This window comes from Bradyrhizobium sp. 63_E2_N1_3, from assembly GCF_052076005.1.
Classification (GTDB): domain Bacteria; phylum Pseudomonadota; class Alphaproteobacteria; order Rhizobiales; family Xanthobacteraceae; genus Bradyrhizobium; species Bradyrhizobium barranii.
The window spans coordinates 454,497-683,688 of sequence record NZ_CP197235.1 but is presented as its reverse complement, the minus strand read 5'-3'; the positions used below and the strand labels follow the sequence as shown (position 1 = coordinate 683,688).

The window sequence follows — 229,192 nt, the reverse complement described above, 5'->3', positions numbered from 1 at the left end:
ACCTCCTCCATGCCGAGGAACTGCGCCAGCGCGCTCAGATCGAACGATCCCGCACCGAACAGCGCCAGCGTGTCGTAGCCAGCTCCACCATCAATCTGATCGGCGGAGTTTAACGTTGCTGCCGTTCCGTTGATCGTGTCGTCATTGCTCGTCCCAACAATCGTGTCCGTACCGGTCGTGAGGGTATAAGTAGTCATCTTAAACATCTCCTCGTCGCGGATGCGATGATGAACGTTCGGGACTTGATTTAACGATTGTGAGAGAATAGTGCGGCGACAGACTGCAAATAAAAGGGGTCGCTACCGGCGCTCAGAAAGGTGAGCTATCTTAAGAACTCGCGCTGCTAGTCCCTTTCGGCGCCACCGCATTCGACTTGCTCGCCACCGCGCTAGGGGTGTCGCTCACTTCATTTTCCAAAATGTTGGCCACGATCAACATGCTTTGACCTCCATCACAAAGGGCGAAAGCTAATTTGGGCAATGAGATCGACAGCACTCATTGAACTTCAACGTCTTCGTCGGCGCCGAAAACACACCGCTCACATTGGGTGAGCGCCTGGGCGGCAACTATCCTGGCCTTCACAGACCATAGCGCCTTGCGTCGAATCTGATGTGAAAGTCCTCAGAAAAATGCGGACCTTCGGAGTGCTCCCGAAACAAGAGTAGTGGTCACGCCTACTCGACCGCCACGCCAATTGCGAGGTACGCCAATCGGATAAGCCCCCCTTTTGCTCCCAAGAGACATATTCTAGTCACCTTGAACCTGCTTAGGAAATTTGTGCGAGAATGATCTAGACGGCTGACCCGCCCCAAACTTACTCCTCGTAAAACTGCGGGATCGCTTGATGTCAGGATCGGCTTGTTTGCCGACATCTACAACGAATTGTCGACGACAGCTGAAAGTTTCGCACAGTGATATAATGATGCCACTGATCAAAAGAAGCGGCACGCTGGTCAGCAGGGTTCGAACCTGCGCCACTAACACCGCGTTGCGAGCGCAGCATTGCTCCACATACCTCCGTCGAGGCGCTTCCTCTTCATCCAACGAAGTCGCGACACTTTGGATTGACCGACAGAAGTCGCCTTGCAGCGTTGACCCATTATTGAGCGGCGCGCCCTCGCCCACTCGGCCGCATTCGCAGATCCGATGTTATGGAATGATCCAGACGAGGTCCTCCGGTGCACTCGGCGGACAAACAAAGTTGTAAATCCGACGTCTGCGTTGGGCCAAGAAGAGAAGCGCGATCTAACCGCTCGTCGCAGCGCGATAGAAGGCTTCTACCTTACCCAGGTCTTTTGAGTGTGTGCCCGCTCGATCCGTTCTTGTTTTCGAATCAACGCCGGCAGGTCGTACCGACCGAATCGCTTCTTTGACATTGTCTGGTCCGAGGCCACCAGCAAGTATGACTGGGGTGCGAACACTCTCGACTATCATTCGACTGATGCGCCAGTCATGCGTCACGCCCTGCGCGCCGATTTGCACATCACCTGTGCGATGACTGTCGAGCAAAATCCAATCGACAACCCCATCATATGCTTGCGCCACACCTACTGCCTCAGGTCCCGTGACAGGTACGCTGCGCATGAATTTGGCCTTCGGCAGGGACTTTCGCAGCTTCACGACAAGATCAGGCGTAAGCAATTCGCTTGATGCGCCAAGATGAACAATGGGCGGATCAAGCTCTCTCGCCATCCGTTCGATAAGAGCGACATCCGCCGAGAGGAACAGCGCGGAAAGTACGGACGGCGCCCGCATCATCTTCATAACGGCTAACGCCTTCTGAACCGGAAGCTCCCGAGGGAAGGCTCCATCGCCGACGAGCACGCCGACATGATCCAAGCCGATTGCCGATATCGCCGCGGCTTCCGCAGGTATCGCGACTTCGTAAATTTGCGTCAGCATTGTCTTACACGCTGCCACCACTCAGTTGATTAGACGTCGGCGTCGAACGCGTAGTGCCCGAAGAAATAGCGCAATTCACATTCCCCCGGTCGCGCTTTGAGGCTGCTATAGCGACGCCTGACGCGAAAAGAATAGATCGGCGGCAGGGAAAATGTAAGCCGTATGTCACGCGCACTCGGTCTGACGCCATCTTCGGACATGTTCGCGCATCGCTTCTGAGACGGGCGGCGAGCGTGGTGTCAGCGAGTGCCGGCGGGATCGCCACAGGCAACTATATCGCGGGGAGATTTTCGACCCGCACCTCCGGCGGAGAGAATACCGCCAGGTAACCTCCGTCCCCTGCGAGCTCATATGTGGCGACCTCGCGATAGCCGACGGCGGTCAATTCGCAGCGCAAGAGCTCAATTGGCGTGCCATGCTTCGACGTCGGAAGCTCAAGGTCGACAATTCCGACCCGCGCACCCTGCTTCAAGGCGGGCGCGAGATTGTAGAGGAAGGCATAGGGTTGGGCTATCTCATGATACATGTGCGCAAGGATTGCGGCATCCAGCGAGGAAGCGGGCAGACGCGGGTCGTGTGGTTCGCCGAGCGCGAATTTCACGTTCGTCAACTTCAGAAGTTCTGTTCGCCTGGCGAGCTCCATGAGGTAATCCCGCCTGACGTCCTGGGCAACAACAGAGCCGGCGGGTCCGACGAGGTGCGAGAGTCTGACCGTGTGGTAGCCACTGCCTGCACCAATGTCGCCGACTGTCATGCCAGGCTTCAGTTCGAGAACACGCGCGATCTGACCGGCCGCATCGAGCGCGTCGCGGTGCTCTTCGGCGGAGCGGCGTGCGCTGACAATCCGTGCGACAGGGCGCTGCGGCGAGGGAAACTCGTTTGCAGCGACCCCGGGGGGAGCCAGATAACCTATGTCAGCGCCGTATGCGCGAATTGCAGCAAACGCTACAAATAGCGTCGCTGCATAAGCCAGTGCCGTCACGGGCCTACCACGCATTCTCAGCCGGTCTAGGCGCAGTCGCCCACGTTTTGTGAGCTCCAGATGTGCGCCCACCGCCAAGTCAACGAGGTTCAATGTAGCAGGCAACTCCATCCGTGCGCCTCGCGTTGACGCCGACCGATCGTACCTGAGAGCAAATCCTATCAACCCAATGGATCTGCATTGGGTCAAGCCATATGTCCGTTGCGAGTCAAAAGCGCCTCTCTGGCACGCCGCCGTTCACTTCCGGTCTACTACTCCGATGATCGGACCTGCTCGGCTCACTTGCCACTTCGCTGATGGGCCAACAGGCGACACGGCATCACCACAGCAAAGAAATCCTGGCACTTGGCCGGGATCGATAACTCACGCCTTGTTCGTAAACCAAATCGTTGGAGCTCCCGCCACTCGCGCGTTCTGCATGGCATTCTTCAATTCAGCACTCTCCGCGAAGGCTTGCGCAGCTTCAATCGTGGCAAACTCGTGAGTTACTGTGATGTCATTGGGATTTTCGACTGCTCGGTAGACAGCCTCGGCTGTTACGCCCTTCGCCTTCTGAACCGGAGCAAAATCGTCGTAAACCTTCCGCCAGGTCTTGTAGTCGGAAACCGTGTGTCTAACGAACATAGTCGTCATCAGATGTTCCTCCCTGACTGTCGTAACAATCTTTCCACGAACGCTCGAAACAGCACTTCCAGTAGCACCAGTATAATACCGGCCACCGCTTGGAGCTATTTCATTTCCGGGTTGCACTGGTGCCATCGGACGTTTGCCCTTTGTCCGATTAAACTGAGGCGTGCTGCCACTTCGCTGATGGGCCAACTCCGGACGGTCTGCGGGAGCAGCATCATCGCCTCCGCACTCGACGCCAATAGGTCGTGGCCGCGCAGTTACTGCGACCAGCCGCAGGACCAGTCAGTGACACTGACTTGCGTATTCAGTTGGTCGCAGTGTGAAGTTGTTGAACGCCGGGTCCGATCTTCAGGCCTAAGCAAACTGAGGCATTATGCCTCTTGGGCGAAACGCCCATTTCTAGGGCGCGTCCGTTCTCGTAGAATGTGGTTGCCCTTGAAGCGGGATGTGCCGAAGTCACCGTTCGGGACGAACGAGCAGTACTAGCGCTGTCGGCAGGTACGCTACTCTAAGAGACCGCCCCCTTTTCGGTTTCACACCACGATTTCACATTCCACACGCGCGCAACTTTTGCGGCGGCTTGTTGCAGTAACCTAGGGAGAAAAGCGATGAGAAAGATCGATCGAAGGTCTGCATTGACATTCGGGTTGGCGGCGGCGTCGGCGGCCATGATAAAGCCCGCCGCCGCTCAAACTACGGGCTATAAGGACACAACTCCGTGGCCAGGTGTGGTGGTGCGTGAGTATGATGGCGAGACACCATCGCTGATCCCCGGTTTTAAGTCCGTCTCAATGCGCGACATCATCATGCAGCCGGGATCGAAGACCATGGGGCCCCCGATGATGAATGCCATGGTCTGCCATATCACCGAAGGAGAGCTTCGGCTTGAGCAGGACGAAAAGACCTTTGCCGGCAAGAAGAATTTTGTCTGGACCTGCAACAAGGACACAAAGGAGCAGGCGTTCAATGATGGGAACGTGGTCGCAATTATGCGGATCACGGACCTAAAGGCTTAAGGCTCGTTTCTTCGCAAGAAATCGATTGTAGGAGCGAATGGCGCACGCTACGGCGCGCCGATAGCGTCGGCTTGCCCTCTGACGTGACTTCCTGGTTACGCCGAATTCTAGATATGTCGCTGCGCCAACCGACGCGATGGGCCATGACCGGGCATCTTCTCGACCAATGAGGCCGCTCTCGCCGCTGCTAACACTTGCGCGACCGCTCGCACTTAAGATTAGATCGGTCGCGTGGCTCACTGTCCAGTTTTGAAGGAGGTGTTTCATGAAATACATGCTTGAATATACAGTCCGCGCTGCCGGCCTTTCCTTTGACCAAAACTTTGCAGGATCGCAATCACTTCTTGCTGCGTTCAGCAAGTGGAACCCGGATGAAGAGAAGGGGCTGACGATACAAGCGTTCGTAGCGAACCTGGCGGGACGAGGGGGCTATGTTTTGGTCGAAGCCGACGACCCAAAAGCCATCACCGCCTTTGTGGCAAAGTACAACTTCTGGAATGACATTGATGTCGTTCCGGTCGTCGATATCAGTGACTCAGTGCCGATAAGCGCAAGTTCACTCGAATGGGCGAGACAAGCGTCTAAGGGCTAGTTGGCGGACGATATGAAATCGACGAGCGCCCCGACAGTTTGGTCGGGGCGTCTCAATTCAAAGACTAGTGCAGCATGAAGAGAGAGAGGCCGATGTCTGGATTGAGTCAAAATGCGCCGTTTTGACCCTCTGCGGTCAATTCCGGTCTACCCCAAGGAACGGACATTAGGTTGAAGTTTCGTGCCACTTCCGGACACGGCGCGACTGGTTGGCCTCGATGAGCCGGTCACCCTTTCCATGCAAGATCCTAACGCACGCAAGGCGTGGCGTCATCGCCCCGTTCGAAATCCGTGTTTGCGTCCATCCTTTGCCGCAGCGGGTACGGCTTGCAGTTATTGTCCCGGCAGAGCCGTGAGCTCTCGGGGGCGCTTGATGCGCCAGAACGGATATGCCGCCAATTCTTTCGAATGCTGCCCGAACATATCGACCCGTCTGCTTGTAAACTCCGTAATGACGCCGAAATATTCAGTTGGTGATCTGATCGTCGCAAGTCTCAGGCCGAATTCAAAAGCAAATTGCGCGTTGGCCGCGGCTATCTCAAGAAGCTTCGCCTGATACGCCTGCATGTTTGCCGTCGCTAAAGCAATGCTTTTCGTTGGATCGCTATCCGTCATTCTCTGACTGAGGTCATCTGGTAAGGCATCCACCCGAGGCTCAATGATAGGAACCTCGTGTTTAGGATCATAAAGCTCAGGAGGCGGATCAATCGAGACTGCCGCAACAGAGCGAAGTAAATTCTCTTTCGGGCTTCTAACAATGTTCTGCTTGTTCCGTTGGGCCCGCGCGGCCATTTTCGGATTGCGGGCGCGCTTTGGCGCTGTCGCCGGTTTGCGTTTGCTCATCTGACGCTCCAAGAAAATGGGGGGGGGGCGACCACAACGGTCATTTCTGAAAGGACAACAGGCTTTGTGACGTGGCGTTCCAAACCCGTGCATTGTTGGAGTCCCGCATGAACTGAGATCAATCGCACGTTCTGCGATGTCGACGATACGGCCTATCAATGGCCGCAGCCGAGGCCGCCCTCCGAAGGTTCGCTAGGAGGAAGTCTCGCGAAATTGAGGCATGAACGTTTACGTAATCGCCGCAACTTGAAGCGGTCCTTGGAGAGCACAACGAGCGGATGGCTGATTGTTCTCAGACCGACGCCGTTGAGCATAGGTCTGGAAGATCGCCAGCTAGATGTTTGTTGGTTGGAGTTGCTACCTAAACCATCGACGCCAAGCTGACCCGGAAACTGGGCGACGTGCTCGAGGACAACCTGAGCGCCCTATGAAGCCAGATTACCCACCGAGCGAATGCTCGAGGAAGAAGCGCAGCATTTCCCTCGTCGCATCCGGCCCTTGCGGATCAGTGTAGGACCCGGCGGGGCTGCCGCCTGACCACGCGTGTCCGGCGCCGTCGATGGTCCAGTGTTCGGAGATCGCCCGACCGGCCCCATCGATCAGGACGGTGCGAGTGTAGGCATGGCCGTGGGGTACGCGTCCGCGAAGTACCATCGTCGTTGGCCTCGTTGCCCTGGTGGACTGCTCGATAATCTGATCGCCATTCTTTGGATGCACCGTAGTGTCGCGATCGCCATGGAAAACGATGGTCGGCATAGAAGTTTTGTCATCCGCAATTGCCTTGGAGCCGCCTCCCTGCCGCATGGCGACGAACGCGGAGGGAAGATCGCTCGCGGCTCCACATGCGAGACCTGAATGAATACCGACGGCGGCGTACAGGTCGCTATACGTTGAGCCCATGATGGCGGCGGCGGCCCCGCCGGCCGACAGACCCGCGACGTATACGCGCTTCGGATCGATCGCATGGTCGCGCATGATCTGGCGGGTAATGCCGGCGATCATCGAGGGCTCGCCCCTGCCGCGGCGCTGGTCGCCCGTGCGAAACCAGTTCCAGCACTTCGACTGGTTGGCTCCGCTCGGCTGCTCAGGATAGACCACGAAGCAATTCTGCTCTTCCGCCAGGAAGTTCATCCGGGTGCCGGCCGCGAAATCGTCCGGCGACTGGGTGCAGCCGTGAAGCATGACGATCAGGGGAAGCCGTTGTCCCCGGCAGCGGCTTGGGATGAACAGCTTATAGGTCCGGCTTCCCGCGGCGTTACTGAAGGTACCGGCGATAAACCGTGTGCCCTCGGGCACGATGTCCGATGGCGATAGAGGAGCGCGCGTGATCGGACTTCGCAGGCCGAGCCCGGAAAAATCCCGCATGCCGTCGAGCGGTAAGGAGCGTCTGCGTCCCTGAGCAGAGCGGGCCGGCGCAATCAGCGGAGCTTCCCGCTCCTCGACGACGTTGGCCGTAGCGTCGATGGTAAGCGGATCGAGCCGCGGGAGCCGAGCCTGAGGGGCGCTGCGAGACCCCGGTCTTGGAGCGCTACCGCCCTGGAGCATGCGCTGCAGGAGCGCGGTGGCCTCGACCAGTTGGCCGGCACGCGTGAGGCGTGTTGCTTCGCGGACTATGTCTTGATTCAGCATCGTTCACCTCGTTCTGTCGGCGAGAGCGGCCTTGACCGCGGGAGTGGCGTGAAGGGCCCCCAGCACCGAGACCGACGCGATTGTGGCGCGAGCCAACGCGGGAGTGACGTCCTGGGCGATGGTGGCTAAGCCCAGAACATTAATCTGCAGCATTTCGCCGGCGCGCCGCGCCGCTTCGAGATCCTCGCGAGTATAGTTGCGCAGCCCGAGATCCAGGTTCTTCCGGGCCGTGGACTGTCTGACGACCTCTACGTGTCGCTCGAGCTGGTTCCGGATTGCTGTCCGGATGAAATCGGTCCGGTTCGAATAGAACCCTTCCTGCACCATAAGATCGACATGACCGAGGTCGACATAGCCAAGGTTGATCGTGATCTTCTCGGTGTCGGGGACCTTGGGTCGCAACTCGCGCACATTATCGGCCATAGCTAAGCATCCATCTTTTACCATCCATTTGGATGGTGCATGGCTGTCATCTAGATGTTCCGGGGCGATTTTCAAGGGATGAGCGAATAGACCCGCGGCCAAGAGCGCGAGATCTGGATGCTGCAGCGGGTCAGCGTCTCGATGACCTCGGCGGGCGAAGGTCAACGACCTCTACCGCGACCGAGACACGCTCGGGAAAGGGACGCCTGCCGGTGAATTTGGCCGTCGCCCGCATGCGCGACATCCGGAGCTCCGCCGAGGTCATCGAGACGCCAACCCGCTGCGAGCCAGACTTTCGGCAATCCCAGTCGAACTGGGGTCGCCAGTTATCGTTACGATTGGAATACGCGATCTCAGTTTTTTGAAGATGAGTGCGCCAAGGCCACCGAGGAGAATGACGTCCGGGTTGCTGCCAACGGTTTCCGTCGCCATGGCTTCGAGGCCGGACGTGTTTTGCTCTCGGCCATAATTTTCGACTGTAAGGTTTGTCCCTGGATCTGTCCCAACCGTCGCAGCTCCGCGAAGAAGGGCTCGAGGATATCTTTTCCCGCTATGCTCGTGCCGGTCCGCGCTCAGCTCTGATGGGACGAAAATAGCAAGACGTTTCTTGTTGGTGCTCCCCGCCGCCGTAGCCAGCTGCGGCGATGTTACCGCACCACAAACGGCACGGAGAAAAGCACGCCGCCTCATGTTCGCCCCTAGTTAAGTCTAGGTCAACGCATGCTGGCGTCGCTGAGCGAGACCATTCAAAGCCCGCAGAGACCGCCGGTTCAGGCTGAAGGCGATGAATGACCTGATCTGAAGGCTGCTACCGTTCGCACATCAGTTGTTATGGAAGAACCAGGCCACTGGCCGAGACGACGACTGAGAAGACTGCGTCCGGTTTGCCTCAACAGCGGACGTCGCGCTGCGCCACTTTGGGGCCGATTGTGTTGCAAAAGTCGATTTTCGCCGAAGACCAAAATCCGCGGGCCGTGGGCGCGACCTTCGTGTACAAGATGTGAGACGCCTCACGGCCTCACGCAAACTTCACAGGCGACTTCGGTACCGCGATTGAGGTCATTCGAAACAGCGATTGCTCGCTAGTGTTTTCGCGAAAGATAGAGCCCTCCAACTTTCGGCTTTTGCAACAATATCGGCCAAAGGCAGACTGAACGCAGTCGAGATCGCACGCACTCCTAGAACCTGCAACCTCGAGAAATCAGCTAACCTATGCCTTCTCTACCTTAGTCTTGCGTGGGACCGGTAACCCGCGCCGCTCGGCCTCCACTTTCAGCGCGCGCCGCAGCACATCCCACTCCTCTTTGTCCTCGATCCGACCCCATAGTTCGACCAAGCGCTTGTTGTCCAGCAGCGCAGCTGCGAAGCTCCAAAGAACGCGGCGCGCGTCAGGGCTCTGTATCCAGATCGTCGAACTAGCAATCATCTTTTCAAGTTCGGCTACAGAAAAGCCGTCTTGCGCGAACCAGCGTGCCGCCAAGTAAGCGTGCATTTGATCATGCACAAACTCAAACGCGCCAGCGCCAACCCGCCGAATGAGGCGTACGGGCCGGTTGTCATTTTGTGGAGCATCCGCCAATGCTATCAATAGAGTGGCCGGCAGGTCGACGTCGGGCTTGAGCCGACGCATATCCTCGTTGGGCTTGCGCTCGGAAACCATGCGCCATGCGGCAAACGCAGTAGCGCCCTGTTGTTCGTGGCGCACGTCCTCAGGCACAGCGGGCCATCCAGCTTCGATAACCGCTGCATACAGGCCCAACCGGTCGGCGGGCAGCTTGGCGTGATACGGATCGGTCCGCGCGAGGTCGATGACAAGGCGAACATCGTATCCCGAGCGGATGGCGGGCTCCAGCCCCGACGCGGTGATGCGTCCCATTACTGCTTCAGCGTGTTCTCTCAGGTACAGTCGAAGCAGATCCAAGGTGAAGTTCCGAATATCGGTCGGCAGACGCCATGTGACGAAGCGATCGCTGCTGGGTTGCTGTTGTGATGTGATCAGCATCGGCGCTTCGCTGAAAGTCCGGCTGAAGGCCGTAATGGCTTTCGTCCTGTCAACCTCGTTCAGACCGTCGACCGCAACTCCGATCGTGCCGCTTTGAAGAAATCGCGACAACAACGTGCTGCTCCCGAATGTTAGACCCGCGCTCGATAAAGTGGCACGCACCGCGTCGAAAACCCATGCCGGATCATCCTTGTCCTCTCCGCTGCCGGCGAAATCGCGTGCGGCAAATGAAACGATGATGCAGCCCCATTTCGCGTACGCGGCGAAGGCTGTCTCGTGCTCGCGGAAATGACGTTCTGTTACATGTCGAAACACCGCGGTCTTGCCCATGCCGCTGGCGCCTTGCACCCAGAGGCACCGATCTCTCCAAGGTGGGGCAAGCGCCTCGGTGGCCCCTAGCATACGGCCGTCAATTGCCGTGAGTGGCAAGGGCAGAAATGGACGAGGCTCCTGCAAGCGTTCGCGAACACGCTGGAAATAGAGATCGAGGATCCAGAGTTGAGCTAGCCGAATGTGACTTAGAGCAAGCGGGGCAATGCGGAGAACCCAGGTGCCCCAGCCATCGTCGGTCGCGAGCCGCCATGCCCAGGCAGACCAGCGCGCAAGTCCAAAGAGGACGAGATTTATCAACGCGAGCGCCACACCAAAGCCAATGGTCAAAACCCTCCACCATCGCTCCCACCAAGGACCACGAACGAAATTCAAGGTCTGCGCCTCGCCGACCTGACGCTCAACACCACCGGATGTTGCGACCACTTGGACTGTCCAGCGGTCAGGCTTGTCAAAGGTAGATGAAATCGCGAGTTCTGCGACTGTGGCGCCAGGCGTAATTCGTTCAATATGTTCCACGAACTTGCCGGGACGTTGGTCGCCGGGCGCGACCACACGGACATTCAGCCCCAATTTGTCGGCAGATCGCGCGCACTCGTGCGCAATTGTGAATACCAAAAAAGAAGGATTAAGGCGGGGATCTATTGAGCTTCCGTCCCAGTTCTTCTTGTTCCTAATATCGACTCGGGCGCGCGCGAGCGGTGTTTGGATGGTTAGGAAAACGCCATTCGAGGCCCCTATCAGCGCCCCGCCGCCCGGAAAGTCGCGCGCGTCGTACACGTCTCCGGTGCTGGCATCGCCGGCAGGTGTGACGCTGACCTTGCCACCCACCTCGCGTGCGAGGAACCAGCCCTTCGCGGCCCGGATCAGCACCCCGCCACCGTGTGAATCGCGCGCGTCGTACACGGCGCCGGTGCTGGCATCGCCGGCCGGCGTGACGCTGACCTTGCCGTCCACCTCGCGTGCGAGGAACCAGCCCTTCGCGGCCCGGATCAGCACCCCGCCGCCCGGGAAGTCACGCGCGTCGTACACGGCTCCGGTGCTGGCATCGCCGGCCGGCGCGACGCTGACCTTGCCGCCCACCTCGCGTGCGAGGAATAAGCCCTTCTCGGCCTGGATCAGCACTCCGCCGCCCCGCATGTTGTGCGCAGCGTACGCGGCTCCTATGTCGGCATCGCCGGCCCGCGCGACGCTGACCTTGCCGCCCACCTCGCGTGCGAGGAATAAGCCGTTCGCAGCCGCGATCAGTACGCCGCCCGGGAAGTCGGGCGCATCGTCGTACACGTCTCCGGTGTCGGCATCGCCGGCCGGTGCGACGCGGACCTTGCCGCCCACCTCGCGTGCGAGGAACCAGCCCTTCGTGGCCCGGAACAGTACCCCGCCGCCCGGGAAGCCGCGCGCGTGGAACACGTCTCCCGTGTTGGCATCGCTGGCCGGCGCGATGCTGACTTTGCCGCCCACCTCGTGTGCGAGGAACCAGCCCTTATTGGCCCTGATTAGCACCTCGCCGCCGCGTAAATCGCGAGCGTCGTAAATGTCTCCGGTGTTGGCATCGCTGGCCGGCGCGAAGCTGACCTCGCCGCCTACCTCGTGTGCGAGGAACCAGCCCTTCGCGGCCTCGATCAGTACCTCGCCGCCGCCGCGTATGTTGAACGCACGACGCACGTTTCCGGTCTTGGCATCGCCGGCCGGTGCGACGCGGACCTTTCCGCCCACCTCGTGTGCGAGGAACCAGCCCTTCGCGGCCTCGATCAGCACCCCACCGCCCGGCATGTTGTACGCAGCGGACACGGCTCCTATGTCGGGATCGCCGGCCGGCGCGACGCTGACCTTCCCGCCCACCTCGCGTGCGAGGAATAAGCCGTTCGCAGCCACGATAAGCACCCCGCCGCCCGGGAAGTCGTGCGTACTCTTCACGCGTCCGGTGTCGGCATCGCTGGCAACAAGACAAGCAATCTGCGGCACCGGTTGGGTTAGCGCTGTTTGCTGGAGAGCCGCGGTCAAACTAACGACAGCAAAGAAAGACGCTAATGCTAGGCGTCTGCACGGCGTGACTGCAGTCATAGTGTCTACCGCCATTAGAATGTCGAAGGCCCGAAGCCCTCATCGGCTCACACGAACACTACCAGCGCCTGATGCCGTCCAGACTTCTCCAAAATCTTCAAGTCGTCAACATGCCTACTTCGGGTCCGGCAAAGTGTCCGGGGCAAATGTCTGCTTCCATCCTCGAACGCGGAAATCGCTCAGCAGGTGAGAAGCTGCCGCGATCATAGGAATCGCAAATGAGATGTTATGGCAGAAGTCAGCCAGTGACCGACCTTCGCCAGGCTCAAGTTCTTCGATCAAGCAGCCGCAACCCACACTCCGCTAAGAATGCCGCCGTTCCATCGTAGAAGGCTGGAGGACGGGTGGCGTCGATCGAGTCACCCCTCGGAATATAAATTACCATCCCCTGTCGCGCGCGCGTCAGCAACACACGGTAGGCGTTGGTCAGGTAGACCTTGCGGTTGTCATCATTGACGTTCTGCCATCGCGTGCCGGCAAACCGATAGAACTGCCACCTCCCGTCGACCGACCGAAAATCAGCGTCCCAGCAGACCCCTACCCAATCGAGTTCCAGGCCCTGAATATCGAACTCGGTCGCGGGATCCTCCATATAGTAGGACGAGCGCACATCATCTTTTCCGTTCAAGAACCATGTCGTTGCTTCGATCTTTTCGTGAACGTTGATTCCCTCGGGCTTCAGGCGCGATGCGCCGGACGAGGCCACCAGACCAACGCGCTCCGAACCCCGCCCACGATCTCGGAGCCATTGCCGCGCGTGGCCGAGCTCTCGCGTCAGGACGATCGGATAGGTGTCCTTAATCGCCTGGTAAAGCGCTTTAGCCTCTTCGGCCTCCCCAGCGACTAGCGCGCCAACGAACGCAGAGAGCTTTTCGGCACGAAACGATCGCACAGAGACCGCCAAATGAAGCGCCGGCAAAGATTCGCTCTCAAGCCCTGCCAGAAGTGCCGGTAGATCTTGCCCCCAATGGTAGTCTCGATGGGCTAGTTGTTCCGACGTATAGACCTTCCAGTTCCGAAAACTTCGCTGGAGCGCGGAAAACCATTCGGTTAGGCCCGCTTCACCGGCGTTGATCTCCTGTCCTCCGCCTATCAGACATATGATCGTGCACCAGCCGTCGTGCCTGTCCATGACGCTGATGAGAAACTCAGGTTCAGACATCTGGAAATTTGTCTGCCCCTTCTTCTGACTCATGAAGTTCGCCAGATGCTTGGCGTCCCATGCCCGCTGCGCCTCGTCGAACACCGCAACCCGCTCGATCGGAGGTTCCGAGGTGACGAGGTTGCTGTCGCGGAAATGCATAATGTTCTGAACGAAACTTTTGACTTTCCGGAGCGCGTCGGACTTCCGGCTCTTCTCGCCGCGTTCCTTTAATTGCGCATGCTGGTCCCGTGCGAGTGCCTCTCGCAGCACCTCCACCAAGGGGCCGTTGCCGGAGAGGAAGACAGCATGCTCGTCCTCGTGGGCCTTCGTGCGAAGTGTCACGAGATTGAGGCCCGCCAGCGTCTTTCCGGCACCTGGCACTCCCTTGACAAAGCAGATCGCCTTCCGCCGATGAGCCTTGGCATCCTCGATGATGTCAGCAAGGCTTGCCGCCGTCTGACTTAGATTCTTCGCTCCGGCATCGGAACGAGTGATGTCTTCGACCCGATGCCCCTGGTAGAGCGCCTGCGCGGCTTCAATGATTGTGGGTGTCGGCTTATAACCTGTCCGCGACCACTGGGCGCCGTCAAGTTCAGCCTGCTTGGGTATCTCACGCACGATACGCCCTAAAATTTCCCGCAGATTGCCCCCATTCGATTTGACCGGGCTTGCGATCCCGTCATTTTCCCAATCCAGCTCAATGGCTGAATTCGCGGCCATCGTCGCAACAACGATCGGCACGATCCGCCGATCATGACTGCCAGCATGAAAGTTCTTGAGATCGAGGGCATAGTCGACAACTTGATCTAGGGCGGCCGCATCGAACCGATCCGAGCCGACCTTGAACTCGATGACGAAAACGACACCCGCCGTAGTCACGACCACATCGGCACGCCTGCCCATGCGCGGGATTGCAAATTCAAATGCAATCCAACCATCGAGCCCACGAAATTGAGCCCGCACGAGCTCGATCTGGCTCAGCCACGCGTTGCGCTGCAGCGCATCCAAGGCGAAAGGATTCTGTTTGGCGAGGCTTCCCAGAATAGCTTCAGGGGTTAGATCGACAAGCTCTTGGATCGAGCTAGAATAAAAGGCACCATTCATCGTGTTTCGCGCGCTTCTGCCAGAGTTTTGGTTGATTCTATGACGTCGGACGAGATCGATCTAACAGTAGTGGCCGAAATGTTATCGATGTCTCCGGACTACCGAGTCCTTCGTCGGCTCACTCCCCGGACAGAATTCACCCCATGCGACGGGCAGGCAACAAAGACTGGCATTTTGCTGGATGTCGAAACCACCGGCTTGAATACAGCGCAAGACGAAATCATCGAGCTGGCGATGGTGAAATTCGACTATCTGCCAGATGACAGGATTTCGCGAATCACGGACGTTTTTTCATCGTTCAACGAGCCGCAGAATCCTATCCCTGTCGAGATCACCGAGCTCACGGGCATTGCGGACGAAATGGTGCTGGGGCATCGGATCAATCCGGACGCGGTTTCGGCGTTTGTCTCCGATGCGGTGATCATCGTCGCCCACAATGCAAACTTCGATCGGAAATTTGCCGAGCGCTATTGGCCGGTTTTTGAGCGAAAACCGTGGGCATGCTCTGCGACCGAGATCGAGTGGCGCAGACACGGATTTGACGGATCGCGCCTCGGCTACTTATTGGCCGGCGTTGGGCTTTTTCACCAAGCCCATCGCGCAATCGACGATTGTTGGGCTTTGATTGAAATCTTGGCCACAGACGTACCAAACCAGGTTCGATCGGCTTTCGCCATTCTCCTCGAACGTGCTCGACGCAAGACAATTCGGATCTGGGCCGAGCAGTCCCCGTTTGACTTGAAGGATGTGCTGAAGAGGCGGGGCTATCGCTGGAGCGACGGCTCCGACGGAAGGCCGCGGTCCTGGTACATCGATGTGGATGAAGCAAATCAGGTTGCGGAGGTCGAATTTCTTCAGACCGCCATTTATCTGAAAGACGTTGAGCCGCCCATGCAGATCATGAGCGCGATGAACCGGTTTTCCAGCAGACTGTAAGCCTGACGGGGAGGATGCTGCTGTCTCCCAAGTCACACTCCAGAACTACCTGTCCCCTGTTTGCTCTAGGATCTCGATGGCCAAGCGCACGAGATCTGGTCGCGGGAAATAAATAGCGAAAATCGGCCACTGCTCTGGCGATTGGCGGCGAAGCGTCAAGTCCTGTGCCTGCTAAACGGCGGAAGCATAACGTTTTTTTGCCGATGCCTCATTACACGGATTGGTACGACCATCGAAGGCAATCGCCAAAAACATGCGCAACCGGGAAAAAAATCCGTGCATGGAAGTGGGGCCGGTCCGCCAAGTGAAGGCCTTTGAGGAATTGACCACCCCCCACCCTCTCACTCCACAACCTCGTTGCCGGTGGCTTTTTGTATTTAATTCCAGAATTTTGCATACGAACCAGGGAGACCGGTCTCCGCGGCATTCTCGGCAGACTTTTGACCACCCCCACCCTGTCAACCGTGTCAACCTTATCAACCTAACTTTTCAGTACCTTCGGCTAGCGCGGTGGCGCGGTGCGAATTACCCGCGCCCGTTTCGTCCACCAGAATGACCCGAGATTACTTGGTTAGCATGGGCTACGAACAATGACGACGAGACGAACCAAATTTGGATGCTCGGGGCGAAAGCACTCCAAAACCTGCGGCTCGAACTGCTCCACGATCTTTGCCGCGACGAATTTCATTTCGGCAGACAGAACAATTTCGTGCTTTCGCACTTCCTCCAATCTCACCGATTGAAACCACGATTTAAACCTTGCACTGCCAAGCCTCCGCTCAATCCGCGGCGCAAAGATTTCGATGTAGTTCTGCTTCTCCTCACGAGCAGGTGGGCCAGTCCAGGCCTGACAAGCAGCGTTCTGTTGAAGATCGGAAGAGGTTAGTGGAAAGATATTGGTAGGACAGGTTTGTGAGGCGATCTCGCGGCCGGTTGTGGGGCAAACCTGCCTCACTGACGGGGACATTTCTGGGGCATCAAAGCGGCTCCTGTGTTTGCGACGGTCAGCACTCCACTTCTCTTCGTCGGCTCGAAATCGATGCCAACACGGTTGATAGGAATTACAATGCCGGCTACCTCGATGTCGCAACGAATTGAAATAGCCCAACCTGACAAGCTTTTTGATCGATCGATTGACTGTTTTTCGGTCTACGCTTAGCAGCGCCGCTATGGTTTGCTGAGATGGGTCACATCGAGTCGTTTTTCGATTGAAATGATCGAGCAATGCGACGGCAACACGCTTTTCGGTCTTGTTGAGCTGATCGCTGAGGCCGATCGCCTTCAGCGCGAGCGTCGTATCATATTTTTCCGGCAGCATTGCTAGACCAAGCCCGATCGCTGCCCACCAGCGATTATCCTGGTTCAGCCTACAAGAGCTTAGAAATTCAATCAGGCAAACTACCCGGCTATTTCTGCCGAGCTTTCTTGCTCAGCTTAGCGCTGCGGATTCGGCTGTTGAGGATATCCAGCGTATCGGCAGCCTCCTTCATAGTGAGGGCCAGCTTGTGTTTAGTTAGCAGATTAGAATGGGGTTCTGCCTTCAACTCTTGATAGAGCCTCTCTGCGGAGAGATATAATTCGGAGGCATCGTCTCGCTGGCGGAGTAGACTCGCAAGAGCCTTCACCCATGAACCAATGCTGGAGTGCCGTTCAGAGCTGCGGCCGGTGGCATACTTGAACACGTGCTTGAGAAACTCATGAAATGCGCCGTGCTCGGTGCCTTTCGCCTGCTTGTGCAGGAAGGTTTCAAATACACTCCAACCCGAAATGACAAGATTGCGGTCCGGGGATCCGAACCCTTCCTTGAACAGGTTCGTGCGCCCTCCCTTATCAATCGGTGCACTTCGTTCCGCACCACGGCTCTTCTTAAATTCGGCTGCGACCAATCTCGCGCCCTGACGCAACTCCAGTAGATTCTGTATCCACAAACTCTCGTTGTCGTCGTCAGCAGGATCAGGATAATCGTCATCCTCTTCAAAGTTATCAAACTGGCCAGAATAGGTGGGCAGATCCTGAACGGAGCTATATCTTCCATACTCCATGAATGCTTTTCGAGTGTAGTCATCAGTGCCCTTGATAGCTTTTAGTAGCTGATCAGCGCATTGGGCAACGAGATTTGCTCCATCAACGACGTGCTTGGCGCGCGGTGCATCTCGCTCCAGCAATTTGTTTTGGTTGAGTTCGATGGCGAGCCGCTGCACTTCATTGGCCGCGCAAGATACGCAGGCGCAATGTTGCCGCTCACCGAACTCGCTTAGCCGGTGCATTGTGGAAATAGGTCGTAGGGATTGCACCGCCTGCTCGAAACTCTCGAAGGGCCCGGCCGGCAGCGCCGCTTCTGCCCGCGGCAATTTGAAGGACCACCGTCTTGGTCTTGAGGAATCCATTGGGCACCAACTAGTGGCCTGCGGGTAAAATACCCAGATTTGGTGACCTGGCTTGATTGCCTGACATCAAGAAAGGTCGAGCTCATCCTGCCGAAACAATGTCCCATCCTCTCTCTGATTCGCCATCGCCGCAGGACGCAATCAACGAGTTGGCCACCATTTTGGCCGCCGGCCTTCTGCGTGTTCTCGACCGAAAGTCCAGTCGAAATTTGCCCGATCCCGCAAATTCTCCGCTCGACTGTGCCGGGTTGTCTGGGGGTGATGAGGCTGACAGAGCCCAGGAAATTACTCCGTGAAAGACACCGTTTTGGCCCAGCTGGCCGCTCTTAAAGGCGCGTCCGCCCCCGCTCTAAAGGCCCGCTGGCGCGAGCTTTTTGACAGCGAACCACCCGCCTATAACCGGCGCTTCTTGGAGAGCCGGCTGGCCTACCGCATTCAGGAATTGGCCTATGGCGGCCTGAGCCGGGAAACCACCGAGCGGCTCAAAGCCATCGCTAAGCAATATGCCGACCAGAAGCCAGCAGACCGCAAGGCTCGACCGCTGTTGCGGCCCATCGCCGGGACGAAGCTCATCCGCGAATGGGAGGGCGTCGAGCACTGCGTCACCGTTCGTCACGACGATTTCGAATATCTCGGCCGCCCCTACAAGTCCCTGTCCTCGTTCGCCCGCCAAATCACCGGCACCAAATGGAACGGCTGGGTCTTCTTTGGCTTGAAGAACTCGCTGAGCAAATGACCCCCCGCAAATTGGCAAAGCGCCGGTCCAGTCCGTTCGCCAACTCCTTCGAGCGAGCAAGCTCGGACCGCGCGCCGGTCCGGAAGGTTCGCTGTGCGGTGTATACCCGCAAGTCGAGCGAGGAAGGCCTCGACATGGACTTTAACTCACTCGACGCCCAAAGGGAGTCTTGTGAAGCTTATATCGTAAGCCAACGGGCGGAAGGCTGGACTCCTGTTTCCGATCGTTACGATGATGGCGGCTTCTCGGGAGGCACCCTCGAAAGACCGGCGTTGAGGCGGCTTTTGACAGACGTCAAAGCAGGCAAGATCGACGTCATCGTGGTCTATAAGATCGACCGGCTCTCCCGATCGATGCTCGACTTCCTCAACCTTGTCGAACTGTTCGAAAGCCATGGCGTGACGTTCGTGTCCGTCACCCAATCGTTTAACACCAAGGATGCCATGGGCCGCATGGCGCTGAACATCCTGGTGACATTCGCCCAATTCGAGCGTGAACTGATTGGCGAGCGGATCCGCGACAAGGTTGCAGCCTCTCGCAAGCGCGGCAAGTGGATGGGCGGCTGGACGCCGCTCGGCTACGAAGTCAGCGACCGAAAGCTGCTGATTCACGAAGTCGATGCTGAACGGGTCAGAGCTATCTTTCGGCGGTTCGTGCACCTCAAATCCGCAACCCGGCTGGCTCGGGAGCTCGTCGCAGCTAACGAACGCACGCGGTACGGCCACCTCTTGGACAAGGGGGTGCTGTACAAAATACTCAACAACCGGGTCTATCTTGGGGAGGCGGTTCACAAAGGCACCTCATACCCCGGCGAGCACGAGCCGATCGTTGATCGCAAGCTCTGGGACCAGGTTCACACCATTCTCAAGGAAAGCCCGCGCAAACGCGCCGGCAATGCTCGCGCGCAGACCCCTGCCCTCCTCAAAGGGCTTCTCTTCGGTCCTGACGGCGCGGCCATGTCGCCAACTCACACTCGAAAATCCGGACGCCTCTATCGCTACTACATCAGCCAGACCGCGATGAAGCAGGGCAGATCAGACTGCCCCGTCAAATTGGTACCGGCGGCCGAGTTGGAGCGGATCATCATCGATCAGGTCCGTCTGCTGCTGCAAACCCCTGAAGTCATCGTTCAGACCTGGCGCGCTCTGCGCAAGCAAACCGTCGAGGTCAGCGAGGCCGAAGTGAGAAGCGCGCTGCTCGGCTTTGACGAGCTCTGGGACGAGCTGTTTCCGGCAGAGCAAGCCCGCATCGTCGAGCTGCTCATCGAGCGCATCGATATGCATGCTGATCGGATGGACATCACCTTGAAGATCCAGGGACTAACCTCGCTCTCCGCGGAATTGCAGCCACAGCCCTTCCAACAGGCCGCCGAATGAACCGACCGACCACCCTCACCCTGGGACCCATTGGCCGACCGAAGCTCAGCCGTGACGGCGGAACCATGGTCGTAAGCATCCCAATTTCATTTCGACGACAGGGCGGTCGCAAACGCGTCGTCACGCCCGCGAATGCCGAGACTTGGGCACCGCCGAGGCCCCAGGTCGACAACACGCTGATCAAGGCCGTAGTGCGGGCCCATCGCTGGCGCAGCATGCTCGAAACAAACCTGTTCAGCTCTGTGCGAGAGCTCGCCAAGGCCGAAAAGATCAACGAGTCTTATCTGTGTCGGGTGCTGAGGCTCACGCTACTCTCGCCGGCCATCACCGAAGCCATCCTCAACGGACTGCAGCCTGAAGGGCTTGAGCTGGCGCATCTGTTGAAATCCATTCCAGCCGAGTGGGACAAGCAAGAAGCTATGCTTCGCCAGCGACAGCGTTAGGCCTACCTGTTCCTGAAGGGACAGGTAGGGGTCGCCCGGCCGGATGCAGACCAAGGGCTCCGATTCGCAAATCGGATGTTATGGAATAATCAGGCGCCACCCGACTTCACCATTGGATTACCTTTGTCGAACAGGCGATAGCCTTGTCGCAAGCTCTTCAATCAATCGGTGTTCCTGGGGAGGCGGAACTGGACAGCTTCTCCTCGCAATCGAGAACACGGGTCCGCAACTCATCTCACCGAACACGCCAGCGTCCAAGGTGAGATGGCATCGCTTCTGGAGTGGCTGTCTCTTTGGGTGATGCGTTGGAGCACGCGCCGCTTCCCTGCGCCAGCCGCCGTCAGAGTAGCACCCGGACCAACAACCCGGCGAAAACCAATTCTGCTTTCCCGTCAGATGGTTCTTATCCTAAAAGATGCTATGTCGCGGGTTTTGGTTGAATTGCGCCGCGCTGCGCGCTGTGGTCATGTCTAGGCGGCTTTCCGGGGGATTTGCTTTGGCCGACGTTCGTCAGAAGCTCATTGGTCTGTTGGATTATGTAGAGCAGGTCGTGCGGCTCGATGAGCGCGTATCGTTTCGGCTTTCCGAATATCACTTGCCGGACGGAACCAGCTTCACGATACGTCAAGCTGACACGCGAAATCTACCGGGTATCCGCCACGATCATAATGACGACGACGGTCCAATTTGGCTCGAATTAGAGCGTCTCGCCAGAAGGGAACCGCCGGCGCGGCCGGAGGTGATTGCGGATTGGATCGTCGTCCCCGGAGATCCCGCAAAAGCGCCTGATGTTCGATTTGAGCGACTAGTTACGGTATCTGCGGCGGAGAAAGACGCAGCACTCGCCGCCGGCGAAGTGCGCGCTGATGATGTTCTCGAGACCCCGCGTAAACGCGGCGATGCCGAGACAACGCCTCCGCAATATGATTTGCGATTGCGCCTCGAAGACCGGCCGGAATTGGCTGAGAAAATCAATCAATGGATCGCGGGCCCCTGGTCGGAATGGTCCGCACTTGAGACACCGCGCCGACGGACCATTTCGCTCTACCAATCTTTCTACAAAGTGTTCCAATTGCTGGAGGTCGGCGGTGCCGAGAGCCCGATTGAGGTCATCTGGGGCGTTGGCGCGGTCGATTGGCATAAGGAGGGACGGGTCATCGATCGCCCGCTCCTCGAACGCCGCGTCGATATTGAACTCGATGACAAGCGCGGCGGCATGATCCGCGTGCGGCCGGCAGGCAGCGATGCCCAATTCGATCTGAAGCCTTATGAAGAGCTTGGCTGCACGGGTCTTGCTAGCTTGGCCGACCTGATGCGCCGCGAGATACAGCGCGCCGGTGAAAATGAAGGTGTGTCGCCCTTCGCGCGCGATAGCTTTGAACCCATTTTGTCGGCTGCTGGCGTACGACTTGACCGTGACGGGTCCTACGTCCCCGAAAGCGAGACCACATCCTCTCAGGAAGCGAACACAGCGCGTCTTACTGTTAGCGATCGATGGGTGCTTTTTGCGCGGCCTCGATCGCAGCATGTCATCCTGCAGGACATCGACCGGCTGCGTAATTCGGCAGAGTCTGAGAAAGAAGATATCGTCGGTCTTCCCGAACGGCTGGTAACAGAGCCGGCAAAGGAAGTATCGGGAGATGTCTGGCAACCGCTGAGCGAGCGGATTGGTGGATCAGGTGGGGGCCCGGCACCCGCCGCGCCGCAACCTGCGGATCAATTGGACGTCTTTTTTCCAAAGCCCTTCAACGACGACCAACTTGAGATTATTCGCCGCCTCACCAAGGCGGATGGGCTGGTTGTCCAGGGCCCTCCCGGCACGGGCAAGACGCACACCATCGCCAACTTGATTTGTCATGCCATGGCGACAGGCCAGCGCGTGTTGGTGGTGTCCCGCGGCGAAGCGGCCTTATCGGTCCTAAAAAACCAGCTGCCGGCCGAAGTTCAGCCTCTTGCGATCTCTGTGCTTTCGAGCGAGCGCGAGGGGCTGCGGCAGGTCGAGAGCGCCATACGTGAAATTCAAGGCGTGGTGGAAGGCTCCCAACCGCAAAGCCGGCGTGCCACGATCGGCCGCATCGAAGCCGAGCTCGACGGACTACGCCAGCGTATTGCCGCCATCGATGTCGAACTTGATAAGATGGCTATCGCCCATTTGACCAAGATCGGGCCGCGCGGTGAGACGCCAGCCGAAGTTGCCAAACGCATTGTCGCGGAACGCGACGCCTTTGTTTGGTTCAGCGACCGTCCAAATCGCTTTGCCTCCGAGACATCGCTTGATGAGCGCCTTCTGACCGATTTCTTCGCCGCGCGTTCGCGCTGCGGCGATCTTATCGATCACCTGAACGCGAAACTACCCTCGCCTCACGATCTTCCTGCAGCTAACGATGTCGCCGGTTGGCATGATGATCTCATTTCAGCGGCCGAGCACCAGCAAGCGGCTACCCAAGGTCCCGTTCGCAATTTGCGGGTTGCACAGCAAGGCGTGGCTGGCGCCCTCGCCGTTGCGCACCTTCTCGAAAGCCTCAAGCAGACATTTCAAGCGTGTCAAACATCACCTTGGTTAGCCCCATTCCGGCGTGCGGCGCTTCTGGATCCGACAAACGCTTGGTTCGTGAGGTTGCACGAGCTTCTTACGGAAATGCTCGCGGCTGATACAGAACGCGCGCAACTGATGCGCCGCGCTGTTGCCGTACCAGAAGGGTTCGTCGATAATTTTGATGCAAGGGAGGCGATCGGCCGCGCGGCAGCGGGACAACGGCTTTGGCCGATCGTTGCCATCCGCAAGGGTGAAGCAAAAACTCTTGTTGCCGGTATCCGCGTGAATGGCGGCCCCGTGAGGGACACCGACGCCGCCAGTTGGCAACACGTCAAGGCGGTGATTGCTAATCTGCAACGGCAGCGCGACATACGGGCACAGTGGGATGAGTTTGCGGGCGAAGTCGGATGCCCAAGGCATGTCGAGGCCAAGACATCCATTGAGCTCGCCCGAACCACGCTCGAGGCTTGTCAAGACGCCCGCTCCAATGCAGGCGCTCTGACGGCGCTGACATCCGATGAGGTTTCGCTCGCGCGCGTGGCAGATGATCCGGCTCTCTGCGAAGCACTCGCGGAGCAGATTCGCGCCGCCGCCGCGAGTATTCGCCTGGCAAGCGCCGAACTTTACCGTGATCAAACGTTGGCTAAGTTTGACGGGGACGACCGCACCTCAACCCTTGCCCGCCAGCTTTTCGAGGAAGTTCTCGGCAAGCCGGCTGTTGCAAGCGAGAAGGTATCGCAAGTCTGGACCGGTTTGCTGAAGCGCCTTGGCCGCCTCAAAGAACTATCGCCCGATTTTGCGATCATCTTGCGTGTCACGGCAGCGATCTCTGCGGCGGGCGCTCCGAACTGGGCGACGATGCTGGCAAGTGAGCCGGCGGCCGCCGATGACGCGCAATACTCGGCCTCGTGGCGCGATGCATGGGACCATGCGGCTGCTGACGCGGCCTTGGCGCGCATCGACATGCGCCAACGATTGACCGCTTTGGCAACAGAGCGCGAAGGGGCTGACAAGCGTTGCCGGCAACTGTTTGGCGAGTTAGTTCGCGAACGGACCTTCTATCAATTGGAGCGTCGCCTTTCGCCAGCCATCAAGACCGCCTTGGTTGAATTTGTCAGGGCCCTTGCCCGTATCGGGCGCGGAACCGGCAAGTCGGCCTGGACGCACCGGCGGACGGCGCGCGATGCCATGGCAAAATGCTATGGCGCAGTGCCGTGCTGGATCATGCCGACTTGGCGCGTGGCAGAGCAGCTTCCTGCGGAGCTGGGGGCGGTCGAGCTCGTCATCATCGACGAAGCGTCCCAATCCGATATCACTGAACTCCCGGCACTCTTGCGGGGCAAGAAGATCCTGGTGGTGGGCGACGACCGGCAGGTCAGCCCTACCGCTCCGTTCGTTACCCAAGAAAAAATCGCTCAGCTTCGTCACCATTATCTCGGCGACATGCCGTTCAAGAGCCTCTTGGAACCGGGCGAGAGCATCTACGACTTAATGCGGGCGGTATTCCCCAATGAGCGCCTGATGCTCAAGGAGCACTTCCGCTGCGTCGAGCCGATCGTGCGATTTTCAATGCAGTTTTACCCGGAAAAGATGATTCCGTTACGCGTGCCGGAGGCGCATGAGCGCCTCGATCCGCCGCTCATCGACATCTATGTGCCCTATGGACGACGCAGCCGAAAGAAAGTCAACGAAGCCGAGGCCGATGTCATCGTTCGCGAAATAGGCGCGCTGGTCGCAAGTCCCGAAATGCGCGAACGGAGCATCGGTGTGATTTCCTTGGTTGGAGCCGAACAGTCCGAGCATATTCGTGGCCGCCTGTCCGAGACGATCGGTGAAGAGCTGATGCAGCGCCACGCCATCTTATGCGGAGATAGCGCAACCTTCCAAGGCAGCGAAAGAGACATTGTTTTTTTGTCGATGGTCGCTGATCCGTCCAACAAGACCGCGCTCACGATGCTGCGCTATGAGCAACGGTTCAATGTAGCAGTCTCTCGCGCGCGCGACCGTGTCGTTCTCGTGAGGTCCGTCCGGCGCGAAGAACTCAATCCAAATGATCTGAAAGCGCGCCTGATCGCTCACTTCGAAAACCCGATGCCGGAGGTCGAAGTGAGCGCTGATGCGTTCGCTTTGTGCGACTCCGATTTCGAGCGCGATGTGATGGGACGATTGCTGCAGTTAGGCTACAACGTTCGGTCGCAAGTCGGTTCGCTGGGCTATCGAATCGATATGGTCGTCGAAGGCGCCAATGGTCGACGGCTCGCGGTCGAGTGCGACGGGGACCGCTACCATGGTCCAGAGCAATGGCGCCAGGATATGCGCCGTCAACGTGTCCTCGAACGCGTTGGTTGGCGCTTTTGGCGGAGCTTTGCATCCAGCTATTACCGCGACACAGATGCTGTCATCGGTGATTTGGTGACCATGCTAACCCGCATGGGAATCGAGCCGACAGCTAACACCGAGCGTTCGGTGCAGCCCCATCGCTACACGGAACATCGCATCGCGGAGTTACCCGCTTCCGTGGGAGAAGGGGTGGTGATTGCCGAAAGCAACGTGCCCATCGCGGAAGAGGTCGCGCCGGACGAGCCGTCAACCCGCATTAAGCTGAGCGACAAGGTCGTACTTTTCTTTGCCGACACCAACAAGCGATTGTCAGTTCGATTATTCGACGAAGGCGAGGACCTCGATAAAGGACGGCTTTCCGTCCATTCCGCGCTTGGTGTTGCCGTGTGTTCTTGTGATGCGGGCGACGAGATAGAATATCGCGACGGCAACGTCGGCCGTAAGGTGCTGGTCGAAAGCGTTGAGCGGAGTCTGACACTCGAGCCGTCGCTCGCCGACAGCGCTCTGCCGGCCAAGCCGGAATTGAATGTCACGTCCGCTGTCAGATGACGGGCTCAGTCGGCTACTCGGCAAAAAGAGGCCGTTAGCCGACAATCCTCTGGCAGATCAGAATTTCGTCTTTATCGCACCACGCGCTCGTTGAAACAATTTCCAAGCTCCTACTCGCCTTGGAGGCGACGAACCACGCCGGCTTCACGAAGTTTAACCTTCACCGCCATCTCCTCAAACCGGCAGAACCCACTCGCCCACCCCATCTGTTCCGGCGTGCGGCAATCGGGTTCGAACAGCCGTGGATTCGCAACGACAATCACTGTGCTGCACGCCCGGCTGGTGGCAACATTGAATCGATGCGGGTCATATAGGAACGCCATGCCGCGGGGCGCGTCTTCGGGTGATGAACTGGCGCACGAATAGATCACCACTGGCGCTTCCTGACCCTGAAACTTGTCGACGGTGCCGACGCGGACCACGTGGACATCGGCGAGCGCGCGCCTTAGCGCGCTCACTTGGGAGTTGTAGGGAGCGACGACGAGGATGTCCTTCGGCTCCAACGGGCGGATTTCTCCGTCGGCGCTTGTCCACGTGGTGCTGGACTGCAGCAATGAACGCGCAATAGAGACCACAGCGTCCACCTCTTCGAGGGATTGGGCTTGGTTGCCTTGGTGGGCCACTTCAACCAGGAAGAGCCCAGCGCCGACGAACGGCGTGGCGCCCTCGATGCGCTGACGCTCCAAGCCACAATTCGACTGCAACCGACCCTCGTAGTACGCCTCGGACGTGAACGCGCAAACGGCGGGGTGCAGCCGATACGTCCGGTCGAGGAACAGCCCTTGCTCAGCGCGCAGCGTCGCCTGCGCTGGACCGAGCAGGTGCACGAGTGCGGCAACGTCGGCGCCATCCTCGTGCGCGCCCCGCGTGGGCTGTTCAAGCTGCTGCGGGTCGCCGAGCAACACCAAGTTGCGGGCCGCGCGTGCTGCGGCCAGCGCCTGTGCTAGAGCCATCTGTCCAGCCTCGTCGATGAAGAGCACGTCAAGGCGTCCGATGGCATCAGGATCAGCCCAGAGCCACGCGGTGCCACCGACGATGGTGCCCGGGGCAATGCGGTCGAGCGCCTCGCCTGGCGACTTGGCGAATTCAATGCCATCCACACCAGCATGCTCATCATCCTTGTGCACCAGGTGTAGATGTTGAGGCCGGCTCGACGCGTTGTCGGCCTTGCGCACGGCAACGAGTAGGTTGTCGATGACTTTGTGGCTGACTGCGGTGATGCCAATCGTCTTGCCCGCCGCAGCGAGCGCCAGGATGGCCTTGGCACCTTGCGTCGTCTTGCCGGCTCCGGGCGGCCCCTGCACAGGCAGCACGCCGCCATCAAGCTCATTAGATAGGCGCACTAGTGCTTGGCCGGCGTCCTCATCGGCACCGCGCAACTCCTCGCCGACACCGGCGACACGGCGCGGCGGACGTGCACGCAGGAGTTCACTCGCAGCGGCGTAGGGGCTGTCGTGTCCGAACCCGTTGTCGCGGACATGTTCGGCGAAGGCGAGCAGTGCTTCCTCAAGTGGCTTGGCGCCGACCACGGGATCTTTGAAGACCGAGGCGGGAAGAGACTGCATGGCCTTCTCGCTCATGCTCAGCACGACCGTTCGGTCATCGAGATCGAGCGCTTCGACTGGGGCTCTAATCGTGCCTGGTTCCTGGCCCGGATCAGCTGGGACTGGCCACACGACCTTGTCACCGACGTCGATCGCCGTTTCCTGAATCGGGAAACGGAATCGGCATCTCGCGTTCCGCTCGCGTCCCTGCTTGGGAAGCCGCTCGACGAACTCTAGCCCGGCGATCATCTGGCGTTCGTCGAGGTGCTCATCGTTCGGCAGATCGCGAAGGCGGAAGAACTCCCACCAGGCGTTTTTTTCCTCTTGGCGGTAGTAGCCGAGCATCGCAGCGAGCAGCGCGCGCGCCCTTTCGTCCGCCGTCCGCGTCTCGAGGTCCGCAGGCAGGCCTTGCCGCAATGCTTCCCGAATCGCCTCGATGCGCTGATCGCGGGCGCTGACTTCCTCACTTGGCGCCAGCGTGCCGGGCACCGGTCGGACGATGCTTTGGCCCCGCGCGAGGAAATTGTCGCGCTGGCGCTCGAGCCAGCCGCGCAGGAACTCAGTGGAGAGGCAGTCGTCGCTGTTGTATGCGGCGACACGCTTACGGATCTCGTCGGTAATGGCATCGGGGTCGCCGAGTTCGAGTGCCAATTCGAGCTCGTGTCGCGCATGGCCAGCGTCTCGCAGGTCTAGCCGGCGCTGAAAGCCATGCAAAGCTTCTAACTCCTTGAGACCATAACGCTCCACGCCGATGCGAAAACCCTCGCGCACGACGGCATGGAGGTCCACGAAACGCCGCCCCCGCAGCAGTTGATCCAGCTCGGATCCGCGCGTGGCATGGCGAGCCGACAGCCGTTTGAGGGCAGCGGGCTCGTAGGCGCCGAAGTGGTAGACATGGGCACCAGGGTGCTTCTGCACGCGAGCCAGCGCAAAGTCGATGAAGGCCTCCAAGGCAGCCTTCTCCTCACCAGTATGCAGCGCCCAACGTTGGTTGAATTCGACGCCTCCGTTCTCGTTCTTGATGCTGACGCCGGTGAGGTACTCCAGCCCGTGCGGGGCAACGAATGGGTCGCCCTCGAAGTCGAGGAAGATGTCGCCTACTGAAGGCTCCGGCAGCCGTGCCAGGCCACGGCTCGGTTCAAGCGCGAGTGCCTCTGCCTGCGGCATGTCGGCACCACGGCTGGCCACTTGGAGCCGCGCCTGCTGCCCAAGCCGCCGGTAAGTGTCTTCGGCGCCTCGCTTAGGCTTCTCGGGGAGTCGGCCTTCGCGTTGGGCGATGGCCGCGACCGTCGGAACTCCTTGCTGCTGGAACTCACGCACTTGAGCGCTGCTGATGGCAGCGATCAGCGAAGGGTGGTCGTCCACCCGCCTCTGCCGGTCGCAATGGCGCCAATAGATGCAGATGTCGCAATGCGCCACGGGATGCGGATAGGTGCTCGGGGGCGGTGTCGCGGTCACCGCGGCCAGCAAGCGGGCACGCACGAGCCGGTAGTACGCAGCGAACTTCGCGGTGCGATAGGTTTCCTGCTCGATCGGCGTGATGACGTGGATGCGATCGGGCGCCACACCCTGCATTGGCGTCAGCAATTCGGCGTAGGTACACAGTTGCAGGATCGTGCCTGGCTTGGTCTCGAGCGAAAGCTTGGTGTCGGCCGGCTCGTAGGCGTAGCCAGGCAAAGACGAGGTCGTGGCATCTACGCGCAGCAACACGTCGGCGATGCCGCCGAACACCTCGTTGCCCAATGTTGCCTGCACGATGGCGTCGAAGCCGGCCTCCATCGCTTGGCGGGTCGCCGCGGGATCACGCTGGTCGCGCAAGTCGCAGATCGAGCGGCCCTCACTCCGCAGCCTCTCGACATAGGCCGTTTCGTGCTGGCGGCCACGCTCGCGCAACGCGTCGAGCCGTGAGTCGGGGCTGAACTCGATCTGCAGCAGCCCCTCACGCCGCTGGCGATCGAGTTGCGTGAGGTGAGGACAGGCAAGATGGGCCGCGAGCTGTGTCGGAGTGAGGTGCCCGGTTAGGCCCAGAGTCGATTTATCGTGGGCGACGGAGTCGCCATCTAAAGATTTTTGTCCAACTGCTGACCCCTTAGCATCTCGCGTCTCTGCCATAGCTCCCCCAGTCTCGTTTCACGACGTCTCCGAGCTACCTCAAAGAACGATCTACTTTATCGCGAGTTTTAGATTGTAAAATCCCCGTAGTTGTAGAGCAGCACAGAAACTTTTCGGCTGCAGCAGGCCCACTCGGGCGATCGGGCGTGGTTGGCTGGGCAGGCAGGAATAGAACTCACGTACTTTCCGCAGTCGGTTGAGCGAGAGGGATCCAAACCGGCGCGCAGCCAAGCCGTTGATTTTCGGAGAAATGCCGTACTAGACCCATTTTTGCGGGTTCAAAGATTCGGAGAAAATTCGGTTCTCCGGGTTCATTCAGGCCCTTGTCAGACGACCGCTGGGAGTTCTCCGCCCGCGGAAATGCGGAAAAACGGCCGAGTTTCTGGCCTGTCTGCAGCTCCAAGTACGAGATGATATTGATGAGGTGGCGGAGAGAGTGGGATTCGAACCCACGGTACGGTTTCCCGCACACACGCTTTCCAAGCGTGCGCCTTAAGCCACTCGGCCATCTCTCCGGAGCGCCCTCTCTTGAAGGGGAGCCGATGATTTTGCAAGAGATCGCGGGGAAATCGGGTGAATTTTCCGTAAGATATTGTATTTGAAAGACAATATCTGGCGCCAGCTGGCGCTTCGGAACCGCTCAAAGGCTGAACCGGAAGCGGGTTTGGCGCGACGATTCACTCAAGACCGCCAAACACGACCGGGGACGCCATGACCATCCAAAAGACCATCGTCGCGCTGGGCCTGATTTCGGCCCTTGGCTCCGCCTTTGCCGCGTCGGCCGCCGCGCAGGTCTGCACCCGGCAGGGCGTCGACGTGAGTTGCGACGACGGGCGGCGCGGGGTGCTTTCGGGCGATGCCATCATCTGGCCGGACGGGACGCGCTCGAACGCCTCGCCGCATCCGAGCGTGATCATCGGCAACAAGAGCTCGGTGCATGTCGGACCCGGCGTGTTCGTCGGCCAGGGCAAGGGCATGGTGCCGCTGGACGATCCCAACGCGCCGAACAAGCGGCAATGCGCGATTTTGGACGGGGTGTCGTATTGTTATTGAGCGCCTCTCCCCGCGAGAACGGGGAGAGCAAGCGAGCTTAAATCAGCCGCACACCTGATATCGCCGACTTCAGCCAGCGCAGTGCCTGCGGCGGCTGGGTCTCGAGCGGCGCGACGACGGCCTTTTCGGTCCGGCACTTCTCCAGCTCGGCGACGAAGTCGGCGGACCATTGCTGGATGGTGTGGCCGCGCAGCTTCTTCATCATCGCGTCCCAGCGCATCTTGCGCTCGGCGAGCGGCATCGCGGCCGCAACCGCGATCGCGCGCGCCATGCCGTCGATGTCGTGCGGATTGACCAGCAGCGCCGTTTCGAGCTCGTTGGCGGCGCCGGCGAACTTCGACAGCACCAGCACGCCGGGATCGGCCGGGTTCTGCGCGGCGACATATTCCTTGGCGACGAGGTTCATGCCGTCATGCAGCGGCGTCACCACGCCGATCTGCGCGGTGCGGTAGAGACCCGCGAGCACGGTCTGGCTGAAGCCCTTGTTGAGGTAGCGAATCGGCGTCCAGTCGACCTCGCCGTGGCGGCCGTTGACGTCGGTGACGAGACGCGCGACCTCGTTCTGGAGATTGCCATAGGCCTCGATCGCGCCGCGCGAGGGGTTGGCGATCTGGAGCAGCGAGATGCTGCGCGCGAACTGCGGATGCTCGGTCCAGAGCCGGTCGAACGCGCTGATGCGATTGACGAGACCCTTGGAATAGTCGAGCCGGTCGACGCCGATGGCGAGCCGCTCGCCGTTGAGGCTGCGGCGCAGCCGCGACACGTCGGGATGCGAGGCCGACTTCGCGGCGTAAGCTGCGAACTTCTCCGCATCGATGCCGATCGGAAAGACCTCGCAACGCGTACGGCCATGCTGCGAGATCGCAACGCCGTCTTCGACGGCGAGGCCGAGTTCGCCCGCGACATAGCCGAGGAAATTCTGGCAATCCTCATTGGTCTGGAAGCCGAGCAGATCGTAGGCCAGCATCGCCGTGATCAGCTCGCGATGATTGGGCACGCCCTGCATCACCGCGGCGACCGGCCACGGCGTGTGCAGGAAGAAGCCGATCGGATCATCGACGCCGAGATCGCGCAGCTCCGCGCCGAGCGCGAGGAAATGATAATCCTGCACCCAGAAAGCCGTTTTCGCTTTCCGGAAGCGCATCAAGGCGCGCGCCATGAAGGCGTTGACCTCGCGATAGCTGACATAGTCGTCGCGCGAGACGCGGATCAGATCGCTGCGCGAATGCAGCGCCGGCCACAGCGCCGAATTGGCAAAGCCTTCGTAATAGCCGCCGTAGTGCGCCGCCGGCAGATCCAGCGTCGCAATCGCACCCGAGCCAAGCGCTTCGATCTCGGCGAACGGTTCCTTCTGATGGCCGTCGCGCACACGGCCCGACGAACCCACCCAGATAGCACCCGAATGTTCCACCACGGGAAGCAATGCCGCAGCCAAGCCGCCCGTCATCGGCTCGTTGGGTTTACCGCGCGCAACTCGATTTGAAACGACGACTAAATTCACAGGTCGTCCCCTCCTTTATTCCAACCCGTTTAACTGCTGTTCATCAATATGGTTCCTGTCCATCATTTGTACGAAATGAAACCAAAATCAGGCACATGCGTTGGAACCAGTTTTTCTGCTGGGAACCCGGCGGTTTCGCTCAACAAAGTCAGTTTTCGTGACTGTGTTGCCCAGCATGAATTGCGCGCGCAAGCGAACCACGCGAGCGACAATGTGGCCCCGAGGTGTCGGTGCCTTATTCCAACCTTGTGTCGTCGAGCAGACGCGCGAGGAACGCGCGCACATCCTTCGGCTCATCGAAATGGCCGTTGACGCCGATGGCGCGGCGACCGACCGAGAAGGACAGCCCGTTCATGTCGGGCATGATCGCGAACACGGTCTCATCGGTAACGTCGTCGCCAATGAAGATCGGACGGCGCCCTTTGAAGGGCTCATGCTTCATCAATTCGCGCACGCCGGTGGCCTTGGTGAAGCCGGAATGCTTGATCTCGCAAACGAACTTGCCGGGCAGCACCTCGATCGGCGCATTGGGCAGATCGGCGCGGATCAGCGAGACGGCTTCGAAGATCGCCTTCTCCGCATGCGGCGCGAGACGATAATGCAGCGCCAGCGAATAGCCCTTGTCCTCGAGCAGAATGCCGGGGCTGAGCTTGGCGATCGCAGCCAGGCGCCGCTTCAGCTCCTTGTCCATCGGCGGCGCGTGCACGTCGTCGGCCTCATTGCCCACCGACAGGCGCATTTCCGCGCCGTGACCGGCGACCGCGCGAAACACGTCGGGTGCGAAGATCAGGTCGATGTCGTTGAGCGAACGGCCGCTGACCATCGCCAGCGCGCCGGACGTGCGCTCGGTCAACAGGTTCAGCGTTTCCGACAGGCCCGGCGGCACCCACACCTCGCGCGGCGTCGGCATCAGGTCGAGCAGCGTGCCGTCGATGTCGAGCAGGATCGCGGTCTCCCCCAGATGCGGCACGAGCGCATGCGGCACCGGCACCGCGTCGGGCGCTTCTTCGTCAACCATGGGGCGCTTCTGATCCAATTCCGCGAGTTCCGATTTCATAGTCTACTCCATAAAGGCAAGCGGCCGCGCGATTTGTTCGAGCGATTTGCGTTCCGCGGCGACGGCGTAGCGCCAGGCCACGATCGCAGCCACGATCATCAGGAAGGCCCCCAGCAAATAGCCCGCGAACACGCTGGTGCGTGATCCCGTGTCGATCAGCGCGCCGAACAGCGCGGGCCCGATCACGCCGCCGATGCCGGTGCCGACCGCGTAGAACACTGCAATCGCCAACGCGCGCACTTCCAGAGGGAACGTCTCGCTGACGGTCAGGTAGGCCGCGCTCGCGGCGGGCGAGGCAAAGAAGAAGATCACCATCCAGGCAATGGTCTGCCCCTGCGCGCTCAGCGCGCCGATCGAGAACAGATAGCCCGAGAGCGCCAGCAGCACGCCCGATACGCCGTAGGTAAACGTGATCATGACGCGGCGGCCGAGCGTGTCGAACAGGCGGCCGAGCAGCAGCGGCCCGAGGAAGTTGCCGGCGGCGAACGGCAGGAGATACCAGCCGACATGCTCGGCGCTGATGCCGTAGAAGTCGGTCAGCACCAGCGCGAAGGTGAAGAAGATCGCGTTGTAGAAGAACGCCTGCGCGCTCATCAGCACGAGGCCGACCAGGGAGCGCTGACGATAGACGAAGAACAGCGTGTGCACGACCTCCCTGATCGGAGTGTGGTCGCGCATCTTCAGGCGTATTTTCGTGAAGCGGCCATCGCTCGCATGCCGGTCATGCCCGATCACAGAGCGCTCGATCTCGTCCACGATGGCGTGGGCCTGGTCGGGCCGGCCGTGGATCATCAGCCAGCGCGGGCTCTCCGGAATCCACATCCGCATCAACAGCACGACGAGGCCAAGGGTCGCGCCGATGAGATAGGCGAGGCGCCAGCCGAGATCGGGACCGATCAATGCGGGATCGAGCAGCACGATGGCCGCCACCGCGCCCATCGCCGCGCCGATCCAGAAACTGCCGTTGATGACGAGGTCGGTCCAGCCGCGATAGCGCGCCGGCACCAGTTCCTGGATCGTCGAGTTGATCGCAGTGTATTCGCCGCCGATGCCGGCGCCGGTGAGAAAACGAAACAGCGCGTAACTCGCGACATTCCACGACAAGGCGGTCGCGGCGGTCGCGGAGAGATAAAGCGCCAGTGTGATGAAGAACAGCTTCTTGCGGCCGATGCGGTCGGTGAGCCAGCCGAAGCCGAGCGCGCCGAGCACCGCACCGGCAAGATACGCGGAATTGGCGATACCGAGATCGAGATTGGAGAATTGCAGCGACGGACTCTGCTTCAACGCGCCGGAGAGCGCGCCGGCCAGCGTCACCTCGAGCCCGTCGAGGATCCAGGTGATCCCGAGCGCCAGCACGACGCGGGTATGAAAGCCGCTCCACGGCAGCGCATCGAGCCGCGCGGGAATGCTGGTCTCGATGATGCGGTCAGCCGCGACCGCCGCAGAGACTGCAGGTCCATAATTCAGCGCTGGGCTTTGCTGCAATTCCATCGCGTTGCTGGGTCTAACCAATGGAAGCGGCCCCGGTTCACATGGTGTGGACAGGGGCGTTCCGATCATGGAGGTGCGGCATTCCGCCTGCCACCTGCGACAACGCCTGCGGCAAAGGCGGGTTCCCGCGGGAACAGCGCTTGGGATCGTCCGTTTCCGATGGAGCCGCTGGGAGTTGACGCATGGCTCACGTCAGAAAGACGACACATTCGCGCAAAACCTGGAGCGCGCGAAGGTGGAGTTGAAGCGGACGTTCGGGAGGGAGTGAGACTCGCGCTCTTTACCCCCCGTCGTCCCGGACAAGCGAAGCGCAGATCCGGGACCATAACCACAGGGAGTGGTTTGGCGAAGACTTGGAGTTACCACCGTCCGTCTCAACTATCCGCTGGGAGTATGGATCCCGGATCGGCGCGCGCCTAAGGGCGCGCTTGTCCGGGACGACAGCGGAGTATGAGGCGATAGCGAGGTCTTCAAGCGCCAAGCGCCTGACGCGCGGCGAGCCTTACGCGGCCCTGATATTGCCCATAAAGCGATCGAGCTCGGCGCGCAGGCGCGTGCTTTCGGATGACAGCGTCTTGGCCGAGTTCAGCACCTCTTCCGAGGCCGAACCGGTTTCGGCGGCGCCGCGATTGACCTGACCGATGTCGGTGGCTGCGGTCTGTGTGCCCTGCGCAACGGTCTGGACGCTGCGGGCGATTTCCTGCGTCGCGGCGCCCTGCTGCTCGACGGCGCTCGCAATCGACGTCGAGATCGACGAGATCTGGCCGATGGTCGCGCCGATCTCCTTGATCGCGGCGACCGACTCGGCGGTCGCGCCCTGCATCCCCGTAATGTGGGAGGAGATTTCGTCGGTCGCCTTCGCGGTCTGGCTCGCCAGCGACTTCACTTCGCTGGCGACCACGGCGAAGCCGCGGCCGGCCTCGCCGGCGCGCGCCGCCTCGATGGTGGCGTTGAGCGCAAGAAGATTGGTCTGCTCGGCGATCGCCGTGATCAGCTTGACCACTTCGCCGATCTGCTGCGCGGCATGGGAGAGTTTTCCGATGCGGCCGTCGGTTTCCTTCGCCTGCACCACGGCAGCTTCCGCAATACGACTGGAGTCGCGCACCTGGCGGCCGATCTCCTCGACGGAGGCCGAGAGCTCTTCCGTCGCGGTTGCCACCGACTGCATGTTGCTGGAGGCCTGCTCGGAGACACCGGCGACCTGGCTCGACAGGCTCTGCGTGGTCTCGGCGGTGCGGGTCAGCGTGGAGGCCGCCGATTCCAGCTGCACGGCCGAGGCCGAGACGTTGGAGACGATGGCGCCGACGGCGCTCTCGAAATCGTCGGCAAAGCGAATCAGCTCGGAGCGGCGGCTTGCGGCCTGCTCGCGGTTCTGGGCTTCGCTGGCGGCGGCGTCGCGCTCGGCTTTCGCGACAGCCTGAACCTTGAATTCCTCGACCGCGCCAGCCATCTCGCCGATCTCGTCCTTGCGGCCCAGGCCCGGCAGCACGACGTCGAAATTGCCGGACGCAAGCTCGCGCATCGCCTTGCACATCGCGATCATCGGACGCGAGATGCCGTTGCCGAGCATCAGGGCCAGCACGGCGCCAATGGCGAGGCCGCCGAGCGCCATCATCAGCATCAGCCGTTCGGTCTCGGTGATGGTGGAGTTGGCGCTCGCTTCGATGCGCTGCTGATCCGAGGTCAGATCGGACCGCAACTCGGCCGAGAGCTTGAGAATGCCCGCCGCCGTCTTGGTCATCTCGCCGTTCAACTTGACGATGATCTTCACGTTCTCGGTCAGCTTCGAGAAAGAGGTGCGGTACTGCTTCAGCAGGTTGCCGATCTCGGTGACGCGGTCGGTGATCTTCTGGTCATTGGCATAGATCGAGACCAGCAGGGTCTCCAAAAACTTGATGCGGGCGATCACGCCGTCGGCGGTCTTCGGCTCCGGCTTGGCGACGAAGGCGCTGACCGAGGTGGAGACCGCGAGATATTGCGAGGTGACGTCCTTGGCGGTGGTCTGAACCGAGTTCAGGCCCGCCAGCGCGGCCGTATCGGCGAGATCGTCGAACTTGAAGCGGATCTTGTTGCCGACGCTGTTGAGCTCGTCGGCGGCGATCTTGTTGTTCTCGCGGGTCAACGTGATGATCTCACCGAACACCTTGGTGAAGCGCTGGAATTCGGCCTCGAGCTTGCCGACCTGCTCGCGGCGCGCCGCGCCGGTCGTGGCCGCCACCGACTTGGCGATCGCGCCCTTCAGATTCTCTTCGGCGGCCTTGGCCGCGGTCTCGTCATCGGTCGCGCCCGTTAGCGTATAGGCCCGCGCCAGTCCCTGATAGGCGATCAGCTCGCGGTCCACGGTCCGCGCGAGGTCCGCTTCCGACACGCTGGCCCGGTAGGAGGCGACGGCGGCCTGGATCCGCTCGAAGCCGAAATAGGCGAAAGCCATGCTGACGGCGAGGATGGCCAGCACCGCCACGAAGCCGAGGATGATTTTTGCACGAAAACGCAGGGTGAAGAGCTTCGATGTGTTCGGCGTCGACTTGACGGGCATTCCCCACCCCATTCCATTCGCGGAAAACCAGGCGCAGCCCGGAAGCAGCCCGCTTCCTGACTCGTGAGCACGGTAGAGTGCAAAGGATAAGCGGCGGTAAATTTATGGCGTCGCAACTTGCGGTTAGGTGACGCGGGGAGATGCGCACTCGGCTGTCGTCCCCGCGCTCACGCGCCTTCGCGGGACGACAGCCGAGAGTGACGCGACGGCAGCGGCTTCGGACGCGGCCGAGCCTTATGCCGCCCGGATATTCCCCATGAACCGGTCGAGCTCGGCGCGCAGGCGGGTGCTTTCGCTGGACAGGGTTTTGGCCGAATTCAGGACCTCCTCCGAGGCCGAGCCGGTTTCGGCGGCGCCACGGTTGACCTGGCCGATGTCGGTGGCGGCGGTCTGGGTGCCCTGCGCGACGGTCTGGACGCTGCGGGCAATCTCCTGCGTCGCGGCGCCCTGCTCTTCCACGGCGCTCGCGATCGAGGTCGAGATCGACGAAATCTTGCCGATGGTGGCGCCGATCTCCTTGATCGCGGCGACCGACTCGGCCGTCGCGCCCTGCATGCCCGCGATGTGCGAGGAAATCTCGTCGGTGGCCTTCGCGGTCTGGCTGGCCAGCGACTTCACTTCGCTGGCGACCACGGCAAAGCCGCGGCCGGCCTCGCCGGCACGCGCCGCCTCGATGGTGGCGTTGAGCGCCAGAAGGTTGGTCTGCTCGGCGATCGCGGTGATCAATTTGACCACCTCGCCGATCTGCTGGGCGGCGTGCGACAGCTTGCCGATCCGGCCGTCGGTTTCCTTGGCCTGAACCACCGCATCTTCCGCGATGCGGCTGGAATCGCGGACCTGGCGGCCGATCTCCTCGACGGAGGCCGAAAGCTCTTCCGTCGCGGTTGCGACCGACTGCATGTTGCTCGAGGCCTGCTCGGAGACACCGGCGACCTGGCTCGACAGGGTCTGCGTGGTTTCGGCGGTTCGGGTCAGTGTGGACGCCGCCGATTCGAGCTGCACAGCGGAAGCCGACACGTTCGACACGATGGCACCGACCGCGCTTTCAAAGTCATCGGCGAAGCGAATCAGCTCGGAACGACGTGCGGTGGCCAGTTCCTTGTTCTGGGCTTCGCTGGCGGCGGCGTCGCGCTCGGCCTTGGCCACGGCCTGAACCTTGAATTCCTCGACCGCGCCGGCCATCTCGCCGATCTCGTCCCTGCGGCCGAGGCCCGGCAGCACGACGTCGAAATTGCCCGACGCGAGCTCGCGCATCGCCTTGCACATCGCGATCATCGGACGCGAGATGCCGGTGCCGAGCAGAAAGGCGAGGATCGCGCCGAGCAGCGTGCCGCCGACGGCCAGCATCAGCACCAGTTGCTTGGTCCGTCCGATGGTCGCTTCCGACTCCGAATCCAGCCGCTGCTGTTCGGCGACGAGGTCCGCCTTCATGGCGGTGGCGCCTTGCAGGATCGCACCGGCAGAACCGCTCATCTCGGTGACGAGCTCATCCACCATCTTGGCGTTGGCGATCAGCTTCTCCAGCGCTTCGCGATAGGCCACGAGGATGGTCTTGGCGTCCTTCAGGCCGGCGACGATCTTGTCGTCCATGGAATAGACCGCGCCGAGCGAATTCTCGACGAATTTCAGCCGCGCCAGCGCGCTGGTCGCGATCGCCTGGTCGGACGTCAGCACGAAATTGGTCGCCGCCGCGCTCGCGGTCTGGAACTGGGCGTTGACCTGCTTGGTGCCGAACTCGATCGACTGCGCCTCGGAATCGGAGGCATTGTTGCCGATATCGTCAAGCTTGTATTTCAGGAGATTGGCTTGGCGCGTCAGCTGGTTCTGCACCAGCAGCGCGCTGTCGCGCTTGGCCTGGAGGACCTTTGCGAAGGTTGCGGAGAAGTTGGAGAATTCCTTGGCGAGCTTGTTGAGGCCCTCCTGCCGCGCCGGCTTCTGGGCACTCTTGACCGCCTGGTCGATGGCGCTCTTCAGGCCGGTCTCGGCGTCCAGCGCTGCCTTGGCATCGTCCTCCTTGCCGGTGACGACGAAATAACGGACTGCCGAGCGGTAGGCGAGCAGCTCGCGGTCGATGTTGCGGGCGAGATCGGCCTCGGTGACGCTGCTGCGGTAGGACCCGACCCCGGCCGAGACCCGCTCGAAACCGAAATAAGAGAAAGCCATGCTGCCGGCGGAGATCACCAGCACCGCGGCGAAGCCGAGGATGATCTTGGCGCGGAACCGGAGGGTCGGAAATATTGTACGCTTCGACGGCGACGCGATACGCCCGGACATTCCAACCCCCATTTTCTATTCAGCCGTGATCCGGAGGCGCCCCGCCGGATGCGCAAAACTAGGGCAGAATGGATAAAAGGCGGTAAATTCGCCGCACCTGCGCAATTTCCGGCTTTGTCGGCCAAAAGCCGACCGGATGGGATGACGGCTGGCATCCCACATGGGCCGACCATTTTGCGGCGGTCGACCCGCTTCGCCGGCCCAAGTCATTGCCCGCTCGTCAGGATCGATAACTTTTCCATGACCGGCGTGACCAAAATCCTAGTTGCAATGTCAGGGGGCGGCGGTCTCTAATTAGAAACAATCAAAATCAATCCGGGGAGGTATATTCCGTGTCTACAGTCAAACTGACGGTGAACGGCAAGGCCGTTGCCGTCGACGTCGAGGACCGCACGCTGCTGGTCCAACTCCTGCGGGATCACCTCAACCTCACCGGGACCCATGTCGGCTGCGACACCAGCCAGTGCGGCGCCTGCGTCGTACACGTGGACGGCAAGGCGGTGAAATCCTGCACCATGCTGGCCGGCCAGGCCGACGGCGCCAGCGTCACCACCATCGAAGGCATCGCCAAGGGCGATGAGCTGCATCCGATGCAGGCCGCCTTCCGCGACAATCACGGCCTGCAATGCGGCTATTGCACGCCGGGCATGATCATGTCGGCGATCGACATCGTGCACCGCCATGGCGGCCAGCTCGACGAGCCCACCGTGCGCCAAGAGCTCGAAGGCAATATCTGCCGCTGCACCGGCTACCACAACATCGTCAAGGCCGTGCTGGACGCAGCCGGGCGCATGAAGGTCTCGCAGGCGGCCGAGTAAATCGGCGCGCCTCGAATAAAGAACCACCGCTGCCGCTTTCGAGGGAAAGCGCAGTCAAAGAAACTTCCGGTCGGGAGGACCAGACATGGGTGTTGAAGGCATCGGCGCGCGCGTCGTGCGCAAGGAAGACAAGCGTTTCATTACCGGCAAAGGCCGTTACGTCGACGACATCAAATTGCAGGGCATGACCCATGCCCATTTCATCAGAAGCCCGCATGCGCATGCCAAGGTGAAGAAGATCGATTCATCCGCCGCGCTCAACATGCCGGGCGTGGTCGCCGTGCTCACGGGACAGCAGATCGTCGACGACAAGGTCGGCAATCTCATCTGCGGCTGGGCCATCACCTCCAAGGACGGCAGCCCGATGAAGATGGGCGCATGGCCGGCGATGGCGCCGGAAACCGTGCGCTTCGTCGGTCAGGCCGTCGCGGTCGTGATCGCCGACAGCAAGAACCTCGCGCGCGACGCGGCCGAAGCCGTGGTCGTGGATTATGAAGAGCTGCCGGCAGTCGCCGATATCCATGCCGCGATCAAGGCCGGCGCAGCCCAGCTTCACCCCGAAGCCCCCGGCAACCAGGTCTATGACTGGGTGATCGGCGACGAGGGCGCGACGGATGCCGCCTTCGCCAAGGCCGCCAATGTGGTCAAGCTCGACGTCACCAACAACCGCCTCGCCCCGAACGCGATGGAGCCGCGCGCGGCGATCGCCGACTATGACGCGGCGGAAGAGCACTTCACGCTCTATACGACCTCGCAGAACCCGCACGTCGCCCGCCTCGTGCTCTCGGCGTTCTACAACATCGCCCCCGAGCACAAGCTGCGCGTGATCGCCCCCGACGTCGGCGGCGGCTTCGGCTCAAAAATCTTCATCTATCCCGAGGAGATGGTGGCGCTGTGGGCCTCGAAGAAGGTCGGCCGTCCAGTAAAATGGACCGGCGACCGCACCGAGGCCTTCCTCACCGATGCGCATGGCCGTGACCATGTGACCCATGCCGAAATGGCGTTCGATGCCAACAACAAGATCACCGGCTTGAAGGTGAAGACCTACGCCAATTTCGGCGCCTACATGTCGCTGTTCTCCTCGTCGGTCCCGACCTATCTCTACGCGACGCTGCTGTCGGGCCAGTACAACATCCCGGCGATCCATGCCGAGGTGGTCGGGGTCTACACCAACACCACGCCGGTCGACGCCTATCGCGGCGCAGGCCGCCCCGAGGCGAGCTATTTGATCGAGCGGCTGATGGAGACGGCGGCGCGGCAGCTCAAGGTCGATCCGGCAGCACTGCGCCGGAGCAACTTCATCACCCAGTTCCCGCACCAGACGCCTGTGATCATGGCCTATGACACCGGTGATTTTAATGCCTCGCTCGATGCCGCGATGAAGGCGATCGACTATGCCGGCTTCGCAGCCCGCAAGGCCAAGGCGAAGGCGGACGGCAAGCTGCGCGGCATCGGCGTGTCCTGCTACATCGAGGCCTGCGGCATCGCGCCGTCGAAGGCCGTCGGTAGCCTCGGCGCCGGCGTTGGTCTGTGGGAATCCGCCGAAGTGCGGGTCAACCCGGTCGGCACCATCGAGATCCTGACGGGCTCGCACAGCCACGGCCAGGGTCACGAGACCACGTTCTGCCAGCTCGTTGCGGAACGCTTGGGCGTTCCCATCAGCCAGGTCTCGATCGTCCATGGCGACACCGACAAGGTGCAGTTCGGCATGGGCACCTACGGCTCGCGCTCGGCGGCCGTCGGTCTCACCGCGATCCTGAAGGCCATGGAGAAGATGGAGTCCAAGGCCAAGAAGATCGCGGCGCATGCGCTCGAAGCGTCCGAGGGCGACATCGTCATCGAGAACGGCGAGTTCAAGGTGGCCGGCACGGACAAGGCGATCGCCTTCCCGATGGTCGCGCTCGCGGCCTACACCGCGCACAATCTGCCTGACGGGATGGAGCCGGGCCTGAAGGAAAGCGCCTTCTACGATCCGACCAACTTCACCTTCCCGGCCGGCGCCTACATCTGCGAGCTCGAGGTCGATCCCGGCACCGGCAAGACCTCCTTCGTCAACTTCGTCGCGGCCGACGATTTCGGCCGGCTGATCAACCCGATGATCGTCGAGGGACAGGTCCATGGCGGCCTTGCCCAGGGCATCGGGCAGGCGCTGCTCGAGCACGCCATCTACGATGCCAACGGCCAGCCCGTCACGGCCTCGTTCATGGACTACTCCATGCCGCGCGCCGACGACCTGCCCTCGTTCAACCTCTCCCACACCACGACGCTGTGCCCGGGCAATCCCCTGGGCATCAAGGGCTGCGGTGAGGCCGGCGCGATCGGCGCCTCTGCGGCCGTGATCAACGCGATCACGGATGCGATCGGCAAGAACAATCTGGAAATGCCCGCAACCCCGGACCGGGTGTGGCGCACGATCCACGCGGCCTGAGAGGAGCAACAAGATGTACCAGACCACTTATCATCGCCCCTCCTCGGTCGACGAGGCCGTCGCCCTGTTCGGCAAGAGCAGTGAGGCGAAATTCCTCGCCGGCGGCCAGACCTTGCTGCCGGTCATGAAGCAGCGGCTCGCCAGCCCGTCCGACGTGATCGATCTCGGCAAGATCAAGGAGCTGCAGGGCGTCGAGCTCTCGGGCGACGTGCTGACCATCAAGGCCGGCACGACCTATTTCGACATCATGCAGAATGCCGACGTGAAGAAGGCGATCCCCGCGATCGCCTATCTCACCTCGGTGCTCGGCGATCCCGCCGTGCGTTATCGCGGCACGATCGGCGGCTCGATTGCCAACAACGATCCCGCCGCGGATTATCCGGCCGCGCTGCTGGCGCTCGGTGCCACCGTCAAGACCAACAAGCGGTCGATCTCGGCCGAGGACTTCTTCCAGGGCCTGTTCACGACGGCGCTGGAAGACGGCGAGATCATCACCGCGGTGTCGTTCCCGGTGCCGGCGAAGGCAGGCTACGAAAAAATGCGGCACCCGGCCTCACGCTTCGCGCTGACTGCCGTGTTCGTCGCGCAGACGAAGTCGGGCGAGATCCGTGTTGCCGCCACCGGCGCCTCGCAGAGCGGCGTGATGCGGGTGCCCGCGATCGAAGCCGCGCTGAAGGCGAACTGGTCGCCGTCGGCGCTCGACAATGTCAGCATTCCGGCGAGCGGATTGCTGGCCGATATCCACGGGACCGCGGAATACCGCGCCAACCTCGTCAAGGTGATGGCGCAGCGCGCGGTGGCCGCCGCGGGCTGACCGAGTCGCTAAAGCGCGACAGCGCGTCGCGCCTTAGCGCCTCAACACAAATCTTCCGCGGCGCGCAGCAATGCGCGCCGCTTTTTATTATGCGCCCATGCATGAAAACCGCTTGCCACGCGGACATGTAGGCGAGAAAAGTTAATCAGCCAATTAACTCGTCCCCAAAGAGGAACGTCTAAGGCGATTGCCGGACCACCGGCATTCGCCGGTGACCCGAGGAAACAACAGCGTGCTCGATAAACCAGCGCCCACCTCCTCCGTCCGCACCTCCGGCCCGCTTTCGGGCTTCCGTGTCGTCGAATTCGCCGGCATCGGACCCGGCCCATTCGCCTGCATGATGCTGGCTGACATGGGCGCCGATGTCGTCACGCTCGATCGCGTCGGTGCGAAGAAGAGCATGAAGTCGGTCGCGGGCCGCGGCCGCAAGGTGATCGAGCTCGACCTCAAGGACAAGGCGGCGATCGCAGAGGTGCTCGACCTGCTTGCCAGCGCCGACGCGCTGGTCGAGGGCTTTCGTCCCGGCGTGATGGAACGGCTTGGGCTCGGGCCCGACGTCGTGCTCGCGCGCAATCCCAAACTCGTCTACGGCCGCATGACCGGCTGGGGCCAGGAAGGCCCGCTGGCCAACGCCGCCGGCCATGACATCAATTACATCTCGATCACCGGCGCGCTGGCCGCGATCGGCACCAAGGAAGCCCCGGTGCCGCCGCTCAATTTGGTCGGCGATTTCGGCGGCGGTGCACTCTATCTCGTCGTCGGCGTGCTCGCCGCCCTCCTCGAAGCGCAAAGGTCCGGCAAGGGCCAGGTCGTGGACGCCGCGATGTGCGACGGCGCGGCATCGCTGATGTCGTTCTTCTTCGACATGAAGACGATCGGCCGCTGGAGCGAGGGGCGCAACCAGAACTTCCTCGACGGCGGCGCACATTTCTACGGCGTCTATGAATGTGCCTGCGGGCACTTCGTCTCGATCGGCTCGATCGAACCGCAGTTCTACGCGCTGCTGCGCGAGCACGCGGGCCTGACCGATGCCGACTTCGACGCGCAGATGAACCCCAAGGCCTGGCCCGCGCTGAAGCAGAAGTTGCAGGCCGTGTTTAGGAGCAAGACCCGCGAGGACTGGTGCAAGATCATGGAAGGCACCGACATCTGCTTCGCGCCGGTGCTCACCATGTCGGAAGCGACCGAGCATCCGCACATGGTCGCCCGCAACGTCTTCCTCGAGCGCCACGGCGTGAAGCAGCCCGCGCCCGCGCCGCGGTTCTCACGCACGCCGTCGGCGGTGCGGGAGCCGGAGGGCGCGGAGATTGGTGCGGTGATGGCTGCGTGGAAGAGGTAGATCTAGCCTCGGCAAAGATCGCGTAGGGTGGGCAAAGGCGCGAAGCGCCGAGCCCACCACCGCTCCGCAATTCTGATAGAAGTAGTGGGCACGCTTGCGCTTTGCCCACCACGGCAGTGTGCCCGAACGCAGCGACCTACGCCGCCGTATCCACCTTCAACACGCCGCGCCGGATCTGGTCCTCCTCGATCGACTCGAACAGGGCCTTGAAGTTGCCCTCGCCAAAGCCGTCGTCGCCTTTGCGCTGGATGAACTCGAAGAAGATCGGGCCGATCGCGTTGGCGGAGAAGATCTGCAGCAGCACCTTGGTCTGGCCGCCATCGACCACGCCCTCACCATCGATCAGAATGCCGTTGGTCTGGAGCCGCGCGACGTCCTCGCCGTGCTTCGGCAGGCGCGCGTCGATCCGCTCGAAATAGGTCTCGGGCGGCGACGGCATGAACGGCAGGCCGGCTTCGCGCAGGCCTTCGATGGTGGCGTGGATATCGCGGCAGCCGCAGGCGATGTGCTGGATGCCCTCGCCGCGATAGATATTGAGATATTCCTCGATCTGGCCGGAATCGCCGGCGTCCTCGTTGATCGGAATCCGGATCTTGCCGTCGGGGCTGGTCAGCGCGCGCGAGAACAGGCCGGAGGCGCGACCCTCGATGTCGAAGAAGCGGATCTGGCGGAAGTTGAACAGCTTTTGGTAGAAGCCCGTCCACACATCCATGCGGCCGCGATGGACGTTGTGGGTGAGGTGATCGAGATAGAACAGGCCGGCACCGACCGGCTTGGGATCGCGTGCCCCCAACCACTCGAACTCGGCATCGTAAGCCGAGCCCTTGGCGCCGTAGCAATCGACGAAATAGAGCAGGCTGCCGCCGATGCCCTTGATCGCGGGCACATCAAGCGTCTTCTGCACCGACGACACATCGGCAGGTTCGGCGCCGAGCGCGATCGCACGGTCATAGGCCGCCTTCGCATCGACCACGCGAAACGCCATCGACGGCGCGCAGGGGCCGTGCGCGGCGACGAAGTCGAAGCCGTGGGTGCCGGGCTCCTCGTTGACGAGATAGTTGATGTCGCCCTGGCGGTAGACCGTGATCTTCTTGCTCTTGTGGCGGGCGACGGGCGCATAACCCATCAGCTTGAACAACGCGTGCAGCTCTTCCGGATTGGGATGCGCATATTCGACGAACTCGAACCCGTCGGTGCCCATCGGATTGTCGGCGGTGACGGTGGCCGGCGGTGCATCGTGCGGAAACGGACCCATGGTGCTCTCCAATTGCTGCTGCCATGAACTATCCTTCACCGGGCGTGCAATGAGCGTGCAAACGGGACGCGTTTTGGCTATCATATGCACGATCCGTGCATGAAATGGATAAATGACGCATGATCTCCGTAGACGCCTTCGACCTCAAGATCCTGGGCGCGCTCCAGGACGACGGCCGCCTCACCAACCAGGAGCTCGCCGATCTCGCGGGTCTCTCGGCCTCGCAATGCTCGCGGCGGCGGATGCGGCTGGAGGAGGAGAAGGTGATCTCGGGCTATCACGCCGATCTCTCCAGCGAAGCGCTGGGCTTCGGCGTGATCGCCTTTATCCAGGTGGGGCTCGCGACCCACTCGCCGGACAATTCGAAACGCTTCCGCGCCTTGGTCAACCGCATCGACGAGATCCAGGAAGCTTATTCGCTGACGGGCGACGCCGATTACGTGCTCAAAGCCGTGCTGCGCGACCTCAAGGGTCTCTCCAATCTCGTCAACGACGTGCTGATGCCGCACCAGAGCGTGGCGCATGTGCGCTCCTCGATCGTGCTCGACAGGCTCAAGGAAAGCTCGCGGCTGCCGCTGAAGGATTTGAAGGCTGGCTGAAATCGAGGGAACTACGGCATTCGCGCTTCACGCGCCGTCTGCGATGATCAAGCCAATCTGCGGAGATTCTGCCATGGCCCTCCAGCTTCGACCGAACTGCGAATATTGCGACCGCGACCTGCCGCCTGATGCAACGGACGCGCGGATCTGCTCCTATGAATGCACGTTCTGTGCGGATTGCGTGGAGACGAAACTCTCCAACGTCTGCCCGAATTGCGGCGGCGGCTTTGCGCCGCGCCCGATCAGGCCGACGCAGGAATGGCGGCCGGGCGTGTGCGTCACCAAACACGTGCCGTCCGACAAGCGGGTGCATTTGAAGTACAGCATGGAGGATGTCGCGGCGCATTGCGCGCGGGTCAGGGACGTGCCGCCGGAGAGGCGGTGACTTCGTAGGGTGGGCAAAGGCGCCCTTGCGCCGTGCCCACCACGTCTCCGCAAGCGCGATCGTGATGGTGGGCACGCTTCGCTTTGCCCACCCTACGACACCGGAACGCGCGGCTACTCCGCCGCCAAAATCGTCCCCTCGACCTCTCCGAACCCGACCCGGTAGCCATTGCCCTGGCACCAGCCGCGCATGACGAGGCTGTCGCCGTCTTCCAAAAACGACCGCTTGATGCCGCCGGGCAATTCCACCGGCTCGGTGCCGTTCCAGCTGATCTCCAATAGGCTGCCGCGCTGGTTCTTCTCCGGGCCGGAGATGGTGCCGGACCCAAGGAGATCGCCCACATTCATCGCACAGCCACTGGAGGCGTGATGCATGAGCTGCTGCACCGAGGACCAGTACATGTATTTGAAATTGGTGCGGCTGATGCCGGCGGGCGCATTGGCGCCGGCCGCGTGCAAGGAGACGTCGAGCTCGAGATCATAGTTCTGCGGCTTCGCCTGCTTGAGATAGTCCAGCGGCACCGGCTCCTGCTCCGGCCCCTTCAGCCGGAACGGCTCCAGCGCCTCGCGCGTCACCACCCACGGGCTGATCGAGGTCGCGAACGCTTTTGCCAGGAACGGCCCGAGCGGCACATATTCCCATTGCTGGATGTCGCGCGCGCTCCAGTCGTTGAGCAGCACGAAACCGAAGATCATCTCCTCGGCCTGTTGCTCGGTCAGCATGCCGCCCATGGCAGAGGGCTGGCCGACCACGACGCCCATCTCCAGCTCGAAATCGAGCCGCTTGCACGGCCCGAAGCTCGGCACCTCGACATTCGGCGGCTTCAGCTGGCCGCGCGGCCGCTTCACCTTCGTTCCGGAGACCACGACGGTCGAGGCGCGACCATTATAGGCGATCGGCATGTGCAGCCAGTTCGGCTGCAGCGCGTTGTCCTTGCCGCGGAACATCACGCCGACATTGGTGGCGTGCTCCTTCGACGAATAGAAATCGGTATAGCCGGACACTGCGAACGGCAGATGCAATTTTGCATCGCGCATCGGCACCAGGGCCTGCTTGCGCAGCTCCTCATTGTCACGCAGCTCCGGATGATCATGACGCAGCAGCTCGCTGATCCGCGCGCGTGTCTTCGTCCAGACCTTCGGTCCGAGCGCCATGAACGGATTGAGCGAGGGCGCGGAGAATACGCCGAGCGGCCCGACATCAAGCCGGCAATCCTGCTCGAGCGCCCAGAGATCGAACACGTAGTTGCCGATCGCGACACCGACGCGCGGCGTCGGATTGGCCGAGGTCGAGAACACGCCATAGGGCAGGTTCTGGATCGGGAAGTCGGAGGCGGGATCGACCTCGATGAAGGATCGGAGGCTGGGGTCGTTGGGGTGGGGCATGTTTCCTGCCATACGAATTCTGGTGCTGAACTTCTGTCACCCTCCCCTGGAGGGGGAGGGTCGGCTCATATTGAGCGCAGCGAAATATGAGACGGGGAGGGGTGATCTCTCAACACGGGCAGTGTTCCTTGCGGAGAGACCATCACCCCACCCCGCTACGCATTCCGCTTCGCTGCATGCGTAGCGACCCTCCCCCTCCAGGGGAGGGTAAGCAAGACTACGGCTTGTTCGGATCGAATCGCTTCTCCAGGCCCGTCCAGCAGTCCGCGTAATTGTCCTGCAGCGTCGACGACTTCGCGGCATGCGCTGTCACGCGCTGCGGGTAGCGGGTCTCGAACATGAAGGCCATGGTGCCGGTCAGCTTGACCGGTTTCAGCTCGCCGTTGCTGGCGTGCTCGAAGGCATCGCGGTCGGGACCGTGCGGCAGCATGCAATTGTGGAGTGAGATGCCGCCCGGGACAAAACCCTGCGGCTTGGCGTCGTAGACGCCGTAGATCAGGCCCATGAACTCGCTCATGATGTTCATGTGGTACCACGGCGGACGGAAGGTGTTGTCGGCCACCATCCAGCGCTCGGGGAAGATCACGAAGTCGATGTTCGCGGTGCCCGCGGTCTCCGACGGCGAGGTCAGCACCGTGAAGATCGAGGGATCGGGGTGATCGAACCCGATCGCGCCTACGGGAGAGAAGGTGCGCAGATCGTATTTATAGGGCGCGTAATTGCCGTGCCAGGCGACAACGTCGATTGGCGAATGCGGCAGCGTGGTCTTGAACAGCGAGCCGCCCCATTTCACGTAGAGCTCGGTCGGCGTGTCCTTGTCCTCGTAATACGCGACCGGGGTGAGGAAGTCGCGCGCGTTGGCGAGGCAATTGGCGCCGATCGGCCCGCGCTCCGGCAGCGTGAAGGCGCCGCCGTAGTTTTCGCAGAGATAGCCGCGCGCAGGACCGTTCGGAATCTCGACGCGGAATTTGACGCCGCGCGGGATCACCACGATCTCGCCGGGCTCGGCGTCGATACGGCCGAATTCGGTGACGACGCGCAGATTGCCCTGCTGGAGCACGAACATCAGTTCGCCGTCGGCATTGTAGAAATGCTGATCCACCATCGACTTGGTGATGAGATAGACATGCGCGGCCATGCCGGCCTGCGTGTTGACATCACCAGCCGTCGTCATGGTCTGCACGCCCTGGAGGAAGGTCATGTCCTCCTTCGGGATCGGCGCCGGGTCCCAGCGCAGCTGCGCGATCGGCAGATCGTATTCATGGCAGGGCGCCGAGCGCCACAGGCCGGCATCGGCCTTCTCGAAGCGGCCGGAATGCTTCACCGAGGGGCGGATGCGATAGAGCCAGGAGCGCTCATTGGTGCCACGCGGCGCGGTGAAGGGTGAGCCGGAGAGCTGCTCGGCGTAGAGCCCGTAAGCGCAGCGCTGCGGCGAGTTGCGCCCGATCGGCAGCGCGCCCGGCAGCGCCTCGGTCTCGAAGCTGTTGCCGAAGCCGGACATGTAGCCCGGCGTGACCTGCGCCGAGCTCCGGATGATCTGATCAGGCGAGGTGTTGACGTTCATGACTATCCTCCTCCTTGCAGGGCGGCCCACATTTCCTGGTCGCGCTTGTCGGTCCAGATCACGGGGTCGTCGATCCCCGACGCCTCGTCATAGGCGCGCGACACGTTGAACGGCAGGCAGTGCTCGTAGATGGCGAAGCTGTGGAACTTCGGATCCATGACTTCGCGCGTCGCCGCCATCGATTCCTTCAGCGTACGCCCCCTGGCGACCGAAATTTCGGCCGCGCCATAGAGCGAGGTAACGAAGTCACGCGTCATCGCGATGGCTTCGCGCACCGTGGCCGTGCCCTTCAGCGCATCGCCGCGGCCCGGCGCGATCGCCTTGGGATTGAAGTTGCGGATCTCGTTCAGCGTCAGCGGCCATTCGCGCAAATGCGCGTCACCGCAATAGCAGGCCGAGTGATATTCGATGAGGTCGCCGGAGAACATCACTTCGGCATCCGGCACCCAGGCGACGATGTCGCCGGAGGTGTGGCCTGCGCCCAACTGCATCAGGCGCACCTCGCGCTTGCCCAGATAGATCGACATCTCGCCTTCGAACGTGAGCGTCGGCCAGGTCAGGCCTGGAATGCTCGCGGCATCCTGGAACAGCCGCGGGAAGCGGCCATATTCGGAATCCCAATCCTGCTGGCCGCGTTCCTCGATGAGGCGATAGGTCTCCTGCGAGGCCACGATGCCCTGCGCCTTGTAGGCGGAGGCGCCCAGCACGCGCACGGCGTGATAGTGCGACAGCACGACATATTTGATCGGCTTGTCGGTGACGGTGCGGACGCGCTCGATCACCTTGTTGGCCATCGCCGGCGTCGACTGCGCGTCGAACACCAGGCAGCCGTCGTCACCGACGATGATCGCGGTGTTCGGATCGCCCTCCGCGGTGAAGGCATAGAGATCGGTGCCGATCTCTGAGAAGGTGATCTTCTTCTCGGAGAGATCGCCGGTGGATGCGAAGTTCTTCGCCATCAATTCGTCCTCAGGTCTTGGGGTTATTGTTGTTGCTGTTGTTGCTGCTGGCCGTCGGTCATGCGCCGCTTCGCGAGCACGATCGCTTCCCGCAACACGTCGATGTCGCCGATATGGTTGGCGAGGATCAGGACCAGTGCCGCGTCGAAATCGGCGCTCTGCTCGTCCGTGAAGCCGCGGTGCGCCTCGACGATGGCACGAAAGGCATCGTCGGGCCGCGCGAAGTTGGAGCTGGTTGAAAGCGGCATGCGAATCCTCAATTCAAGCCTTGGGCCCGCGACAACGCGGCCGCGATCGCCGCACGCGTCGGATGGCGGAAGCGGGCCGCAACGTAGCCGTCGGGCCTGAGCAGATAGGCTGTATCAGGCGCGGCGTCATAGCGCTTTGCGACAAGGCCCGAGGGATCGGCAAGCCCGCCCTCGCCACCAATGCGGATATCCTTGACACCATCGGGCGCATCGACCGCCGCGCCATTGCTGAACGACAGCAAGGTGAAGTCCGTTCCACCCCGGCGGAATGCATCGGTCAGATAGGCCTGCTCGCCAACGGGCGCGTCGAGCATGGAACAGCCGGGCAACGGTCCGCCGCGCCACGCCTCCGCGTCGGGCGATGACAGCGGCGAGTCGTAGCTGCACGGCACCGAGAGCCGCCCGCCATTGACCATGCGCTTGCCGAATTCGGTCTCCTTAGCCAGCGACAGCACTGCCTTGCACAGCCGCGCCTCCTGGTGCGAGTTCGGCGCCATGAAATCGGTCGAGCGGGTCGATTCGCGGATGTTCTCGTCGGCCGCGAGACTCCGCTCGACATGGTAGCTCTCGAGCAGGCTCGCCGGCGAGGTGCCGCGCAACACACGATCGAGCTTCCAGGACAGATTCTCGGCGTCCTCTAGCCCGGAATTGGCACCGCGCGCACCGAAGGGCGAGACCTGATGCGCGGAATCGCCCGCAAAAATCACCCGGCCGTGGAGGAAGCGATCCATCCTCCGGCACTGGAATTTGTAGAGCGAGATCCACTCGAACTCGAACTTGTCGTGACCGAGCATGCGCGCGATCCGCGGCCGCACGTTCTCCGGCTTCTTCTCGACGACGGGATCGGCATAGCGATTGAGCTGGAGATCGATGCGCCAGACGTCGTCGGGCTGACGGTGCAGCAGCGCGGAGCGGCCGGCATGAAACGGCGGATCGAACCAGAACCAGCGCTCGGTCGGGAACTCCGCGGTCATCTTGACGTCGGCGATCAGGAACTGGTCCTCGAACACCTGTCCCGCGAACTCGGCGCCGACCATCTGCCGCAGCGACGAGCGCGCGCCGTCGCAGGCGACGACATATTGCGCGTGCAGGCGATAGGCGCCCTCCGGCGTCTCGATCGTCAGCGCGACGGAATCGTTGCGCTGTTCAAGCGCCGTCACCTTGTTGCGCCAGCGCAGATCGATCTCAGAGAGATCGCTGATGCGATCGACCAGATAGGCCTCGGCGTAATATTGCTGGAGATTGATGAAGGCCGGCCGCTTGTGACCGTCCTCGGGCAACAGGTTGAACTGGTAAAGCTGCGACTCGCCATGGAAGATGCGGCCGACGCTCCACACCACGCCCTTCTCGACCATGCGGTCGCCGACGCCGAGCCGATCCCAATATTCGAGCGACCGCTTGGAGAAGCAGATCGCGCGCGAGCCTTCGCCGATCCGGTCGGCATCATCCAGAAGGACGACGCGCTGGCCGCGCTGGGCAAGGTCGATCGCGAGCGACAGCCCCACCGGCCCCGCGCCGACGACCACCACGGGATGCTCGGCCGCACTCTGGCCGGGACGATCCTGGTCGGGATGGCGGCGATAGCCGAACTGGGTTTTGGCCTGCTGCGTATTGGCCTGCGCCATGCGCTAACCTCGGCTCTGGTCAAGAGAGGACTGATCTGCTAGATAGTCTCACGTGCAACTATTTTGGACCGGAGCCGGCCGGCCGTCAACTGGAATTCGGAGCGCAAGCCTTGGCGAGGACATCCAGCGACATCGCGCTGAAGGCACGTGAGGCCGACGAGGCTTCATTGCGGCCGAATGCGCGGCTCGATTTGTTCAAATTCGTGCCGTTCCGCCTCAACCGGCTGGCCGCCGAGGTGAGTTCCGCGCTTGCGGTCGAATATCAGGAGCGTCACGGCCTCGACATTCCGGCCTGGCGCGTGATCGCCACGCTCGGCTTCCGCAACGATGCCTGTAGCGCGCAGTACATCTCGCAATGCACCCGCACGCACAAATCCACCATCAGCCGCGCCGTGACCGCGCTGCTGCACCAGGGGCTGATCGAGCGGGTCGAGAACGAAGCCGACCGCCGCGAATTCCGCCTGCAACTGACGAAGAAGGGTCGCGCGCTGTACGAAGAGCTGTTCCCGCAATTGCTGCGGCGGGAAGACGAGATCCTCGCCTGCCTCTCTGCGCAGGAGCGCAAGCAACTGTCGGCCCTGCTCGGCAAGATCGAACAGAGCCTCGACCTGATCCAGACCAGCGAAGAGGCCGACGCGAAAGAGGCGTATTAGGGCGCGTACTCATAGAGGTGCAGACGTCGGCTTTTGGGAGGCCGATTGAGAAAGCTTGGCAGGTCCGTGACGGCACTGGCTTATATAACGGCGCTACTTGCGGCGTTTGCCGTAACTCGCGCATACGCCGCTGACATAGGTTATCTGGCTTCCCCCGGAGTCGCTGCAAACGAGTTTCCCTCACCACAGCGCCCTGTTGCACGGATCGTCAGCCCGCGCCGTGCCGCCGAAGAGCGCCGAGACGCCCTCAATGAGGCCGGTCAAATCGCACGTGCTCTTGAACTGAAACCAGGTATGACAGTGGGCGACATTGGAGCAGGCAGCGGCTACCACACGGTCAGGCTCTCGCACGTCGTCGGCCCCGCCGGTTCTGTCGTTGCCCAGGACGTCACGCGGGATTACCTCATCGAGCTCGCCAGGCGAACAGAACGTCTGAAGTTGACGAACGTGCAATTCGCGCTCGGCGAACCACACGACCCGCGTCTGCCCGCTTCCTCGCTGGATGCTGCAATCCTCGTGCACATGTATCACGAGATAGCCCAACCCTATGCCTTCCTCTACAATCTCGCGGCCGCTCTAAAGCAGGATGCGCGGGTCGGAATTGTCGATCTTGAGCTTCCGACGTCGAAGCATGGCACGCCAATTGAGCTCTTGCGCTGCGAATTGACCGCCGTCGGCTATCGCGACGTTGCCACATATGAGCTCGCAGGGGACGGAGGATACCTGGCGGTATTCTCTCCGCCGGAGGTAGCGGCTCGAAAATCTCCCCGCGACATCGTTGCTTGTGCGGATCCTGCCGGCACTCGCTGACACCACGCCCCGGATTCCGTCATTTCGCAAACGACCGCGACGGCGGCAAATGCAGCGCCCAGGCATCGACCTTGTCGCTGGCACGCGGATAGATCTCCGTCACGATCGGATCATGGCCGGGAATGAACCTGTCAGGATGTCCGGCGAGGCGTTCGATCGTCTCCCAGCCCTGCGCCATGTCACCGATATTGTAGACGATGGGGAACGGGCTCTTGCGCTGCAGATTGGCGTAGTAATGCGCGGCATCGGACGCCAGCACCACCGGCCCGCGCGCGGTCTCGACCTTGACCACCTGCAAGCCGTCGGAATGGCCGCCGACACGGTGCACGGTGACGCCGGGCGCGATCTCGCCGTCGCCGGAATAGAAATTGACGCGCTCGCCATAGACATGGCGCACCATCTGCGTGACGTGCTCGACCGAGAACGGATGTCGCAGCAGTCCGTTGCACATGCAGCGTCCCGTCGCGTAAGCCATCTCGCGCTCCTGGAGATGGAAGCGCGCGTTCGAGAAGCGATCGAGATTGCCGGCGTGGTCGTAATGCAGATGCGTCACGATAATGTCGCGAACGCTCGACGCCGCGACGCCAAAGCGCTCCAGCGCATCGACCGGATTGAGCGTCAGCTTGCGCGCCCGCGCGCTCGCCTCCTCGGCGTTGAAACCGGTGTCCACCAGGATCTCGCGGCCCTGCCCTCGGATCAGCCAGACGAAATAGTCGAGATCCTGCGCCGCGCTGTCATGCGGGTCGGGCTGAAGGAAGTTCATGTTGGGGGTGCGTGGCGACATCGTCGCATAACGCAGGGCGTAGATTTCGTAGGCGTTTCCCATGGTTTTCTTTTCTGAGTTGGACCTTCGGGGACGATCGAGCGCACCAAGCCATTGTCCGCAGCAAAGGTCAAACACCGGAGGGCTGCGACAGCGTCCAGCCTGCTATGTGAGACCCCTCACATCTTCTTTGTCGCGGCCGCTCCAGCATCCTGCCGCAGAGTCGAACCAGATGGCGCCGAGCACAACCGTGACAGTCCGTTTATTCCCCTCCCGGCGCGCCCATGCATCGCGGTCAATTGTCGCGATAATGCCGAATCTCCAAGCGGTTGACGCCCCCCTTCCGCGGTTTGATAATGCACATTGCGTAAGTTAAGGTCGCCGCGGCGCAAGCTGGTAACGGCGCCTTTTTGGCTGGACCGCGCTGATTATGAAAATTCGCTTCCTTTTTCTTCTGCCCTTGCTCGTTTCGCTCGTCCCGGTTGCGCCATCCCTGGCCGCCGGCGACCGTTATGCGTTGGTCATTGGCAACGCCAAATATCCAGACGCGGACGCCCCGCTGAAGGAACCGCTCAACGACGCGCGCGACGTCGCCGACGAGCTCAAGCGCGACGGCTTTTCCGTTGAAATCGGCGAGAACCTGACCGGCGACGGCATGCGCCGCGCGTTCGACAAGCTCTATGGCAAGATCAAGCCGGGCTCGGTGGCGCTGATCTTCTTCAGCGGTTTCGGCATCCAGTCGGCGCGCCAGAGCTACATGCTGCCGATCGACGCGCAGATCTGGACCGAATCCGACGTCCGCCGCGACGGTTTCAGCCTGGAGACCGTGCTCGGCGAGCTCAATACCCGTGGCGCGGGCGTCAAGATCGCGCTGGTCGACGCCTCCAGGCGCAATCCCTTCGAGCGCCGGTTCCGCAGCTTCTCGGCCGGCCTGACGCCGGTCATCGCGCCGAACGGCACGCTGGTGATGTACTCGGCGGCACTGGCCTCGGTGGTCTCGGACGCGGGCGGCGATCACAGCCTGTTCGTCCAGGAGCTCCTGAAGGAGATCCGCGTCCCCGACCTGATGGCCGAGGAGACGCTGAACCGCACCAAGATGGGCGTCACCCGCGCCTCGCGCGGCGAACAGGTGCCGTGGATCTCCTCTTCCCTCGCCGAGGATTTTTCGTTCATTCCAGGCGCCGGCGGATCGCGCCCGTCGATGACGGCACCGCCGCCATCGCCGCCGCCGGTCGTCGCCAACAATCCGCCGCCGGCTCCGCCCGCACCGCCTCCGCCGCCGAAGCCGGCGGACACGGCAGCGGCACCTGCTCCAGCACCTGCTCCTGCACCGGTGCCCTCACCGAAACCGCAGGTCGAGGCCGCCTTGCCGCCGGCGCCACCGCCGGTGAAACCAGCCGAGACCACCCCCGCACCGAGCATGGATAGCGGGCCGAGCGCGGCCGCGCTGGCGGAGGATCCGACCATCAAGGGCCTGACGGCCAAGATCGCCGCCAATCCTGATGACGTGAATGCGCTGTACCGGCGCGGTCAGGTCTATGCCAGCAAGGGCGCCTACAATTTGGCCATCAAGGATTTCGACGAGACGCTTCGGATCAACGCGAAGGACGTCGAGGCGCTGAACAACCGCTGCTGGACCCGCACCGTGGTCGGCGACCTCCAGGGCGCGCTGAAGGATTGCAACGAGGCGCTGCGGCTGCGGCCGAATTTCGTCGATGCGCTGGACAGCCGGGGGCTCGTCAATCTGAAATCGGGAGCGGTCAAGAACGCCATCGCCGATTTCGACGCAGCCCTGAAGATCAACCCGCGCCTGACCTCCTCGCTCTTTGGCCGCGGGATTGCCAAGCAGCGCAACGGCTCGGCGCAGGAAGGCGCGCTCGACATCGCCAATGCCAAGGCGATGGACCCGAACATTGTTCAGGAGTTCGCAAGCTACGGAGTACGCTAGTATTTTTTTGAGTTGAGGCGGCAGACGCCTCGAACCCTCGGCGGCTCAGGGAAGACTAACGGACGGATGCCGCAGGCGGCCTTTCCCGGGGGGGCCATTGCAGGAATTTTGGAACCGCGCGGTCAGCTGCGCAGGAGGGACTGGCAATGAGATTGGCTGCAAAGGGATTTAGCGCGATGCTGTCCATCATCACGGTCGGCGTCGCTCTGTCGCTGACGACCCCGCTCGCATTCGCGGGCGACGACGGCAACAGCAAGAACGTCACCGAGGACGAGATCGTCCGCGCACTGGCGCCGCCGCCGAAGAAGCCGTTGACCCGCGGCCTCTCGATCGCCCCGCAGGCCGATCCCGCACCCAGTGCGACGGAAACCAAGCTGATCCAGTCCGTGCGCGGCCGCTCGACGCGCTCACTTTCGTCGACCGAGCGCGAAGAAATCGCCTCAGTGGCCAAGGACAAGCCGAACATCGATCTTGAAATCACGTTCGACTACAACTCGGCCAATATCAGCGCCAAGTCGCTCGCCTCGGTACAGGCGCTCGGTCGCGCGCTGACCAGCCCCGACCTGAAGGGCTCGACCTTCGTGGTGGCCGGCCACACCGACGCCGCCGGCGGCGAGGGCTATAATCAGGACCTGTCGGAGCGCCGCGCGGATTCGATCAAGCGCTACCTCGTCGACAAGTACAGCATCTCCGCGACCGATCTCGTCACCGTCGGCTACGGCAAGAGCAAGCTGAAGGACCCGGCCCAGCCGATGGCGGAGGTCAATCGTCGCGTCCAGGTCGTCAACATGGAAAACAAGACCACCGCATCGAAGTGAGAGCACGACGTAATCCTTTGAAGTGCCAAATCCTTTGAAGTGCCAAGTCGTGATGTGGTGTAAAGTCTTGCTTCAAAAGCGCGTCCCGCAGCCTTGTGGGACGCCGCTTTATTTCAGGGAAACGCTCTCAGCAGGCCTCGTGCGGATGGCCGTGAGCCAGGCCAGGACAATCCGGCGATGAACGCCTCCGAATATCTCAAGCCTGCCGGAACCGTGGTGTTCGTCGTTGCGCTCGGCGTCGGCTATTATCTGTTCGAGCATCGGCATCGCCCCGAGGCGAAGGAAACGCCGAGCGAGGCGCTCGTCATCGTGACGAAGTCGACCAACGCCTGCTTCTCCGACCTCGTGCGGGTGACCGGCTTCTTCGTGCCGCGCCGCGAGGCCGTGGTCGTCGCCGACCAGGAAGGCTCCAGGGTCACCGACCTCTTCGTCACCGAAGGCGCCATGGTCACCGACAATCAGGAGCTGGCGCGCCTGACGGCGCCGCCGCAGATCCCCGGCCAGCCGCAAAGACCCGGCCCGCAAGGCCCGATCTCGCTGAAGGCGCCCGCGCCGGGCCTCGTCACCGAAGTGCGTACCGTCGTCGGCGCGCCCGCCTCGCCGCAGGCCGGCCCGATGTTCCGCATCGCCGTCAACAACGAGATCGAGCTCGACGCCCAGGTCCCGGCGGTGCACATGCCCAAGCTCAATCCCGGCGCGACCGTGCGCATCAGCCGCGATGACGCGCCCGATTTGATCGGCCGGGTCCGGCTGGTCGCGCCCGAAATCGACCGCACCACGCAGCTCGGCCGCGTCCGCATCAGCGTCACCAACAATCCATCGCTCAAGGTCGGCGTGTTTGCCCGCGCCTCGATCGACGCCAAGCGAAGCTGCGGCGTCTCGATCCCCAAGACCGCGATCGACCATCTCACCATTCAGGTCGTCAAAAACAATATTGTCGAGACGCGCAAGGTACGGGTCGGGCTGTCGTCCGACAGCGCGACGGAAATCCTGGAAGGCCTCGAGGTCGGCGAAATCGTCGTGGCCGACGCCGGGTCTTCGCTCCATGACGGCGACCAGATCAAGACCATGTTCGCCGATGAACTCGATCGCACGCGGGTACGCTGATGGCTCTCAATATCTCGGCTTGGTCGATCCGCAATCCGCTGCCGTCGGTCGTCTTCTCGATCATCCTCCTGGTCCTCGGCTGGGTGTCCTTCACCAAGCTCGCCGTGACGCGGCTGCCTTCGGCCGACATTCCCGTGATCTCGGTCGTGGTGTCGCAGTTCGGCGCCGCACCCGCAGAACTCGAATCCCAGGTCACCAAGACGGTTGAAGACGCCGTCTCCGGCGTCGAGGGTGTCAGGCACATCACCTCCTCGATCACCGACGGCGTGTCAGTGACCACCATCCAGTTCGCGCTGGAAACCAACACCGACCGCGCGCTCAACGACGTCAAGGACGCGGTGACGCGGGTACGATCGAACCTGCCGCAGAACGTCACCGAGCCGCTGATCCAGCGCGTCGACGTCATCGGCCTGCCGATCGTCACCTATGCCGCGATCTCGCCCGGCAAGACGCCGGAGCAGCTCTCCTATTTCGTTGACGACGTGGTCAAGCGCGCGCTGCAGGGCGTGCGCGGCGTCGCCCAGGTCGAGCGCATCGGCGGTGTCGAGCGCGAGATCCTGGTCTCGCTCGATCCGGACCGGATGCAGGCGATGGGGCTGACCGCGGTCAATGTCAGCCAAAGCCTGCGCGGCACCAATGTCGACGTCGCCGGCGGCCGCGCTGAGATCGGCAAGAACGACCAGGCGATCCGCACGCTTGCGGGCGCGAAGACACTGGGCGATCTCGCCGGCACCATGATCCCGCTGTTCGGCGGCGGTGAGGTCCGGCTCGACGATCTCGGCACCGTCACCGACACCATCGCCGACCGCCGCACCTTCGCCCGCTTCAACGGCGAGCCGGTGGTCGCGCTCGGCATCAAGCGATCCAAGGGCGCCAGCGATGTGAAAGTGGCCGAGGCCGTGCAGAAGCGCATCGACGCGCTGAAGGCCGCCTATCCCGACGTCGACCTGAAGGTGATCGACACCTCGGTCGAATATACCAACGGCAATTACCACGCGGCGATCTCGACCCTGTTCGAAGGCGCCATCCTTGCCGTCATCATCGTGCTCCTGTTCCTGCGGGACTTGCGCGCCACCATCATTGCCGCGATCTCGCTCCCGCTGTCGATCTTCCCGGCGTTCTGGGCGATGGACCTTCTCGGCTTCTCGCTGAACCTCGTCAGCTTCCTCGCCATCACGCTGTCGACAGGTATTCTCGTCGACGACGCCATCGTCGAGATCGAGAACATCGTCCGGCACATGAACATGGGCAAATCGCCCTACCGTGCCGCGCTCGAGGCCGCCGACGAAATCGGCCTCGCGGTGATCGCGATCTCGCTGACGATCATTGCGATCTTCGCGCCAGCGAGCTTCATGTCGGGCATCGCCGGACAGTTCTTCAAGCAGTTCGGCATCACCGTCTCGGTGCAAGTGTTCTTCTCGCTGCTCGCGGCGCGCTTCGTCACGCCGGTGCTGGCCGCCTACTTCCTCAAGCACCATGCGCACGAAGAGCCGCCGCCCGGCCGCGTGCTGCGGGCCTATCACAGGATCGTGGCCTGGTCGGTGAAGCACCATTTCATCACCGTGCTGATCGGCTTCGGGGTGTTCGCCGCCTCAATCTGGAGCATCACGCTGCTGCCGCAGGGCTTCCTGCCGGCGCAGGACAGCGCGCGCTCGCTGCTGGCGCTCGAGCTGCCGCCGGGCACCCAGCTTGCCTACACCGAGAAGGTCACCGAGGACATCGTCGCACGCCTGCGCAAGCGGCCGGAGGTGAAGAGCATCTTCGTCGATGGCGGGCGCGTCCCGCCGGGCACCCAGGAAGTCCGGCGCGCCTCTCTGATCATCAACTACACGCCCAAGGACAGCCGCGACATCACCCAGCGCGAGCTCGAATTCTCGATCAGCCAGGAGCTGGAGAACGTTCCCGACATCCGCTTCTGGTTCCTCGACGAGAACGGCCTGCGCGCCATCTCGCTGGTCGTGACCGGCGTCGACGCCAACATCGTCAACAACGTCGCCAGCGAGCTCGCGACGCAGATGAAGCGGATTCCGACGATCTCCAACGTGATCTCGGAAACCACGCTCGAGCGGCCCGAGCTGCGCATCGAGCCGCGCGCAGATCTCGCCGCGCGCCTCGGCGTCTCCACGGAAAGCCTGTCGCAGACCATCCGCGTCGCCACCATCGGCGATGTCGGGCCCGCGCTCGCCAAGTTCGACGTCGGCGACCGCCTGGTGCCGATCCGCGTTCAGCTCGAGGACGCCGCGCGCGGTAATCTGAGGACGCTCGAACAGCTGCGCGTGCCGCTCGGCGAGCGCGGCGAGAAGGGCGGCGTGCCGCTCTCGGTCATCGCCGACGTCAAGCTCGACCAGGGTCCGACCAGCATCAACCGCTACGATCGTGAGCGGCAGGCAACCGTCGCCGCCGACCTCGTCGGCTCCGCCGCGCTCGGCGACGCGACCAAGAAGATCTACGACCTGCCGGTGATGAAGAGCCGGCCGAAGGGCGTGAAGGTCTCGCCCTCCGGCGACGCCGAAAGCCTGAACGAGCTGTCCGACGGCTTCGCCACTGCAATCACCGCGGGCCTGATGATGGTCTACGCCGTGCTGGTGCTGCTGTTCGGCACCTTCCTGCAGCCGATCACCATCCTGTTCTCGCTGCCGCTCTCGATCGGCGGCGCCATCGCCGCACTGCTCATCACCGGTAAGCAGCTCACCACGCCGGTCTGGATCGGCATCCTGATGCTGATGGGTATCGTCACCAAGAACGCGATCATGCTGGTGGAATTCGCCATCGAGGCGATCCGCGCCGGCAAGCCGCGCGAGGAAGCGATGATCGACGCCGGCATGAAGCGCGCGCGCCCGATCGTGATGACCACGATCGCGATGGCCGCGGGCATGACGCCGAGCGCGCTCGCGGTCGGCGCCGGCGGCGAGTTCCGCTCGCCGATGGCGCTCGCGGTGATCGGCGGCCTGATCTTCTCGACCATCCTGTCGCTGGTGTTCGTGCCCGCGATGTTCATGGTGATGGACGATCTCGGCGCCCTGATCTGGCGATTCGCAAAGCGCCTGATCGTGCACAGCGAGGATGCCGACACCGCCGATCATCACGGCACGGCGCCGGATAAAAAGGGCATGGTACACCCCGCGGCGGAGTAGCCGTGATACGGACGTCGACAGCTCAAGCTGGTTCAGCGAGCGGCGTCAGCGAACCCGACGTCGCAGGAGATCGTCTCCGCTACGAAGCGTTCAAGCGCACCGGTCGCGCCGTCCGAACGACGAAGCGGTTTAGCCGATCCCCTACTCGTTCCGCGCGATGGCCGTCAGCTTGGTCATGTTCCGCAGCAGGATGCGGCCGCGCTGGAGATCGAGGATCGCCTCCTTGCGCCACGCCTGAAGCTGGCGGTTGACGCTCTCGCGGGCCGCGCCGACGAAGATGCCGAGCTGCTCCTGCGAGATGTGGACCTCCGAGCCGAAATCGGCGGCGAGCGCGCAGAGCCGCCGCGCCAGCCGCACCGGCAGCGGTTGCAGCATGGATTCTTCCATGCGCTCGCTCTGCCAGCGGATGCGCTGGCACAGCAGCGCGATGATTTTGATTGCGACCTTCGGCTCGCGTTCGAGGAAGCTGAGAAAATCTTCGCGCCGCAGCACGAACAATTCACTGGCTTCGCCTGCGGTCGCATCCGCAGTCCGGCTCTGGCCGTCCAGCACCGCGACCTCGCCGAACAGGTCGCCCGACCCCATGAAGTTCAGGGTCAGACGGCTGCCGTCGGAGACGCCGGTCTCGATACGGACCTGGCCCCGGCGCACGCCGAACAGCGCGTCCCCCGCATCGCCCTTCTGGAACAGCACCTCGCCGTTCCCCAGATGCTGGGTGTGGCAGAGATTCGACAGCCGCTGGAGCTCGTCTGCGCCGAGATCGGCGAACATCGCGTTCATCTTCAGGATGACCGCAAATTCGGCCTGCTTGCTCATTTCAATGTCCTTGTGAATTTCCTTAGCCAGTTTCCCTGGCAAATCGCTTGGAACCATCAAATCAGGATCGCGTAATACCGCGCCGGGGAAGTGTGTCATAAGTCACATAACTTTGCAGCACCCCCTGACTATTTTTACGTGCTTGGAGCCGCTTCCCGTCCGGGGATAAACTCAGGCGCAAAGGACGGATGCATAGGACGGTCATCTGCGGGATTCGCCGCCGATTGTCCGTCGTTGGAAAGTCGACATGAGAGCAGTGAAATTCGCCGGCGCGGCGATAGCCGCCGTCATCATCGTGATCGGGCTTCTCCTCGTGATCGGGATTCCCTCGGGATTCCTGACCACGACGATTGCCTCGCGGGTCGAGAGCGCGACCGGCTACCGCCTGTCCATCGACGGCACCACGAAGATCAGCCTGTGGCCGACGCTGAACGTCACACTCAACGATCTCACGCTTCAGGACCCGAAGGACCGCAGCGGCATCACGCGCCTGACGGTCGACAGCGTGCAGGCCGACATGTCGCTCTCGAGCGTATGGTCGGGCAGCCCGAAGATCAGCGAACTCGTCGTCACCCATCCCGTGCTCCACCAGCCGCTGCTGCGTGAGCGACTGCCGAATGCCGGCACCGCGTCGAAGCCGCTGGCGCTCGACACCGGTGGTGCGACCATCGACCGCGTCAAGGTCGTCGACGGCGAAGTCGCGTTCGCGCGCGTGCGCGACCGTGTCGAGGGCCGCATCAGCGCCATCAACGCCGACGCCGTCGTTGGCCGCGACCGCAAGGTCGACATCGCCGGCACCGCGCGGGTCGGCGATCACCCGACCAAGTTCGACATCAAGGCGTCGACGCCGGCGCCGCCGGCCGACCGGCCGACCATTCCGGTGGATTTCGCCATCGACATGCCTGATGTGCTGAAGTCCCAGCTCACCGGTCATGCCGAGATGCGGCTGAGCGGCGATGTCGTGATGATCAACGGCGTGAACGGCAGGCTCGGCGACGGCGCCTTCAACGGCTGGGCCTCGGTCGATATTGCGAGCAAGCCCCTGGTCAAGGTCGATCTCGACTTCCAGCGGCTCGCGATTCCGGTGGCGAAATCGCCGGAGGGCACGTCGGGACAGCCCTGGAGCAATGCACCGATCGACGTGTCCGGGCTCAATTATGTCGACGCACAAATCAGGATCTCCGCGAACGAGGCCGTGATCGGCGATGCGCGCCTCGCGCCGCTGGCGCTCGATGCGAAGCTCGCCGGCGGCGTGCTGAAGGCCGGCACCGCCAATCTCGGCGCCTATGACGGCCAGGTCTCGGGCGAGGTGATCCTGGATGCCACAAGCGGCGCACCGAGCTTTGCCATGCATTCCGATCTCGTCGGCGTGCGCGCACTGCCGCTGCTCCAGGGCCTTGCCGAGTTCGACCGGATCGACGGCAAGCTGCAAGCCAAGCTCGCGCTGCGCAGCGCCGGCACCAGCCAGCGCGCGCTGATGGCGAACATGCAGGGCACGGCCTTCGTCAATTTCCAGGACGGCGCCATCCGCGGCATCAATATCGCGCAGATGATCCGCTCGCTGACGTCGGGCACGCTGTCGGGCTGGCAGGACAGTGAGGCCCAGAGCACGGATCTGTCGCAGCTCTCGGCGTCCTTCCGCATCGACAAGGGGCAGGCGGTGACGACCGATCTCAATCTGATCGGACCGCTGGTGCGCGTGACCGGCGCCGGCACCATCGCCCTCGACACCAAGATGATGGGTTTTCGCGTCGAGCCGAAGCTCGTGATGACGACCGAAGGCCAGGGCCGCACGTCGGAGCCGGTCGGCTTCGGCATTCCCGTGATGATCCAGGGCAGCTGGTCGCAGCCGCGGATCTACCCTGACATGGCCGGCATGCTGGACAATCCGGATGCCGCCTATGCCAAGCTGCGCGAGATGGGCAAGGGCCTGTTCGGCCCTGATGGCGCAGGGCTCGGCAATCTCCTGGGCAGCCTCGGGTTGGGCGGCGCCGCAGCGCCGGGCGGCGGCAACGCGGCCGGCAATGCCAATCCGCCAACCCAGCAGCCGGGACAGAACAACCCGCTCGGCGGCCCGCTGGGCGAGGCGATCGGCAATTTGATCCAGCAGGGGCTCTCCAGCGGTGCGGGGACCAGCACTGGCACCGGCCGCAGCCGCGGCCTGCCGGCGACACCGTCCACCCCCGCTCCGCAGGCCTCTCCCGCGCCCCCGGCCCAGGACGACCCGGCGGTGGTGCAGCAGGACAGCCAGCCGATGAACGACGTGCTGCGACAGCTCTTTAATCGATGATTGGCCGACCAACGCACTGGACTCCACGCCAATCCCTACATCGGCCTCCCCGTCCGCCGCTTCATCCAAAGGGATGAGGCCGCGACAATTCACGACCCCTTCGGCCGAGCCCCGGCCTCGACAGCGGTAACCACGCCGGCCGGTCCACAGGTCGCTGGACGGCCCGCTGGCCCGAATTGTGGTAGAAGGGCGCCTGGACCGGTACGGCCCGTAGCGTCGGCGTCGATGACGGCGCGAGAGGATCTGGATGGCGGGAGCGAAAGACAAGACACGGTTTCTGCGCGAGGGCCTGTTCGCCAAATACGTCGTCTCCCTCGTCGGCCTCGTCGTGTTTGTCCTCGCCGTCAACGGCGCGATGGAGACCTGGATCTCCTATCGCGCCACCAAGACCCAGCTGACCGACGGGCTCGACGACAAGGCGCAAGGAGCCGCCCGGCGGATCGAGCAGTCGATCTCCGAGCTCGAGCGCCAGATCAGCTGGGTGACGCGGGCAAGCCAGGACACGCTCGAGAAGCGCCGCGCCGACTACGCATCGCTCCTGCACCAGGTCTCGGTCGTCAATCAGCTGTTCCAGCTCAACGGCGAGGGACGCGAGGTGCTGCGCGTCTCGCGCCAGTCGACCACGACCGGCGGCAATGCCGACCTCTCCCGCGACATGCGCTTCACCGACACGGTTGCCCGCGGCGTCAGCTACGCGCCGGCCTGGTTCTCCGACCGGACGCCGATGATGTCGATCTCGCTGGCGCATTCCGGTTTCAATGCCGGCGTCACCGTGGCCGAGATCGACCTCAGCTTCCTCTCCGACTTCCTGTCCGACGCCCAGGTCGGCAAGGCCGCGTTCGCCTATGTGGTCGATCCGCGCGGCCGCGTGCTGGCGACGTCGTCGAAAGGGCCCGATGTCGGCAAGGACCTGTCGAAGCTGCCGCAGGTGGCGGCGGCGATTGCGCCCGGCCGCGAGCCGGACACCTCGGGCACCGACTTCAACGGCCATGCGGTGATGAGCGCCGCGAGCACCGTGCCGAAGCTCGGCTGGAACGTGATGTTCGAGCAGCCGACCACGCAGGCGTTGATGCCGATCCGCGACCAGCTCGTGCGCATCGCGCTCTTGATCGGCATGGGCCTGATGGTCGCGATCCTCGCCGGCACGCTGCTCGCCCGCCGCATGATCATCCCGATCACGGCGCTGCGCGACGGCGCGCACAAGCTCGGCGAAGGCGATTTCAGCCACCGCATCGACGTCCACACCTCCGACGAGCTGGAAGACCTCGCCGGCCAGTTCAACCGCATGGCCGGCCAGCTCCAGGAAACCTATTCGGACCTGGAGACCAAGGTCGAGGAGCGCACCCGCGATCTCGCGCAGTCGATCAACGAGCTCAAGGCGCTGGAAGAGGTCGGCCGTGCGGTCGCCTCCTCGCTCGATCTCAACGCCGTGCTGCCGACCATCGCGGCGCGCGCGATCGAGATCACCCATGCCGATGCGGTGCTGATCTATGGCTTCGATGCCGAGACGCGCCGCTTCAACCTGATCGAATCCAACGGCATCGACAAATCGGCCGACGGCGCGCATGTCACGATCCAGCAGGGCGCCAACATCCTGAGCGATGCCGCCGATAGCGGCGAGCCGATCGCGATCGCCGATCTCGACCGGGCCTCCGAGCAGCCGCTGCGCGACGTCGCGGTCGATGCCGGCTTCCACTCGGTGCTGGTGGTGCCGCTGGTGGACCAGCAGGGCACGCTCGGCTCGCTGGTGGTGCTGCGCCGGGCCGGCGGCGAGTTCGGCGGAAGCCTCACCGGCCTGATGCGCACCTTTGCCAACCAGGCCGTGCTGGCGATGCGCAACGCGCGGCTGTTCACCGAGGTCGATCACAAGGGCCGCGAGCTCGCCGCGGCACATAACACCGTGCAGCAGCAGGCGGCCAAGCTCCAGGAGCAGACCGAGCAGCTTCGCAACTGGAACCGCTCACTGGAAGAGCGCGTCGAGAAGCAGCTCGGCGAGATCAGCCGCATCAAACGGCTCGAACGATTTCTCGCGCCGCAGGTCGCCCAGCTCATCGCTTCGTCGGATGGTCATGACTCGCTGCTCGACAGCCATCGCCGCGAGGTCACCGTGCTGTTCTGCGATTTGCGCGGCTTCACCGCCTTCACCGAGGCGACCGAGCCGGAAGAGGCGATGAACGTGCTGCGCGAATATCACGCAGCGCTCGGCAAGCTGATCTTCAAATACGAGGGCACGCTCGACAAATATGCCGGCGATGGCGTGATGATCCTGTTCAACGCGCCGATCCAGTTCGAGGACCACACGCGGCGCGCGGTCCAGATGGCGGTGGAGATGCGCGACACGATCGGCCCGCTGACCGAGAAGTGGCGCAACCGCGGGCACACGCTCGGCTTCGGCATCGGCATCGCGCTCGGCTATGCCACGCTCGGCCAGGTCGGCTTCGAGCAGCGGCTGGAATATGCCGCGATCGGCAGCGTCACCAACCTCGCCTCGCGTCTCTGCGACGAAGCCAAGGCCAACCAGATCGTGGTCAGCCGCCGCGTCTACGGCATCGTCGAGCCCTGGGTCGAAGCCCGCGCGCTCGACGACCTCGTGCTCAAGGGGTTCAATCACCCGGTGCTGGCGATGGAGATTTTGTCCTGGCGCGAGCAGGTGGAGAACGTGGTGGATGCGTCCGCAGCGCGGCGGAGAGGGTAGCCAACAACAAAAAAGTCGAAAACAACCCCATGCACAGTAGACGGGGTCCGCAAGATCAATGACTTACGCGGGTGCGGGAGTGGTTTGACACGTCGGGCAAAACACCGGCGGAATGGTATCATCTCCCACACCCTCCCACGAACCACATCCCTCCTCCCTGCGACTAACGATCGCCTCGGGGTCGAGGCTCGATTTCGGATGGAGACGATCGTGGCGTTTGCCTTGCCTTCGCGCGCGTATGATTTGCAGATGCTGGACCGTCCCGCTGATCGTGCGCGCGATCACGGTTGGGTCTATGGCCTGCCGCCGGGCATCAGCAGCGAGCAATGGCCGCTCGATCTCGTCACCGGCTTTCCGCTGATGCACGGCTTCACCTTGAAGCTGCCGGAAGACTATCGCGTGCATGGCGAGGACATCGTTGCGGTCTCGTTCTTCGCCACCGCGCCCGACCACAATGACGGCGGTGCGCCCGATGATCCCGAGATTCGCGAGGCCGTGGCGGCGCGACCAGCGCATCCGCGGCTTTCGCGCATGACCGATATTCTCGACTACGAATATGCAGCGTTGCTGCTGACCAAGGCCGAATATGAGGGCGCATTCGCGGCGCCGCCGGCACCGCTTCCGCTTGCGACAGCCGATCGGCCGCGCTGGCTCGACGTCGGCGGCGCCAGTGCCTTCTTCGAGGCCGCCGCGCCTTACGCAAAAAAGATGTTTGCCGCGCAGCTGCGCGCCGATCTCAGCGAGACCCGCGCGATCGCGCTTGTGCCACGCGCGACCGATCCCAATGCCGGCAAGGGCCCGCAGGACGAGCACACCCGACAAAACCCGCCGACTGGTTATCAGCCCTACTATTACTATGTCGGCGGCGTGCCGAGCCGCGACAATTTCCGCCTGCATGACTGGGGCAAGGATCACGCGCACAACCATCTCGGCGGCACCATGCGGCCGTGCCAGGCGGTGCCGGAGATGAGCCCGTTCTACATCGAGTTCGAGGAATATTTCGGCGGCTACAATTTCGGCGGCGGCAACGCGCAGCTCGACTTCAAGGACATGAAGTTCGACTGGGCGTGCGGCTGATCACGCCCCGCGCTTCGGCCCGATCGCCTCGAAGCCGACCTTCTGCTCGTCGCTCAAGTCTGCCTCGAAATCGTCGAGCGCGTCGCCGACGCCCTTCACTGCCTGCAGCATCGTCTCCAGCCGCGCCTTCACGGCCGTGAGGCGGGCCTGCGGCGTTGCGGCCGCATGGGTCGGGCAGGCGCTGAGCGTCTCCATGGTGCGCAGCGTAGTGTCCTGGAGCACCTCAAGCCGGGCGCGAGCGGTGTCGTCGAGCCTCAGCGTGGACGCGATCTCGCCGGCGGGCCATTGCTGCTGCACGAGCTGCTCGTATTGCCGCTGCGCCTGCACATCATAGCGGGGATCGTAGCCGGCCTCGCACGCGGCTGGCGTCTGCGCATCCTTGCGCTGGCCGGCCGCAAGCGCGGCACGGCGCTCGTTGGCCAGCGCGTCGAGCTTTGCCTTCTGGCCGGCATCGAGGAGATCGACGAATTTTGCGAGCGGCGGCGCGATTGCGTCCGTCGCCTTGATCATGGCCGCGAGGCGCGTCTGCATCAGGCCGAGGCGCTCCGCGGCGGTCGCGGGGACCTGCGTCAGGCAGGCCGTGCGAATGGTGTCGCGCGCAGCGACCCAGGCGGTCGCGAGCTCATCGAGCGCTGTGCGCTGCAATTCGTTCGGCTGCACCAGGGCGACGATACGGTCGACCGGCAGGCCGCCGGTGTCGCTGGCATCGCAAACGGCCTCGACCGAAGGGACCTTTCGCGCGCGCCTGCCTTGCGGCGCTGTGTAGGCGGCGAACTCCGTGGCCGCATAGGGCGCGAAGATCGCGGCGTAGATGTCGCCATAGCCATAGAGCGAGAGGCTGGTCGTATCGCCCAGGATGATCGCGGTGGTGAGGTCGTCATGCGCGAACGGCCAGAACACCGGGCCCGCCCAGCCATAGCTGCCATCGGGGTGGCGCCACCAGCCCTGCGGGCGACGGCCACCGTGCCAGCCCGACAGCGCAGCTTGCGCCGTAAGCGCCGCACGCAGGATGTAGGGGTTGGCCGGCTGGCCGCGTTCGGCGCCGCGAGGATCCTGCGACCTCAGCGCGGCGGAGCGGTATCGGCCGCCCCGTACCGCCATGCGCGCATGGCGCAGGCGAGTCATGCCGATCACGTGGCCGACGGCAAAGCGCGCGACACCGAGCGGACCACCGCGCAATCCGAACTGTGCCTCGGCCTTATTCGGCAGCAGCACTGCCGCAATCACAAGAGTAGCGCCCGCCAGCGCCAGTCCCATGCGTCCGGACATGAAAGCGGACCTGACCACCTTGGCCTCCTCCCAGCGGCAAGCGCGCACTACGACGCATCACAATGACGCGCTGGGGAACCGAATGTTCCGGAGAGACGGAGGGCAAAGCGTCGCAACGCGCACCGGCGTTGCCGATGCGGTCTCACTCCGCCTTCCGCGGCACCACAAAAGTCTGGCCGGGATAGATCAGGTTGGGGTTGTGGATCTTGCCCCGGTTGGCGTTGTAGATCACCGCGTAGCGGGCGCCGTCACCGTAAGCGAGCCTGCTGAGCGCCCACAGGCTGTCGCCGCGGGAGATGACCCGGTTGCCGCCTGCTTCGGCCGGTGCGCCGCTGATGGCGTCCGCCGGCGACGCCGATGCAACGGTCGTGGCCGCGGGCGCTCGCGCCATCACCCTGGGTTTCGGTGCACCGATAAATCTCGGCTGAACCGTGGGCCTGTCATGCGCCGATGCCTGGCGCGCCGATGCCGACGGCAGGGATGCCACGACATCAGACTTGTCGTCGGACTTCTCGGCCTGCTTCAGCTCCAGCTTCGCGGCCGGTGCCGGGCGCGCGGGCGGCGGCGCGGCTTCGGCGATGGTCACCGGCATGCTGCGGCCCGACTGCGTCACGGTACCGTCAGGCGCTTTCGCCCGCAGGGTCAGCTCATAGGAGCCGGCGGGAAGCTGCGGCGGGGTCATCACGAACTGGCCCGAGGCATCGGCGACAACCGTATCGAGCGGCTTGCCGTCGCGCAGCAGCTCGACCTGTGCACCCGGCGCGGCCCGACCCGCGATCACCGCCGCCTCGCCGTGATCGTCGACGCGCGCGACGTCGAACCGCGGGCCGGCATCGGTCGTGGCCGCCGGCGGCTTGGCCGGCACGAGATCGGCCAGCGCCATGGCCTGCTTCTGCGTCTCGGCCAGCGCATCGACCTTCGGCGCGGAGGCTGGGGGCGCCGATGGTGCAGGCGGCGCGGCGGCGGCGAGCTTTGGCTCGTCCGGCTTCGGCTCTGGCTTGGTCTCGGCCTTGGCTTCGGGCGTTGCCTCCGGCTTGGCGGCGACGGCGATCTCGGTCTGCGCGCCGCCCGGCAGCAGGCGGCGCAGCTCGGTGGGACCGATCACCAGCAGGGTGCCGCCCACCGCGAGCAGGCAGAATGCAATGAAGGCCTTGGAAGCGGTGATCATCAGACAATGAACCCTTGGATCGCAAATCAACCGAAGCCGGCAAATTGCGCCGATTTGGCTGCGTCAGCAAGTCGATCATTGGGATGATGCACCTTTCGTTCCGGCACGCCCGGCATGAACCGGCGGGGCACCGACGGCGTCAAATCACCGAGGCCGCATCGCGGTCATTTCTTGAGGATTTTTTTCCGTGACCGCATTTTGCCGTCCTGCACCATGGCTGGCGCTTGTCTTGACACTGGCCGCCTCTCCGGCGCTCGCCGCATCCGGCCCGCCGCCGGACTACATCCTCACCAACAATGCCGGCCTCGCCTTCACCTCGCCCGATGGCGCCACCAGGATCGAGCAGTACATGAAGGACGGCGGGGATTGGGACGTCAAATGGCAGGTCTGGGCTCGCCGCGGCGAGCAGATGACGGAGCTGAAGCCCGAGCAGGGCTACGGGGCCGGCTTCCGCTTCACCGGCGACTCGCAATGGCTGGTGCGGATGCAGAAGACCGGCTCGGGCGAGCAGGACCTCTATCTCTACCATGTCGAGAAGGGCGCCTTCGCGAGCGCGACGAAGAAGCCGCTCAGCGATCTCGCCTGGGCCTATTTCTACGGCCGGCCGGAGACGAAGAGGTTCGCCAAGCTCGACTTCCACATCTCGGCCAATCTCATGGAGGGTACGGAAGAGGCCTATCGCTCGCTCGGCATGGACTGGCCCAACAACCGCTACCTCGTGATCTCGCTGTCGGGCGAATATGACAATCATCCCAAGAACGTCGCCATGAAGGGACTGGGCGGCTGGCATTGCCGCTATGATCTCGAGACCGGAAAGTTCGACGTGCCCGAGACGTTCCCCAAGAAGAATGCGGAAGCCTTGAGGTGGGAAATCCGCCGGTGATCCCCCGGAATCGCGTCACCGTAAATCCAGCCAGCGGAGCTCCCGCCGATCGAGGGAAATCAACCCTCTGATTCCGTTCCGATTCATGTTTTCCTAACCCTTACTGGTAACGGGCTCTTGTCGGTTTTGCTGCATCTTGCATCCCACGGGAGGGCTGGATGGGCACATCAATCCGATGGACCACGCGCATGCGCGCGTTGCTCCGCCGTTGGCAGGGCGCGCCGCTGACGTGGCTGATCGCCGGCGGCTTCGTGCTGATGGTCGCGATGGCCATCGGCACCGCGCTCACCGTCGATCGTTTCCGGCAAAATGCAATCGAGAGCGGCCGCGACAGCCTGGAAAACTCCGTGCGCATGCTCGCCCGGCATTTCGACCGCGAATTCGCCGACTTTGCGGTGCTCCAGAAGAGCGTCATCGCCGAGCTTGAAAGTCACGGCATCGCATCCGCCGATCTCTTCCGCAGCGAGATGGCCACGCTGGCCATGCACGAGGTGCTGCGCGCAAAGGCCAGCGGCTGGTCCGACGTCGCCGGCGCCAACGTGTTCGATTCCAACGGCGTGCTGATCAACTCGTCGCGGCGCTGGCCGGTCGCCGATATTTCGGTCGCCGACCGCGGCTACTTCAATCGCCTCAGGAACGATCCGGCCTCGCAGGAAGAGATCGAGGTCGTGCCCGGCCGGCTCGGCAACGGAGCTGCGATCGTGTTCGCGCGGCGTGTCTCCGGTCCCCACGGCGAATTCCTCGGCATGGTGTCGCGGGCCATTTCGCCGGAGCAGCTCGAATCCTTCTTCGCCTCGGCCGGGCTCGGCGAGGAATCCTCGATCGCGATGCACCACCAGAATGGCCAGCTGCTCGCGCGCGTTCCGCATGTCGACACGATGATCGGACAGAATTTTCGCAACGGCACGCGCGAGCAGATGGCGGTGTTCGAGCGCACCTTCGTCACGACGCAGCTCGCCAGCCCGATCGACGGCAAGGACCGCATCGTCGCCGCGCGCCTCCTGACCGGTGAGCCGCTGGTCGTGGTCGCGACCAAATCGCTGGACGCGACGCTGGCCACCTGGCGGACGCAGACAAAATTCTTCGTCGCCGTCGCCGTGCTGTCGATCGGCCTGCTCGTGCTCACGCTGTTCCTGATCTTCCGCCAGATGACGCGCAGGCTCGCCGCGGAGAAGCAGCAGCTCGACACCGCGATGAACACCATGACGCAAGGCCTGTTGATGTTCGACCAGGACGAGCGCCTGATCGTCTGCAACCGGCGCTACATCGAGATGTACGGACTGTCGGCCGACGTGGTGAAGCCCGGTGCCTATTTCCGCGACGTGATCCAGCATCGCTATGACACCGGATCGTTCCACGGTGACGTCGCGTCCTATTGCGACGACATTCTGAGCAATACCGGGCGAACCCAGAGCGCCGTCGTCGAGACCGCGGACGGCCGCCTGATCGAGATCAAGAACCAGCCCGGCGCCGCCGGCGGCTGGCTCGCGACCCACGACGACGTCACCGAACGCATCCGCGCCGACGAGCGCATCGCGCATATGGCGCATTACGACGCGCTGACCGACTTGCCCAACCGCGTGCTGATGCGCGGCCATCTGGAGCGCCGCATCGCGGAGCTTGCCCAGGGCCAGCCGTTCGCGATCCTCTACATCGACGTCGACGAATTCAAGGGCGTTAACGATTCGCTCGGCCACGAGGTCGGCGACGAGCTGCTCCGCCAGGTCGCCAACCGCCTGCGCGCCTGCGTCAGCGGCAACGACCTCGTTGCGCGCCTGGGCGGTGACGAATTCGCCATCGTCAAGGCCGGCACCAGCGACCGGACCGAGCTGACGGCGCTGGCGGAAAATATCCTGAAAGCGCTGCGTACGCCCGTGGACTGCAAGGGCCAGGAGATCCCGACCGATGCCAGCATCGGCATCGCGATCGCGCCCGATCACGGCGACAATCTCGACGATCTGCTCAAGCGCGCCGATCTCGCGATGTATGCCGCGAAGTCCGAGGGCCGCCGCACCTTCCGCCTCTTCGTGCCCGAATACGACGCCAAGGCGCGGCTGCGCCGCCAGCTCGAGCTCGACCTGCGCCAGGCCCTCGCCCGCGGCGAGTTCGAGGTGCATTACCAGCCGCTGGTCGATCTCGCGGCCAATGTGGTCAACGGCTGCGAGGCGCTGCTGCGCTGGCGCCATCCCGAGCGCGGCATGATCTCGCCCGTCGATTTCATTCCGGTCGCGGAAGAGACCGGACTGATCGGCGAGATCGGCGAATGGGTGCTGAAGCAGGCCTGCACCGAGGCCGCGAGCTGGCCCGGCGATATCCACATCGCGGTCAACGTCTCGCCAGTGCAGTTCCGCGCCAGGACGCTGGCGCTCAAGGTTGCAGCCGCGCTCGCGGAGTCAGGACTTGCGCCCGGACGGCTCGAGCTCGAGGTCACCGAGACCGTGCTCATCCGCGACGACGAGGAGGCGCTGACGATCCTCCAGCAGCTGCGCGAGCTCGGCGTACGCATCGCGCTCGACGATTTCGGCACCGGCTATTCGTCGCTGAGCTATCTGCACCGCTTCCCGTTCGACAAGATCAAGATCGACCGCAGCTTCATCAGCGACATCGGCCGGTCCGAGGATTCCTCTCCGATCGTGCAGGCGGTGGTGCACATGGCGGCCGCCCGCCACATGGCGACGACGGCCGAAGGCGTCGAGACCGAAGCCCAGCGCGAGGTGCTGCGGCAGCTCGGATGCAGCCAGATGCAGGGCTGGCTGTTCAGCCCCGCCGTGCCGGCGGCGAAGCTGAGGCAGCTGTTGTCGGCGCAGGCGGTGGCGGCTTAGCGCGGCCAGTCACCCCATCCCTCGCCGACGCCTCGCTACTTCTTCTTCGCCGGTCCGAAATCCGGTTGCCAGGCGGCTTCCTTGCGGCTCGGCGCCGCCGCGATCACCTTGGATTTTTCCTTCTTCGGCTTCTTGGTTTCGCGATTACCGCGTTGCTGACCCTTTGCCATGTCGCTCTCCGTTGGTTCGAGCTCGTCGAGCTCATCCGATTGCAGCAGCCGTCCACGAGGGGTGCAGACCCTGACGTCCATGTAGCCTTCGCGCAGCAGTTTTCGAGCGAGGCGCAGCGCGAACGTCGCCTTGCCGCGACCGAGATTGGAGCTGCCGTATTCGTTGGTCCCGCTGACCAGATACGGCACAATTGTTGCCCTAGCCATTGAAGATGGCGGCCGCGCCGACGAGAAGCAGAAGAAACCGCGGAACCATCACCGGCGGCACGATCCGATCCGCGAAGCGAACGCACGCCATCGAACGCTCCTGCGAAGCCTTCGGCGGGAGCACACGTGCCCCTCAGTCACCGGTCGAAGCCGTTGAGACGTGCGGTGATGGCAGCGACCCTACGCCCGCACCGAGCCAATAGCGAGGGTTAAAATGCTGCGGAAACAATGGCTGCTGTGACATCGTCGCTTGCCGGCCCGGCGACGATAGTACTGGCTATTGCCGCGGCGAGCGCGCATGGTCGTGACGGCCGGCACCGGTTGGGGCTTCACTTGCGAAAGGCAGGCGTGCATGACCATCCGCTCGCGGCGTGAAACCGTCACCTTCAGGCATCCGTTCCGCATCCGCGGCGTCGAGCGCATGTTGCCGGCCGGCGCCTATGAGGTCGTCACTGACGAGGAGGCGATCGAGGGCCTGACCTTCGCGGCCTATCGCCGCGTTGCCACGATGATCACCGTGCCCGCCGAAGGCCCCCGCGGAACCTTGGAGATGCTGTCGATCGGCTCGGTTGATCTTGCGAACGCGCAGGCCGCAGACGCGAGCGTGGCGAATGACTGACCGCACCGTCGATCTCGACAAGCACCGGGGCATGGCCGCGCAGAAGGCGACCGACCTGCGCCGCGCGCTGGCGGAGGTCGAGGCAAATGTCAGGGAACTGCGCGAGCGCGAGGCCGATCTCGAGAACCGTATGATGACGGTGCCCGCCACGTCCTGGCCGGAAGCGGCGGTGAAGGCGCGCCATCTGCTCAACCTCTATGCTGCGAGCCTGCCCGCCGAGGACACACGCCACCGCGCGCTGGTGGCGGCGCTGTTGGACGATTTCGTCCGGCTGTCGGGTGATGACTGAGACAAACGACGGCCGCCTGCAGTCTCGACGTGCGCCACGTTCCGGCCAGCCGGGAATCGGCGGCGATGATTTGAGGGGCATCGTGCCAAGCAGCAATCAGGTGACGGAGTAAGCCATGACATTGACCAGCGGCCGCTTTATCGGCCACGAATACGATCGGATGATCGTCCGGTTCTCGATGCATGACGGTGCCAGGGAGATTCCTTGCGCAATCTCGACCTCGGCGATGGACTACCTCGAGCCCAGCCCGCAGGTCAGGCCCGAGCAACGTGAGGCCCAGTTCACTCGCCTGCGGGATCGCATCGAAGCACGCGCGGCGAGCAAATATCGCGCGACGGAGTTCGAAGGCACGCCGCCCGGCATCGTGCTGCGAGGCATCGACTTCAGGCTATAGGGACCCGAGCCTTGACATCCGGCAGGGGCGGCTTGCGCTCAAAAGGCTTCTTCTTCGGCGGCGCGGGCAGCAATCCTTCGCGGATTGCCTGCTTCCGCGCGAGCTTGCGGGCGCGTCGAACGGCCTCGGATTTCTCGCGAGTCTTTCTCTCCGAGGGCTTTTCGTAGGAACGCCGCTGTTTCATTTCGCGGAAGACGCCCTCGCGTTGCATCTTCTTCTTGAGAACACGGAGTGCCTGCTCGATATTGTTGTCTCTGACGAGTACCTGCAATCGATCCTCCTCCTCGCTTGGGGCTGCAAATGCGACACGCCCTGCATGGCAGCCAATTGCGCAGGAGCTTCATTGCGAATTTTGAGGATAGCGCTGCGACATTCGTCGCCAGCTTCGGACAAGTCGATGCGCTTGTCACAGCGATGCAACTTCGCGCTGGCACGTGACCACTCCAGTGCAGCCCTGTCAATCGATAAAGCCTTGGCTGCACGTCGGCCGGATCGCGTGAAGCCTCTCGATCGAGGCGCCGGAGCTGCCTGGCTGAGCCAAATCGGCCTTGCCGTCCTTGCAGAAAATCGAACGAGACATATATCGGGGGCGTTCGATCAGCCGCTGTGCCTCGTTGAATGCGCCCGCGGGCACCTTTTCCAAAGACATCGACCGAGTTGAAAGCGTTCGCGCGATTGTCGCGCGCCAGCCCGTTCGATCCCCGGATCGAGCGGGTTTTGCCGGTTGCACAACGGAGTGAAGCATGAGCGCCAGGAAATCCGCCGAGCTGTCACCCGAAAGCATCGCGCGCTCCAATCGCAGGCGCCTCGCCGCCGAAGAGGGAGCACTTGCACTGGCAGACGTCGAAAGGCAGTCCATCGAGATTCGCAAGAACATGGCGCGGCTTCGAGAGGCGCGCGAAGCCAAGCAAGCGGCTGACGCAGCCCTTCAAGCGGCGTTGCCGGCACCCGCGGTCAAGAAGCGCTCGAGCAGAGCGGCGCGAAAGCCGTCTTCAACGCCGCCGACGGAGCAGCCATCGCTACCCGCGAACGGTTCATAGCCCCGGAGATCGGGCCTCAGGCGCGCGGGCTCACTTCGCCTGCTTTGCCGCCCGGATCTCGGCGAACTCGGCGTCGGGATGGGTGACGATGGTGGTGAACATGATGCCGCTGATGATGAGCGACCAAGCGGTGTTCCAATAGATCCAAAACACGTGCCAGCCTCCGGTTCGACCTCGTCCGCTTGCGGGATCAGCATAACGGCAAGGCGAGGCTGATGTTCCCGGCGCGAAATACAGCGCTATTTTTGTTTGGTCGGCGGCAGCGTGCGATCGGTTTGGCCGGTGTGGCGCTTTGCCACGACGTCCTCATCGTGCGGACCCTCGCGCGGGCGCGGCGGCGGCTTGGGCTGGCCTTTCTGGCCGCCATGCTTGCCGCCCATGTCGGGCTTGCCTTCGAGGTCATTTTCACGCGGCATATGGGTCAATGCACTCCCGCGGCATTGGTTCGCAATGCCGATGCGATGTTGTGCCTGTGAACGAGTTCATAGGATCGTCGCCGTTTGCAGTGCACGATCATGTGCGGGCCCCGGGGTTTCAAACAACGGATGGACTTGGCTTGATGCGGAAACGATTGGTCGCCTGGACCATTTTGACCTGCGCGCTGCTGGCGGTGGCCGTGTGGGGCCTGCTCGGGGCACCCAACACTGCGTCCGGCCCGCATCTGCCCTCCCGCAGCCAGACGGCCGCAGTGCGGTAGCCACCGCGCGACCGATACAATTTCGGCATCGATCGATCTTCAACCGGAACTTGGTAAGGCGGCACGGCTCCCGCTATCCTCCGGACAAAACGACAAGGCCGTAACGCTGTAAGGAGGAGCCCCATGCCGAGACCGACACGCCGCATCGCGCCACGCGCTGCGATCGCCACCACCCTCGCCTTCCTCACCCTCGTTTCTGGAGTCCGCCCCGGCATGGCCGAGACCTTCGCCTATGTCGGCAACGCCGACAGCAACGACATCAGCGTGTTCAAGCTGGCCGAGAGCGGCGAGATGACACCGGTGCAGACCGCCGCCTTCACCGGCGTCGACAAGCCCGGCTCGTCGACACCGCTCGCGATCACACCCGACCACCGCGTGCTGATTGCCGGCGTGCGCTCGCAACCATTCCTCGCGGTGAGCTTTGCGATCGATCCCAAGACGGGCCAGCTCAGCCCTCTCGGCAATGGTCCGCTTGCCGACAGCATGGCGAACATCGCCGTCGACAGCACTGGCAAATTCCTGTTCAGCGCCTCCTATGGCGGCAACAGGGTCGCGCTGAATCCGCTCAGCCCGAACGGCGTCGCCGGCGAGCCGAAGCAGGTGATTCCGACCGGGCTGAATGCGCACGCCTTCCTGCCCTCGCCCGACAACCGCTTCGTGTTCGCGACCAATCTCGGTTCGGATCAGGTGCTGACCTTCGCGTTCGATGCAGTCGCGGGCACGCTGGCGCCGAGCGATCCGCCGGTGACCAAGGTGCCGGAGAAATCGGGACCGCGGCACTTCGTGTTTCATCCCAACGGCAAGTTCGTCTATCTCGTCCATGAGCTGAACGGCGACGTCGCGGCGTTCAGCTATGAGGCCAAGAGCGGCGCATGGGACGAGATCCAGCGCACCACCGCGCTGCCGGAAGGCTTTACTGGCAAGCCCTGGGCCGCGGACATCCACATCACCCCGGACGGCCGCTTCCTCTACGCCTCCGAGCGCACCACCAACACGCTCGCCGGCTACAAGGTCGACGCAACAAGCGGCAAGCTGACCACGATCGGCAGCGTGCCGACGGAGAAGCAGCCGCGCGGCTTCCACATCGATCCGTCGGGGCGTTACCTCGCCGCAGTCGGCGAGCTCTCCGACAGCATGACGGTCTATGCGATCGACCAGAGCAGCGGCGCGCTCGCCAAGCTGAAATCCTATCCCACCGGCAAGAAGCCGAACTGGGTGGAGTTCTTGACGCTGCAGTGAGGCTACTTTCCTACCCTCCCCTGGAGGGGTCCGAGACGAGCGTAGCTCGCTCGTGGGTCGCTAGGCATTGAGCGAAGCGAAATGCGTAGCGGGGTGGGGTGACGGCCTCTCCGCCTCGCACACTGCCCGAGTGGAGAGATCACCCCACCCCGCTCGCGCTGCGCGCGATCGACCCTCCCCCTCCAGGGGAGGGTAAGAGACGGCGAACCTCTTCGTCCTTGCCACGACTAATCCAACAAGCGGCATCGCGCCGCCTGCGCTGCGGCATTCTCATCCGGCCGGCCCATGGTCCGCCGCGGTTGCTTCTGCTAACGATGAGGCCGTCAAGGCCCCAACCGGAATGACCGATGCGTTCATTGCCTGCGCGTTCCTTTCCTAAAAAACTCGTTGCTCTCGCCGGACTGGTTCTGCTGTCCGCCCAGCCCGCGCGCGCCGCCGATGACGACGCGCCCAAGGGGCCCGCGGTCACAGTGCTGAAGGTCGCAAAATCCTGCTTCTCCGACATCGTCGAGGCCACCGGCACGATCATCGCGCGCGAGGAGACCTCCGTGCGGCCGGAACGTCCCGGCCTGAAGGTCACGGACGTGCTGGCGGAAGCCGGCGACACCACCACGGCCGGCCAGGTGCTGGCGCGGCTGGCGCTGCCCGAAGGCGGCACGCTTCAGGTCACCGCCCCCGTGGCGGGCGTGATCGCGACGTCGACCGCGCAGATCGGCAACCTCGCCTCGGCCAAGGGCGAGGCGCTGTTCACGATCGTGGCGCGCAGCGAATATGATCTGGTCGGCCTGGTCGCGACCACCGATATTCGGAAGCTCGCGGTCGGCCAGCAGGCGACGGTGCGCATTGCCGGCGCGGGCGATCTCGACGGCAAGGTGCGCCGCATCGGACCGACCGTCGAGCCGAACATCCAGCAGGGAATGGTCTATATCGGCATCTCCTCGCAGAAGCGGCTGCTGCTGAACGCGAGCGGGCGCGCGCTGATCAAGACCGGGCAGAGCTGCAACGTCGCGGTGCCGCTGACCTCGGTGCAGTATTCCACCGCCGGCACCGTGGTGCAGGTGATCCGCCGCAACCGCGTCGAGACCAAGCGGGTTGAGATCGGGCTGATGTCGGGCGGCAATATCGAGGTTCGCGACGGCCTCAACGAAGGCGATATCGTCGTCGCCCGCGCCGGCGCGATCCTGCGCGAAGGCGATCCGGTGCGCCCGGTGATGGCCACGGAAGCCGCGAAGTAGGGCTCGCCTCAACCGTCATTGCGAGCGAAGCGAAGCAATCCAGAATCTTTCCGCGGAGAGACCCTGGATTGCTTCGCTTCGCTCGCAATGACGATGTGGGGGCAGTGGTGCGTTACACACGCAGACCGTAGGGTGGGCAAAGCGACTTGTCCGCCGTAGCTCGGCGAGCGAAGGCGGAAGCGTGCCCACGTCTTCTATTGAAATCTCGAAAAGATGGTGGGCACGGCGCTTTGCGCTTTTGCCCACCCTACAATTTGCGGCTAGCCGCCGGCTGCTTCGCCGAAATGGACGTCCTCGAGCAGCGAGGAGGAGATGGTCGGGACCTGGTCGCCTTCGGAGGCGCGGGAGATGGCGACGCGGGTCTTGTTGAAGACGCTTTCGGCGCTGCCCTGCGCATTGAGGTTGGTGAGGAACTCGCCGACCAGCACGCTGTACTCGCCCTTGCCGTCGTCGACGACCTTGCCGGGCGAAGCCGAGGAAAGGATCAACGCGTTGTCCGTCGCGCTGATCGGTGCAAGACCATGGCTGTAGGAGCGGAAGCGGCGCTCGTAGGGGTTACGGCGGGAGGCGTCGACGACGACGAGCTTGGCCTTGGCGCCCTGCTCCTTCATCATGTCGAGCACGCCGTCGATGGACACGCCCTGGCGGCGGACGTCGCTTTCCTTCCAGATCACCGCATCGACCGGCAGCATGTAGCTCTCGCGGCCGGCCTGCACGCCGTAGCCGCCGAAGAACAGCATGACGACGGTGTCGCGCTTGATCCGGGACTTCAGGCGGTTGACGGCGCGGACCATGTCGTCCTTGGTCGCGTCTTCCACCATATCGACGTCAAAGCCGTTCTTACGGAGCGACGAGGACAGCGCGCGGGCGTCGTTGATCGACTGCGTCAGCGGCGCGCTGGCGTCGGGATAATGTCCATTGCCGATGACGAGGGCGAGGCGGGACGACTGGCCGATCGAGCCGGTGACCTCGTCGGTCGCCACGGCCTTGGCGGCATCGATCGCGCGCATGTTGAGGGCAGCATGGGCGCCGATCACGAGCGACACCGTGCCGATGAGGGCTGCGGCCACCGCGATCGTGCGTCTGGAAAGCTCGAGCTGCCTTACATTCATCTCGGTTCGTTCCTGTGCCAAAGACCAGCCAAGCGCGCGCACAATGTTTGAGTAGCGCGATGGTGGCTTCAGGTTTGAGGGATTGGCCGGGGATGTGCCCCCGAACTGCGCGCAATTTGCGGCGCCGCACCAAACAAAGCCTTAACCGGATATCTCCTCCCCGGCAATAGATCGCCCAAAATTTGAGCTAAGTGACTGAAGATATTGGTTAATCCTCCGAGCAGAATTTGCACGTCTTTTCGTCGCGAGCCCCTTGTAACGGCCTTAATCATGCAGCTCCCGTGCCGGATTTTTCCGTGACCGCCATCACATTTGAATTTCCCGCGAATCCGGGTAGCTTTTTCAAAGACTTGCAGGGGGTGGCGCGCAGATGGGAGCGTGCCGGCCGGCCCCTGGCCAAGACCCCGCGACCAGGTATTTCATGAGCTTTCATTATTTTGCCGGCGCTGCCTGCCGGGCGCTGACGGCGCGAAAAGACGGCCCGTCGCTTTATGACGTCTGCGATCCCGTATTGTCGGGCCCAGCCAGCGGCGATCCGCATCTGGCCAAGTTCTACAAGACCGCGCTCGGCAATCCCGCATTGCGGATCCTGCTCGGTCGCGCCGGGCTGCCCGAGTTGCGCGACGAGGCGAAGCTGACCCGGCTTCGCACGGCACTGGTGCGGGCACGCGACGACGCCGAGCCCGACTGGGCGGCGATCGGCCAGCCCGTCGCCGATCTCGTCGACAGCATCGCGCTCGACCATCCAAAGCCGCCGCCGGCGATATTCACGGGCCTAGCGCCGCAACAAGCGCAGATCGACGGCGTGATCCGCGACTGCGCGCAGCATCTGCTCGGCTCGTACCGCAAGAACGGCTTCCTGCCGACCTATGCCGCCTTCAACCTGATCGGCGACCCCGATGTCCGCGGGCGCGAGCTGACCATGGCGCTGACGGGGCTGAACGCGCGCGGCTACAAGAACTCCTCGCTGCTGTTCAACCTCGCCCGCGTCTTCATCGCGCGTTCACAGGCAGCAGCCGTCGTCAATCCGCCCTGGAGCGGCATTGCCGAGCCGATGTGGGAGCCGGTGCAGATCCGACACCGCTCGGCCTATTACGACGCGTTCTTCATCGAGGCGCTGCTGAGCTATGTCGAGACCGGGCTCGCTTCGCCGGCCGACAAGATTGCAGCCGAGCGTGCGATCGCCGACATGGTCGATTTCTGCGTCAACATCAGCCGCGAAGAGGTCGAGGGTATCGACGGCACACGCTTCAACGTCATCACCGCGCTCGCGCCGGCGCCGCATCCGCGCTTCTCCCGCTTCTTCGCCCAGATCAAGCAGGACCTCGGCTTCGGCGTCTACGTGCCGGATTGCGACACCACGGCGTGCTCGATCTCGGCAGCGACGCAAGCCGGCTGCACCGATCCGATCATCGACCAGCCGCTGCTGGACTTCTATTCGGGCTATCAGGTGCTCGCCGGCGTCAACGAACCGCGCGTGACCGTGCCGCTCAACGACAACATCGACTACGAGGGCGGCGTCGCGACCTGGATCGATAACCTCAAAGGCGAGCGGCCCTACGGCAACGATCTCGATCCGACGCTCAATCTCGACATTCTCGAGGTCAGCTTTCGCAACCTCGCGCGCTGGAAGATTTTGGAGACGCCGGCGCGGCTGGCGACCGTGCATCGCATCATCGGCTTCCAGAAGCGGCTCGCCGCCAACGGCGCCTTCGCCAATCCGCGCTCGCACATCTATTATCTGCCCGAGCTCTACAGCGCCTATTTCGGCCGCTGCTATGCGGCCTTCCTCGCACTGCCGCTGGCAGCACAGGCCGCGATCGACCCCGACGGCGATTTCGATTTCATCCGCCATCGCGTGCTCTCCTACGTCAAGGGCGAGCTGATGGCCGCGGAGATGAACGTGTTCGACGCGGCGCTGGCGCTGATCGCGCTCGGCCATCTCGGCGCCGACCCGCGCGCCTTCGCGCCGGCGCTGAACGTGATCGTCGCGAGCCTCGGCGAAGGCGGTCGCCGCGGCCCGTTCCGCGCCTATGAATGGAACAAGATGAAGACGCCGACGCGGATTCTGGTCGGTGGTCCCGAGGTGACGTCGGCCTTCGTGCTGATGGGGCTGGCCGTGGCGAAGCGGGCGATGGCGGGGCGGGGGTAGGTCTCGTAGGGTGGGCAAAGGCGCGCTCTTCGCGCGCCGTGCCCACCATCCGCCACCGCGCTGGACATGGTGGGCACGCTTCGTTTTGCCCACCCTACGAGACCGTCGTGCAATGACGGGAAGTTGAAAGCTCAATCGTTGGGCAGGCGCTGGCCGGGCGGCCAAAAGCCGACCACAATTGCGACGTCTATCGAGATTTTCCTCACACGCGGACCGGCATGTTGCGAAAATTCCTGATTGCGCTGTCTTTGCTCGCCATCCCCTCGCTGGCCCAGGCCGCCGACATCACCGGCACCGCAAAGGTCCGCTCCGGCGATTCCGTCCTGATCGGGAACACGCGGGTCCGGCTTGGCGGCATCGACGCGCCCGCGGTCGACCAGCTCTGCCTCAATACAAAAACCGAACGCTGGACCTGCGGCATCGCGGCGCGCGACGAGCTCGCCAAATACACCGAAGGCAAGAGCTGGGTCTGCCACGCCCGCGCGATCGACCGGCGCGGCCGCACCGTGGCGCGCTGCGAGGTCGGCGGCGAGGACATCCAGAAATGGCTGGTGCGCAGCGGCTGGGCACTCGCCTACACCCGCGTCTCTCACGACTACGAACCCGATGAGGCCGCCGCGCGCGAGGCCAAAGCCGGCATGTGGCAGGGCGCCTTCATCGCGCCGTGGGACTGGCGCGTCCGCAACAAGAAAACCACGATCCTGGGCGCCACCAAGCCGCCCGAGGGCGCGCATGCGGTGCTGCTCGCCTCGGCCTCCGGGCCGGTCGCGCCCTCGCCGGACTGCACCATCAAGGGCAACGTCAACACCGCCGGCGAGTGCATCTATCACCAGCCGACCAGCCGCTGGTACACCCAGATCAAGATGAAGATCAGCAAGGGCACCCGCTGGTTCTGCTCGGTGGAAGAGGCCGAAGCCGCCGGCTGCCGCGAGACCAAGAGATGAGTGCATGGTCCTGAAAAGTGTGAGGCGGTTTTCCGACAAGACCATGCTCGAAACAAAAACCACCCCAGACCTGCGTTTTGCGTGCTTTTCTTGGGCTTCCACGGCGCGTAGAACGTGAGTCAGCGACCCACCAGCCTGTTCTCAAGCAACAAGGACCAACAGCAATGACCGTTCGCGCGGGCCGGGAATTTCTGGCCATCCCCGGGCCCACCACGATGCCCGACGAGGTGCTGCAGGCGATGCATCGTCCGGCGATCGACATCTACTCCAAAGAGATGCACGAGCTGACCGATACACTTCTCGCAGACATCTCGAAGCTGTTCGCGACCAAGGGCAAGTCCTACATCTACATCGCCAACGGCCATGGCGCCTGGGAAGCCGCGCTGAGCAACGTGCTGTCGCGCGGCGACAAGGTGCTGGTGCTGGAGAGCGGGCGCTTCGCGATCGGCTGGGGCAACGCCGCCGCCCTGATGGGCGCCGAGGTCGAGGTGCTCAAGGGCGACTGGCGCCGCGCGGTGCGGCCGCACGAGGTCGAAGAGCGCCTGCGCCGCGACAAGGAGCACACCATCAAGGCCGTCGTCGTCGTCCAGGTCGACACGGCATCGGGCGTGCAGAACGACATCGAGGCGATCGGCAAGGCGATCAAGGCCAGCGGCCATCCCGCGCTGTACATGGTGGACACTGTCGCCTCGCTCGGCTGCATGCCGTTCGAAATGGACAAATGGGGCATCGACGTCGCGATGTCCGGCTCGCAGAAGGGCCTGATGACGCCGCCCGGCCTCGGCTTCGTCGCGGCGAACGCGCGCGCACTCGAGGTGCAGAAGAAGGCCAACATGTCGACGCCCTATTGGAGCTGGAGCGAGCGCGAGGGCAGCGAGAATTATCGCAAATATGCCGGCACCGCGCCGGTGCATCTGTTGTTCGCGCTGCGCAAGGCGATCGACCTGCTGCACGAGGAAGGGCTCGAAAACGCGTTCCGCCGCCACAGCCTGCTCGGCGAAGCCGCGCGCCGCGCCGTCTCCGCCTGGTCGGAAGGCCAGGTGCTCGGCTTCAACGTCGCGGAGGCGAGCGAGCGCTCCAACACCGTGACCACGGTGACCATGAGCAATGGCCACGATCCGGCGCTGCTGCAGCGCTATTGCAAAGACAAGTGCGGCGTCGTGCTCGGCACCGGCATCGGCGATCTCTCCGGACAAGCCTTCCGCATCGCCCATATGGGCCACGTTAATGCGCCGATGCTGCTCGGCACGTTGGGGGTGGTCGAGATCGGGCTGAATGCGCTGAAGATCCCGCACGGCAAGGGCGGGCTGGAAGCCGCGGTCGCGTATCTCGGCGAGCAGGTGGCGGTCTAGACGCGCTTTCTTCCTTCTCCCCTTGTGGGAGAAGGTGGCGTAGGCGGCCTTCGGCCGCCGTTCTTAGGAACGCCGAAGCGAAGCTTCGGCTATGGCGCCGGATGAGGGGTTGTCTTGGCGAACTCAATTGCGAGATGGACTCGCGGATAGATACCCCTCACCCGTCTCGCCGCTACGCGGCGAGCCACCCTCTCCCACAGGGGGCCTGTTGCGTAATTCGTCAATTGTGATTCCCTAGGGCAAAGCCTTGGAGGGTAGCGATGGCGGTCAAGCGGACGGGACAGCCGAGCTTTGTGGAAGCGCTGATGCCGAAGGGGGCCGGCGCCAATGCGGCGCTGGATCGGCTGGCTGGCCTGGTCAAGTGGTACCGGTTCGAGAAGCTGATCGGCCATTTGCGGGATGAAGGGAGCCCCGGTCGACCAGGCTATCCGGTGCTGGTGCTGTTTCGTGCTGTGCTGTTGCAGTCGCTGTATGGTCTTTCGGAGCGCGAACTCGAGGAAGCGCTGGGCGACCGGTTGTCGTTCAAGCGCTTCGTCGGTTTGAGCCTTGAGGATGCGACGCCCGACCATACGGTCCTGAACCGCTTTCGGAACCAGCTTGTCGAACAAGGCCTGCTGGAGAAGCTGTTTGGTGAGCTGGATCGTCAGCTTGAGAATGCCGGCGTCATCCTCAAGCGCGGCACGATGCTGGATGCGACCTTGATCCAGGCGGTGTCGGCTCCTCCGAAGGAGGATCGCCCCTCAAACGATCCCGACGCCCGCTTCACCAAGCGGCAAGGCAAGAGCGGCACGACGTTCGGTTACAAGGCCCATGTCGGTGTCGACGAAGGATCCGGCTTGATCCGCACGGTACTGACCACACCGGCCAACATCAACGACACGACACCGGCGGACGCTTTGATCCGCGGCGATGAAGCTGCGGTGTGGGCCGATGCGGCTTACGACACCCATGCCCGACGGGCCCGGCTGAAGGCGGAGGGCAAGAAACCCCGCATTGCTCGTCGGCCCAACCGGCATCACCCGGAGTTGCCGCCGAGGCTCAAACGCTACAACCTCCTCATCGCGCGCCGCCGAGCCCAGGTCGAGACCACCTTCGCTACTCTCAAACGCCGCATGCGGCTGACCTGCATCCGCTACGTCGGTCTGATCAAGGCGACCGGGCAAGTTCTGCTCGCCTCAATCGCCTTCAACATGAGGCGGTGGGCCACGATCGCCGCGTGAGCTGCCCGCTGAGGGCAACAACTACAGATCTTCGCAGGCATTGCCAGGACCAAGGCCTTCTCTCCTGACGTCTTCAGCCTCAAAAGCCGATAACGCAACAGGCCCACAGGGGGAGAGGGGGAAAGGTCAGCGCTCCACGCGATAGGCCTCGACCTGAGCTTTCAGCGCATCCAGCGACGCGAGCGGCGCCTCAGGATCGACGCGATACTCTCCACGCGCCAGCCAATTCAGCACCTTCGCATCGACCGCCGGCGAATGGTGGATGACGTCGCTGTAGTTATCGAGATCGTGCGTCACCGCCCTGATCGCGCGGAAATCGTACAGACGCACATTCGGAAGCTGCGTCAGCCGCTCGGCGATGCGCGCGGTGAGGTCGGTGACGATCTTCAGCGTCGCAGGCGAGGCATCACGCATCGCCACGAACTGCAGGATCGAATAGGGCGGCAAGTAGATGTCGAAGGTCACGTCCGGATGACGCGTGATCAAGCCGACGGCGTCGCGTTCGAAATGCCGGAGCATGGCGTCGTAGCCATAGCCTTCGCCAAGGAAGCGGCTGCGCACGGGGCTCGTGATGTAAGCGAACGAGGCAAGCGTCTTCTTCGCATTGTAGTCACGCGCGACGTCGAAATCGCGCGGCAGCGCGTAGATGTCGTCGACGTCGGACAGCGCGAACTTGACGGGGAGAAACGGCGCCGCCTGGGTCAGCTTCTGCTGCAGCGGCGGGATCGACCGCAGCAGCGCGAACAAGGATTCCTTCGCCATCGCGGCGCTGAACAGATAGGACGCGATGCCCTTCGTTGTCTGGCGATAGAGATCGACGGACAGAAAGGGATCGGCCTCGATATCCGCCGCATCGACAAAGATGAAATCGTCCATCGCCCAGATCACGCGCCGGGCGCCGCGCTCGATCGCCCGCTCCAGCACAAAGCCCTGCTGGCGCGAATTGGACCCGGTCATCGCCAGCTTGAGCGAGTGGACGCCGAGCGCGCGATCGATGTCGCTCTGGCGGAAACGGATCGCGAGCGAGGTGCCCATGAAGGCGGTGTCGAACGACTGGCTGCGGATCAGCCCGGCATTCTGCACGCGCGTGTCGTCGGAATAGAAGGCCAGTCGCGACGGGCGAAACAGTTGCAAGGGATCGACGAGATAGGTGAGTACCGCCGCGCCCAGCACGCAGGCGATGCTGGCGAGCAGAAGACGTCTCAGATGTATGAAATTGCCTCGCATCAGAACCGGAAATAGATGAATTCGCTGTGGCTCTGGATGCCGAGAATCCCGAGAGCGAGCACCAGCGCCGCGCCGTAAAGGAACAGCGGTCGCATCCGTCCTGCCGGCAGGGCCTCGCCGACCCTGCGATTGTCGTGATCGTATCCCATGATCGCTTGCGTGTTCGGCGACATCCACACCAGCGCGGCGTAGATCGACACCAGAACCAATGCGGCGATCTCCTCGCGGCCGAGGACGATATTCGACGGATCGGCCATCGCGTGGAGGACACGCAGCGCCCAAGTAACGCTCTCGGCGCGAAAAAAAACCCAAGCCACGACGACGGCGAGGAACGTCAGCACGGCTCCGACGATGCGGACCGGACGCACGAGCAACGTCGGGACGTTGGGCACCAGCGCGTTGAAGGCATGATTGACGCAGAGATAAGCGCCATGCAGCGCGCCCCAGGCGACAAAAGTCCAGGCCGCGCCGTGCCAGAGCCCGCCGAGCAGCATCGTGATCATCAGATTGACGTAGCGCAGCACGCGGCCGCGGCGATTGCCGCCGAGCGAGATGTAGAGATAGTCGCGCAGGAACTGCGACAAGGTCATGTGCCAGCGGCGCCAGAACTCGACGATGCTGGTGGCCTTGTAGGGTGAGTTGAAATTCACGGGCAGGAAGATGCCGAACATCAGCGATATCCCGATCGCCATGTCGGAATAGCCGGAGAAGTCGAAATAGAGCTGGAACGTGTAGGCGAGCGCACCACACCAGGCCTGATCAAAGCTCGGCGAGCGCGCCTCGAAGGCGAGCGCCACCAGGGGCTGGATGCCATCGGCAAGGCAGGTCTTCTTGAACAGGCCGATCGCGAAGATGACGATTCCGCACAGGATCAGGTGTGCGTCCGGATACTTGGTCTCCTTCCGCTCGAATTGCGGGATCATGTCCTTGTGGTGGAGGATCGGCCCCGCGATCAGGTGCGGAAAGTAGGTCACGAACAGCGCGTAGTGCGGCAAGGCGTAACGCGCGACCTGGCCACGATACGCATCCACCAGGAACGCGATCTGGGTGAAGGTGTAGAAGGAGATGCCGACCGGCAGCAGGATGTGGACCGCAACATGCGTACCGGCCAGCGCATTGATGTTCTCGGCGACGAAGCCGGCATATTTGAAGATGCCGAGCACCAGGAGGTCGCCGACGACGCCGAGCGCGAGCGCCGCCTTTCGTTGCATTGGGGCGAGCTTCGCCGCGATCAGGAGATAGCCGACGCCGTAGTTGAAGGCGATCGAGACCAGCAGCAGGCCCACGAACTGCCAGCTGCCGAAGGCGTAGAAGGCGAGCGAGGCCAGCGCCAGCCAGATCACCGGCGCCAGATTGCTGCGCCGCCCGAGCCAGAAATAGCCGGCCAGCACGGCCGGTAGGAACAGCAGGATGAACGGGTAGGAATTGAACAGCATCAGGCTGGACCGGCGGCGGGGGGTATCGCCCCTAAAGCATACAAGGGGGCGATCAACAACCCGGCGACTTGGCGCAGTCCTTGGCGCAGCGGCGCTGGCAATTCGCGGAATCGGGACGATATAAGGTGGAATACGGCGAGCGATGCGGCGCGCCTTTCTTCTCCCTCTCCCCGTTCTTACGGGGAGAGGTAAAGAGGGAACGCAGCGCGAGTACGAGATGATGAGGACCGAGTGACACAAGCCAAGACACCTTCCCAGCCCCCCGTCGCCCCGCGCCGGCCGCATTCCTTCACGCGGCACGGGATCACCGTGGCCGACGACTATGCCTGGCTGAAGGACGAGAAATGGCAGGAGGTGCTGCGCGATCCCGCCGTGCTCGATCCCGACATCCGCAAATATCTCGATGAAGAGAACGGCTACACCGAGAGCCTGCTCGGCCACACCTCGTCGCTTCAGAAGACGCTGGTGCGCGAGATGCGCGGGCGGATCAAGGAGGACGATTCCAGCGTGCCCTCGCCCGACGGACCGTTCGCCTATTTCCGGAGGTTTCGCGAGGGTGGGCAGCACGAATTGTTCGGCCGCATGCCGCGCGACGGCGGCGAGGGCCAGATCGTGCTCGACGGCGACGCGCTCGCCAAAGACCACAAATACTTCAAGTTCGGCGGCAGCCGCCACTCGAACGATCACAAGCTGCAAGCCTGGAGCGCCGACACCAAGGGCTCGGAATATTTCTCCATCCGCGTCCGCGACTGGGCCACGGGCAAGGATCTTGACGATTTGGTCGAGGAGACCGACGGCGGCATCGTCTGGAGCAAGGACTGCAAGAGCTTCTTCTATGTGAAGCTCGACGACAACCATCGCCCGATGCAGGTGTGGCTGCACAGGCTCGGCACCAGGCAGGCCGACGACTCGCTCGTCTACGAGGAGCAGGATTCCGGCTGGTTCACCCATCTGCATGAGAGCACCAGCGGCCGCTTCTGCGTGATCGCGGGCGGCGATCACGAGACCTCGGAGCAGCGGCTGATCGATCTCGCCCACCCCGAAGCGCCGCCGCGCCTGGTCGCGGCGCGCGAGGACGGCGTGCAATATTCGCTGGCCGACCGCGGCGACGAGCTCTTCATCCTCACCAATGCCGATGACGCCATCGATTTCAAGATCGTCACCGCGCCGCTTGGCGCACCCGAGCGCAAGAACTGGCGCGACCTGATCCCGTATCGTCCCGGCGTCTACATCATCGACCTCGATCTCTATGCCGGCCATCTGGTGCGGCTGGAGCGCGCCAATGCGCTGCCGTCGGTCGTGATCCGCGATCTCGCGACCAGGGACGAGCACGCCATCGCCTTCGACGAGGCGGCCTATTCGCTCGACACGATGGGCTCCTACGAATTCGACACCACGAACTTGCGCTTCGCCTATTCGTCGATGACGACGCCGTCGGAAGTCTACGATTACGACATGGTCAAGCGCACGCGGACCTTGCGCAAGCGCCAGGAGATTCCGTCCGGTCACGATGCGGCCGACTATGTCACGACGCGCATCATGGCCAAGGCGCATGACGGCGCCGAGGTGCCGGTGTCGATCCTCTATCGCCTCGGGCTGAAGCTCGATGGCTCGGCGCCGCTGCTGCTCTACGGCTACGGCTCCTACGGCATGGCGATGCCGGCCTCCTTCAACGCCAACCGCCTCTCGCTGGTCGACCGCGGTTTTGTTTACGCCATCGCCCATATCCGCGGCGGCGCCGACAAGGGCTGGGGCTGGTATCTCGACGGCAAGCGCGAGAAAAAGACGAACAGCTTTGACGATTTTGCGGCCAGCGCGCGGGCGCTGATCGATGCGAAATACACCAGCGCAAAACGCATCGTCGGCCATGGCGGCTCGGCCGGCGGCATGCTGATGGGCGCCGTCGCGAACCGCGCCGGCGAATTGTTCGCAGGCATCGTCGCCGAAGTGCCGTTCGTCGACGTGCTCAACACCATGCTTGACGACACGCTGCCGCTGACGCCGCCGGAATGGCCCGAATGGGGCAACCCGATCGAGAGCGAAAAGGATTTTCGCACCATCCTGTCCTACTCCCCGTACGACAATGTCGCGGCGAAGGACTATCCGGCGATCCTCGCGATGGGCGGCTTGACCGATCCGCGCGTGACCTATTGGGAGCCGGCCAAATGGATCGCGCGCCTGCGCGCGACCATGAGCGGCGGCGGCCCGGTGTTGCTCCGCACCAACATGGGTGCCGGCCACGGCGGCGCATCGGGGCGGTTCGACCGGCTGGACGAAGTCGCGATCGTCTATGCGTTCGCGCTTTGGGCAGCGGGGATGCCGGAGGCGTGACCTTGTAGCCCGGATGGAGCGCAGCGAAATCCGGGATTCGTGCAGACGGCAAGACCGCCCCGGATTGCGCTGTGCTCCATCCGGGCTACGGGCCTCTCCCCGCACGCGGGGAGAGGCGAAGGAATTCGGCAGCTCTGTAGGGTGGGCAAAGGCGCATCGCGCCGTGCCCACCATTTTTCAGCAATTGCGACGAGAGCGGTGGGCACGCTTCGCTTTGCCCACCCTACGGCAGCTTAGCTGGTCAGCTCTGCCTCACACCGCCCCATGCGCCTCGACGTACAGCGCATACACCGAGTGGCTGCTCGCCATATAAAGCCGGTTGTTCTTCGGGCCGCCGAAGCAGAGGTTGGCGCAACGTTCGGGCAGCTTGATGAAGGCGAGCGGCTTGCCGTCCGCGTTGAACACCATCACGCCGTCGAGATCTTCCGACTTGCCCCTGAGCTGAAAGACCTTGCGGCCGCCGATGTCGGTGGGTTCGGATTGCAGCGCGCCGTTGGAGCCCCAGCCGCACCAGAGATTGCCGTCGCGATCGACGCGAAAACCATCGAGCGAGGCCTGGTCGGCGGCATCGATCAGCTTGGTCTTGCCGCTCAAGCTGCCGTCGTCGCCGACATTGTAGCTCCAGATGCTGCGGTTGGGCGTGCCCTTCCATTCGACGATGTAGAGCTTCTTCTCGTCCGGCGAGAAGGCGAGGCCGTTGGGATTGACGAGGTCGGTGAGGACGGCGCTGATCTTGCCGTCCTTGGCGATGCGATAGACGTTGGTGGTGGCCTGCTCGGACTTCTCCTTGTTGCCTTCCCACTCGCCGTTGATGCCGAACAAGGGATCGGTGAACCAGATGCTGTCGTCGGACTTCACCACGATGTCGTTCGGCGCGTTCAGCCGCTTGCCCTCGAACTTGTCGGCGAGAACCGTGATTTTGCCGTCCTTCTCGGTGCGGGTGATGCGGCGGGTGACGGAGTGCTCGCAAGTGACGAGGCGGCCCTGGCGGTCGCGCGCATTGCCGTTAGCGTAATTGGCGTTGGCGCGGAACACGCTGGTCTGCCCGGTCTTCTCGTCGAACTTCATGATCCGGTTGTTGGGAATGTCCGAGAACAGGAGATAACCGCCCTCGGGGAAATAAGCGGGGCCTTCGGCCCAGCGCATGCCAGTCGCGACCTGCTCGACCGTTGAGGAATAGAGCCGGTATTTTCCAAAGCTCGGATCGAGGATCTGGACGGCGGGATCGGGGTAGCGCTGGTTGGGCGTGAACGGAAACGACTGGGCACCGGCGGTGCGGGCGAGAAGTGCGGACGCCGCCGCCGCACCGGCGCCGGCCATGAGACTACGTCGCGTGAGATTCATAAGTATCCTCCCTGCTCGATAAAAGGCCGGCGCTTGATGCGCCGGCTCGTTTCTTGACGTGACTTAGCTTCGACCTAGCGGCCGTTCTTCTTCCGCCATTCCGCGAAGTCGGTGAGCGTCTGCGGATCGGTGGCGGGATAGAGCCCAAAAATGCCGCGGCCGTTGCCGACTTCCTCGGTGACGAAATCCTCGAACGCCGTCATCTCAAAGGTTTCGTTCGCGATCTCGTCGGCGAGATGCGCGGGGATCACGATGACGCCGTCGCTGTCGCCGAGAATGACGTCGCCCGGAAATACCGGCGCATCGCCACAACCGATCGGTACGTTGATCTCGATCGCCTGGTGCAGCGTGAGATTCGTCGGCGCCGAGGGGCGATGGTGATAGGCGGGGATGCCGAGCTTGGCGATCTCGGCGGAATCGCGAAAGCCGCCGTCGGTGACGACGCCGGCGACGCCGCGCTTCATCAATCGCGTCACCAGGATCGCACCGGCCGAGGCCGCGCGCGCGTCCTTGCGGCTGTCCATCACCAGCACGCTGCCGGGCGGACAATCCTCGATCGCCTTGCGCTGCGGGTGGGAGCGGTCCTTGAAGACGTCGATGGTGTTGAGATCCTCGCGCGCCGGCATGTAGCGCAGCGTGAAGGCCTCGCCGACCATGGTCGGCTGGTCGGCGCCGAGCGGGTGCACGTCCTGGATCATCTGGATGCGCAGCCCGCGCTTGAACAGCGCGGTGGCGACGGTGGCGGTGGAGACGGATTTGAGTTTTGTGCGGGTGGCTTCGGTGAGTTTTGTCATGTGTATCCTCTTGTCATTCCGGGGCGCCGCGCAGCGGCGAGCCCGGAATCCATCGGGCCGCACGCAACGCGGTGAAATGGGTTCCGGGTTCGCGCTACGCGTGCCCCGGAACGACGGTCAGTAAATCGACGGCTCGCCGATCGGCGCGCCGAAATCGGTCTCCAGGAAGTCGAAGTCGCAGCCGTCATTGGCCTGCTTGATGTGTTTGGTGAACATCCAGCCATAGCCGCGCTCGAAGCGGCGCTCGGGCTGCTTCCAGGCGGCGCGACGCTTTTCGAGCTCGGCTTCGGACACATCGAGGTTGATAGTGCGCGCGGCGACGTCGAGCGTGATGCGGTCGCCATTCCGCACCAGCGCCAGCGGGCCGCCGACATAGGATTCGGGCGCAACGTGCAAAATGCAGGCGCCATAGCTGGTGCCGCTCATGCGCGCGTCCGAGATCCGCACCATGTCGCGCACGCCCTGCTTCACGAGCTTGGTCGGGATCGGCAGCATGCCCCACTCCGGCATGCCCGGCCCGCCCTGCGGCCCTGCATTGCGCAGGATGAGGATGTGATCCTCGGTGACATCGAGGTTGGGATCGTCGACCGCCTTCTTCATCGACGGATAGTCGTCGAACACCAGCGCAGGCCCGGTGTGCTTGAGGAAGCGCGGCGCACAGGCACTCGGCTTGATGACGCAGCCATCGGGCGCGAGATTGCCCTTGAGCACGGCGAGCGCGCCTTCCTTGTAGATGGGGTTATCGACGCCGCGGATGACATCGGCATTGTGCACTTCGGCGCCTTCGATGTTTTCGCCGACCGTCTGGCCGGTGACGGTGATGCAGTCGAGATGCAGATGCGGCTTGATCTGGCTCATCAGCGCCGGCAGGCCGCCGGCATAGAAGAAGTCTTCCATCAGATAGGCATCGCCGCTCGGTCGGACGTTGGCGATCACGGGCACCTTGCGGCTCGCCTTCTCGAAATCGTCGAGGCCGATGTCGAGGCCGGCGCGGCGGGCCTGCGCGATCAGATGGATGATCGCGTTGGTCGAGCAGCCCATCGCCATGGCGACCGCAATCGCGTTCTCGAACGCCTTGCGGGTCTGGATCGTCTTCGGCGTCAAATCCTCCCACACCATCTCGACGATGCGCCGGCCGCATTCCGACGCCATGCGGATGTGGTTGGCGTCGGCGGCCGGAATCGAGGAGGCGCCGGGCAGCGTCATGCCGATCGCCTCGGCAATCGCGGTCATGGTCGAGGCGGTGCCCATGGTCATGCAGGTGCCGTAGCTCCGCGCGATGCCGGCTTCGATATCGAGCCAGTCCTTGTCGGAGATCTTGCCGGCGCGCCGCTCGTCCCAGTATTTCCAACCGTCGGAGCCCGAGCCGAGCGTCTTGCCCTTCCAATTGCCGCGCAGCATCGGACCCGCGGGCAGATAGATCGCGGGAATGTTCATCGAGGTCGCGCCCAAGAGCAGCGCCGGCGTGGTCTTGTCGCAGCCGCCCATCAGCACCACGCCGTCCACGGGATGGCTGCGCAACAGCTCCTCGGCATCCATCGCCAGAAGGTTGCGGTAGAGCATCGTGGTCGGCTTCAAGAGCGATTCCGACAGTGACAGCGCCGGCAGCTCCAGCGGGAGGCCGCCGGCCATCAGGATGCCGCGCTTGACGTCGTCGACGCGCGACTTGAAGTGCATGTGGCAGGGCTGCGCGTCCGACCAGGTGTTGAGGATCGCGATGATCGGGCGGTCCTTCCACTCCTCCGGGGCGTAGCCCATCTGCATCGTGCGGGAGCGGTGGCCGAACGAGCGGAGGTCGTCGGGCGCGAACCAGCGCGCGCTGCGGAGCTGGTCGGGCGTGATTTTCTTCTTGGTCATGATTGGGTGCCCCATTTCTGGACGGTATTCCGCTCGATGGCGCGGAAGATCAGGTTCTCGACAAAAAGCCCGATGATAATCACCGTCAAGAGGCCCGCGAACACTGCGGGTATGTCGAGGAGATTGCGGTTCTCGAAGATGAACCAGCCGAGCCCGCCCTGCCCCGAGGACACGCCGAACACCAGCTCGGCCGCGATCAGCGTGCGCCATGCAAAGGCCCAGCCGATCTTGAGGCCGGTGAGGATCGAGCCGAACGCCGCCGGGATCAGGATTTTCGCGACATAAGGCAGCCCGCGCAGGCCGTAATTGCGCCCGACCATGCGCAGCGTGTTGGACACGCTCTTGAAGCCGGAATGGGTGTTGAGCGCGACCGGCCACAGCACCGAATGGATTAGCACGAAGACCAGGCTGCCATTGCCGAGCCCGAACCAGATCAAGGCGAGCGGCAACAGCGCGATCGCCGGCAACGGGTTGAACATCGCCGTAACAGTCTCGAGGAAATCGGTGCCGATCCGCGTCGAGATGGCGAGCACGGTGAAGATCGCGGCGAGCACGATGCCGGCCGAATAGCCCATGAAAAGGACTTTCAGCGAAGCCCAGGCGCGCATCGGAATGGTGCCGTCTTTCACGCGGTCCCAAAGCGTCACGATGGTGTCGTGCAGCGTTGGAAACAGCAGCGGATTGTCGAGGGCGACGCCATAGGCTTCCCAGACCGCTGCCAGAAACAGGATGATGACGGTCTTGCGGACAAAACCGTCGTTCCACAACAGCTCCGGCACGCTCAGCTTGCGCTCGACCTCGCCCGCACCGCCGGTCGCGGCAACCGACGCGTCGCGCAGCAATATTCTCGCCTCGCCCATGACAGGCTCCCTCAATGCGCCACAGCTTCGGCCGCGAACAGGAGATCGTGGATCTCCTTCTCCAGCCGGCCGGCGCTGCCGTCTCCATTCGAGACCTTGTCGACGTCGACCACCTCGGCCTTGACCCGGCCGGGATGCGGCGACAGCAGCAGGATGCGGTTGCCGATGCGGATCGCTTCCGCGATCGAATGCGTCACGAACAGCACCGTGAATTTGGTCTCGCTCCAGAGCTGAAGCAGCTCGTCCTGGCAGGTGCGCCGTGTCAGCGCGTCGAGCGCGGCGAACGGCTCGTCCATCAGCAGGATATCGGGCTCCATCGCCATGCCGCGCGCAATCGCGACGCGCTGCTTCATGCCGCCGGACAGCGTGTGCGGATAGGCGTCGACGACGCGGGTGAGGCCGACCTTCTCGATATAGGCCCGTGCGCGGGCCTCGGCGTCCTTGCGCGACAGCTTTCGCGCGGTCAGCAGCGGGAACATCACGTTGGCAAGCACGCTCTTCCAGGGCAGCAGCTGGTCGAACTCCTGAAAGATCATCATGCGGTCCGCGCCCGGACCATGAATCTCGCGATCGTTGATGGTCATGCGGCCCTCGCTCGGCGTCATATAGCCGCCGACGGCCTTGAGCAGGGTCGACTTACCGCAGCCGGACGGCCCGAGCAGCACGAAGCGGTCGGACCTGTCGACCGTGAAGCTGACCCTTTCGGTGGCGGTAACGACGGCGCTGGAGGTCTTGTAGCGCAGCGTCACCCCGTTGACGTCGAGCAGCGCCATCAGTTGCCTTTCAGGTCGTGCGCGACGGGGAGGTAATAGTCGGTCCAGGCCTTGGGCTGCATCTTCAGTGTGCCGGTCTTGAACAGATGGGCTGCGAATTTCATCGTGCCCTGCGGCTCGAGATTCCATTCCATCATGCCGGGCTCCTTGAGGAGATCGAGCAGCTCTTCCACCGAGGTCTTGTCGCCGGTGATCTCCTTGTAGATCTCGACCGCCTGCTTGGTGTCGCTGCGGATCAGATCCTGCGCTTCCTTGGTGGCATCGCGCACCGCCTGGATGATCTTCGGATTGGCGTCGGCGAATTTCGTCGTGGTGAAGAACTGGGCCTGGCTCAGCGGGCCGCCCATTACGTCCGGCGAGTTCAGCACGACATGCGCGCCCGGCACGTTCTTCAGCTCGAGGAAGGTGAAAGGCGGGATCGAGAAGTGGGTGTGGACCTCGTGCTTCGAATTGGACAGCGCCGCATAGGCGTCGGGATGGCCAAGCTGCACGGTGTTGGCGTCCAGCTTCGACCATTGGTCGGCACCGAAGGCCTCGGCGGCCGCGATCTGAAGCACGATCGCCTGGGTCGAGACTTTTACGGTCGGCACCGCGATCTTGTCGCTCGGACCAAGATCCTTGATCGACTTGATGTTGGCATCGCGGCTGATCAGCGTCATCGGCTGCGCCGAGGTCGCGACGATGCCCTTCACGCCGCCGCGGGTGCGGTCCCACAGCAACAGAAGATTGCCGGTGCCGGTGTTGAGGATGTCGACGCCGCCGGCGAGCAGCGCATCGGTCTGCGCGCCGCCGCCGGAAAAGGTCACCCATTTGGTGGTGACGCCGGGTACGCCGAGCGAAGCTGCGTGCTTCTCGATCAGCTTCTGCTTTTCCATGATGTGGCTCGGCATGTAGAAAATGCCGGGCTGGCGCGACAGCGAGATCTCGGATTTCTGCTGCGCATGCGCCGCGGATACCGGCAGGACGGTTGCGGCGATCAGGGCGGCAGCCGCAAGCTTGCTACGAAGATGCTTGATCATTGTTGTGTGTTTCCTCCGGCCAGCGTCGAGCTGCGTTGACCCTGCTGATGCACTAATATATTAGTGCATCAAAGGCAAGCCCGCGGGACCCGACATGGAAGCAACCCATACCGCGCTGCGCGCGGCACGACCCGCCCGGCTCGATCGCGCCCGCCAGGCCGCGCCGCAGGTGTTCGAGCGGCTGCGCAATGCGATCATCGCCCTGGAACTGCCGCCGGGCGCCCCCCTGTCACGCGCCGAGCTCGCCGGCCAGTTCGGCGTCAGCTCGACACCGGTGCGCGATGCGCTGATGCGGCTGGAGGAGGAAGGGCTCGTCGACGTATTTCCGCAGCACGCGACCGTGGTCAGCCGAGTCGACGTCGGCCGCGCCGAGCAGGCCCATTTCCTGCGCCAGGCGCTGGAGCTCGAAATCGTCCGGATGCTCGCGGAACAACATGACCAGGCCCTGGTCATCCGTCTTGACCACGCGATCGCGCTCCAGCAGCAATTCGCCAAGGCCGGGGACTTCGAGAGCTTCATCGCCGCCGACAATGATTTTCACGCCCAGCTCTACGCCGCCGCCGGAAAGCAAGACCTGTGGACGCTGGTGCGCAGCCGCAGCGGGCATATCGACCGGCTGCGCCGGCTGCATCTGCCCTCGCCCGGCAAGGCCCAGAACATCGTCCGCCACCACAAGCTGATCACGCGCGCGATCGAGGCCGGAGAGGCCGATGCCGCGCAACAGCATCTGCGCAAGCACCTGTCGGGCACGCTCAGCGAGCTCGACAAGATCCGGAGCCACCATCCCGAATACCTGACCGATTAGGCCCGCGACACGATCCGGGCGTGCGTCAGGGACCGCATGTGCACGTAAGCATGCATATGACCGACCTCGCCGAAATCGCGCGAGGCGGACAAGGTGTCGGCCGCGAAGTGCTTGCAGGCCGGACGGAAACCGCGCAACAATTTCGCATTTGATGCTTTGATTTGGGGTCGCTGGAACGTCCCATCCGGCCCGGAGGGTTTCAGACGTGGCCAACATCCTGATTGTGGATGACGACCCGGCCGTGCAGATCACGATCCGGCTGATCCTGGAGAGGGCCGGCCATCACGTCACCGCCGCCGGCGACGGCCACACGGGGCTTGCGCTGTTCGAGGCGAGCCGGTTCGACCTCCTGTTCCTCGACATATTCATGCCCGGCATGGACGGACTGGAGACGATGCGCCACATCCGGGTGCTGCAGCCGACCCTTCCGATCATCGTCATTTCCGGCCGCGCCGTCGCGCCAGACGCCTATGCCGAGCCGGACTTTCTGAAGATGGCGACCAAGCTCGGCGCGGTCGCAAGTCTGCAGAAGCCGTTCCGGCCGGACGCCCTGCTCGCCGCTGTCGACGGCTGCCTCACATCCGCGCCGCTAGCCAATGCCGCCTCCGGCAGCCGATGACGGGGCGATCCATGTTGCAGCGTAGCAGGACATTCGGGACCGCTCGCGACGCAGCGCGAAGGCCGAAATGACCCTCGCGACCCGGCTGGCCATCGCAATGATCCTGCTGGTCGCGGCTGCGGTCGCCGCTGTCGGATGGCTGAGCCATTACAGCCTGGAGCAAGCCTTCCTGCCGCGCGTGCTCGACCGTATCGAGGGCCACTCACGGCTCCTGGCCTCGCAACTCGAAGCGCATGTGAACGGCGCCCGCGCCGACGTTGCGACGTTCCGCTCCCGTGCCGCCGCGCGCGGCATGATCGATGCCCATTTCAACGACGGGGTCGATCCGGTCGATCACCTCTCGGAGAAGACCTGGCGCGACCGCTTGCTGACGCGCCTCGTGGCCGACGTCGGCGCCAACCCGGCCTACGCAAAATTCCGTATCATCGGTGCCGACGGCGTCGAGTATCTGCGCGTCGACCGCTCCGGCCCGAACGGAGCGGTGCGAGCAGTTCCCGACGATGCCTTGCAGAACAAGGGCGAGCGCTCCTTCTTCCAGGCGGCGATCAAGCTGGCAGAAGACCAGGTCAGCGTCTCCCCGGTCGAACTGGACGTCGACGACGGCGTGGTTCAGATGCCCTATGTTCCGACCTTGCGCGTCGCGGCGCCCCTGTTTGGGTCCGATCACCGGCTGTTCGGCATCGTCGTCGTCAATGTCGACATGCGCCAGGTGTTCGACCGGATCAGGATATCGATCCGGAACGGTGAAGCGGTCTATGTGGTCGGCCGCAACGGCGATTATCTCGTGCATCCGGATCGCACCCGCGAGTTCGGTTCGCAACTGGGGACACCAACACGCTGGCAGGACGACTTCCCCTATTTCGCAGCCATCACCGGATCGACGCTGGGTGCGACCCAGGTCGTGCCGGGCAGTGACGGCAAGCCGAGCGGCACCGCGATCGCGCCCGCAATCCTGGCCGAGGACCAGTGGGTCGGTGTCATCCGCGTCGTGCCCAACGCCGTCTTCATGGCGCCGGCCGTCACCATCGAGAAATCGACCATCACGATCGGCCTCATCGCGGTGCTGGTCGCCGCCATACTGGCCGTGCTGCTGGCGCGGTCGTTGACCCGGCCGATCGGGCAGCTCACTGCGGCGGTCGAGTGGCTCGGTCGGGACAATTCCATCAGAATTCCAACCGACGCCCCCGGCGAGACCGGTGTGCTGGCGCGGGCATTTGCCCGTCTGATCGATGAAATGCGGGCGAAGACGGCAGCGCTGGAGCATGAGGTCGAAGAGCGGCGGCGCACCGAGGCCGCGCGCGACCAGCTTGCCGTCCGCGAACGCCTGTTCAGCGCGGCCGTCGAATCCTCCGACGATTCGATCGTGATGCAGACGCTCGACGGCATCGTCATCGGCTGGAATGCGGCGGCCGAGCGCCTCTACGGCTATACGGCCGAGGAAGCGGTCGGACAGCCGACCTTGATCCTCCTGCCACCCGATCGCCGCGAAGAGGGCAAGGACTATCTGCGGCGGATTGCGACGGGCGAGCGGATCGAGCACTTCGAAACGGTGCGCCTGCGCAAAGACGGCAGTCCGGTCGAAATCTCGGTGAGCCTGTCACCGATCAGGGACGATTCGGGCGAGATCATCGGCGCGTCCGGCACGGCGCGCCGCCTGACCGATGCGCGACGGACCGAGCGCGCGCTGCAACAGCAGATCGAGGAACGGCGGCAGCTGTTCGACGCCTCGGAAGATCTGATCATGATCATGGATTCGCGGGGCCATATCGTGCAGGTCAGCCCGAGCAGCCAAGCCGTGCTCGGCTACCCGCCGGACGAGATGATCGGCCGCAGCGGCGTCGATTTCATCCATCCCGCGCATCTCGAGCAATCCCGCGAGGAGATGCGCGCGCTGCGGCGCGGCGGGCACCCCAGGCTCGCCGACACCCGCTGCATCCACAAGGACGGACGCGAGGTCTGGCTGTCCTGGCTCGGCAACTGGTCAGATCAGGCCAAACGCTTCTTCTTCGTCGGACGCGACATGACCGAGGCGCGGCGCGCGGAAGAGTCCTTGCGCGAAAGCGAGCTGCTCGCGCGCAATATCGTTGAGACCGCGCTCGACGCCTTCGTCCAGACCGACGAGCGCAGCACCATCCTGAACTGGAGCTCGCGGGCCGAGGAGCTGTTCGGCTGGCGGCGCGACGAAGCGCTGGGCAGGAATGGGGTCGACCTCATCGTCGCCGAGAGCGAGCGGGAGCGGGTCAAGGCCGGCCTCGCGCGCTTCCTCGAGTCCCAGGACGGCCAGACGCTCAACCGCCGCCGCGAGCTCACGGTTCGCCGTCGCGACGGCAAAGAATTCAGGGCCGAGCTGAGCGTCACGGCGCTGAAACGCCGCGAAGGCATTCTGTTCAACGTGTTCTACCGCGACCTCACCGACAAGATCGCGTCCGAGGAGCGCATCCGCCACGCCGACAAGATGGAGGCTGTCGGCCAGCTCACCGGCGGCGTGGCGCACGACTTCAACAACATCCTCACCGTCATCACCGGGACGATCGAGATCCTGGCCGACGCGGTGGCGAAGGAGCCGGAGCTTGCGGCGATCACGAAGATGATCGACGAGGCCGCCGGGCGCGGCGCCGAGCTGACCCAGCACCTGCTCGCCTTCGCGCGCAAGCAGCCGCTGCAGCCACGCGAGGTCGACATCAACGCGCTGATCATCGACACCGCAAAGCTGTTACGCCCGACGCTGGGCGAGCAGATCCAGATCGAATCGGTGTTCGAGGACGAGAGCTGCGTCGCGATCGTCGACCCCAACCAGCTCACCACCGCGATCCTCAACCTCGCGCTCAATGCCCGTGACGCCATGCCCGGCGGCGGCAAGCTGATCGTGGAGACCGGCGCCGCCTATCTCGACGAGGTCTATGCCAGCGTCAACGACGTCAGGCCCGGACACTATGTGCTGATCGCCGTGAGCGACACCGGCACCGGCATTCCTGCGCACATGCTGGCCCGGGTGTTCGATCCGTTCTTCACCTCGAAGGGACCGGGCAAGGGCACCGGGCTCGGGCTTTCGATGGTCTACGGCTTCATCAAGCAGTCCACGGGCCACATCAAGATCTACAGCGAGGAAGGCCACGGTACCACGATCAAGATGTATCTGCCGCCCGGCAAGACGGCCGCGGCCGTGGGCGAAGGCGTGACGCCGTCGACGATCGAGGGCGGACACGAGACGATCCTCGTGGTCGAGGACGACCGGCTGGTGCGCGACTACGTGCTGGCGCAGCTGCATTCGCTCGGCTACGTCACCTTGCAGGCCGCGAACGCCGCGGAGGCGCTCGCGATCGTCGCCACCGGCAAGCCGTTCGACCTGCTGTTCACCGACGTCATCATGCCCGGCAAGTTGAACGGACGGCAGCTTGCCGACGAGGTGTCGAAGACGCGTCCGGACCTCAGGGTGGTCTACACCTCAGGCTATACGGAGAACGCGATCATCCATCACGGCCGGCTGGATTTAGGCGTGCTGCTGCTGGCGAAGCCGTATCGCAAATCCGATCTGGCGCGGATCATCCGCAAGGCGCTGAGCAGTTGAGGAACCGTGTCCCGGACAAGGCGCAGCGTGCAACGCTGCGGCGCAGAGCCGGGACCCAGAACTGTCAGCCGTGAAATTGGAGAGATATGGGCCCCGGCTCAGCAGCGCATCATTGCATGACGCGCTGCGTCCGGAGCACGAGAGGATGGCGAGCGTTACGATGCGCGCTGGGCCGCAGTCATCACGATGCGGATCAGATCGGCGGCGTTGCGCGCCCCGAGCTTCTTCATGATGTTGGCGCGATGGTCCTCGATGGTGCGCGGGCTGATGCCGAGCGTGCGGCCGGCTTCCTTGTTGGACGCACCGGAAGCGAACTGCTCGAGCACCTCGCGTTCGCGCCGCGTCAACGGCTCGCGTCCGGGGAAGTGCAGCGAAGAGAATTTCGGCGATACGCTCTCTGCCTGCCTGCGTGCATAGGCTCCGATCGCCTCGTCCAGCCGGCCGACGATCTCGCTACCGCGGAACGGCTTTTCGATGAAATCGAGCGCGCCGCTCTTGATGGCGCCCACCGCCATCGAGATGTCGCCCTGCCCGGAGATCATGAAGATCGGCGCCGGATAATCTTCGCCCTGCAGTTCGTTCAGAATGTCGAGGCCCGACTTTCCGGGAATGTGCACGTCGAGCAGGATCGCAGCCGGCGTACGGTTCCGCGCGACGGAGAGCAGCGCTGCGCCGTCCGCAAAACAGATCACCTCATAACCCGCCGCCTTCAACACCATCGACAAGGTGTCGCGAACCGCAGGGTCGTCGTCGACCACGAAGATTTCACCACGAGAGGTTTGCTCGGCCATGTGCCACATCCAGTTGGCATTACGGACTCGCGTCCGCGCCAACCGTTATGGCGTTCGGCGCGGATTCGGCCCACCCGTATTTGTACGGGACATAGACTTAACGCACAAGTAGCGGCATTGCGCCTAATTGCAGGAGACGGAGAATATCCATGCTAAATTTGGCCGATACGCCGCCGCTGGTCGCGACATCCGAGGCCGACAGCCAACGATTGATCGCCGCAGACCTTCGCTTGCTGATCGCACAGATCGAGACCAGTATGCGCCGGATCGCCGCAGCCATGGATCAAGAACACAGCAACGATCCGGAAGGTTCCGCCGACGTCTTCATACTTGACGACGTCACGCCGCGTTATGCCACCGCGAACGCCGCTCTCAACGCCTGCCGGGCAGGCCTCGGCCACGCCCTGCAATACCTGTCTGAATCCGGCAATCCGGCTTGAATTGCGACCGACGCGGCGCAGTGCCCGCGTCCGATCGCATGGCAGCTCCGCGCCTCAGGCGCGGTGCCGTTCCACGATCGCGTCGGTGGCGACGCCACCCCAGGTGTGGATCGCCGGCAGCCCCATTGCGGTCTTGCCGAGATTGGCGAGGCTGATGCGCAGCGCCGCGAGATCGAGCGGCTTCGGCAGGCCCTGGAGCTGAATCCCGACGGAACGGGCGAAGCTGCGGGCGGCGCTGCGGCGCTTGCCGTCCATACCGCTGATGACGATCACATGGCCTGCGAATTTCGCCGCCGCCATCTCGCGCAGCACGTCGATGCCGTCGCCATCCTCCAGCACGAGATCGAGCGTCACGCAGTCGAAGCGGGCGGCGCGGAGCTTCTCGATCGCCTCGGCGACGGACGGCGCCACCGTGACTTCATGGCCGGCCTGCTTTGCGGCGACCGTGATCAGGCTGCGCTGCGTGGCGTCGTCGTCGACCACCAGGAGCTGAAGCGCACGCCGCTCGGCGACGTCGGGCAGATTTGACGGGATGGGGGAGAGGGAACTTCGGGGCATTGCCGTATCCTGAGATTGAGACGGGCAATTGCTACACGGCTCGCGCTTAGGCCACGTAAAGCCGGTGCGGCGAATTCGTCCGGATGTTTTAGCAAGTATGAACCAACGTCTCGGAAAGCGGCGACGGGGCGCGCGGGACGAGGCCTATTTGGCGATCACGCTGCCTCGTCACGGCCGCCGGCGGCGCCGCGCTTCTTGCGGTTCTTGCCGCGCAGGAACTGGATGTCCATTTCGGCGCCGTTGACGCGCACCAGCTCGCAACGGCGATAGGCGAGCCCGGTCGACGACAGCAGCAGGAAGAATTCCTTCAGGTTCAATCCCTGGATCGAGCCGTCCACCGTGAGGATGGCGTCGGTGTCGGAAATCGCATTGAGCTTGCAGTCGCGCCGCCACGTGCCATCGATCGCCATGATGCAGACATCATAGCCACGACTGAACGTGACGCGCTCCGCGCCCTTGCCATCCTCTGCCATGCCTATCGTCCTGCCAACACCGCCATGCGCGGCGGCGCGGCGCCGGCGAGAGCCGGTTTGGTTGCCGCTGCACGCGGATCGTTCGGCTTGTAGAGGCCGCGACGATCCGGGATCGGCCTGAACGTGTCGGTCAGTCCGACCACGGTTTCGGCTGCACCCAGCACCAGGAAGCCGTCTCCCTCGATCTGGCGGGCGAGGCGGTTGAAGATGTTGATCTTGGTGTCCTGGTCGAAATAGATCAGCACGTTGCGGCAGAAGATGACGTCGAAGGTGCCGAGCTGGGCAAAATCATGCAGCAGGTTGAGCTGCCGGTGCTGGATCATCGCGCGCAGCTCGGGATTGATCTGCCACGTCTCCCCGGTCTGCTTGAAATATTTCATCAGCATCTGGATCGGCAGGCCGCGCTGCACCTCGAACTGGCTGTAGATGCCGGCCTTGGCCTTCTCGAGCACCTCCTGCGACAGGTCGGTCGCGATGATCTCGACGCGCCAGCCGGTCAGGGCCGCGCCCATCTCCTTCAGGCACATCGCGAGCGAATAGGGCTCCTGCCCGGTCGAGCCGGCGGCGCACCAGATGCGCACGCTCCGTCGGCCGGCGCGCGCCTTGATGACCTCAGGCATGATGGTGTCGCGGAAATGATCGAACGGGACCTTGTCGCGGAAGAAGAAGGTCTCGTTGGTGGTCATGGCTTCGACCACGCTGGTGACGAGCGCGCTCGAGCCGCCCTGCAGCTTCTGCACGAGCTCGCCGATCCCGGAGAGCCCGGCCTTGCGGGCGAGCGGCAACAACCGGCTTTCGATCAGATATTGCTTGTCTGCGGACAGGTCGAGTCCGGAATGATCCCTCAGGAACTTACGCAGATACTCATACTCGGTCGGGGTCACGGATAGCCTCTCGGAAGCTGTACTGGGGACACTCTGGCTGAAACGCTCGGGCCAGATACTCAGACCATGGCTTGTCCGACCGGGATCAAGCCGACTTCAGCGAATTTGTCGGCGATGATGTCTTTATCGAAGGGCTTCATAATGTACTCGTTGGCGCCGCCGCTGAGCGCCTGGGCGATATGAGCCACGTTGTTCTCGGTGGTGCAGAACACCACCTTCGGCTGGTCGCCGCCGGGCAGGCGGCGCATGTGGCCCATGAACTCGAAGCCGTCCATCACGGGCATGTTCCAGTCGAGCAGCACCGCATCGGGCAGCTGCCGCTGGCAGATCTCCAGCGCCTTCGAGCCGTCCTCGGCCTCGGTGACTTCGAATTCCAGGCCTTCCAGGATCCGGCGCGCGATCTTTCGCACGACGCTGGAATCATCGACCACCAAACATGTCTTCATTTTGGTTCTCCGGCTTCGATGTTTCGGTTAGCTCAGGCAGCCATTTGTACTTCGGTTTTAAGCTCGAGGACGCGATCGACGTCGAGGACGACCATGAGCTGCCCGTCGAGGCGGTGGACGCCGCCGGCGAGCTTGGCCATGCGGGGATCGAGGTTGACGGGGTTTTCTTCCTTGTTGTCCTCGGCGAGCCGCAGCACCTCGCCGATCTGGTCGATCAGGAGGCCGTAGGATTCACCGCGCAGGTCGACGCCGACCGCCATCGGGGTCTTGCCGTCCTCGGGCTTGGGCAGGCCGAGCCGGGCACGCATGTCGACCACGGTGACGATGCGGCCGCGCAGGTTCAGCACGCCCGCGATCTCGCGCGAGGACAAGGGAACGCGGGTGACGCGCTCGGGCATGAACACGTCCTGCACGCGGGAGATCGGCAGGCCGAACAGCTGGCCGCCGATCATCGCGGTGACGTATTCGACCATGGCGCCTTCGCCGATCTGCGTCTTCTTGTTGCTCATAGCGGTATCTCCTGATCCCCAGTGCCGTTACGCCGCTGCCCGGCTCAGCTCGGAGGCGCCGGCGGCGCCCGCGGTCTGTTCCTTCAGCGCCGCGATCAGACCGGGACGGTCGAACTTGGCGACATAGTCGTGGAAGCCGGCCTGACGGCCGCGCTCGATCGCCGCCGGCGACACCAGCGCGGACAGGCCGATGATCGGCATCGCGCCCAGATTGGTGTCGGAGCGGATCACTTCGGCGAACTCGAACCCGTTCATGTCGGGCATCTCGATGTCGGTCAGGACCACGTCGAAGCTCTGCGCACGCAGCGCAGCCAGGCCCTCCTGCGCAGTCGGCGCGGTGCGGACGCGGTAGCCGGCCGCCTTCAGCACGGGTGCCAGCATGTTGCGGAAGAAGGCCGAGTCGTCGACCAGCAGCACCGACTGCGAGTGCTGCGACGGCTTCATCTCCTTGCGGGTGAACCAGTCGGCGAACGCCATCGGCAGGAAGTGGCCGACGTCGATCACCTCGGTGGCCTGGCCCTTGATCACGGCCGAACCGAGAATGCCGGAGGCGGAGCCGCCGACCTCGATGTTGAGCCGTTCCTCGACGATGTCGATGATCTCGTCGACGACGAGGCCCATGGAGCGGCCGTCATCCGCAAACACCAGAATCGGCTGGGCGCCCTGGCTCGCAATGGTGACGCTCTCCATGGCGACCAGCGGCATCAGCTGCTCGCGGTACTGCACCATGTAGCGGCCGTTGCTGAACTCGATCTTGTCGGCCGGGAGCTCTTCCAGGCGGGTGACGAGCCCGAGCGGGACCGCCTTGGGCTGGCTGGAGCCGGCGCGGAACACCAGCAGCGAGGTGGTCTGCTCGCCACTTCCGATGTGATGGGCGCCGTTCTCGTCGCCCATGTCATGGGCCGAGGAGCCGGCGGCGCCGAGCGCCTTGGCAATGCCGTTGGGATCGATGATCATGATAACAGCGCCATCGCCCAGAATGGTGTTGCCGGAGAACATGTCGATGTGACGCAGCTTCGTCGACATCGGCTTCACCACGATCTCTTCGGTGTGGAACACGCCGTCGACCACGATGCCGAAGGTCTGGCTGCCGACCTGGGTCACCACGATAAAACCGTTCTCGGGATCGCTGGCCGCGCCGTCGTCGATCTTGAGCAGCTTCTTGAGGTGGATCAGCGGCAAGAGCTTGTTGCGCAACCTGAGCACCGCGGTGTCCTTGATGCGCTCGATGCGGTGCTCGCTGTTGGCGCGGGCACGGACAAGCTCGACGACCGAGAGCTGCGGGATTGCAAAACGGTCGCCGGCGGCCTCGACGATCAGCGCCGAGACGATGGCCAAGGTCAGCGGGATCTTGATGGTGACGGAGGAACCCTCGTCGGCCACCGACTTGATGTCGATGGTGCCGCCGATCTGGTCGATATTGGTGCGCACCACGTCCATGCCGACGCCGCGGCCGGAGACCGAGGTGATCGCAGCTGCGGTCGAGAAGCCCGGCGCGAAGATGAACTTGTGGATCTGGGCTTCGCTCATCTTCTCGAGCTCGGCCTCGGTGACGAGACCGGAGGAGATCGCCTTGGCCTTGATCCTCTCGGTGTTGAGGCCGCGGCCGTTGTCGGCGATGCAGATGATGATGTGGCCGCCCTCGTGATAGGCGGACAGGCGGATGGTGCCCTGCTCGCCCTTGCCGGACGCGAGCCGCTCGGCGGGGGTCTCCAGGCCGTGGTCGGCGGAGTTGCGCACCATGTGGGTGAGCGGGTCCTTGATCAGGTCGAGCACCTGGCGGTCGAGCTCGGTGTCGGCGCCGTGCATCTCCAGCTCGATCTGCTTGCCGAGTTCGCTCGAGAGATCGCGGACGATGCGGGGCAGCTTCTGCCAGGCATTGCCGATCGGCTGCATGCGCGTCTTCATGACGCCTTCCTGCAGCTCGGCGGTGACGTTGGACAGGCGCTGCAACGGCACCTTGAACTCGGTGTCCTCGTTGCGGCGGGAGATCTCCAGCAGCTGGTTGCGGGTCAGGACCAGCTCGGAGACCATGGTCATCAGATGCTCCAGCGTATCCACGTTGACGCGGATCGACTGGTTGGCGATGCTGGCGCCTTCGCCTGCATTCTCGTCGGCCGTCGACTTCTTCGGCGCGGCCTTTTCCTTGGCGGGCTTCGCAGCTTCCTTGGCGGCGAGCGCCGGAGCTTCAGCAGCCGGCGCGGGCTCGGCCTTGGCGACAGGAGCCGGCGCTTCGATCGCGGTCTCGCGGAAGGCGCGCTCGAGCTCGTCGAGCGAGACTTCGCCCGGACGTAAGGGGCGCTCCAGGGTCTGGTCGATCAGCGTGCCCTCGGTCATTTCTTTTTCTTTCGACGGTGCAACCTTTGCTTCGACGGGAGTGGGAGCTTCCGGGACGAGCGGCGGTGCATCAGCAACAGCACCTGCGGCCATCGCGGCCATGCCCTGCTCGACCATCGCTTCCAGCTTGTCGATGAGATCGCGGTCGTTGCCTTCGGGCTCGGCTTCGGTCGCCTCGAGGCCGGCGAGGATCTCCTTGATGCGGTCGATCGAGGACAGGATCACCGTCACCGCGCCGGCCGTCACCGGCATGCCGTCGCGGAATTTGCTCATCAGGGTCTCGCCGGCATGCGCCAGCGCTTCAAGCCGCGGCAGTCCGAGGAAGCCGCACGTGCCCTTGATGGTGTGGACCAGGCGGAAGATGTTATCCAGGATCTTGGCGTTATTCGGCTCCTGCTCGAACTTCACCAACTGATTGTCGACGGTGTCCAGGCTCTCGCTGGTCTCCGTCAAAAACTCCCGCAACAGATCATCCATGAGCTACGCCTTACTGAGCCGGACTTCGACGCCTGGGCCGCACCTGGAGTTCGGCGGAGGTCCGCGCCTGGATCGTTAGACAACCCCTTTCACGGTCCCGTTAATTTCAGCCTCCGTGCTAATACGGATATTGAAGACAAGTTTGCGCTTCGAGGCCTGCGATAGCGTCTTGCGACAAAAGCGGCGCCGCATCTCACGCGACAGACGCGATAGGTAAACGCTCCGATAACAACACTGCGACGTATGCGAAAAATCCTGCTCGCGAAGGACGATATGCACGGGCCGCGCGAATTGAATCAAATCACGCGCAATCAGAATCGCTCACACCGCCGCCCGCTGCTCGCCTGCTCAATCCGCAACAGCTGCGCTTGCGGTAAACGGACGCTTATTTCGCGGCCGCCGCGATTGCTACCGCGCTAACCCAATTGCGGAGACAGCACGATGCTCCGCGAGACAATCCTCGATGGCCGCGAATAGCGCATCCGGTCTAAACGGCTTGCGAAGGCAACGCGCAGCGCCGAGCTCCGGCGCCATCCGGAGGAAGTCGGGTGCGGGCGCGTTCAAATTTGCGAAGGCGTAGCCGGACATCGCAATCAGCGGAATGGCCGGCGCGTGCTCGTGGAAGATCCGGATCGACTCGAACCTCGCGTGTGCGGCATGAAGATGTCGATCATCATCAGATCGACCTGTTCGTTCTCGAGAGCGCGGAGGCGGCTTCTCCTCCGTCGGCAATCGTCACCCGGAAATGATTCCGCTGCAGATAGATCTCGATGGCCATGCACACCATCGGGTCGTCGTCGACGAGAGTATGGTGCAGGTCTGCCGTCCCCGTTTGAGTTTCCCGTTTCGGCGATTCAAACGTCAAACCGTGGGGCACGCCGTTCTCCTCTGGCTGGTCGAAACATTGATGCAAGCGTCAACGGTCCTGTCGGGAAATCAGGGGCAAGGGGTGCGACAGTCGCGGCGTTGCGAAGCCGCGCGGACCAGTCCCGGATGGATAGAAAATGCGCGCTTGAGGGGAAGCCGCAGGTGTCGGTCGGGTCCGATGACGGCGCAGATGCGATCCTAGCGGCTCATGATGGCCCCCTTGCCGCTTTTTCCTGCCGCCCGGCGCAAGACGGACGCCCCTAATTAACGCGCGAATCAGCGTGCGTTTCTCAATTTCCGCCGCAAATGCCGCAGCCTGTCTGCCCCCCAACGGGTATATGGACGGCCACACAACCTTTACAATATGTTTTGGTCGCCGTGCAACTGAATGACGCACAGGGCGCGGCGGCCGATCGTCCTAATGAACGCGCCGGATTGACCTGCATGACCGCGAGCGGCCACCCGTCCAACCAGTTGCTGCAAATGCTCGGCGTGGCGGATTTCGATCTGCTGCGCCCCCATCTCGCGACAGTCGAAATGGTCAGGGAATCTGTCTTGGCCGAGGCAGGCGCCGCGCTGCGACATGTCTACTTCCCGCACGGCGGGTCCGTTTCGATCACGGTGGGTCTCTCCGAGGGACAGATGATCGAGGTCGCGATGCTGGGCCGCGACAGCGCCGTCGGCGCCGGCGCCGCGCTTGCCGACGGCATCGCTCCGACGGATGCCGCTGTGCTCTTCCCCGGGACTGCGTCCGTGCTCGAAATCGCGGCCTTCCGGGCGGTGGCGGCCGCAAGCGCGCAGTTTCGCGGCCTGATGATCCGCCACGAGCAGGCGCTGCTCGCGCATGCGCAGCAATCGGTGCTGTGCAATACGGTGCACCCGGTCGAAGCGCGGCTGGCGCGCTGGCTCCTGCGTGCCCGCGACCTGTCCGACAGCAAGTTCCTTCCGCTGACACAGGAGACGCTGGCGCAGATGATGGGCGTACGGCGCAACGCGATTTCCCTCGTCGCAAATGCGCTCCAGCGCGCCGGCATCATTCACTACACCCGCGGCCAGATCGAGATCGTCGACGAGCGCGCATTGGAGACGAGGTCCTGCGACTGCTATGCGGCGGTGAAGGGCTGCCACGCCCGCCTGCTGGGAGCCCCGCGATGAAGATAGCCCGGCGCAACCGGCCTGCTGCATGCCGGTGTGCACACAGTGCAGCGGGGGCGCCATCGCAACCGGACATCTTGTCCCAATTGCCAATATATCCCGACGAGAACATGATCAAACTTATCCGTACAGCGAGCAGCCCATTCGCTTCGAGTTCGGGGGCTGACGAGACGGAGGCAGTCTTGGAAACGATGGCGCGCCCATCCAACGGTTTCCTGTCCGCACTGTCGGCGGAGGATTACGAATTGATCCGCCCGCATTTGCGCATGATCGATCTGCCGCACGAAGCGATCCTGGTGGAGACCGGCGAGACGCTCAAGCGCGCCTACTTTCCCCACCGCGGCGTCATCTCGCTGGTGGTGAAACTCGCCAAGGGCGAGCATGTGCAGGTCGCCATGGTCGGCCGCGACAGCCTGCTCGGAACGCTCTCGACCATGGGCGATGCCTGCGCGCTGAACACGGCAATCGTGCTGGTCCCCGGTGCCGCCTCCGTGATGGACCTCGACCGGCTGCGCGACGCGGCCGACCAGAGCAGCACCTTGCGGACGCTGCTCACCCGTCACGGGCTGGCCGTCTACGCACAGGTCCAGCAGACCGCGGGCTGCAACGCCGCCCATCCGGTGGAGTCGCGGCTGTCGCGTTGCCTGCTGCACACCCATGACCTGTCGGGCGATTACCGGCTGCTGCTGACCCAGGAGGCGATGGCGCAGATGATCGGGGCGCGCCGCAACAGCGTGTCGCTGGTCGCCAATACGTTGCAGCACGCCAATTTCATCCACTACAGCCGCGGGCACATCCAGATCCTCAACCTGGACGGCCTGCGCCAGACGGCGTGCGAATGCTACGCCACCGTGAAGGCCCAGTACGACCGGCTGCTCGGCCCGCGCTGACCGGCGCCTTGGTAAACCGGCGGCTAACGCCGGCCTGCAAACACGGATCGTCCTGCTACCGGAACTGAAATTCGGATGCCCTAGACACGGGGCATGCCTCGCGCCGTACAGGCCGCGCGGCAGACGAACCGTGACCAGGACGGGCCAAAGCCATGTTTGAAGTGACCGCCGCGCCGATGCCAAAAGCGCTCGATGCTGCGCCCGCGCGCGAGCCGGGTGCGTACGAAGCGCTGGTGCGGGAGATCGGCGAGGACGGGGCCTGTGAAGTCCGTGACGTGTTCTGGAGCGAGACCTGCGCGCGTCTGCAGCTGTTCCGCACGCTCTCGCTCGCGCGGCACCTCGCCAGGATCACCCGCGAAGCGCATTCGCTGAAGAGCGCGGCCGGAACGTTCGGCTATGTCAGGCTTGCGGCGCTGGCGCTGCGGCTGGAGCAGACCGCGGAGACGCTTGGCGAGGCCGAATTCCACGGTCTCCTCGACCTGATGGATGCCGCCTACGCCGCCGCGCGCGCGCAGGAGCCGCAGGGCTAGAGCCATTTTCGTTTCGATGAATCGGAGCGGGGCTTGCGCAAACCGTATCCACTTCGCTCGAAAACGCTCTGACGAAAACCGCGCCAGGCCCGCCGTACTTCTACGGTTTGGGATTTTCACAGATGGCTAATCATAGGTGGCGATAGTCGCCGGAAACCAGGAGGGTTTCCATGTTCACCTATGAGACTGCGGATCAGAAAGAGGTCCGTCGCTTCCGCATCGCACAGTTCAACGGCAGGACGGCGACGGTGAAGGCTGGCGAGGCGACGGTGACTGGTTTCGTTCGCTCGGTGCTGGAGCAGGAATCGAGCATGCCGCCGCGCTGGACCATCACGATCATTCCGAGCGCGCCGAAGGAAGAGCCCAAGTCGCTGCGGCCGCCGTCGCGGGTACGCCCTTTCGCCGAGGATTATCTCTGAACCCATCGGGTCCCCAGGCCATTCTCAGGCTTGATCGCCCGCCTGGCGGCGCAGGACAGAACCTCAATCGATCGAATGCAGCAGCGCCGCACGGACGAGGTCCGCGGTGTTGCGCGCGCCGAGCTTGCGCATCGCCTCGGCGCGATGGCTCTCGAACGTGCGCGGGCTGATCTGCATCCGCAGCGCGCCCTGCTTGTTCGAGTAGCCCTCGCTGATCAGCCTCAGCACCTCGCGTTCGCGCTTGGTCAGCCGCTTCTGGCCCGACAGGCCCAGCAACTCGGTGCTCGGCACACGCTGCGCTTGCTGTGCGCGGGCGGCGTTCAATTCGGCGCCCTCGGTCCTGGACTGGATCGGCAGGGCATCCCTATGAGGGCCGGCAAGCTGCTTGACCACGCCGCAAACACGTTCGGTCTGCGCCAGCGCATTCTCCACCACGCGCTGCAAATAGGCCCGATCGGCCGTAACCGGCGCGAGCTGGTCGCTGTGGTGCTTGATCTCGCCCATGTAGAGCAGGAGCGCGGTCAGGGGGCCGTTGAGCTCGCGGGCGATGGCGCTGGCCATCTCGTCGGCGGCCTTGGCGCGGACCGCGTTCAGGCGGGCGAAATCGAGCTCTTCGGTCGGAGCAGAGCTGCTTTCGAACCATTCCGACGGCCGCGAATCGGTGGCCGTATCGTTCTGTGACCCCATGTGACTCGTTTAGCGGAACCGAGGCCGGTCTGTGGTTAACTTTTTGCTCCGTAAGACTACGGTAATTTTGGCAGTTTTGTGCTGAAATACCGGCGCAGGCACAATTTATGCTTGAGTACCCACGCAATCGACCACGCGTAGGTTGAGGTTTCGCCCAAAACTTGAGCAGGCGACGAAATGCCTCCTTAACCAACGCTCCCCAGCGGGCGCCCGCGCCTCCCGGTTTTTACGGATAAATTAACAATGACTTGCTTCTCTTGGTCACGATTGAGAGCGCGCAAATGCCTCCACGCATGAGGCCGGTAGGCCTGCGGGAAACGCTGCGGAAGATTGCGTGCCATGAACGAGATCGATCGGCTGTCCGAGTTCTTGCAGAGGCTGACGCCGCTCTCGCGCAGCTGTCTGCTCAGCGAGCTCGAGCGGCTCGAACTGTGCGGCATCGACATGCCGGGCTCGTCCGACATCCAGGCGAAGTTGCGCGCCGAGTTCCGCAAGGACGGATCGACCCAGGCACGCGCCACCAGTCCCTCGCGCTATTTCTTCGCGCCGCTCGAACTGCTCCTGATCGACGGCGCACCCGAGCATGCCAATGCGGGGCGGATTTCACGTAACACGCTCACGCCGATCTGGGAGTGGATCTGCCGCGACCTGCTGCCGACCATGGCGCGCGACTACATCAAGGCGATCAACGACCAGGTCACCGCCAACAACCCGAAGGAAGTGCTGAAAACCGCGTCGATCTTCCAGACCAAGGTCCTCAAGGTCCTCGAGAACACCCTCGCATCGGCGGAAAGCACCGAGTTCGCACGCGCCAAGCTCACGCAATACACGGCCTCGCGCACCGCCTTCGACGACGTGAGGAAAATGCAGCAGGTGCTGCGCGCCGGCGACGCGCTGCCGAAGTTCAACGAAAAGCTGCCTGAGAAGATCGCGAAATTCGACGACGGCCAGGTTGCCCAGATCACTGCGCAACTCGATGTCTTCAAGAAGTCCCACCCGGACGCGCTGCCCTTTGCGCTGGCGCTGGTGGCGAGGCGGCTGAAGACGTCCTGGGAGCTGGTGCGCCTTGCCACCAGGATCGCCGCGAGCAAGAGCGTGGCCGACGTCGCCGCCACGCCCTATGCCTGCGTCGTTCCCATGGTGCTCGACCGGCTCGACGACAAGCGGCTCGCCCTGCGGGTCGCGCTCAAGCACAACCGCGTGCTGGTCGCCCGCGACCTGCTCGCCGACATCTACGACACCGAATATGCGCTCAAGGTCCGCATCGACGGCATCGAGGGTTGCGAATGGGGTATCCGGCTCCAGCAATTGATGGATGCGATCGCGGCGCTGGTGTCCGCCGAGGTGAGCCGCTTCCCCTCCAATGTCGGCCACATTCTCGGCTCGCGCCGGCTGCGCAGCCACGACACGCTCGGTGGCAAGCTGTCCTATCTGGCCTGGAAGGGACGCGACGCCGTGCAGGACGGCGCGGCGGCGTTTCGCAAATTGATTGGGCAGACCTGATACTGCGGCGCGGCTACTCCGCCCGCGGCAGGCACAGGAAGCGATCGGTAAATCGTCCTGACAGAACGAATCTGAACCACCAATACATCAATCGCCGCGTCGTCATTGCTGTAATCCTCGACAGCCCACCACCGGCTGCGCACAGCAATAGCGCAGGTGCAGCAAGACACATGTGATGTGCTTCACATTTGCGCCGCCGCAGCCGGCCACGTTGTCGCAGAACTGTCACGCGTAAACCATGGAACATGCGCGCATCGCGTGAAAATGAACTCTCCCATCGCTGCCATCGTGTCGATCCTGCGATGCACCGCAAGAGCGACGGGAAGGAGGTTGCGATGAGATCGAACCGGCGGACATCGACGATGGCGGCATTGCACGCGCGCGCCAGCGCCGCGCGAAACGCGAGCGGTTCGTAGCGCGTTGAACGAGCTGAATGCGCAGCTCGACAAGCACGGATTCTACAAGGCGTTTCCCGTCCTGAGTCGCGGTCGCGAGCTGGTACTGCATGACCCGGCACGCCACGGCCACAAGCAATTGAGGCGTCCATTATTCAATTGGGCGAAGTGCGCGCGACCTCGTCCGATTACAGGACAGCGCGCGTGTCCGCAGCCAAGCCGCGTCTTGCAAAAATTGCGCGGGATTGCCGCACGCTCGCGCGCGACGCGCGGGCAGACGTAAAAACTTCTGGAAGAAGATCCAGACAATTTTAGACGTGATGCGGGCTTTAACGTTACCCAGATAATTCAACAATCGACTGAAGCTCTCCATATTTGAAACTGCTCCCATCGCTAACACCTGTCGCGGAACGGGAGTGGTTTGCGATGAACGATGAACTTGTTGAGCTCGCCGGACGGAGGCCTAAAACCTTCGGACGGCGAAAGGTAACGCCGCGCGCATGCGTCGCCGACGGCAAGCGCCATCTGCGCGCATTCCTCGCCGAGGTGCTGGAGGATCTTGGTTTCGTCACCAGCGAATGCGCCAGCGCGGACGAGCTGCAGACCGTGCTGACCCGCGAGTTGCCGGACCTGATCCTGCTCGGCATCGCCGCCGACGGCATCGAGCCCGGCACGTTTCTGGAGACACTGGTGCGCGAGGCCTTCGACGGCAAGGTTCTCGCCGTCGGCGCCCGCGAGTCCATCATCGTCAGGGCTGTGCAGCAGGTCGGCGAGGAGTATGGCCTCGCGATGCTGCCGCCACTGACCACGCCCTTTGCCGCCGAGACGCTGCGCGAGCGCGTCGCGATGCTGCTGCCGGACGAGCCGGCGCCGAGCCCGGCCGTGTATGTCGGCGAGGCGCTGCATGCCGGCTGGCTCGAGCTCTGGTACCAGCCCAAGATCGACGCGCGCACCTTGGTCCGCAGCGGCGCCGAGGCGCTGGTGCGGATGCGGCATCCGACCTGGGGCGTGGTGCCGCCCGCCTACTTCATCCCCGAAGAGCACGATCCGCATTTGCGCGAGCTCTCGGAGTTCGTGATCGAGCGCGCCTTGCAGGACTGGCACTATCTCCTGGAGCAGCAGAGCCCGGTCGATCTCTCGATCAACCTGCCGACGTCGTATCTGAAGGAGCCGCAGGCGGTGCGCGATCTCTGCCGCCGCATGCCGACGCATCCGGCCTTCGGCGGGCTGACGATCGAGATCGACAGCGAGGAGGCGATCCGCGATCTCGAATTCCTCGTCGAGGTCGCCCGCGAGGTGCGCCTGCACAATATCGGCCTGTCGATCGACAATCTTGGCGCCAACTGGCCGTCACTGATGGATCTGGACAAGATTCCCTTCATCAAGCTGAAGGCCGATCGGCACTTCGTCACCGGCAGCGGCAGCGATCGGCTGAAGCGCACGGTGTGCCGTCACATCGTCGAGCTCGCGCACGCCTACGGCGCGCGCACCGTGGCCGAAGGCGTCGAGAGCCGCGCCGACCTCGTCGCCGCCAACGAGCTCGGCTTCGACCTCGTGCAGGGTTTTCTGTTCGGCAAGCCGATGCCGCTGAAGAAGTTTGCCCGGAGTGCGCTGACGCGGACGGTGATGGGGCAGGCGTGAGGCACAGGCCTCACGCCAACCGCCGCGCGAAGAAGAAGACGCACACGACCACGAGCGCGATCGCTGCGATCACCCCCATGAAGGACAGAGCTTTCCTAGCGACAGACCCACGCGCCATTGACCAGCACGCGGGCGCACGTTGGTGCCGCGACAGCGGCGCCTACGGCCGCTCCACCGACTACGGCGCGGCGCGTCGTTCGCCGCGCGACGCCGGCGACACTCACTGGGGTCGCTGGTCGCCCTACGCGGGCCTGTGCGCTCTGAACCGAGAATGAAAGACCATCCTCCTCCGACCACTGCACCGAGCCCATGGCTGCGCAGGCAATAACGGCGCCGGCTAGCCAAAATTTGGTTCCGTGTCGCATGACGTGCTCCTTCCCTTGCTTTCTGCGGATTTCTGTCAGTCGCGTGAGGATGCCGATCACCGTCCCATCAGCGAAACGAGCAGACCAGCCAGGCGGATGCTGTCACTGTGATCGCGAAACAGGGCACGCGATGCACCGGGGAGATAACTCTCCCATCCAGTGCGGCACTGCGTGCAAGAACAGACGTTGATCTAGATCAACGTTGGCAGTCGCATAACGACCGCGCCAAGGTGTGGTCGCGAGCCAATGACCAGATGGAAGCGCGTTCGATCAAGGTCATCAACTTCAGACCCTGGTCGGGAACTGCGATCACCGCCTCAGGCATATCGCCGCGCGAAGAACACGCAGACGACGACGAGTGCGGTCGCGGCGATCATGCTCCATGCGACCGGCTCGTGCAGCAGGAAGCCGGCAAGCGCGAGGCCGAAGAACGGCTGGAGCTGCTGCAATTGACCGACGCGGGCAATGCCGCCGACCGCAAGGCCCCGGTACCAGAAGATGAAGCCGACGAACATGCTGAAGACGGAGACGTAGGCGAGCCCGATCCAGGCGGGCACGCCGACGCCGCTCCACGTCGACGGCCATGTCAGGATCGCGACCGACACCATCAGCGGCAGCGCGAGCAGCAGCGCCCAGGAGATCACCTGCCAGCCGCCGAGGCGGCGCGACAGCGCCGCGCCTTCGGCATAACCGAGCCCGCACAGCACGATGGCGGCGACCATCAGGAGATCGCCGGTGACTGATGCCGAGCCGTCGTTGGACAAAGCAAAGCCTGCCACCGTGGTGCTGCCGAGGACAGCGAACAGCCAGAACAGCGGCTGCGGTCGCTCGCCACCGCGCAGCACCGCGAAGATCGCCGTCGACAGCGGCAAGAGCCCGATGAAGACGATCGAATGCGCGGAGGTGATGTGCTGGAGCGCGAGCGCCGTCAGCAGGGGGAAGCCGACCACGACGCCGATGGAGACGATGGTGAGCGAGACGAGATCCTTCCGCTGCGGCCGCGCCTGGCGGAGCAGGAAGAGCACGGCCATACCGATCAGGGCCGCGATGACCGCGCGGGCGGACGTCAGGAACAGCGCGGAGAAACCACCGACCGCCACGCGCGTCGCCGGCAAGGAGCCGCTGAAGATGATGACGCCGAGAAGCCCGTTGCCCCAGCCACTGCCTGTAGATTGCATGTCCGTCTCGCTTTTTGGGTCACGATCATCGGCCGTCGCCGGTGGCGAAACCAGCAACAATCCAGTACAATCCGGCAGAACTGTATGGATATGGAAGGTAATACACCTTGGGCGGCGAGCTACAAACGAAGGGACGGGGCGGGACGCGGACCAGCGACGTGATGGGCGCGATCCGCGCCAAGGTCGCCGCCCGCGCGCTCAGTGCCGGCGACCGCCTGCCGTCGATCCGCAGCCTTGCCGCGACAATGGGTGTTTCGCCGTCCACCGTCGTCGAAGCCTATGATCGGCTGGCCGCCGATGGCCTGATCCGCGCCCGGCGCGGCTCGGGCTTCTATGTCTCATCGGCCGTCACCCCGCCGCTGGCGCTGACCGAAGTCGAGCCCCGCCGCGACCGGGAAGTTGATCCGTTCTGGGTTTCCCGACAATCGCTCGACACGGATGATGGCGTGCCAAAACCCGGCTGCGGCTGGCTGCCGCCGGAGTGGATGCCGGAGGCGGCGTTGCGCCGCGCCACCCGCGCGCTTGCCCGCACCGACGCGAGCGTTTTGACCAACTACGGCAGCACGAGCGGCTCCCCTGCCCTGCGCCGGCTGCTGCTCGCGCGCCTCGCCGAAGACGCGATCGAGGCCTCGATCAACCAGTTGATGCTGACCGGTTCAGGCACGCAGGCGACCGACCTGATCTGCCGCTTCCTGCTCCGTCCCGGCGACACCGTGCTGGTCGACGATCCCTGCTACTTCAATTTTCGCGCGCTGCTGCGAGCGCATCAGGCGAAGATCGTCAGCGTGCCCTACACGCCGTCGGGCCCCGATGTCGCGCGCTTCGAGCAGATCCTCGCGGCTGAGCGGCCGCGGCTCTACATCACCAATTCAGCGCTGCACAATCCGACCGGCGCGACGATCTCGCTTCAGACCGCGCACCGGCTTCTGACTGCGGCCACGACGCACGACCTCACCATCATCGAGGACGACATCTTCGGCGACTTCGAACCGGAGCGCTCGCCGCGCCTTGCCGCGCTCGACGGATTGAACCGCGTGATCCGCATCGGCAGCTTCTCCAAGACGCTGTCGGCCTCGGTGCGCTGCGGCTACATCGCAGGGCGAGCCGACTGGATCGAGCACCTCGTCGACCTCCAGGTCGCGACCAGTTTTGGCGGCCCGAGCCCGGTGGCGACCGAAATCATCGCAAGGGTCCTGGCCGGCGGCAGCTATCGCAAGCACATGGACGAGCTCAGGCAGAAGCTCACGCGCACGCGCCGCGACGTCGCGCGAAAACTTCAGGCGCTGGGCATCGAGCCCTGGCTGATGCCGCGCGGTGGCTTCTTCCTCTGGTGCCGCCTCGCGGGCGGACAGGATGCCACCGCCGTCGCGCGCGCCGCGCTCGAGGAGGATGTGGTGCTCGCACCGGGCAACGTCTTCAGCGTATCGCAGACGGCATCGGACTTCCTGCGCTTCAACGTGGCGCATATGAGCGATCCGCGAATGTGGGACGTGCTGCGGCGGGCGCTGAAGGCCAAATGATCAGCGCCTAGTATAACGGCTCCTCATAGACCGGCTCGCCGTCGAGCAGCAGCCGCTTGATGGCGGCGCGGCCTGAGGGGAGTACGGCGGCGACGACCCGGAGTTTCTGCTGGTTGCGGGCCTGCTCGAGCTTCTTGCCCTCGCCTTCGGGCACGAAATAGCTTTCGAGACCGTATTTGATCGCCAGTTTCTCGCAGAAGACGCGCGAGCCGGAGCCGCAGGTTCCGCCGTAAGAGGAGACGCGGCCGCGGATCAGCACTTCGGGAGCCGTGACCGTGACGGGCTCGGCATGCACCGAGACGGCCTCGTAGAGACCATTGGCATTCGGCGCGAGCTTGACGAACACGACGGGCTTGCGCTCGGCCGCCGGCTGTCCAGCGAGCGTGCCCGCCGGCAGTTGCGAGATGTCGTAGCGGAGCACGACATAGTCGCCGCGTAGCAGATCGCGGGGATCGACCGGCTGCGTCTGCAACGTCACCTCACGGCCTTCGCGCAGGATCTGCATGCGATCGGCGACCATCAGCACCAGCAGCACGCATTGAAGCAGGACGGCGACACCGAACAGCACGGCTTTCGGGATGCGTTGCCAGAGTTTTGTCACGGACGCGGTCAACTCCATCATCGCTGGGCCCTCGGCAGCGCGCGATTGAGCGCGGTGGCAAATACGACGGCAACAACACCGGCCGCGGCAAGGAAAGCCGAGCGGCGCAGCAGCGATCCCTTCACCGCCCAGGTGATGCCCGCGATCACGCCGGCAATCCCGAGCCAGCCGGCAACGATCCGCGGACGCACATCATCGAGCACACCGGAGACAACGAGGCACAGCATGGCGCAGAGCAGCGCGGCATAGGCGAACCAGGGCTCGCCGGCCGTGGATGCCGGCCAGATCGGCGCCGCGAGCAGGACGAGTCCGATCGAACATGCCGCAAGGATTTCACCTGCACGCCTGGTGACGCCGGCAGACGCAAGCGCGAGGATCACGCCCGCGGCCCCGCACAGGATCGCCCAAAGTGGCTGGGCCGGCACCGTGCTGTTCCGGAAGCGGATGATGTCGTCCACCGTTGTCACCTCCAGGCAAGCGACGGCCGCCAGCGAAAACGCTCCGTAGATCGATAAAACGGTCCCGAGACGCCGCGCCCTCGGCGACGGCACAGCGGCGATTGCGAGTCCGGCGCCGAACAGCAAGGCGGCGCCGTTCGCGAGCACGAACGACGGCTGGGCACCGTCGAGTTCGAAGCGGAGCGAAGTCGCGATCCACCACGGAAGCAGCGCGACCGCGACGAGATGGGCCGCCACACGGGAATTCCATGCAAGCGCGAGCGCGGCGGCGATCAGCCAGACCGCCACGAACGGAAGATGCAGGACATCATGCGCATCATAGTTGCGCATGCAGGTCCAGATGCAGGCCGCGACGAGGGCGACCGCAAGCGCGCCGCGCGATCCGGTCAGCAGTGCGGCGGCAAATGCTCCGATCGACCACAGCAGCATGCCGCCGGCGAAATCCTCGCCGAGATGATACATCTGGCCGACCAGCGCGATGCCCGCGCCGAAGATGATCGCACCGATGCTCGCACAGAGATCGGCGAGAACATTGCGGCCCGTCGCGGCAAACCACGCTCCGAGGCCGCCGGCGACGACCATGCCGGCGATCAGGATCGCGAACCGCAGCAGCCGCGCGATCTCGGTCCAGTGCGCCGCGACGAAGGCGAGGAAGGCGGCTGCGATCAAGAGGCCGCCGACGATGGCAACGACGACGGCGATGTTGATGCCGGGCGAGAGCGGCGGCAGCGCGCTGCGGATGGAGGTGGCCGCCGCCGGCGCGATCACGCCGTCGGCTTCCCATTGCGCAAGATCAGCCTCGAGGCGCTGCCGATAGGTTTTGTCGAACATCGTCGTGAAACACCTCGCTCCCTGCCGGTTGGCGGGATGCTGTTGGTCGGGCCGCGACGGTAGCAGGTTCAACCTGTCACCGCTCTGGTTGCGGGGGGACCGGGCGCGTGCCCCCGCGCGACAGCGGCTTCGCGTTCACGGTCGAACCGAGTGAGTAACCGGCCGTCATGATGATGACCCGTCATGCAGAAACTGACGAACTCGAGGCAGGACGAGATCGACCGCACTCAGTTCGGCTTCATGGGTCAGGCCGTCCAGGATCACGAGCTGTACTTTGGTCGACTGCAACGCAGTCCCGATGGTCTGCGCGTTCCCGAGCGCGGGAACTTCCATTTCGCGGGCCACGCCCAGCGTCGCCGCCTCGATATCCAGCGTGCGTAGAATATGACGTCCGGCGATTCATTGGTCAGATCGTTCAAGCGTAACCGCGCGCGAATTTTGATTTCACGCAACAATTCATCGCACGTGCTTGGGAATTCGAGCATCGCAGCGCCCGACGAGAATACGGTGTTCATGACAACCCCGATGAGGCGTCCGACACTCCCGCTATTGCCGAACAAAGGGCTCGTCATCGTTGGCCTTCCCGGATGCCGATCGAAGGATCGTATCGCCGGAAGAAAACGGACAACCTCTCGAAGGGTGAGAGCCTCTTGTGCGGGAAGGCGCCCCTTCGGCACCTGCGCGAGGTTATAAGGTCGTCTTCAAAAGGACGCAAGCTGGTCGGGACGGCGGGCCGTGACGACTTTGAACCTTCCGTCCCCACGTATCGGCAGTCTACTGCAAAGGGATTCGCATGACGCCAACTCACGCACTGACGTCCATCCTTCCCTGCAACGACCTCGACGCCTCGGAGAAATTCTACGCCCGGCTCGGTTTTACGCGCGCGGACGGCGACAAGCCGGAGGACGGTGAGGACAGCTATCGCATCCTCTCCGATGGAAAGGGCGGCCATCTCCATCTCACCGATGCCGTCGAAGGCTGGCTGATCAGAGGCCGCAACCCGTTCGGTCTCTATCTCTACACCGAGGCCGTCGACGAACTCGCGCGAGAGTTTTCGGGCGAGTTGGCCAACGGACGGGGGCCGGAGGACACGCCGTGGGGAATGTACGAGTTTGCGCTGTCGGACCCGGACGAGACCCTGGTCAGGATCGGCTGGCCGTCACGGCTCCGTCAGAACAAGCAAGCTTGAGCGGCGGAGAGGAAGGCCTAGGACGTGGACTCATTAGCGCCAAGCCATAGCCTGATTGAAGCGAGTTGGACGAAGGCGAGATAGTTGGCGGCAAGCTTGTCATAACGCGTCGCCACACGACGGCATTGCTTGATCCTGTTGAAGAAGCGCTCAGTGCTGATGCACGCGGACAATCGACGTGTCGCAGACGCTCTTCTTACGTGGAGTAGCAAGCACCCAGCGTGTCGATGATGCGGCCCCAGAGACCAGCCCGTCACCAACGGACGATTCTCCTCTTCTGCGCCCGGATTTATTCCGACTTCGTCGTTGCCCTCTTTATGGTGCTGTCGCGAAGCGATCGGTGGCGCGCACCAGTTGATCGAGGATACCTGGCTCCGACCAAGCATGACCTGCACCCTCGACCAGATGGAATGCGGCATCAGGCCACGCCCTATGCAGCGCGTACGCATATCGGGCTGGACAGGGCATGTCGTAGCGGCCGTGAACAATGGCTCCCGGGATACCGCGGAGGCGGTGAGCGTTGCGCAGAAGTTGCCCATCCTCCAGCCAGCAATCGTGAACGAAATAGTGGTTCTCCAATCGCGCAAACGCGAGCGCAAATTGGTCGTCGCCAAACGATGTCGAGAATGCTGGATTAGGCAGCAGCGTGATCGTTTCGCCCTCCCAAATAGCCCAAGCCTTGGCTGCCTCGAGCTGGGTGGCTCGATCGTCGCCCGTCAGCCGGCTGCGATACGCCGCAATCATGTCGCCTCGCTCGCTCAGGGGTATCGGTGCCTGGAACTTTTCCCACTTCTCCGGAAAGATCTCTGAAACGCCGAACTGATAGTACCATTGCAGCTCCGCCTTGGTGACGGTGTAGACGCCACGGAGAACAAGCTCGCTGACGCGGTCGGGATGCGTTTCTGCATAGGCTAACGCGAGAGTCGATCCCCACGAGCCACCGAACACGAGCCATTTGTCGACGCCTGCAAGTGCACGCAAGCGCTCGATGTCCGATACCAAATGCCAAGTCGTATTCGCTTCGAGCCCCGCATACGGAGTTGATTGCCCACATCCTCGCTGATCGAAGAGCATGACATCATATCGATTGGGATCAAACAGACGCCTATGTTCAGGGGACAAACCTCCGCCCGGTCCGCCGTGCAGGAAGACCGCCGGCTTCGCGCCCGGCGTCCCCACCCGTTCGTAATAAACCCGGTAACCTTCTCCAACGTCGAGGGTACCAGCGCTATAGGGCTCGATGGGTGGGTACATCGACCTCAACTGACTCATACGGCCTCCGTTTGGCACCACGAGGTTCGATTAGCACGCCGCGATCATGGTGGTTTCGGTTATAGGAGCAAAGCGGACGAAGCCACCAGTCACATGACGCACCGGGTTTATGGGTACGCGGCCTAATTCGCCTTGATGCCGGCCTCGCTGATGAGCTTGCCCCATTTCGTGCTCTCGCTCTGAATGAAGCGGCCGAACTGCTCCGGCGAGGTCGGCGCGGGCTCTGCGCCGAGGGTCCGGATTTTCTCGGCCACCACCGGGTCTTTCAGGGCTTTTGTGAAAGCCTCGTTCAGCCTGCTGATGACGTCCGCGGGCGTGCCTGAGGGAGCAACGAGCCCGAACCAGCCTACGGATTCAAAGCCCGCAATACCGCTCTCGGCAAGGGTTGGCACATCGGGCAAGGATGGGAGGCGACGTACCGAGGAGACGCCGACGGCGTTGAGCTTGCCTTCGAGAATCAGTTGCCTCGATGCGGGGATATCCAGCACCGCGAAGGGGACGTGTCCCGCAAGGACATCAACCGCTGCCGGCGCCGTCCCGCGATACGGAACGAGCTCCATGCTGATCCCCGCCTTCTGCGTGAACAGCGCGGCCGTCAGATGCATCGCGGTCGAATTGCCGCCATGCCCGATCGACAGCGCGCCCGGCTTCGCCTTGGCGAGCGCGATCGTCTCTGCGGCATTGCGCGCGGGCACGTCCGCGGACGCGACCAGCACAAAGGGAATTTCCGCCAGCAGGGTGATCGGCGCGAGATCCTTTGGGTCGAACGGCATCGACGAATTGAGGTGCGGGTTCACCGTCAGTGCGCCCGCCGGCGCAACGCCGAGCGTGTAGCCGTCGGGCCTGGCCTGGGCCACCGCGGCCATGCCGATATTGCCCCCTGCCCCGGCGCGGTTCTCGATCACCAGGCTCTGCTTGAGCTCCGCGGTGACCAGCGGCTCGAGCGCACGGATGACGGTGTCGGCGCTGCCGCCGGGCGGGAAGGTCACGATGATCTTGATCAACTGGTCCGGATAGGCTGCTTCACCGGCCTCCAGCGGCAGCACGGCGAAAGTCGCGGCCGTCAGCGCGGCCAGAATGCGGCGCCTTGCAACGTGAAACAATTTCTCCTCCCCCATTACGTATTCTTGTTTGTAGGCCAACCAGGCTGCCGTGCCGTTGGCAGGCAGCCTGCTATTCGATCACGCCGCAGCGCCTGTGATGCGCGCCAGCAGGCCTTGCGGATCTTCGGGCGCGGCCTGCCCGCGCCAGGCGATGTGCTGGTCGGGTCGTGCCAACACGAGCTTCTCGGCATAGGCCCCGTTCGCCTCATCCGGCGCGATGTCGATGAGCGCGAGCGGCATGCCGCGCTGTTCTGCGGCTGAGAGCAGCCGCGCCACATCGATTGCCGGGTCGAACCGCAGCAACGTGTAGCCGGCTCCGAAGGCGTCGTAGAGCGATCGTCCGTCGCGGAGAAACACATGCGGCGCGCGGGCGCCCGGCACGGTGGAGGGCGTAAAGCTTCCCATCGCGTAGGCCGGCGGGGTTTCGCCGTCATAAGCGATGATCGGCGAGGCATCGTAGTAGTAGCCGAAGTTGAGGCCCGCGCAGCAATATTGCTGCACGTTGAGATCGTAGGCCGCTCTCGCAAGCGAAGCGCGCGCCGCGTGGCCGCGCGGCGTGTCATCCTCGATCTCCGTGGACACGCCGCCGCGCTGCGCCATCATCTTCATCGCATGATCCATGGCAAAGCGCGACACCTGGTCGGTGATGGGCTGGCGCTCCGCCTCATAGGCATCAAGGATCGCAGCCGACGCCCATCCGTTCAGACGCGCGGCCAATTGCCAGCAGAGATCGACGGCATCAGCAATGCCCGCGTTCATGCCGTAGCCCGCATAGGGCATCCACAGATGCGCGGCGTCGCCGCAGATGAAGACCCTGCGGTCGCGGAAGCGATCGGCCACCAACCGGCGCCCGACCCAGTCCTCCTTGCTGAGGATTTTGTACTCGAACCGCTCGTCGACGCCGAGGATGGCACGGATCGACCAGTCGCGATCGACCGAGTCGAACTCAGGCTCGTCGGGCCTCAGATGATTATGGATCAGCCAGCGGTCGTGGCCGTCGATCGCAACGGTGGTGCCGGAACGTCGCGGGTTGAGCGAGAGCACCATCCAGGCCGGCTTGTGCGCGCCCATCAACTCCTTCAGTTGCGGCGCTTCGATGAAGGTTGATTGCACCCGCTGGATCACCGGCGTGCCGGACAGGCTGGCGCCGATCGATTTGCGGACGAGGGAGCGGCTGCCATCGCAGCCGACCACGAAGTCGGCCTCGATGCGGAGCGCGTCTCCACTGTCGAGGTCGCGACCTAGCGCGACCACACGATCGTCGTCCTGCTCGATATCGGTGATTTCCGTGCGCGCCAAAATGGTGATGCGCGGTTGAGCGGCGGCGTGGCTGAACAGGATCGGCTCGAGATAGACCTGGTTGATACGGTGCGGCGGCTCGGGCGTCGGCCACCAGGTGTCGGGGCCGCCGGTGGCGCTGTAGCGGCGCGCGCGCGAGGGAATGTCGATACGGCACAGCTCGATACCGGTCGCCGTGGTCCGATAGGAGCAATCGTTCGGGAAGTCCGCGGGCAGGCCCGCGTCGCGCAGCTTTGCGGCGACGCCCAGCCGGCGGAAGATTTCCATCGATCGCGCCGAGACGTGATTGCATTTGACGCTGGGCGGATCGCCGGCGTGGCGGATCTCCGCGACGACGACGTCGATCCCGCGCGAGGCCAGATCCATGGCCGCGGTCAATCCCACGGGCCCGGCGCCCACGACCAGCACCTGTGTCCTCATGCTCGTTTCCATCCCCTTGCATCATCGCGGATTCGTTGCCCGCGCAGTATGCATTTTATTGCAAGGCCTCTTATGCGATAAGTCGGAAAGAACTCATCAATTCATGAGAATTAGCTATGAATGTCACCTTGCGACAATTGCGGGCCTTCACCGGCGTGTATCGCACGCGCAGCATCACGCGGGCCGCCCGCGAGCTGGGCATCACGCAATCGGCGGCGAGCCTCCTGATCCAGCAGCTCGAAGTGCAGCTCGGCGTGAAGCTGTTCGATCGCTCCACGCGTTCGGTGCAGCCGACGCTGGCCGCCGACGAGGCCTTTCACGCCGCCGAACGCATGCTGAGCGATGCGCTGGGCCTGTCACGGCGCATGCATGACCTCGCGCAGGCGCGCGCAGGCCGCGTCGCGTTCGTCGCGTCGGCGGGTGCCGCTTCGGCACTGCTGCCGCAGGTTCTCGCGAAATTCCGCGCAGGCCATCCCGAGATCGACATCGACATGCGCGACGTCGCCGCCGACGATCTCGTTCCGCGCCTGATCGCAACCGATGCCGAGTTCGCGATCGGCAGCGTCGAAGGTGAGTTCGCGGAGATGACGATCGAGACGCTGACCCGCGGGCGGCTGAGCGCGATCGGCCGTCGCACCGCCGACTTCGCCGCGCGGCGCGCACTGACATGGGACGAACTGGCGCAGCTTCCGACCATCGCGATGCGGCGCGAGACGCGGATCCGCATGCAGATCGATCACGCCCTCGGTGCGCAGGGCAAGCACCTTTCTCCAACCTATGAGGTCACGCTGATCAACACCGCGCTCGCCATGACAGCACAAGGCCTCGGCCTCGCCATCCTCCCCGCAACGATGCTGCCCGCCGATCAATTCCCGACGCTGATCGCAAGACCGCTGATACGCCCGGCGATCATCCGCCCGGTGTCGCTGCTGCAGCGTCAGGGACGCACGCTGTCGCCGGCGGCGCAGGCGTTTGTGACGACGGCTCGGACGGTGCTGGCGGGGTCGTAATCCGCAGGCCGCTGCTCGGGCTACTCCGCGAGATTATGCTGCTGCCAGCGCAGCAGATAGGCCTGCAATCGCCAGATCAACGCGGACAGCGCGACGCCGACCAGCATCAGCACGACGACGGCGACCATCATTCCCGATGCCTCCGCCCGCGCCTCGGATTCGATGATCAGGCGGCCGATTCCTCGTTCCGCGCCGATGAACTCGCCGACGATCACGCCGATCAGGGCGAAGGAGATCGCAGGCGTCAGCGAGGCGAAGACCCAGGCCATGGTCGAGGGGATGACCACCGTGCGGGTGATCTGCCACTCGCTGGCGCCGAGCAGCCGCGCTGCGTTGACGAAGCCCTCGTCGATCGAGCGCGCCCCTTCGAACGTATTGAAGAACACCAGGAAGACGACCACGATCCACGACGTGACGATCTTCGAGGTATCGCCGATGCCGAAGGCCAGCACGATGATCGGCGCCAGCGCGATGCGGGGGATCGAATTCACCGCCGTGATGAACGGCTGGAAGATCGCGCTGAGCCGGTCCGAACGGCCGAGCACGAGGCCCGCGGCAAAGCCGCTGCTGACGCCGGTGACGAAACCGAAGAACGTGTTCTTCAGGGTGACGGCGGTCGCGATCCAGAGATTGTTCTCGGATCGCGCCATGCAGCGGGTGAATTCGCCATTGAACCAGCCGTTGAACACGCCGAGCTTGGACTTGAGGCAGCTCAGGATCAGGAAGTGCTCGAAGATGTCGGACGGCTTGGACACGAAATAGGGGTCGAGCAGATCCGGCACCAGCCAGGGAAGGCGGCCGTGCAGATCGTACCCCCACTGCCAGATCGACAGGAAGCCGATGCAGATCAACATCTGCCATGCGAACGTTCTGCCGGGGCGGCGCGCGCGCCTCATGGCTTGCGGCCCTTGATGAATTCCTCGCCGAGCGAGTGCCAGATCAGCTGAAACAGCTCGGCGTAACGCGGCGTCTCCCGGATCTTCACGGCATTGCGCGGGCGGGCGAAATCCACCTCGAAACTCTCCTTGATCCGGCCCGGCCGCGCGGAAAACAGAATGATGCGGTCTGCCAGCGTCAGGGCCTCGCCGAGATCATGGGTCACGAACAGCACGGTCTGCTGCTCGCGTTCCCAGATGCGAAGCAGCACATCGTGCATGTCGATCTTGGTGTGGGTGTCGAGTGCGCCGAACGGCTCGTCCATCAGCAGAACCTGCGGCTCGACGACCAGCGTTCGCATCAAGGCGGCGCGCTGGCGCATGCCGCCCGACAGCGCCGAGGGATAGGCATTGTCGAAATCCTGCAGCCCGGCTTGCGCCAGGCAGGCACGGACACGATCCTTTCGCTCCGCCGCCGGGACACCCGCCAGTTCGAGGCCGTAGCCGATGTTGTCGGCGACGGTGCGCCAGGGAAACAGGGTGTCGCGCTGGAACACATAGCCGACATTGGGCGTCGCCTGTCCGGGGACGACGGGCGTACCATCAATCAGGATCTGACCGCTGGTCGGCTTGACCAGGGTTGCGATCATGTTGAGGACGGTGCTCTTGCCCGAGCCGGATGGCCCCAGCAGGGCGACGAATTCGCCGCGCCGGACATTGAAGGAGACGTCGCGCACGGCCTCGATGGCCGTACCCGCCAGCTGGAACGTCTTGCACAAACCGCGCACGTCGATGCGCCGCGTCTCAGGCGGCGCATCGACGTGCGGCGTGTGTAAGGCCTGGATCGTCAAGCGGGATAGGCCTTGCGTGCCGCTTCGATGAAGCTGGTGTTGACAACGTCGGCCATCGCGAGCGGCTTGATGCCGGTCATTTCACGAAACCAGACCTTCTGACCGCGCGCGAAGCTGGCGGCATCGATGATGCCTTCGTAATCGGTGACCTTCTTCATGACGCCGCTGTCGAAGATATTCGCATCGCGCGACGTGCTTCCGACGTAAGGCTCGATCATATCATAGATCTCTTCGGGAGAGTGCCCCTTGATCCACAGGGTGGCGCGCCACAGCGCCGTGACGAACGCCTGCATCTTCTGCGGGTCCTTGTCGATGGTCGCCTGCAGCGTGAAATGAGACGTCACCGGGACCTTGCCGCCGATATACTTGGCCCAGACTGCCTCGTCCGTTCCATCGAACAACAGCGCACCCCAGCCCTGCTCCACTGAATCCTTCAGGATCGATGGCGAGTTGATGAGAACATCGACCTGCTTCGTCTTCAACGTGCCCATCATGGTGTCGACATTGCCGGTGCCGATCCAGGTCACCTTGTCGTCCAGCCCCATGGTTTCCATGTAGTAGGACGCCCAGACGTGGTTGGTGCCGCCCAGCGACGACACCGAGACGATCGGCTTTCGTCCGTCAGGCCGCTTCCACTTCGCCAGCGCCTCCAGGGTGGTGATGCCCTGATCGAACAGATCCTTGCGGATGATGAAGATCGCCGCGTTGCTTCTTGTATCGACCGGCATCAGGACCCGCGCGCTGCGGCCGTGATTGCTGAGCTGCATCGGGTGGGTGATGTCGCCGATACCGATATCGCCCTGGGACGAAGCGATGATCTCGCGCGTCTTCACGCCGCTGCCGCCCTGGATCAGCTTGCAGTCGAGGCCGGCCTCTTTGAAGAATCCGGCCCGGTCGGCGACGAATTGAGACTGATAGACCGGAATGGCCACCGGATAGATCACGCGGCCCGACGGGGTATCCGCCCACGCCCGTCCTGCCGCCATGGACGCACCGGCGCCGGCGACGATCGTCAACGCGGCCCGTCTGGTGACCCGAGTCCTCATCACGCGTGCTCCCTCTCCTTGCCGACCACCTTGTCGAGCGCGTTCAGAACCGCATCGCCCATCTCCTGGGTCGAAAGTCTTTTTGCGCCGGGTTCGGCGATATCGGCCGTTCTTGCGCCGGCAGCCAGCGCCGTATCCACGGCCTTCTCCAGCAGCGTGGCATCATCGGGCCGATTGAGGGTGATGCGCAACATCATTGCGACGCTGAGGATCGAGCCGAGCGGATTGGCGATGCCCTTGCCCGCAATATCAGGCGCGCTGCCGTGAACCGGTTCATAGAGCGCCTTGCGGCGGCCCAGCCGGTCCGGCGGCCCGAGCGAGACCGACGGCAGCATGCCCAGCGAGCCCGAGGCCATCGCGGCGCAATCGGAGAGAATGTCGCCGAAGATATTGCAAGTCACCATGACGTCGAACTGCGACGGCGCCCGCACGATCTGCATCGCAGCGTTGTCGACATAGAGGTGTGTCAGCTCCACATCGGAGAATTCCGCCTGATGCAGCGCGGTGACCTCCTCGCGCCACAGCACGCTGGTTTCCAGCACATTGGCCTTGTCGACGGAGCAGACCCGGCCTTTGCGCGTCCGCGCCAGTTCGAACGCGGTTCGCGCCACCCGGCGAATCTGGCTGGTGGTGTATTGCTGGGTGTTGAAACCGCGGCGCTGGCCGTCCGGCAGCGTTTCGATGCCGCGCGGTTCGCCGAAATAGATGCCGCTGGTGAGCTCGCGGATGATGATGAAGTCGACATCCTTCAGCACCGGGGCCTTGAGCGGCGCGGAGTCCGCCAGCGCCGGATTGGCGACGATGGGCCGGAGATTCGCATAAAGGTCGTACTTGCTGCGCAACGACAGCAGGCTTCCCGCCTTGCGCGCTGCCGGAGGGACCTCAGTGGTTTCAGGACCACCCGTCGCGCCCCAGAGTATCGCGTCGGCCTCCTCCATCGCCTCGACGGTGTCGTCCGGCAACACCTTGCCCGTCGCGAGATAGGGGATGAGACCGTATTGCGCTTCGCGCAGCGCCACGGGAATGCTGCGCCTCGCCGAAAACCATTTGAGAATGCGGTGAGACTGGTCGGTCACTTCAGGACCGATGCCTTCACCGCCGACCACGGCGACCTTGATCATGTTCGAGAGCGTGTTCATGCCAATTGTCCTGCCTGATGTCCTGCAAAGTGAATCCACGGCCGCGCGTCGCGGTCGGATGCCTGGAATGCGCGGATCTCGTGGTCGCGCCGCAACGTCAGCGAAATCTCATCGAGGCCTTCGAGCAAACCCGCACGCCGGCGCGGATCGATCTCGAAGACGTGCCGTACGCCCGATGGCGAGGTAACCGTCTGCTCCTGCAGATCGACGCTGACACGTCCCGCGCCCTGGCTCGCTTCGATCTCCGCGGCGAGGCCGTCGATGACGGCCTTGTCCAGCACCACCGGCAGGATGCCGTTCTGGAAGCAATTGGCGAAGAAGATGTCGCCGAAACCGGATCCGATGATGGCGCGGATGCCCATCTCCTGCAGCGACCACACCGCCGCCTCCCGCGACGAGCCGCAGCCGAAGTTCGGTCCCGTCACCAGAATTTCCGCTGCGCGATAGGGCTCGCGATTGAGGATGAACTCCGGATTATCCGAGCCATCAGGCAAATAGCGGAGCGAACCGAACGCCCATTTTCCGAGACTGCCGCGGACGGAATTTCCGATCATGCGGTTGATGCTGATGATGACGTCCGTATCGACATTGGTGCGCATGATCGGCGCCGCAGTCGCGGTCAGCTTGGTGAAGGCTTGCGGCATCTAGCGCTCCATCGTTCGGACGTCGGCGATGGCGCCGGACACCGCCGCCGCCACGGCCATGGCCGGGCTTGCCAGATGGGTGCGGGCACGCGGCCCCTGCCGGCCGATGAAATTCCGGTTCGACGTCGACACCGAGCGCTGGCCGGGCGGCACGGTCTCGCCGTTCGCGGCGAGGCACATCGAGCATCCGGGCTCGCGCCATTCAAAGCCCGCGTCGATGAAGATCTTGTCGAGCCCCTCGGCCATCGCATCGCGCCTGACGGTCTCCGACCCCGGCACGACCCAGGCCCGCACGCCTGGCGCAACCTTGCGGCCGCGCGCGACTTCGGCCGCGGCACGCAGATCGCTGAGGCGGCTGTTGGTGCAGGAGCCGATGAAGACCCAATCCACCGGCGTGCCGGCGATCGGCGCACCGGGCTTCAGGCCCATATAGTCGAGCGCGATCTCGATCGCGCCGCGGCGCGCGGGATCGGCGATATCAGCGGGATCCGGGATGCGGCCATCGACACCAAGGACGTGTTCGGGACTGGTGCCCCAGGTGATCTGGGGGATGATGGTTCCGACGTCGATCGACACCTCGCGATCGAACATTGCGTCGCTGTCGCTCCGCAGCGTCCGCCACGCCGCGACGGCCCGCTCCCACATCTCGCCTTGCGGCGCATAGGGACGGCCGCGGATATAATCGAACGTCGTTTCATCCGGCGCGATCAGCCCCATCTTGGCGCCGAGCTCGACCGACAGATTGCAGATGGTGAGCCGCCCTTCGATCGGCATGTCCCTGATCGCACTGCCGGCATATTCGACGGCATAGCCGGTGCCGCCGGCGGCTCCGACATGGCCGATCAAGGCGAGGATGAGGTCCTTCGCCGTCACGCCGAACGGCAACCGGCCGTCGAACGTCACCCGCATGGTTTTCGGCCGGCGCTGGATGATGGTCTGGGTCGCCAGCACATGCGTGAGCTCGCTGGAGCCGATGCCGAAGGCGAGCGCGCCAAGCCCGCCATGGGTGCAGGTGTGGCTGTCGCCGCAAACGATCAGGCAGCCGGGCAGGCTGAGACCGAGCTCCGGCCCGATGACATGGACGATGCCCTGCCCCGGCTGGTCGAGGTCGAACAGCCGGATGCCGCTGGCGGACGTCTCGGTCCGCAACGCCGCCAGCAGCTCCCACCCGGTCTTGATCGTGCCGGCACGTCCGGACGCCGTCGAAATCGCATGATCGGGCGTCGCGAAGGTCAGTTCGGGATTGTGGACCGGAATGTTGCGGCTTTTGAGATTGATCAGGCCGCTGGAGCCGCCGAGGTCATGCAGCAGATGGCGATCCACGTGAAGCAGATCGGTGTCATCGCTGACATGGGCGATGACATGCTGGTCCCAGATTTTGGCCAGCAGCGTGCGGCCACGCGTGTCCACGATCCGTCCTCCCCTGTTCGGCATCTGATGTGCCGTGTTGCCGCCGATCATGCCGACCGACAGCGAGCTTGAGAAGCAGGATAGAAGTCCGTCGCGGAAATGTGCAGTGACGGTTGGGCAGGGAGCCATCGCGGCCGGCGATGGCAGGCCGTCGGCAGGAGCGATGTCAGCTTCGGCCGCGCACGACCGTCAGCCGGTCGGAGACGCCGCCCATGGTGAGACGCGCATCATCATGGGTCCGCAAATGCTCCACCAGCAGCTTCGTCACCGAAGGCAACGACTTGTAATCGCGCACGCCGATGACCAGGTCGCGTCGCGCCCAGGACTCGTCGAGCGGGACGGTGACGAGACTGTCGACGCCGTAGCGGTCGCGAACGATCTCGAGCGGCACGATTCCGACCCCCATCCTGGCATCGACGACGCGGAACAGCGCATCGAAACTGCTGACGCGGATGCGCACCTTGAGGTGCTGCCCGAGTGCCGCGGCGGCCCTGACACACAGCGTCTCGATCGAGCTGCCCTTCTCCAGGCTGACGAAGTCGAAATCGACCAGCTCGCGGAAGCGAACGCTATCGCGGCCCGCCAGCGGGTGGTCGCGCGTGACCAGCGCGACCAGGCTGTCGCTGCGATAGGACAGCAGCTCCAGATCCTGCCCGTCGATGTTGCCGCCAAAAATGCCGATGTCGGCCCGGTTCTCCACCACCGCACGCACGATCGCGGGGCTGAGATCCTCCTCGATGTCGATGTGGACCAGCGGATGCCGTTCCAGGAACAGGCTGAGCTCGTCGGCGAGCGCTTCGAGGATCGCGGATTTGTTGGCACAGATCCGGATCAGCCCGCGCTTGCCCTGCCGGTATCCCGTCAGCTCGCTCTCGAGCTTGCTGAGATTTCCCAGGATGATGCGGGCGTGCTCGAGCAGGGCGAAGCCAGCCGGTGTCGGCTCGATCCCCTTCGAATGACGATGCAGCAGCTCGACCTGAAACAGGTCCTCGATATCCGAGACGCGCCGGCTGACCGCGGACGCGGCAATGTTCTTCTTCTCCGCCGCCTTCGCGATGCTCTGCTCCTCGACGATCGCCACGAACAATTGCAGCGTCAGCAGATCGATTTTAGCCGTCATCCGGAATGATCCTCGGGCGGGTCGTCACGAGGGGCATTGTGGAGAAGCTTGGCAGCCAGTCGCAAGTGCGGCGTCAGATTGCGGTCCCCGGGGGGACGACAGCAGAGGCTGCTGGGACGCAGAGAGACTGTCCTTGGTGGGAGTTCTCAAAGTCGCTTTAATATGGCGGAGAGGGAGGGATTCGAACCCCCGATAGGCTTGCACCTATGCCGCATTTCGAGTGCGGTGCATTCAACCACTCTGCCACCTCTCCTGAAGGCGCCAAGTAAGGAGCAGGGCCCCTGTGGTTGGGGGCGTTAATAGGCGAGGATGGCGGGCCAGACAAGGCGCGAAAGGGGAAAATCCGCTGCCTCTTTCAGCCCTGCCCTGGAGCCGTCTACGGTCCGATGAATCGGAACGGGGCTCCAGATTCTTGTTTTGACGCGTTTTCTTGAGGCGAACCGGTGTCCGCTTCGCTCGAAAACGCTCTCACCGCCGGGAGGAACTGCCGTGGAGCACCTGACGATCAAGGCCAATGGCGCCGATTTCCACCTGGTCCGCGCTGGCAGCGGCAAACCGCTGCTTTTGCTGCATGGTTGGCCGGAATTCTGGCTGACTTGGGAGCCGGTGATATCAAGGCTTTCGGACCGTTTCATGCTGATCGCGCCCGATCTGCGCGGCTTCGGCGACAGCGACAAGCCGGACGGGCCTTTTGGGCCGGACGGCCATGCCGCCGACATGCTGGCGCTGATGGAGGGGCTCGGCATCGAGCGATTCGCCGTGGTCGGCCATGACGTCGGCGGCGCCGTGATGCAGCCGCTGGCCCGGCAGGCGCCCGAGCGGCTCGCGGGGCTGTTCTTCTTCGATTTCGTCTATCCCGGCATCGGGCCGCGCATGGCGGCGCCCGATAGGCTCAACCACATCTGGTATCAATCTTTCCACCAGATGGAGATGGCGCCCGCGCTCGTCGGCATGAGCCGCGAGAGCTGCCGGCTCTATATCAGCCACTTCCTCAAGGGTTGGGCGCACCGGGAGAGCGCCTTCGACGATGTTCTCGACGCCTTCGCCGACAATTTCTTCAGAGAAGGCAATCTCGCCGGGGGCTTTGCGCATTATCGCGCCTCGCATGCCGGGCGGGTCGCGATGATGAAGGGCGAAGCCCTATCGCTTCCGCCGATCAACGCGCCGACCTGCGTGCGCTGGGCCGAGCACGATCCGCTGTTTCCCTATGCCTGGACCGATCGTCTGGGCGAGACGTTTGGCGATCTCGATCTTGCGATGTTTCCGGGCGTCGGCCACTTCCCGCATCGGGAAGATCCGGATCGCGCGGCCGCGGAGATCGCGGCGTTCTTTCAGCGGATCGGCTGGAGCTGAAGACAGGGGTGGGACCGCCAGACGCGGTAAACACTGGCGGTCCCGTGCCGCTCATTGAAATACTGGCTGGGAAGGGCGGCTTCGCCGGCCAGGGTGAGGCGACGATTCGACCCTAGCGAGTGTCCTGTGCGCCGCAACGCAATCCGGTCCTTAACCTAACCAGTCAAGGTTACTCCTTGTCCGCCTTACTCTTTTTCTTGCCGTTCTCAGTAGAATCCCGGTCTTTTCCGTTGCCGTTGTCCTTGCGGCGGTTGGTGAAGCGGGCATTGCCGAGCCCGGTGCCGATGGTGAGCACACCCCAGCGATCGACGTCCTGCATGAACGGCACCTCGGAGAGGCCCTGAACCACGCCGTCATTGTGCATCAGGATCGCGGTGTCGTGGTCGCCGATCACGGGGATGCCCTCGATCAGGCTCGCCGGCAGGTTGAACTTGCTGCTCTCCCAATTGCCCGGCAGGTTCTGTGCGCCCTTCTCGATCGAGCCATCCTCGTTGATCACGCCGGGGCAGGCGATGCCGATGAAGGGAGCGAGCTTGTAGCCATCTTTCTCGGCCTCGGTGATCAGCCCCTTCAGCATCTTGGTGAGCCGCTTCACCGCACCCTCGCGGGTCGGCTCGTCATCCGCATGACGCCACAGCTCGGATTTCACGACCTTGGCCTTCGAGAGGTCCTTGGCCTTCTTCCAGCCGGTCTCCACCAGGCCACAGCGGATGTTGGTGCCGCCGATGTCGACGGCGAGGATGCTGTCATGAGCCTCGAAAATCCATGATGGCGCCAGATGCAGCGCGCCTATCAGGCCCGCTTCATCGGGATGGGCGCGGATCGGCACCATGTCGATCTTGAAATCCTCGGCCTTGAGGATGATCCCGGTGCGCGCGATCGCGAGCTCACCGAGCCGTGAATCGCGGAAGCCGCCGCCGACGACGATGCGCGCGGTCTTCGCCCAGGCCTTGCTCTTGAGGAAGCGACGGGTGACGTAAGCGAGCTCCTGGGCAAAGTCCTCGATGGCGCTATGCACCACGGCCCAGGCCTCGGTGTCATCGCCGATCAGGATGGCGTCCAGCGTCTTCTTGCTGATCTCATCCGATGGCTCCTTGCCGAACGGATCCTCGCCGGACTTGCGCAGCGGCTTGCGCCAGCGCTCGAGGATTTCGCGGAACGCGCCCTTGCTGGCGCGGTCGCCGAGGAAACCGTCCTCGTCCTTCATCTCGATGTTGAAACTGTCGATGTCCACTGACGGCAGCCGCGCCGCACCGTGGGCGGCGATGCCCGTCGTCGTCTTGACCAGTTCGTCCGTTGCCATGAAAGCCCTGCCCGATTGCAAAAATCCGGCGGGACAACAAACGGGAACCCGTTTGGTTGCGTTGCCCATGGCACAGTTCTGGCCACGTCCGGGGATATATGGTATATTGTTCGCCCTCAGATTGTGGGGAGGATCGAATGGGAATTGCCTTCGACCTGGCCACCGTCAACTGGTTGGCCCATTTGCTTCAGCCTGGCGGACACATTCCCCGGCGTGCCGCGCCTGATGAGCACGAATCGCTGGAAATGTTCCTAAGCCAATTGCCGGAGCGTTTTGTCTCCTCTCGCGGGAACAAGGACAAGGTGCGCGAGGTCGCTGAGGCGGCACGTGCGCAATTGAGCCAGATTCCCTACGGGCAGGAGATTCCCCTTGAGATCCTCGAGTCGCTGCAACAACTGTTTTCGCACTACCCTTGGATCAGCATGATCGTGCCATCGATGAAGAATATGGAGCTGGATCGTTTTCTGGCCTCTCCGGAATTTCTTTACGATCTCGTCCATAAGGTGAACTGGCAAGACGACGGCCTGATCATGCAGCCCCGGGATCTCGACGATCACCCGCAAGCGCTGCTGGACGTCTTCCCCCCATTTCAGACTGCGTTGAACGCAATGACGCGGTGGCCCGGGCTGCTGTTCTGGAGACCCAACGAGGATTCCGTGTTTCTGCCCTTTGCAGGCAAGACGCCGGCTGCTGTCCGCGAATGCGCGGGATGGGCGTTGTCCAATCTCAAGATATCCAGGTTTCGCGGATTAAAGACATTCGAAGCCGAATATTTCAGGAGATTTCCAGAGGCCAGAGCTACTGCAGCATCAACCACGACGCTGCTGCATATCAGCGACCTTCACATCGGAAGCACCGAGGCAGCGACGAGCTTGCCCCGTCTGCAACAATTGTTGCGGAATCAAATCCACGAGATACCGAATGGGCAAAAGGTCGTTTTGGTCATCAGCGGCGATCTGATCGACGATCCCAAAGACGAGTACTACAATTCGGCGCGACAGTTCCTCGACACAGCGCAAAACCTCACGGAGGAACCACCGATCCTCGTTTTGGGCAACCACGACGTCCGAACAGATGGCTATCTGAGCGAGAACCTGAGAAACGCGATCAAGCTCCCGACAAATCGCGTGCGATGGTTCGATGATCGGCCTCTTGGTCTGGTCTGCTTCAATTCAGTGGCCGGCGGCCGTCTCGCCGCGGGCAAGATTGGGCCGGAGCAATTTGCCGACGTTGGCAACGAAATCGACCACAAACGCGATTGGCGGGATCACACGCTGGTTGGCGTACTCCATCATCATCCGCTCCCGGTCGATAATCCCGCCTGGTATGCAAGGCCGTTCTACGAGCGGATACTGGGACGATTTTTCGAGAAGACCGACCAGCTTGAGGACGCCGCCGAATTCGGGGACTTCGTCCGCCAGCGGCGATTTGCCGCCGTGCTTCACGGGCACAAGCATATCCCTCGCGTTGCGTCGATACCGGGACCACCTCCGATCGCGGTTTTGGGATGCGGAAGTTCCGTCGGAAAGGTTCCGACCAATGATGGGAGGATCTTCCTGTCCATCAACCGCATCGACGTCAATCACCAGACCGGGTCCTTGTCGTGCCGGCTGATGGCCGAGCGCACCCTGGGGGCGGGCATGAGCCAATGGGACCGATGGGAGAGCCACGAGATCCTCCATGCGCAGGCCTTGTAGCCTCCTGGATTACGGGTGAATTGCCCTAAACTCTTCGGTTTTCGGCGCTTTTCCTTGACTCTCCGCGTCCGGCGGCTATAAGTCCCGCAACCGGCGCGGGGCGTTTCTCGCGCTGTTTGTTTTTGCGTGGGTTTTCAAAGGGATAACTCCCGCCCGCACAAAACGCGCATAAACCCATAGCGACTGACAAAAAGCCGGCCCGGACGATTCTCGTCGCGAGGCCGGGATTTGAACACGGAGAAAAAACGATGTTCGCAGTCATCAAAACCGGCGGCAAGCAATACCGCGTCGTGCCGGATGATGTTCTCGAAGTAGGCAAGATCGAAGGCGAAGTCGGCTCGATCATACAGCTGAATGAAGTGCTGGTGCTCGGCGGTGACACGCCGGTCCTGGGCGTCCCGACGGTCGCAGGCGCGTCCGTTGCGGTCGAGGTGCTCGACCACAAGCGCGGGCCGAAGGTCATCGCGTTCAAGAAGCGCCGCCGCAAAAATTCGCGCCGCAAGCGCGGCTATCGCGACGAGATCACGGTCCTCCGTATCTCCGAGATCCTGACGGACGGCGCCAAGCCCACCAAGGGCCCGCGTCCGAAGCGGGAGAAGGTCGCCAAGGAAGCGACCACCGAAGAAGCCGCCGCATAATTTGATCACGCGCAATCACGAATTGATGCGTGAGAAATTGTGAAATGATTCCGTCAAGGAATTGATCTAGAAGTACGCAGGATTTTGGAGACGAGCCATGGCTCATAAAAAAGCAGGCGGTTCATCGCGCAACGGTCGCGATTCGAAGGGCAAGCGCCTCGGCATCAAGGCGTTCGGCGGCGAAGTCGTGATTCCCGGCAACATCATTGCGCGTCAGCGCGGCACCACCTGGCATCCCGGCCTTAATGTCGGCATGGGCACGGACCACACTCTGTTCGCCAAGATCGAGGGTCGCGTCACGTTCCAAGCCAAAGCCAACGGCCGCACATTCGTATCGGTACTCCCGATCGCCGAGGCGGCTGAATAGACGGTGGACCAAATTTGGAGTCCGCCGGGTCCTTGACCGAACCGGCGGAGTCCACAAGACGGCTCCAGGGGAGGCAGGGAAACCGGCCTCCCCTTTCGTTTGACTTGCTCACTTTTCACTTAGTGACTTTGACGGAGCCGGACATGTTGCAGGATTTCTCGAGCGTGACCTTGCGGGAGGCGAGACCGAGCGTCGTCGCCACCGAGCGGCTGACGTTGCGGCGCCCGACTCTCGCCGACGTCAGGACCATCGCCCACCTCGCCAACGACCGCCGTGTCGCGGAAAACACCCGCCGCCTTCCACACCCCTATTCGCAGGACGACGCCGTCGAATTCGTCCGCGCCACCGCCGCGCTCGGCAGCGAGACCGTGTTCCTGATCGAGCACGACACCGGGCCGGTCGGCATGGTCGGCATCGACCGCTCCACGCCCGACAATGCCGAGCTCGGCTACTGGCTCGGCGTCGAGCATTGGGGCCAGGGCTTTGCCACCGAGGCGGCGCGCGGCGCGATCGACTTCTTCTTCGAGGAATTCGAGGACGATCATCTCCATGCGGGCGCGCGCGTCACCAATCCGGCCTCGCGCAACGTGCTGGAGAAGTGCGGCTTCCAGTGGAGCGGCGTCCAGCTGCATCGCTTCCTCGCGCTGGGCTCGTCCACGCCGGTCGATTGCTTCCGCCTGTCACGCGGCGTGTGGTCGTCGCTGAAGAACTGGAGCAGTGCGAGACGGATGAGGTAGGGCGGAGAACTGCTCCATTCTCCGCTGTCGTCCCGGGGCGCGACAAAGTCGCGAGCCCGGGACCCATAATCCCAGGGAGAAGTGGGGGACAAAAACTCCCGCTCCGAGTTATCGCAAAACGGCGTCCTGTGGGTATGGGTCCCGGGCTCGCGCTACGCGCGCCCCGGGACGACGGTGTGACCGCAGCTACGCCGGCGGATTCACCTCGTTGCTCGGGCGGCCGAGATCGCGTTCGCGCAAGTAGATGTAGAACCCGGCGCCGATGATGATGGCGGCGCCGATGATGGTGGCAATCGACGGCACGTCGCCGAACACGACGAAGCCGAAGATCACGGCCCAGACGATCATCGAATATTGATAGGGCACCACGACGCTCGCCGGCGCCAGCTTGAGCGAGCGGTTGACGCAGAACAGCGCCGTCACCGAGACGCACCCCGCCATTGCGAAGATCGCGAGGCTGCCCGGTGTCGGCGGCACCCAGTGGAATGCCGACAGCACAGCACCCAGCGAGAACGTGCCGATGAATTGCGACGACGCCATCACGATGTCGGGCGTCTTCCGCAGGCTGCGCGTGATCAGCATCAGGGTCGCAAACGACAGACTGCCGCCGAGCGCGATCAGCGCCGGCAGGCTGACCGTCTGGGCCGACGGCCGTAACGCGATCAGCACGCCGCAGAAGCCGATCAGGATCGCCGTCCAGCGCCGCCAGCCGACCTTCTCGCCGAGGAAGATCGCCGACATCGCGGTGACGAAGATGGGGCCGGCGAGATAATAAGTGATGACGTCGGCGAGCGGCAGATAGACCGTCGCGAGGAAGAAAGCGGCCACTTCCAGCGTCGACAGCACGACGCGAAACAGCTGCAGGCGCGGCCGCTCCAGATGCAGGAACTGGTGACGCTGCCGCCAGACCAGCGGCGACAGCAGCAGCAGCGCCGCGCAGGCGCGCAGGAACAAGAGCTGCCCCACCGAATACGTCCCGACCAGGAACTTGCCCATGGCGTCGCCGAACGAGAACATGAAGATCGACAGCACCATCAACGCAATGCCGGCCAGGCGTGCGGAGCGGTCGTCATAGGCGGAGAGATTCTTGAAGAAGGGCATTGGCGCCGTTTTAATCACGTGGGCGCGCCGGACAAGCCCGCATCTGCCGATTGAACGGATTGTCGCACTCTTCGCGGCGCGATAGCGATAGGCGCCTCCCCAACTAGAGAGCATGGACATGACCGACTTCGACCCGACGCGGCATCGCATGATCCCCGCGCAACGCTGGTTTGAGGATTTCGTGGTCGGCGAGCGCTTCGTGCTGCCGAGCCGCACCCAGACCTCGGCGGTGTTCGCCGCCTTCCAGACCGCGAGCGGCGACACTCATCCCGTGCATTACGACGTGGAATATTGCCGCAGCCGCGGCATGCCGCATCTGCTCGCCCACGGCTTCCAGACCTTGATCCACACGGCGCCCGGCGCAGGCCTGTTTCCGTTCATGGTCGAGGACTCCCTGGTCGGCTTCCTCGAGCAATCGAGCCGGTTCCTCAAACCGGTGTTCGCCGACGACACCATCTATCCCGCGCTCGAGGTCACGGAGCTGGTGCCGGGTCGCACGACCGGCGCGGTGACGCTCAAAAGCACCGTATTCAACCAGCGCAAGGAGCTGGTGCTGGAGGGGATGCAGAAATTCCTGATCCGGAGACGGCCTGCGGGTTAAGCACGGGGTCAAATTCGCGGAAATTCGGCCGATTCAGGGATAAGTCCGGGTTGCCGCGCGGGACCACCTGCCCTACCTATGGCCCATGAAATTCCTCGACGAAGCAAAGGTCTATATCCGCTCCGGTGACGGCGGGAACGGCTGCGTGGCGTTCCGCCGCGAGAAGTTCATCGAATTCGGCGGTCCTTCCGGCGGCAATGGCGGCCGCGGCGGCAACGTGGTCATCGAGGTCGCCGACGGCCTCAACACGCTGATCGACTACCGCTACCAGCAGCATTTCAAGGCCCAGAAGGGCGAGAACGGCTCGGGCTCGGACCGCCATGGCGCCAACGGCAAGGCGATCGTGCTGAAGGTCCCCGTGGGCACGCAGATCTTCGACGAGGATCGCGAGACCCTGATCCACGACTTCACTGATGTCGGCGAGAAGTTCGTGCTGGCCGAGGGCGGCAATGGCGGCTTCGGCAACGCGCATTTCAAATCGTCGACCAATCGCGCGCCGCGCAACGCCAATCCCGGCCAGCCCGGCGAGGAGCGCTGGATCTGGCTGCGGCTGAAACTGATCGCGGATGCCGGCCTGGTCGGCCTGCCCAATGCCGGCAAATCGACCTTCCTCTCCAAGGTCAGCGCGGCGAAGCCGAAGATCGCCGACTATCCCTTCACCACGCTGCATCCGCAGCTCGGCGTCGTGAATTCCGACGGCCGCGAATTCGTGCTGGCGGACATTCCCGGTCTGATCGAAGGCGCGCATGAAGGCGCCGGCCTCGGCGACCGCTTCCTCGGCCATGTCGAGCGCTGCCGCGTGCTGCTGCATCTCGTCGACGCGACCTGCGAGCACGCGGGCAAGGCGTATAAGACGGTTCGCAACGAACTCAATGCCTATGGCGGCCTGCTCACCGACAAGATCGAGATCGTCGCGCTGAACAAGATCGACGCGGTCGGGCCGGACGAGTTGAAGAAGCAGAAGGACCGGCTGAAGCGCGCCGCCAAGAAGACACCGCTGCTGCTCTCCGGCATCACCGGCGACGGCGTGAAGGAAGCGTTGCGCGCGCTTGTCGAAGTGATCGGCGAGGCCCCGGTATCGGCCAAGGCGAAGAGCGCGGCCGAAGCGGAGCCGTGGTCGGCTTGAACTCTCTCCCCACGGTCGTCCCCGCCTAGTGCGCAATTGCGCACGGGGAGCGGGGACCCATACCGCGTGATCTTTCGATTGCGGACGGTTGTAGTACCGAACAACGAGCCTTCGCAAAACTACGTCTTGGGGTTATGGGTCCCTGCTTTCGCAGGGACGACAGCGGAATGCGCGGCCGCGGGCACGCGTATCGCTGGCTTGTCATCGCGCCCGCGATAGCGCAGCATTAAAAAATCAAGAAACGGCAGGGGCGAAGCATGGCGCGCGCGAAGAACGTTCTCTGGATCATGTGCGACCAGCTTCGCTACGACTATCTCGGCTGCACCGGCCATCCCACGCTGAAAACGCCCAACATCGACGCCATGGCCAAGCGTGGCGTGCTGTTCAGCAAGGCGTATGTGCAGTCGCCGATCTGCGGCCCGTCGCGGATGTCGTTCTACACCGGGCGCTACATGCGCTCGCACGGCTCGCACTGGAACGGCTGGCCGCTGCGCGTCGGCGAGCCCACGCTCGGCGACCACCTCAAAAAGATCGGCGTGCGCAACGTGCTGGTCGGCAAGACCCACATGGCGCCCGATCTCGAGGGCATGAAGGCGCTCGGCATCCCGCCGGAATCGATGATCGGCGTTCACGTTGCCGAATGCGGGTTCGAGCCTTATGAGCGTGACGACGGCCTGCATCCAACGGGACGGCCGCGCCCGAAATACGATGAGTACCTGCGCAGCCAGGGATTCGAGGCGACCAATCCCTGGGAGCATTGGGCGAATTCCGGCGAAGCTGGCGACGGCTCCCTGCAGAACGGCTGGCTCCTGGTGCATGCCGACAAGGCCGCGCGCGTGCCGGACGAGCACTCTGAGACGCCCTACATGACGCGGCGCGCGATGGACTTCATCAGCGAGGCCGAGACCGACGGCAGGCCGTGGTGCCTGCATCTGTCCTACATCAAGCCGCACTGGCCCTACATCGCGCCCGAGCCCTATGCGAGCATGTATTCGACCGATGACATGATCCCGGCGATCCGCTCCGAGCGCGAACGCCAGAATCCGCATCCGGTGTTCGGCGCTTACATGGACATGCGCTACTCCCGCAACATGGCGCGCGACGAGGCTCGCGAGAAGGTGATCCCGACCTATATGGGCCTGATCACCCAGATCGACGACCAGATGGGCGTGCTGATGAAGTTTTTGGAGGCGCGCGGCCTGCTGGACACCACCATGATCGTGTTTACCTCCGATCATGGTGATTATCTCGGCGATCACTGGATGGGCGAGAAGGATCTGTTCCACGAACAGTCGGCGAAGATTCCGTTGATCATCATCGATCCGTCGAAGGAAGCCGACGCCACGCGTGGCGCGCGCAGCGACGCGCTGGTGGAAGGCATCGATCTCGCGCCGACCTTCGTCGATTATTTCGGCGGCAAGGTGCCGGGCCACATCCTCGAAGGACGCTCGCTGCTGCCGCTGCTGCGCGGCGAGAGGCCGTCCGACTGGCGCAAGGTCGCGTTCTCTGAATACGACTACGCCATGCAGGATGTGCGGCTGAAGCTGAACCAGCCGATCGAACGCTGCCGCCTGTTCATGGTGTTCGACGGCCGCTGGAAATACATCCACGCCTCCGGCTTCCGCCCGATGCTGTATGATCTCGAAACCGATCCGGAGGAATACGTCGATCGCGGCGACGATCCGGAATGCGCCGCGATCATCGCGAGGCTACAGGCCGAGCTGTTCGACTGGGCCCTGCATCCCAACGACCACATCACCACGCCGCGCGAGAAGATCGCGAACTATGCCGACAACCAGCTCCAGGTGAAGGGCGGCATTTTGATCGGCGTCTGGGATGAGGCGGAGCTTGCGTCGATCAAGGACGGGATCGCGCAACGCGCGAAGCTCTAAAACCCTCATGGTGAGGAGGCGCGAAGCGCCGTCTCGAACCATGCAGGCCCCCGCTGCTACAGCCGGGCCTTTCATCCTTCGAGACGCCGCTCCGCGGCTCCTCAGGATGAGGGGATAGAGTAGCGCGCGGCATTCAATTCTCGATCTTGTACCCCGTCGCCTTCACGATCGGCTGCCAGAACGCCGTGTTGGCGGCGAGCTCCTTGGTCAGGCCATCCGCGGTGCTGCCGACCGGGATCAGCCCGATCGCGGTGAGCTTCTCCTTCACCTCGGGCCTGGCGAGCGCCGCACTCGCGGCGGCGCCGAGCTTGCTGGCGAAGTCCGGCGGGCTGCCGGCGGGAAGCCACATGCCGTACCAGGCATCCGCGACGAGATCGATGCCGCTCTCCTTCAGCGTCGGAACCTCAGGTGCGAACGGCGAACGTTCCGCGCTCGCGACCGCGATGATCTTCACGCCCTTGGCGCGGTGCTGCGGCAGCGCATCGGCCAATGTCACGATGCCGAACGACAGATGGCCGCCGATGAGATCGTTGAGGATGGGCGCGCTCCCGCGATAGGGCACGCGGGTCAAGGGAATGCCGAGATCCTTCTCGAGCTTGGAGCCCATGAAATGCGGAATGGTGCCGTTGCTCGGCACCCCGAACGACGTCTTGTCCGGATGCGCCTTCAGCCACGCCACGAATGACTTGAAATCGGCAGCGTCAATCGCCGGGCCGATCACGACTGCGAATTCGAACCGCGCCAACAGCGACACCGGCATGAAATCCCTGGCCGTGTCGAAGCTCGGCGTCGTCTCCACCATCGGCAGCAGGTACATGGTGGGGCCCGTCGTCACCAGCACCATGCTGCCGTCGGCACTCGCGCCCTTCACCGCCTTGATGCCGATCAGGCCGTCGCCGCCGGTACGGTTCTCGACGACGATGGTCCGTTGCAGCGCCGGCGCCATCTCCTGCGCGATCAGCCGGCACAGCGTGTCGCCGCCCGCTCCCGCCGCGAACGGGAAGATCATCTTTGTCAGCCCGGCCTGCGCTTGCGATCCGCCCGCCTGCGCCAACAGCGGCAACCCGAGACATCCGGCGATGAAGTTGCGGCGATCCATCGGTTTCCTCTTTGAGCCCATTATGGTTGGCGACAATTAGAGCCAGACGCGTGTCCCGGACAAGCGCCGTTTACCATTTTAGCCGCCTTGCGCCGGCCATCGTCCTGCTGCAAAAGCAGGCCTTAACCGGCGCCGCCTGTCGCTCCGCCGTTTCCGATGCAGAGCAATCCGTCACACGCGCCAACGCATACACACATGGCCAGCCCCGAACTCAGTCAATTCCGCCGCATCGTCGTCAAGGTCGGCTCCGCCCTGCTGGTCGATTCCGACAAGGGCGAGGTGCGCGCCTCCTGGCTCGCCGCGCTCGCCGACGACATGGCCAAGCTGCATCGCGAGGGCCGCGATGTGCTCGTGGTGTCCTCGGGCTCGATCGCACTCGGCCGCAGCCGCCTCAAGCTGCCGCGCGGCCCGCTGAAGCTGGAGGAGAGCCAGGCGGCCGCCGCCGTCGGCCAGATCGCGCTGGCGCGGATCTGGTCGGAGGTGCTCGGCGCCCACGGCATCGGCGCGGGGCAGATCCTGGTCACGCTCCAGGACACCGAGGAGCGCCGCCGCTATCTCAACGCTCGCTCCACCATCGGCAAGCTGCTGGAATGGCGCGCGATCCCCGTCATCAACGAGAACGATACGGTCGCCACCAACGAGATCCGCTACGGCGACAATGACCGCCTCGCCGCGCGCGTCGCCACCATGGCGAGCGCCGATTTGCTGGTGCTGCTGTCCGATATCGACGGGCTCTACGACGCCCCGCCGAAGAACAATCCGAACGCAAAACTCATTCCCGTGGTCGACAGCATCTCCTCCGAGATCGAGGCCGTGGCAGGCGACGCCGAGTCCGAGCTGTCGCGCGGCGGCATGCGCACCAAGGTCGAGGCAGCCAAGATCGCGACCACAGGCGGCACGCATATGCTGATCGCCTCGGGCAAGATCGAGCATCCCCTGCAGGCGATCGCCGACGGCGGCCGCTGCACCTGGTTCCTGACGCCGGCCAACCCCATCACCTCGCGCAAGCGGTGGATCGCGGGCACGCTGGAGCCGAAGGGCACGCTGACCATCGATGCCGGTGCCGTGACGGCGCTGCGTGCCGGCGCCAGCCTGCTGCCGGCCGGTGTGATCAAGGTCGAAGGCCAGTTCGCCCGCGGCGATGCCGTGATCGTGCGCGGTCCTGATACCAGCGAGGTCGGCCGCGGCCTGATCGCCTACGATGCCGAGGTCGCCGAGCGGATCAAGGGCCGCTCGTCCCCGGACGTGATGGCCATCCTGGGCATCAGCGGGAGGTCCGAGATGATCCACCGCGACGATCTGGTGGTGGGTGGGTAAGGACGAGCAAGTCCGCCAACTATTGCATGTCGTCAGAGCCGATATCCTGGCGGCCGTGCATCACGCGGACGATCTCGACTCCATCGGGCAGCGGGACATAGAAGATCACGTAATTGCCAACGGGGAAGCTGCGCAGGCTGTCGCGCAATTCTCGCCGTTCGCGGCCAGCCAAGGGATTTTCCACGAGCATCTCGAAAATCTCGCCGATGCGCGCGATCTGCTTGTCGGCCGCCCGAACGCTGTCCGACGCGATGAAATCCCAGATCGAATCTAGATCTTGGTCGGCTTGTGGGGCCTTGCGGAATCTATTCGCCACGTTTGCGCGCGGCCAGTCGCTGCCGTCCCCGCGCCTTGATGTCGTTCATCCATTCCTGGACATCGACCTCTTCCATTGGTCCGCTGTCAAACCCCTTCTGGATTTCCTCCCGCAGCGCCTCCAGCTTGACCCTGCGCCGCTCTTCACGCTCCTCGACTAGGCGAAGGCCTTCGCGCATGACCTCGCTCGCGGTGGCATAGCGGCCGCTCTCGACCAGATCGTCGATCAGGTCCTCGAAATGCTTTCCAATGCTGTAGCTGCTCGCCATGGAACGGCTCCGTTATCAAGTAATGATATTTATTGATATTTGAGCGCCTCGCAAGGATCCGTCCGGCCTCGGGGGCAACCAGGCCATTGGCCGACCGGGCGGCGCGAACCGGGCCCCAGCCATACCCTCCCGACCCTTCGCAGACGCGGGATTTCCGTGCTAGGACACTGCCTTAGCAGAAGGTTGAACTCTCCATGGCCGCCCCCCTCAAAGCCGTCGACGGCAATGCCGATCTCCAGGCGCTGATGTCCGATCTCGCCGCCCGTGCCCGCGCTGCCGCGCGCGTGCTGGCGCTGGCGCCGCCGGAGCAGAAGAACAGGGCGCTCGGGGCCATGGAGCGGGCGATCCGCGCGAACTCTGCCGCGATCCTTGCCGCCAATGCCGAGGACGTCGCGGAGGCCCGGGCCTCGGGCACCATGATCGCCTCATTCATCGACCGCCTGACGCTGACACCTGCGCGCGTCGAGTCGATGGCCGAGGGCATCGGTATCGTGCGCGGCATCGCCGATCCGATCGGCATCGTCACCGAGAGCTGGCAGCGGCCGAACGGCATGACCATCGAGCGCGTGCGCGTTCCGCTCGGCGTCGTCGGCGTGATCTTCGAGAGCCGGCCGAACGTTGCGGCGGATGCCGGCGTGCTGTGCCTGAAATCCGGCAATGCCGTGATCCTGCGCGGCGGCTCCGACAGTTTTCGTTCGTGCCGCGCGATCCATGAATGTCTCGTCCAGGGCCTGCGTGACGCCGGGCTCCCCGAAGCTGCGATCACGCTGGTGCCGACGCGCGACCGCGCGGCGGTCGGCATGATGCTGTCGGGGTTGAACGGCGCCATCGACGTGATCGTTCCGCGCGGAGGCAAGAGCCTCGTCGCGCGCGTCGAGCAGGAGGCCCGCGTGCCCGTGTTCGCGCATCTCGAAGGCGTCAACCACGTCTATATCGATGCCAGCGCCGACCTCGCCATGGCGAAGTCGATCGTGCTCAACGCCAAGATGCGCCGCACCGGCGTCTGCGGCGCGGCCGAGACGCTGCTGGTCGATCGCGCCGCGGCCGCCAAGAACCTGAGGCCGCTGGTCGAGATGCTGATCGAGGCCGGCTGCGAAGTGCGCGGCGACGACGCCGTGCAGAAGACCGATGCGCGCGTCAAGGCTGCCAGCGAAGACGATTGGGACACCGAATATCTCGACGCGATCATCGCGGCGAAGGTGGTGGACGGTGTCGACGGCGCAATCGCGCATATCCAGAACCACGGCTCGCACCACACCGATGCGATCGTGAGCGCGGATGAGGCTGCTGCGAAGAAATTCCTGAGCGAGGTCGATTCCGCGATCGTGCTGCACAATGCCTCGACGCAATTCGCCGACGGCGGCGAGTTCGGTTTCGGCGCCGAGATCGGCATCGCCACTGGCCGATTCCACGCCCGTGGTCCTGTCGGCGCCGAGCAGCTCACGAGCTTCAAATATCGCGTCCACGGCACAGGTCAGACGCGGCCGTAAGTCATGTCGCGAGGCGTGGGGCATTGAGTAACAATTTCGTCGCGCCACGTTTCTTCGCGCAGGCCATTCCGCCCTACACCGAAGGCATGCGCGTCGGCCTGCTCGGCGGCTCGTTCAATCCACCGCACGAGGCCCATCGCGCCATCAGCCAGTTCGCGCTGAAACGCCTCCGACTCGACCGCGTGTGGTGGCTGGTGACGCCGGGCAATCCGCTGAAGGAGAACGGCACGCTGCATGAGCTCGGCGCGCGCATGCAAGCCGCGCGCGACGTCGCCGACGATCCCAGGATCGAGGTGACCTGTCTCGAATCCGTCATTCGTACCCGCTATACTATCGACACGATCAACACCTTGCGCCGCCGCCTCAGCGGCCTGCGCTTTGTCTGGATCATGGGCGCCGACAATCTCGCTCAATTCCATCGTTGGCAGCACTGGCGGCGCATCGCCGACCAGGTGCCGATTGCGGTCATCGATCGCCCGCCGCAGAGTTTTCGCGCCCTCGCCTCGCCCGCTGCCCAGGCCCTTGCACGCTACCGCGTGCCCGAGACGGACGCGGCATTGCTTCCGGATCGGCCAGCGCCGGCCTGGGTCTTTCTGACGGGGTTGAAACTGAACCTGTCCTCGACCGGCTTGCGGAACCCGGACGGGAGCTGGAAAGGTCCGAAGTGAGACGGAGTGTGTGGACGTTGTGGGGATTTCAGACTCTCTGGCATATTGAAACCCTTAACCCCACATGATGTAGTGTAACCAGTGAGCGTCGGATTCGGCGTTCGCGATACAGTGAAAGGAATGGTCCCTGACCACATCTGTATTGTCCAAGTCTGTTTTACCCAAGGTAGCGAAACCGGCGCGTAAAACATCGACCAAAGCTGCGGCCTTGAAGGCGCAACCCGACGCCGACAAGACGCTGAGCCTGATCCTCTCCCGCCTCGACGACATGAAGGCGGAAGAGACGGTCACCATCGACCTTCGCGGCAAATCGGCGTACTCCGACTACATGATCGTCACCACCGGCCGGGTGAACCGGCACGTCGGCGCGATCGCGGACAACGTCGCCAAGGGCCTCAAGGAAAACGGCATCAGGAACATCCACGTCGAGGGCTTGCCCAATTGCGACTGGGTGCTGATCGATTCCGGCGATGTGATCGTGCACGTGTTCAGACCCGAGGTCCGTGAGTTCTACAATCTCGAGAGATTGTACACGCAGGGCCCAGGGGCGGCGAAGGCGATCTAGGCTCATCGAGCCGATTTCGAATCGGCTGACGCGCATGCTAGCGTCGTGCGCGCGCATATTGCGCGCGGTCTCGAAACACGACCTGAAGATATCATGCGCGTTGCTGTCATTGCGGTGGGCCGGCTGAAGCAGGGCCCCGAACGGGAGCTTGCCGACCGCTATTTCGAGCGGTTCGACGAAGCCGGCCGCAAGCTCGGATTCCGCGAGCTCACCATCCACGAAATCCCCGAAAGCCGCGCGCGCGACACCGCGACACGGATGGCCGAAGAGGCCGCGGCGATTGGTGCGCACATCCCGGAAAAATCGATCCTGGTGGCGCTGGACGAGCGCGGCCAGAATCTCGACTCCACCGTATTCGCACGGCACCTCGGTCGCTGGCGCGACGAGGGTGCCGGACATACTATCTTCGTGATCGGAGGGGCGGACGGACTTTCGCCCGAATTGCGCCGTAAGGCCAAGCTCGCGATCGCGTTCGGCTCTGCGACCTGGCCGCACCAAATGGTCCGCGTCATGCTTCTGGAACAGCTTTATCGGGCCGCCACCATTCTGGCCGGCCACCCCTATCACCGCGCGTGATGCGCGCACAACGAGCACCTTTGCGTAAAGCGATGCGAGCGCCGATCCTCAACCTGCTGCTGATCGCCGGCGTCACGGGCGCAAGCCTCGCGCAAGCTCAGACGCAAGGTCCGATAATTGCGCCCGCGCCACAGACGGCGGCCGCCTCGCCCGATGCGATCAAGCAGCGCGAGCAGGAGCTCGAGGCCGCCCGCGCGAGGCAGAAGAGCGCCGAGGAAGCGCAGGCCAAGCTCAAGGCCGAAATCACCTCGCTCGGCCAGGACCGCACCCAGCTCAATCAGCAGCTGATCGATACCGCAGCCAATGTGCGGGCCGTCGAGACCAAGATCGACGAAGCCGAAGCGCGGCTGCGCTCGCTCAACGGCCGCGAGCAGCAGATGCGCACCTCGCTGGAGTCGCGCCGCGCCGACATCGTCGAGGTGCTGGCGGCCCTGCAGCGCGCCGGCCGGCGCACGCCGCCGGCGCTGTTGGTGCGGCCAGAAGATGCGCTGCAATCACTGCGCACCGCCATGCTGCTCGGCGCCGTGGTGCCGGAATTGCGCGGCCGCGCCGAGAAGCTCGCCGGCGACCTCGGCGAGCTCGTGGCCTTGCGCAAGAACATCGCCGCCGAACGCGACCAGCTTGCCACCGACCGCGACAAGGTCCGCAACGACCAGACCCGGCTGACCGCCCTGGTCGACGAGCGGCAGCGTCAGCAGGCGTCGCGCGAAAAAGACCTAGACGCCGAGAACTCGCGCGCCATCGCGCTCTCCAGGCAGGTCGGCGATCTCCAGGGGCTGATCACCAAGATGGAGCAGGATCTGCAGAGCGCCGCCAAGGCCGCCGAGAAGGCGGCTGAGGCCGCCAAGCAGGCCGAGGCCAAGGCGGCCGCCAGCGCCAAGCCCGGTCCGGGCACTTTCAAGGACCGGTCCCGGACCACCCCGGCGATCGCCTTCGCGGCGGCCAAGGGGCTCCTGCCTCTCCCGGTTAACGGTAACAAGATCAGGGATTTTGGCGGTTCCGACGGGGTCGGCGGTGTCCAGAAGGGCATTTCGCTGGCAACCAGGCCCGGCTCCCAGGTCACGACGCCGTGTGATGGCTGGGTTGTCTATTCCGGCCCGTTCCGCAGCTATGGACAACTCTTGATCCTCAACGCCGGGGGCGGGTATCATGTCCTGATCGCCGGGATGGAGCGCATTTCGGTTAACATCGGTCAGTTTGTGCTCACGGGGGAGCCGGTCGCGACCATGGGATCGACCTCACAAGTCGCCTCCATTCTCGCCACGAACGCGAGTCAACCTGTGCTGTATGTCGAGTTCCGTAAGGACGGCACTCCAATCGATCCAGGCCCATGGTGGGCCGCAAATGAAGGCGAGAAGGTTCGCGGATGATGCGCAAGACTTCAGTTATCCTCCTCAGCGCGGCCACCGGTGCTGCGCTGACGCTGTTCGTGACCCAGCCGCGCGCGGTCTTCATGGGCTCCAGCGCGCGAGCCGCAACTGCAGACACTTATCGCCAGCTCAATCTGTTCGGCGATGTGTTCGAGCGCGTGCGCTCGGACTATGTCGAGAAGCCCGATGACACGAAGCTGATCGAATCCGCCATCAGCGGCATGCTCACCGGCCTCGATCCGCATTCGAGCTACATGGACGCCAAGAGCTTCCGCGACATGCAGGTGCAGACCCGCGGTGAGTTCGGCGGCCTCGGCATCGAAGTCACGATGGAGGACGGCCTGATCAAGGTGGTCTCGCCGATCGACGACACCCCCGCTTCGCGCGCCGGCGTCATGGCCAACGACATCATCACCAATCTCGACGACGAAGCCGTGCAGGGCCTGACCCTGAACCAGGCGGTCGAGAAGATGCGCGGTCCGGTCAACACCAAGATCAAGCTCAAGATCATCCGCAAGGGCCAGGACAATCCGATCGACGTCACCCTGGTGCGCGACAACATTCGCGTCCGCTCGGTGCGCGCGCGCATCGAGGCCGACGACATCGCCTATATCCGCATCACCACCTTCAACGAGCAGACCACCGAAGGCCTGAAGCGCGAGGTCGCCAACCTCTCGAATCAGATCGGCGACAAGCTCAAGGGCTACATCATCGATCTCCGCAACAACCCGGGCGGCCTGCTCGAGGAAGCGGTCACCGTCTCCGACTCGTTCCTGGAGAAGGGCGAGATCGTCTCGACCCGTGGCCGCAATGCCGAGGAGACCCAGCGCCGCACCGCGCATGCGGGCGACCTCACCAAGGGCAAGCCTGTTATCGTGCTGGTCAACGGCGGTTCGGCTTCGGCATCGGAAATCGTCGCCGGCGCGCTGCAGGACCACAAGCGCGCGACCATCGTCGGCACGCGCTCGTTCGGCAAGGGCTCGGTGCAGACCATCATTCCGCTCGGCTCGGGCAACGGCGCGCTGCGCCTGACCACGGCGCGCTACTACACGCCGTCGGGCAAGTCGATCCAGGCGAAGGGCATCGTGCCCGACATCGAAGTGCTCCAGGATGTGCCGGACGAGCTGAAGTCGCGCACCGACACCAAGGGCGAGGCTTCGCTGCGCGGCCATCTCAAGAACGACGGCGACGAGAAGACCGGCTCGCAGTCCTACGTCCCGCCGGACGCCAAGGACGACAAGGCGCTCAAGCTCGCGGACGACCTGCTCCACGGCATCAAGAACAGCGCCTCCGCGGCGCCGACGCCGGGCGACAACAAGGCCACGACCGACAAGCCCAAAGCGGCGAACTAAGTCGGCGCGTCACCTCATCTCTCGAAAAGGGCGGCTCCTGGAGCCGCCCTTTTTGCTTGGGGCTCCTGCTACCCCCGGCCTATCCCGGCCTGACGCCGCTTGACCTCGGCGTGGTATCGTCGGCGGGAGTGATTCGGGATCTCGCATGACTGAAACGGCCGATGATCTGAGCGCCCCGCTCGGACAGGACAAGCCGCGCCGGAAACGGCGGCTGCGGCTGCCGTTCACAGCCATGCAGGCCCTCACGGTCATGCTCGGCCTGTTCCTGGTCGCCTTCGCCGGCTTCGCCATCTTCAACAAGGATCCGCTCGGCGGTGAGCCGATGACGCGGATTGCGATCCGCGAGCCCAGGGCCACCGACGAGAAGCCGGCCGCCGCGAGCCTTGGCCAGGAGAGCAAGCCAGAGAGCAAGCACGAGGCCAAGGAGGCGCCGAAGCAGGCGGGCGAGCAGAAGACCGTCACCATGATCGACGGTTCCACCGGCACGCGCCACGACGTGGTGATCGGTGGCGGCGATGCCGCCGACAAGGGGGACGCGGCAGCCGCCTCCGCCCCTCCGCCCGTCATGGCCGGGATCGACCCAAAACTGCTGGAAAAATCGCGCTACGGCATGATCCCCGTGACGGCCGAGGGCGCGAAGCCGTTCAACGTCTACGCGGCGGATGCCGACCGCGCCAAGGCGGCAAAGATGCCTGTGGTCGCGATCCTGATCGGCGGCCTTGGCGTCGGCGCGGCCAAGACCACCGACGCGATCATGCGGCTGCCGCCGGCGGTGACGCTGGCCTTCACGCCCTATGGCGCCGATCCCGGCAAGCTCGCCGAGCGGGCCCGCGCCCAGCGGCACGAGATCTTCCTCCAGATCCCGATGGAGCCCTACGACTTCCCGGACAACGACCCGGGCCCGCAGACGCTGCTGACCTCGCTCACCACCGACCAGAACATGGACCGCCTGTACTGGCACCTGAGCCGGATGCAGGGCTATGCCGGCCTCACCAATTTCATGGGCGCCCGTTTCGTGGCGACCGACGCCGCGATGCAGCCGATCATCCGCGAGGCGGCCAAGCGCGGCCTCGGCTTCTTCGACGACGGCTCCTCGCCGCGCAGCATCGCGCCCCAGGCCGCGGGCAGCCAGGCGATGCCGTTCGGCAAGGGCGATATCGCGATCGACGTGGTGCCGACCCCGGCGGAGATCGACCGCGCCCTGAACAAGCTCGAATCGATGGCGCGCGAGCGCGGCGTTGCAATCGGCACCGCCTCCGCCCTGCCGGTCTCGATCGAGCGCATCGGCAGCTGGACCAAGACATTGAGCGACCGTGGTATCCTTTTGGTGCCGTTGACAACCGCGATGCTGAAATCAAAATCTAGCTAAATCAACGGATTGGTACGTTACGGGCCCTCGGGACCGGCATACCCACCAAAAGCACGCGAGAGGTCTGGCGGAATGGCACGTTACGAGGATCTGCCCTACCGTACCTGCGTCGGTGTGATGCTGATCAACATGAAGGGTCTGGTGTTCATCGGCCGCCGCGCCGGTGGCATCGAGCATGTCGACGACGCCCATGTCTGGCAGATGCCGCAGGGCGGCGTCGATCCCGGCGAGGACACCTGGGATGCCGCCAAGCGCGAGCTCTATGAGGAGACCAGCGTGCGCTCGGTCGAGCGGCTCGGCGAGGTCCCGGACTGGCTCGTCTACGACATCCCGCGCACGGTTGCCGGGCGCGCCTGGAAGGGCCGCTATCGCGGCCAGCGCCAGAAATGGTTCGCGGTCCGGTTCACCGGCAAGGACAGCGAGATCAATGTCGAAAAGCCCGGCGGCGGCCACAAGGCCGAGTTCGTGAGCTGGCGCTGGGAGCCGATGAAGAACCTGACCGGTTTGATCATCCCGTTCAAGCGCCCGGTCTATGAGCGCGTGGTGAAGGAATTTTCCGCGCTGGCGGATGAATAAATCAAATCGTCATCCCGGGTTCGGTGCTAATGCATCGCCGGAATGACGATGAAAGACGCGCGCGTGACCAATCAAAAACCCTACCGTCCCAACGTGGGGATCGCCCTCTTCAATGCCGATGGCCGCGTGCTGATCGGCCACCGCTTCAAGGGCGACGGCCCCGAGATCATCCTGCCGGGCCTCGACTGGCAGATGCCGCAAGGTGGTGTCGATGAGGGCGAGAACCTGCGCGATGCGGCGCTGCGCGAACTTTGGGAAGAGACCAGCGTCAAGAGTGCGGACTATCTCGGCGAGACAGACTGGCTGACTTACGAGTTCCCGCCCTACGACGGGCCGCAGACGCATCGGCTGGCGAAGTTCCGCGGGCAGCGCCAGAAATGGTTCGCGCTGCGCTTCACCGGCCGCGATGACGAGATCGATCCGCTGACGCCGCGCAACGAACAGCCCGCGGAGTTCGACGCCTGGCGCTGGGAGCGGCTCGACCGCGTCACCGAGTTCGTGGTGCCGTTCCGTCGCGACGTCTACCGCGCGGTCGCGCAGCAGTTTGCGCCCTTCGCAAACTAAAACCGCGAAAACAACCCCATGCACAGTAGCCGGCGATTGCCGGCGCGATGCGCGGTGGTTGTGGCGAAGTTTTTGAAGCGTCAAAGAGAATCGGCCGCGGGGCACAAGCGGCGTGGCGGCCTACGTCCAGCAAGCTCTAATTCGTCGGTCCGACCGTGAACGGGCCGATCGCGATGACGTGGCAATCGCTGTCGCGCTTGGCGCAGTCGGCGAGCGCGGAGTTGACGGCGGTCTGCTCGTCCGCCACCTTCAGGCCGAGGCCCGGCCGGCCCGCGGTTCCGACCGCGACCGCGTTCCAGCCCATGCCATCGGCGAGCTTGCGTACGACCTCGGCCCGCGCGTCGGCGGCGATCGAGGCGTTGGAAGCGGCATGGAAGAAGCCGGTGATCCTGAGCAGGGTCGGGATCGGCACGACGAAATTGTCGTCGACCGCGACGATCAGACAGGCCATGCCGGCGATGGCGCCGCACGATTCCAGCGAACGCCGCGCCGAATCGTCGACGGATGACGCGCCCAGCACCATGAAATATTGACCGCCCGGGCCGAGCGCGATCGCGCGGGATTTCGCCGCCGGCACGAACATGTTCTCGAGCCGGACTTTTGCCGGATCGCGCACCATAGGAAAATCCTTCGGCACGAAGGCCCGCTCGGTCATGGCGTCGTGGCGCACCCAGGGCTGCGGCGGCATCGGCGGCTTGCCGTGCGTGTAGACGACGTCGTTGCCGACCGCATAGAGCTCGCAGCGCCGCGGCGATTGCGCGGCATCGGCGCGCTTCTGGCATTGCTCGAGCGCCATGTTGCGCGCGGCTTCCTCGGTCGGCTGGTTCAACGCCGCGCCTGTGAAGCCGCCGACATTGAGCGCGAAGGCCTTGTAGTCGCCGGAGGCGGAATAGTCGCCAGCCAGATAGTTGCGGATGCGCTCGTTGATGAAGGGCACGCTGTCGGCGGCCAGCTTGCCCGATAGCGGCGCGGCGGATGGTGAGGACGCGGGCATCGGCGCCATCGCAGCGCCGGCTGGGCTCATCGGAGCCATCGGCGCCTTTGCCATCTGGGTCGGCATCGGGCTCGGCGCCACGGCATCTGCCGCTGGCGCTGCGCTTGGCATTGCAGCACTTGGCGTCGCGGCCGGCGCGACTGCGGCGGTGACCGTCTGCTTGAGCTTGGTGTTGTAGAGGAAGCCGGTGACAAGGATGGCGACGACCGAGACGACGGCGACCACCAGCGGCCACATCCAGACGGGTGCCGCGGCCAGCTTGGAGGCGGGCTTCTTCAGTTTCGGCGTGGCGTAAGTGCCGTCCTCGCGCCGCATCGCCACCATGTAGGCATGCACCGGCGTCGGGATGTTCTTGATCTCCTGCGCGCCGATGTCGGCGAACTGCACCGACAGCTTGTTGGCGACCTGCTCGTGCACGGCGCGGGAGACGCAAATGCCGCCGACCTCGGCGAGGCCTTCGAGCCGGGCGGCGATATTGACGCCGTCACCGAGCAGATCGCCGTTGCGCTCGACCACGTCACCGATGGTGATGCCGATGCGGAACGACATCTGCCGGCTCGGCGGATAGGCCATGTTGCGGGTTCGCAGGGATTCCTGGATGTCGATCGCGCAACGCACCGCATCGACCGCGCTCGGAAACTCCGCGAGCACGGCGTCACCCGCCGTGTTGAAGATGCGGCCGTTGGCCTTCGCGATGAAGTCGTCGACGACCTCGCGATAGGAGGCGAGACGCCGCAGCGTCTCCTCTTCGTCTTCCGCGACCAGTCTTGAGTAACCGGCAATATCGGCTGCGAAAATCGCTGCGATCTTGCGTTTCATCTGCTGCCAGCCCCGAAACAAATTCGCGGGCGCAGAATGCCGCTATCGGCGGCGCGGTGCAACAAAGTTTCAGCGCCCGCCACTTTCGTGACGAGCGCTGAACCTGTTCAGGAATTTTTAGCTTGAGCCCCGGAGCAGTGCACCGGGGCTTAGTGCATAGCCGTGCTGTTGAGCTGCTGCTGGATGCTCTTGAAGTGGTCGAGCCGCTCGATGGCCTGATCGAGCTCGCCGCCCTCGTGCTCCTTCAGGCCGTCTTCCATCTCGGAGATGGTCGCGGCGAACTGGGCACGGTCGAGTTCGTCGAGCGACGTCGCGACGTCGGCGAGCACGGTGAGGCCCTTTTCGGAGACTTCGGCGAGACCGCCGAGCACGATGATCTTCACGTGCCTGCCGCCCGTGGTCACGGTGAGGATGCCGGGCCGGATCGCAGCCACGACCGGCGCATGTCCCGCCAGCACGCCGAAGTCACCCTCGACGCCGGGGATATCGACCTGATCGACCTGGCCCGAGAATGCGAGCTTTTCCGGCGAGACGAGATCGAAGTGGATGGTGGCCATTGGAAACCTGCGAATGGTGAGTAGCGAACGCGCGAGTGACGAGCAGCGAATGGCGAATAGATTCTACTCGCCACTCCCTATTCGCTATTCGCCGGCTTAGGCGGCTTCCGCCGCCAGCTTCTTGCCCTTCTCGACTGCCTCTTCGATGGTGCCGACCATGTAGAAGGCGGCTTCCGGCAGGTGGTCATACTTGCCTTCGCAGAGGCCGCGGAAGCCCTTGATGGTATCCGCGAGGTCGACGAACTTGCCGGGCGAGCCGGTGAAGATTTCGGCGACGTGGAACGGCTGCGACAGGAAGCGCTCGATCTTGCGGGCGCGGGCCACCGTCAGCTTGTCCTCTTCCGAAAGCTCGTCCATGCCGAGAATGGCGATGATGTCCTGGAGCGACTTGTAGCGCTGCAGCACCTGCTGGACCTGACGCGCGGTGTCGTAGTGCTCCTGACCGACGACGAGCGGCGAGAGCATGCGCGAGGTCGAGTCGAGCGGGTCCACCGCGGGGTAGATGCCCTTTTCCGAGATCGCGCGGTTCAACACCGTGGTCGCGTCCAGATGCGCGAACGAGGTCGCGGGCGCCGGGTCGGTCAAGTCGTCGGCCGGAACGTAGATGGCCTGCACCGAGGTGATCGAGCCCTTCTGCGTGGTGGTGATGCGCTCCTGCAGCGCGCCCATGTCGGTGGCGAGCGTCGGCTGATAACCCACCGCCGAAGGAATACGGCCGAGCAGCGCCGACACTTCCGAGCCGGCCTGGGTGAAGCGGAAGATGTTGTCGACGAAGAACAGCACGTCCTGGCCCTGGTCGCGGAAGTGCTCGGCGACGGTGAGACCGGTGAGGCCGACGCGGGCGCGGGCGCCCGGCGGCTCGTTCATCTGGCCGAACACCAGCGCGCACTTGGATTTCACGCTCGGATCCGGATTGTGCGGATCGGCGTTGACCTTGGACTCGATGAACTCGTGATAGAGGTCGTTGCCTTCGCGGGTACGCTCGCCGACGCCGGCGAACACGGAGTAACCACCGTGCGCCTTCGCGACGTTGTTGATCAGCTCCTGAATCAGCACGGTCTTGCCGACGCCGGCGCCGCCGAACAGGCCGATCTTGCCGCCCTTCGCATACGGAGCAAGAAGATCGACGACCTTGATGCCGGTGACGAGAATTTCAGCTTCGGTCGACTGGTCGGTGTAGCTCGGCGCTTCCTGGTGGATGGCGCGGAGACCTTCGGACTTGATCGGGCCGGCTTCGTCGATCGGCTCGCCGATGACGTTCATGATGCGGCCGAGCGTGCCGTCACCCACCGGAACCGCGATCGGCTGGCCGGTGTCGGTCACTTCCTGGCCGCGCACCAGACCTTCGGTCACGTCCATCGCGATCGTGCGGACGGTGGACTCACCGAGATGCTGCGCAACTTCCAGCACGAGGCGGATGTTGCCGTTCCGGGTTTCCAGCGAATTGAGAATGGCGGGCAGGTGGCCCTCGAACTGCACGTCGACGACGGCGCCCATGACCTGGGTGACGCGACCGACCTGGTTAGCTGCTGTAGCCATGAATAGCTCTCCTTCGAAATTCTGGACTTGAACGACCGTCGTTTGGTTCGTGCGTCAGACCGCCTCGGCGCCGGAGATGATCTCGATCAGCTCCTTGGTGATCTGGGCTTGACGGGTTCGGTTGTAGATCTGGGTTTGCTTGCGGATCATTTCGCCGGCATTGCGGGTGGCGTTGTCCATCGAACTCATCTGCGCGCCATAGAACGAAGCGTTGTTTTCCAGCAGCGCGCGGAAGATCTGCACCGCGATGTTGCGCGGCAACAGGCCGGACAGCAGTTCGTCCTCCTCCGGCTCGTAATCGTAGGACGTCGTCGGCGCGTTCGCCGCCTTTTCCTCGACGACCAGCGGGATGATCTGCTGCGCGGTCGGGATCTGGGCGATCACCGACTTGAACTGCGCGTAGAACAGCGTGCAGACGTCGAACTCACCGTTGTCGAAACGGGCCAGCACCTTCTTGGCGATGTCCTCGGCGTTGACGAAGCCGAGCTGACGAACGCTACGCAGGTCGAGGTGCTCGACGATCTGCTTGTCGAACAGGCGGCGGAGCTGCTCATAGCCCTTGCGGCCGACACAGAAGAATTTCACTTCCTTGCCCTGCGCGATCAGCGCCTGGGCGCGCTCGCGGGCGAGGCGCACGATCGAGGAGTTGAAGGCGCCGGACAGACCGCGCTCGCCGGTGCAGACCAGCAGCAGGTGGACCTGGTCCCTGCCGGTGCCGGCCAGCAGCGCCGGCGCGCCGGGCGAACCCGCAGCGGCGCTGGCGATGTTGGAGATCACCGCGCTCATCTTGTCGGCATAGGGCCGCGCCGCCTCGGCCGCTTGCTGGGCACGGCGCAACCTCGACGCCGCGACCATCTGCATCGCCTTGGTGATCTTCTGCGTCGCCTTGGTGGAGGCGATGCGGACGCGCATGTCTTTAAGTGACGCCATTCTTCGTCCCCGACGATCCGACCCTTTGGCCTGATCGCAAACCTATCCAGTCGTCATGCCCGGGCTCGCCCCGGGCATCCACGCGGTGCCTCACACGCCGTTAGACGTGGATGGCCGGGACAAGCCCGGCCATGACGGCATTTACGCGAAGCTCTTCGCGAAGCCTTCGACCACCGACTTCAGCTTGGCGGCGGTGTCGTCGGAGAGATCGCGGCTGTCGCGGATCGCGTTGAGGATCTCGGCGTTCTTGCCGCGCAGCAGCGACAGCAGACCGTCCTCGAACGCGCGCACCTTGTTGAGCGGGAGCGGATCGAGATAGCCGTTGGTGCCGGCCCAGATCACGCAGACCTGCTCTTCCATCTTCAGCGGCGCGAACTGCGGCTGCTTGAGCAGCTCGGTCAGGCGCGAACCGCGGTTGAGCAGGCGCTGGGTCGAGGCGTCGAGATCGGAGCCGAACTGCGCGAACGCCGCCATTTCGCGGTACTGCGCGAGCTCGCCCTTGATCTTGCCGGCGACCTTCTTGGTGGCCTTGGTCTGCGCGGACGAACCGACGCGCGACACCGACAGACCGACGTTCACCGCGGGACGGATGCCCTGGAAGAACAGGTCGGTTTCCAGGAAGATCTGGCCGTCGGTGATCGAGATGACGTTGGTCGGAATGTAGGCCGACACGTCGTTGGCCTGGGTTTCGATGACCGGCAGCGCCGTCAGCGAGCCCGAGCCCTGGTCCTTGTTCAGCTTCGCCGCGCGCTCGAGCAGGCGGGAGTGCAGATAGAACACGTCGCCCGGATAGGCTTCGCGGCCCGGCGGGCGGCGCAGCAGCAGCGACATCTGACGGTAGGCGACGGCCTGCTTGGACAGATCGTCATAGATGATGACGGCGTGCATGCCGTTATCGCGGAAGTACTCGCCCATGGTGCAGCCGGTGAACGGCGCGATGTACTGCATCGGAGCCGGATCCGAAGCGGTGGCGGCGACGATGATCGAGTATTCGAGCGCGCCCTGCTCTTCCAGCACCTTCACGAACTGGGCGACGGTCGAACGCTTCTGGCCGATCGCGACGTAGACGCAATACAGCTTGATGTTCTCGTCCGGCTGCGCGTTGAGCGGCTTCTGGTTCAGGATGGTGTCGAGCGCGATCGCGGTCTTGCCGGTCTGACGGTCGCCGATGATCAGCTCGCGCTGGCCACGGCCGATCGGGATCAGGGCGTCGATCGCCTTGAGGCCGGTCGCCATCGGCTCGCTCACCGACTTGCGCGGAATGATGCCGGGCGCCTTGACGTCGACGCGCATGCGCTTGTCGGCCTGGATCGGGCCCTTGCCGTCGATCGGGTTGCCGAGCGCGTCGACGACGCGGCCGAGCAGGCCCTTGCCGACCGGCGCGTCCACGATGGCGCGGGTGCGCTTGACGGTCTGGCCTTCCTTGATCTCGCGGTCGGCGCCGAAAATAACGATACCGACGTTGTCGGTTTCGAGGTTCAGCGCCATGCCGCGGGTGCCGTTCTCGAATTCGACCATTTCGCCGGCCTGGACGTTGTCCAGACCATAGACGCGGGCAATACCGTCGCCGACGGACAGCACCTGTCCGACTTCGGAGACTTCAGCTTCCTGGCCGAAATTCTTGATCTGGTCCTTCAGGATCGCGGAAATTTCCGCGGCGCGGATGTCCATCAGCCTGCCTCTTTCATCGCGTGCTTGATCGAATTGAGTTTGGTGCGAAGCGAACTATCGATCATGCGGCTGCCAAGCTTGACCACGAGGCCACCGATGATCGAGGGATCGACCTTCACGTTGAGCGCGACGTCCTTGCCGGTCACCGACTTCAGGGCAACCTTGAGGGCGTCGAGATTCTTGTCCGAAAGCGCCTCCGCCACGGTGACGTCGGCCGTCGTCTCGCCCTTGAACCTGGCGACGAGGGCGCGATAGGCGCGAATGACGTCAGCCACCGCGAACAGGCGGCGGTTGGCGGTCAGGACTTTCAGGAAATTGGCGGAGATGCCGGCGATGCCCGCCTTGTCCAGAACGGCCGAGAGGGCCCTGGACTGGGTATCGGCCGCAAACACCGGGCTGCGGACGAGGCGCGTCAGATCGGCGCTTTCGCTCAGCAAGCCCTCGAATTTATCGAGATCGGCTTTGACCTCGTCGACCACATTCTGGTCGCGGGCCAGTTCAAACAAGGCCGTTGCATAACGGCCGGACACACCGGAAACGGACGTATCTTCTGCAGCCACAGACGCGCTCTTTTTGCTGTCAAACTCGCAAGGGAAAAACCGTCGCCACAAAGCGGCGCCAAGCGATCCAAGCCCTTGGAATTCAAGCGGGACTTCGATTTTCGGCCGACACGGGAGGTGCCGGGTCCGTTAAAATCGCGGCTTTGCTAACATAGCAGGCGCGCACGTGCAACATGACGCCAAATTAAAGGCACGACCTTCTGTCGCCAGTTCGTCGCAGCCGACGGCACCGCGACAGCGGCCTGCCACGTCGCGGAATGACGCGCCCCCTCGGCGGCATCGCGGCCATTCGTTCCTGCCCTCAGCGCATAGCGGCCATGAACACGAATCGCTGAGGCGTGAGTCGGACGTGACGAGCGGCCTCCCCTGAATACTTTCCTAATTCTAAACATGAAGTATAATGACCTCGTTTTACAGTATTAATGAGTAATAAAATAGTTAAATAATTGTTAAAGCGAAAGATTCCAGAACATCGGCTGCAACATTGATGCCAATCACAGAATATTTCATGACGACACAGAACGGATTTACTGCCCAATTCACGCCTCATTAGGAATCGAAACGCGATCCCGCTCACAGACTTACGGGGGCTCCACTTGCCACATATGTGGCAATACTAGATTAGGGACCACTAAATGCTGTCTTTGAAGACGCTGGGCTCCGTGCCCCGGCCGCGCACGGCGATCGCTTTCGTTGCCGCCACTCTCCTCGTCGGTGGAACCGCCACCGAAGCTTCTGCCAAATCCCGGCATCACCACCGGTACTCTCACCATCATCACCGCCACCACGCCCAGAGCGATGCCAACACGACCTCCGATTGGCGCAACGCCAACGCGTCGATGACGCCGTCGTCGGGCACGGGCCGCAGCTTCTCCGGCATGGCCTCCTATTATGGCAACGAATCCGGCAGCCGGACTGCATCGGGCCAGCGCTTCAACCAGAACGCCATGACCGCAGCGCACCGTTCGCTGCCGTTCGGCACCAAGCTGCGCGTCACCCATGGCGGTTCGAGCGTCATCGTCACCATCAATGACCGTGGCCCGTTCATTCGCGGCCGCGTCCTCGACCTCTCCACGGGCGCTGCCCGCGCCATCGGCCTCACCGGCGCCGGCGTCGGCCGCGTCACCGCGGAAGTCGTCTCCTAAGGCGCCACCAGCGCCTCACCGACAAAGCGCAAATCTCGCCATCGTCCGCGGACGTGTGAGCGGCGAGACCAGTTCGGGCGAAACAAGCCCGCCGTCTTGGGGGACGGCGGGCTTTTTGATTCTTTCGTCATTGCGAGGAGCGCAGCGACGAAGCAATCCAGACTGCCTCCGCGGAGGGATTCTGGATTGCTTCGCTGCGCTCGCAATGACGGGGATGGATTGCAGCCTTACAAAAAGCTCTGCGGGTCGACGTCGACCTCGAGCTTTTGGTTGCCCTTCGGCTTCGGACACACCGCCAGCCAGTTGCGCAAATAGTCCGACAGATCGAAACCACGCGCCGATTTCACCAGGATGCGGAAACGGTAGCGACCCTTGATCACGGCGAGCGGGGCCTCCGCCGGTCCCAGCACCACGACGCGCTCGTCGCGCGGTGCGAGCGCAACGAGGCGGCGACCCAAACCTTCGGCGCTCGGGCGGTCGCCGGCCGAAATGATCAGGCTCGCGAGCCGGCCGAACGGCGGATAGAGCGTGCGCTCGCGCAGATCGATCTCGCTGTCGTAGAAGGCCTCGCGGTCGCAGGCGATCAGCGCCTTCATCACGGGATGATCGGGCTGGTGGGTCTGGAGATAGCCGACGCCGCGGCCCTGCTCGCGCCCGGCACGGCCGATCACCTGGTTGAGCAGCTGCCAGGTGCGTTCCGACGCGCGCGGATCGCCGTTGGACAGGCCCAGATCCGCGTCGACCACGCCGACGAGATTGAGCCGTGGAAAGTTGTGGCCCTTGGCGACGAGCTGCGTGCCGATGATGATGTCGACGCGGCCCTCCGCGATCTCGGTAAGCTCGGAGCGCATTGTCTCGATCGAGGTGATGAGATCGCTCGACAGCACCATGGTGCGCGCGTCGGGGAACAGCGCGGCCGCCTCTTCCTGCAAGCGTTCGACGCCCGGTCCGACCGCGACCAGCGATTCCTCCGCCGCGCAATGCGGGCAGGTCTGCGGGCGCGGCATCGAGAAGCCGCAATGGTGGCAGACCAGCCGCTGGCGAAAGCGGTGATCGACCAGCCAGGCATCGCAGATGGTGCAGGCGAAGCGATGGCCGCAGGCACGGCACAAGGTCAGCGGCGCATAGCCGCGGCGATTGAGGAACAGCAGCGCCTGCTCGCGCTTTTCGACCGCTTTTCTGATCTCGGAAGCCAGCCGCGGCGAGATATAGCGGCCGCGCGCGGGCGGCTCGCGGCGCATGTCGATCGCCTCGATATGCGGCATGTGCTGGCCGCCGAAGCGCGAGGGCAGCGCGATGCGCTGATAGCGGCTCTTGCGCGCATTGACCTCGGATTCGACCGACGGCGTGGCGGAGGCCAGCACGATCGGGATCTTGGCGATATGCGCGCGGACCACCGCCATGTCGCGGGCGTGATAATGCACGCCCTCGTCCTGCTTGTAGGCCTGGTCGTGCTCTTCATCGACCACGATGAGGCCGAGATTGGCGTACGGCAGAAACAGCGCCGAGCGCGCGCCGACCACGACCGGCGCACTGCCATCGGAGATCGCGGCCCAGTTGCGTGCGCGGGTGCGCGGCGTCAGCTCGGAGTGCCATTCGATCGGACGCACGCCAAAGCGCTGCGCGAAGCGGTCGAGGAACTGGCCGGTCAGCGCGATCTCCGGCATCAGGATCAGAGTCTGCTTGCCGCGGCGGATGGTCTCTGCAATCGCCTCGAAATAGACCTCGGTTTTGCCGGAGCCGGTGACGCCGTCGAGCAGCGCAACGTGAAAGGTGCCGTTGGCGGCGAGCGCGCGCATTGCATCCACCCCGGCGCGCTGGAGCGGTGAAAAATCCGGCTGGCCAAAATCCGGATCGGGTGCCGGCGGCGGCGGAGGCGGCGGCATCGGCTCGACCGTGAGCGTGCCTTCGTCGACGAGGCCGTCGATCACGCCGGCCGAGACCCCTGCTTCCTTGGCGGCCTCGGACTTGCCGTGCAGCAGGCGATCCGACAGCAGCTCGATCACGCGCTGCCGCGCCGGCGTCAGCCGTCGCGGCGGATCGCCGACCAGGCGCACACCGGCGCGCACCCGCTCCGGGCCGAGATTCTCGCCCATGCGCAGGCACATCCGCAGCACCATGCCGCGCGGGCTCAGCGTGTAATTGGCGACCCAGTCGACGACCGAGCGCAGCTCAGGCTTCAGCGGAGGAAGATCGAGCTTTTCGCTGACCTCCTTGAGCCGGTTGTGCAGGCGCGGGTCGGGATTGGCGTTCTCCGCCCAGACCACGGCCAGCACCTCGCGCGGGCCGAGCGGCACGCCGACGAGATCGCCCGCCTTCAGCTCCATCCCCCGCGGCACCTTGTAGGAATAGGTCTGGTCGAGCGCGACCGGCACCAGCACGTCGACCATGCGGGTCGCGTTGGCGGGGGTGGTCGTGCTGCGCGACGAATGATCCATCAAAGATCTTTGGAGGGAGAATCGGAACCTTGGGCCTTGAGGCTAGCGCCCAGGGGCGGCCTTAGCGAACAGTAAACGGGTGTGATGCGATATACTGAGTGGAATCATTACGTCCAGAGCGCATGAGCAAAGCGGCCGCCCCCCCAATCGAGCTCGCCAGCGCCGATCCCTCGATCGCGCAGGAGATGACGCGCTGGCTGTCGCATCTTGGCGCCGAGCGGCGGCTGTCGCCGAAGACGCTGGAGGCCTATGGCCGCGACCTGCGGCAATGCCTGGATTTCCTTTGCGCCCATTGGGGCGAGCGCGTGACGCTGGCGCGCTTTGCCGCGCTGGAAGCCACCGACATCCGCGCCTTCATGGCGATGCGCCGCGCCGACGACATTGCCGGCCGCTCGCTGATGCGCGCGCTGGCGGGCTTGCGCTCGTTCGGCCGTTTCCTCGAACGCGAAGGCAAGGGCAAGGTCGGCGCACTCTCGGCTATCCGCGCGCCCAAGGTGGCCAAGACTTTGCCGAAGCCGCTGCCGATGGCATCCGCAAAACGTCTCGCCGATGCCGACGAGCGCGCCGGCGAGGAACGCGAGACGTGGGTTCTGGCCCGCGACGCCGCGGTGATGGCGCTCTTGTATGGCTCGGGCCTGCGCATCTCCGAAGCGCTGGGGTTGAAGCGCCGCGAGGTGCCGCGTCCCGGCGAAGGCGACGTGCTGATCGTGACAGGCAAAGGCAACAAGACCCGCATGGTGCCGGTGCTGCAGAACGTGCTCGCGCTCGTGCAGGAATACGTTGCGATGTGCCCCTATCCGCTGCCGGCGGAAGGCCCGATCTTCCTCGGCGCGCGCGGCGGGCCCTTGAGCCCGCGCATCATCCAGCTCGCGATGGAGCGGCTGCGCGGCGCGCTCGGCCTGCCCGACAGCGCGACGCCTCACGCGCTCCGGCATTCCTTCGCGACGCATCTGCTGTCGCGTGGCGGCGACCTGCGCGCGATCCAGGAGCTGTTGGGTCACTCCTCGCTCTCGACCACGCAGATCTACACCGGCATCGATTCGGAGCGGCTGCTCGAAGTCTATGCGAGCGCCCATCCGCGGCGATGAACCTGACATGAAGCTGTCATAGCGCGCGTGCCTCTTGCGCGGCGCCCGCGGTTCGGTCAATCGTGGGGAACCGCGACTGGAGGGAATCATGAGCGCACACGAAAGCATGGAGCATGCCGAACACGCCGAGCACGCGTCCGGATCGAACAAGAAGATCGCTCTTCTGATCGCCGTGCTGGCGCTGTTCCTGGCGATCTCCGAGACGCTCGGCAAGGGCGCCCAGACTGAATCGATCAGCAAGAACGTCGAGTCCGCCAATCTCTGGGCGTTCTTCCAGGCCAAGACCATCCGCCGCACCGTGGTGCTGACCGCATCCGAGCAGGGCAAGCTCACGCTCGCCGCCGCCGACGAGGCTCAGAAGCCGGCGGTGCAGAAGCAGGTCGACGACTGGACCAAGACCGCGCAGCGCTATCGCTCAGAGCCCGAGACCGGCGAAGGCACCGAGCAGCTCGCCGAGAAGGCCAAGCACGCCGAGCACGAGCGCGACGAGGCGACCGCGAAATATCATCACTTCGAGCTGGCCTCCGCCGCCTTCCAGATCGGCATCGTTCTGGCCTCGGCCACCATCATCACCGGCATGATCGCGCTCGCTTATGTCGCCGGCGTCCTGACCCTGGCCGGCCTCCTCATGACCGCGCTCGGCCTGTGGTGGCCGCATCTGGTGCATTTGCATTAGCGGCGTTGAGGCGCGCGCAGCCGTCACATCTTGGGTGTCATGCCCCGCGAAAGCGGGGCATCCAGTACGCCGCAGCTTCTCGGTTCTAGCCTTACCGTCGCTGGAATACTGGATTGCCCGCCTTCGCGGGCTATGACACCGAGTATGTGACGATGACAGTGTGTATGTCGCGAGCAGCTAGCGCGCCTGGTGCACGCTCTTGCGAAAGCGCTGGATCAGGCGGAGCGTACGGGCGGACCAGCCTTCGCCGTTGCCGGCGATCAGCTCGCGGATGCGCTGCTTGATCGGGTCGACCAGCTCGGCGGCCTTGGCGCGCAGCTTCATCACGAGATCGTAGAGCCGCTCGAACCAGTGCATCTCCATCAGCTTGTCGCGCGTCACGTCGAACACGAAGGCGGTGACGCCGACGCCGAGCAGCTTTGCGAACAGAAACGTGGATACGCCGCTCAGCCAGTATTCATGCGTGAGCAGATACAGGCCCATCAGCTTGAGCGGAAACAGCGGGATGATCGGCACCGCGAACACGATCAGTGTCATGGCCGGCGGCAGCGCATCGACGCGCTCCGTCAGCCATTGCTTGAAGCGTGCGAGCGGGATGGCTGCGACAACCCGCGCGACGATCGGCTCGAGATGGTCCCACAGCCAGGCTTCGATCAGGAAGATGATCGCCAGCAGGACCCAGACCGGTTGAAGTAGGCGGCGCAGCATGTGTTTCCCGCCCGATTCGACGCTAGGCGCGTCGCCTACATATGGATGGCCCGCTTGCCCACCGCAAGCGCGGCTTCCTTGATGGCCTCTGAACGGGTCGGATGCGCGTGGCAGGTGCGCGCAAGATCTTCCGCGCTGCCGCCAAACTCCATGAGAACGCAGGCCTCATGGATCATTTCGCCGGCTTCACGGCCGATAATGTGCACGCCGAGCACGCGATCGGTCTTCGCATCTGCGAGAATCTTCACGAAGCCGTCGGTGGTCTGGTTGACCTTGGAGCGGCCGTTGGCGGTAAAGGGAAACTTCCCAACGGTATACGCTTGACCCGCCTGCTTCAGCTCCTCCTCGGTCTTGCCGACGGAGGACACTTCTGGCGTGGTATACACGACGCCTGGGATAACGTCGTAGTTCACGTGGCCGGCCTGCCCTGCGATGATCTCCGCAACGGCTACGCCTTCATCCTCGGCCTTGTGCGCGAGCATCGGGCCCGCGACGACGTCGCCGATGGCATAGACGCCCTTCACGCTGGTCGCGAAATGCGGATCGATCTGCACGCGGCCGCGATTGTCCAGCGCCACGCCGGCTTCCTTCAGGCCGAGCCCATCCGTGTACGGCACGCGACCGATGCAGACGAGAACGACGTCGGCTTCCAGCGTCTCGGCAGCGCCGCCGGCCGCAGGCTCGATGGTCGCCTTCAGCGACTTGCCGGAGGTGTCGACGGCGGTGACCTTGGCGCCGAGCTTGAATGCAAAGCCCTGCTTCTCCAGGATGCGCTGGAATTGCTTGGCGATCTCGCCATCCATGCCGGGCAGGATGCGATCGAGGAATTCGACGACGACGACTTCAGCGCCGAGCCGCTTCCACACCGAGCCGAGTTCGAGGCCGATCACGCCGGCGCCGACGATCAAGAGCTTGCCGGGGACCTTGTCCAGCGACAGCGCGCCGGTGGACGACACGATGCGCTTCTCGTCGATCTCGATGCCCTTGAGGCGCGCGATGTCGGAGCCGGTCGCGATGACGATGTTCTTGGTCTCGACCACTTGCGACTTGCCGTCGGCGGACACTTCCACCTTGCCGGTGCCCAGGATCTTGCCGGTGCCCTTGAGCACGTCGATCTTGTTCTTCTTCATCAGGAACTCGACACCCTTGACGTTGCCGTCGATGCCCTGCTGCTTGAAGTTCATCATCGCCGGAAGCTCGAGCTTCGGCGCGGAAACGGAAACGCCCATCTTGGCGAAGGAGTGCGCGGCTTCCTCGAACATTTCGGACGCGTGCAGCAGCGCCTTCGACGGCATGCAGCCGACGTTCAGGCAGGTGCCGCCGAGCGTGGCGTCCTTTTCGACCACGGCGACTTTCATGCCGAGCTGGGCCGCGCGCACCGCGCAGACATAACCGCCAGGTCCGGTGCCGATGACGACGAGATCGTAGGTAGCCATGAGAGAAAGTCCCGTAAGTTTAGCGTGATGAGGATGTGTCAGCGTCCGCCGGACACATCGAGAATGGCCGAGGTGACGTAGGAGGCTTCGTCCGACATCAGCCAGACGATGGCGTTGGCGATTTCGTCGGCGGTACCGACGCGCTTCATCGGCACCATATGGGCCAGACGATGGGCGCGATCGGGCTCGCCGCCGGCGGCGTGGATTTCGGTGTCGATCAGGCCGGGGCGGATGCCCGCGACACGAATGCCTTCGCCTGCGACCTCATAGCCGAGACCGACGGTGAAGGAATCGATCGCGCCCTTGGACGCGGCATAGTCGACATAGGTATTCGGCGCACCAAGTCTGGCAGCGACCGATGACAGATTGACGATGACGCCGCCCTGGCCGCCGTGCTTGGTCGACATCCGCTTCACCGCTTCGCGCGCGCAGAGGATGGAGCCGGTGACGTTGACGGCCATCACGCGCCGGATGCGCTCCGCCGACATCTCGTCGACGCGCACGCCGCTCTGGCCGACGATGCCGCCATTGTTGACGAGTGCACCGAGCGTGCCGAACTTGTCGGCAGCCTTGAACAGCTCGATGATGTCGCTTTCCTCGGCGACATCGCATTTCACCGCGATGGCCTTGCCGTTGCTGGCCGCGATCTGGGCGACCACCTCGTCAGCAGCCGTTTTGTTGCTGGCGTAGCCGACGACGACACGGAAGCCGCGCGCGGCCGCCGCAATCGCGGTCGCCCGCCCGATGCCGCGGCTGCCGCCGGTGATGACAACGACTTTATCCGTCACGCGCGCCTCCATGGTTCGACCCGCGCCGTCGCACGATTAAGGCGACGGCGCTCGCAGAGCTTCAGGGATCAGAGATCGAGCACCAGGCGCGCCGGATCTTCCAGGCTCTCCTTGACGCGGACCAGGAAGGTGACGGCTTCCTTACCGTCGATGACGCGGTGATCGTAGGACAGTGCCAGGTACATCATCGGGCGGACCTCGATCTTGCCGGCGACGACCATCGGCCGCTCCTGGATCTTGTGCATGCCGAGGATGCCGGACTGCGGCGCGTTCAGGATCGGGGTCGACATCAACGAGCCGTAGATGCCGCCATTGGTGATGGTGAAGGTGCCGCCCTGCATCTCGTCGATCTTGAGCTGGCCGTCACGGGCGCGGCGACCGAAATCGGCGATGCCCTTCTCGATGTCGGCGATCGACTTGTTGTCGCAGTCGCGCACGACCGGCACGACCAGACCCTTGTCGGTGCCGACGGCGACGCCGATGTGGTAGTAGTTCTTGTAGATCAGATCGGTGCCGTCGATCTCGGCGTTGACCGCCGGGATGTCCTTCAGCGCCTGCACGACGGCCTTGGTGAAGAAGCCCATGAAGCCGAGCTTCGAGCCGTGCTTCTTCTCGAACGCATCCTTGTAGTGGGCGCGTAGCGCCATCACGTTGGTCATGTCGACCTCGTTGAAGGTCGTCAGCATGGCCGCGGTGTTCTGCACGTCCTTGAGGCGGCGCGCGATGGTCTGGCGCAGACGGGTCATCTTGACGCGCTCTTCGCGGGCGGCGTCATCGGCGGGCGACGGCGCGCGGACCTGGACGGCGGCGGCGGGCTGGTTGACCGGGGTCGGCGCGGAGGCCGCACGCTCGATCGCGGCGAGCATGTCGCCCTTGGTGACGCGGCCGTCCTTGCCGGAGCCCGGAACGGTCGAAGCGTCGATGCCGGTCTCGGCCGAGAGCTTTCGCACGGACGGGGCGAGCGGGGCGTCGGCCGGCGGCGCTTTCGCGGCCGGAGCCGGCGCAGGAGCAGCAGCCACGGCGGCCGGAGCAGCAGCGGCGGCGGGCTTCGCGGGAGCAGCGGCGGGCTTCGCAGCGCCGGCACCGTCGGTGATCTGGCCGAGCAGCGCACCGACCGCAACGGTTGCGCCATCGGCAGCGACGATCTCGCTCAGCGTGCCGGCGGAGGGCGCCGGGACTTCGATGGTGACCTTGTCGGTCTCGAGCTCCACCAAGGGCTCGTCGACGGCGACGGGATCGCCGGCCTTCTTGAACCAGCGGCCGATGGTGGCCTCGGTGACGGATTCGCCGAGCGTCGGCACACGAATTTCAGTCATGGTCTTTTCCTTAAGGGATCGCCGGTGCGGTCAAAAATTCGGTCGTCATCGGCCCGCGAAAGGCAAGCCATCCAGCAAGCCGGACGTTCGTATTCTGCACGGACGCCGCGGCGTACTGGTGCCCCGCTCCAGTGCGCGATTGCGCACGAGGCGGGGCATGACGCAGTTCAGAAAGATCAGCTCAGTGCTTCGTCCAGGAACGCCTTCAACTGCGCCTGATGCTTGGACATCAGACCAGTGGCGGTCGCGGCGGAAGCGGCGCGGCCGACATAACGCGGACGCCGGCTCACACCGTGCACCTGGTTCAGCACCCATTCCAGATAGGGCTCGATGAAGTGCCAGGCGCCCATGTTGCGGGGCTCTTCCTGGCACCACACCACTTCAGCCTTCTTGAAGCGCGACAGCTCGGCCACCAGCGCCTTCAGCGGCACCGGATAAAGCTGCTCGACGCGCATCAGGTAGATGTCGTCGATGCCGCGCTTCTCGCGCTCCTCGTAGAGGTCGTAATAGACCTTGCCGGAGCAGAGCACGATGCGGCGGACCTTCTCGTCGGGGACGAGCTTGATCGCCTCGTTCGGCAGCATCTGGGCGTCATCATAGAGGATGCGGTGGAAGGTCGTTCCCTTCGCGAGCTCCTCGAGGCGCGACACCGCCCGCTTGTGGCGCAGCAGCGACTTCGGCGTCATCAGGATCAGCGGCTTGCGGATCTCGCGATGAAGCTGGCGACGCAGCACGTGGAAGTAGTTCGCCGGCGTGGTCGGGTAGACCACCTGCATGTTGTCTTCGGCGCACATCTGCAGATAACGCTCCAGACGCGCCGAGGAGTGCTCCGGTCCCTGGCCCTCATAGCCGTGCGGCAAGAGGCAGACGAGGCCGGACATGCGCAGCCATTTGCGTTCGCCCGAGGAGATGAACTGGTCGAACACGACCTGCGCACCGTTGGCGAAGTCGCCGAACTGGGCTTCCCACAGGGTCAGCGTGTTCGGCTCGGCGAGCGAGTAGCCGTATTCGAAGCCGAGCACGGCTTCTTCCGACAGCAGCGAGTTGATGACCTCGTAATGGCCCTGCTCGTGGCCGAGATGGTTGAACGGCGTGTAGCGGCTCTCGTCTTCCTGGTCGATCAGGACCGAATGGCGCTGCGAGAAGGTGCCACGCTCGGAATCCTGGCCCGACAGGCGGACATGGTGGTTCTCGTTGAGCAGCGTGCAGAACGCCAGTGCTTCACCGGTCGCCCAATCGATGCCGGCGCCGGTGTCGATTGCCTTGGCGCGATTGTCGAGGAAGCGCTGGATGGTGCGGTGGACGCGGAAGCCATCCGGCACCTTGGTGATCTTGCGGCCGATTTCCTTCAGCTCGGCGGTGTCGACGCCGGTGACGCCGCGGCGCGCATCCTCTTCCTGGTCGGCGATCTTGAAGCCGGACCACTTGCCATCGAGCCAGTCGGCCTTGTTCGGCTTGTAGGAGGTGCCGGCCTCGAACTCGGCGTCGAGCCGCGCGCGCCAATCGGCCTTGGCCTTGTCGACCTCGCCCTCGGTCATCACGCCTTCGCTGATCAGGCGGCGGGCGTAGAGCTCGAGCGTCGACGGATGGGCCGCGATCCTCTTGTACATCACCGGTTGGGTGAAAGCCGGCTCGTCGCCTTCGTTATGGCCATGCCTGCGGTAGCAGAACATGTCGATGACGACGGGCTTGTGGAATTTCTGCCGGAATTCGGTCGCGACCTTGGCCGCGAAAACCACTGCTTCCGGATCGTCGCCGTTCACGTGGAAGATCGGCGCGTCGATCATCTTCGCCACATCCGACGGATAGGGCGACGAGCGCGAGTAGCGCGGATAGGTGGTGAAGCCGATCTGGTTGTTGACGATGAAGTGCACGGAGCCGCCGGTGCGGTAGCCCTTCAGGTCAGACAGGCCGAAGCATTCCGCGACCACGCCCTGGCCGGCGAACGCCGCGTCGCCATGCATCAGGAGCGGCATCACCGAGATGCGCTGGTCCGGCGGATCGCCGTGCTGGTCCTGCTTGGCGCGGACCTTGCCGAGCACCACGGGATCGACGATCTCGAGATGCGAGGGGTTGGCGGTCAGCGACAGATGGATGCGGTTGCCGTCGAACTCGCGGTCCGAGGAGGCGCCGAGGTGATATTTGACGTCGCCGGAGCCTTCGACAGCATCAGGGTTGGCCGAGCCGCCCTTGAATTCATGGAACAGGGCGCGGTGCGCCTTGCCCATCACCTGGGTCAGCACGTTGAGGCGGCCGCGATGCGGCATGCCGAGCACGACTTCCTTCACGCCGAGATTGCCGCCGCGCTTGATGATCTGCTCGAGCGCGGGAATCAGCGATTCACCGCCGTCGAGGCCGAAGCGCTTGGTGCCGGTGAACTTGGTGTCGCAGAACTTCTCGAAGCCTTCGGCTTCGACCAGCTTCGTCAGGATGGCGCGCCGGCCTTCGCGGGTGAACGAGATTTCCTTGTCCGGCCCCTCGATGCGCTCCTGGATCCACGCCTTCTGCGCGGCGTTGCTGATGTGCATGAACTCGACGCCGAGCGTCTGGCAGTAGGTGCGCTCGCAGATCGCGGTGATCTCGCGCAGCGTGGCGTATTCGAGACCGAGCACGTGATCGAGGAAGATCTTGCGGTCGAAATCGGCTTCGCTGAAGCCGTAGGTGCGCGGATCGAGCTCTTCGCGGTTGCGCGGGGCTTCGATGCCGAGCGGATCGAGCTTGGCGTGGAAGTGGCCGCGCATGCGGTAGGAGCGGATCAGCATCAGCGCGCGGACCGAGTCGCGCGTGGCCTGGAGCAGGTCGGCGGACGAGAAATCAGCGCCCTTGTTGCCCGCCTGGGCCTGCGCCTTGGCGGCGATCTTGGCACCGACCGCCTTCTCGACCTGGGCCCAGTTGCCGTCGAGGGCGGAGGTGAGGTCGTCCTGCGGGGTCAGCGGCCAGTTGGCGCGCTCCCAGGACGGGCCTTCGGCATTCTTGCTGATATCGCCGGGCTGGTCGTTGAGGCTCTTGAAGAACTCCTGCCACTCGGCGTCGACCGAGGACGGGTCCTTCTCGTAGCGGGCGTAGATTTCGTCGATGTAGGTGGCGTTGGTGCCCTGCAAAAAGGAAGAGAGGGCAAAGGCTGCGTTCGCGTCCTGGCGAGACATGCTTAAGTTCCTGGCGATTTCGGTTCGCGCATAACAAACGGCGCTGGCGCTGAGCTCCCCGGCAGAGGCCCAGCGCGACAGGCACCATTTATCCTATTTGCTACGAAACTTCGCCCGGAAAAGTACGAAGAAGTGAATTAGCCTTTCAACTTTTCGGCAAGCGTGTGGCCGAGGCGGGCGGGAGACGGAGACACTGTAATCCCAGCCGATTTCATCGCATCGGTCTTGGAACCGGCGTCGCCCTTGCCGCCGGAGATGATCGCGCCGGCATGGCCCATGCGGCGGCCGGGAGGCGCGGTGACACCGGCAATGAAACCGACCATCGGCTTCTTGCGGCCGCGCTTGGCCTCGTCCTTGAGGAACTGGGCGGCGTCTTCCTCGGCGGAACCGCCGATCTCGCCGATCATGATGATCGATTCGGTCTTGGGGTCGGCGAGCAGCATTTCCAGCACGTCGATGAACTCGGTGCCCTTGACCGGGTCGCCGCCGATGCCGACCGCGGTGGTCTGGCCGAGGCCTTCCTGCGAGGTCTGGAACACGGCTTCATAGGTCAGCGTGCCGGAGCGGGAGACGATGCCGACGCTGCCGGTCTTGAAGATGTTGGCGGGCATAATGCCGATCTTGCACTCGCCGGCGGTCATGACGCCCGGGCAGTTCGGCCCGATCAGGCGCGACTTGGAACCGGCCAGCGAGCGCTTCACGCGCACCATGTCGATAACAGGAATGCCTTCGGTGATGCAGACGATCAGCGGGATCTCCGCGTCGATGGCTTCGCAGATCGCATCGGCCGCGCCCGGCGGCGGCACGTAGATCACCGACGCATCGGCACCGGTCTTCTCACGCGCCTCGCGCACCGTGTCGAACACCGGCAGGCCCAGATGCGTGGCGCCGCCTTTGCCCGGCGAGGTGCCGCCGACCATCTTGGTGCCGTAGGCGAGCGCGGCCTCCGAGTGGAAGGTGCCGTTCTTGCCGGTGAAGCCCTGGCAGATGACCTTGGTGTTCTTGTCGATCAGGATGGACATGAGGTCTGCTTTCGCGAACTAACGAGTGAGAGGTCAGTGGATGCGGCGGTAGATGCCGGTGAGCACGTCGGCCCAGCCTTCCGCGTCCGGCGAGAACTGGATCTTCAACGAGTAGGAATTGTCGTCGATGATTTCGTAGACGTGGCGCGCATTGCCGCGGAGCGAGCCGCGCACCAGCGTCAGGGTCTTGCCGACCCAGCCGCCGGAGGCGGGCGAGGGCGGCGTATAGCCGAGCGAGTCGTACCAGAACAATTTGTAGGTCCGGTCCTCACGATCGTAGGTGAAGAGGCCGTGGGTGGCGAAGACCTGCTTGCCGTCGCGGATCTGGACAGCATCTTGGATCAGGTAGAATCCGTTCAGGTCCATGCGCGCGACGACATGCGAAGTTGCCGGCCCACCCTCCGTCCAGCGTGACGGGAAGACCACCTCTTCGCCATTCCATTCGCCGGCGAACGCGGCGAGGCGCGTGTGCTCTGCAAGCGGAGATGATGCGGCGAGATGGTCCTGGGTCATGGCCTTAGCCTCCCTTGACGGCCTTCACGATCTTCTGCGCGGCGTCGTCGAGATTGTCGGCCGGCACCACGTTCAGGCCGGATTCACGGATGATCTTCTTGCCGAGCTCGACATTGGTGCCTTCGAGGCGAACCACCAGCGGCACGCTGAGGCCGACCTCGCGCACGGCGGCCGTGACGCCCTCGGCGATCACGTCGCACTTCATGATCCCACCGAAGATGTTGACCAGGATGCCCTTCACGTTGGGATCGGCGGTGATGATCTTGAAGGCGGCCGCAACCTTCTCCTTGCTGGCGCTGCCGCCGACGTCGAGGAAGTTCGCCGGCGCCATGCCGTAGAGCTTGATGATGTCCATCGTCGCCATGGCGAGGCCGGCGCCGTTGACCATGCAGCCGATGTTACCGTCGAGGGTGACGTAGTTGAGATCGTATTTCGACGCCTCGATTTCCTTGGCGTCTTCCTCGGTCTCGTCGCGTAGCGCGAGCACCTCGGGATGACGGAACAGCGCGTTGTCGTCGAACGACACCTTGGCGTCGAGCACGCGGAGCTGGCCCTGCTTGGTCACGACCAGCGGGTTGATCTCCAGCATCGACATGTCCTTGGCGACGAAGGCGGTGTAGAGCTGCGCGGTGAGCTTTTCGGCCTGCTTGGCGAGATCGCCGGACAGCTTCAGCGCGTTCGCAACGGTGCGGCCGTGATGGCCCATGATGCCGGTCGCGGGATCGATCGAGAAGGTGACGATCTTCTCGGGCGTGTTGTGCGCGACGTCCTCGATGTTGACGCCGCCTTCGGTCGACACCACGAAGGAGACGCGGGAGGTCTCGCGGTCGACCAGGAGCGAGAGATAGAATTCCTTGTCGATGTCGGAGCCGTCCTCGATATAGAGGCGGTTGACCTGCTTGCCGGCGGGGCCGGTCTGGATCGTCACGAGGGTCGCGCCCAGCATCTGCTTGGCGAATTCGGTGACCTCAGCGGCCGACTTGGCGATGCGGACGCCGCCCTTGTCGCCGGCCGAGGCTTCCTTGAACTTGCCCTTGCCGCGGCCACCAGCGTGGATCTGGCTCTTCACCACCCAGACCGGGCCCGGGAGGGCCTTGGCGGCAGCTTCCGCGTCCGCGGGCTTCAGGACGGGGACGCCCTTTGAGATCGCGACGCCGAACTCGTTCAGCAGCGCCTTGGCCTGATATTCATGGATATTCATATGGTCGCTCCCTGAACCCGCGGGCGGTGACCTCTAGGGCCCACCTCAGTCTTGTGGCTGGCATACCATATACCACAGGAACTGCAACCCGGATTCTTTGACATCGAGATCTCTGGACTGCCGAACCGGGCGCCGCCCGACGCGGGGCCCGGAAATGAAACCGCCGAAGACCGGTTTTTCGATCTTCGGCGGGGATTGCTCTCGCTTAGCGGCCGAGAAGATCGGGTGCGATCTTCTTGCAGGCATCGACCAGGCCCTGTACGGCGCCGACCGACTTGTCGAACGCCTCGCGGTCCTTGCCGGTGAGCTCGATCTCGACGACGCGCTCGACACCCTTGGCGCCGATCACGACGGGCACACCGACATACATGTCCTTCACGCCGTATTCGCCGTTGAGGTAGGCGGCGCTGGCCAGCACGCGCTTCTTGTCCCGCAGATAGCTCTCGGCCATCGCGATCGCGGAAGCAGCAGGCGCGTAGAAGGCCGAGCCGGTCTTGAGCAGATTGACGATCTCGGCGCCGCCGTTGCGGGTGCGGTCGACGATCTCGTCGAGGCGCGCCTGCGAGGTCCAGCCCATCTTGACGAGGTCGGGCAGCGGAATGCCGGCGACGGTGGAGTACTTCACCAGCGGCACCATGGTGTCGCCGTGTCCGCCGAGCACGAAGGCGGTGACGTCCTCGACCGAGACGTTGAACTCGTCGGCCAGGAAGTAGCGGAAGCGCGAGGAATCCAGCACGCCGGCCATGCCGACGACCTTCTTGTGCGGCAGGCCCGAAGCCTTCTGCAGCGCCCACACCATCGCGTCGAGCGGGTTGGTGATGCAGATGACGAAGGCGTCGGGGGCGTATTTCTTGATGCCGGCGCCGACCTGCTCCATGACCTTCAGGTTGATGGAGAGGAGATCGTCGCGGCTCATGCCGGGCTTGCGCGGCACGCCGGCGGTGACGATGCAGACTTTGGCGTTGTCGAGGGCTTCGTACGAATTGGCGCCGGTGTAGTGCGCGTCAAAACCGTCGACCGGCGAGGACTGGGCGATGTCGAGCGCCTTGCCCTGCGGCACGCCCTCGGCGATGTCGAACATCACCACGTCGCCCAGTTCTTTCAGGCCGATGAGATGAGCCAGCGTTCCGCCGATCTGACCGGAGCCAATCAAAGCAATCTTGTCGCGCGCCATGTGAACCTGTCCTTTAGACACGTTAAGGAGGGGAAAACTGAGACGGGTGGTTATCCCTTTCGCTCCCCCCGTTCAAGTCGGTGGATGCCCAATTGTCGGGCTTGGCGAACATTGAAGCGCATCCCTGTCATTCCGGGGCGCGACGAAAGTCGCGAGCTACGATGCGCAATTGCGCATCTGAGAATCCATAACCACCAGCGGGAGTATGGATTCCGGGCTCGTCGCTTTGCGACGCCCCGGAATGACAGCGCTGGCAAATAGGACTTAAGTCTCCACCAGACCCTTGGTGGAGCCGCTGGCGGTGGAATCCTTGCGGCCGTGAGGCAGCGCCAGATAGGATTCCGAGCTCATCTCGATCAGGCGCGAGGCCGTCCGCTTGAACTCCATGGCCTCGTTGCCCTCGTGGGCGAGGTAGAGCGAGATCGGATTGGCATCGGCCGAGGCCATCAGCTTCACGGCATTGTCATAGAGCGTATCGATCAGCGTGATGAAACGCTTGGCGGCGTTGCGCTGGGAAAAATCCATCACTGGAATATGGTCGACCAGGATGGTGTGATAGTCGTGCGCGAGGCGGAGGTAGTCGGACGCGCCGAGCGGTTTTTCGCAGAGATCCGCAAATCCGAACCGCGCCACGCCATGGGCCGAGCACGGCACGTGCAGGATGCGGCCCTTGAACGAAATATCGCGCGACTTGCATTTGGCGCCGCCGGTCATCTTCGACCAGGCGCGGTCGAGGGCTGCGTCCGCGTCGCCGTCGGCCGGCGTCAGCCACATCGGCACGCCCTGAAGCTTTTCCAGGCGGAAATCCGTGCGCGCATCGAGCCGCAACACGTCCATGTGGTCGGTGATCTGCTTGATGAAGGGCAGGAACAGCGAACGGTTCAGGCCGCCCTTGTAGAGATCGTCGGGTGCGACGTTGGAGGTCGCGACCACCACGGTGCCGAGCTCGAACAGCTTTGCGAACAGGCGGCCGAGGATCATCGCGTCCGCGATGTCGGTGACGTGGAATTCGTCGAAGCAAAGCAGCCAGCTTTCCTCAAAGATCGCGTTCGCGGTCAGCGTGATGACGTCGCCATCGGCGATCTCGCCGCGCGAGATGCCCTGGCGATAATCGTAGATGCGCTCATGCGCTTCCGCCATGAACTCGTGGAAATGCGCGCGGCGCTTGTGCTCGACGGTACTGTGCTGGAAGAACAGGTCCATCAGCATGGTCTTGCCGCGGCCGACTTCGCCATGGACGTAGAGCCCGCGCGGCGCCTCGTCCTTGTCGCCGCTGAACAAACGGCTGAGCAGGCCCTGCTTGCGCTGCGGCTTGTAGTTCGCGAGCCGTTGGTCGAGCGCCGCATAGGCTTCGGCGATGTCGGCCTGCGCAGCATCGGGCTCGATCGCGCCGGACGCGATCTGGGCCTGGTATGCCTCGCGGAATGAGGAACTGGGGGTGGAGAGCATGGCTCTTTACCGCCAGAGATGCGCGGAAATTGCAAGCCGTGAATTGGTGGGCGGGGTATGCGTTCCGCGTCCCGGACGCGCTACGGGAAGCAGTGACGGTGCGCAGAGCGGGGACCCACTATTTCGTACATCCATCGTGGAGCGATGGGCCCCGGCCCAGCAGCGCACCGCCGTAGCGTGTCGAAGACGCGCGTAAACGCGCTGATGGCGCTGCGCCGCGTCCGGGGCACGAGAGCGGTGCTACTCACACAGCTCGTAGGCGTCCTCGACCACATAGGGGCCGCCGCCGGTCGATGCGCGGGACGAGAACAAGACAAACCGTTCGGCCATGAACGCCTTGCTCGGGAAGTAACCGCGCAGCGAGAGATAGTCGGCGACGTCGCGGTCGGACGCGTCGTGCAGCCGGGCCAGCGTGACATGCGGGGTGAACTTGCGCCCCTCAGGGTCGAGGCCGATCCGCTGCATCATGCGTTCGAGCTCGGCCTGCAATTCCATCAGCGGCTTGCTCGGCGCGATGGTCGCGACCACCGCGCGCGGCTTGCGGCCGCCGAAGCTCATGAGCCCCTGCACCTTCACCTCGAAGGGCTTGCGATCAACGCGAAACAGCATCGATGCGATCTCGTTGGCGGACATGCCGTCGATATCGCCGATGAAGCGCAGGGTAACGTGATAATTTTCGGGATCGATCCAGCGGGCGCCGGGAAGGCCGCCCCGCAAATTGGAAAGCGTCTGGCCGATCTCGGCCGGAATTTCCAGACCTGTGAACAAACGCGGCATCGTTTCGCACTCCCGATGCTTGGGCATGATCCCTGGGAAGGATCATATCCAAATTGTAGAGCCGGCGACGAATCACCGGTACCCTGATTCCTATCGCAGTTGTGTGACTCTGCGAAGCATCGCGCGCCTCACCCCGGTAAAACCCTGGGAATTACGGTTAGCGCTGCCCGCTTTTCAGCGGCGCTGCTCGCTTATGTTGCGCAAAAATGCCTCCACGGTGGGCATGATGTTGTTAACGATAATGTCGACGCCGGCCGCGGTCGGATGAATGCCGTCGGCCTGGTTGAGCTTGGCGTCGGCCGCGACACCGTCGAGGAAGAACGGATAGAGCGGCACGTCGAATTTTTTCGCAAGATCCGGATAAATCGAATTGAAGCGCGCGGCGTATTCCGCGCCGTAATTCGGCGGCGCCAGCATGCCGCACAGCATCACCGCGATCTTGCGTGCCTTCAATCGCTGGACGATGTCGGTCAGCGCAGTACGCGTCAAATCGGGGTCGATGCCGCGCAGCGCGTCGTTGGCGCCGAGCTCGATGATCACGCCGTCGGTTCCGTCCGGGACCGACCAGTCGAGCCGGTCACGGCCGCCGGACGAGGTATCTCCGGACACGCCCGCATTGGTCATCTCGACCGCTATGCCTTTGGCCTGCAAGGCTTTTTGAAGTTTTGTGGGGAATGCGTCCTGGGCCGGGAGGCCGAGGCCAGCGCTCAGGGAATCGCCGAGAACGACCAGCTTGACCGGCTTTGCCGCTTCGGCCCATGCCGGATCCGCCACCGTCATCAAAGCGATCATCAACACGGCTATGTGCATGAAGAATCCGTAACGCCTCTCGACCGCGTATGCGGAGTTGCCATATGACCGGACCATGGACAGTCGCATCGAAACCTCTTCGCTCGCCGGCACCGCGCCGGACACCATCGCCATCTCCAACGTCAATCTTTCATTGGGTACGGGCGCGGCACGCGTTCACATCCTCAAGGATATCAGCCTGCGGGTCGCCTCGGGCGAGACGATCGGCCTGATCGGCCCGTCAGGCTCGGGCAAATCCACGCTGCTGATGGTGATGGCGGGGCTGGAGCGTCCTGATAGCGGAGAGGTGGTGGTGTCAGGCACGCCTTTCAATGCCCTCGACGAGGACGCGCTGGCCCGCTTCCGCGGCCGCCAGGTCGGCATCGTCTTCCAGTCCTTCCATCTGATCCCGACCATGACGGCGCTCGAGAACGTCGCCGTGCCGCTCGAACTCGCCGGCAACCCTGACGCTGCAAGACGCGCGGCGCAGGAGCTGCAATCGGTCGGGCTTGGCGATCGCCTGCATCACTATCCGACGCAGCTGTCCGGCGGCGAGCAGCAGCGCGTCGCGCTCGCCCGCGCGCTGGCGCCCGATCCCGCCATCCTCGTCGCGGACGAGCCGACCGGCAATCTCGACGAGGCCACCGGAAAACAAATCGTCGATCTTCTGTTCACCAAATATGCCGAGCGCGGCATGACGCTGGTGCTGGTCACGCACGATTCCTCGCTCGCGCAGCGCTGCGATCGCGTGATCCGCCTGCGCTCCGGCCGCATCGACACCCAGTCTGCACCGGCATGAGCATCGCGGCCGAACCGTTCGCGAAGCCCAACGGCGTCGCGCTGTCGCTGCGCTACGCGCTGCGTGAATTGCGCGGAGGCCTGCGCGGCTTCTATGTCTTCATCGCCTGCATCGCGCTCGGCGTGATGGCCATCGCCGGCGTCGGCTCGGTCTCGGCGAGCCTGAGCGACGGTCTCGCGCGCGAGGGCCGTACGTTGCTCGGCGGCGACGTCTCCTTCGTGCTGTTCCAGCGCGAGGCGAAGCCCGAGGAGGTCTCCTTCCTGCGCTCGCGCGGCACCGTCTCCACCGCCGCGACCTTGCGCGGCATGGCGCGCGCCGCCGACGGCCAGCTCGCGCTGGTCGAGATGAAGGCGGTCGACGACACCTATCCGATGCTGGGTCAGCTGACGCTGGCGCCGCCGCTGCCGATGTCCGACCTGCTCGCGGAGCGCGACGGCGCGTTCGGTGCCGCCGCCGATCCGACGCTGCTGGCGCGGCTGTCGCTGAAGACCGGCGACCGCGTCACCATCGGAAGCGCAACGTTCCAGATCCGCAGCACCGTCGAAGCCGAGCCCGACAAGCTCGCCGGCGGCATCGGTTTCGGGCCGCGCTTCCTGATCAGCGAGGCGGGTCTGCGCGCCACCGGCCTGATCCAGCCCGGCAGCCTGGTGCGCTGGGTGTACCGGGTGAAGCTGCCTGATACCGGCAACAGCGAGCGCGCCACCGACGCCTTCATCGCGGACGCGCGCAACGCCGCGCCGCAGGCCGGCTGGGAGATCCGCAGCCGCTCCAATGCCTCGCCGCAGCTCGAGCGCAACATCAACCGCTTCACGCAATTCTTGACGCTGGTCGGCCTCGCCGCGCTCCTGGTCGGCGGCGTCGGCGTCGCCAATGCCGTCAAGAGCCATATCGACCGCCGGCTCGAGGTCATCGCGGCCTTCAAGGCGGTCGGCGCCACCGGCCGCGACGTGTTCGGCATCTATCTGGCGCAGGTCCTCCTGCTGGCGGGAATTGGCTCGGTGATCGGCCTTGCGCTCGGCGCCGCCATGCCGTTCGCCATCGTCGGCCTGTTCGGAAAACTGCTGCCGCTGCCGGTGGTGCCGGCCGTGCATGCCGACGAGCTCGCGCTGTCCTTCGTCTATGGCCTGCTCACGGCGCTCGCCTTCGGCCTGTGGCCGCTCGGGCGCGTGCACGACGTGCCAGTCGCCGCGCTGTTCCGCGACACCATCAGCTCCGAATGGCACCGGCCGCGCTGGAGCTATGTCGTGTTCATGGCCGTCGTGATCGCGCTGCTGATCGCGGTCGTGATTGGATTGTCCTTCGACAAGCGCATCGCCGCGGTGTTCGTGGCCTCCTCCGTCGTCGTATTCGCCCTGCTCCGCGGCATCGCCGCCCTGCTGATGACGATCGCGCGCCGGCTGCCGCGCACGCGCCTGCCGATGCTGCGGCTGGCGATCGCCAACATCCACCGGCCCGGCGCGCTGACGCCCTCCGTCGTGCTGTCGCTCGGGCTCGGGCTCGCCGTGCTCGTCACCATCACCCAGATCGACGGCAATCTGCGCCGGCAGTTCCTTGCGGCCCTCCCCGAGCACGCGCCGTCGTTCTTCTTCATCGACATCCCGAGCACGCAGGCCGAGCAGTTCGACGGCTATCTGCGCCGGATCGCGCCGGGCGCAAAGGTCGAGGACGTGCCGATGCTGCGCGGCCGCATCGTCGCCGCGCGCGGCGTGCGTGCCGAGGACCTCAAGCCCACCACCGATTCCGAATGGGTGCTGCAAAGCGACCGCGGCCTGACCTATACCGCCGAATTGCCGAAGGGTTCCAAGGTGGTCGAGGGCGAATGGTGGAGCGCCGACTATTCCGGCCCGCTGCTGGTCTCGATGGAGAAGAAGATCGCCGACGGGCTCGGTCTCAAGCTCGGCGACGAGATCGTGGTCAACGTGCTCGGCCGCGACATCCCGGCCAAAATCGGCAATCTGCGCACCATCGACTGGCAGGGCATGGGCATCAATTTCGTGCTGGTGTTCTCGCCCAATGCCTTCAAGGGCGCGCCCCACACCCATATCGCGACGCTGACTGAGGCCGGCGGCACTGCGGCCGGCGACGGCAAGATCATCAGGCAAGTCGCCGACACCTATCCGATGGTGACGAGCGTGCGCGTGCGCGAGGTGATGGAGACGGTCGGCTCGGTCGTGACCAATCTGGCGCTGGCGATCCGCGGCGCCAGCGCGGTGACCCTGATCTCGGCGATCCTGGTGCTGGGCGGCGCGCTCGCCGCCGGCCACCGCCACCGGGTCTACGATGCGGTGATCCTCAAGACCCTCGGCGCGACCCGGCTGCGGCTGCTCGGCGCCTACGCCCTCGAATACCTGCTGATCGGACTTGCCACCGCGGTGTTCGGCGTGATCGCCGGCAGCGTCGCGGCCTGGATGATCGTGACGCGGCTGATGACGCTGAGTTTCGTCTGGCAGGCCGGCAGCGCGGCCGGCGTGGTCGCGGCGGCCCTGGTCGTCACGGTCGGACTTGGGCTCGCTGGGACGCTGCTGGCATTGAACAAAAAGCCCGCCACGGTGTTGCGGAATTTGTGACAAATGGTAGCGGGCGACCCCGCGATGTCGGAATCGCACGATTCCAGCGATTAACCACGTCTGCTCGCCAGGATTGCGGGCGAGGGCGACATTCAGCCGCGCGTGGACGGTTGCAGCGAATGTGTTAGTTTCCCACATATCCAATGGGTTCGGACCCCCGATTATGAGCCAGAATTTAGTCGGCACAGATCGGTATCCGAGATAGAATTTGACGAACCGGCGGCATGGCGACCCTCATGCCGGACCGGGCTAACCAACGGGAATTCGACCATGTCGGACCTAGACCGTAACTACGCTTCTCCTTTCGGCAGGGCCGCCGGGCGTGTTGACGCCGCGACGGTCGATGCCGGCCTGCGCGCCTATATGCTGCGCATCTACAATTACATGAGCATCGGCCTCGCCATCACCGGCCTGGCCGCGCTCGGCGTCTATATGGCCGCCGTGACCGACGTTCCGACCCCGGAGGCCGTCCGCGTTGGCAAGCTGTTCCTGACGCCGTTCGGCTACGCGATGTTCGTCAGCCCCCTGAAGTGGCTGTTCATGCTCGCGCCACTCGCGATGGTGTTCGTGATCTCGGCGGGCATCAACCGTCTCGCCCCCTCGACCGCGCAGATCCTGTTCTGGGTGTTCGCGGCGCTGATGGGCATCTCGCTGTCCTCGATCTTCCTGGTGTTCACGCACACCTCGATCGTGCGGGTGTTCTTCATCACCGCGGCCACGTTTGGCGCACTGAGCCTCTACGGCTACACCACCAAGCGTGATCTGACCGGGATGGGCTCGTTCCTGTTCATGGGCCTGATCGGCATCATCATCGCGAGCCTGGTCAACCTGTTCCTGGCGAGCACGATGCTGCAGTTCATCGTCTCGGTGGTGGGCGTGCTGGTGTTCGCGGGCCTCACCGCCTGGGATACCCAGCGGCTGAAGAACGACTACATCTACGGCTACGCCTCGGCCGGCGGTGACATCGCAGAGCGTGCGGCCATCACCGGCGCACTGTCGCTGTACCTGAACTTCATCAACCTGTTCACGCTGCTCCTGCAGCTCCTTGGCCAGCGCGACTAAGCGCTTCGACGAGAGAACGGATACGAACCCCGGCCGAGAGGCCGGGGTTTTTGTTTGGGCCGGGATGCGCGACGCCCCCCCGCTTGTCATCGCCCGCCTTGTGCGCAATTGCGCACTGGGGCGGGCGATCCAGTACGCCGCAGCGGCTCGGTTCTAGCCGCGCTGTCTCGGAGTACTGGATGCCCCCCTGCGCGGGGCATGACAGCGGAGAAGATTGGAGGGCTGCTGCGCTGGCAATGACGGAGCATGGGGAAGCGGCGTTGCCCCTTCCAGTGACCGCGGGAAGGCTCTAATCTCGCCGCCATGTCCGCACCTGAGATCAGGCCCGCCATTGAGGCCGACCTTCCCGCCATCACCGCCATCTACAAGCAGGCCGTCCGCGAGGGCACCGCGACATTCGAGCTGGCGCCGCCGGATCTGGCCGAGATGACGCGCCGCTACCGCGCGCTGATCGACGGCGGCTATCCCTATTTCGTCGCCATCCTCGATCGTAGCGTCGCCGGCTATGCCTATGCCGGCGCCTACCGACCGCGGCCGGCCTACCGCTTCACGGTCGAGAACTCGATCTATCTCGATCCCGCGTTCCACCGCCGCGGCATCGGCTCATTGCTGCTGGACCGGCTGATCGCTGAATGCGAGGCGCGCGGCTTCCGCCAGATGATCGCGGTGATCGGCGATTCCGCCAATGCCGGCTCGATCGGCGTGCACACGCGCGGCGGTTTCAAGATGATCGGCACGCATCCCAATGTTGGCCTGAAATTCGGCCGCTGGCTCGACACGGTGATGATGCAGCGGGATCTGGGCGAGGGCGCGAGTACGGTGCCGAAATAACCTCGGTCTCGTAGGGTGGGCAAAGCGACTTGTCCGCCGTAGCTCGGAGAGCGAAGGCGGAAGCGTGCCCAGCATGCCCGGTGATTGAGGAAAGATGGTGGGCACGGCGCGGTGCGCCTTTGCCCACACTACGGCACCGTCCGTAAGGCTAAACCACCGCCAATTTTCGATCGATCACCAGCAGCACGCGCTCGAGCTCGTGGCCGCGGCGCAGGATCAGGCCGGTCGCCGAGATCACGCTGTACATGCCCTGCTTGCGCGCCAGCCGCGGGTCCTTCTCGATGCGATAGATCGGCACCTCCGAGGCGCGGCGGAAGACCGAGAACACCGCGCGGTCCTTCAGGAAGTCGATGGCATAGTCGCGCCACTCGCCGTCGGCGACCATGCGGCCGTACAGGTTGAGGATGCGGTTCAGTTCCAGCCGGTTGAATGTCACCCGGTTGGGTTGGGCATTCGCAGCGGTGGGGCGCGCCACGGCGCGCTGCTCGCTCGGATCGGCATCCTCCGGCGTCAGACTCATCGAGCGCCTCCTCATCTCGCGGCATGATCGCATCCGCGAAGGACCGTCCCCGGAACCGCGGATCATGACAATTGCATGATCGCGCCAACTGTTCCCCGCCGCAAGGGGCTCTTCACTCAACTGATTGAATCGGGTGCGAATCGGAGCACACGCAGGAGTGGAATTCTGTCGCGGCAAACCGTCACGGGATCGTTAGAAGGAATCTTGATATCGCCGCTTTTCCGCCAAGCGCCTGCCGCCCTGCATTGCGAAAAGACCTGTGTGCGTTGACCCGGTCCTTTCGGTTCCGGATTCCTCAGCCCCCAGCCCCCCGGGGCCGTCAGGATCGGGTCTGTACGCGCGACAAGGAGGGCCAACGCAAGTTGGTCCTTTTTGGTTTGTGCCGAGATGTTTCCGGCACGACCAACTTCTCTCTGATTAACGCGAAGACAACTCTCACCCCTCATCGTGGGGAGCCGCGAAGCGGTGACTCGCAGGATGAAGGCCGCGCTGCATCAGCCGCGCCTGCATGGTTCTCGCGGCGATGCGTAGCATCGTCCGCCTCGCGCGCGAGGGCGCGCTCCTCACCATGAGGCGTGAGAGCGAGTGCGACGTTGGCGAGAGAGATCGGATCTAGTGCAGCGACGTGTACGCCGCGCCAAGCATCGCACCCGGCTTCTCACGGCTGCCGTCCTGGACATAGACCACAGCGCCGTCGACGCCGTCGCGCGTGAGATTTTCCAACGGCACCGTCCAGCTTTCCGGACGCCCGTTCCAGTCGCCGACCTTGAGCAGGTTGCGCACGACGTTGTGATAGGTGATCTGCTGTCCGCGATTTTCGCCGCGGCTGATTGCGATCGGCACCGATTTCGTGATCGAGCAGATCCAGACCTCACCGTGCGAGACCGCCGACTCCTTGCTCGCCGCCACCGACACGTTGATCTGCTTGCCTGCAAGCGACATCGTCACCGGCACGCTCATTACGCCTGTGCCGTTGTCGGTCTTGCCGATCGCGCTCTCGATGCCGGCGCGATCGCTGCCGATGACATGCGTCGAACCGTTGACCACGACTTGCGGCGTATAGACCTCGCGGTCGCCGCGCATGCGCGAATAGGCGCGCTGCCGCGCCGAGAAGCGCGAATCCGCAAGCGTGTCCTTCCAGCCGAGATAATCCCAATAGTCGATCGGCATGCTCAGCGCGATGATCGACGGGTCGTTGGAGAGATCGCCGATGACCTGGTCGGCGGGCGGGCAGGAGGAGCAGCCCTGCGATGTGAAGAGCTCGACTACGGCGCGAGGATCAGCCTCGGCGGGACGGATGACGGCGACGATGGCGCAGATACCAAGTGCTCCCGACCAGAGTGCACCGGACCAGCGCGAAACCAGATTAGAAGCCATCATTGCAGTCATGTTGAACGTCACACCTCGCACGCGTGGGGGAAGATCCTATCGCCTGATGGTCACCGTAGTCTTACGGGCATCGTACACTCAACCGTCCGGGGCGAGGTTTTCCGCCGGGCGGGACCATCGGACGCGTGTTCTAACGCACGAAGGCGGCCTTGTGATAGGCCGCCCTCGTTTAACCTTCTACTCACGTCGCGGTGAGCCACCGTTCACAAATTCGCGCTTAGGCCGCGAGCTTGCGCAGCACGTAGTGCAGAATGCCGCCGTTCCGGTAGTAATCGAGCTCATCCAGCGTATCGATGCGGCAAAGCAGCGAAACCCGCTGCAACGAACCGTCGCCGGAGACGATCTCCGCGGTCAGCTTCTGACGCGGCTTCAGGTCGCCGACCAGGCCGCGCAGCGTGACCTTCTCGTCGCCCTTCAGGCCGAGCGACGACCAGGAGGTGCCTTCCTCGAAGGTCAGCGGCAGCACGCCCATGCCGACCAGGTTGGAGCGGTGGATACGCTCGAAGCTCTGGCAGATCACGGCGCGGACGCCGAGCAGGCGCGTGCCCTTCGCAGCCCAGTCGCGCGAGGAACCGTTGCCGTATTCGGCACCGGCGAACACCACCAGCGGCACCTGCTCCTGCTGGTACTTCATCGCGGCGTCGTAGATCGACATCTGCTCGCCGTCGGGCCAGTGCTTGGTGAGACCGCCTTCCGGGATATTTCCGTCAGCGCCCTTCAGCATGAAGTTCTTGATGCGGATGTTGGCGAAGGTGCCGCGCATCATCACTTCATGGTTGCCGCGACGCGTGCCGTACTGGTTGAAGTCGGCCGGACGCACCTGGTGTTCGCTGAGATATTTGCCGGCGGGCGAGGTGAGCTTGATCGAACCGGCCGGCGAGATGTGGTCGGTGGTGATCTTGTCGCCGAACATGGCGAGGATGCGCGCCTCGATGATGTCGGTGACCGGCTCCGGCTCCTTCTTCATGCCGTCGAAATAGGGCGGGTTCTGCACATAGGTCGAGCTCATGTTCCAGCGGTAGGTCTCGCTCTCGACCGTCTTGATCTTGCGCCAGTTGGTGTCGCCCTTGAACACGTCGGCATACTTCTTCTTGAAGATCGACGCGGTCACGAACTTCTTCATGAAGGCGTTGATCTCCTTCGTCGTCGGCCAGATGTCCTTGAGGTACACCGGCTTGCCGTCCTTGCCTTCACCGAGCGGCTCGACGGCGAGGTTCTTGGTGACGCTGCCCGCAAGCGCGTGGGCGACGACCAGCGGCGGCGAAGCGAGATAGTTCGCCTGCACGTCCGGCGAGACGCGGCCTTCGAAGTTGCGGTTGCCGGAGAGCACGGCGGCCGCGACGATGCCGTTGTCGTTGATCGACTTCGAGATCTCCTCGGGCAGCGGACCGGAATTGCCGATGCAGGTGGTGCAGCCGAAGCCGACCAGGTTGAAGCCGACCTTGTCGAGATCGGCCTGCAGACCGGAATCGGCGAGATAGGCCGCGACCACCTGGCTGCCCGGGGCGAGCGACGTCTTCACCCACGGTTTTGCCTTGAGGCCCTTGGCGGCAGCGTTGCGCGCAAGCAGGCCGGCGCCGATCAAGACGCTCGGATTCGAGGTGTTGGTGCAGGAGGTGATGGCGGCGATCACGACGTCGCCATGACCGATCTCGAAGTTCTTGCCGTCGACGGCAAAGCGCTTCCCGGGCTCGTCGGTCTTCTTGTACTCGGTGCCGAGCGCGAGCGAAAAGCCTTCGGCGACCGACGGCAGCGCGATGCGGCCTTCGGGACGCTTCGGACCGGCCATCGAGGGAACGACGTCGCCGAGGTCGAGGGTCAGCGTTTCCGTGAACACCGGATCGGCCGACTTGGCGGTGCGGAACAGGCCCTGCGCCTTGGCATAGGCCTGCACCAGCGCGACGCGCGCCGGAGCGCGGCCGGAGGTCTTGAGGTAATCGAGCGCAGCAGCGTCGACCGGGAAGAAGCCGCAGGTCGCGCCATATTCCGGCGCCATGTTGGCGATGGTCGCCTTGTCGGCGACGGACAGGTGATCAAGGCCGGGACCGAAGAACTCGACGAACTTGCCGACCACGCCGAGCTTGCGCAGCATCTGCGTCACGGTCAGCACGAGGTCGGTGGCGGTGACGCCTTCCTTCATCGCGCCCTTCAGCTTGAAGCCGACGACGGTGGGCAGCAGCATCGACAGCGGCTGGCCGAGCATGCAGGCTTCCGCCTCGATGCCGCCGACGCCCCAGCCGAGCACGGCGAGACCGTTGACCATGGTGGTGTGGGAGTCGGTGCCGACCAGCGAGTCGGGATAGGCGACCTCGAAGGTGCCGGTCTTCTTGCCGACCGTCATCTTCTCCTTCTTGGTCCAGACCGTCTGGGAGAGATATTCGAGATTGACCTGATGGCAGATGCCGGTGCCGGGCGGCACGACCGAGAAGTTCGAGAACGCCTTCTGGCCCCACTTCAGGAACTCGTAGCGCTCCTGGTTCTGCTTGTATTCCTCGGTGACGTTCTTGCCGAAGGCCTTGTTGTCGCCGAAGAAATTCACGATCACGGAGTGGTCGATGACGAGGTCGACCGGCACCAGCGGGTTGATCTTCTCGGCATCGCCGCCGAGCTTCTGCATCGCGTTGCGCATCGCGGCGAGATCGACCACGGCCGGCACGCCGGTGAAATCCTGCATCAGCACGCGGGCCGGGCGGAATGCGATCTCATGCTCCAGCGACTTCTTGCGCAGCCACTTCGACACCGCCACGATGTCTTCCTTCTTGACCGTGCGGCCGTCCTCGTTGCGCAGGAGGTTCTCGAGCAGAACCTTCATCGAATAGGGGAGTTTCGAAATTCCCTTCAGACCATTCTTCTCGGCCGTGGGCAGGCTGTAATAGACATAGGTCTTGGCGCCGACCTTGAGGGTCTTTTTGCATTTGAAGCTGTCGAGCGAGGTCATGTAGGAAATCCCAATTGTTAGTTATACCCGGCAAGGGGTATTTTAACACCGTCAGCGAGTCCGGCTGGGTCGCTTGCAGGGGCAGGTTAAGTTGCTGCATCAAGTAGTTCCGGGCTTATAGAAGCTTTCTAACCGCGCCGCCACAGCCACAAACGTGCCGCAGCAATCCGCGAGCCAAAAATTCCCATGCGCTACCCCAAGATTTCCTGAGGCCAGGCTTTGAGCGGATTGAACCAAGGCAAGATGCAGCTGTCCGGACGCGGGGTCGTCTGCGTGCGCGGCGGCCGCGAGGTGTTCTCCGGGCTCGATTTCGAGGCGGTCTCGGGCGAGGCCGTGGCGGTCGTGGGCCGCAACGGCTCGGGCAAGACCTCGCTGCTGCGGCTGATCGCGGGTCTGCTGATTCCGGCCGGCGGGACAATCGCGCTCGCCGGCGGCGATGCCGAGCTGACGCTGCCGGAGCAGTGCCACTATCTCGGCCATCGCGACGCCCTGAAGCCAGCACTGAGCGTGGCGGAAAACCTGTCATTCTGGGCTGATTTTCTGGGCGGCGAGCGCAGTGATGCGGCCAAGAGCCTCGCCATCGTCGGGCTCGATCACGCCACTCATTTGCCGGCCGCCTTCCTGTCCGCCGGCCAGCGCCGCCGTCTGTCGCTGGCCCGGCTGCTGACGGTGCGCCGCCCGGTCTGGCTGCTGGACGAGCCGACTACGGCGCTGGACGTGGCCGGCCAGGAGATGTTCGAGGGCCTGATGCGGGAGCATCTGGCCCGGGGCGGCATGATCATCGCTGCGACCCATGCGCCGCTCGGCATCGATTCGCGGGAGCTGAGGATTGGGGGTTCAGCATGATTCCGATGGACCCTCAGTTTTCCAAGCGGCCGGGCCCGGCTCTCTCCGTTCCCTCCCCCCTTACGGGGGAGGGTCGGGGAGAGGGGTGCGGCACGGTAGGGCGATTCGGTTCTAGCGCTGGGGAGGCGAGCGCTCTGTCGCTCGCCGTCAGCCCTTCAAAAGCATCTCTCTCGGGGCTACCCCTCTCCCCCGCCCTCCCCCGCAAGGGGGGAGGGAGCGCAGTTTGCCTGGGGCACGAATCAGGCTCCCATGGCGGCCTCGACGTCGGATACACCCCATGACCGCCCTGTCCGCCCTCATCCGCCGGGACATCCGGATCGCGCTCCGCGTCGGCGGTGGGGCATTGATCGGCGTGCTGTTCTTCCTGACCGTCGTCGTCCTGATGCCGTTCGCGGTGGGGCCGGATCTGGCGCTGCTGTCGCGGCTCGGGCCGGCGATCCTGTGGCTCGGCGCGCTGCTGGCAAGCCTGCTCACCCTGGACCGGCTGTTCATGGCCGACCACGAGGACGGCTCGCTCGACCTGATCACGATGAGCCGAACGCCGCTGGAACTCGCCTGCGCCGCCAAGGCGCTGGCGCATTGGCTGGCCGCCGGCCTGCCACTGATTGTCGCAACCCCGGTGCTCGGCCTGCTGCTCAACCTCGACATGGTCGCGACCGGGGCGGTGGCGCTGACGCTCCTGGCCGGTACGCCGGCGCTGACCTTCACCGGCATGATCGGCGCGGCGCTCGCGGTGACGCTGCACCGGGGTGGACTGTTGATGGCCGTGCTGGTGCTGCCGCTGTCGATCCCGGTGCTGATTTTCGGGGTCGCGGCCTCGCAGGCCGTGATCGTCGGTCCCATGACGTTCGGCGCGCCGTTCTCGATCCTGTGCGCGCTGTCGCTGGTCAGCCTCGTCATCGGCCCTTTCGCGGCGGCGGCGAGCCTGCGCCATGGTCTCGATTGAAATGGGCCGGATGCCCTTGACCCCGATCAACTTTCGCTGCGCGCTTTTATGCTGATTGCGTGAGTGCTGACCTGTGATTATCAGAATACCATGACGCTGATCGATCTCGCCAATCCGACACGGTTCCTCGCGCTGACGGCGCGGCTGCTGCCGTGGCTTGTGGCCGCGACCGTCATCCTGCTCACCATCGGCCTCTACCAGTCCGCTCTCGCGCCCGACGACTACCAGCAGGGCGCGACGGTGAAGATCATGTTCATCCACGTGCCCAACGCCTGGCTGTCGATGTTCGTCTGGGGCGTGATGAGCATCGCCTCATTGGGCACGCTGGTGTGGCGGCATCCGCTCGCCGACGTCGCCGCCAAAGCCGCCGCGCCGATCGGCGCCGCCTTCACCTTCCTCGCGCTGCTCACGGGATCGCTGTGGGGCCGGCCGATGTGGGGCACCTATTGGGAATGGGACGCGCGGCTGACCTCGGTGCTGATCCTCTTCCTGATGTATCTCGGCCTGATGGCGCTGTGGCGCGCGGTCGAGGATCCCTCGCGCGCGGCGCGCGCCGCCGCGGTGCTGACGCTGGTCGGCGCGATCAACCTGCCGATCATCAAGTTCTCGGTCGACTGGTGGAACACGCTGCACCAGCCGGCGTCGGTGATGCGCATGGGCGGCTCGACGCTCGACAAATCGTTCCTGATTCCGCTGCTGCTGATGGCCATCGCGTTCACGCTGCTGTTCGTCACGTTGCATATCGCGGCGATGCGCAACGAGATTTTGCGCCGCCGTGTCCGCTCCTTGCAGATGATGCAGGCGAGCCAGAAGGCCGCATGACGATGTCACTTGGTCCCTACGCGTCCTTCATCGTGACGTCCTATGCCGCGGCCGCGCTCGTCGTCGTGATCCTGATCGGCTGGATCGTGCTCGACTATCGCAGCCAGACCGAGCGCCTGCGCGAGCTCGACCGCAGCGGCGTCACGCGCCGCTCCGGACGCAGCGCAACGGACACGCCGTGAGCGATCAATCATGAGCGATCAACCGACTTCCGCTCCGCCGCAGCGCCGCACCTTCCTGATGGTGCTGCCGCTGATCGCCTTCATCGCCCTGGCGCTGCTGTTCTGGTTCCGGCTCGGCAGCGGCGATCCCTCGCGGATTCCGTCCGCGCTGATCGGCCGGCCGGCGCCGCAGACCGCGCTGCCGCCGCTCGAGGGATTGCAGGCCGACAGCGCGCAGGTACCGGGCCTCGATCCCGCCGCGTTCAAAGGCAAGGTCAGCCTGGTCAATGTCTGGGCGTCCTGGTGCGTACCCTGTCATGACGAAGCACCGCTCCTGACCGAACTGGCAAAAGACAAGCGCTTCCAGCTCGTCGGCATCAACTACAAGGACGCGGCCGACAACGCGCGCCGTTTCCTCGGCCGCTACGGCAACCCGTTCGGCCGCGTCGGTGTGGACGCCAACGGCCGCGCCTCGATCGAATGGGGCGTCTATGGCGTGCCGGAGACGTTCGTCGTCGGGCGCGAAGGCACCATCGTCTACAAGCTGGTCGGACCGATCACGCCGGACAATCTGCGCACGGTGTTGTTGCCGCAGATGGAGAAGGCGTTGAAGGCAGGGAGCTGAGCTCCGCTCTCGCGCGAGCGCAGGGGCCAGCACCACGCACCGCTGTCATGCCCCGGCTTGACCGGGGTATCCAGTACGCCGCGGCCTCACCGTATCTCACGACTGTCTCTGGAATACTGGATCGCCCGGTCAAGCCGGGCGATGACAGTTAAGTGTATGGCCGCATTTCAGCTCGCAATGACGAGCTGAGAGACCGTCAGCCCTTCCGCACATCCCCCGCGTCGGCCTCGCTCGCCTCCAGCGACGCCGGCTCGATCCCGTAGCGCTTGGTCAGCGGCATCTGGGCGATGGCGAAGACCATCGTGATCGGCGTGACGCCGAACACCTTGAAGTTCACCCAGAAATCCGTGCTCTGGGTGCGCCAAACGATCTCGTTCAGGATGGCCATGCCGGCGAAGAACAGCGCCCAGCGCAGCGTGAGGATGCGCCAGCCCTGCGGGGTCAGGTTGAACATCTGGTCGAACATGACGGCGATGAAGGAGCGGCCGAACAACAGGCCGCCGCCGAGGATCGCCGCGAACAGGCCGTAGATGATGGTCGGCTTGACCTTGATGAAGGTCTCGTCGTGCAGCACCAGCGTCAGCGTGCCGAACACCAGCACGATCACGCCTGTCACGATCGCCATGATCGGGATATGGCGCGTCACCACATAGGACGCGATCATCGCCGCCACGATCGCGACCATGAAGGCGCCGGTCGCGGCGAACAGATTGAACTTCGCATTCACGAAGAAGAACACGAGCAGCGGACCGAGCTCGGTCGCGAGCTTGAACAGCGGATGCGGCTGGGTCTTGTCCATTCTCAGCTTTCGATTCCGGCGATCGCACGGGCGAAATCGCGCGCGGTGAACGGCGCGAGATCGTCGACGCCTTCGCCGACGCCGATGAAATGCACCGGCAGTTTGAATTTCTCCGCGAGCGCCACCAGAATGCCGCCGCGCGCGGTGCCGTCGAGCTTCGTCATCACGAGGCCGGTGACCCCCGCCGTGCGATGGAAGGCCTCGACCTGCGACAGCGCGTTCTGGCCGACCGTAGCATCAAGCACCAGCAAGACGGCATGCGGCGCAGTGTCGTCCACCTTGCGGATCACGCGCACGACCTTTTCGAGCTCGTTCATCAGCTCGGCCTTGTTCTGCAGGCGGCCGGCGGTGTCGATCAGGAGCACGTCGATGGCCTGCTCCTTCGCTGCCGTCAGCGCGTTGAAGGCGAGGCTTGCCGAATCCGAGCCCTGGGTGCCAGCGATGACCGGCGTCCTGGTGCGCTCGCCCCAGACCTTGAGCTGCTCGATCGCGGCCGCGCGAAACGTGTCGCCGGCGGCCAGCATCACCTTGCGGCCCTCGGATGCGAATTTTTGCGAGAGCTTGCCGATGGTCGTGGTCTTGCCGGAACCGTTGACGCCGACCACGAGGATGACGAACGGCTTCTTGGCCGTATCGATCTCGAGCGGCTTTGCCACCGGCGCCAGCACCTTCTCGACCTCGGTGGCGACGACGTCCTTGACCTCGTCCGCCGAGATCGCCTTGTCGTAGCGGCCCGTGCCGACGGCGTCCGCGATCCGCACCGCGACCGACGTGCCGAGGTCGGCGCGCAGCAGCACGTCCTCGATGTCGTCGAGCATGGCGCGGTCGAGCTTGCGCTTGGTGACGAGGTCGGCGACCGCGGTCCCGAGCGAGGACGAGGTGCGCTTCAGCCCGTTGGACAGGCGGCGCCACCAGCTCAGCTTGGGGGGATCTGACGTGGTATCGTTCATGGTGGCGGTGTGTTAGCCGTTCCGGCTCCCAAACGAAAGTGTTGACCGAAAGTCTTGCAATTGCTCGATGTTCCCGAATTGACCGCCGACGAGATCCTGGCGCGCGTGCTCCATCGCGACGGGCTGATGCTGGTCATCGACAAGCCCGCCGGCCTGCCGGTGCACCGCGGCCCCAAGGGCGGGGCCAATCTGGAAACGTCGTTCGATGCGCTTCGTTTCGGCCTGCCGCGGCCGCCGGTGCTGGCCCACCGGCTGGACAAGGACACCTCCGGTTGCCTCGTGCTCGGCCGCCATCGCAAGGCGACGGCCTCACTCGGCCTCCTCTTCAAGCACGGCAAGATCGGCAAGACCTACTGGACCGTGGTCGAGGGCGGCCCTGCCGAGGACGAAGGCACCATCGACATGCCGCTCGGCCGGCTCAATGCCGAGCGCGGCTGGTGGCAGAAGCCGGACCCGGAAGGGCAGAAAGCCGTCACAAATTGGAAGGTGATGGGCCGGGGCGACGGGCTGACCTGGCTCGCCATGGAACCGGTGACCGGCCGAACCCATCAATTGCGGGTGCATTCGGCGTCGACCGGCTGGCCGATCTTCGGTGATAACATTTACGGCAACGGCCCGCGCTTCGGCGAGCCGCGGCTGCACCTGCATTCCCGCGAGATCGTGGTACCGATCTCCCGGAACAAGGAGCCGATCCGCGTGGTCGCGCCGGCCCCGCCCCACATGCACGACAAGCTCCGCGCCTGCGGGTGGAATGGGGAATAGTTTTAGCCCCTCATGGTGAGGAGGCGCATCAGCGCCGTCTCGAACCATGAAGGCCCGACTGTCGCCCGCGGCCATCCTTCGAGACGCCCGCTTCGCGGGCTCCTCAGGATGAGGAGCAGTGGCCGGTCGGGGAGCAAAGCAGTGCTCGCCTTCCGCCCCGTGGTTTACGAAACGTTCAGTGCTCGTCTCTATTGATAGCGATTGCTTAGAACAAGCTTCCGTCATTCGCTCAGGACGAGCAACGCGTCATGTCCACGGCCGAGTTTTCGATCATCGATGAAGTCGAATCAGCGATTCGGCTCGGCTCGGCGGAAAAGCGCCTGGAAACGGCCCGCCGCGTCACCGACCTGTTCCTCTCCTCCGCCGGAAGTTTTGGCAACGAGCAGATCGCGCTGTTCGACGACGTGCTCGAGCGCCTGATCGGCACCATCGAGCTGCGCGCCATCGCCGACATGGGCGCACGCGTTGCGCTGGCCGAGATCAGCGCGCAGCTTGCGCCGATCGCGCAGGCGCCGCCCTCCGTGATCCGCCGCCTCGCCAATAATGACGAAATTCGCATCGCCGGCCCCGTGCTCCAGGAATCCGCGCGCCTCGACGATGGCGAGCTGGTGAAGATCGCCTCCAGCAAGGGCGAATCGCATCTGCTCGCGGTCGCCGGTCGCTGGTGGCTCAAGGAGATCGTCACCGACGCGCTGCTGGCGCGGCGCTATCCCAGCGTCAGCCGGCGGCTTGCCGCCAATCCCGGCGCGCGCGTTTCCGGAAACGGATTTGCCGTCATCGTCGGGCAGGCGGAGGCCGATCCCGAGCTCGCCGTGAGCGTCGGCGTCCGCGTCGACCTGCCGTCCGATTTGCGCCGCCGGTTGCTGCGTTCTGCGACGGATGCCGTGCGCACCCGGCTGCTGTCGCGCGCACCGCCGCATCTGTTCGAGGAGATCCAGGGCGCGATCGCCGCCGTGACCGTCGGTGTCGAGCGCGAGATGTCGGCCGTCCGCGATTTCGAAGGCGCCAAGCGGGCCATCGCAAATCTCAAGGCGACGGGCCAGCTGACCGAGGCGACGCTGCTCGGCTTCGCCACGCAGCGGCGCTACGAGGAAACCGTGGCTGCATTAGCGGCCCTGTCCGGATCGACCGTCGAAGTGATTCGCCCGCTGATGCAGAGCCTGCGCGAGGACGGCTTGCTGGTGCCGTGCAAGGCGGCCCAGCTCAGCTGGGAAACCACAGCCGCCGTGCTCGAGAGTCGCTTTGCCACCGGCGCGATGAAACCCGCCGATATCGCGAGGGCGAAAAGCAATTACGCGCGAATGACGTCGGAGAACGCGCGGCGGACGCTGCGATTCTGGCAGGTGCGGGCGTTGTAGGCCTGCTGCTCATCACACACTCCGCTGTCATTGCCCGCGAAAGCGGGCAATCCAGTATTCCAGAGACGGCAGCGATAGAACCGAGGAGCCGCGGCGTACTGGGTCGCCCGGTCAAGCCGGGCGACGACACTGATTACGTGGTTAGCCGCTCGCCATCGCTGCCGGCGATCATCAGCGGCACCACACGGCCAATACGTTCACCCGCGATCGCCACCGGCAGATAATGCTCCGTGCGGCCCTGGCTGTCGCTCTCGATCAGCACATCGCGCGTCGTACCCACTTCCTCTTGCAGCCGCCGTCGTAATGCCACTTCGCCCGCCGCACGCAGCCGCTTCGCACGCTCCTTGATCGCACCGCCCGCGACCTGCGGCATCCGCGCGGCCGGCGTGCCGGGGCGTGGCGAATACGGGAAGACGTGCAGGAACGTCAGACCGCACTCCTCCACGAGATCCAGCGAGCGCGAAAACATCTCCTCGGTCTCGGTCGGAAAGCCCGCGATGATGTCGGCTCCGAACGCGATGTCCGGGCGCAGGCGGCGGACCTGGTCGCAGAACGCGATCGCGTCGTTGCGCGAATGCCGCCGTTTCATGCGCTTCAAAATCATGTCGTCGCCGGATTGCAGCGACAGGTGCAGATGCGGCATCAGGCGCGCATCGTCGCCGATGGCATCCAGCAGATCGGCATCGGCCTCGATCGAATCGATCGAGGAGATGCGCAGGCGCTTGAGCTCCGGCACGTGCCGCAAGATCTGCTTCGTCAGCATGCCGAGTCTTGGTGCACCCGGCAGGTCGGCGCCATAGCTGGTGAGGTCCACACCGGTCAGCACGATCTCGGCATGGCCGCGCGCAACAAGCGCCCGCACCTGATCGACCACCGCGCCCATCGGCACCGAGCGTGAATTGCCGCGGCCATAGGGGATGATGCAGAACGTGCAGCGATGGTCGCAGCCGTTCTGCACCTGCACGAACACGCGCGGCAGGCCGCTCGCAAAGCCGTCGATCAGATGCGGCGCCATCTCCTTCACCGCCATGATGTCGCTGACGGCGATCTTTTCGCTCGCACCGAGATCGAACGCGGCACGCGCATCGCGCCAGGCTTCGCTGCGCATCTTGTCGTCATTGCCGAGGACGCGATCGACCTCGGCCATGTCTGCGAACATCCGGCTCTGCGTCTGCGCCGCACAGCCGGTGACGACGATGCGCGCGCCCGGTCGTTCGCGCTTCAATTTACGGATCGACTGGCGCGCCTGCGCCACCGCCTCGTTGGTGACGGCGCAGCTGTTGATGACGATGGTATCGGAAAGGCCAGCGCCTTCAGCCTCGCGGCGGATCAATTCGGCCTCGAAGGCATTGAGGCGGCAGCCGAAGGTGACGACGTCGACGGCCATCAGCCGACCGGCGCGAACAGCGCCGGATCGAAGGAGCCCTCATATTCGAAGGTCGCGGGGCCCGTCATCAGCACGTGGTCATCGCTTTCACGCCATTCGATCCCGAGCTTGCCGCCGGGCAGCGCGATCTCGACATTGCCCTCGGTGCGCTTCAGCCGCGCGGCCGCGACCGCGGTCGCGCAGGCCGCCGAACCACAAGCTCTGGTCAGGCCCGCGCCACGCTCCCAGGTGCGGATCGTGACGTGGTCGCGATCGACGATGTGGGCGAGCGTGATGTTGGCGCGTTCGGGGAAGATCGGGTGATTTTCCAGCAGCGGACCGAAACGCTCGAGATCATAGGCGTTGACGTCCTCGACCCAGAAGATCGCATGCGGATTGCCCATGCTCACCACTGAAGGCGAATGCAGGATCGGATTGTCGATCGGCCCGATCTGCAATTCGATGTAGCGGGTGTCGCGAAACTCTTCCGCCAGCGGAATCTCCTGCCAGCCGAACTTCGGCGCGCCCATATCGACGGTGTAGAGATCGGGCGCCGGGCCCTGCCAGCAATTGAGCAGGCCCGCGGCGGTCTCGAACGTTGCCGTGGTCTGCCCGGTCTTCTCGAAGATGCGCCGCACCACGCAGCGCATGCCGTTGCCGCAGGCGCCGGCCTCGGAGCCGTCATTGTTGTAGATGCTGATGAAGGCCTCGGTCCCGTCGAACCGCGGCTTCCGGAGCACCATGAGCTGGTCGTAGGGCACGCCGCCCGGCGCGGACGCGACCGCGCGGGCGTCGTCCGGCGTCACCGGCGCGGCGGAATCACGCATGTCGACAACGACGATCTCGTTGCCGATGCCGTTCATCTTGGCAAATGCGTGGTTGGCCAGAGCGCTCATGAAATGTCCCGAATTTCGCCTGCCTTATATGGCGATCCTTGGCGGCTTGGCCAGTGATTTGCCGCCATAGCCATGACGCATCTGTCATGGGACGAATTCGGCACTCGCGTGTTAGAACGGCAGGGTTCGCGCAATCCGGGACGCGCGGCCGGCTCAAGGCCTTGGGGATGTAAGGCCTTGGCGCATAAGCCCTTGGGGAGAATAGAATGAATCGTTTTTGTCGCCTCGCACTGCTCGCGCTGATCCCGGCAGCGACCATGTCGTTTGGCGTGCCCGGCGCTCTGGCGCAGACCCCGAGCCCGGCGCCCGCCGCGTCGGCCAGCCCTTCGCCGGCTCCGTCGGCCTCGCCCTCCCCGGCCGCAAGTGCGGCACCTGCGCCCGCGGCGGCGCCCTCTCCGGCGCCATCGCCTGCGGCCAGCGCTTCGCCCTCACCCGCTCCGGCGGCCCCGCCGCCCGCTGCGGCCGCGACGCCCGCCCCGGTGCAGACCGCCGATCCCTTTGGCCTGGAGACCACGCTCGAGCCGAAGAAGGTCGTGATGGTCAAGGGCACTGCCAATTGGGATTCGGCCTTCGACACGCTGATCGACGCTTTCAAGGCGCTGAACACGCTGCTGGACAAGCAGGGCATCAAGCCCGCCGGCAATTCGATGATCGTCTACACCTCGACCGACGACACCGGCTTCACCTTCCTGGCCGAGATCCCGGTCGAGCAGGACCCGAAGAACCTGCCCAAGGACATGAGCATCGGCAAATCGCCCGAAGGCAAGGCGCTGAAATTCGTTCATCGCGGCTCCTACGACAACATGGACAACACCTATGAGGCGATCACCAATCACCTCGACGACAAGAAGCTGGAAGCCAAGGACACCTTTATCGAGGAGTACCTCACCGATCCCCTGAAGACGGCGGAGGACAAGCTCGTGATCAACGTGTTCGTGCCATTGAAGTGAGAGAGATGAAGAAGCCTGCCGTCCTTTTTACGTCCCTTGCCGCCGCTTTCGCCGCCACGCTGCTGGCGACGCCCGCACGCGCGGACGATTTTCCCTCCGCGATCTCGGTGAGCGGCGAAGCCACGATCTCCGCGGCGCCCGATCTCGCGCAGATCGACGCCGGCGTCGCCAACGACGCCAAGTCGGCGAAGGAAGCCTCCGACGCCAACAACGCCGCGATGGGCAAGGTACTGCTGGCGCTGAAGGGCGCTGGCATCGCCGAGAAGGACTATCAGACCTCGCGCCTGTCCTTGCAGCCGCAATACGGCCAGAACAAATCCACCGGCGCTTCGCCCGTGGTCGGGTTCCGCGCCTCTAACCGCGTTACCGTGAAGATCCGCGACGTGACCAAGGTCGCTGGCATCATCGACACGCTGGTCGGCGCCGGCGCCAACGACATCGGCAACATCTCCTTCGAGGTGACGCAGGCCTCAAAGCTGCTCGACGACGCCCGCGAACAGGCGGTTGTGGACGCCCGCCGCAAGGCCGAGATCTATGCCAAGGCCACCGGCGTCACGCTCGGCTCGCCGCTCAGCGTATCCGAGGGCGGCGCTCCGGTGCCGCTGTTCAAGGCAAGAATGGCGACCGCGCCGATGGCGGCGCCCGCGGCAGTCGCCCCGGGCGAGGAAACGCTGTCGGTGACGGTGAATGTCAGCTGGGCGATTATTCGCCCTGAAGGCAAATAAGTCTCTTGTCCCGGACGCGCTGCAGCGTGAAACGCCGCTGCGCAGGGCCGGGACCCAGAAAGCCAACGGCACGTGCTGCTGCATGGGCCCCGGCTCTGCAGCGCACCGTCGAAGAGACGCTGCGCTGCGTCCGGGGCAAGTTGTGTACGTGGATGGATTTAGATCTCCACCACCTGTCCCGGCTGCATCGCCACGAACCGTTCCTGCGGAAGCTTCGCGGCATCCAACGCTTCGACCAGCGCCTTGGCCGGCGCGTCGATCGCTTCATCGGTCAGCTGGAACGTGCCGTGATGATGCCCGAGCGCGGCTTGCGCGCCGCAATCGGCCAGCGCTTTCACGGCGTCTTCCGGATTCATGTGCTGGTCGCGCATGAACCAGCGCGGTTCGTAGGCGCCGATCGGGAGGATCGCCAGACGCAGCGGCCCGTGCTTCTCTGCGACGCGGCGAAAGTGCCCGCCGTCGCCATAGCCGGAATCGCAGACCACGTAGATTTTCCCCGCCGGTGTCTCCAGCACGAAACTCGCCCACAGTGCCTTGTTGCGATCGAACATGCCGCGCGCCGACCAGTGCCGGGTCGGCACCAGCGTCACGGCGATGCCGCCGCCGAGCTCGACGCGATCGTGCCAGTCGAAGGCCTCCACCTTGATGGAGGAGTCGGCGCTGCGCATCGTTACGTCGTTGCCGAGTGGCGTCACCACGCGCGGCGCAAAGTTCTTGGCAAGCCGCGACAGCGTCGCGATGTCCAGATGATCGTAATGACCGTGCGAGACCAGCACGACGTCGATCTTCGGCAGCTTCTCGAACGCGATACCGGGGTCGTTGTGCCGCTTCGGTCCGGCAAAGCTGACGGGCGAGACCCGCGAGGACCAGACGGGATCGACGAGGATGTTGAGGCCGCCGGCCTGGACCAGCCAGCTGACGTGGCCGACGAAGGAGAGCCGCACCTTGTCGCCCTCGACGCGCTGCGGCGGCGTGTCGGCATGGGGGTTGGGCACCCAGTCGGGCCAGTCCGCGCGCTGCCCCCGGCCACCTAATTGCCACCGCAGCACCTCGCCGAGCGATCTCGGCGGCGCCCCGTCGGGATCGAAGAAGGTCAGGCCGTCAAAATGGTCGGAGACCGGGCCGTCATAGGTTTTCATGCGGGACATCCAGAGGGGCGGAACACCAACCAGCGCGGCGCCACCGGCGAGCGATCCAAAGAGGCGGCGGCGGGTGATCGGCACAAGCGGGCTTCAGGGATGGTAACGGAGGTAAGTCATCGTCTTCTATATGGGCGGAGCCCAGGCAAAAGGAACCGGCCGCGAAAAGTTCCGTATTCTCAGGGCCTTGCCCTGGCAAAGGCACCCCGGCACCCTAACTTTCCTTGACTTTTGGGCGGGAGCGGCGTTTAACCCCGCCACTTTCTCGGAAAGGCTTTCTTTTCGACCCGCCTACTGGCCCTGGAGGCCAGAGGCCAACGCCCGACAGCGCTGTGCGCCCTCGGGCGCAAAGGTGTTTGGAAGATCGCTTGCTTTGGAAGTGGTCATCGCCCGACTTGATCGGGCGATCCAGTATCCCAGAGGCAGCTCGGCTGAACCGAGGTGCCGCGGCGTACTGGATGCCCCGGTTAAGCCGGGGCATGACGATGGTGAACGCGGCAACCCTGTGCGAGCAGGACAAGGGACAACGGCATTGTTCGACAATCTGTCGGAACGGCTTGGTGGCATTCTCGATCGTCTGACGGGGCGCGGTGCGCTGACCGAAAAGGACGTCGACGCCGCGATGCGCGAGGTGCGCCGCGCGCTGCTGGAGGCTGACGTCGCGCTCGAAGTGGTGCGCAGCTTCACCGAGCGCGTCCGCGAGCAGGCGATCGGCGCCACCGTCGTCAAATCGGTCACGCCCGGCCAGATGGTGGTCAAGATCGTCCATGACGAGCTGATCAACACGCTCGGTGCCGAAAGCCAGACCATCGACGTCAATTCCGTGCCGCCGGTGCCGATCATGATGGTCGGTCTGCAAGGCTCCGGTAAAACGACCACCACCGCAAAGCTCGCCCGCCGCATGGTCCAGCGCGACAAGCGCAAGGTGCTGATGGCTTCGCTCGACATCTATCGCCCGGCGGCGATGGAGCAGCTGGCCGTGCTCGGCCGCGATCTCGACATTCCGACCCTGCCGATCGTCGCCGGCCAGCAGCCGGCTCAGATTGCGAAGCGCGCGCTGGAAGCCGGCAAGCTCGGCGGCTACGACGTCGTGCTGCTCGACACCGCCGGCCGCACCACGCTCGACGAAGACATGATGGCGGAAGCGGCTGCGATCAAAGCCGCTGCCAATCCGCATGAAGTGCTGCTGGTCGCCGACAGCCTCACCGGCCAGGACGCCGTGAATCTCGCGCGCGCCTTCGATCAGCGCGTCGGCCTCACCGGCATCGTGCTGACACGCGTCGACGGCGACGGCCGCGGCGGCGCCGCGCTGTCGATGCGCGCCGTCACCGGCAAGCCGATCAAGCTGATCGGCACCGGTGAAAAGACCGACGCGCTGGAAGATTTCCATCCCGATCGTATCGCCGGCCGCATCCTCGGCATGGGCGACGTGGTGTCGCTGGTCGAACGTGCCGCCGCCAACATCGACGCCGAAAAGGCCGCGCGCACCGCCGAGCGCATGCGCAAGGGTCAGTTCGACCTCAACGACATGCGCGAGCAGCTGTTGCAGATGGCGAACATGGGCGGCATCAGCGGGCTGATGGGCATGATGCCCGGCATCGCCAAGATGAAGAACCAGATCGCGGCCGCCGGCATCGACGACAAGATCCTGAAGCGCCAGGTCGCGGTGATCGATTCCATGACGCGCGACGAGCGCCGTCATCCCGACCTGCTCAAGGCCAGCCGCAAGAAGCGCATCGCCGCAGGAAGCGGCCAGAGCGTCGAGCAGGTCAACAAGCTGCTCAAGATGCACCGGAACATGGCCGACGTGATGAAGGCCATGGGCTCGGGCAAGCGTGGCCCGCTCGCCGGCATTGCGCAGGCGATGGGCTTTGGCGGCGGCATGAAGCCGCCCTCGCCCGAAGAGATGAAGGCGTTGCAGGAGAAGATGCAAGGCGGCGGACAAGGTCTGCCCAGCCTGCCGAAGGATTTGCCCGCTGGTCTGCGCACCGGCCTGCCCAACGTTCCCGGACTGACCGGGCTGAGCGGCAAGCCGACGCTGCCGGGCCTCGGCGGATTTCCGGGCAAGAAGAAATGAGGAATTCGTCGCGAGGGATCCTAAGCATCTCGCGCGACGCGGAATACCAACCAACCGAACAAACTGTACTTTGAAGGAGAACCAGATGTCCGTCGTTATCCGCCTCGCTCGCGCAGGCACCAAGAAGCGCCCCGTCTATCACGTCGTCGTCGCCGATTCGCGCTTTCCCCGCGATGGCCGCTTCATCGAGCGTCTCGGTTATTTCAACCCGCTGCTGCCGAAGGACAACGAGGCCCGCCTCAAGCTCGACATGGACAAGGTGAAGGCCTGGGTCGCCAAGGGTGCGCAGCCGTCGGACCGCGTGGCGCGTTTCCTCGACGCCGCCGGCGTCAAGAAGCGCGAAGCGCGCAACAACCCTGAGAAGGCCGTGCCGCGCAAGGAGCGCAAGGCGCAGGCCGAAGCCGCCGCGAAGGGTTAAGGTCAGATCATGTCGGCGCTGGTCTGCGTCGCGCGGATCGGCGCCGCGCATGGTGTGCGCGGTGCGGTCAAGCTGTGGACCTTCACCGAAGATCCCTTTGCGGTCAGGCGCTACGGGCCGCTTCTGTCCAAGGATGGCAAGCGCCAGTTCGAGGTCGCGCAGGCGCGCGAAGCCAAGGATCATCTGGTCGCGACGTTCAAGGGCGTCACGACCCGCGATGAGGCCGAGCGCCTCAACGGCATCGAGCTCTACGTCGCGCGCGAAAAGCTGCCCGCGACCGACGAGGACGAATATTACCACACCGACCTGATCGGGCTCGCCGCCGTCACCACCGACGGCGACGCGCTCGGCCGCGTGCTCGCGATCCACAATTTCGGCGCCGGCGACATCATCGAGATCGCTCCGCCCAAAGGATCTGCAAAGGGCACGACGATGCTGCTGCCGTTCACAAACGCGGTGGTGCCGGAAGTCGATCTCACAGGCGGCCGCGTCGTGATCGCGCTGCCGCAGGAGATCGAGGGTGATGATGACAGCGAGGCTCCGTCATCATGACGGTGCGGTAACGGCTCGCTAACAAATCTCGCGAAATCTTCACTTGCATCGGGCATCCGGCTCGTTCACGCTTTGGTTGCATCGCCCTCCCGCGCCTCTCCCCAACACCGGAGCTCCAAATGCTGCGCCGCTGTCTTATGGCAACGATCGGCCTGCTCGCATCCGCGGGCCTTGTCAGTGCGCAGACGCCACCGAGCCCCCCGCCGGCTGCAGCCGAGCAAGCCACCTCGCTCGCCCCGATGGAGGAGCCGCAGGTCGGTGACCACTGGACCTACGAGATGCGCGACGAGATCACGGGCGACCTCAAATCGACCATGACGCACACCATCACCGACGTGTCGGCCACCGAGATCAGCGTCCGGTTCGAGATCCTCGGCAAGCCCGGTTTCGGCTACCAGACCTATGACCGGTCGTGGGACATCATCAACAATGGTGCATGGCGGTTCACGCCGAATGACGGCACGGGCATCCGCATGCCGCTCGCGATCGGCAAGACCTGGACGTTCAAGTCCAGCGACTCGAACAGCACGGCGGGTGTCAACCTGAAGCGCACGGGTACCTCGAAGGTCACTGCCAGGGAGACCATCACCACCCGCGCCGGCACATTCGAGGCCTACAAGATCGAAACCTCGATCGAGATGCGAAACGCCAACGATCCCACCAAGAAATCCCAGGCCGAGCAGCAGGCCTGGTACGTGCCCGAGATCAACCATTGGGTGAAGCGCACTTATGTCAGCAGAGCGGACGGCAGGGTTCGCGAGCGGGGCGCGCTCGAAATGATCGAATACGGCCGCCGCTAGCGGCCGGCGCGAAAGCGACCGTCGATGACCGAAGCCTTCCGGGGAGCATGAAGATGTCTCGTTACGCGGCCACGATGATGGCTTGTCTGCTTGCCGGCACCACCCTGGCATCGGCGGCGAGCGATCCGCCCGCCGCCGCAAAGCCGGTCATCGCGATGGAGGCACCCCTGCAAGGCGACTTCTGGACCTACGAGGTGCGGGACGAAATCAGCGGCAAGGTCAGCGCGGTCCGCAGGAACATCGTCACCGAGGTCACGCCTGCCGAGATCAGCGTTCGGGTCACGACCGACGGCAAGGAGGCCGAGGGCCTGAACATCTACGATCGGTCGTGGAATCTGAAGAACGCGGGTGAGTGGAAATATCAGCCCGGCGACGGCAGCGGCATCCATGCGCCACTGAAAATCGGCGATAGCTGGAGCTTCTCCGCCGATGACGTCAACAGCAGCAAGGGCTTCATCTGGAAACGCTCGGGCCATTCGAAGGTCGTCGGCCAGGAGACCATCACCACCAAGGCCGGCACGTTCGAGACGTACAAGATCGAAACGACGCTCCTGAGGCGTCCAACCAACGATCCGAGCCGCAAGCACGAGATCTCGGCCATGACCTGGTACGCGCCGGCCATCGACCACTGGGCGAAACGGACCTACGTGGCGCGCGGCAACGGCCATCTGCTGACCAATAACGTCATCGAGCTCGTCGAGTACGGCCGCAAGCAATAACCAACTCGGCCGGCCGGGCCTCGACCTGTCGGCCGCAATGCCCTAACCAGCGGCCATGACGACCTCCTCACCCTGGCGCGCGACGGTGCTGACACTGTTTCCGGAGATGTTTCCGGGGCCGCTCGGCGTGAGCCTGGCCGGCCGGGCGCTGGCTGGCGGGCTCTGGGAGCTCGAGGCGCGGGACATCCGGGCCTCAGCCACCGACCGGCATCGGAGCGTCGACGACACCCCCGCGGGCGGCGGACCGGGCATGGTGCTGCGGGCCGATGTTCTGGCGGCGGCGATCGATGCCGCCGGGATCAGCGCGGACCGGCCGAAACTGCTGATGAGCCCGAGGGGTCGGCCATTGACCCAGGCCCGGGTGGTGGAGCTGGCCGAGGGTCCGGGTCCCCTGATCGTTTGCGGACGGTTCGAGGGCGTGGACCAGCGGGTGATCGACGGACGGGGCCTGGAGGAGGTCTCGATCGGCGACTACGTGCTGTCCGGGGGCGAAATCGCCGCGCTGGCCCTGATCGACGCCTGCGTCCGGCTGCTGCCCGGCGTGATGGGCAAGGAGGCCTCGGGAACCGAGGAAAGCTTTTCGGAGGGCCTGCTCGAATACCCCCAATACACCCGCCCGCAGCTGTTCGAGGGGGCTCCGATCCCGGAGACCCTGACCTCCGGCGACCACGCCAAGGTTGCAGCCTGGCGGCGGGCACAATCCGAGGCCCTGACGGCGGCCCGGCGGCCTGATTTGTGGGCCAAAATCCCGGCCAAAGCCCCGAATCGAGCCAGACGCCAAAAAACGCCAAAAAACAAGACAGACGGGTGACAAACGCTCCGGCTTGCCTTATAGGAGCGGCCACATCCGCAATAGCTGGATCAACGAATTTCGCGCAGCCCCCGTCCTGCGGCTGGGCGCGCCGATGGAGATTTACCCATGAACCTGATCCAACAGCTCGAAAAAGAGCAATTCGACAAGCTCTCCGCCAGCAAGGAGATTCCGGAATTCGGTCCCGGTGACACCGTGATCGTCAACGTGAAGGTCGTCGAAGGCGACCGCACCCGCGTGCAGGCCTATGAAGGCGTCTGCATCGGCCGTTCCGGCGGCGGCCTCAACGAGAGCTTCACCGTCCGCAAGATCTCCTATGGCGAGGGTGTCGAGCGCGTGTTCCCGCTACTCTCCCCGATGATCGACTCGATCAAGGTGGTGCGCCGCGGCAAGGTGCGTCGTGCCAAGCTCTATTACCTCCGCAACCTTCGCGGCAAGTCGGCCCGCATCGTCGAGAAGACTGAGCACGCCAAGGCCGTCAACGAGTAAGCTCCGTTTACAGACGAGTTCTAGAGAGCGCGGGGCAAAACCCCGCGCTTTTTTGTTGCGTCAGCCGTGCGCGTCAAAGCACTCGCGCTTCCAAATCGGCCTGCTATATATTCTTGGAATGTTTCCAGATCAGACCAGCCTCGCCCCCGTCACGCGCATCGTCATCGACGATCGCTCGCGGCTGCCTGGCCGGTTCTTCGGACGCTTCGCGACCTCGGCAACGTCAGAGCTTACGCGCGCAGCCTAAAAGCTGCGCTGACGATTTTGTTGCCCGCGCGTGACCGCGCATATCCGCACCACAACATTCCTGGAGCTGAAGCTCATGTCCAAGCCGACCACATTGTACGACAAGATCTGGAACGACCATCTGGTGCACGAAGCCGACGACGGCACCTGCCTGCTCTATATCGACCGCCATCTGGTGCACGAAGTGACCTCGCCGCAGGCGTTCGAGGGTCTGCGCGCCACCGGCCGCAAGGTGCACTCGCCGGAAAAGACGCTCGCCGTCGTCGACCACAACGTGCCGACCACCGATCGCACCAAGCCGAATCCCGATCCGGAGAGCATCGAGCAGATCAAGGCGCTGGCCGAGAACGCCAAGCAATTCGGCATCGAATATTACGACGAGTTCGACAAGCGCCAGGGCGTCGTCCACGTCATCGGCCCCGAGCAGGGCTTTACCCTGCCCGGCACCACCATCGTCTGCGGTGACAGCCACACCTCGACGCATGGCGCGTTCGGCGCGCTCGCACACGGCATCGGCACCTCCGAGGTCGAGCACGTGCTGGCGACGCAGACGCTGATCCAGAAGAAGGCGAAGAACATGCGCGTGACCGTCGACGGCAAATTGCCTGAAGGCGTGACGGGCAAGGACATCATCCTCGCCATCATCGGCGAGATCGGCACTGCCGGCGGCACCGGCTACGTGCTGGAATACGCCGGCGATGCGATCCGCGCGTTGTCGATGGAAGGCCGCATGACGGTCTGCAACATGTCGATCGAAGGCGGCGCCCGCGCCGGCCTGGTTGCGCCCGACCAGAAGGCGTTCGACTTCCTGCGCGGCCGCCCGAAGGCGCCGAAGGGCGCGGACTGGGACGCGGCGATGCGCTACTGGGAGAAGCTGCGCTCCGACGACGGCGCGCATTTCGACCACGAGCTGCGCCTCGACGCTGCCAAGCTGCCGCCGATCGTGACCTGGGGCACCTCGCCTGAGGACGTCATCTCGGTGACCGGCATCGTGCCCGATCCGGATCAGATCGCGGACGAGGCCAAGCGTCTCTCCAAGCACCGCGCGCTGAAATACATGGGCCTGACGGCGGGCACGAAGATCACCGACATCAAGCTCGACCGCATCTTCATCGGCTCCTGCACCAACGGCCGGATCGAAGATCTGCGCGCGGCGGCGAAGATTGCCGAAGGCAAGACCGTTTCAGCGCATGTCAACGCCATGGTCGTGCCGGGCTCGGGCCTCGTGAAGGAGCAGGCCGAGGCTGAGGGTCTGGACAAGATCTTCATCAAGGCCGGCTTCGAATGGCGCGAGCCCGGTTGCTCGATGTGCCTCGCGATGAACCCGGACAAGCTGGCCCCGGAAGAGCGCTGCGCCTCGACCTCGAACCGCAACTTCGAGGGACGCCAGGGCTTCAAGGGCCGCACGCATCTGGTGTCGCCGGCGATGGCTGCGGCGGCTGCGATCGCGGGTCACTTCGTCGACGTCAGGGAGTGGCGGTAAGCCGCTCCCTGCAATTTGAGCTAAAGCGGCAAACGGCCGTTAATCGGCATCGCCGACACTGCGTCCTCGCGACGGTTTCGCGAGGACACAGCTCATGGCCAACAAGCCTGAATATGTCGATCTGATCGGCGAGGCGACGCGCCAGCACCGGCGGCGCGCAACGCCCTTGCCCATCGTCGCCAAGCCCGAGGTCGAGGAGACCTCGAAGCTCAGCCGCTGGCCGCCGGCGATGATCAAGCAGTGGAAGCTCGAGAACCTGACACGGTGGAAGCCGGCGTCGTGGAAGCTGAAGGATTGGCTCTAGGCCACACGAACAAAGGGCGCCGTCGCGGCGCCCTTTTCATTTCGATCGCGATTACCAATAGCGGTACGGATAGTGCCAGCGATGCCACCGGCAGACGCGGCGCGGACCGTAATAGGTCCAGATCACCCGGCAGCGGCGCGGATAGTTGTAGTAGGGATAGTAGCCGCCGTAATAATAGCGCCGGTGGAAGTGGCGATAGCCGTAATGCGGGCGATAGACCCCGTAGCGATGAAAACCGCCATAGTGGCGAAATCCGCCGTAGCGATAGCCGCTACCGTGAAAGGCGGGTGCGGCGCGGAAGCCGCCGATATGGCCGCCACGAAAGCCACCGCCGCGGAAACCGCCGATATGTCCTCCGCCGCCGTGGAAACCACCGCCACGAAAACCGCCACCACCATGGAAGCCGCCACCATGTCCACCACCGCCGCCACCGTGGCGAACCTGCGTGATCATGTCGTCGCTTGCAGCCTTCGCCGCCGGCAATGGCGTCGGATTGATCGGAGTCATCGCTTCGGCACGTTGTGCAGTTCCGGCCGACAGCATCAGCGTGGCAACGGCCGCGAGCCCGAGCAAGCGTATCGGGCTTGTCCGAGCATCCAAGATCCGCAGCATGGAATTCTCCCTGAATCTGAACGGCAGCATTGCGGCGCAGCCGTCGCTCGCATCGCTGTTCAATTGCAGTCGCTCCCAAGATTAAATTAGGGACAGCGACGTGAACCCCTCGTGAATGAACAACCTGCCGAGGCGCCGTGCCACGACAAAAGGAATTCGAAAGATGACCGTCTACGCGATCGCGCAATTGAAGATGACGGACCGCGCGGCCTATGACCGCTATCAGGCGCGGTTCTTCGACGTGTTCAGAAAGTACAATGGACGGCTGCTCGCCGCCGACGAGCAGCCGCGCGTGCTCGAGGGCCCGTGGCCGTTCGACAAGCTCGTCATGATGTCGTTTCCCGACGAGGCCGCGTTCCTCGCCTTCTCGAATTCGCCGGACTACGAAGACATCTCGCGCGATCGCAAGGCGGGCGCGCAGGCAACCGTGCTGCTGGTCAGGGGATTTGCGCCGGCGGGCTAACGCGGCGCGTCACCACCACGGCCCGTAGCCGAACACGAAGGGTGCCGGCACGCCGTAGGGATAGGGACGATAGTAGATGGGCCGCGCGTAATAATGCGGATCATGGGGCGCTGAGCGCCGCGCAACGTCATGGTGTCTTGCGTGCCGTCTCGCATCGAAAATCGCTGTCCCGGCCGAGGCATCCGACTTCGTCACACTCTGCGCGGTTGAAGCGCGAGGCAAACCCGCTGCGAGCCCGGCGACAACGGCCAATGCAATCCATCTCGTCATGACGAACTCCGCCCTCAAGATGCGGGCATCACGCGGCCGTTGAGGCGCGTCAGCCCCGCCGCCAGTAGCAGCTCATATGCGGCACGATCACCGTGCCGCTCGGCCGATATTCCTGCACATAGGTGGCGTTGCACTCGCGCACCGCATCGGGACCCGGATAGTAGCGCGGATAGACGCCGTCCGGAGCGTAGTAGGGCGTGACGCGCAGCCGGGCGGGCGGGCGCCTGCGCGGCGGCGGAACGTCGTCTGGCGAGGCCGCCTGGGCCAGCCTGACACCGGCGCCGGCCGTCTGAGCTTCCGCACCGACGCAAAATTGCGAAAACAACCCCATGCAAAGTAGAACCAGTATTGCTGTTCCCGCCCGCATCGCACCACCACCCACCTGAGCTATCCCCTTGAGGCGCCGTACGCTCCCCGTTTTCGTGCGCGGCGTCAACTCTTCGTAGCCCTCTATAAAGCCGGATGCATCGCCACGGAACCCGCGCTAAGAAAAGCCCATGTGGACGGAATTGAAAGCACCCTCGCTGGCTGAGATGGAAGCGACGGCGCACGACATCTTCGAGCGCCTGCCGGCGGAATTTCGCGGCCTCTGTGAGGGCGTGATCCTCCGTGTCGACGACTTCCCGACCGAGGAAGTGATGGACGAGATGGAATGCGATAGCGAGTTCGACCTGCTCGGCCTGTTCCAGGGCGTCGGCCTGCCCCAGCAGAGCCTGGGCGATGTGGCGCGGCTGCCCAACATGGTCTGGCTCTACCGCCGGCCGATCCTGGATTACTGGGCCGAGCACGACGAGAGGCTCGGCCACATCGTCCGCCACGTCCTGATCCACGAGATCGGCCACCATTTCGGCCTCTCGGACGACGATATGGCGGCGATTGAGGCTCAGGCGGAGTAGGACGTCATCGGTTGCGTATGGTTGGCGCAGCGAGAAGCATCGTCAGTCGATAGTCGGACCAGCCCGCGAGAGACAGCGACACCTGCTGATAGTGCAGCAGTCCCATGGTCGGATGATCGAACGCACGCTCGCCGCCTTCGCGTGCCAGAACCCCCTGCGTCTCCCAGCAGCGTTCGAAATCGGGGCTTCCAACTCTCAGTTCCTCGACGAGCCGGCGAATGTCCGGATCGTCGGAATAGGCTGTAACAGCGGCGCGGAATTCTGCGACGACGCGTTGCGCGCGTGAGGTCCAGTCGAGGATCAGTGTTCGCGCCTCGGGCCTGAGGAAGATGTAGCGCAGAAGATTTTTTTCGCCGTCAGCATCGAGCCATCCGGCAAACAACCGGGACGCTTTCGCATTCCAACGACGCGCACCCCATGTGCGATCGAGAATGTAGGCCGGCCCTTCGATCGCATCGACGCAGGCCAGCACCTCCTCAGGCGGATCATCCCTGTGGCCGGGACGCTCGGGATCGCGCTTGCCCCCAACTTCGAACAGATAGCTGCGCTCCGCTCGTGACAGGCGCAATCCGCGTGCGAGGCGCGCAAGTGTCGAAGCCGAGACGGAGACATCGCGACCCTGCTCGATCCACGTGTACCAGGTGACGCTCAATCCGCAGAGCTGAGCGACCTCCTCGCGCCGGAGGCCGGGCGTGCGCCGCCGTGCTCCGGCGGCGAGGCCGAATTCTGCCGGAGACTGGCGCTCCCGGAGCGCGCGCAGGAACGCGCTGAGCGAGAGAGCTGGAGCGATCGGGTCTGGTCCCTTCATGGTGGTTTTTATACCAGCATAAATAACATTCTTAAACGGGTATAATCGGCATGCTAACTCTTTGCCGCTGCGGCGTCGCTGCGGAAAGGACGAACGGGTATGGGCAGGCAATTCGCAAGGATCGAACCTGAGCACAGGGCTTTCATCGAACGGCAGAAGATCTTCTTCGTCGCGAGCGCCCCGCCGAAGGGACGCATCAACGTGTCTCCCAAGGGCCTGTCGGCATTCCGGGTGCTGGGAGAGAGCGACGTCGCCTACCTCGATTGCACCGGCAGCGGCAGCGAGACCCGTGCGCATCTGACCGCCTCCGACGACAAGCGGCTGACCATCATGTTTTGCGCCTTCGACGGCGCCCCGATGATCCTGCGGCTCTATGGCCAGGCTCGATCGCTCATGCGCGGCACGCCGGAATATTCCGATCTCGTTCCTGACTTCGAGGACATGGCAGGCGCCCGCCAAATCGTGCGCCTCTCGGTCGACCTCGTGCAGACGTCATGCGGTATGGGCGTGCCGCTGTTCGACTACAGACAAGAACGCGGCAGCCTCGTGCGCTACTGGACGGCGCAGGGTGTCAACAATTTGCGAAAATACTGGGGTCTGAAGAACATGAAGAGCATCGACGGCCTGCCGACCGGCTTTGCCCCTGACAGCATGGCTCCGCCAGGCTGAAGACGAACCTCGATTTACGCCCCTAGGCCTGCCGAATCCGGCCTAGGATTTGTGTGCCAACCGGGCTAAATAGCCCTCCCCTGACTTCAAACCGGGAAGCCTGAAATGGACAAGTTCACCACGCTGGAAGGCGTCGCGGCGCCGCTGAAGATCATCAATGTCGACACCGACATGATCATTCCGAAGCAGTACCTCAAGACCATCAAGCGCACCGGCCTTGGCAAGGGGCTCTTCTCCGAGCAGCGCTACAAGGACGATGGCAGCGAGAATCCGGATTTCGTGCTCAACCAGCCTGCCTATCGCAATTCGAAGGTGCTGGTCGCCGGCGACAATTTCGGCTGCGGCTCGAGCCGCGAGCACGCGCCCTGGGCGCTGCTCGACTTCGGCATCCGCTGCGTGATCTCGACCTCGTTCGGCGACATCTTCTACAACAACTGCTTCAAGAACGGCATTCTGCCGATCCGCGTCTCGCAGGAAGATCTCGACAAGCTGTTCGACGACGCCGAGCGCGGCGCCAATGCGACGCTGACGATCGACCTGCCGAACCAGGAGATCCGCGGCCCCGACGGCGGCAAGGTCAAGTTCGAGATCGACCCGTTCCGCAAGCACTGCCTGATCAACGGCCTCGACGACATCGGCCTGACGATGGAGAAGAAGGCCTCGATCGACACCTACGAGGAAAAGCTCAAGCGCGAACGCGCCTGGGCCTGAGATCGAGCTCCAGTTCGAGCCCCGGTGCGACGAGCGCCGGGGCTTTTTCTTTGCCCTGATTAACCCCTAGATTGACGCGCATGCTGCCCGACATCGTCACCTTCTGGCACGGCCCGATGGACGCACTGCGCCAGACCTGTCTGCGCTCGCAGCTCGCGGCCGGCCACAAGGTCACGGTCTACAGTTTCGACACCATTCCCGGCCTGCCCGCGGGCATCGGGAATGCGGATGCCGAGGCGATCCTGCCGCACGCGTTCTCCGAACGATTGCGACCGCCGCAGCCGGACGGAAGCTGGCGCGACTGGACCACGCTGCAGTTCAGCGACTTCTTCCGCATGAAGCTGATGGCGAAGAACCTCGGCCTCTGGCTCGATGCCGACGTGCTGCTGCTGAAACCCGTCGAGATCGATCCAGCAAAGCCCTACTTCGCCTGGGAGCGGCCGCGCCAGCTCGGCAATTCCGTGATCTATCTGCCGGCGAAGCACGGCATCGTTGCCGCCTTCGAGGAGCTGATGGAGCAGGAGGAGCTGACGCCGAACTGGCTGTCAGTGCGCCATCGCATCACCTTCATGATGCGTCGCCTGCGCGGGGGCTCGAACCGTCTCTCGGATATTCGCGTCGCGATCTTCGGACCGGCGGCGCTCACTGCGCTCGCGCGCCGCACCGGTGAATTACAAAACGCACTGCCGAAGCAATCGTTCTACGCCGTGCATGCCGAGCCAAAACTGTTCTTCGATCCCTCGAGCTATCTCGGCCTCGTCACTAACCCCGAAATCATCGGCCTGCACATCTCGCCCAAGGGCCGTGGCGGCGAAAAGCCGATCCCGGGCAGCCTGTATGCATGGGCGACGGAGCGGTTTAGCTGAGCTCTCTCCGCTGCGCGGCACGCTCGTGCCCCGACGCAGCGCAGCACGTCAGTGATGCGCTGCTGAGCCGGGGCCCAGCATGTGGCAAGATGGGTCCCGGCTCTGCGGAGCGGCACTTCGCGCCGCACCGCGTCCGGGACACGCGACCTGCCTTCTTGACCCATTCTCAATTTGATCCAGCGCAACGCGCTCCTGCACCATTGTGCCTAGTCTGGCTCCAATTCCACGACCCGAACGGAGCCTCGCATGAGCACCGCAAGTAGGCCTTATCCCATCGTACAGGATCTCATCGAATCCTTCGCGAACTGGCTGAAGCATCGCCGCGAGATGAACGAGATGCGGCAGCTCGATCGCGCCGATTTCGACCGGATCGCGCAAGATCTCAGGATCGCGCCTGACGATCTGGAGGAGCTGGTCCGTCACGGCAAGCACGCTGCCGACGAGCTGCTGAAGATGCTCGAGCAGCTCGGCATCAGCGCAGACAGGCTCGGTCGTGCGCAGCCGCTGCTGCTCCGCGACATGGAGCGCGTCTGCTCGCTCTGCAATCACAAGGGACAATGCGACCGCGATCTCGCCGATGGCACCGCCGCGGAGAACTACCACGGCTATTGTGCCAATGCGTCGACGCTGGAGTCGCTCGATCGGGCCGACGTCGCCCCGCGCTGACGCGTCGTCTGGATCGAAAGATCAGATCGTGCCGTTTCGCGCGCAAGCGTCGCGCTGGGCAAATCCCTTCACGAGCTTTCTGCATGCTCGATAGCGCTCTTCCATACTCGCTCCGCCGGCATGACCCGGAGGGCCAGGTTCGGCCGCGCTCTCTTTCTTGACTGCATGAGCTCGCGACGTCTTATCGCGTTTGGTCGGAGGTTCGGCATCCTCGGGCACCGGCACAAGCTGCCAGACTGGACGAAGCTCGATAGTCGCGGTCTCCGACGGATTCTCCTTATTGATGGAAGTCAGGGCAAGGACGTTCTTGTCCAGCTTGACCGTGACAGGCGTTCCATTGATGGAGAATTTATCGTTCGAAATGAACTCGGCGAACGATTTGTATCCCGCCACATCCTTCGCCCATGATTGTTTCGTGGGCGGCCCCCAGAGGTAGTATCCTTTGGCCAAGCCCGTCGCGGAGACCTCCGTGATGATCAGCATGGCGTAGCGTCCCTTGCCATTGGTCCACCCGCGCTTGTTGGACCACACGCCGACAAACCTGGAATTGGCGTTGAGTGGATCGTTCTGATCGGACGAGATGGCGAAGCTCGGCAATTCGAGGTGCTGAGCTGCCGCGATGACAGAGATTTTTTTGTTGTCGTCGGGCGTAAATGGATTTCGCACGACGCGCTTGGCATCAGGCTCCTGGCGCCCGCCCGCATCCGATTTCGGGGCAGCAGCCGGAGATGATAGCGCCGCAACTTCGCTGGCCTTGAGATCCTTGATTCGTTGGCGGGCTTCGACGGCGTGGTCGCTGCGGGGGTATCTGGCGAGAAATTCCTCAAAGAGAGCTGCCACCGTCGACGTCCGGACAGCCTGCCAGAACTTCTCGTCTTCCGCGGGAGCTGCGGGCGCCGGAGTTGATGCAGCTGGCGCCTGAGCGGCGACGGCGGGGGCCTTGAGGTAAATCTCTTCCTTCGACAACGAGCCATACACGAAAGGCTGCTGTTCGCGCCTGGTTGCCGCCATCACGTCGTCACGAACCCGGCGAAACAGAAACGATATCTCCAGGCCGGGCGTTTCGATGTGGCGAAGCAGCGACGTCGTGAAGGGGCTATTCCGGCCTTCGCCGTCGCTTGCCGTGGTGCCGTCCCGGGCGGCATACGCGATCAGGACATTGTCGGACGGCTCCGTCGGCGCGAGCCCGCGAGCCACGGCCCGGGTGCTCAACGAGCGCTTCATCTTCGCAGCAAAAGGGTTGTTGCGGCACGCGTCAAGTATCACGAGGCCCAACTTCCGTGCCTTCGAAACCTGAAGGCTCACCGAACGCAGGCTGATCGCCTCGCTTTCGGCGTCGGTATCGCTGCGCAGCTCGGCGCTGATCGGGATCAGCCAATTCTCGCCGCCGACTTCCATGCCGTGCCCGGCGTAGAACACGACGGCGATGTCGGACATTTCGGCGGATCGGCCGAACTCAACGACGGCCTTCCTCATCTCTTGCGCGGTGGCGTTCTTGACTTGAGTGACCTTGAAATCCAGCCGCTCCAGCGCGCGGCCGATGTCGGCCGCGTCGCGAGTCGGGTTCGGCAACTCGGGCACCTTCTCGTAGGCGCCATTGCCGATGACAAGCGCAACCCGCGCCTGCGCAAGGGCGGGCTGAGCGGACAAAAGCGACATGACGAGAAAGACAGCTGCCCCAAAAAAACGCATCAATAGATTGCCCGAACCCACCAATGGCTTCGAGGGTAGCACCCCTGTTCACCACCGCAACGGGAAAAGCCGAGATCGTGGACTTCGGCGAAACGGCCGTCGTCGGGACGAGCCGACGACAAGCAGCTGACGATGCCGGTGCAGCTCGGCATCGGCGCGGAAGCGCCCGGGCCAGGGCAAACTCACGCGCCGCCGCAACAATCACTGGTCGATCACCACGTGTGGCACCTCGCCCAGTAGCAAAGGGCGTCAATAGTATGATGTATGCAAGGCCCTGTTTGCGCGGCGAGGATGCCGGCAAGGTCTCCGCAATTGTCCGTGCTTGATCTCGACGAATGGCTCTGTTTGGATGGTTGCCCTTCGGCAATTCGAATTCCGGACAATCATGGCAAACGAAATAGATGGTTACCGTCGTTCGTTGGGTGCTCGTTCACCGGAAAGCGCCGTGACCGTCCACCGCACGGGCATCGGGAATCGACTATTGGCGGCGTTGCCGCCGGCGGATCTCGGTTTGCTCACGCCCTACTTCCAGAAGGTCTCGTTCGAACCCGATGCCATCCTGGTGCGGTCGGGCGATGAGCTCGACCCGGTTTATTTTCCCCATAGCGGCGCCATCGCCTTCATGATCGATATGCCGGACGGGCAAACGGTCGCAACCACCTTGATGGGACGGGAAGGCGCTTTGGCCTCGTTCTCCGTGCTCGGCCCGTCGCTGTCATCCGTGACCGCGATTGCTCGGATCGCCGGCACAGCATCGCTGATTTCCGCCGCCAAGTTTCGCGCGGCCTTTGCGCAAAGCGCCGCCATCAGGAACGTCGTGCAAGTCCACGCCCGCGCGGTGTTGTTGCAGCTCCAGCACGTCGCCGCCTGCAACGCGCTGCACCGGGTCGATGGCCGCATGGCGCGGTGGCTCCTGCAGCTGCACGACCGCGTTCCCGATGACCGGCTTCCGGTGACGCACGAGGCGCTTGCGCAATTGCTTGGGGTGCGACGGACGACAGTGACCCTGACGATGAGCAAGCTACGCGATGCCGGCGCCGTCCCGTCCGACCGGCGCGGGTTTGTCGAGATCCATCGGGCGCGGCTCGAGAAGGTCGCATGCGATTGCTATGCGCTCATGCAGCGCAAGATCGATCAGATGTATTGCCAGGAATTGGCGGCGCCGCAGCCTGTCGATGCGCCGTCCCGCGAAAGCGCCATCGTCGCGGGTGACGAATCCAGAGCCGCTTCGCGGGCGGGAAAATAGGCGATTGGGACTGACCGCCGCGATGACCGCATGGGTCACAAGCGGCAGTCCTCTTGACGTCGAGAAGATGTCCGTCTGGCGGGGAAAAGCGGATATCGCTTCTTCGAGTTGACGCCTCAGCCCTTGCTCATCGCTGCGATCGCGTCCGCGATCTCGATCGTGCGCCGCGCCATGTCGGCGTGCAGGCGCTCCACCATTGCGCCATCGAGCCGGATCGCGCCGCGCGAGACGTTCTCAGGCAGCTCGAACGCCGCGATGATCTTTCGCGCGCGCGCGACTTCCTCTTCGGGCGGCGTGAAGATCGCGTTGCAGGCCTCGATCTGCGACGGATGGATCAGCGTCTTGCCGTCGAAGCCGAGGTCGCGGCCCTGTGCGCATTCGGTGGCAAAACCGTCTGAATTCGCGATGTCGCTGTAGGGGCCGTCAAGGATCTCGAGGCCATGGGCGCGCGTCGCCAGAATGCAATGGGTGATCATCGGGATCATCGCCGCGCGGCCCGGCAGCATCTTGATGCGCGTCTCGCGCGATATGTCGTTCGGGCCGAACACGAAACCGGAGAGGCGCGTCTTGGGATCGCGGCCCGCGGCGGCCAGCTCCTCGGCATGAAGCACGGCGCGCGCGGTCTCGATCATCGCCCAGACTTTCACCGTCGGCGCGGCGCCGAGCTCGGCAAGGCGAGCGCCGATCGCCTGGAGATCCTCGATGCTTGAAACTTTTGGAACCAGAATGCCGTCAGGCGAGGCCTTGGCGGCCATCGCGACGTCATCGGCCCACCAGGGCGTGTCGAGGCCGTTGGTCCGGATCAAAATCTCGCGCTTGCCGAACCCCTTGTCCGCGATCGCAGCGGCGATGCCGTCACGCGCCACCCCCTTGAGGTCGGGGGCGACGGAATCTTCCAGATCGAGGATCAAGCCGTCAGCGGCGAGATTTCGCGCCTTTTCCAGCGCGCGGGGGTTGGAGCCGGGCATGAACAGATGGCTGCGGCGCGGGCGGGTCATGCGAGCATTCCTTCCAGTTTCCTCAGGTCTATTCTGAAGCATGATCCCGGAAAAGTGTGCGGCGGTTTTCCGAAAGGATCATGCTCAAACAACAAGCCAAGCCGATAGCATCTGGCCTGCCTATTCGAAAGGCTTGTTCGCCCCTCTGGTCTATGGTTAGGCATAGGCCATGATCACATTCCCGAAGCATTTGCTGGAAGGCTACAAGGCCTTCGCCACCCAGCGGCTGCCGACCGAGCAGAGCCGCTATCGCGAGCTGTCGGTGAAGGGGCAGTTCCCGGAAGTGATGGTGATCGGCTGCTGCGACAGCCGCGTCTCGCCCGAGGTGATCTTCGACGTCGGCCCGGGTGAACTGTTCGTCGTCCGCAACATCGCCAACCTGGTGCCGGTGTATCAGCCCGACGGCAATGCGCACGGCGTCTCCGCGGCGCTGGAATATGCCGTGACGGTGCTGAAGGTGAAGCACATCGTCGTGCTCGGGCACGCGCAATGCGGCGGCATCCGCGCCTTCGTCGACAAGATCGAGCCGCTCACGCCGGGCGACTTCATCGGCAAATGGATGCAGATGTTCATCAAGCCGGGCGAAGTGGTCGAGCAGCGCGACCACGAAACCATGGCACAGTTCGTCGAGCGCATCGAGAAGGCCGCGGTGTTCCGCAGCCTGGAAAACCTGATGACGTTTCCGTTCGTGCAGAAGGCGGTGGACTCAGGCCAGATGCAGACCCATGGCGCCTATTTCGGCGTGGCAGAGGGGTCGCTGTTCGTGCTGGACAAGGTCGCGAAGGAATTCAAGAGCGTGCGCAACGCGGCTTGAATTCGTAGGGTGGGCAAAGGCGCAACGCGCCGTGCCCACCACTTCTATCGCAATCGGGGAGAGATGGTGGGCACGGCGCTTCGCGCCTTTGCCCACCCTACGGTAGCGTGCGTTACGCCGCCTTCTTCTTCGCGCTGATCAGCTTGCGGTTGATCAGGACTTCCGCGATCTGGATGGCGTTGAGCGCCGCGCCCTTGCGAAGATTGTCGGACACGCACCACAGCACGAGGCCGTTCTCCACCGTCGCGTCCTCGCGGATGCGGCTGATATAGGTGGCGTCCTCGCCGGCGGCTTCATACGGCGTGGCGTAGCCACCGGGCTCCTGCTTGTCGATGACGAGGCAGCCCGGCGCCTTGCGGAGGATGTCGCGTGCCTCGTCCGCCGTGATCGGATTCTCGAACTCGATGTTGACGGCCTCGGAGTGGCCGACGAACACCGGCACGCGCACGCAGGTCGCGGAGAGCTTGATCTTGGGATCAAGGATCTTCTTGGTCTCCGCCATCATCTTCCACTCTTCCTTGGTGTAGCCGTCCTCCATGAAGACGTCGATCTGGGGGATGACGTTGAAGGCGATGCGCTTGGGGAATTTCTTCGCGATCAGCTCGCTGTTGGTGTAGACGGCCTTGGTCTGCGAGAACAATTCGTCCATCGCATCCTTGCCGGCGCCCGAGACCGATTGATAGGTCGAGACCACGACGCGCTTGATCGTCGCCTTGTCGTGCAGCGGCTTCAGCGCGACCACGAGCTGCGCGGTCGAGCAGTTCGGGTTGGCGATGATGTTCTTCTTCTTGAAGCCGGCCGTCGCGTCCGCGTTCACTTCCGGCACGATCAGCGGCACGTCCGGATCCATGCGCCAGGCGGACGAGTTGTCGATCACGACCGTGCCGGCGGCGCCGATCTTCGGCGACCATTCCTTCGACACCGAGCCGCCCGCCGACATCAGGCAGATATCGACATCGGAGAAGTCGTAGTGCTCGAGCGCTTTGACCTTCAGGGTGCGGTCGCCATAGGAGACCTCGACGCCGACGCTGCGGCGTGATGCCAGGGCCACGACCTCGTCCGCGGGGAATTTGCGCTCATCGAGGATGTTGAGCATTTCCCGTCCGACATTGCCGGTCGCGCCGACGACTGCGACTTTGTAACCCATCGTTCACTCTCCGATGAAAAAGCCCGTTCCTGAAGCTGACGCTTAAACAGGAAGAGCAGCGCTT

At 63.9% G+C, this 229,192-nt stretch carries 203 protein-coding genes, 2 tRNA genes and 2 pseudogenes (1 of these 207 running past the window's edge); 103 read left to right on the top strand and 104 right to left on the bottom strand.

Translation table 11 applies throughout. The annotated features are described in order from the left end of the window. The 4 genes from AB7531_RS03155 to AB7531_RS03140 all read right to left on the bottom strand — a co-directional run. On the bottom strand, window positions 1-197 hold the 5' portion of the coding sequence (locus AB7531_RS03155; RefSeq protein ID WP_441279892.1) for an Ig-like domain-containing protein. 7,213 nt of this gene lie to the left of the window's left edge; the window shows 197 of its 7,410 coding nt (coding positions 1-197); the start codon lies at window positions 195-197; its stop codon lies beyond the left edge, outside the window. A gap of 1,048 nt (window positions 198-1,245) precedes the next feature. Beyond that, window positions 1,246-1,902, bottom strand: coding sequence for a phosphoribosylanthranilate isomerase (locus AB7531_RS03150; RefSeq protein ID WP_063980526.1), 657 nt, complete (start codon window positions 1,900-1,902; stop codon window positions 1,246-1,248). A gap of 271 nt (window positions 1,903-2,173) precedes the next feature. Further along, on the bottom strand, window positions 2,174-2,884 hold the full coding sequence (locus AB7531_RS03145) for a methyltransferase domain-containing protein (RefSeq protein ID WP_245328520.1): 711 nt from the start codon (window positions 2,882-2,884) through the stop codon (window positions 2,174-2,176). Window positions 2,885-3,247: 363 nt separating this feature from the next. After that, window positions 3,248-3,517: an antibiotic biosynthesis monooxygenase gene (locus tag AB7531_RS03140; RefSeq protein ID WP_063980525.1), complete on the bottom strand. Its 270-nt coding sequence runs from the start codon at window positions 3,515-3,517 to the stop codon at window positions 3,248-3,250. A gap of 605 nt (window positions 3,518-4,122) precedes the next feature. On the opposite strand from AB7531_RS03140, the gene AB7531_RS03135 reads away from it, so the two are divergent. Both AB7531_RS03135 and AB7531_RS03130 read left to right on the top strand, forming a co-directional pair. Next, window positions 4,123-4,530, top strand: a complete 408-nt coding sequence (locus tag AB7531_RS03135; protein ID WP_063980524.1) for a hypothetical protein — start codon at window positions 4,123-4,125, stop codon at window positions 4,528-4,530. Window positions 4,531-4,795: 265 nt separating this feature from the next. After that, complete coding sequence (locus AB7531_RS03130) at window positions 4,796-5,122, top strand: DUF3303 domain-containing protein (protein ID WP_063980523.1); 327 nt, start codon at window positions 4,796-4,798, stop codon at window positions 5,120-5,122. A gap of 332 nt (window positions 5,123-5,454) precedes the next feature. Here AB7531_RS03130 and AB7531_RS03125 read toward each other — a convergent pair whose 3' ends face one another. The 5 genes from AB7531_RS03125 to AB7531_RS03105 all read right to left on the bottom strand — a co-directional run bounded on the left by AB7531_RS03125 (window position 5,455) and on the right by AB7531_RS03105 (window position 14,660). Continuing rightward, window positions 5,455-5,964 carry a phasin family protein gene (locus AB7531_RS03125; RefSeq protein ID WP_063986010.1) on the bottom strand — a complete coding sequence of 170 codons (510 nt, stop codon included), beginning with the start codon at window positions 5,962-5,964 and terminating at the stop codon, window positions 5,455-5,457. A gap of 438 nt (window positions 5,965-6,402) precedes the next feature. Next, a complete protein-coding gene (locus tag AB7531_RS03120) occupies window positions 6,403-7,593 on the bottom strand; it encodes an extracellular catalytic domain type 1 short-chain-length polyhydroxyalkanoate depolymerase (protein ID WP_063980522.1) in 1,191 nt (396 codons plus the stop codon). Window positions 7,594-7,596: 3 nt separating this feature from the next. Further along, window positions 7,597-8,016, bottom strand: a complete 420-nt coding sequence (locus AB7531_RS03115; RefSeq protein WP_063980521.1) for a hypothetical protein — start codon at window positions 8,014-8,016, stop codon at window positions 7,597-7,599. Between the two features lie 1,210 nt (window positions 8,017-9,226). Beyond that, window positions 9,227-12,313, bottom strand: a complete 3,087-nt coding sequence (locus tag AB7531_RS03110; RefSeq protein ID WP_441279891.1) for a hypothetical protein — start codon at window positions 12,311-12,313, stop codon at window positions 9,227-9,229. 364 nt (window positions 12,314-12,677) lie between these two features. Beyond that, window positions 12,678-14,660 carry a DUF2075 domain-containing protein gene (locus AB7531_RS03105; protein WP_441279890.1) on the bottom strand — a complete coding sequence of 661 codons (1,983 nt, stop codon included), beginning with the start codon at window positions 14,658-14,660 and terminating at the stop codon, window positions 12,678-12,680. A gap of 39 nt (window positions 14,661-14,699) precedes the next feature. Here AB7531_RS03105 and AB7531_RS03100 point away from each other — a divergent pair, with 39 nt between their 5' ends. Beyond that, on the top strand, window positions 14,700-15,596 hold the full coding sequence (locus AB7531_RS03100) for a 3'-5' exonuclease (RefSeq protein WP_441279889.1): 897 nt from the start codon (window positions 14,700-14,702) through the stop codon (window positions 15,594-15,596). Between the two features lie 571 nt (window positions 15,597-16,167). Here AB7531_RS03100 and AB7531_RS03095 read toward each other — a convergent pair. Together AB7531_RS03095 and AB7531_RS03090 are read right to left on the bottom strand one after the other, a co-directional pair. Beyond that, on the bottom strand, window positions 16,168-16,914 hold the full coding sequence (locus tag AB7531_RS03095; protein ID WP_441279888.1) for a helix-turn-helix domain-containing protein: 747 nt from the start codon (window positions 16,912-16,914) through the stop codon (window positions 16,168-16,170). Window positions 16,915-17,002: 88 nt separating this feature from the next. After that, a complete protein-coding gene (locus AB7531_RS03090; RefSeq protein WP_441279887.1) occupies window positions 17,003-17,947 on the bottom strand; it encodes a hypothetical protein in 945 nt (314 codons plus the stop codon). A gap of 328 nt (window positions 17,948-18,275) precedes the next feature. Here AB7531_RS03090 and AB7531_RS03085 point away from each other — a divergent pair, with 328 nt between their 5' ends. The 4 genes from AB7531_RS03085 to AB7531_RS03070 all read left to right on the top strand — a co-directional run bounded on the left by AB7531_RS03085 (window position 18,276) and on the right by AB7531_RS03070 (window position 25,963). After that, complete coding sequence (locus AB7531_RS03085; RefSeq protein WP_441279886.1) at window positions 18,276-18,719, top strand: DUF2924 domain-containing protein; 444 nt, start codon at window positions 18,276-18,278, stop codon at window positions 18,717-18,719. Beyond that, window positions 18,716-20,095, top strand: coding sequence for a recombinase family protein (locus AB7531_RS03080; protein ID WP_441279885.1), 1,380 nt, complete (start codon window positions 18,716-18,718; stop codon window positions 20,093-20,095). Before AB7531_RS03085 ends, AB7531_RS03080 begins: the two co-directional genes overlap by 4 nt. Next, a complete protein-coding gene (locus AB7531_RS03075) occupies window positions 20,092-20,538 on the top strand; it encodes a hypothetical protein (protein ID WP_441279884.1) in 447 nt (148 codons plus the stop codon). Before AB7531_RS03080 ends, AB7531_RS03075 begins: the two co-directional genes overlap by 4 nt. A gap of 496 nt (window positions 20,539-21,034) precedes the next feature. Continuing rightward, window positions 21,035-25,963, top strand: coding sequence for an AAA domain-containing protein (locus AB7531_RS03070; protein WP_441279883.1), 4,929 nt, complete (start codon window positions 21,035-21,037; stop codon window positions 25,961-25,963). A gap of 110 nt (window positions 25,964-26,073) precedes the next feature. Here the strand turns inward: AB7531_RS03070 and AB7531_RS03065 are convergent, their stop codons facing one another. Both AB7531_RS03065 and AB7531_RS03060 read right to left on the bottom strand, forming a co-directional pair. Then, window positions 26,074-29,619: a TM0106 family RecB-like putative nuclease gene (locus AB7531_RS03065; protein WP_441279882.1), complete on the bottom strand. Its 3,546-nt coding sequence runs from the start codon at window positions 29,617-29,619 to the stop codon at window positions 26,074-26,076. 425 nt (window positions 29,620-30,044) lie between these two features. Beyond that, a tRNA-Ser gene (locus tag AB7531_RS03060) sits at window positions 30,045-30,134 on the bottom strand. Window positions 30,135-30,330: 196 nt separating this feature from the next. Here AB7531_RS03060 and AB7531_RS03055 point away from each other — a divergent pair. Further along, on the top strand, window positions 30,331-30,672 hold the full coding sequence (locus tag AB7531_RS03055) for a hypothetical protein (protein ID WP_063980509.1): 342 nt from the start codon (window positions 30,331-30,333) through the stop codon (window positions 30,670-30,672). A 37-nt stretch (window positions 30,673-30,709) separates the two neighbouring features. Here the strand turns inward: AB7531_RS03055 and AB7531_RS03050 are convergent, their stop codons facing one another. The 5 genes from AB7531_RS03050 to AB7531_RS03030 form a co-directional block, all read right to left on the bottom strand. Then, window positions 30,710-32,173 carry a trehalose-6-phosphate synthase gene (locus tag AB7531_RS03050; RefSeq protein WP_028170078.1) on the bottom strand — a complete coding sequence of 488 codons (1,464 nt, stop codon included), beginning with the start codon at window positions 32,171-32,173 and terminating at the stop codon, window positions 30,710-30,712. Between the two features lie 235 nt (window positions 32,174-32,408). Continuing rightward, window positions 32,409-33,230: a trehalose-phosphatase gene (gene otsB / locus AB7531_RS03045; protein WP_063980508.1), complete on the bottom strand. Its 822-nt coding sequence runs from the start codon at window positions 33,228-33,230 to the stop codon at window positions 32,409-32,411. Between the two features lie 3 nt (window positions 33,231-33,233). Then, on the bottom strand, window positions 33,234-34,721 hold the full coding sequence (locus AB7531_RS03040) for an MFS transporter (RefSeq protein WP_063980507.1): 1,488 nt from the start codon (window positions 34,719-34,721) through the stop codon (window positions 33,234-33,236). Window positions 34,722-35,223: 502 nt separating this feature from the next. Next, on the bottom strand, window positions 35,224-37,257 hold the full coding sequence (locus tag AB7531_RS03035; RefSeq protein WP_063980506.1) for a methyl-accepting chemotaxis protein: 2,034 nt from the start codon (window positions 37,255-37,257) through the stop codon (window positions 35,224-35,226). A 234-nt stretch (window positions 37,258-37,491) separates the two neighbouring features. Then, the gene (locus AB7531_RS03030; protein WP_063980505.1) at window positions 37,492-39,531 is read right to left on the bottom strand and encodes a methyl-accepting chemotaxis protein; all 2,040 of its coding nucleotides are present in this window, start codon (window positions 39,529-39,531) and stop codon (window positions 37,492-37,494) included. Between the two features lie 332 nt (window positions 39,532-39,863). Between AB7531_RS03030 and AB7531_RS03025 the strand changes: the two genes are divergently transcribed. From AB7531_RS03025 to AB7531_RS03010, 4 genes are all read left to right on the top strand, one after another. Beyond that, window positions 39,864-40,349: a (2Fe-2S)-binding protein gene (locus tag AB7531_RS03025; RefSeq protein WP_063980504.1), complete on the top strand. Its 486-nt coding sequence runs from the start codon at window positions 39,864-39,866 to the stop codon at window positions 40,347-40,349. An 85-nt stretch (window positions 40,350-40,434) separates the two neighbouring features. Further along, window positions 40,435-42,777 (top strand): xanthine dehydrogenase family protein molybdopterin-binding subunit, encoded by a 2,343-nt coding sequence (locus AB7531_RS03020; protein ID WP_063980503.1) that lies wholly within the window; start codon window positions 40,435-40,437, stop codon window positions 42,775-42,777. Window positions 42,778-42,790: 13 nt separating this feature from the next. Then, window positions 42,791-43,591: an FAD binding domain-containing protein gene (locus tag AB7531_RS03015; RefSeq protein ID WP_028149283.1), complete on the top strand. Its 801-nt coding sequence runs from the start codon at window positions 42,791-42,793 to the stop codon at window positions 43,589-43,591. A gap of 232 nt (window positions 43,592-43,823) precedes the next feature. Continuing rightward, entirely contained in the window at window positions 43,824-44,930 is a 1,107-nt protein-coding gene (locus AB7531_RS03010) for a CaiB/BaiF CoA transferase family protein (RefSeq protein WP_063986007.1), read from the top strand. 136 nt (window positions 44,931-45,066) lie between these two features. On the opposite strand, the gene hppD is transcribed toward AB7531_RS03010, so the two are convergent. Then, on the bottom strand, window positions 45,067-46,185 hold the full coding sequence (gene hppD, locus AB7531_RS03005) for a 4-hydroxyphenylpyruvate dioxygenase (protein WP_231143779.1): 1,119 nt from the start codon (window positions 46,183-46,185) through the stop codon (window positions 45,067-45,069). A 119-nt stretch (window positions 46,186-46,304) separates the two neighbouring features. On the opposite strand from hppD, the gene AB7531_RS03000 reads away from it, so the two are divergent. Next, the gene (locus AB7531_RS03000) at window positions 46,305-46,784 is read left to right on the top strand and encodes an Lrp/AsnC family transcriptional regulator (protein WP_038959069.1); all 480 of its coding nucleotides are present in this window, start codon (window positions 46,305-46,307) and stop codon (window positions 46,782-46,784) included. Window positions 46,785-46,857: 73 nt separating this feature from the next. Beyond that, window positions 46,858-47,169, top strand: a complete 312-nt coding sequence (locus AB7531_RS02995) for a DUF1272 domain-containing protein (protein WP_441279881.1) — start codon at window positions 46,858-46,860, stop codon at window positions 47,167-47,169. A gap of 113 nt (window positions 47,170-47,282) precedes the next feature. On the opposite strand, the gene fahA is transcribed toward AB7531_RS02995, so the two are convergent. The 5 genes from fahA to AB7531_RS02970 form a co-directional block, all read right to left on the bottom strand. Next, complete coding sequence (fahA, locus tag AB7531_RS02990; protein WP_063986005.1) at window positions 47,283-48,554, bottom strand: fumarylacetoacetase; 1,272 nt, start codon at window positions 48,552-48,554, stop codon at window positions 47,283-47,285. Between the two features lie 217 nt (window positions 48,555-48,771). After that, on the bottom strand, window positions 48,772-50,118 hold the full coding sequence (gene hmgA / locus AB7531_RS02985; RefSeq protein WP_063980501.1) for a homogentisate 1,2-dioxygenase: 1,347 nt from the start codon (window positions 50,116-50,118) through the stop codon (window positions 48,772-48,774). A 2-nt stretch (window positions 50,119-50,120) separates the two neighbouring features. After that, entirely contained in the window at window positions 50,121-51,077 is a 957-nt protein-coding gene (locus tag AB7531_RS02980; protein ID WP_014490504.1) for an MBL fold metallo-hydrolase, read from the bottom strand. A 23-nt stretch (window positions 51,078-51,100) separates the two neighbouring features. Then, on the bottom strand, window positions 51,101-51,325 hold the full coding sequence (locus AB7531_RS02975) for a DUF2783 domain-containing protein (protein WP_014490505.1): 225 nt from the start codon (window positions 51,323-51,325) through the stop codon (window positions 51,101-51,103). Between the two features lie 8 nt (window positions 51,326-51,333). Next, on the bottom strand, window positions 51,334-52,950 hold the full coding sequence (locus AB7531_RS02970; protein WP_441279880.1) for an FAD-dependent oxidoreductase: 1,617 nt from the start codon (window positions 52,948-52,950) through the stop codon (window positions 51,334-51,336). A 110-nt stretch (window positions 52,951-53,060) separates the two neighbouring features. Between AB7531_RS02970 and AB7531_RS02965 the strand changes: the two genes are divergently transcribed. Together AB7531_RS02965 and AB7531_RS02960 are read left to right on the top strand one after the other, a co-directional pair. Next, window positions 53,061-53,603: a MarR family winged helix-turn-helix transcriptional regulator gene (locus AB7531_RS02965; RefSeq protein WP_063980499.1), complete on the top strand. Its 543-nt coding sequence runs from the start codon at window positions 53,061-53,063 to the stop codon at window positions 53,601-53,603. Window positions 53,604-53,669: 66 nt separating this feature from the next. After that, window positions 53,670-54,413 carry a class I SAM-dependent methyltransferase gene (locus tag AB7531_RS02960; protein ID WP_084794927.1) on the top strand — a complete coding sequence of 248 codons (744 nt, stop codon included), beginning with the start codon at window positions 53,670-53,672 and terminating at the stop codon, window positions 54,411-54,413. Between the two features lie 19 nt (window positions 54,414-54,432). Here AB7531_RS02960 and AB7531_RS02955 read toward each other — a convergent pair whose 3' ends face one another. Continuing rightward, the gene (locus AB7531_RS02955; RefSeq protein WP_063980498.1) at window positions 54,433-55,239 is read right to left on the bottom strand and encodes an N-acyl homoserine lactonase family protein; all 807 of its coding nucleotides are present in this window, start codon (window positions 55,237-55,239) and stop codon (window positions 54,433-54,435) included. 367 nt (window positions 55,240-55,606) lie between these two features. Between AB7531_RS02955 and AB7531_RS02950 the strand changes: the two genes are divergently transcribed. The 4 genes from AB7531_RS02950 (at window position 55,607) to AB7531_RS02935 (ending at window position 62,183) form a co-directional block, all read left to right on the top strand. Next, window positions 55,607-57,124, top strand: coding sequence for a caspase family protein (locus AB7531_RS02950; protein ID WP_063980497.1), 1,518 nt, complete (start codon window positions 55,607-55,609; stop codon window positions 57,122-57,124). Between the two features lie 146 nt (window positions 57,125-57,270). Further along, window positions 57,271-57,942: an OmpA family protein gene (locus tag AB7531_RS02945; RefSeq protein WP_063980496.1), complete on the top strand. Its 672-nt coding sequence runs from the start codon at window positions 57,271-57,273 to the stop codon at window positions 57,940-57,942. A gap of 177 nt (window positions 57,943-58,119) precedes the next feature. Then, window positions 58,120-59,049 carry an efflux RND transporter periplasmic adaptor subunit gene (locus AB7531_RS02940; protein ID WP_063980495.1) on the top strand — a complete coding sequence of 310 codons (930 nt, stop codon included), beginning with the start codon at window positions 58,120-58,122 and terminating at the stop codon, window positions 59,047-59,049. Next, window positions 59,049-62,183, top strand: a complete 3,135-nt coding sequence (locus tag AB7531_RS02935) for an efflux RND transporter permease subunit (protein WP_063980494.1) — start codon at window positions 59,049-59,051, stop codon at window positions 62,181-62,183. Before AB7531_RS02940 ends, AB7531_RS02935 begins: the two co-directional genes overlap by 1 nt. A 141-nt stretch (window positions 62,184-62,324) precedes the next feature. Here AB7531_RS02935 and AB7531_RS02930 read toward each other — a convergent pair whose 3' ends face one another. After that, window positions 62,325-62,999, bottom strand: coding sequence for a Crp/Fnr family transcriptional regulator (locus AB7531_RS02930; RefSeq protein ID WP_063980493.1), 675 nt, complete (start codon window positions 62,997-62,999; stop codon window positions 62,325-62,327). A 247-nt stretch (window positions 63,000-63,246) separates the two neighbouring features. On the opposite strand from AB7531_RS02930, the gene AB7531_RS02925 reads away from it, so the two are divergent. The 3 genes from AB7531_RS02925 (at window position 63,247) to AB7531_RS02915 (ending at window position 69,061) form a co-directional block, all read left to right on the top strand. Continuing rightward, entirely contained in the window at window positions 63,247-65,289 is a 2,043-nt protein-coding gene (locus tag AB7531_RS02925) for an AsmA family protein (protein ID WP_063980492.1), read from the top strand. A 247-nt stretch (window positions 65,290-65,536) separates the two neighbouring features. Continuing rightward, a complete protein-coding gene (locus AB7531_RS02920) occupies window positions 65,537-67,984 on the top strand; it encodes an adenylate/guanylate cyclase domain-containing protein (protein ID WP_063980491.1) in 2,448 nt (815 codons plus the stop codon). 210 nt (window positions 67,985-68,194) lie between these two features. Then, a complete protein-coding gene (locus AB7531_RS02915; RefSeq protein ID WP_063986003.1) occupies window positions 68,195-69,061 on the top strand; it encodes a hypothetical protein in 867 nt (288 codons plus the stop codon). On the opposite strand, the gene AB7531_RS02910 is transcribed toward AB7531_RS02915, so the two are convergent. Then, a complete protein-coding gene (locus tag AB7531_RS02910; protein ID WP_063986002.1) occupies window positions 69,062-70,330 on the bottom strand; it encodes a Spy/CpxP family protein refolding chaperone in 1,269 nt (422 codons plus the stop codon). Between the two features lie 142 nt (window positions 70,331-70,472). Then, complete coding sequence (locus tag AB7531_RS02905; RefSeq protein WP_063980490.1) at window positions 70,473-71,498, bottom strand: LysM peptidoglycan-binding domain-containing protein; 1,026 nt, start codon at window positions 71,496-71,498, stop codon at window positions 70,473-70,475. A gap of 187 nt (window positions 71,499-71,685) precedes the next feature. Between AB7531_RS02905 and AB7531_RS02900 the strand changes: the two genes are divergently transcribed. Both AB7531_RS02900 and AB7531_RS02895 read left to right on the top strand, forming a co-directional pair. Then, on the top strand, window positions 71,686-72,381 hold the full coding sequence (locus tag AB7531_RS02900) for a hypothetical protein (protein ID WP_441279879.1): 696 nt from the start codon (window positions 71,686-71,688) through the stop codon (window positions 72,379-72,381). 158 nt (window positions 72,382-72,539) lie between these two features. Then, window positions 72,540-75,203 (top strand): bifunctional diguanylate cyclase/phosphodiesterase, encoded by a 2,664-nt coding sequence (locus AB7531_RS02895; protein WP_063980488.1) that lies wholly within the window; start codon window positions 72,540-72,542, stop codon window positions 75,201-75,203. Between the two features lie 35 nt (window positions 75,204-75,238). Here the strand turns inward: AB7531_RS02895 and AB7531_RS02890 are convergent, their stop codons facing one another. Continuing rightward, window positions 75,239-75,562, bottom strand: coding sequence for a hypothetical protein (locus AB7531_RS02890; RefSeq protein ID WP_049807642.1), 324 nt, complete (start codon window positions 75,560-75,562; stop codon window positions 75,239-75,241). 370 nt (window positions 75,563-75,932) lie between these two features. Between AB7531_RS02890 and AB7531_RS02885 the strand changes: the two genes are divergently transcribed. From AB7531_RS02885 to AB7531_RS02875, 3 genes are all read left to right on the top strand, one after another. Next, window positions 75,933-76,199, top strand: a complete 267-nt coding sequence (locus AB7531_RS02885; RefSeq protein ID WP_063986001.1) for a hypothetical protein — start codon at window positions 75,933-75,935, stop codon at window positions 76,197-76,199. Further along, window positions 76,192-76,488: a hypothetical protein gene (locus AB7531_RS02880; protein ID WP_028149307.1), complete on the top strand. Its 297-nt coding sequence runs from the start codon at window positions 76,192-76,194 to the stop codon at window positions 76,486-76,488. Before AB7531_RS02885 ends, AB7531_RS02880 begins: the two co-directional genes overlap by 8 nt. 115 nt (window positions 76,489-76,603) lie before the next feature. Beyond that, window positions 76,604-76,882, top strand: coding sequence for a DUF1488 domain-containing protein (locus tag AB7531_RS02875; protein WP_028149308.1), 279 nt, complete (start codon window positions 76,604-76,606; stop codon window positions 76,880-76,882). On the opposite strand, the gene rpsU is transcribed toward AB7531_RS02875, so the two are convergent. Next, window positions 76,872-77,153 (bottom strand): 30S ribosomal protein S21, encoded by a 282-nt coding sequence (gene rpsU / locus AB7531_RS02870; RefSeq protein WP_063980487.1) that lies wholly within the window; start codon window positions 77,151-77,153, stop codon window positions 76,872-76,874. The genes AB7531_RS02875 and rpsU overlap by 11 nt on opposite strands. 186 nt (window positions 77,154-77,339) lie before the next feature. Further along, on the bottom strand, window positions 77,340-77,666 hold the full coding sequence (locus AB7531_RS02865; RefSeq protein WP_187387869.1) for a hypothetical protein: 327 nt from the start codon (window positions 77,664-77,666) through the stop codon (window positions 77,340-77,342). On the opposite strand from AB7531_RS02865, the gene AB7531_RS02860 reads away from it, so the two are divergent. After that, window positions 77,626-77,922, top strand: coding sequence for a transcriptional regulator (locus AB7531_RS02860; protein WP_084794926.1), 297 nt, complete (start codon window positions 77,626-77,628; stop codon window positions 77,920-77,922). The two genes, AB7531_RS02865 and AB7531_RS02860, sit on opposite strands and share 41 nt — an antisense overlap. Window positions 77,923-77,952: 30 nt before the next feature. Here the strand turns inward: AB7531_RS02860 and AB7531_RS02855 are convergent, their stop codons facing one another. Beyond that, window positions 77,953-78,075, bottom strand: a complete 123-nt coding sequence (locus tag AB7531_RS02855; RefSeq protein ID WP_256376446.1) for a hypothetical protein — start codon at window positions 78,073-78,075, stop codon at window positions 77,953-77,955. Window positions 78,076-78,137: 62 nt separating this feature from the next. On the opposite strand from AB7531_RS02855, the gene AB7531_RS02850 reads away from it, so the two are divergent. The 4 genes from AB7531_RS02850 (at window position 78,138) to AB7531_RS02835 (ending at window position 81,093) form a co-directional block, all read left to right on the top strand. Continuing rightward, window positions 78,138-78,398: a hypothetical protein gene (locus AB7531_RS02850; RefSeq protein WP_187387868.1), complete on the top strand. Its 261-nt coding sequence runs from the start codon at window positions 78,138-78,140 to the stop codon at window positions 78,396-78,398. Window positions 78,399-78,481: 83 nt separating this feature from the next. Beyond that, a complete protein-coding gene (locus tag AB7531_RS02845) occupies window positions 78,482-78,619 on the top strand; it encodes a hypothetical protein (RefSeq protein ID WP_175627410.1) in 138 nt (45 codons plus the stop codon). A gap of 123 nt (window positions 78,620-78,742) precedes the next feature. Beyond that, complete coding sequence (locus AB7531_RS02840) at window positions 78,743-79,858, top strand: lactonase family protein (RefSeq protein ID WP_063980485.1); 1,116 nt, start codon at window positions 78,743-78,745, stop codon at window positions 79,856-79,858. A gap of 347 nt (window positions 79,859-80,205) precedes the next feature. Further along, entirely contained in the window at window positions 80,206-81,093 is an 888-nt protein-coding gene (locus AB7531_RS02835) for an efflux RND transporter periplasmic adaptor subunit (RefSeq protein WP_063980484.1), read from the top strand. 260 nt (window positions 81,094-81,353) lie between these two features. Here AB7531_RS02835 and AB7531_RS02830 read toward each other — a convergent pair whose 3' ends face one another. Then, window positions 81,354-82,205: a caspase family protein gene (locus AB7531_RS02830; RefSeq protein ID WP_063980483.1), complete on the bottom strand. Its 852-nt coding sequence runs from the start codon at window positions 82,203-82,205 to the stop codon at window positions 81,354-81,356. Window positions 82,206-82,626: 421 nt separating this feature from the next. Between AB7531_RS02830 and AB7531_RS02825 the strand changes: the two genes are divergently transcribed. The 4 genes from AB7531_RS02825 (at window position 82,627) to AB7531_RS02810 (ending at window position 87,873) form a co-directional block, all read left to right on the top strand. After that, entirely contained in the window at window positions 82,627-84,357 is a 1,731-nt protein-coding gene (locus tag AB7531_RS02825; RefSeq protein WP_063980482.1) for a hypothetical protein, read from the top strand. 218 nt (window positions 84,358-84,575) lie between these two features. Then, on the top strand, window positions 84,576-85,301 hold the full coding sequence (locus AB7531_RS02820; RefSeq protein ID WP_063980481.1) for a thermonuclease family protein: 726 nt from the start codon (window positions 84,576-84,578) through the stop codon (window positions 85,299-85,301). Window positions 85,302-85,465: 164 nt separating this feature from the next. After that, the gene (locus AB7531_RS02815; protein WP_063980480.1) at window positions 85,466-86,653 is read left to right on the top strand and encodes a pyridoxal-phosphate-dependent aminotransferase family protein; all 1,188 of its coding nucleotides are present in this window, start codon (window positions 85,466-85,468) and stop codon (window positions 86,651-86,653) included. A 260-nt stretch (window positions 86,654-86,913) separates the two neighbouring features. Continuing rightward, entirely contained in the window at window positions 86,914-87,873 is a 960-nt protein-coding gene (locus tag AB7531_RS02810; protein ID WP_166348444.1) for an IS5 family transposase, read from the top strand. A 126-nt stretch (window positions 87,874-87,999) separates the two neighbouring features. Here AB7531_RS02810 and AB7531_RS02805 read toward each other — a convergent pair whose 3' ends face one another. Both AB7531_RS02805 and AB7531_RS02800 read right to left on the bottom strand, forming a co-directional pair. Beyond that, window positions 88,000-89,100 (bottom strand): hypothetical protein, encoded by a 1,101-nt coding sequence (locus tag AB7531_RS02805; RefSeq protein ID WP_063980478.1) that lies wholly within the window; start codon window positions 89,098-89,100, stop codon window positions 88,000-88,002. Then, entirely contained in the window at window positions 89,100-90,536 is a 1,437-nt protein-coding gene (locus AB7531_RS02800; RefSeq protein ID WP_063980477.1) for an MBOAT family O-acyltransferase, read from the bottom strand. The genes AB7531_RS02805 and AB7531_RS02800 overlap by 1 nt, the downstream gene beginning before the upstream one ends. 231 nt (window positions 90,537-90,767) lie before the next feature. On the opposite strand from AB7531_RS02800, the gene AB7531_RS02795 reads away from it, so the two are divergent. Continuing rightward, complete coding sequence (locus tag AB7531_RS02795; protein WP_063980476.1) at window positions 90,768-92,867, top strand: S9 family peptidase; 2,100 nt, start codon at window positions 90,768-90,770, stop codon at window positions 92,865-92,867. A 252-nt stretch (window positions 92,868-93,119) separates the two neighbouring features. On the opposite strand, the gene AB7531_RS02790 is transcribed toward AB7531_RS02795, so the two are convergent. The 6 genes from AB7531_RS02790 to AB7531_RS02765 all read right to left on the bottom strand — a co-directional run bounded on the left by AB7531_RS02790 (window position 93,120) and on the right by AB7531_RS02765 (window position 99,514). Continuing rightward, entirely contained in the window at window positions 93,120-94,211 is a 1,092-nt protein-coding gene (locus tag AB7531_RS02790) for an SMP-30/gluconolactonase/LRE family protein (RefSeq protein ID WP_063980475.1), read from the bottom strand. 74 nt (window positions 94,212-94,285) lie between these two features. Next, complete coding sequence (locus AB7531_RS02785) at window positions 94,286-95,005, bottom strand: ribonuclease activity regulator RraA (RefSeq protein ID WP_063980474.1); 720 nt, start codon at window positions 95,003-95,005, stop codon at window positions 94,286-94,288. 117 nt (window positions 95,006-95,122) lie between these two features. Then, complete coding sequence (gene araD, locus AB7531_RS02780; protein ID WP_063980473.1) at window positions 95,123-96,862, bottom strand: L-arabinonate dehydratase; 1,740 nt, start codon at window positions 96,860-96,862, stop codon at window positions 95,123-95,125. Beyond that, a complete protein-coding gene (locus AB7531_RS02775) occupies window positions 96,859-97,722 on the bottom strand; it encodes an ABC transporter permease (RefSeq protein WP_063980472.1) in 864 nt (287 codons plus the stop codon). The genes araD and AB7531_RS02775 overlap by 4 nt, the downstream gene beginning before the upstream one ends. A gap of 11 nt (window positions 97,723-97,733) precedes the next feature. Further along, window positions 97,734-98,495: an ABC transporter ATP-binding protein gene (locus tag AB7531_RS02770; RefSeq protein WP_063980471.1), complete on the bottom strand. Its 762-nt coding sequence runs from the start codon at window positions 98,493-98,495 to the stop codon at window positions 97,734-97,736. Beyond that, entirely contained in the window at window positions 98,495-99,514 is a 1,020-nt protein-coding gene (locus tag AB7531_RS02765) for an ABC transporter substrate-binding protein (RefSeq protein ID WP_063980470.1), read from the bottom strand. The genes AB7531_RS02770 and AB7531_RS02765 overlap by 1 nt, the downstream gene beginning before the upstream one ends. 94 nt (window positions 99,515-99,608) lie before the next feature. Between AB7531_RS02765 and AB7531_RS02760 the strand changes: the two genes are divergently transcribed. From AB7531_RS02760 to AB7531_RS02750, 3 genes are all read left to right on the top strand, one after another. Continuing rightward, window positions 99,609-100,319 (top strand): GntR family transcriptional regulator, encoded by a 711-nt coding sequence (locus AB7531_RS02760; RefSeq protein ID WP_063980469.1) that lies wholly within the window; start codon window positions 99,609-99,611, stop codon window positions 100,317-100,319. A gap of 205 nt (window positions 100,320-100,524) precedes the next feature. Then, window positions 100,525-100,938 carry a response regulator gene (locus AB7531_RS02755; protein ID WP_063980468.1) on the top strand — a complete coding sequence of 138 codons (414 nt, stop codon included), beginning with the start codon at window positions 100,525-100,527 and terminating at the stop codon, window positions 100,936-100,938. Window positions 100,939-101,005: 67 nt separating this feature from the next. Continuing rightward, window positions 101,006-104,506 (top strand): PAS domain S-box protein, encoded by a 3,501-nt coding sequence (locus AB7531_RS02750; protein WP_063980467.1) that lies wholly within the window; start codon window positions 101,006-101,008, stop codon window positions 104,504-104,506. Between the two features lie 155 nt (window positions 104,507-104,661). Here the strand turns inward: AB7531_RS02750 and AB7531_RS02745 are convergent, their stop codons facing one another. Next, window positions 104,662-105,297: a response regulator transcription factor gene (locus tag AB7531_RS02745; RefSeq protein WP_063980466.1), complete on the bottom strand. Its 636-nt coding sequence runs from the start codon at window positions 105,295-105,297 to the stop codon at window positions 104,662-104,664. 149 nt (window positions 105,298-105,446) lie between these two features. Here AB7531_RS02745 and AB7531_RS02740 point away from each other — a divergent pair, with 149 nt between their 5' ends. Further along, the gene (locus AB7531_RS02740; protein ID WP_063980465.1) at window positions 105,447-105,737 is read left to right on the top strand and encodes a hypothetical protein; all 291 of its coding nucleotides are present in this window, start codon (window positions 105,447-105,449) and stop codon (window positions 105,735-105,737) included. Between the two features lie 54 nt (window positions 105,738-105,791). Here the strand turns inward: AB7531_RS02740 and AB7531_RS02735 are convergent, their stop codons facing one another. The 7 genes and pseudogenes from AB7531_RS02735 to AB7531_RS02705 all read right to left on the bottom strand — a co-directional run bounded on the left by AB7531_RS02735 (window position 105,792) and on the right by AB7531_RS02705 (window position 112,298). After that, window positions 105,792-106,295, bottom strand: a complete 504-nt coding sequence (locus tag AB7531_RS02735) for a response regulator (protein ID WP_063980464.1) — start codon at window positions 106,293-106,295, stop codon at window positions 105,792-105,794. 155 nt (window positions 106,296-106,450) lie between these two features. Then, window positions 106,451-106,768 (bottom strand): hypothetical protein, encoded by a 318-nt coding sequence (locus AB7531_RS02730; RefSeq protein ID WP_014490546.1) that lies wholly within the window; start codon window positions 106,766-106,768, stop codon window positions 106,451-106,453. Between the two features lie 2 nt (window positions 106,769-106,770). Beyond that, window positions 106,771-107,652 carry a CheR family methyltransferase gene (locus tag AB7531_RS02725; RefSeq protein ID WP_071908599.1) on the bottom strand — a complete coding sequence of 294 codons (882 nt, stop codon included), beginning with the start codon at window positions 107,650-107,652 and terminating at the stop codon, window positions 106,771-106,773. Between the two features lie 59 nt (window positions 107,653-107,711). Next, window positions 107,712-108,098: a response regulator gene (locus tag AB7531_RS02720; RefSeq protein ID WP_018321619.1), complete on the bottom strand. Its 387-nt coding sequence runs from the start codon at window positions 108,096-108,098 to the stop codon at window positions 107,712-107,714. Between the two features lie 32 nt (window positions 108,099-108,130). After that, window positions 108,131-108,607, bottom strand: a complete 477-nt coding sequence (locus AB7531_RS02715; RefSeq protein WP_231143772.1) for a chemotaxis protein CheW — start codon at window positions 108,605-108,607, stop codon at window positions 108,131-108,133. 27 nt (window positions 108,608-108,634) lie between these two features. Continuing rightward, complete coding sequence (locus AB7531_RS02710; RefSeq protein WP_441279878.1) at window positions 108,635-111,421, bottom strand: hybrid sensor histidine kinase/response regulator; 2,787 nt, start codon at window positions 111,419-111,421, stop codon at window positions 108,635-108,637. Between the two features lie 408 nt (window positions 111,422-111,829). Beyond that, a pseudogene (locus AB7531_RS02705) lies at window positions 111,830-112,298 on the bottom strand (response regulator). A gap of 434 nt (window positions 112,299-112,732) precedes the next feature. On the opposite strand from AB7531_RS02705, the gene AB7531_RS02700 reads away from it, so the two are divergent. The 4 genes from AB7531_RS02700 (at window position 112,733) to AB7531_RS02685 (ending at window position 115,282) form a co-directional block, all read left to right on the top strand. Further along, complete coding sequence (locus AB7531_RS02700; RefSeq protein WP_063980461.1) at window positions 112,733-113,443, top strand: Crp/Fnr family transcriptional regulator; 711 nt, start codon at window positions 112,733-112,735, stop codon at window positions 113,441-113,443. A gap of 191 nt (window positions 113,444-113,634) precedes the next feature. After that, the gene (locus AB7531_RS02695) at window positions 113,635-114,333 is read left to right on the top strand and encodes a Crp/Fnr family transcriptional regulator (RefSeq protein WP_038943206.1); all 699 of its coding nucleotides are present in this window, start codon (window positions 113,635-113,637) and stop codon (window positions 114,331-114,333) included. A gap of 152 nt (window positions 114,334-114,485) precedes the next feature. After that, window positions 114,486-114,863, top strand: a complete 378-nt coding sequence (locus AB7531_RS02690; RefSeq protein WP_063980460.1) for an Hpt domain-containing protein — start codon at window positions 114,486-114,488, stop codon at window positions 114,861-114,863. A 170-nt stretch (window positions 114,864-115,033) separates the two neighbouring features. Beyond that, window positions 115,034-115,282, top strand: a complete 249-nt coding sequence (locus AB7531_RS02685) for a hypothetical protein (RefSeq protein WP_063980459.1) — start codon at window positions 115,034-115,036, stop codon at window positions 115,280-115,282. Between the two features lie 63 nt (window positions 115,283-115,345). Here AB7531_RS02685 and AB7531_RS02680 read toward each other — a convergent pair whose 3' ends face one another. Then, the gene (locus AB7531_RS02680; RefSeq protein WP_063980458.1) at window positions 115,346-115,969 is read right to left on the bottom strand and encodes a helix-turn-helix domain-containing protein; all 624 of its coding nucleotides are present in this window, start codon (window positions 115,967-115,969) and stop codon (window positions 115,346-115,348) included. Window positions 115,970-116,308: 339 nt separating this feature from the next. Here AB7531_RS02680 and AB7531_RS02675 point away from each other — a divergent pair, with 339 nt between their 5' ends. Next, a complete protein-coding gene (locus AB7531_RS02675; RefSeq protein WP_063980457.1) occupies window positions 116,309-117,472 on the top strand; it encodes a hypothetical protein in 1,164 nt (387 codons plus the stop codon). A gap of 821 nt (window positions 117,473-118,293) precedes the next feature. Beyond that, window positions 118,294-119,508 carry an EAL domain-containing response regulator gene (locus tag AB7531_RS02670; RefSeq protein ID WP_063980456.1) on the top strand — a complete coding sequence of 405 codons (1,215 nt, stop codon included), beginning with the start codon at window positions 118,294-118,296 and terminating at the stop codon, window positions 119,506-119,508. 682 nt (window positions 119,509-120,190) lie between these two features. On the opposite strand, the gene AB7531_RS02665 is transcribed toward AB7531_RS02670, so the two are convergent. After that, window positions 120,191-121,051, bottom strand: a complete 861-nt coding sequence (locus tag AB7531_RS02665; protein WP_063980455.1) for a DMT family transporter — start codon at window positions 121,049-121,051, stop codon at window positions 120,191-120,193. Between the two features lie 161 nt (window positions 121,052-121,212). Between AB7531_RS02665 and AB7531_RS02660 the strand changes: the two genes are divergently transcribed. Further along, complete coding sequence (locus AB7531_RS02660) at window positions 121,213-122,571, top strand: aminotransferase-like domain-containing protein (protein ID WP_063986000.1); 1,359 nt, start codon at window positions 121,213-121,215, stop codon at window positions 122,569-122,571. A 7-nt stretch (window positions 122,572-122,578) separates the two neighbouring features. On the opposite strand, the gene AB7531_RS02655 is transcribed toward AB7531_RS02660, so the two are convergent. Together AB7531_RS02655 and AB7531_RS02650 are read right to left on the bottom strand one after the other, a co-directional pair. Continuing rightward, the gene (locus AB7531_RS02655; RefSeq protein ID WP_063980454.1) at window positions 122,579-123,193 is read right to left on the bottom strand and encodes a GDYXXLXY domain-containing protein; all 615 of its coding nucleotides are present in this window, start codon (window positions 123,191-123,193) and stop codon (window positions 122,579-122,581) included. Beyond that, complete coding sequence (locus AB7531_RS02650; protein WP_063980453.1) at window positions 123,190-124,461, bottom strand: DUF2157 domain-containing protein; 1,272 nt, start codon at window positions 124,459-124,461, stop codon at window positions 123,190-123,192. Before AB7531_RS02650 ends, AB7531_RS02655 begins: the two co-directional genes overlap by 4 nt. A gap of 183 nt (window positions 124,462-124,644) precedes the next feature. Here AB7531_RS02650 and AB7531_RS02645 point away from each other — a divergent pair, with 183 nt between their 5' ends. Next, window positions 124,645-124,842: a hypothetical protein gene (locus AB7531_RS02645; RefSeq protein ID WP_063980452.1), complete on the top strand. Its 198-nt coding sequence runs from the start codon at window positions 124,645-124,647 to the stop codon at window positions 124,840-124,842. 412 nt (window positions 124,843-125,254) lie between these two features. Next, window positions 125,255-125,650 (top strand): VOC family protein, encoded by a 396-nt coding sequence (locus tag AB7531_RS02640; protein WP_063980451.1) that lies wholly within the window; start codon window positions 125,255-125,257, stop codon window positions 125,648-125,650. A 17-nt stretch (window positions 125,651-125,667) separates the two neighbouring features. Here the strand turns inward: AB7531_RS02640 and AB7531_RS02635 are convergent. The 4 genes and pseudogenes from AB7531_RS02635 to AB7531_RS02620 all read right to left on the bottom strand — a co-directional run. Continuing rightward, window positions 125,668-125,802: pseudogene (locus AB7531_RS02635) on the bottom strand (IS5/IS1182 family transposase); the annotation flags it as partial. Between the two features lie 163 nt (window positions 125,803-125,965). After that, window positions 125,966-126,922, bottom strand: a complete 957-nt coding sequence (gene pip / locus AB7531_RS02630) for a prolyl aminopeptidase (protein ID WP_063980450.1) — start codon at window positions 126,920-126,922, stop codon at window positions 125,966-125,968. A 122-nt stretch (window positions 126,923-127,044) separates the two neighbouring features. Then, window positions 127,045-128,025: a Bug family tripartite tricarboxylate transporter substrate binding protein gene (locus tag AB7531_RS02625; RefSeq protein ID WP_063985999.1), complete on the bottom strand. Its 981-nt coding sequence runs from the start codon at window positions 128,023-128,025 to the stop codon at window positions 127,045-127,047. A 78-nt stretch (window positions 128,026-128,103) separates the two neighbouring features. Beyond that, the gene (locus AB7531_RS02620; RefSeq protein WP_084795325.1) at window positions 128,104-129,744 is read right to left on the bottom strand and encodes an FAD-dependent oxidoreductase; all 1,641 of its coding nucleotides are present in this window, start codon (window positions 129,742-129,744) and stop codon (window positions 128,104-128,106) included. Window positions 129,745-129,860: 116 nt separating this feature from the next. Here AB7531_RS02620 and AB7531_RS02615 point away from each other — a divergent pair, with 116 nt between their 5' ends. Further along, window positions 129,861-130,754: a LysR family transcriptional regulator gene (locus tag AB7531_RS02615; protein ID WP_063980448.1), complete on the top strand. Its 894-nt coding sequence runs from the start codon at window positions 129,861-129,863 to the stop codon at window positions 130,752-130,754. Between the two features lie 20 nt (window positions 130,755-130,774). Here AB7531_RS02615 and AB7531_RS02610 read toward each other — a convergent pair whose 3' ends face one another. The 8 genes from AB7531_RS02610 to AB7531_RS02575 form a co-directional block, all read right to left on the bottom strand. Then, window positions 130,775-131,650, bottom strand: coding sequence for an ABC transporter permease (locus AB7531_RS02610; protein WP_063980447.1), 876 nt, complete (start codon window positions 131,648-131,650; stop codon window positions 130,775-130,777). After that, complete coding sequence (locus tag AB7531_RS02605; RefSeq protein WP_187387865.1) at window positions 131,647-132,480, bottom strand: ABC transporter ATP-binding protein; 834 nt, start codon at window positions 132,478-132,480, stop codon at window positions 131,647-131,649. Before AB7531_RS02605 ends, AB7531_RS02610 begins: the two co-directional genes overlap by 4 nt. Then, complete coding sequence (locus AB7531_RS02600) at window positions 132,477-133,526, bottom strand: ABC transporter substrate-binding protein (protein WP_063980446.1); 1,050 nt, start codon at window positions 133,524-133,526, stop codon at window positions 132,477-132,479. The genes AB7531_RS02605 and AB7531_RS02600 overlap by 4 nt, the downstream gene beginning before the upstream one ends. Further along, window positions 133,526-134,665, bottom strand: coding sequence for a 3-isopropylmalate dehydrogenase (leuB, locus tag AB7531_RS02595; protein ID WP_063980445.1), 1,140 nt, complete (start codon window positions 134,663-134,665; stop codon window positions 133,526-133,528). The genes AB7531_RS02600 and leuB overlap by 1 nt, the downstream gene beginning before the upstream one ends. After that, window positions 134,662-135,309 carry a 3-isopropylmalate dehydratase small subunit gene (leuD, locus tag AB7531_RS02590; RefSeq protein ID WP_014490573.1) on the bottom strand — a complete coding sequence of 216 codons (648 nt, stop codon included), beginning with the start codon at window positions 135,307-135,309 and terminating at the stop codon, window positions 134,662-134,664. The genes leuB and leuD (AB7531_RS02590) overlap by 4 nt, the downstream gene beginning before the upstream one ends. Next, window positions 135,310-136,743: a 3-isopropylmalate dehydratase large subunit gene (leuC, locus tag AB7531_RS02585; protein WP_425364319.1), complete on the bottom strand. Its 1,434-nt coding sequence runs from the start codon at window positions 136,741-136,743 to the stop codon at window positions 135,310-135,312. A gap of 142 nt (window positions 136,744-136,885) precedes the next feature. Continuing rightward, window positions 136,886-137,839, bottom strand: a complete 954-nt coding sequence (locus AB7531_RS02580; RefSeq protein ID WP_063980444.1) for a LysR family transcriptional regulator — start codon at window positions 137,837-137,839, stop codon at window positions 136,886-136,888. A gap of 163 nt (window positions 137,840-138,002) precedes the next feature. After that, window positions 138,003-138,092 (bottom strand) — tRNA-Ser (locus AB7531_RS02575). Window positions 138,093-138,328: 236 nt separating this feature from the next. On the opposite strand from AB7531_RS02575, the gene AB7531_RS02570 reads away from it, so the two are divergent. Beyond that, on the top strand, window positions 138,329-139,192 hold the full coding sequence (locus AB7531_RS02570; protein ID WP_063980443.1) for an alpha/beta fold hydrolase: 864 nt from the start codon (window positions 138,329-138,331) through the stop codon (window positions 139,190-139,192). Between the two features lie 169 nt (window positions 139,193-139,361). Here the strand turns inward: AB7531_RS02570 and AB7531_RS02565 are convergent, their stop codons facing one another. Further along, complete coding sequence (locus AB7531_RS02565; RefSeq protein WP_063980442.1) at window positions 139,362-140,495, bottom strand: ROK family protein; 1,134 nt, start codon at window positions 140,493-140,495, stop codon at window positions 139,362-139,364. A 137-nt stretch (window positions 140,496-140,632) separates the two neighbouring features. On the opposite strand from AB7531_RS02565, the gene AB7531_RS02560 reads away from it, so the two are divergent. From AB7531_RS02560 to AB7531_RS02545, 4 genes are all read left to right on the top strand, one after another. Further along, the gene (locus AB7531_RS02560; protein WP_063980441.1) at window positions 140,633-142,192 is read left to right on the top strand and encodes a metallophosphoesterase family protein; all 1,560 of its coding nucleotides are present in this window, start codon (window positions 140,633-140,635) and stop codon (window positions 142,190-142,192) included. Between the two features lie 248 nt (window positions 142,193-142,440). Next, window positions 142,441-142,830 (top strand): 50S ribosomal protein L21, encoded by a 390-nt coding sequence (gene rplU / locus AB7531_RS02555; RefSeq protein WP_063980440.1) that lies wholly within the window; start codon window positions 142,441-142,443, stop codon window positions 142,828-142,830. Between the two features lie 97 nt (window positions 142,831-142,927). Further along, entirely contained in the window at window positions 142,928-143,197 is a 270-nt protein-coding gene (gene rpmA / locus AB7531_RS02550) for a 50S ribosomal protein L27 (protein WP_011083253.1), read from the top strand. 143 nt (window positions 143,198-143,340) lie between these two features. After that, complete coding sequence (locus tag AB7531_RS02545) at window positions 143,341-143,934, top strand: GNAT family N-acetyltransferase (protein ID WP_063980439.1); 594 nt, start codon at window positions 143,341-143,343, stop codon at window positions 143,932-143,934. 186 nt (window positions 143,935-144,120) lie between these two features. Here the strand turns inward: AB7531_RS02545 and AB7531_RS02540 are convergent, their stop codons facing one another. Beyond that, window positions 144,121-145,035: a DMT family transporter gene (locus AB7531_RS02540; protein ID WP_063980438.1), complete on the bottom strand. Its 915-nt coding sequence runs from the start codon at window positions 145,033-145,035 to the stop codon at window positions 144,121-144,123. Between the two features lie 118 nt (window positions 145,036-145,153). Between AB7531_RS02540 and AB7531_RS02535 the strand changes: the two genes are divergently transcribed. The 3 genes from AB7531_RS02535 to AB7531_RS02525 all read left to right on the top strand — a co-directional run bounded on the left by AB7531_RS02535 (window position 145,154) and on the right by AB7531_RS02525 (window position 148,654). Continuing rightward, complete coding sequence (locus AB7531_RS02535; RefSeq protein WP_014490587.1) at window positions 145,154-145,636, top strand: MaoC family dehydratase; 483 nt, start codon at window positions 145,154-145,156, stop codon at window positions 145,634-145,636. 85 nt (window positions 145,637-145,721) lie between these two features. Beyond that, complete coding sequence (gene obgE / locus AB7531_RS02530) at window positions 145,722-146,762, top strand: GTPase ObgE (RefSeq protein WP_063980437.1); 1,041 nt, start codon at window positions 145,722-145,724, stop codon at window positions 146,760-146,762. A gap of 257 nt (window positions 146,763-147,019) precedes the next feature. After that, on the top strand, window positions 147,020-148,654 hold the full coding sequence (locus AB7531_RS02525; protein ID WP_063980436.1) for an alkaline phosphatase family protein: 1,635 nt from the start codon (window positions 147,020-147,022) through the stop codon (window positions 148,652-148,654). A 133-nt stretch (window positions 148,655-148,787) separates the two neighbouring features. Here AB7531_RS02525 and AB7531_RS02520 read toward each other — a convergent pair whose 3' ends face one another. Further along, the gene (locus tag AB7531_RS02520; RefSeq protein ID WP_063980435.1) at window positions 148,788-149,753 is read right to left on the bottom strand and encodes a Bug family tripartite tricarboxylate transporter substrate binding protein; all 966 of its coding nucleotides are present in this window, start codon (window positions 149,751-149,753) and stop codon (window positions 148,788-148,790) included. Window positions 149,754-149,948: 195 nt separating this feature from the next. Here AB7531_RS02520 and proB point away from each other — a divergent pair, with 195 nt between their 5' ends. Beyond that, the gene (proB, locus tag AB7531_RS02515) at window positions 149,949-151,070 is read left to right on the top strand and encodes a glutamate 5-kinase (protein ID WP_028149988.1); all 1,122 of its coding nucleotides are present in this window, start codon (window positions 149,949-149,951) and stop codon (window positions 151,068-151,070) included. Between the two features lie 19 nt (window positions 151,071-151,089). Here the strand turns inward: proB and AB7531_RS02510 are convergent, their stop codons facing one another. Next, entirely contained in the window at window positions 151,090-151,386 is a 297-nt protein-coding gene (locus tag AB7531_RS02510) for a type II toxin-antitoxin system RelE/ParE family toxin (RefSeq protein WP_063980434.1), read from the bottom strand. After that, window positions 151,376-151,654 (bottom strand): type II toxin-antitoxin system ParD family antitoxin, encoded by a 279-nt coding sequence (locus AB7531_RS02505; RefSeq protein WP_063980433.1) that lies wholly within the window; start codon window positions 151,652-151,654, stop codon window positions 151,376-151,378. Before AB7531_RS02505 ends, AB7531_RS02510 begins: the two co-directional genes overlap by 11 nt. 194 nt (window positions 151,655-151,848) lie before the next feature. On the opposite strand from AB7531_RS02505, the gene AB7531_RS02500 reads away from it, so the two are divergent. The 9 genes from AB7531_RS02500 to AB7531_RS02460 all read left to right on the top strand — a co-directional run bounded on the left by AB7531_RS02500 (window position 151,849) and on the right by AB7531_RS02460 (window position 160,184). Continuing rightward, on the top strand, window positions 151,849-153,144 hold the full coding sequence (locus tag AB7531_RS02500) for a glutamate-5-semialdehyde dehydrogenase (protein WP_063980432.1): 1,296 nt from the start codon (window positions 151,849-151,851) through the stop codon (window positions 153,142-153,144). A 23-nt stretch (window positions 153,145-153,167) separates the two neighbouring features. Beyond that, window positions 153,168-153,812: a nicotinate-nucleotide adenylyltransferase gene (locus tag AB7531_RS02495; RefSeq protein WP_063980431.1), complete on the top strand. Its 645-nt coding sequence runs from the start codon at window positions 153,168-153,170 to the stop codon at window positions 153,810-153,812. 208 nt (window positions 153,813-154,020) lie between these two features. Then, window positions 154,021-154,377, top strand: a complete 357-nt coding sequence (gene rsfS / locus AB7531_RS02490; RefSeq protein ID WP_014490594.1) for a ribosome silencing factor — start codon at window positions 154,021-154,023, stop codon at window positions 154,375-154,377. Between the two features lie 93 nt (window positions 154,378-154,470). Beyond that, window positions 154,471-154,953 (top strand): 23S rRNA (pseudouridine(1915)-N(3))-methyltransferase RlmH, encoded by a 483-nt coding sequence (gene rlmH, locus AB7531_RS02485; RefSeq protein ID WP_014490595.1) that lies wholly within the window; start codon window positions 154,471-154,473, stop codon window positions 154,951-154,953. A 32-nt stretch (window positions 154,954-154,985) separates the two neighbouring features. Beyond that, window positions 154,986-156,323, top strand: coding sequence for a murein hydrolase activator EnvC family protein (locus AB7531_RS02480; RefSeq protein WP_063980429.1), 1,338 nt, complete (start codon window positions 154,986-154,988; stop codon window positions 156,321-156,323). Further along, the gene (locus AB7531_RS02475; protein ID WP_014490597.1) at window positions 156,320-157,675 is read left to right on the top strand and encodes a S41 family peptidase; all 1,356 of its coding nucleotides are present in this window, start codon (window positions 156,320-156,322) and stop codon (window positions 157,673-157,675) included. Before AB7531_RS02480 ends, AB7531_RS02475 begins: the two co-directional genes overlap by 4 nt. Before the next feature lie 145 nt (window positions 157,676-157,820). Then, the gene (locus AB7531_RS02470) at window positions 157,821-159,044 is read left to right on the top strand and encodes a divergent polysaccharide deacetylase family protein (protein WP_063980428.1); all 1,224 of its coding nucleotides are present in this window, start codon (window positions 157,821-157,823) and stop codon (window positions 159,042-159,044) included. A 72-nt stretch (window positions 159,045-159,116) separates the two neighbouring features. Further along, entirely contained in the window at window positions 159,117-159,620 is a 504-nt protein-coding gene (locus AB7531_RS02465) for an RNA pyrophosphohydrolase (protein WP_063980427.1), read from the top strand. Between the two features lie 63 nt (window positions 159,621-159,683). Next, entirely contained in the window at window positions 159,684-160,184 is a 501-nt protein-coding gene (locus AB7531_RS02460) for an RNA pyrophosphohydrolase (RefSeq protein ID WP_063985996.1), read from the top strand. Between the two features lie 136 nt (window positions 160,185-160,320). On the opposite strand, the gene AB7531_RS02455 is transcribed toward AB7531_RS02460, so the two are convergent. From AB7531_RS02455 to AB7531_RS02430, 6 genes are all read right to left on the bottom strand, one after another. Beyond that, a complete protein-coding gene (locus AB7531_RS02455; protein ID WP_063980426.1) occupies window positions 160,321-161,997 on the bottom strand; it encodes an adenylate/guanylate cyclase domain-containing protein in 1,677 nt (558 codons plus the stop codon). A gap of 149 nt (window positions 161,998-162,146) precedes the next feature. After that, window positions 162,147-162,554: a F0F1 ATP synthase subunit epsilon gene (locus AB7531_RS02450; RefSeq protein ID WP_063980425.1), complete on the bottom strand. Its 408-nt coding sequence runs from the start codon at window positions 162,552-162,554 to the stop codon at window positions 162,147-162,149. Window positions 162,555-162,650: 96 nt separating this feature from the next. Then, window positions 162,651-164,093 carry a F0F1 ATP synthase subunit beta gene (atpD, locus tag AB7531_RS02445; protein ID WP_063980424.1) on the bottom strand — a complete coding sequence of 481 codons (1,443 nt, stop codon included), beginning with the start codon at window positions 164,091-164,093 and terminating at the stop codon, window positions 162,651-162,653. 54 nt (window positions 164,094-164,147) lie between these two features. After that, window positions 164,148-165,023: a F0F1 ATP synthase subunit gamma gene (locus tag AB7531_RS02440; RefSeq protein WP_063980423.1), complete on the bottom strand. Its 876-nt coding sequence runs from the start codon at window positions 165,021-165,023 to the stop codon at window positions 164,148-164,150. A gap of 141 nt (window positions 165,024-165,164) precedes the next feature. After that, window positions 165,165-166,694, bottom strand: a complete 1,530-nt coding sequence (atpA, locus tag AB7531_RS02435; RefSeq protein ID WP_063980422.1) for a F0F1 ATP synthase subunit alpha — start codon at window positions 166,692-166,694, stop codon at window positions 165,165-165,167. After that, window positions 166,694-167,254, bottom strand: coding sequence for a F0F1 ATP synthase subunit delta (locus AB7531_RS02430; RefSeq protein WP_063980421.1), 561 nt, complete (start codon window positions 167,252-167,254; stop codon window positions 166,694-166,696). Before AB7531_RS02430 ends, atpA begins: the two co-directional genes overlap by 1 nt. A 635-nt stretch (window positions 167,255-167,889) precedes the next feature. Here AB7531_RS02430 and AB7531_RS02425 point away from each other — a divergent pair. Next, window positions 167,890-168,399 carry a septal ring lytic transglycosylase RlpA family protein gene (locus AB7531_RS02425; protein ID WP_028150468.1) on the top strand — a complete coding sequence of 170 codons (510 nt, stop codon included), beginning with the start codon at window positions 167,890-167,892 and terminating at the stop codon, window positions 168,397-168,399. A gap of 227 nt (window positions 168,400-168,626) precedes the next feature. On the opposite strand, the gene AB7531_RS02420 is transcribed toward AB7531_RS02425, so the two are convergent. Beyond that, window positions 168,627-170,837, bottom strand: coding sequence for a primosomal protein N' (locus tag AB7531_RS02420; RefSeq protein ID WP_063980420.1), 2,211 nt, complete (start codon window positions 170,835-170,837; stop codon window positions 168,627-168,629). 122 nt (window positions 170,838-170,959) lie between these two features. On the opposite strand from AB7531_RS02420, the gene AB7531_RS02415 reads away from it, so the two are divergent. Beyond that, window positions 170,960-171,925, top strand: coding sequence for a tyrosine recombinase XerC (locus tag AB7531_RS02415; protein ID WP_063980419.1), 966 nt, complete (start codon window positions 170,960-170,962; stop codon window positions 171,923-171,925). Between the two features lie 88 nt (window positions 171,926-172,013). Next, window positions 172,014-172,601, top strand: a complete 588-nt coding sequence (locus AB7531_RS02410) for a DUF4337 domain-containing protein (protein ID WP_063980418.1) — start codon at window positions 172,014-172,016, stop codon at window positions 172,599-172,601. Window positions 172,602-172,778: 177 nt separating this feature from the next. Here AB7531_RS02410 and AB7531_RS02405 read toward each other — a convergent pair whose 3' ends face one another. The 12 genes from AB7531_RS02405 to AB7531_RS02350 all read right to left on the bottom strand — a co-directional run bounded on the left by AB7531_RS02405 (window position 172,779) and on the right by AB7531_RS02350 (window position 186,941). Next, the gene (locus AB7531_RS02405; protein WP_063980417.1) at window positions 172,779-173,309 is read right to left on the bottom strand and encodes a hypothetical protein; all 531 of its coding nucleotides are present in this window, start codon (window positions 173,307-173,309) and stop codon (window positions 172,779-172,781) included. A gap of 35 nt (window positions 173,310-173,344) precedes the next feature. Continuing rightward, window positions 173,345-174,745: a dihydrolipoyl dehydrogenase gene (gene lpdA / locus AB7531_RS02400; protein WP_063980416.1), complete on the bottom strand. Its 1,401-nt coding sequence runs from the start codon at window positions 174,743-174,745 to the stop codon at window positions 173,345-173,347. Window positions 174,746-174,783: 38 nt separating this feature from the next. Beyond that, the gene (locus AB7531_RS02395; protein WP_094183824.1) at window positions 174,784-175,545 is read right to left on the bottom strand and encodes an SDR family oxidoreductase; all 762 of its coding nucleotides are present in this window, start codon (window positions 175,543-175,545) and stop codon (window positions 174,784-174,786) included. A gap of 56 nt (window positions 175,546-175,601) precedes the next feature. Then, window positions 175,602-176,849 (bottom strand): 2-oxoglutarate dehydrogenase complex dihydrolipoyllysine-residue succinyltransferase, encoded by a 1,248-nt coding sequence (gene odhB / locus AB7531_RS02390; RefSeq protein ID WP_028150479.1) that lies wholly within the window; start codon window positions 176,847-176,849, stop codon window positions 175,602-175,604. 176 nt (window positions 176,850-177,025) lie between these two features. Next, entirely contained in the window at window positions 177,026-179,995 is a 2,970-nt protein-coding gene (locus AB7531_RS02385) for a 2-oxoglutarate dehydrogenase E1 component (RefSeq protein ID WP_063980415.1), read from the bottom strand. Window positions 179,996-180,132: 137 nt separating this feature from the next. Continuing rightward, the gene (gene sucD / locus AB7531_RS02380) at window positions 180,133-181,017 is read right to left on the bottom strand and encodes a succinate--CoA ligase subunit alpha (protein ID WP_025575976.1); all 885 of its coding nucleotides are present in this window, start codon (window positions 181,015-181,017) and stop codon (window positions 180,133-180,135) included. A 33-nt stretch (window positions 181,018-181,050) separates the two neighbouring features. Continuing rightward, complete coding sequence (locus tag AB7531_RS02375; RefSeq protein WP_063980414.1) at window positions 181,051-181,530, bottom strand: DUF1579 family protein; 480 nt, start codon at window positions 181,528-181,530, stop codon at window positions 181,051-181,053. Between the two features lie 4 nt (window positions 181,531-181,534). Continuing rightward, the gene (gene sucC / locus AB7531_RS02370) at window positions 181,535-182,731 is read right to left on the bottom strand and encodes an ADP-forming succinate--CoA ligase subunit beta (RefSeq protein WP_063980413.1); all 1,197 of its coding nucleotides are present in this window, start codon (window positions 182,729-182,731) and stop codon (window positions 181,535-181,537) included. Window positions 182,732-182,936: 205 nt separating this feature from the next. Continuing rightward, window positions 182,937-183,905, bottom strand: a complete 969-nt coding sequence (gene mdh / locus AB7531_RS02365) for a malate dehydrogenase (protein WP_063980412.1) — start codon at window positions 183,903-183,905, stop codon at window positions 182,937-182,939. Between the two features lie 264 nt (window positions 183,906-184,169). Next, complete coding sequence (gene zapE, locus AB7531_RS02360) at window positions 184,170-185,354, bottom strand: cell division protein ZapE (RefSeq protein WP_063980411.1); 1,185 nt, start codon at window positions 185,352-185,354, stop codon at window positions 184,170-184,172. A gap of 240 nt (window positions 185,355-185,594) precedes the next feature. Then, window positions 185,595-186,131 (bottom strand): RNA 2',3'-cyclic phosphodiesterase, encoded by a 537-nt coding sequence (thpR, locus tag AB7531_RS02355; RefSeq protein WP_063985994.1) that lies wholly within the window; start codon window positions 186,129-186,131, stop codon window positions 185,595-185,597. A 174-nt stretch (window positions 186,132-186,305) separates the two neighbouring features. Continuing rightward, window positions 186,306-186,941: an arylesterase gene (locus AB7531_RS02350; protein WP_063985993.1), complete on the bottom strand. Its 636-nt coding sequence runs from the start codon at window positions 186,939-186,941 to the stop codon at window positions 186,306-186,308. A gap of 55 nt (window positions 186,942-186,996) precedes the next feature. On the opposite strand from AB7531_RS02350, the gene AB7531_RS02345 reads away from it, so the two are divergent. From AB7531_RS02345 to AB7531_RS02330, 4 genes are all read left to right on the top strand, one after another. After that, entirely contained in the window at window positions 186,997-187,719 is a 723-nt protein-coding gene (locus tag AB7531_RS02345; RefSeq protein ID WP_441279877.1) for an ABC transporter ATP-binding protein, read from the top strand. Then, window positions 187,716-190,286: an ABC transporter permease gene (locus AB7531_RS02340; RefSeq protein WP_063980409.1), complete on the top strand. Its 2,571-nt coding sequence runs from the start codon at window positions 187,716-187,718 to the stop codon at window positions 190,284-190,286. The genes AB7531_RS02345 and AB7531_RS02340 overlap by 4 nt, the downstream gene beginning before the upstream one ends. 270 nt (window positions 190,287-190,556) lie before the next feature. Then, complete coding sequence (locus tag AB7531_RS02335) at window positions 190,557-191,348, top strand: Bax inhibitor-1/YccA family protein (RefSeq protein ID WP_014490629.1); 792 nt, start codon at window positions 190,557-190,559, stop codon at window positions 191,346-191,348. Window positions 191,349-191,651: 303 nt separating this feature from the next. After that, entirely contained in the window at window positions 191,652-192,179 is a 528-nt protein-coding gene (locus AB7531_RS02330; RefSeq protein ID WP_063980408.1) for a GNAT family N-acetyltransferase, read from the top strand. A 148-nt stretch (window positions 192,180-192,327) separates the two neighbouring features. Here AB7531_RS02330 and AB7531_RS02325 read toward each other — a convergent pair whose 3' ends face one another. The 3 genes from AB7531_RS02325 to acnA form a co-directional block, all read right to left on the bottom strand. After that, on the bottom strand, window positions 192,328-192,699 hold the full coding sequence (locus tag AB7531_RS02325) for a DUF2794 domain-containing protein (RefSeq protein ID WP_063980407.1): 372 nt from the start codon (window positions 192,697-192,699) through the stop codon (window positions 192,328-192,330). A gap of 612 nt (window positions 192,700-193,311) precedes the next feature. After that, window positions 193,312-194,088, bottom strand: coding sequence for a DUF1223 domain-containing protein (locus tag AB7531_RS02320; RefSeq protein ID WP_063985992.1), 777 nt, complete (start codon window positions 194,086-194,088; stop codon window positions 193,312-193,314). 217 nt (window positions 194,089-194,305) lie between these two features. After that, window positions 194,306-197,026 carry an aconitate hydratase AcnA gene (gene acnA, locus AB7531_RS02315; protein WP_063980406.1) on the bottom strand — a complete coding sequence of 907 codons (2,721 nt, stop codon included), beginning with the start codon at window positions 197,024-197,026 and terminating at the stop codon, window positions 194,306-194,308. Window positions 197,027-197,269: 243 nt separating this feature from the next. Between acnA and ccmA the strand changes: the two genes are divergently transcribed. The 5 genes from ccmA to AB7531_RS02290 all read left to right on the top strand — a co-directional run bounded on the left by ccmA (window position 197,270) and on the right by AB7531_RS02290 (window position 200,426). Continuing rightward, a complete protein-coding gene (gene ccmA / locus AB7531_RS02310) occupies window positions 197,270-197,872 on the top strand; it encodes a heme ABC exporter ATP-binding protein CcmA (protein ID WP_063985991.1) in 603 nt (200 codons plus the stop codon). A gap of 277 nt (window positions 197,873-198,149) precedes the next feature. Further along, window positions 198,150-198,818 carry a heme exporter protein CcmB gene (ccmB, locus tag AB7531_RS02305; RefSeq protein ID WP_028150494.1) on the top strand — a complete coding sequence of 223 codons (669 nt, stop codon included), beginning with the start codon at window positions 198,150-198,152 and terminating at the stop codon, window positions 198,816-198,818. 90 nt (window positions 198,819-198,908) lie between these two features. Beyond that, window positions 198,909-199,640: a heme ABC transporter permease gene (locus AB7531_RS02300; protein WP_063980405.1), complete on the top strand. Its 732-nt coding sequence runs from the start codon at window positions 198,909-198,911 to the stop codon at window positions 199,638-199,640. Next, window positions 199,637-199,822: a heme exporter protein CcmD gene (gene ccmD / locus AB7531_RS02295; RefSeq protein ID WP_014490637.1), complete on the top strand. Its 186-nt coding sequence runs from the start codon at window positions 199,637-199,639 to the stop codon at window positions 199,820-199,822. The genes AB7531_RS02300 and ccmD overlap by 4 nt, the downstream gene beginning before the upstream one ends. A gap of 10 nt (window positions 199,823-199,832) precedes the next feature. Beyond that, complete coding sequence (locus AB7531_RS02290) at window positions 199,833-200,426, top strand: DsbE family thiol:disulfide interchange protein (RefSeq protein ID WP_063980404.1); 594 nt, start codon at window positions 199,833-199,835, stop codon at window positions 200,424-200,426. A 196-nt stretch (window positions 200,427-200,622) separates the two neighbouring features. Here the strand turns inward: AB7531_RS02290 and AB7531_RS02285 are convergent, their stop codons facing one another. Continuing rightward, a complete protein-coding gene (locus tag AB7531_RS02285) occupies window positions 200,623-201,225 on the bottom strand; it encodes a septation protein A (protein WP_063980403.1) in 603 nt (200 codons plus the stop codon). A gap of 2 nt (window positions 201,226-201,227) precedes the next feature. Then, entirely contained in the window at window positions 201,228-202,175 is a 948-nt protein-coding gene (ftsY, locus tag AB7531_RS02280) for a signal recognition particle-docking protein FtsY (protein WP_063980402.1), read from the bottom strand. Window positions 202,176-202,235: 60 nt separating this feature from the next. On the opposite strand from ftsY, the gene AB7531_RS02275 reads away from it, so the two are divergent. Continuing rightward, window positions 202,236-202,937 carry an RluA family pseudouridine synthase gene (locus tag AB7531_RS02275; protein WP_063985990.1) on the top strand — a complete coding sequence of 234 codons (702 nt, stop codon included), beginning with the start codon at window positions 202,236-202,238 and terminating at the stop codon, window positions 202,935-202,937. Window positions 202,938-203,185: 248 nt separating this feature from the next. Next, a complete protein-coding gene (locus AB7531_RS02270; RefSeq protein ID WP_063980401.1) occupies window positions 203,186-204,295 on the top strand; it encodes a DUF2336 domain-containing protein in 1,110 nt (369 codons plus the stop codon). Window positions 204,296-204,428: 133 nt separating this feature from the next. Here the strand turns inward: AB7531_RS02270 and mtaB are convergent, their stop codons facing one another. Both mtaB and dapF read right to left on the bottom strand, forming a co-directional pair. Next, window positions 204,429-205,682 (bottom strand): tRNA (N(6)-L-threonylcarbamoyladenosine(37)-C(2))-methylthiotransferase MtaB, encoded by a 1,254-nt coding sequence (gene mtaB, locus AB7531_RS02265; protein ID WP_063980400.1) that lies wholly within the window; start codon window positions 205,680-205,682, stop codon window positions 204,429-204,431. Further along, window positions 205,682-206,557, bottom strand: a complete 876-nt coding sequence (gene dapF / locus AB7531_RS02260) for a diaminopimelate epimerase (protein ID WP_441279876.1) — start codon at window positions 206,555-206,557, stop codon at window positions 205,682-205,684. Before dapF ends, mtaB begins: the two co-directional genes overlap by 1 nt. Before the next feature lie 206 nt (window positions 206,558-206,763). On the opposite strand from dapF, the gene AB7531_RS02255 reads away from it, so the two are divergent. Together AB7531_RS02255 and AB7531_RS02250 are read left to right on the top strand one after the other, a co-directional pair. Then, the gene (locus AB7531_RS02255; RefSeq protein ID WP_071908659.1) at window positions 206,764-207,507 is read left to right on the top strand and encodes a GyrI-like domain-containing protein; all 744 of its coding nucleotides are present in this window, start codon (window positions 206,764-206,766) and stop codon (window positions 207,505-207,507) included. Window positions 207,508-207,512: 5 nt separating this feature from the next. Further along, window positions 207,513-208,232: an SIMPL domain-containing protein gene (locus AB7531_RS02250; protein ID WP_063980398.1), complete on the top strand. Its 720-nt coding sequence runs from the start codon at window positions 207,513-207,515 to the stop codon at window positions 208,230-208,232. 158 nt (window positions 208,233-208,390) lie between these two features. Here the strand turns inward: AB7531_RS02250 and AB7531_RS02245 are convergent, their stop codons facing one another. Then, on the bottom strand, window positions 208,391-209,455 hold the full coding sequence (locus AB7531_RS02245; RefSeq protein ID WP_063980397.1) for an MBL fold metallo-hydrolase: 1,065 nt from the start codon (window positions 209,453-209,455) through the stop codon (window positions 208,391-208,393). Window positions 209,456-209,903: 448 nt separating this feature from the next. Here AB7531_RS02245 and ffh point away from each other — a divergent pair, with 448 nt between their 5' ends. From ffh to AB7531_RS02200, 9 genes are all read left to right on the top strand, one after another. Then, window positions 209,904-211,448, top strand: a complete 1,545-nt coding sequence (ffh, locus tag AB7531_RS02240) for a signal recognition particle protein (RefSeq protein ID WP_063980396.1) — start codon at window positions 209,904-209,906, stop codon at window positions 211,446-211,448. Window positions 211,449-211,533: 85 nt separating this feature from the next. Next, a complete protein-coding gene (gene rpsP, locus AB7531_RS02235) occupies window positions 211,534-211,866 on the top strand; it encodes a 30S ribosomal protein S16 (RefSeq protein WP_063980395.1) in 333 nt (110 codons plus the stop codon). Window positions 211,867-211,875: 9 nt separating this feature from the next. Beyond that, window positions 211,876-212,418: a ribosome maturation factor RimM gene (rimM, locus tag AB7531_RS02230; protein WP_063980394.1), complete on the top strand. Its 543-nt coding sequence runs from the start codon at window positions 211,876-211,878 to the stop codon at window positions 212,416-212,418. Between the two features lie 119 nt (window positions 212,419-212,537). Further along, entirely contained in the window at window positions 212,538-213,218 is a 681-nt protein-coding gene (locus AB7531_RS02225; protein WP_187387863.1) for a TapB family protein, read from the top strand. A 53-nt stretch (window positions 213,219-213,271) separates the two neighbouring features. Continuing rightward, window positions 213,272-213,937 carry a TapB family protein gene (locus tag AB7531_RS02220; RefSeq protein ID WP_187387862.1) on the top strand — a complete coding sequence of 222 codons (666 nt, stop codon included), beginning with the start codon at window positions 213,272-213,274 and terminating at the stop codon, window positions 213,935-213,937. A gap of 55 nt (window positions 213,938-213,992) precedes the next feature. Continuing rightward, window positions 213,993-214,748 (top strand): tRNA (guanosine(37)-N1)-methyltransferase TrmD, encoded by a 756-nt coding sequence (trmD, locus tag AB7531_RS02215; protein WP_063980391.1) that lies wholly within the window; start codon window positions 213,993-213,995, stop codon window positions 214,746-214,748. Between the two features lie 108 nt (window positions 214,749-214,856). Continuing rightward, entirely contained in the window at window positions 214,857-215,237 is a 381-nt protein-coding gene (gene rplS, locus AB7531_RS02210) for a 50S ribosomal protein L19 (protein ID WP_063980390.1), read from the top strand. A 322-nt stretch (window positions 215,238-215,559) separates the two neighbouring features. After that, window positions 215,560-216,966, top strand: coding sequence for a 3-isopropylmalate dehydratase large subunit (gene leuC, locus AB7531_RS02205; protein WP_063985988.1), 1,407 nt, complete (start codon window positions 215,560-215,562; stop codon window positions 216,964-216,966). 94 nt (window positions 216,967-217,060) lie between these two features. Then, window positions 217,061-217,270 (top strand): hypothetical protein, encoded by a 210-nt coding sequence (locus AB7531_RS02200; protein WP_063980389.1) that lies wholly within the window; start codon window positions 217,061-217,063, stop codon window positions 217,268-217,270. A 51-nt stretch (window positions 217,271-217,321) separates the two neighbouring features. Here the strand turns inward: AB7531_RS02200 and AB7531_RS02195 are convergent, their stop codons facing one another. Continuing rightward, entirely contained in the window at window positions 217,322-217,882 is a 561-nt protein-coding gene (locus AB7531_RS02195; protein WP_063985987.1) for a hypothetical protein, read from the bottom strand. A 163-nt stretch (window positions 217,883-218,045) separates the two neighbouring features. Between AB7531_RS02195 and AB7531_RS02190 the strand changes: the two genes are divergently transcribed. Then, window positions 218,046-218,345 carry a DUF1330 domain-containing protein gene (locus AB7531_RS02190; RefSeq protein WP_063985986.1) on the top strand — a complete coding sequence of 100 codons (300 nt, stop codon included), beginning with the start codon at window positions 218,046-218,048 and terminating at the stop codon, window positions 218,343-218,345. A gap of 9 nt (window positions 218,346-218,354) precedes the next feature. Here the strand turns inward: AB7531_RS02190 and AB7531_RS02185 are convergent, their stop codons facing one another. Beyond that, window positions 218,355-218,615: a hypothetical protein gene (locus AB7531_RS02185; RefSeq protein WP_084794921.1), complete on the bottom strand. Its 261-nt coding sequence runs from the start codon at window positions 218,613-218,615 to the stop codon at window positions 218,355-218,357. A 49-nt stretch (window positions 218,616-218,664) separates the two neighbouring features. Beyond that, window positions 218,665-218,946, bottom strand: a complete 282-nt coding sequence (locus AB7531_RS02180; RefSeq protein WP_063980388.1) for a hypothetical protein — start codon at window positions 218,944-218,946, stop codon at window positions 218,665-218,667. Window positions 218,947-219,112: 166 nt separating this feature from the next. Here AB7531_RS02180 and AB7531_RS02175 point away from each other — a divergent pair, with 166 nt between their 5' ends. Beyond that, window positions 219,113-219,511, top strand: coding sequence for a metallopeptidase family protein (locus tag AB7531_RS02175; RefSeq protein WP_063980387.1), 399 nt, complete (start codon window positions 219,113-219,115; stop codon window positions 219,509-219,511). A gap of 4 nt (window positions 219,512-219,515) precedes the next feature. Here AB7531_RS02175 and AB7531_RS02170 read toward each other — a convergent pair whose 3' ends face one another. Then, window positions 219,516-220,319 (bottom strand): helix-turn-helix transcriptional regulator, encoded by an 804-nt coding sequence (locus AB7531_RS02170; RefSeq protein ID WP_063980386.1) that lies wholly within the window; start codon window positions 220,317-220,319, stop codon window positions 219,516-219,518. 99 nt (window positions 220,320-220,418) lie between these two features. Here AB7531_RS02170 and AB7531_RS02165 point away from each other — a divergent pair, with 99 nt between their 5' ends. The 4 genes from AB7531_RS02165 (at window position 220,419) to AB7531_RS02150 (ending at window position 223,231) form a co-directional block, all read left to right on the top strand. Next, the gene (locus tag AB7531_RS02165; RefSeq protein ID WP_063980385.1) at window positions 220,419-220,988 is read left to right on the top strand and encodes a pyridoxamine 5'-phosphate oxidase family protein; all 570 of its coding nucleotides are present in this window, start codon (window positions 220,419-220,421) and stop codon (window positions 220,986-220,988) included. A gap of 105 nt (window positions 220,989-221,093) precedes the next feature. Further along, window positions 221,094-221,699: a 3-isopropylmalate dehydratase small subunit gene (gene leuD / locus AB7531_RS02160; RefSeq protein ID WP_014490662.1), complete on the top strand. Its 606-nt coding sequence runs from the start codon at window positions 221,094-221,096 to the stop codon at window positions 221,697-221,699. A gap of 80 nt (window positions 221,700-221,779) precedes the next feature. After that, a complete protein-coding gene (locus AB7531_RS02155; RefSeq protein ID WP_063980384.1) occupies window positions 221,780-222,565 on the top strand; it encodes a hypothetical protein in 786 nt (261 codons plus the stop codon). Window positions 222,566-222,811: 246 nt separating this feature from the next. Next, window positions 222,812-223,231, top strand: coding sequence for a hypothetical protein (locus AB7531_RS02150; RefSeq protein ID WP_063980383.1), 420 nt, complete (start codon window positions 222,812-222,814; stop codon window positions 223,229-223,231). A gap of 21 nt (window positions 223,232-223,252) precedes the next feature. Here AB7531_RS02150 and AB7531_RS02145 read toward each other — a convergent pair whose 3' ends face one another. Continuing rightward, window positions 223,253-224,944 carry a caspase family protein gene (locus AB7531_RS02145; protein ID WP_187387861.1) on the bottom strand — a complete coding sequence of 564 codons (1,692 nt, stop codon included), beginning with the start codon at window positions 224,942-224,944 and terminating at the stop codon, window positions 223,253-223,255. Window positions 224,945-225,368: 424 nt separating this feature from the next. On the opposite strand from AB7531_RS02145, the gene AB7531_RS02140 reads away from it, so the two are divergent. After that, window positions 225,369-226,169 (top strand): Crp/Fnr family transcriptional regulator, encoded by an 801-nt coding sequence (locus AB7531_RS02140; protein WP_063980381.1) that lies wholly within the window; start codon window positions 225,369-225,371, stop codon window positions 226,167-226,169. Window positions 226,170-226,285: 116 nt separating this feature from the next. On the opposite strand, the gene AB7531_RS02135 is transcribed toward AB7531_RS02140, so the two are convergent. Continuing rightward, window positions 226,286-227,167, bottom strand: coding sequence for an HpcH/HpaI aldolase/citrate lyase family protein (locus AB7531_RS02135; protein WP_071908673.1), 882 nt, complete (start codon window positions 227,165-227,167; stop codon window positions 226,286-226,288). Between the two features lie 169 nt (window positions 227,168-227,336). Here AB7531_RS02135 and AB7531_RS02130 point away from each other — a divergent pair, with 169 nt between their 5' ends. Then, window positions 227,337-227,981, top strand: coding sequence for a carbonic anhydrase (locus tag AB7531_RS02130; protein ID WP_063980379.1), 645 nt, complete (start codon window positions 227,337-227,339; stop codon window positions 227,979-227,981). A gap of 112 nt (window positions 227,982-228,093) precedes the next feature. Here the strand turns inward: AB7531_RS02130 and AB7531_RS02125 are convergent, their stop codons facing one another. Next, window positions 228,094-229,128 (bottom strand): aspartate-semialdehyde dehydrogenase, encoded by a 1,035-nt coding sequence (locus AB7531_RS02125; RefSeq protein WP_063980378.1) that lies wholly within the window; start codon window positions 229,126-229,128, stop codon window positions 228,094-228,096. Window positions 229,129-229,192 lie beyond the last annotated feature (64 nt).

Coding starts and splice junctions, on each gene's coding strand:
- obgE (WP_063980437.1), top strand. CDS start 145,722: ATGAAATTCCTCGACGAAGCAAAGGTCTATATCCGCTCCGGTGACGGC.
- zapE (WP_063980411.1), bottom strand. CDS start 185,354: ATGCTCTCCACCCCCAGTTCCTCATTCCGCGAGGCATACCAGGCCCAG.
- AB7531_RS02875 (WP_028149308.1), top strand. CDS start 76,604: ATGACATTGACCAGCGGCCGCTTTATCGGCCACGAATACGATCGGATG.
- AB7531_RS02185 (WP_084794921.1), bottom strand. CDS start 218,615: ATGACGAGATGGATTGCATTGGCCGTTGTCGCCGGGCTCGCAGCGGGT.
- AB7531_RS02785 (WP_063980474.1), bottom strand. CDS start 95,005: ATGACAAAACTCACCGAAGCCACCCGCACAAAACTCAAATCCGTCTCC.
- AB7531_RS02395 (WP_094183824.1), bottom strand. CDS start 175,545: ATGGAGGCGCGCGTGACGGATAAAGTCGTTGTCATCACCGGCGGCAGC.
- AB7531_RS03105 (WP_441279890.1), bottom strand. CDS start 14,660: ATGAATGGTGCCTTTTATTCTAGCTCGATCCAAGAGCTTGTCGATCTA.
- acnA (WP_063980406.1), bottom strand. CDS start 197,026: ATGACCTCGCTCGACAGCTTCAAATGCAAAAAGACCCTCAAGGTCGGC.
- AB7531_RS02180 (WP_063980388.1), bottom strand. CDS start 218,946: ATGGGGTTGTTTTCGCAATTTTGCGTCGGTGCGGAAGCTCAGACGGCC.
- AB7531_RS02225 (WP_187387863.1), top strand. CDS start 212,538: ATGCTGCGCCGCTGTCTTATGGCAACGATCGGCCTGCTCGCATCCGCG.
- AB7531_RS02805 (WP_063980478.1), bottom strand. CDS start 89,100: ATGCGAGGCAATTTCATACATCTGAGACGTCTTCTGCTCGCCAGCATC.
- rpmA (WP_011083253.1), top strand. CDS start 142,928: ATGGCTCATAAAAAAGCAGGCGGTTCATCGCGCAACGGTCGCGATTCG.
- AB7531_RS02535 (WP_014490587.1), top strand. CDS start 145,154: ATGACCGACTTCGACCCGACGCGGCATCGCATGATCCCCGCGCAACGC.
- AB7531_RS02810 (WP_166348444.1), top strand. CDS start 86,914: ATGGCGGTCAAGCGGACGGGACAGCCGAGCTTTGTGGAAGCGCTGATG.
- AB7531_RS02750 (WP_063980467.1), top strand. CDS start 101,006: ATGACCCTCGCGACCCGGCTGGCCATCGCAATGATCCTGCTGGTCGCG.
- rlmH (WP_014490595.1), top strand. CDS start 154,471: ATGCGCGTTGCTGTCATTGCGGTGGGCCGGCTGAAGCAGGGCCCCGAA.
- AB7531_RS02830 (WP_063980483.1), bottom strand. CDS start 82,205: ATGAATGTAAGGCAGCTCGAGCTTTCCAGACGCACGATCGCGGTGGCC.
- AB7531_RS02475 (WP_014490597.1), top strand. CDS start 156,320: ATGATGCGCAAGACTTCAGTTATCCTCCTCAGCGCGGCCACCGGTGCT.
- AB7531_RS02455 (WP_063980426.1), bottom strand. CDS start 161,997: ATGAAACGCAAGATCGCAGCGATTTTCGCAGCCGATATTGCCGGTTAC.
- rimM (WP_063980394.1), top strand. CDS start 211,876: ATGTCGGCGCTGGTCTGCGTCGCGCGGATCGGCGCCGCGCATGGTGTG.
- AB7531_RS02505 (WP_063980433.1), bottom strand. CDS start 151,654: ATGGCGAGCAGCTACAGCATTGGAAAGCATTTCGAGGACCTGATCGAC.
- AB7531_RS03100 (WP_441279889.1), top strand. CDS start 14,700: ATGACGTCGGACGAGATCGATCTAACAGTAGTGGCCGAAATGTTATCG.
- AB7531_RS02895 (WP_063980488.1), top strand. CDS start 72,540: ATGGGCACATCAATCCGATGGACCACGCGCATGCGCGCGTTGCTCCGC.
- AB7531_RS02200 (WP_063980389.1), top strand. CDS start 217,061: ATGGCCAACAAGCCTGAATATGTCGATCTGATCGGCGAGGCGACGCGC.
- AB7531_RS03020 (WP_063980503.1), top strand. CDS start 40,435: ATGGGTGTTGAAGGCATCGGCGCGCGCGTCGTGCGCAAGGAAGACAAG.
- araD (WP_063980473.1), bottom strand. CDS start 96,862: ATGACCAAGAAGAAAATCACGCCCGACCAGCTCCGCAGCGCGCGCTGG.
- AB7531_RS02935 (WP_063980494.1), top strand. CDS start 59,049: ATGGCTCTCAATATCTCGGCTTGGTCGATCCGCAATCCGCTGCCGTCG.
- rpsP (WP_063980395.1), top strand. CDS start 211,534: ATGTCCGTCGTTATCCGCCTCGCTCGCGCAGGCACCAAGAAGCGCCCC.
- AB7531_RS03055 (WP_063980509.1), top strand. CDS start 30,331: ATGACCATCCAAAAGACCATCGTCGCGCTGGGCCTGATTTCGGCCCTT.
- hmgA (WP_063980501.1), bottom strand. CDS start 50,118: ATGAACGTCAACACCTCGCCTGATCAGATCATCCGGAGCTCGGCGCAG.
- AB7531_RS03000 (WP_038959069.1), top strand. CDS start 46,305: ATGATCTCCGTAGACGCCTTCGACCTCAAGATCCTGGGCGCGCTCCAG.
- AB7531_RS02700 (WP_063980461.1), top strand. CDS start 112,733: ATGACCGCGAGCGGCCACCCGTCCAACCAGTTGCTGCAAATGCTCGGC.
- AB7531_RS02560 (WP_063980441.1), top strand. CDS start 140,633: ATGGGAATTGCCTTCGACCTGGCCACCGTCAACTGGTTGGCCCATTTG.
- thpR (WP_063985994.1), bottom strand. CDS start 186,131: ATGCCGCGTTTGTTCACAGGTCTGGAAATTCCGGCCGAGATCGGCCAG.
- AB7531_RS02745 (WP_063980466.1), bottom strand. CDS start 105,297: ATGGCCGAGCAAACCTCTCGTGGTGAAATCTTCGTGGTCGACGACGAC.
- AB7531_RS02665 (WP_063980455.1), bottom strand. CDS start 121,051: ATGCAATCTACAGGCAGTGGCTGGGGCAACGGGCTTCTCGGCGTCATC.
- AB7531_RS02645 (WP_063980452.1), top strand. CDS start 124,645: ATGCAGAAACTGACGAACTCGAGGCAGGACGAGATCGACCGCACTCAG.
- AB7531_RS02525 (WP_063980436.1), top strand. CDS start 147,020: ATGGCGCGCGCGAAGAACGTTCTCTGGATCATGTGCGACCAGCTTCGC.
- AB7531_RS02730 (WP_014490546.1), bottom strand. CDS start 106,768: ATGGCAGAGGATGGCAAGGGCGCGGAGCGCGTCACGTTCAGTCGTGGC.
- AB7531_RS02135 (WP_071908673.1), bottom strand. CDS start 227,167: ATGACCCGCCCGCGCCGCAGCCATCTGTTCATGCCCGGCTCCAACCCC.
- AB7531_RS02975 (WP_014490505.1), bottom strand. CDS start 51,325: ATGCCGCTTTCAACCAGCTCCAACTTCGCGCGGCCCGACGATGCCTTT.
- AB7531_RS02655 (WP_063980454.1), bottom strand. CDS start 123,193: ATGATGGAGTTGACCGCGTCCGTGACAAAACTCTGGCAACGCATCCCG.
- ccmA (WP_063985991.1), top strand. CDS start 197,270: ATGCAGCTGTCCGGACGCGGGGTCGTCTGCGTGCGCGGCGGCCGCGAG.
- rplU (WP_063980440.1), top strand. CDS start 142,441: ATGTTCGCAGTCATCAAAACCGGCGGCAAGCAATACCGCGTCGTGCCG.
- AB7531_RS02940 (WP_063980495.1), top strand. CDS start 58,120: ATGAACGCCTCCGAATATCTCAAGCCTGCCGGAACCGTGGTGTTCGTC.
- AB7531_RS02920 (WP_063980491.1), top strand. CDS start 65,537: ATGGCGGGAGCGAAAGACAAGACACGGTTTCTGCGCGAGGGCCTGTTC.
- AB7531_RS02660 (WP_063986000.1), top strand. CDS start 121,213: ATGGGCGCGATCCGCGCCAAGGTCGCCGCCCGCGCGCTCAGTGCCGGC.
- AB7531_RS02465 (WP_063980427.1), top strand. CDS start 159,117: ATGGCACGTTACGAGGATCTGCCCTACCGTACCTGCGTCGGTGTGATG.
- AB7531_RS02860 (WP_084794926.1), top strand. CDS start 77,626: ATGAGCGCCAGGAAATCCGCCGAGCTGTCACCCGAAAGCATCGCGCGC.
- AB7531_RS02770 (WP_063980471.1), bottom strand. CDS start 98,495: ATGGCGCTGCTCGACGTCAACGGGGTGACGCTGCGCTACAAGACCTCC.
- AB7531_RS02300 (WP_063980405.1), top strand. CDS start 198,909: ATGACGCTGATCGATCTCGCCAATCCGACACGGTTCCTCGCGCTGACG.
- AB7531_RS02345 (WP_441279877.1), top strand. CDS start 186,997: ATGGACAGTCGCATCGAAACCTCTTCGCTCGCCGGCACCGCGCCGGAC.
- leuB (WP_063980445.1), bottom strand. CDS start 134,665: ATGAACACGCTCTCGAACATGATCAAGGTCGCCGTGGTCGGCGGTGAA.
- AB7531_RS02815 (WP_063980480.1), top strand. CDS start 85,466: ATGACCGTTCGCGCGGGCCGGGAATTTCTGGCCATCCCCGGGCCCACC.
- AB7531_RS02410 (WP_063980418.1), top strand. CDS start 172,014: ATGAGCGCACACGAAAGCATGGAGCATGCCGAACACGCCGAGCACGCG.
- hppD (WP_231143779.1), bottom strand. CDS start 46,185: ATGGGTCCGTTTCCGCACGATGCACCGCCGGCCACCGTCACCGCCGAC.
- AB7531_RS02350 (WP_063985993.1), bottom strand. CDS start 186,941: ATGCACATAGCCGTGTTGATGATCGCTTTGATGACGGTGGCGGATCCG.
- AB7531_RS02650 (WP_063980453.1), bottom strand. CDS start 124,461: ATGTTCGACAAAACCTATCGGCAGCGCCTCGAGGCTGATCTTGCGCAA.
- AB7531_RS02800 (WP_063980477.1), bottom strand. CDS start 90,536: ATGCTGTTCAATTCCTACCCGTTCATCCTGCTGTTCCTACCGGCCGTG.
- AB7531_RS02385 (WP_063980415.1), bottom strand. CDS start 179,995: ATGTCTCGCCAGGACGCGAACGCAGCCTTTGCCCTCTCTTCCTTTTTG.
- leuC (WP_425364319.1), bottom strand. CDS start 136,743: ATGCCGAACAGGGGAGGACGGATCGTGGACACGCGTGGCCGCACGCTG.
- atpA (WP_063980422.1), bottom strand. CDS start 166,694: ATGGACATCCGCGCCGCGGAAATTTCCGCGATCCTGAAGGACCAGATC.
- AB7531_RS02255 (WP_071908659.1), top strand. CDS start 206,764: ATGAATCGTTTTTGTCGCCTCGCACTGCTCGCGCTGATCCCGGCAGCG.
- AB7531_RS02565 (WP_063980442.1), bottom strand. CDS start 140,495: ATGGCAACGGACGAACTGGTCAAGACGACGACGGGCATCGCCGCCCAC.
- AB7531_RS03040 (WP_063980507.1), bottom strand. CDS start 34,721: ATGGAATTGCAGCAAAGCCCAGCGCTGAATTATGGACCTGCAGTCTCT.
- AB7531_RS02545 (WP_063980439.1), top strand. CDS start 143,341: ATGTTGCAGGATTTCTCGAGCGTGACCTTGCGGGAGGCGAGACCGAGC.
- AB7531_RS02720 (WP_018321619.1), bottom strand. CDS start 108,098: ATGAAGACATGTTTGGTGGTCGATGATTCCAGCGTCGTGCGAAAGATC.
- AB7531_RS02420 (WP_063980420.1), bottom strand. CDS start 170,837: ATGGATCATTCGTCGCGCAGCACGACCACCCCCGCCAACGCGACCCGC.
- AB7531_RS03140 (WP_063980525.1), bottom strand. CDS start 3,517: ATGACGACTATGTTCGTTAGACACACGGTTTCCGACTACAAGACCTGG.
- odhB (WP_028150479.1), bottom strand. CDS start 176,849: ATGACTGAAATTCGTGTGCCGACGCTCGGCGAATCCGTCACCGAGGCC.
- AB7531_RS02480 (WP_063980429.1), top strand. CDS start 154,986: ATGCGAGCGCCGATCCTCAACCTGCTGCTGATCGCCGGCGTCACGGGC.
- AB7531_RS02640 (WP_063980451.1), top strand. CDS start 125,255: ATGACGCCAACTCACGCACTGACGTCCATCCTTCCCTGCAACGACCTC.
- sucC (WP_063980413.1), bottom strand. CDS start 182,731: ATGAATATCCATGAATATCAGGCCAAGGCGCTGCTGAACGAGTTCGGC.
- AB7531_RS02170 (WP_063980386.1), bottom strand. CDS start 220,319: ATGAAGGGACCAGACCCGATCGCTCCAGCTCTCTCGCTCAGCGCGTTC.
- AB7531_RS02335 (WP_014490629.1), top strand. CDS start 190,557: ATGTCGGACCTAGACCGTAACTACGCTTCTCCTTTCGGCAGGGCCGCC.
- AB7531_RS02945 (WP_063980496.1), top strand. CDS start 57,271: ATGAGATTGGCTGCAAAGGGATTTAGCGCGATGCTGTCCATCATCACG.
- AB7531_RS02270 (WP_063980401.1), top strand. CDS start 203,186: ATGTCCACGGCCGAGTTTTCGATCATCGATGAAGTCGAATCAGCGATT.
- pip (WP_063980450.1), bottom strand. CDS start 126,922: ATGAGTCAGTTGAGGTCGATGTACCCACCCATCGAGCCCTATAGCGCT.
- AB7531_RS02820 (WP_063980481.1), top strand. CDS start 84,576: ATGTTGCGAAAATTCCTGATTGCGCTGTCTTTGCTCGCCATCCCCTCG.
- AB7531_RS02735 (WP_063980464.1), bottom strand. CDS start 106,295: ATGCCCCGAAGTTCCCTCTCCCCCATCCCGTCAAATCTGCCCGACGTC.
- AB7531_RS02835 (WP_063980484.1), top strand. CDS start 80,206: ATGCGTTCATTGCCTGCGCGTTCCTTTCCTAAAAAACTCGTTGCTCTC.
- AB7531_RS02165 (WP_063980385.1), top strand. CDS start 220,419: ATGGGCAGGCAATTCGCAAGGATCGAACCTGAGCACAGGGCTTTCATC.
- AB7531_RS02610 (WP_063980447.1), bottom strand. CDS start 131,650: ATGAGGCGCGCGCGCCGCCCCGGCAGAACGTTCGCATGGCAGATGTTG.
- AB7531_RS02910 (WP_063986002.1), bottom strand. CDS start 70,330: ATGTCCGGACGCATGGGACTGGCGCTGGCGGGCGCTACTCTTGTGATT.
- AB7531_RS02175 (WP_063980387.1), top strand. CDS start 219,113: ATGTGGACGGAATTGAAAGCACCCTCGCTGGCTGAGATGGAAGCGACG.
- AB7531_RS02760 (WP_063980469.1), top strand. CDS start 99,609: ATGGAAGCAACCCATACCGCGCTGCGCGCGGCACGACCCGCCCGGCTC.
- AB7531_RS03095 (WP_441279888.1), bottom strand. CDS start 16,914: ATGCTGCCGGAAAAATATGATACGACGCTCGCGCTGAAGGCGATCGGC.
- AB7531_RS02765 (WP_063980470.1), bottom strand. CDS start 99,514: ATGATCAAGCATCTTCGTAGCAAGCTTGCGGCTGCCGCCCTGATCGCC.
- AB7531_RS02840 (WP_063980485.1), top strand. CDS start 78,743: ATGCCGAGACCGACACGCCGCATCGCGCCACGCGCTGCGATCGCCACC.
- AB7531_RS02850 (WP_187387868.1), top strand. CDS start 78,138: ATGTTCCCGGCGCGAAATACAGCGCTATTTTTGTTTGGTCGGCGGCAG.
- AB7531_RS02865 (WP_187387869.1), bottom strand. CDS start 77,666: ATGCTTTCGGGTGACAGCTCGGCGGATTTCCTGGCGCTCATGCTTCAC.
- AB7531_RS02125 (WP_063980378.1), bottom strand. CDS start 229,128: ATGGGTTACAAAGTCGCAGTCGTCGGCGCGACCGGCAATGTCGGACGG.
- AB7531_RS02220 (WP_187387862.1), top strand. CDS start 213,272: ATGTCTCGTTACGCGGCCACGATGATGGCTTGTCTGCTTGCCGGCACC.
- AB7531_RS03150 (WP_063980526.1), bottom strand. CDS start 1,902: ATGCTGACGCAAATTTACGAAGTCGCGATACCTGCGGAAGCCGCGGCG.
- AB7531_RS02685 (WP_063980459.1), top strand. CDS start 115,034: ATGTTCACCTATGAGACTGCGGATCAGAAAGAGGTCCGTCGCTTCCGC.
- AB7531_RS02190 (WP_063985986.1), top strand. CDS start 218,046: ATGACCGTCTACGCGATCGCGCAATTGAAGATGACGGACCGCGCGGCC.
- AB7531_RS03125 (WP_063986010.1), bottom strand. CDS start 5,964: ATGAGCAAACGCAAACCGGCGACAGCGCCAAAGCGCGCCCGCAATCCG.
- AB7531_RS02955 (WP_063980498.1), bottom strand. CDS start 55,239: ATGGGAAACGCCTACGAAATCTACGCCCTGCGTTATGCGACGATGTCG.
- AB7531_RS02845 (WP_175627410.1), top strand. CDS start 78,482: ATGCGGAAACGATTGGTCGCCTGGACCATTTTGACCTGCGCGCTGCTG.
- AB7531_RS02320 (WP_063985992.1), bottom strand. CDS start 194,088: ATGACTGCAATGATGGCTTCTAATCTGGTTTCGCGCTGGTCCGGTGCA.
- mtaB (WP_063980400.1), bottom strand. CDS start 205,682: ATGGCCGTCGACGTCGTCACCTTCGGCTGCCGCCTCAATGCCTTCGAG.
- sucD (WP_025575976.1), bottom strand. CDS start 181,017: ATGTCCATCCTGATCGACAAGAACACCAAGGTCATCTGCCAGGGCTTC.
- AB7531_RS03130 (WP_063980523.1), top strand. CDS start 4,796: ATGAAATACATGCTTGAATATACAGTCCGCGCTGCCGGCCTTTCCTTT.
- AB7531_RS02290 (WP_063980404.1), top strand. CDS start 199,833: ATGAGCGATCAACCGACTTCCGCTCCGCCGCAGCGCCGCACCTTCCTG.
- AB7531_RS02415 (WP_063980419.1), top strand. CDS start 170,960: ATGAGCAAAGCGGCCGCCCCCCCAATCGAGCTCGCCAGCGCCGATCCC.
- AB7531_RS02680 (WP_063980458.1), bottom strand. CDS start 115,969: ATGGGGTCACAGAACGATACGGCCACCGATTCGCGGCCGTCGGAATGG.
- leuC (WP_063985988.1), top strand. CDS start 215,560: ATGTCCAAGCCGACCACATTGTACGACAAGATCTGGAACGACCATCTG.
- trmD (WP_063980391.1), top strand. CDS start 213,993: ATGACGACCTCCTCACCCTGGCGCGCGACGGTGCTGACACTGTTTCCG.
- AB7531_RS02325 (WP_063980407.1), bottom strand. CDS start 192,699: ATGAGTCTGACGCCGGAGGATGCCGATCCGAGCGAGCAGCGCGCCGTG.
- AB7531_RS02470 (WP_063980428.1), top strand. CDS start 157,821: ATGACTGAAACGGCCGATGATCTGAGCGCCCCGCTCGGACAGGACAAG.
- AB7531_RS02440 (WP_063980423.1), bottom strand. CDS start 165,023: ATGGCGTCACTTAAAGACATGCGCGTCCGCATCGCCTCCACCAAGGCG.
- AB7531_RS02425 (WP_028150468.1), top strand. CDS start 167,890: ATGCTGTCTTTGAAGACGCTGGGCTCCGTGCCCCGGCCGCGCACGGCG.
- ccmB (WP_028150494.1), top strand. CDS start 198,150: ATGACCGCCCTGTCCGCCCTCATCCGCCGGGACATCCGGATCGCGCTC.
- rplS (WP_063980390.1), top strand. CDS start 214,857: ATGAACCTGATCCAACAGCTCGAAAAAGAGCAATTCGACAAGCTCTCC.
- AB7531_RS03075 (WP_441279884.1), top strand. CDS start 20,092: ATGAACCGACCGACCACCCTCACCCTGGGACCCATTGGCCGACCGAAG.
- AB7531_RS03065 (WP_441279882.1), bottom strand. CDS start 29,619: ATGGCAGAGACGCGAGATGCTAAGGGGTCAGCAGTTGGACAAAAATCT.
- AB7531_RS02670 (WP_063980456.1), top strand. CDS start 118,294: ATGAACGATGAACTTGTTGAGCTCGCCGGACGGAGGCCTAAAACCTTC.
- otsB (WP_063980508.1), bottom strand. CDS start 33,230: ATGAAATCGGAACTCGCGGAATTGGATCAGAAGCGCCCCATGGTTGAC.
- AB7531_RS02995 (WP_441279881.1), top strand. CDS start 46,858: ATGGCCCTCCAGCTTCGACCGAACTGCGAATATTGCGACCGCGACCTG.
- AB7531_RS03035 (WP_063980506.1), bottom strand. CDS start 37,257: ATGCCCGTCAAGTCGACGCCGAACACATCGAAGCTCTTCACCCTGCGT.
- AB7531_RS02675 (WP_063980457.1), top strand. CDS start 116,309: ATGAACGAGATCGATCGGCTGTCCGAGTTCTTGCAGAGGCTGACGCCG.
- dapF (WP_441279876.1), bottom strand. CDS start 206,557: ATGAGCGCTCTGGCCAACCACGCATTTGCCAAGATGAACGGCATCGGC.
- AB7531_RS02885 (WP_063986001.1), top strand. CDS start 75,933: ATGACCATCCGCTCGCGGCGTGAAACCGTCACCTTCAGGCATCCGTTC.
- AB7531_RS03120 (WP_063980522.1), bottom strand. CDS start 7,593: ATGCTGAATCAAGACATAGTCCGCGAAGCAACACGCCTCACGCGTGCC.
- AB7531_RS03115 (WP_063980521.1), bottom strand. CDS start 8,016: ATGGCCGATAATGTGCGCGAGTTGCGACCCAAGGTCCCCGACACCGAG.
- AB7531_RS02905 (WP_063980490.1), bottom strand. CDS start 71,498: ATGATCACCGCTTCCAAGGCCTTCATTGCATTCTGCCTGCTCGCGGTG.
- AB7531_RS02340 (WP_063980409.1), top strand. CDS start 187,716: ATGAGCATCGCGGCCGAACCGTTCGCGAAGCCCAACGGCGTCGCGCTG.
- AB7531_RS02925 (WP_063980492.1), top strand. CDS start 63,247: ATGAGAGCAGTGAAATTCGCCGGCGCGGCGATAGCCGCCGTCATCATC.
- AB7531_RS02825 (WP_063980482.1), top strand. CDS start 82,627: ATGAGCTTTCATTATTTTGCCGGCGCTGCCTGCCGGGCGCTGACGGCG.
- proB (WP_028149988.1), top strand. CDS start 149,949: ATGGCCAGCCCCGAACTCAGTCAATTCCGCCGCATCGTCGTCAAGGTC.
- fahA (WP_063986005.1), bottom strand. CDS start 48,554: ATGCCCCACCCCAACGACCCCAGCCTCCGATCCTTCATCGAGGTCGAT.
- AB7531_RS02130 (WP_063980379.1), top strand. CDS start 227,337: ATGATCACATTCCCGAAGCATTTGCTGGAAGGCTACAAGGCCTTCGCC.
- AB7531_RS02155 (WP_063980384.1), top strand. CDS start 221,780: ATGCTGCCCGACATCGTCACCTTCTGGCACGGCCCGATGGACGCACTG.
- AB7531_RS02715 (WP_231143772.1), bottom strand. CDS start 108,607: ATGAGCAACAAGAAGACGCAGATCGGCGAAGGCGCCATGGTCGAATAC.
- AB7531_RS02520 (WP_063980435.1), bottom strand. CDS start 149,753: ATGGATCGCCGCAACTTCATCGCCGGATGTCTCGGGTTGCCGCTGTTG.
- AB7531_RS02540 (WP_063980438.1), bottom strand. CDS start 145,035: ATGCCCTTCTTCAAGAATCTCTCCGCCTATGACGACCGCTCCGCACGC.
- leuD (WP_014490573.1), bottom strand. CDS start 135,309: ATGCCGCAAGCCTTCACCAAGCTGACCGCGACTGCGGCGCCGATCATG.
- AB7531_RS02150 (WP_063980383.1), top strand. CDS start 222,812: ATGAGCACCGCAAGTAGGCCTTATCCCATCGTACAGGATCTCATCGAA.
- AB7531_RS02405 (WP_063980417.1), bottom strand. CDS start 173,309: ATGCTGCGCCGCCTACTTCAACCGGTCTGGGTCCTGCTGGCGATCATC.
- AB7531_RS02980 (WP_014490504.1), bottom strand. CDS start 51,077: ATGGCGAAGAACTTCGCATCCACCGGCGATCTCTCCGAGAAGAAGATC.
- atpD (WP_063980424.1), bottom strand. CDS start 164,093: ATGGCTACAGCAGCTAACCAGGTCGGTCGCGTCACCCAGGTCATGGGC.
- AB7531_RS02500 (WP_063980432.1), top strand. CDS start 151,849: ATGGCCGCCCCCCTCAAAGCCGTCGACGGCAATGCCGATCTCCAGGCG.
- AB7531_RS02695 (WP_038943206.1), top strand. CDS start 113,635: ATGGCGCGCCCATCCAACGGTTTCCTGTCCGCACTGTCGGCGGAGGAT.
- AB7531_RS03030 (WP_063980505.1), bottom strand. CDS start 39,531: ATGTCCGGGCGTATCGCGTCGCCGTCGAAGCGTACAATATTTCCGACC.
- AB7531_RS02285 (WP_063980403.1), bottom strand. CDS start 201,225: ATGGACAAGACCCAGCCGCATCCGCTGTTCAAGCTCGCGACCGAGCTC.
- ccmD (WP_014490637.1), top strand. CDS start 199,637: ATGACGATGTCACTTGGTCCCTACGCGTCCTTCATCGTGACGTCCTAT.
- leuD (WP_014490662.1), top strand. CDS start 221,094: ATGGACAAGTTCACCACGCTGGAAGGCGTCGCGGCGCCGCTGAAGATC.
- lpdA (WP_063980416.1), bottom strand. CDS start 174,745: ATGGCTACCTACGATCTCGTCGTCATCGGCACCGGACCTGGCGGTTAT.
- AB7531_RS03015 (WP_028149283.1), top strand. CDS start 42,791: ATGTACCAGACCACTTATCATCGCCCCTCCTCGGTCGACGAGGCCGTC.
- AB7531_RS02880 (WP_028149307.1), top strand. CDS start 76,192: ATGACTGACCGCACCGTCGATCTCGACAAGCACCGGGGCATGGCCGCG.
- AB7531_RS03135 (WP_063980524.1), top strand. CDS start 4,123: ATGAGAAAGATCGATCGAAGGTCTGCATTGACATTCGGGTTGGCGGCG.
- AB7531_RS02970 (WP_441279880.1), bottom strand. CDS start 52,950: ATGGCGCAGGCCAATACGCAGCAGGCCAAAACCCAGTTCGGCTATCGC.
- AB7531_RS02950 (WP_063980497.1), top strand. CDS start 55,607: ATGAAAATTCGCTTCCTTTTTCTTCTGCCCTTGCTCGTTTCGCTCGTC.
- mdh (WP_063980412.1), bottom strand. CDS start 183,905: ATGGCGCGCGACAAGATTGCTTTGATTGGCTCCGGTCAGATCGGCGGA.
- AB7531_RS02790 (WP_063980475.1), bottom strand. CDS start 94,211: ATGAATCTCACGCGACGTAGTCTCATGGCCGGCGCCGGTGCGGCGGCG.
- AB7531_RS02775 (WP_063980472.1), bottom strand. CDS start 97,722: ATGGGCGAGGCGAGAATATTGCTGCGCGACGCGTCGGTTGCCGCGACC.
- AB7531_RS02930 (WP_063980493.1), bottom strand. CDS start 62,999: ATGAGCAAGCAGGCCGAATTTGCGGTCATCCTGAAGATGAACGCGATG.
- ftsY (WP_063980402.1), bottom strand. CDS start 202,175: ATGAACGATACCACGTCAGATCCCCCCAAGCTGAGCTGGTGGCGCCGC.
- AB7531_RS02580 (WP_063980444.1), bottom strand. CDS start 137,839: ATGACGGCTAAAATCGATCTGCTGACGCTGCAATTGTTCGTGGCGATC.
- AB7531_RS02710 (WP_441279878.1), bottom strand. CDS start 111,421: ATGGATGATCTGTTGCGGGAGTTTTTGACGGAGACCAGCGAGAGCCTG.
- AB7531_RS03080 (WP_441279885.1), top strand. CDS start 18,716: ATGACCCCCCGCAAATTGGCAAAGCGCCGGTCCAGTCCGTTCGCCAAC.
- AB7531_RS02600 (WP_063980446.1), bottom strand. CDS start 133,526: ATGAGGACTCGGGTCACCAGACGGGCCGCGTTGACGATCGTCGCCGGC.
- AB7531_RS02195 (WP_063985987.1), bottom strand. CDS start 217,882: ATGCTGCGGATCTTGGATGCTCGGACAAGCCCGATACGCTTGCTCGGG.
- AB7531_RS02740 (WP_063980465.1), top strand. CDS start 105,447: ATGCTAAATTTGGCCGATACGCCGCCGCTGGTCGCGACATCCGAGGCC.
- AB7531_RS02450 (WP_063980425.1), bottom strand. CDS start 162,554: ATGGCCACCATCCACTTCGATCTCGTCTCGCCGGAAAAGCTCGCATTC.
- AB7531_RS02690 (WP_063980460.1), top strand. CDS start 114,486: ATGTTTGAAGTGACCGCCGCGCCGATGCCAAAAGCGCTCGATGCTGCG.
- AB7531_RS02620 (WP_084795325.1), bottom strand. CDS start 129,744: ATGAGGACACAGGTGCTGGTCGTGGGCGCCGGGCCCGTGGGATTGACC.
- AB7531_RS02330 (WP_063980408.1), top strand. CDS start 191,652: ATGTCCGCACCTGAGATCAGGCCCGCCATTGAGGCCGACCTTCCCGCC.
- AB7531_RS02615 (WP_063980448.1), top strand. CDS start 129,861: ATGAATGTCACCTTGCGACAATTGCGGGCCTTCACCGGCGTGTATCGC.
- AB7531_RS02375 (WP_063980414.1), bottom strand. CDS start 181,530: ATGACCCAGGACCATCTCGCCGCATCATCTCCGCTTGCAGAGCACACG.
- AB7531_RS02250 (WP_063980398.1), top strand. CDS start 207,513: ATGAAGAAGCCTGCCGTCCTTTTTACGTCCCTTGCCGCCGCTTTCGCC.